220 protein-coding genes, 3 tRNA genes, 2 other RNA genes, 4 pseudogenes and 1 riboswitch (1 of these 230 only partly in view) are annotated in these 223,521 nt (G+C 68.8%); of the genes and pseudogenes, 137 read left to right on the top strand and 92 right to left on the bottom strand.

The features are described 5' to 3' along the window. On the top strand, positions 1-301 hold the 3' portion of the coding sequence (locus ACYVL2_RS01145) for an RCC1 domain-containing protein (protein WP_460539308.1). The gene continues 533 nt to the left of window position 1, outside the view; only the last 301 of its 834 coding nucleotides appear in the window; its start codon lies beyond the left edge, outside the window; it ends in the stop codon at positions 299-301. A 40-nt stretch (positions 302-341) separates the two neighbouring features. Here the strand turns inward: ACYVL2_RS01145 and ychF are convergent, their stop codons facing one another. Both ychF and ACYVL2_RS01135 read right to left on the bottom strand, forming a co-directional pair. Next, on the bottom strand, positions 342-1,415 hold the full coding sequence (gene ychF / locus ACYVL2_RS01140) for a redox-regulated ATPase YchF (protein ID WP_460539305.1): 1,074 nt from the start codon (positions 1,413-1,415) through the stop codon (positions 342-344). Positions 1,416-1,462: 47 nt separating this feature from the next. Further along, a complete protein-coding gene (locus ACYVL2_RS01135) occupies positions 1,463-1,873 on the bottom strand; it encodes a hypothetical protein (protein WP_460539303.1) in 411 nt (136 codons plus the stop codon). 86 nt (positions 1,874-1,959) lie between these two features. Here ACYVL2_RS01135 and ACYVL2_RS01130 point away from each other — a divergent pair, with 86 nt between their 5' ends. From ACYVL2_RS01130 to ACYVL2_RS01120, 3 genes are all read left to right on the top strand, one after another. Continuing rightward, positions 1,960-2,523, top strand: coding sequence for a TetR/AcrR family transcriptional regulator (locus ACYVL2_RS01130; RefSeq protein ID WP_460539301.1), 564 nt, complete (start codon positions 1,960-1,962; stop codon positions 2,521-2,523). Between the two features lie 61 nt (positions 2,524-2,584). Further along, on the top strand, positions 2,585-2,854 hold the full coding sequence (locus tag ACYVL2_RS01125; RefSeq protein ID WP_460539299.1) for a type II toxin-antitoxin system Phd/YefM family antitoxin: 270 nt from the start codon (positions 2,585-2,587) through the stop codon (positions 2,852-2,854). After that, the gene (locus tag ACYVL2_RS01120; RefSeq protein WP_460539297.1) at positions 2,847-3,266 is read left to right on the top strand and encodes a type II toxin-antitoxin system VapC family toxin; all 420 of its coding nucleotides are present in this window, start codon (positions 2,847-2,849) and stop codon (positions 3,264-3,266) included. Before ACYVL2_RS01125 ends, ACYVL2_RS01120 begins: the two co-directional genes overlap by 8 nt. 33 nt (positions 3,267-3,299) lie before the next feature. Here ACYVL2_RS01120 and ACYVL2_RS01115 read toward each other — a convergent pair. The 3 genes and pseudogenes from ACYVL2_RS01115 to ACYVL2_RS01105 all read right to left on the bottom strand — a co-directional run. Continuing rightward, positions 3,300-4,043: pseudogene (locus tag ACYVL2_RS01115) on the bottom strand (succinate dehydrogenase/fumarate reductase iron-sulfur subunit); the annotation flags it as partial. Next, the gene (locus ACYVL2_RS01110; RefSeq protein ID WP_460539295.1) at positions 4,040-5,965 is read right to left on the bottom strand and encodes a succinate dehydrogenase flavoprotein subunit; all 1,926 of its coding nucleotides are present in this window, start codon (positions 5,963-5,965) and stop codon (positions 4,040-4,042) included. The pseudogene ACYVL2_RS01115 and the gene ACYVL2_RS01110, both read right to left, overlap by 4 nt. A 30-nt stretch (positions 5,966-5,995) precedes the next feature. Next, the gene (locus ACYVL2_RS01105; RefSeq protein WP_460539292.1) at positions 5,996-6,802 is read right to left on the bottom strand and encodes a hypothetical protein; all 807 of its coding nucleotides are present in this window, start codon (positions 6,800-6,802) and stop codon (positions 5,996-5,998) included. A gap of 277 nt (positions 6,803-7,079) precedes the next feature. Between ACYVL2_RS01105 and mshB the strand changes: the two genes are divergently transcribed. From mshB to ACYVL2_RS01090, 3 genes are all read left to right on the top strand, one after another. Beyond that, positions 7,080-7,973 (top strand): PIG-L family deacetylase, encoded by an 894-nt coding sequence (gene mshB / locus ACYVL2_RS01100; protein ID WP_460539289.1) that lies wholly within the window; start codon positions 7,080-7,082, stop codon positions 7,971-7,973. A gap of 66 nt (positions 7,974-8,039) precedes the next feature. After that, positions 8,040-9,824, top strand: coding sequence for a pyruvate oxidase (locus ACYVL2_RS01095; protein WP_460539287.1), 1,785 nt, complete (start codon positions 8,040-8,042; stop codon positions 9,822-9,824). A gap of 19 nt (positions 9,825-9,843) precedes the next feature. Next, positions 9,844-10,506: an MgtC/SapB family protein gene (locus tag ACYVL2_RS01090; RefSeq protein ID WP_460539285.1), complete on the top strand. Its 663-nt coding sequence runs from the start codon at positions 9,844-9,846 to the stop codon at positions 10,504-10,506. A gap of 30 nt (positions 10,507-10,536) precedes the next feature. Here ACYVL2_RS01090 and ACYVL2_RS01085 read toward each other — a convergent pair whose 3' ends face one another. Beyond that, positions 10,537-11,385 (bottom strand): alpha/beta fold hydrolase, encoded by an 849-nt coding sequence (locus ACYVL2_RS01085; RefSeq protein ID WP_460539282.1) that lies wholly within the window; start codon positions 11,383-11,385, stop codon positions 10,537-10,539. Positions 11,386-12,224: 839 nt separating this feature from the next. Between ACYVL2_RS01085 and ACYVL2_RS01080 the strand changes: the two genes are divergently transcribed. Further along, entirely contained in the window at positions 12,225-12,710 is a 486-nt protein-coding gene (locus ACYVL2_RS01080) for an SHOCT domain-containing protein (protein ID WP_460539280.1), read from the top strand. A 334-nt stretch (positions 12,711-13,044) separates the two neighbouring features. Here ACYVL2_RS01080 and ACYVL2_RS01075 read toward each other — a convergent pair whose 3' ends face one another. Both ACYVL2_RS01075 and mobF read right to left on the bottom strand, forming a co-directional pair. Next, positions 13,045-14,733 carry an ATP-dependent DNA helicase gene (locus ACYVL2_RS01075; protein ID WP_460539593.1) on the bottom strand — a complete coding sequence of 563 codons (1,689 nt, stop codon included), beginning with the start codon at positions 14,731-14,733 and terminating at the stop codon, positions 13,045-13,047. 41 nt (positions 14,734-14,774) lie between these two features. Beyond that, positions 14,775-16,559, bottom strand: a pseudogene (mobF, locus tag ACYVL2_RS01070) (MobF family relaxase); the annotation flags it as partial. 532 nt (positions 16,560-17,091) lie between these two features. Here mobF and ACYVL2_RS01065 point away from each other — a divergent pair. Together ACYVL2_RS01065 and ACYVL2_RS01060 are read left to right on the top strand one after the other, a co-directional pair. After that, positions 17,092-18,528, top strand: coding sequence for a pentapeptide repeat-containing protein (locus ACYVL2_RS01065; RefSeq protein ID WP_460539277.1), 1,437 nt, complete (start codon positions 17,092-17,094; stop codon positions 18,526-18,528). A gap of 1,467 nt (positions 18,529-19,995) precedes the next feature. After that, on the top strand, positions 19,996-20,772 hold the full coding sequence (locus tag ACYVL2_RS01060; RefSeq protein ID WP_460539275.1) for a hypothetical protein: 777 nt from the start codon (positions 19,996-19,998) through the stop codon (positions 20,770-20,772). A gap of 13 nt (positions 20,773-20,785) precedes the next feature. Here the strand turns inward: ACYVL2_RS01060 and ACYVL2_RS01055 are convergent, their stop codons facing one another. From ACYVL2_RS01055 to ACYVL2_RS00925, 27 genes are all read right to left on the bottom strand, one after another. Then, complete coding sequence (locus tag ACYVL2_RS01055) at positions 20,786-21,247, bottom strand: DUF488 domain-containing protein (protein WP_460539273.1); 462 nt, start codon at positions 21,245-21,247, stop codon at positions 20,786-20,788. 487 nt (positions 21,248-21,734) lie between these two features. Then, the gene (locus ACYVL2_RS01050; protein ID WP_460539271.1) at positions 21,735-22,916 is read right to left on the bottom strand and encodes a helix-turn-helix domain-containing protein; all 1,182 of its coding nucleotides are present in this window, start codon (positions 22,914-22,916) and stop codon (positions 21,735-21,737) included. Positions 22,917-22,933: 17 nt separating this feature from the next. Then, positions 22,934-24,295, bottom strand: coding sequence for a replicative DNA helicase (dnaB, locus tag ACYVL2_RS01045; RefSeq protein WP_460539269.1), 1,362 nt, complete (start codon positions 24,293-24,295; stop codon positions 22,934-22,936). Positions 24,296-24,380: 85 nt separating this feature from the next. Beyond that, positions 24,381-26,525, bottom strand: a complete 2,145-nt coding sequence (locus tag ACYVL2_RS01040; RefSeq protein WP_460539267.1) for a hypothetical protein — start codon at positions 26,523-26,525, stop codon at positions 24,381-24,383. A gap of 105 nt (positions 26,526-26,630) precedes the next feature. Further along, entirely contained in the window at positions 26,631-27,974 is a 1,344-nt protein-coding gene (locus ACYVL2_RS01035; RefSeq protein WP_460539265.1) for a hypothetical protein, read from the bottom strand. Further along, the gene (locus tag ACYVL2_RS01030; protein ID WP_460539263.1) at positions 27,975-28,370 is read right to left on the bottom strand and encodes a hypothetical protein; all 396 of its coding nucleotides are present in this window, start codon (positions 28,368-28,370) and stop codon (positions 27,975-27,977) included. A 31-nt stretch (positions 28,371-28,401) separates the two neighbouring features. Continuing rightward, positions 28,402-28,905, bottom strand: coding sequence for a hypothetical protein (locus ACYVL2_RS01025; protein ID WP_460539262.1), 504 nt, complete (start codon positions 28,903-28,905; stop codon positions 28,402-28,404). 41 nt (positions 28,906-28,946) lie between these two features. Then, positions 28,947-29,207: a hypothetical protein gene (locus ACYVL2_RS01020; RefSeq protein ID WP_460539260.1), complete on the bottom strand. Its 261-nt coding sequence runs from the start codon at positions 29,205-29,207 to the stop codon at positions 28,947-28,949. Beyond that, complete coding sequence (locus ACYVL2_RS01015) at positions 29,207-30,484, bottom strand: DUF2637 domain-containing protein (protein ID WP_460539258.1); 1,278 nt, start codon at positions 30,482-30,484, stop codon at positions 29,207-29,209. The genes ACYVL2_RS01020 and ACYVL2_RS01015 overlap by 1 nt, the downstream gene beginning before the upstream one ends. Then, positions 30,481-31,290: a DUF6397 family protein gene (locus ACYVL2_RS01010; protein ID WP_460539256.1), complete on the bottom strand. Its 810-nt coding sequence runs from the start codon at positions 31,288-31,290 to the stop codon at positions 30,481-30,483. The genes ACYVL2_RS01015 and ACYVL2_RS01010 overlap by 4 nt, the downstream gene beginning before the upstream one ends. Further along, the gene (locus ACYVL2_RS01005) at positions 31,287-31,682 is read right to left on the bottom strand and encodes a hypothetical protein (RefSeq protein ID WP_460539254.1); all 396 of its coding nucleotides are present in this window, start codon (positions 31,680-31,682) and stop codon (positions 31,287-31,289) included. Before ACYVL2_RS01005 ends, ACYVL2_RS01010 begins: the two co-directional genes overlap by 4 nt. Further along, positions 31,679-32,080: a hypothetical protein gene (locus tag ACYVL2_RS01000; RefSeq protein ID WP_460539252.1), complete on the bottom strand. Its 402-nt coding sequence runs from the start codon at positions 32,078-32,080 to the stop codon at positions 31,679-31,681. The genes ACYVL2_RS01005 and ACYVL2_RS01000 overlap by 4 nt, the downstream gene beginning before the upstream one ends. Beyond that, on the bottom strand, positions 32,080-32,436 hold the full coding sequence (locus tag ACYVL2_RS00995) for a hypothetical protein (RefSeq protein WP_460539250.1): 357 nt from the start codon (positions 32,434-32,436) through the stop codon (positions 32,080-32,082). The genes ACYVL2_RS01000 and ACYVL2_RS00995 overlap by 1 nt, the downstream gene beginning before the upstream one ends. A 5-nt stretch (positions 32,437-32,441) precedes the next feature. After that, on the bottom strand, positions 32,442-32,864 hold the full coding sequence (locus tag ACYVL2_RS00990) for an ASCH domain-containing protein (protein ID WP_460539248.1): 423 nt from the start codon (positions 32,862-32,864) through the stop codon (positions 32,442-32,444). 15 nt (positions 32,865-32,879) lie between these two features. Continuing rightward, positions 32,880-33,035: a hypothetical protein gene (locus tag ACYVL2_RS00985; protein ID WP_460539246.1), complete on the bottom strand. Its 156-nt coding sequence runs from the start codon at positions 33,033-33,035 to the stop codon at positions 32,880-32,882. Positions 33,036-33,103: 68 nt separating this feature from the next. Then, positions 33,104-33,173, bottom strand: an RNA gene (locus tag ACYVL2_RS00980) — hammerhead ribozyme type II. Next, positions 33,172-33,360 (bottom strand): hypothetical protein, encoded by a 189-nt coding sequence (locus ACYVL2_RS00975; protein WP_460539244.1) that lies wholly within the window; start codon positions 33,358-33,360, stop codon positions 33,172-33,174. The genes ACYVL2_RS00980 and ACYVL2_RS00975 overlap by 2 nt, the downstream gene beginning before the upstream one ends. Positions 33,361-33,464: 104 nt before the next feature. Beyond that, positions 33,465-33,674, bottom strand: a complete 210-nt coding sequence (locus ACYVL2_RS00970; RefSeq protein ID WP_460539242.1) for a hypothetical protein — start codon at positions 33,672-33,674, stop codon at positions 33,465-33,467. Continuing rightward, entirely contained in the window at positions 33,675-34,376 is a 702-nt protein-coding gene (locus ACYVL2_RS00965) for a GGDEF domain-containing protein (protein WP_460539240.1), read from the bottom strand. It lies immediately after the preceding gene. Continuing rightward, positions 34,373-34,672, bottom strand: coding sequence for a hypothetical protein (locus tag ACYVL2_RS00960; RefSeq protein ID WP_460539238.1), 300 nt, complete (start codon positions 34,670-34,672; stop codon positions 34,373-34,375). The genes ACYVL2_RS00965 and ACYVL2_RS00960 overlap by 4 nt, the downstream gene beginning before the upstream one ends. A gap of 22 nt (positions 34,673-34,694) precedes the next feature. Continuing rightward, complete coding sequence (locus ACYVL2_RS00955) at positions 34,695-34,898, bottom strand: hypothetical protein (RefSeq protein ID WP_460539236.1); 204 nt, start codon at positions 34,896-34,898, stop codon at positions 34,695-34,697. Then, the gene (locus ACYVL2_RS00950; protein ID WP_460539235.1) at positions 34,891-35,256 is read right to left on the bottom strand and encodes a hypothetical protein; all 366 of its coding nucleotides are present in this window, start codon (positions 35,254-35,256) and stop codon (positions 34,891-34,893) included. Before ACYVL2_RS00950 ends, ACYVL2_RS00955 begins: the two co-directional genes overlap by 8 nt. Further along, the gene (locus ACYVL2_RS00945) at positions 35,253-35,540 is read right to left on the bottom strand and encodes a hypothetical protein (RefSeq protein WP_460539233.1); all 288 of its coding nucleotides are present in this window, start codon (positions 35,538-35,540) and stop codon (positions 35,253-35,255) included. Before ACYVL2_RS00945 ends, ACYVL2_RS00950 begins: the two co-directional genes overlap by 4 nt. After that, on the bottom strand, positions 35,540-35,848 hold the full coding sequence (locus ACYVL2_RS00940; protein WP_460539232.1) for a hypothetical protein: 309 nt from the start codon (positions 35,846-35,848) through the stop codon (positions 35,540-35,542). The genes ACYVL2_RS00945 and ACYVL2_RS00940 overlap by 1 nt, the downstream gene beginning before the upstream one ends. Before the next feature lie 179 nt (positions 35,849-36,027). Then, complete coding sequence (locus ACYVL2_RS00935) at positions 36,028-36,507, bottom strand: hypothetical protein (RefSeq protein ID WP_460539230.1); 480 nt, start codon at positions 36,505-36,507, stop codon at positions 36,028-36,030. Further along, a complete protein-coding gene (locus ACYVL2_RS00930) occupies positions 36,507-36,971 on the bottom strand; it encodes a helix-turn-helix domain-containing protein (RefSeq protein ID WP_460539228.1) in 465 nt (154 codons plus the stop codon). Before ACYVL2_RS00930 ends, ACYVL2_RS00935 begins: the two co-directional genes overlap by 1 nt. Positions 36,972-37,437: 466 nt before the next feature. Beyond that, positions 37,438-37,770, bottom strand: coding sequence for a WhiB family transcriptional regulator (locus tag ACYVL2_RS00925; RefSeq protein WP_460539226.1), 333 nt, complete (start codon positions 37,768-37,770; stop codon positions 37,438-37,440). Positions 37,771-37,911: 141 nt separating this feature from the next. Here ACYVL2_RS00925 and ACYVL2_RS00920 point away from each other — a divergent pair, with 141 nt between their 5' ends. Both ACYVL2_RS00920 and ACYVL2_RS00915 read left to right on the top strand, forming a co-directional pair. Then, entirely contained in the window at positions 37,912-38,433 is a 522-nt protein-coding gene (locus ACYVL2_RS00920; RefSeq protein ID WP_460539224.1) for a GntR family transcriptional regulator, read from the top strand. Continuing rightward, positions 38,430-39,140 (top strand): GntR family transcriptional regulator, encoded by a 711-nt coding sequence (locus ACYVL2_RS00915; RefSeq protein ID WP_460539591.1) that lies wholly within the window; start codon positions 38,430-38,432, stop codon positions 39,138-39,140. The genes ACYVL2_RS00920 and ACYVL2_RS00915 overlap by 4 nt, the downstream gene beginning before the upstream one ends. A 298-nt stretch (positions 39,141-39,438) precedes the next feature. Here the strand turns inward: ACYVL2_RS00915 and ACYVL2_RS00910 are convergent, their stop codons facing one another. Continuing rightward, positions 39,439-39,681 carry a WhiB family transcriptional regulator gene (locus tag ACYVL2_RS00910; protein ID WP_460539221.1) on the bottom strand — a complete coding sequence of 81 codons (243 nt, stop codon included), beginning with the start codon at positions 39,679-39,681 and terminating at the stop codon, positions 39,439-39,441. A 542-nt stretch (positions 39,682-40,223) separates the two neighbouring features. On the opposite strand from ACYVL2_RS00910, the gene ACYVL2_RS00905 reads away from it, so the two are divergent. After that, positions 40,224-41,165 carry a GntR family transcriptional regulator gene (locus ACYVL2_RS00905; protein WP_460539218.1) on the top strand — a complete coding sequence of 314 codons (942 nt, stop codon included), beginning with the start codon at positions 40,224-40,226 and terminating at the stop codon, positions 41,163-41,165. Between the two features lie 64 nt (positions 41,166-41,229). Here ACYVL2_RS00905 and ACYVL2_RS00900 read toward each other — a convergent pair whose 3' ends face one another. From ACYVL2_RS00900 to ACYVL2_RS00880, 5 genes are all read right to left on the bottom strand, one after another. Next, positions 41,230-41,427: a hypothetical protein gene (locus ACYVL2_RS00900; RefSeq protein WP_460539216.1), complete on the bottom strand. Its 198-nt coding sequence runs from the start codon at positions 41,425-41,427 to the stop codon at positions 41,230-41,232. 862 nt (positions 41,428-42,289) lie between these two features. After that, a complete protein-coding gene (locus ACYVL2_RS00895; RefSeq protein WP_460539214.1) occupies positions 42,290-42,685 on the bottom strand; it encodes a hypothetical protein in 396 nt (131 codons plus the stop codon). 171 nt (positions 42,686-42,856) lie between these two features. Continuing rightward, entirely contained in the window at positions 42,857-46,900 is a 4,044-nt protein-coding gene (locus ACYVL2_RS00890; protein ID WP_460539212.1) for an NACHT domain-containing protein, read from the bottom strand. A 507-nt stretch (positions 46,901-47,407) separates the two neighbouring features. After that, entirely contained in the window at positions 47,408-50,716 is a 3,309-nt protein-coding gene (locus ACYVL2_RS00885) for a DEAD/DEAH box helicase (RefSeq protein WP_460539210.1), read from the bottom strand. Next, on the bottom strand, positions 50,716-51,609 hold the full coding sequence (locus ACYVL2_RS00880; RefSeq protein WP_460539207.1) for a hypothetical protein: 894 nt from the start codon (positions 51,607-51,609) through the stop codon (positions 50,716-50,718). Before ACYVL2_RS00880 ends, ACYVL2_RS00885 begins: the two co-directional genes overlap by 1 nt. A gap of 13 nt (positions 51,610-51,622) precedes the next feature. On the opposite strand from ACYVL2_RS00880, the pseudogene ACYVL2_RS00875 reads away from it, so the two are divergent. Beyond that, positions 51,623-51,883, top strand: a pseudogene (locus ACYVL2_RS00875) (transposase); the annotation flags it as partial. Here ACYVL2_RS00875 and ACYVL2_RS00870 read toward each other — a convergent pair. Next, complete coding sequence (locus ACYVL2_RS00870) at positions 51,880-53,382, bottom strand: tyrosine-type recombinase/integrase (protein WP_460539205.1); 1,503 nt, start codon at positions 53,380-53,382, stop codon at positions 51,880-51,882. The pseudogene ACYVL2_RS00875 and the gene ACYVL2_RS00870 sit on opposite strands and share 4 nt — an antisense overlap. Before the next feature lie 95 nt (positions 53,383-53,477). Beyond that, positions 53,478-53,551, bottom strand: a tRNA-Arg gene (locus tag ACYVL2_RS00865). A 389-nt stretch (positions 53,552-53,940) separates the two neighbouring features. Between ACYVL2_RS00865 and ACYVL2_RS00860 the strand changes: the two genes are divergently transcribed. Further along, on the top strand, positions 53,941-54,936 hold the full coding sequence (locus tag ACYVL2_RS00860; RefSeq protein ID WP_460539203.1) for a M48 family metallopeptidase: 996 nt from the start codon (positions 53,941-53,943) through the stop codon (positions 54,934-54,936). A 7-nt stretch (positions 54,937-54,943) separates the two neighbouring features. Here the strand turns inward: ACYVL2_RS00860 and ACYVL2_RS00855 are convergent, their stop codons facing one another. Then, positions 54,944-56,284 carry a M20/M25/M40 family metallo-hydrolase gene (locus tag ACYVL2_RS00855; protein WP_460539201.1) on the bottom strand — a complete coding sequence of 447 codons (1,341 nt, stop codon included), beginning with the start codon at positions 56,282-56,284 and terminating at the stop codon, positions 54,944-54,946. 36 nt (positions 56,285-56,320) lie between these two features. Here ACYVL2_RS00855 and ACYVL2_RS00850 point away from each other — a divergent pair, with 36 nt between their 5' ends. Next, positions 56,321-57,091, top strand: a complete 771-nt coding sequence (locus tag ACYVL2_RS00850) for an SURF1 family protein (RefSeq protein ID WP_460539199.1) — start codon at positions 56,321-56,323, stop codon at positions 57,089-57,091. Here the strand turns inward: ACYVL2_RS00850 and ACYVL2_RS00845 are convergent. Continuing rightward, a complete protein-coding gene (locus tag ACYVL2_RS00845; RefSeq protein WP_460539197.1) occupies positions 57,051-59,228 on the bottom strand; it encodes a transglycosylase domain-containing protein in 2,178 nt (725 codons plus the stop codon). The two genes, ACYVL2_RS00850 and ACYVL2_RS00845, sit on opposite strands and share 41 nt — an antisense overlap. Positions 59,229-59,447: 219 nt before the next feature. On the opposite strand from ACYVL2_RS00845, the gene cobA reads away from it, so the two are divergent. From cobA to ACYVL2_RS00795, 10 genes are all read left to right on the top strand, one after another. Then, on the top strand, positions 59,448-60,686 hold the full coding sequence (gene cobA, locus ACYVL2_RS00840) for a siroheme synthase family protein (RefSeq protein ID WP_460539195.1): 1,239 nt from the start codon (positions 59,448-59,450) through the stop codon (positions 60,684-60,686). 190 nt (positions 60,687-60,876) lie between these two features. Continuing rightward, a complete protein-coding gene (locus tag ACYVL2_RS00835) occupies positions 60,877-61,965 on the top strand; it encodes a DUF1611 domain-containing protein (protein WP_460539193.1) in 1,089 nt (362 codons plus the stop codon). 227 nt (positions 61,966-62,192) lie between these two features. Further along, on the top strand, positions 62,193-64,835 hold the full coding sequence (locus tag ACYVL2_RS00830; protein ID WP_460539191.1) for a fibronectin type III domain-containing protein: 2,643 nt from the start codon (positions 62,193-62,195) through the stop codon (positions 64,833-64,835). A gap of 11 nt (positions 64,836-64,846) precedes the next feature. Next, positions 64,847-65,875: an AAA family ATPase gene (locus ACYVL2_RS00825; RefSeq protein ID WP_460539189.1), complete on the top strand. Its 1,029-nt coding sequence runs from the start codon at positions 64,847-64,849 to the stop codon at positions 65,873-65,875. Then, a complete protein-coding gene (locus ACYVL2_RS00820) occupies positions 65,872-67,047 on the top strand; it encodes a DUF58 domain-containing protein (protein WP_460539187.1) in 1,176 nt (391 codons plus the stop codon). The genes ACYVL2_RS00825 and ACYVL2_RS00820 overlap by 4 nt, the downstream gene beginning before the upstream one ends. After that, positions 67,044-69,170: a transglutaminase TgpA family protein gene (locus tag ACYVL2_RS00815; protein WP_460539185.1), complete on the top strand. Its 2,127-nt coding sequence runs from the start codon at positions 67,044-67,046 to the stop codon at positions 69,168-69,170. The genes ACYVL2_RS00820 and ACYVL2_RS00815 overlap by 4 nt, the downstream gene beginning before the upstream one ends. Before the next feature lie 93 nt (positions 69,171-69,263). Continuing rightward, a complete protein-coding gene (locus ACYVL2_RS00810) occupies positions 69,264-69,485 on the top strand; it encodes a DivIVA domain-containing protein (RefSeq protein WP_460539183.1) in 222 nt (73 codons plus the stop codon). A 9-nt stretch (positions 69,486-69,494) separates the two neighbouring features. Further along, positions 69,495-69,998 (top strand): DUF4190 domain-containing protein, encoded by a 504-nt coding sequence (locus tag ACYVL2_RS00805; RefSeq protein ID WP_460539181.1) that lies wholly within the window; start codon positions 69,495-69,497, stop codon positions 69,996-69,998. Positions 69,999-70,066: 68 nt separating this feature from the next. Next, positions 70,067-70,480: a hypothetical protein gene (locus ACYVL2_RS00800; protein WP_460539179.1), complete on the top strand. Its 414-nt coding sequence runs from the start codon at positions 70,067-70,069 to the stop codon at positions 70,478-70,480. Between the two features lie 328 nt (positions 70,481-70,808). Continuing rightward, positions 70,809-71,768, top strand: a complete 960-nt coding sequence (locus tag ACYVL2_RS00795) for an ATP-binding protein (protein WP_460539177.1) — start codon at positions 70,809-70,811, stop codon at positions 71,766-71,768. A 103-nt stretch (positions 71,769-71,871) separates the two neighbouring features. Here ACYVL2_RS00795 and ACYVL2_RS00790 read toward each other — a convergent pair. Continuing rightward, positions 71,872-71,944 (bottom strand) — tRNA-Glu (locus ACYVL2_RS00790). A 233-nt stretch (positions 71,945-72,177) separates the two neighbouring features. Continuing rightward, positions 72,178-72,810, bottom strand: coding sequence for a hypothetical protein (locus ACYVL2_RS00785; RefSeq protein WP_460539175.1), 633 nt, complete (start codon positions 72,808-72,810; stop codon positions 72,178-72,180). Positions 72,811-73,089: 279 nt separating this feature from the next. Between ACYVL2_RS00785 and eno the strand changes: the two genes are divergently transcribed. The 4 genes from eno to ACYVL2_RS00765 all read left to right on the top strand — a co-directional run bounded on the left by eno (position 73,090) and on the right by ACYVL2_RS00765 (position 76,441). Next, positions 73,090-74,373: a phosphopyruvate hydratase gene (gene eno, locus ACYVL2_RS00780; RefSeq protein ID WP_460539173.1), complete on the top strand. Its 1,284-nt coding sequence runs from the start codon at positions 73,090-73,092 to the stop codon at positions 74,371-74,373. A gap of 75 nt (positions 74,374-74,448) precedes the next feature. Further along, positions 74,449-74,976 carry an FtsB family cell division protein gene (locus ACYVL2_RS00775; protein WP_460539171.1) on the top strand — a complete coding sequence of 176 codons (528 nt, stop codon included), beginning with the start codon at positions 74,449-74,451 and terminating at the stop codon, positions 74,974-74,976. 32 nt (positions 74,977-75,008) lie between these two features. Next, positions 75,009-75,506 carry a DUF501 domain-containing protein gene (locus tag ACYVL2_RS00770; RefSeq protein WP_460539169.1) on the top strand — a complete coding sequence of 166 codons (498 nt, stop codon included), beginning with the start codon at positions 75,009-75,011 and terminating at the stop codon, positions 75,504-75,506. Continuing rightward, positions 75,503-76,441 (top strand): Ppx/GppA phosphatase family protein, encoded by a 939-nt coding sequence (locus tag ACYVL2_RS00765; RefSeq protein WP_460539168.1) that lies wholly within the window; start codon positions 75,503-75,505, stop codon positions 76,439-76,441. Before ACYVL2_RS00770 ends, ACYVL2_RS00765 begins: the two co-directional genes overlap by 4 nt. On the opposite strand, the gene ACYVL2_RS00760 is transcribed toward ACYVL2_RS00765, so the two are convergent. Continuing rightward, positions 76,438-77,097 (bottom strand): hypothetical protein, encoded by a 660-nt coding sequence (locus tag ACYVL2_RS00760; protein ID WP_460539167.1) that lies wholly within the window; start codon positions 77,095-77,097, stop codon positions 76,438-76,440. The two genes, ACYVL2_RS00765 and ACYVL2_RS00760, sit on opposite strands and share 4 nt — an antisense overlap. A gap of 122 nt (positions 77,098-77,219) precedes the next feature. Here ACYVL2_RS00760 and ACYVL2_RS00755 point away from each other — a divergent pair, with 122 nt between their 5' ends. After that, entirely contained in the window at positions 77,220-77,912 is a 693-nt protein-coding gene (locus ACYVL2_RS00755) for a TetR/AcrR family transcriptional regulator (protein ID WP_460539166.1), read from the top strand. 42 nt (positions 77,913-77,954) lie between these two features. On the opposite strand, the gene ACYVL2_RS00750 is transcribed toward ACYVL2_RS00755, so the two are convergent. Further along, complete coding sequence (locus ACYVL2_RS00750) at positions 77,955-78,764, bottom strand: PP2C family protein-serine/threonine phosphatase (RefSeq protein WP_460539165.1); 810 nt, start codon at positions 78,762-78,764, stop codon at positions 77,955-77,957. 350 nt (positions 78,765-79,114) lie between these two features. On the opposite strand from ACYVL2_RS00750, the gene ACYVL2_RS00745 reads away from it, so the two are divergent. From ACYVL2_RS00745 to ACYVL2_RS00705, 9 genes are all read left to right on the top strand, one after another. Next, positions 79,115-80,422, top strand: a complete 1,308-nt coding sequence (locus tag ACYVL2_RS00745) for a serine/threonine-protein kinase (protein ID WP_460539164.1) — start codon at positions 79,115-79,117, stop codon at positions 80,420-80,422. Positions 80,423-80,675: 253 nt separating this feature from the next. Then, a complete protein-coding gene (locus tag ACYVL2_RS00740) occupies positions 80,676-81,185 on the top strand; it encodes a PadR family transcriptional regulator (RefSeq protein ID WP_460539162.1) in 510 nt (169 codons plus the stop codon). A gap of 120 nt (positions 81,186-81,305) precedes the next feature. Further along, a complete protein-coding gene (gene prfB / locus ACYVL2_RS00735) occupies positions 81,306-82,421 on the top strand; it encodes a peptide chain release factor 2 (RefSeq protein ID WP_460539160.1) in 1,116 nt (371 codons plus the stop codon). A 185-nt stretch (positions 82,422-82,606) separates the two neighbouring features. Further along, a complete protein-coding gene (locus tag ACYVL2_RS00730) occupies positions 82,607-83,287 on the top strand; it encodes a cell division ATP-binding protein FtsE (RefSeq protein ID WP_460539157.1) in 681 nt (226 codons plus the stop codon). Positions 83,288-83,309: 22 nt separating this feature from the next. Continuing rightward, on the top strand, positions 83,310-84,185 hold the full coding sequence (gene ftsX, locus ACYVL2_RS00725; RefSeq protein ID WP_460539155.1) for a permease-like cell division protein FtsX: 876 nt from the start codon (positions 83,310-83,312) through the stop codon (positions 84,183-84,185). 72 nt (positions 84,186-84,257) lie between these two features. Beyond that, on the top strand, positions 84,258-85,511 hold the full coding sequence (locus ACYVL2_RS00720) for a M23 family metallopeptidase (protein WP_460539153.1): 1,254 nt from the start codon (positions 84,258-84,260) through the stop codon (positions 85,509-85,511). Between the two features lie 52 nt (positions 85,512-85,563). Then, positions 85,564-86,067 carry an SsrA-binding protein gene (smpB, locus tag ACYVL2_RS00715; RefSeq protein WP_460539151.1) on the top strand — a complete coding sequence of 168 codons (504 nt, stop codon included), beginning with the start codon at positions 85,564-85,566 and terminating at the stop codon, positions 86,065-86,067. A gap of 136 nt (positions 86,068-86,203) precedes the next feature. Further along, positions 86,204-86,575: a transfer-messenger RNA gene (gene ssrA / locus ACYVL2_RS00710) on the top strand. Positions 86,576-86,930: 355 nt separating this feature from the next. Next, positions 86,931-87,530: a DUF4291 domain-containing protein gene (locus ACYVL2_RS00705; RefSeq protein WP_460539149.1), complete on the top strand. Its 600-nt coding sequence runs from the start codon at positions 86,931-86,933 to the stop codon at positions 87,528-87,530. Positions 87,531-87,780: 250 nt separating this feature from the next. Here ACYVL2_RS00705 and ACYVL2_RS00700 read toward each other — a convergent pair whose 3' ends face one another. Then, entirely contained in the window at positions 87,781-88,233 is a 453-nt protein-coding gene (locus ACYVL2_RS00700) for a MarR family winged helix-turn-helix transcriptional regulator (protein ID WP_460539147.1), read from the bottom strand. On the opposite strand from ACYVL2_RS00700, the gene ACYVL2_RS00695 reads away from it, so the two are divergent. Then, a complete protein-coding gene (locus tag ACYVL2_RS00695; protein WP_460539145.1) occupies positions 88,232-88,522 on the top strand; it encodes an aromatic-ring hydroxylase C-terminal domain-containing protein in 291 nt (96 codons plus the stop codon). The two genes, ACYVL2_RS00700 and ACYVL2_RS00695, sit on opposite strands and share 2 nt — an antisense overlap. A gap of 24 nt (positions 88,523-88,546) precedes the next feature. Here ACYVL2_RS00695 and ACYVL2_RS00690 read toward each other — a convergent pair whose 3' ends face one another. Then, entirely contained in the window at positions 88,547-89,080 is a 534-nt protein-coding gene (locus tag ACYVL2_RS00690) for a sigma-70 family RNA polymerase sigma factor (protein WP_460539143.1), read from the bottom strand. A gap of 64 nt (positions 89,081-89,144) precedes the next feature. Between ACYVL2_RS00690 and ACYVL2_RS00685 the strand changes: the two genes are divergently transcribed. Both ACYVL2_RS00685 and ACYVL2_RS00680 read left to right on the top strand, forming a co-directional pair. Then, entirely contained in the window at positions 89,145-89,306 is a 162-nt protein-coding gene (locus tag ACYVL2_RS00685; protein ID WP_460539141.1) for a hypothetical protein, read from the top strand. Between the two features lie 52 nt (positions 89,307-89,358). After that, positions 89,359-90,435, top strand: a pseudogene (locus ACYVL2_RS00680) (MFS transporter); the annotation flags it as partial. A 157-nt stretch (positions 90,436-90,592) separates the two neighbouring features. Here the strand turns inward: ACYVL2_RS00680 and ACYVL2_RS00675 are convergent. Further along, on the bottom strand, positions 90,593-91,678 hold the full coding sequence (locus ACYVL2_RS00675) for an NADH:flavin oxidoreductase/NADH oxidase (RefSeq protein ID WP_460539139.1): 1,086 nt from the start codon (positions 91,676-91,678) through the stop codon (positions 90,593-90,595). 111 nt (positions 91,679-91,789) lie between these two features. On the opposite strand from ACYVL2_RS00675, the gene ACYVL2_RS00670 reads away from it, so the two are divergent. Further along, complete coding sequence (locus ACYVL2_RS00670; protein WP_460539137.1) at positions 91,790-92,227, top strand: MarR family winged helix-turn-helix transcriptional regulator; 438 nt, start codon at positions 91,790-91,792, stop codon at positions 92,225-92,227. A gap of 59 nt (positions 92,228-92,286) precedes the next feature. Here ACYVL2_RS00670 and ACYVL2_RS00665 read toward each other — a convergent pair whose 3' ends face one another. The 5 genes from ACYVL2_RS00665 to ACYVL2_RS00645 form a co-directional block, all read right to left on the bottom strand. Next, positions 92,287-93,765: a family 43 glycosylhydrolase gene (locus ACYVL2_RS00665; RefSeq protein ID WP_460539135.1), complete on the bottom strand. Its 1,479-nt coding sequence runs from the start codon at positions 93,763-93,765 to the stop codon at positions 92,287-92,289. Positions 93,766-93,842: 77 nt separating this feature from the next. Further along, the gene (locus ACYVL2_RS00660; RefSeq protein ID WP_460539132.1) at positions 93,843-95,339 is read right to left on the bottom strand and encodes an RICIN domain-containing protein; all 1,497 of its coding nucleotides are present in this window, start codon (positions 95,337-95,339) and stop codon (positions 93,843-93,845) included. Positions 95,340-95,451: 112 nt separating this feature from the next. Further along, a complete protein-coding gene (locus tag ACYVL2_RS00655) occupies positions 95,452-95,898 on the bottom strand; it encodes a phosphatase domain-containing protein (RefSeq protein WP_460539130.1) in 447 nt (148 codons plus the stop codon). Further along, entirely contained in the window at positions 95,898-97,112 is a 1,215-nt protein-coding gene (locus tag ACYVL2_RS00650; RefSeq protein WP_460539128.1) for a magnesium and cobalt transport protein CorA, read from the bottom strand. Before ACYVL2_RS00650 ends, ACYVL2_RS00655 begins: the two co-directional genes overlap by 1 nt. A 113-nt stretch (positions 97,113-97,225) precedes the next feature. Then, the gene (locus tag ACYVL2_RS00645; protein WP_460539589.1) at positions 97,226-98,269 is read right to left on the bottom strand and encodes an NAD(P)-dependent alcohol dehydrogenase; all 1,044 of its coding nucleotides are present in this window, start codon (positions 98,267-98,269) and stop codon (positions 97,226-97,228) included. Positions 98,270-98,486: 217 nt separating this feature from the next. Here ACYVL2_RS00645 and ACYVL2_RS00640 point away from each other — a divergent pair, with 217 nt between their 5' ends. Beyond that, entirely contained in the window at positions 98,487-98,930 is a 444-nt protein-coding gene (locus ACYVL2_RS00640; RefSeq protein WP_460539125.1) for a DUF2269 family protein, read from the top strand. Positions 98,931-98,933: 3 nt separating this feature from the next. Here the strand turns inward: ACYVL2_RS00640 and ACYVL2_RS00635 are convergent, their stop codons facing one another. Continuing rightward, positions 98,934-99,518, bottom strand: a complete 585-nt coding sequence (locus tag ACYVL2_RS00635) for a YqgE/AlgH family protein (RefSeq protein ID WP_460539123.1) — start codon at positions 99,516-99,518, stop codon at positions 98,934-98,936. Between the two features lie 181 nt (positions 99,519-99,699). Further along, the gene (gene mca / locus ACYVL2_RS00630) at positions 99,700-100,551 is read right to left on the bottom strand and encodes a PIG-L family deacetylase (protein WP_460539121.1); all 852 of its coding nucleotides are present in this window, start codon (positions 100,549-100,551) and stop codon (positions 99,700-99,702) included. Positions 100,552-100,624: 73 nt separating this feature from the next. Between mca and ACYVL2_RS00625 the strand changes: the two genes are divergently transcribed. Both ACYVL2_RS00625 and greA read left to right on the top strand, forming a co-directional pair. Continuing rightward, positions 100,625-101,191 (top strand): DUF4307 domain-containing protein, encoded by a 567-nt coding sequence (locus tag ACYVL2_RS00625; protein WP_460539119.1) that lies wholly within the window; start codon positions 100,625-100,627, stop codon positions 101,189-101,191. Between the two features lie 120 nt (positions 101,192-101,311). Then, the gene (gene greA, locus ACYVL2_RS00620) at positions 101,312-101,806 is read left to right on the top strand and encodes a transcription elongation factor GreA (RefSeq protein WP_460539116.1); all 495 of its coding nucleotides are present in this window, start codon (positions 101,312-101,314) and stop codon (positions 101,804-101,806) included. Positions 101,807-101,904: 98 nt separating this feature from the next. On the opposite strand, the gene ACYVL2_RS00615 is transcribed toward greA, so the two are convergent. After that, the gene (locus tag ACYVL2_RS00615; RefSeq protein ID WP_460539114.1) at positions 101,905-103,179 is read right to left on the bottom strand and encodes an ABC transporter ATP-binding protein; all 1,275 of its coding nucleotides are present in this window, start codon (positions 103,177-103,179) and stop codon (positions 101,905-101,907) included. A gap of 458 nt (positions 103,180-103,637) precedes the next feature. Here ACYVL2_RS00615 and ilvA point away from each other — a divergent pair, with 458 nt between their 5' ends. From ilvA to ACYVL2_RS00590, 5 genes are all read left to right on the top strand, one after another. Next, positions 103,638-104,852 (top strand): threonine ammonia-lyase, encoded by a 1,215-nt coding sequence (gene ilvA, locus ACYVL2_RS00610; protein ID WP_460539112.1) that lies wholly within the window; start codon positions 103,638-103,640, stop codon positions 104,850-104,852. A 3-nt stretch (positions 104,853-104,855) separates the two neighbouring features. Then, complete coding sequence (locus ACYVL2_RS00605; RefSeq protein WP_460539109.1) at positions 104,856-105,545, top strand: uracil-DNA glycosylase; 690 nt, start codon at positions 104,856-104,858, stop codon at positions 105,543-105,545. Between the two features lie 23 nt (positions 105,546-105,568). Beyond that, complete coding sequence (locus tag ACYVL2_RS00600; RefSeq protein ID WP_460539107.1) at positions 105,569-105,799, top strand: hypothetical protein; 231 nt, start codon at positions 105,569-105,571, stop codon at positions 105,797-105,799. Positions 105,800-105,813: 14 nt separating this feature from the next. Further along, on the top strand, positions 105,814-106,095 hold the full coding sequence (locus ACYVL2_RS00595; RefSeq protein ID WP_460539105.1) for a hypothetical protein: 282 nt from the start codon (positions 105,814-105,816) through the stop codon (positions 106,093-106,095). 63 nt (positions 106,096-106,158) lie between these two features. Further along, the gene (locus tag ACYVL2_RS00590; RefSeq protein ID WP_460539103.1) at positions 106,159-106,959 is read left to right on the top strand and encodes an alpha/beta hydrolase; all 801 of its coding nucleotides are present in this window, start codon (positions 106,159-106,161) and stop codon (positions 106,957-106,959) included. 22 nt (positions 106,960-106,981) lie between these two features. Here ACYVL2_RS00590 and ACYVL2_RS00585 read toward each other — a convergent pair whose 3' ends face one another. Next, positions 106,982-108,286 (bottom strand): protein kinase family protein, encoded by a 1,305-nt coding sequence (locus ACYVL2_RS00585; RefSeq protein WP_460539101.1) that lies wholly within the window; start codon positions 108,284-108,286, stop codon positions 106,982-106,984. A gap of 334 nt (positions 108,287-108,620) precedes the next feature. On the opposite strand from ACYVL2_RS00585, the gene chvE reads away from it, so the two are divergent. From chvE to mmsB, 3 genes are all read left to right on the top strand, one after another. After that, the gene (gene chvE / locus ACYVL2_RS00580) at positions 108,621-109,718 is read left to right on the top strand and encodes a multiple monosaccharide ABC transporter substrate-binding protein (protein WP_460539099.1); all 1,098 of its coding nucleotides are present in this window, start codon (positions 108,621-108,623) and stop codon (positions 109,716-109,718) included. A gap of 106 nt (positions 109,719-109,824) precedes the next feature. After that, the gene (gene mmsA, locus ACYVL2_RS00575) at positions 109,825-111,372 is read left to right on the top strand and encodes a multiple monosaccharide ABC transporter ATP-binding protein (RefSeq protein ID WP_460539097.1); all 1,548 of its coding nucleotides are present in this window, start codon (positions 109,825-109,827) and stop codon (positions 111,370-111,372) included. Between the two features lie 2 nt (positions 111,373-111,374). Continuing rightward, positions 111,375-112,682, top strand: coding sequence for a multiple monosaccharide ABC transporter permease (gene mmsB, locus ACYVL2_RS00570; RefSeq protein ID WP_460539587.1), 1,308 nt, complete (start codon positions 111,375-111,377; stop codon positions 112,680-112,682). A 67-nt stretch (positions 112,683-112,749) separates the two neighbouring features. On the opposite strand, the gene ACYVL2_RS00565 is transcribed toward mmsB, so the two are convergent. The 3 genes from ACYVL2_RS00565 to mce form a co-directional block, all read right to left on the bottom strand. Then, positions 112,750-114,576 carry a hypothetical protein gene (locus ACYVL2_RS00565; protein ID WP_460539094.1) on the bottom strand — a complete coding sequence of 609 codons (1,827 nt, stop codon included), beginning with the start codon at positions 114,574-114,576 and terminating at the stop codon, positions 112,750-112,752. A gap of 147 nt (positions 114,577-114,723) precedes the next feature. After that, positions 114,724-115,935: a coiled-coil domain-containing protein gene (locus ACYVL2_RS00560; RefSeq protein WP_460539092.1), complete on the bottom strand. Its 1,212-nt coding sequence runs from the start codon at positions 115,933-115,935 to the stop codon at positions 114,724-114,726. A 178-nt stretch (positions 115,936-116,113) separates the two neighbouring features. Continuing rightward, positions 116,114-116,542 carry a VOC family protein gene (gene mce, locus ACYVL2_RS00555; protein ID WP_460539089.1) on the bottom strand — a complete coding sequence of 143 codons (429 nt, stop codon included), beginning with the start codon at positions 116,540-116,542 and terminating at the stop codon, positions 116,114-116,116. 32 nt (positions 116,543-116,574) lie between these two features. Here mce and ACYVL2_RS00550 point away from each other — a divergent pair, with 32 nt between their 5' ends. The 6 genes from ACYVL2_RS00550 (at position 116,575) to ACYVL2_RS00525 (ending at position 123,674) form a co-directional block, all read left to right on the top strand. Next, positions 116,575-117,735: an acetyl-CoA C-acetyltransferase gene (locus ACYVL2_RS00550; protein ID WP_460539087.1), complete on the top strand. Its 1,161-nt coding sequence runs from the start codon at positions 116,575-116,577 to the stop codon at positions 117,733-117,735. Continuing rightward, positions 117,735-118,664 carry an ArgK/MeaB family GTPase gene (meaB, locus tag ACYVL2_RS00545; protein ID WP_460539085.1) on the top strand — a complete coding sequence of 310 codons (930 nt, stop codon included), beginning with the start codon at positions 117,735-117,737 and terminating at the stop codon, positions 118,662-118,664. The genes ACYVL2_RS00550 and meaB overlap by 1 nt, the downstream gene beginning before the upstream one ends. Positions 118,665-118,720: 56 nt before the next feature. Next, entirely contained in the window at positions 118,721-121,396 is a 2,676-nt protein-coding gene (locus tag ACYVL2_RS00540; protein ID WP_460539082.1) for a valine--tRNA ligase, read from the top strand. 64 nt (positions 121,397-121,460) lie between these two features. Further along, positions 121,461-122,798, top strand: a complete 1,338-nt coding sequence (locus ACYVL2_RS00535) for a bifunctional folylpolyglutamate synthase/dihydrofolate synthase (protein WP_460539080.1) — start codon at positions 121,461-121,463, stop codon at positions 122,796-122,798. Beyond that, positions 122,791-123,156 (top strand): DUF4233 domain-containing protein, encoded by a 366-nt coding sequence (locus ACYVL2_RS00530; RefSeq protein ID WP_460539077.1) that lies wholly within the window; start codon positions 122,791-122,793, stop codon positions 123,154-123,156. Before ACYVL2_RS00535 ends, ACYVL2_RS00530 begins: the two co-directional genes overlap by 8 nt. Beyond that, positions 123,153-123,674, top strand: coding sequence for a GNAT family N-acetyltransferase (locus ACYVL2_RS00525; protein WP_460539075.1), 522 nt, complete (start codon positions 123,153-123,155; stop codon positions 123,672-123,674). Before ACYVL2_RS00530 ends, ACYVL2_RS00525 begins: the two co-directional genes overlap by 4 nt. A 6-nt stretch (positions 123,675-123,680) precedes the next feature. Here ACYVL2_RS00525 and ACYVL2_RS00520 read toward each other — a convergent pair whose 3' ends face one another. Then, positions 123,681-125,072: a VOC family protein gene (locus ACYVL2_RS00520; protein WP_460539073.1), complete on the bottom strand. Its 1,392-nt coding sequence runs from the start codon at positions 125,070-125,072 to the stop codon at positions 123,681-123,683. A 184-nt stretch (positions 125,073-125,256) separates the two neighbouring features. Between ACYVL2_RS00520 and ndk the strand changes: the two genes are divergently transcribed. From ndk to ACYVL2_RS00500, 4 genes are all read left to right on the top strand, one after another. Beyond that, positions 125,257-125,670, top strand: coding sequence for a nucleoside-diphosphate kinase (gene ndk, locus ACYVL2_RS00515; protein ID WP_460539070.1), 414 nt, complete (start codon positions 125,257-125,259; stop codon positions 125,668-125,670). A gap of 51 nt (positions 125,671-125,721) precedes the next feature. Continuing rightward, positions 125,722-126,087, top strand: a complete 366-nt coding sequence (locus ACYVL2_RS00510; protein WP_460539068.1) for a tRNA-binding protein — start codon at positions 125,722-125,724, stop codon at positions 126,085-126,087. A gap of 661 nt (positions 126,088-126,748) precedes the next feature. Further along, positions 126,749-127,129, top strand: a complete 381-nt coding sequence (locus ACYVL2_RS00505; RefSeq protein ID WP_460539066.1) for a hypothetical protein — start codon at positions 126,749-126,751, stop codon at positions 127,127-127,129. Continuing rightward, the gene (locus ACYVL2_RS00500) at positions 127,126-127,410 is read left to right on the top strand and encodes a hypothetical protein (protein WP_460539064.1); all 285 of its coding nucleotides are present in this window, start codon (positions 127,126-127,128) and stop codon (positions 127,408-127,410) included. Before ACYVL2_RS00505 ends, ACYVL2_RS00500 begins: the two co-directional genes overlap by 4 nt. Before the next feature lie 60 nt (positions 127,411-127,470). Here the strand turns inward: ACYVL2_RS00500 and ACYVL2_RS00495 are convergent, their stop codons facing one another. From ACYVL2_RS00495 to ACYVL2_RS00485, 3 genes are read right to left on the bottom strand one after another with little or no spacing between them, the layout of a single operon-like run. Next, positions 127,471-128,304, bottom strand: coding sequence for a hypothetical protein (locus ACYVL2_RS00495; protein WP_460539062.1), 834 nt, complete (start codon positions 128,302-128,304; stop codon positions 127,471-127,473). Between the two features lie 52 nt (positions 128,305-128,356). After that, positions 128,357-129,259, bottom strand: coding sequence for a 2-hydroxyacid dehydrogenase (locus ACYVL2_RS00490; protein ID WP_460539061.1), 903 nt, complete (start codon positions 129,257-129,259; stop codon positions 128,357-128,359). 24 nt (positions 129,260-129,283) lie between these two features. Then, entirely contained in the window at positions 129,284-129,862 is a 579-nt protein-coding gene (locus tag ACYVL2_RS00485) for a dihydrofolate reductase family protein (protein WP_460539059.1), read from the bottom strand. Between the two features lie 99 nt (positions 129,863-129,961). On the opposite strand from ACYVL2_RS00485, the gene ACYVL2_RS00480 reads away from it, so the two are divergent. Both ACYVL2_RS00480 and ACYVL2_RS00475 read left to right on the top strand, forming a co-directional pair. After that, entirely contained in the window at positions 129,962-130,189 is a 228-nt protein-coding gene (locus ACYVL2_RS00480) for a hypothetical protein (RefSeq protein WP_460539057.1), read from the top strand. After that, positions 130,186-130,626, top strand: coding sequence for a PIN domain-containing protein (locus ACYVL2_RS00475; protein WP_460539055.1), 441 nt, complete (start codon positions 130,186-130,188; stop codon positions 130,624-130,626). The genes ACYVL2_RS00480 and ACYVL2_RS00475 overlap by 4 nt, the downstream gene beginning before the upstream one ends. 46 nt (positions 130,627-130,672) lie before the next feature. Here ACYVL2_RS00475 and ACYVL2_RS00470 read toward each other — a convergent pair whose 3' ends face one another. After that, on the bottom strand, positions 130,673-132,802 hold the full coding sequence (locus tag ACYVL2_RS00470) for an anthranilate synthase (RefSeq protein ID WP_460539053.1): 2,130 nt from the start codon (positions 132,800-132,802) through the stop codon (positions 130,673-130,675). A 456-nt stretch (positions 132,803-133,258) separates the two neighbouring features. Here ACYVL2_RS00470 and ileS point away from each other — a divergent pair, with 456 nt between their 5' ends. Next, positions 133,259-136,405, top strand: a complete 3,147-nt coding sequence (gene ileS, locus ACYVL2_RS00465; RefSeq protein ID WP_460539051.1) for an isoleucine--tRNA ligase — start codon at positions 133,259-133,261, stop codon at positions 136,403-136,405. 72 nt (positions 136,406-136,477) lie between these two features. On the opposite strand, the gene ACYVL2_RS00460 is transcribed toward ileS, so the two are convergent. The 7 genes from ACYVL2_RS00460 to ACYVL2_RS00430 form a co-directional block, all read right to left on the bottom strand. Then, complete coding sequence (locus ACYVL2_RS00460; protein ID WP_460539049.1) at positions 136,478-136,864, bottom strand: type II toxin-antitoxin system death-on-curing family toxin; 387 nt, start codon at positions 136,862-136,864, stop codon at positions 136,478-136,480. Continuing rightward, on the bottom strand, positions 136,861-137,058 hold the full coding sequence (locus ACYVL2_RS00455; protein WP_460539047.1) for a ribbon-helix-helix protein, CopG family: 198 nt from the start codon (positions 137,056-137,058) through the stop codon (positions 136,861-136,863). The genes ACYVL2_RS00460 and ACYVL2_RS00455 overlap by 4 nt, the downstream gene beginning before the upstream one ends. A 134-nt stretch (positions 137,059-137,192) precedes the next feature. After that, the gene (locus tag ACYVL2_RS00450; RefSeq protein WP_460539045.1) at positions 137,193-137,669 is read right to left on the bottom strand and encodes a nuclear transport factor 2 family protein; all 477 of its coding nucleotides are present in this window, start codon (positions 137,667-137,669) and stop codon (positions 137,193-137,195) included. 144 nt (positions 137,670-137,813) lie between these two features. Next, positions 137,814-140,858 (bottom strand): UvrD-helicase domain-containing protein, encoded by a 3,045-nt coding sequence (locus ACYVL2_RS00445; protein WP_460539043.1) that lies wholly within the window; start codon positions 140,856-140,858, stop codon positions 137,814-137,816. After that, positions 140,851-143,922 (bottom strand): ATP-dependent helicase, encoded by a 3,072-nt coding sequence (locus ACYVL2_RS00440; RefSeq protein ID WP_460539041.1) that lies wholly within the window; start codon positions 143,920-143,922, stop codon positions 140,851-140,853. The genes ACYVL2_RS00445 and ACYVL2_RS00440 overlap by 8 nt, the downstream gene beginning before the upstream one ends. A 79-nt stretch (positions 143,923-144,001) precedes the next feature. Next, positions 144,002-145,651, bottom strand: a complete 1,650-nt coding sequence (locus ACYVL2_RS00435; RefSeq protein WP_460539039.1) for an ABC transporter permease — start codon at positions 145,649-145,651, stop codon at positions 144,002-144,004. A gap of 2 nt (positions 145,652-145,653) precedes the next feature. Beyond that, positions 145,654-146,574 carry an ABC transporter ATP-binding protein gene (locus tag ACYVL2_RS00430; RefSeq protein WP_460539037.1) on the bottom strand — a complete coding sequence of 307 codons (921 nt, stop codon included), beginning with the start codon at positions 146,572-146,574 and terminating at the stop codon, positions 145,654-145,656. Between the two features lie 84 nt (positions 146,575-146,658). Between ACYVL2_RS00430 and ACYVL2_RS00425 the strand changes: the two genes are divergently transcribed. Next, entirely contained in the window at positions 146,659-147,162 is a 504-nt protein-coding gene (locus ACYVL2_RS00425; RefSeq protein ID WP_460539035.1) for a GbsR/MarR family transcriptional regulator, read from the top strand. Positions 147,163-147,324: 162 nt separating this feature from the next. Here ACYVL2_RS00425 and ACYVL2_RS00420 read toward each other — a convergent pair whose 3' ends face one another. After that, on the bottom strand, positions 147,325-148,500 hold the full coding sequence (locus tag ACYVL2_RS00420; RefSeq protein ID WP_460539585.1) for an RNA-guided endonuclease InsQ/TnpB family protein: 1,176 nt from the start codon (positions 148,498-148,500) through the stop codon (positions 147,325-147,327). 229 nt (positions 148,501-148,729) lie between these two features. Here ACYVL2_RS00420 and secE point away from each other — a divergent pair, with 229 nt between their 5' ends. The 12 genes from secE (at position 148,730) to ACYVL2_RS00360 (ending at position 163,785) form a co-directional block, all read left to right on the top strand. Continuing rightward, the gene (gene secE / locus ACYVL2_RS00415) at positions 148,730-149,011 is read left to right on the top strand and encodes a preprotein translocase subunit SecE (protein WP_460539033.1); all 282 of its coding nucleotides are present in this window, start codon (positions 148,730-148,732) and stop codon (positions 149,009-149,011) included. 223 nt (positions 149,012-149,234) lie between these two features. Then, positions 149,235-149,972 (top strand): transcription termination/antitermination protein NusG, encoded by a 738-nt coding sequence (gene nusG / locus ACYVL2_RS00410; protein ID WP_460539031.1) that lies wholly within the window; start codon positions 149,235-149,237, stop codon positions 149,970-149,972. 197 nt (positions 149,973-150,169) lie between these two features. Then, complete coding sequence (gene rplK / locus ACYVL2_RS00405; RefSeq protein ID WP_460539029.1) at positions 150,170-150,598, top strand: 50S ribosomal protein L11; 429 nt, start codon at positions 150,170-150,172, stop codon at positions 150,596-150,598. Positions 150,599-150,655: 57 nt separating this feature from the next. Beyond that, entirely contained in the window at positions 150,656-151,354 is a 699-nt protein-coding gene (gene rplA / locus ACYVL2_RS00400; RefSeq protein ID WP_460539027.1) for a 50S ribosomal protein L1, read from the top strand. 278 nt (positions 151,355-151,632) lie between these two features. Beyond that, positions 151,633-152,172, top strand: a complete 540-nt coding sequence (gene rplJ, locus ACYVL2_RS00395) for a 50S ribosomal protein L10 (RefSeq protein WP_460539025.1) — start codon at positions 151,633-151,635, stop codon at positions 152,170-152,172. Between the two features lie 31 nt (positions 152,173-152,203). Further along, positions 152,204-152,593, top strand: coding sequence for a ribosomal protein bL12 (rplL, locus tag ACYVL2_RS00390; protein ID WP_460539023.1), 390 nt, complete (start codon positions 152,204-152,206; stop codon positions 152,591-152,593). Positions 152,594-152,799: 206 nt separating this feature from the next. Continuing rightward, on the top strand, positions 152,800-153,948 hold the full coding sequence (locus tag ACYVL2_RS00385; RefSeq protein ID WP_460539021.1) for a hypothetical protein: 1,149 nt from the start codon (positions 152,800-152,802) through the stop codon (positions 153,946-153,948). Positions 153,949-154,947: 999 nt separating this feature from the next. After that, complete coding sequence (gene rpoB / locus ACYVL2_RS00380) at positions 154,948-158,379, top strand: DNA-directed RNA polymerase subunit beta (RefSeq protein WP_460539019.1); 3,432 nt, start codon at positions 154,948-154,950, stop codon at positions 158,377-158,379. Between the two features lie 119 nt (positions 158,380-158,498). Next, positions 158,499-162,383: a DNA-directed RNA polymerase subunit beta' gene (locus ACYVL2_RS00375; protein WP_460539017.1), complete on the top strand. Its 3,885-nt coding sequence runs from the start codon at positions 158,499-158,501 to the stop codon at positions 162,381-162,383. Between the two features lie 242 nt (positions 162,384-162,625). Beyond that, positions 162,626-162,955 carry a hypothetical protein gene (locus ACYVL2_RS00370; RefSeq protein ID WP_460539015.1) on the top strand — a complete coding sequence of 110 codons (330 nt, stop codon included), beginning with the start codon at positions 162,626-162,628 and terminating at the stop codon, positions 162,953-162,955. A gap of 204 nt (positions 162,956-163,159) precedes the next feature. Beyond that, positions 163,160-163,492, top strand: coding sequence for an AbrB/MazE/SpoVT family DNA-binding domain-containing protein (locus ACYVL2_RS00365; RefSeq protein WP_460539013.1), 333 nt, complete (start codon positions 163,160-163,162; stop codon positions 163,490-163,492). Then, positions 163,489-163,785 (top strand): hypothetical protein, encoded by a 297-nt coding sequence (locus ACYVL2_RS00360; RefSeq protein ID WP_460539011.1) that lies wholly within the window; start codon positions 163,489-163,491, stop codon positions 163,783-163,785. The genes ACYVL2_RS00365 and ACYVL2_RS00360 overlap by 4 nt, the downstream gene beginning before the upstream one ends. A gap of 96 nt (positions 163,786-163,881) precedes the next feature. Here the strand turns inward: ACYVL2_RS00360 and ACYVL2_RS00355 are convergent, their stop codons facing one another. Further along, entirely contained in the window at positions 163,882-164,316 is a 435-nt protein-coding gene (locus tag ACYVL2_RS00355) for a type II toxin-antitoxin system VapC family toxin (protein ID WP_460539009.1), read from the bottom strand. A 405-nt stretch (positions 164,317-164,721) separates the two neighbouring features. Between ACYVL2_RS00355 and ACYVL2_RS00350 the strand changes: the two genes are divergently transcribed. From ACYVL2_RS00350 to ACYVL2_RS00215, 28 genes are all read left to right on the top strand, one after another. Continuing rightward, entirely contained in the window at positions 164,722-165,093 is a 372-nt protein-coding gene (locus tag ACYVL2_RS00350) for a hypothetical protein (RefSeq protein WP_460539007.1), read from the top strand. Positions 165,094-165,684: 591 nt separating this feature from the next. Next, entirely contained in the window at positions 165,685-166,056 is a 372-nt protein-coding gene (rpsL, locus tag ACYVL2_RS00345) for a 30S ribosomal protein S12 (RefSeq protein ID WP_460539005.1), read from the top strand. Between the two features lie 4 nt (positions 166,057-166,060). Further along, positions 166,061-166,531 (top strand): 30S ribosomal protein S7, encoded by a 471-nt coding sequence (rpsG, locus tag ACYVL2_RS00340; protein ID WP_460539003.1) that lies wholly within the window; start codon positions 166,061-166,063, stop codon positions 166,529-166,531. Between the two features lie 21 nt (positions 166,532-166,552). Further along, positions 166,553-168,658, top strand: coding sequence for an elongation factor G (fusA, locus tag ACYVL2_RS00335; RefSeq protein WP_460539001.1), 2,106 nt, complete (start codon positions 166,553-166,555; stop codon positions 168,656-168,658). Between the two features lie 120 nt (positions 168,659-168,778). Continuing rightward, on the top strand, positions 168,779-169,972 hold the full coding sequence (gene tuf, locus ACYVL2_RS00330; RefSeq protein WP_460538999.1) for an elongation factor Tu: 1,194 nt from the start codon (positions 168,779-168,781) through the stop codon (positions 169,970-169,972). Positions 169,973-170,328: 356 nt separating this feature from the next. Next, a complete protein-coding gene (gene rpsJ / locus ACYVL2_RS00325) occupies positions 170,329-170,637 on the top strand; it encodes a small ribosomal subunit protein uS10 (RefSeq protein ID WP_460538997.1) in 309 nt (102 codons plus the stop codon). Between the two features lie 8 nt (positions 170,638-170,645). Beyond that, the gene (rplC, locus tag ACYVL2_RS00320) at positions 170,646-171,299 is read left to right on the top strand and encodes a large ribosomal subunit protein uL3 (protein ID WP_460538996.1); all 654 of its coding nucleotides are present in this window, start codon (positions 170,646-170,648) and stop codon (positions 171,297-171,299) included. Further along, positions 171,296-171,946, top strand: a complete 651-nt coding sequence (gene rplD, locus ACYVL2_RS00315) for a 50S ribosomal protein L4 (RefSeq protein ID WP_460538995.1) — start codon at positions 171,296-171,298, stop codon at positions 171,944-171,946. The genes rplC and rplD overlap by 4 nt, the downstream gene beginning before the upstream one ends. Then, on the top strand, positions 171,943-172,257 hold the full coding sequence (gene rplW, locus ACYVL2_RS00310; protein WP_460538993.1) for an uL23 family ribosomal protein: 315 nt from the start codon (positions 171,943-171,945) through the stop codon (positions 172,255-172,257). The genes rplD and rplW overlap by 4 nt, the downstream gene beginning before the upstream one ends. Positions 172,258-172,274: 17 nt before the next feature. Continuing rightward, on the top strand, positions 172,275-173,117 hold the full coding sequence (gene rplB / locus ACYVL2_RS00305) for a large ribosomal subunit protein uL2 (RefSeq protein ID WP_460538991.1): 843 nt from the start codon (positions 172,275-172,277) through the stop codon (positions 173,115-173,117). Positions 173,118-173,120: 3 nt separating this feature from the next. Next, positions 173,121-173,402 carry a 30S ribosomal protein S19 gene (rpsS, locus tag ACYVL2_RS00300; RefSeq protein ID WP_026929000.1) on the top strand — a complete coding sequence of 94 codons (282 nt, stop codon included), beginning with the start codon at positions 173,121-173,123 and terminating at the stop codon, positions 173,400-173,402. 37 nt (positions 173,403-173,439) lie between these two features. Further along, positions 173,440-173,925 (top strand): large ribosomal subunit protein uL22, encoded by a 486-nt coding sequence (gene rplV / locus ACYVL2_RS00295; protein WP_460538989.1) that lies wholly within the window; start codon positions 173,440-173,442, stop codon positions 173,923-173,925. Then, positions 173,925-174,761 (top strand): small ribosomal subunit protein uS3, encoded by an 837-nt coding sequence (gene rpsC / locus ACYVL2_RS00290; protein ID WP_460538986.1) that lies wholly within the window; start codon positions 173,925-173,927, stop codon positions 174,759-174,761. The genes rplV and rpsC overlap by 1 nt, the downstream gene beginning before the upstream one ends. 5 nt (positions 174,762-174,766) lie before the next feature. Beyond that, positions 174,767-175,195: a large ribosomal subunit protein uL16 gene (gene rplP, locus ACYVL2_RS00285; RefSeq protein WP_460538984.1), complete on the top strand. Its 429-nt coding sequence runs from the start codon at positions 174,767-174,769 to the stop codon at positions 175,193-175,195. Next, the gene (rpmC, locus tag ACYVL2_RS00280) at positions 175,195-175,428 is read left to right on the top strand and encodes a large ribosomal subunit protein uL29 (RefSeq protein WP_460538982.1); all 234 of its coding nucleotides are present in this window, start codon (positions 175,195-175,197) and stop codon (positions 175,426-175,428) included. Before rplP ends, rpmC begins: the two co-directional genes overlap by 1 nt. Next, positions 175,425-175,694, top strand: coding sequence for a small ribosomal subunit protein uS17 (gene rpsQ / locus ACYVL2_RS00275; protein ID WP_460538980.1), 270 nt, complete (start codon positions 175,425-175,427; stop codon positions 175,692-175,694). Before rpmC ends, rpsQ begins: the two co-directional genes overlap by 4 nt. Before the next feature lie 12 nt (positions 175,695-175,706). Then, positions 175,707-176,072: a 50S ribosomal protein L14 gene (gene rplN / locus ACYVL2_RS00270; RefSeq protein ID WP_026929006.1), complete on the top strand. Its 366-nt coding sequence runs from the start codon at positions 175,707-175,709 to the stop codon at positions 176,070-176,072. 3 nt (positions 176,073-176,075) lie between these two features. Continuing rightward, positions 176,076-176,390, top strand: a complete 315-nt coding sequence (gene rplX, locus ACYVL2_RS00265; protein ID WP_460538978.1) for a 50S ribosomal protein L24 — start codon at positions 176,076-176,078, stop codon at positions 176,388-176,390. Next, positions 176,390-176,959 carry a large ribosomal subunit protein uL5 gene (gene rplE, locus ACYVL2_RS00260; protein WP_460538977.1) on the top strand — a complete coding sequence of 190 codons (570 nt, stop codon included), beginning with the start codon at positions 176,390-176,392 and terminating at the stop codon, positions 176,957-176,959. The genes rplX and rplE overlap by 1 nt, the downstream gene beginning before the upstream one ends. Beyond that, a complete protein-coding gene (locus tag ACYVL2_RS00255) occupies positions 176,959-177,144 on the top strand; it encodes a 30S ribosomal protein S14 (RefSeq protein ID WP_460538975.1) in 186 nt (61 codons plus the stop codon). Before rplE ends, ACYVL2_RS00255 begins: the two co-directional genes overlap by 1 nt. Positions 177,145-177,217: 73 nt before the next feature. Beyond that, entirely contained in the window at positions 177,218-177,625 is a 408-nt protein-coding gene (gene rpsH / locus ACYVL2_RS00250; RefSeq protein ID WP_460538973.1) for a 30S ribosomal protein S8, read from the top strand. 18 nt (positions 177,626-177,643) lie between these two features. Next, positions 177,644-178,183: a 50S ribosomal protein L6 gene (gene rplF / locus ACYVL2_RS00245; protein ID WP_460538970.1), complete on the top strand. Its 540-nt coding sequence runs from the start codon at positions 177,644-177,646 to the stop codon at positions 178,181-178,183. After that, positions 178,183-178,578, top strand: coding sequence for a 50S ribosomal protein L18 (gene rplR, locus ACYVL2_RS00240; RefSeq protein ID WP_460538968.1), 396 nt, complete (start codon positions 178,183-178,185; stop codon positions 178,576-178,578). Before rplF ends, rplR begins: the two co-directional genes overlap by 1 nt. Positions 178,579-178,729: 151 nt before the next feature. Beyond that, positions 178,730-178,978, top strand: a complete 249-nt coding sequence (locus ACYVL2_RS00235) for an AbrB/MazE/SpoVT family DNA-binding domain-containing protein (protein WP_460538966.1) — start codon at positions 178,730-178,732, stop codon at positions 178,976-178,978. After that, the gene (locus tag ACYVL2_RS00230; RefSeq protein ID WP_460538964.1) at positions 178,971-179,387 is read left to right on the top strand and encodes a type II toxin-antitoxin system VapC family toxin; all 417 of its coding nucleotides are present in this window, start codon (positions 178,971-178,973) and stop codon (positions 179,385-179,387) included. The genes ACYVL2_RS00235 and ACYVL2_RS00230 overlap by 8 nt, the downstream gene beginning before the upstream one ends. Before the next feature lie 138 nt (positions 179,388-179,525). Then, positions 179,526-181,334, top strand: coding sequence for a glycoside hydrolase family 3 protein (locus ACYVL2_RS00225; RefSeq protein ID WP_460538962.1), 1,809 nt, complete (start codon positions 179,526-179,528; stop codon positions 181,332-181,334). A gap of 159 nt (positions 181,335-181,493) precedes the next feature. Continuing rightward, positions 181,494-182,273 (top strand): lysozyme, encoded by a 780-nt coding sequence (locus ACYVL2_RS00220; protein WP_460538959.1) that lies wholly within the window; start codon positions 181,494-181,496, stop codon positions 182,271-182,273. Between the two features lie 58 nt (positions 182,274-182,331). Next, entirely contained in the window at positions 182,332-183,006 is a 675-nt protein-coding gene (locus tag ACYVL2_RS00215; protein ID WP_460538958.1) for a peptidoglycan recognition protein family protein, read from the top strand. 3 nt (positions 183,007-183,009) lie between these two features. Here the strand turns inward: ACYVL2_RS00215 and ACYVL2_RS00210 are convergent, their stop codons facing one another. After that, positions 183,010-183,897, bottom strand: a complete 888-nt coding sequence (locus ACYVL2_RS00210) for a MurR/RpiR family transcriptional regulator (RefSeq protein WP_460538956.1) — start codon at positions 183,895-183,897, stop codon at positions 183,010-183,012. Between the two features lie 89 nt (positions 183,898-183,986). On the opposite strand from ACYVL2_RS00210, the gene murQ reads away from it, so the two are divergent. After that, positions 183,987-184,940: an N-acetylmuramic acid 6-phosphate etherase gene (murQ, locus tag ACYVL2_RS00205; protein WP_460538954.1), complete on the top strand. Its 954-nt coding sequence runs from the start codon at positions 183,987-183,989 to the stop codon at positions 184,938-184,940. A gap of 17 nt (positions 184,941-184,957) precedes the next feature. Here the strand turns inward: murQ and ACYVL2_RS00200 are convergent, their stop codons facing one another. Both ACYVL2_RS00200 and ACYVL2_RS00195 read right to left on the bottom strand, forming a co-directional pair. After that, a complete protein-coding gene (locus ACYVL2_RS00200; RefSeq protein WP_460538952.1) occupies positions 184,958-185,671 on the bottom strand; it encodes a hypothetical protein in 714 nt (237 codons plus the stop codon). Between the two features lie 225 nt (positions 185,672-185,896). Continuing rightward, positions 185,897-186,856 (bottom strand): N-acetylglucosamine kinase, encoded by a 960-nt coding sequence (locus ACYVL2_RS00195; RefSeq protein WP_460538950.1) that lies wholly within the window; start codon positions 186,854-186,856, stop codon positions 185,897-185,899. A 134-nt stretch (positions 186,857-186,990) separates the two neighbouring features. On the opposite strand from ACYVL2_RS00195, the gene ACYVL2_RS00190 reads away from it, so the two are divergent. From ACYVL2_RS00190 to ACYVL2_RS00125, 14 genes are all read left to right on the top strand, one after another. Continuing rightward, positions 186,991-187,929, top strand: a complete 939-nt coding sequence (locus tag ACYVL2_RS00190; RefSeq protein ID WP_460538948.1) for a MurR/RpiR family transcriptional regulator — start codon at positions 186,991-186,993, stop codon at positions 187,927-187,929. 17 nt (positions 187,930-187,946) lie between these two features. Next, positions 187,947-189,347, top strand: coding sequence for a substrate-binding domain-containing protein (gene ngcE / locus ACYVL2_RS00185; RefSeq protein WP_460538946.1), 1,401 nt, complete (start codon positions 187,947-187,949; stop codon positions 189,345-189,347). Between the two features lie 30 nt (positions 189,348-189,377). Beyond that, positions 189,378-190,301, top strand: coding sequence for a carbohydrate ABC transporter permease (locus ACYVL2_RS00180; protein ID WP_460538944.1), 924 nt, complete (start codon positions 189,378-189,380; stop codon positions 190,299-190,301). An 11-nt stretch (positions 190,302-190,312) separates the two neighbouring features. After that, positions 190,313-191,209, top strand: a complete 897-nt coding sequence (locus tag ACYVL2_RS00175) for a carbohydrate ABC transporter permease (protein ID WP_460538942.1) — start codon at positions 190,313-190,315, stop codon at positions 191,207-191,209. An 18-nt stretch (positions 191,210-191,227) separates the two neighbouring features. Continuing rightward, a complete protein-coding gene (locus ACYVL2_RS00170; RefSeq protein WP_460538940.1) occupies positions 191,228-192,142 on the top strand; it encodes a hypothetical protein in 915 nt (304 codons plus the stop codon). A gap of 178 nt (positions 192,143-192,320) precedes the next feature. After that, entirely contained in the window at positions 192,321-192,950 is a 630-nt protein-coding gene (rpsE, locus tag ACYVL2_RS00165; protein ID WP_460538938.1) for a 30S ribosomal protein S5, read from the top strand. Positions 192,951-192,965: 15 nt separating this feature from the next. Continuing rightward, positions 192,966-193,148, top strand: coding sequence for an uL30 family ribosomal protein (gene rpmD, locus ACYVL2_RS00160; protein ID WP_460538936.1), 183 nt, complete (start codon positions 192,966-192,968; stop codon positions 193,146-193,148). A gap of 2 nt (positions 193,149-193,150) precedes the next feature. Continuing rightward, on the top strand, positions 193,151-193,624 hold the full coding sequence (gene rplO, locus ACYVL2_RS00155; RefSeq protein ID WP_460538934.1) for a large ribosomal subunit protein uL15: 474 nt from the start codon (positions 193,151-193,153) through the stop codon (positions 193,622-193,624). Between the two features lie 294 nt (positions 193,625-193,918). Further along, complete coding sequence (gene secY, locus ACYVL2_RS00150; RefSeq protein WP_460538932.1) at positions 193,919-195,256, top strand: preprotein translocase subunit SecY; 1,338 nt, start codon at positions 193,919-193,921, stop codon at positions 195,254-195,256. 35 nt (positions 195,257-195,291) lie between these two features. After that, positions 195,292-195,930 (top strand): nucleoside monophosphate kinase, encoded by a 639-nt coding sequence (locus ACYVL2_RS00145; protein WP_460538930.1) that lies wholly within the window; start codon positions 195,292-195,294, stop codon positions 195,928-195,930. Between the two features lie 6 nt (positions 195,931-195,936). Next, positions 195,937-196,776 carry a type I methionyl aminopeptidase gene (gene map, locus ACYVL2_RS00140; protein WP_460538928.1) on the top strand — a complete coding sequence of 280 codons (840 nt, stop codon included), beginning with the start codon at positions 195,937-195,939 and terminating at the stop codon, positions 196,774-196,776. 23 nt (positions 196,777-196,799) lie between these two features. After that, the gene (locus tag ACYVL2_RS00135; protein ID WP_460538926.1) at positions 196,800-197,261 is read left to right on the top strand and encodes a DUF1707 SHOCT-like domain-containing protein; all 462 of its coding nucleotides are present in this window, start codon (positions 196,800-196,802) and stop codon (positions 197,259-197,261) included. A 50-nt stretch (positions 197,262-197,311) separates the two neighbouring features. Next, positions 197,312-197,782 (top strand): DUF1707 SHOCT-like domain-containing protein, encoded by a 471-nt coding sequence (locus ACYVL2_RS00130; RefSeq protein ID WP_460538924.1) that lies wholly within the window; start codon positions 197,312-197,314, stop codon positions 197,780-197,782. A gap of 34 nt (positions 197,783-197,816) precedes the next feature. Continuing rightward, positions 197,817-198,296, top strand: a complete 480-nt coding sequence (locus tag ACYVL2_RS00125) for a DUF1707 SHOCT-like domain-containing protein (RefSeq protein WP_460538922.1) — start codon at positions 197,817-197,819, stop codon at positions 198,294-198,296. 319 nt (positions 198,297-198,615) lie between these two features. Here ACYVL2_RS00125 and ACYVL2_RS00120 read toward each other — a convergent pair. Both ACYVL2_RS00120 and orn read right to left on the bottom strand, forming a co-directional pair. Then, positions 198,616-198,691, bottom strand: a tRNA-His gene (locus ACYVL2_RS00120). 78 nt (positions 198,692-198,769) lie between these two features. Next, positions 198,770-199,384, bottom strand: coding sequence for an oligoribonuclease (gene orn / locus ACYVL2_RS00115; protein WP_460538920.1), 615 nt, complete (start codon positions 199,382-199,384; stop codon positions 198,770-198,772). A gap of 599 nt (positions 199,385-199,983) precedes the next feature. Between orn and ACYVL2_RS00110 the strand changes: the two genes are divergently transcribed. Next, positions 199,984-200,940, top strand: a complete 957-nt coding sequence (locus ACYVL2_RS00110) for a sigma-70 family RNA polymerase sigma factor (protein ID WP_460538918.1) — start codon at positions 199,984-199,986, stop codon at positions 200,938-200,940. Positions 200,941-201,046: 106 nt separating this feature from the next. Here the strand turns inward: ACYVL2_RS00110 and ACYVL2_RS00105 are convergent, their stop codons facing one another. From ACYVL2_RS00105 to ACYVL2_RS00095, 3 genes are all read right to left on the bottom strand, one after another. Next, positions 201,047-201,955: a C40 family peptidase gene (locus ACYVL2_RS00105; RefSeq protein WP_460538916.1), complete on the bottom strand. Its 909-nt coding sequence runs from the start codon at positions 201,953-201,955 to the stop codon at positions 201,047-201,049. A gap of 100 nt (positions 201,956-202,055) precedes the next feature. Beyond that, positions 202,056-202,192, bottom strand: a riboswitch (cyclic di-AMP (ydaO/yuaA leader). A 269-nt stretch (positions 202,193-202,461) separates the two neighbouring features. Continuing rightward, on the bottom strand, positions 202,462-203,271 hold the full coding sequence (locus ACYVL2_RS00100) for a spermidine synthase (protein ID WP_460538914.1): 810 nt from the start codon (positions 203,269-203,271) through the stop codon (positions 202,462-202,464). 70 nt (positions 203,272-203,341) lie between these two features. Then, positions 203,342-204,004 (bottom strand): MerR family transcriptional regulator, encoded by a 663-nt coding sequence (locus ACYVL2_RS00095; RefSeq protein ID WP_460538912.1) that lies wholly within the window; start codon positions 204,002-204,004, stop codon positions 203,342-203,344. A 47-nt stretch (positions 204,005-204,051) separates the two neighbouring features. Here ACYVL2_RS00095 and ACYVL2_RS00090 point away from each other — a divergent pair, with 47 nt between their 5' ends. After that, the gene (locus ACYVL2_RS00090) at positions 204,052-205,590 is read left to right on the top strand and encodes a heparinase II/III family protein (protein WP_460538910.1); all 1,539 of its coding nucleotides are present in this window, start codon (positions 204,052-204,054) and stop codon (positions 205,588-205,590) included. Here the strand turns inward: ACYVL2_RS00090 and ACYVL2_RS00085 are convergent. Next, positions 205,537-207,246 (bottom strand): SulP family inorganic anion transporter, encoded by a 1,710-nt coding sequence (locus ACYVL2_RS00085; protein WP_460538908.1) that lies wholly within the window; start codon positions 207,244-207,246, stop codon positions 205,537-205,539. The two genes, ACYVL2_RS00090 and ACYVL2_RS00085, sit on opposite strands and share 54 nt — an antisense overlap. A 130-nt stretch (positions 207,247-207,376) precedes the next feature. On the opposite strand from ACYVL2_RS00085, the gene ACYVL2_RS00080 reads away from it, so the two are divergent. Continuing rightward, on the top strand, positions 207,377-207,796 hold the full coding sequence (locus tag ACYVL2_RS00080; protein WP_460538906.1) for a hypothetical protein: 420 nt from the start codon (positions 207,377-207,379) through the stop codon (positions 207,794-207,796). Beyond that, on the top strand, positions 207,793-208,299 hold the full coding sequence (locus ACYVL2_RS00075) for a hypothetical protein (RefSeq protein WP_460538904.1): 507 nt from the start codon (positions 207,793-207,795) through the stop codon (positions 208,297-208,299). The genes ACYVL2_RS00080 and ACYVL2_RS00075 overlap by 4 nt, the downstream gene beginning before the upstream one ends. On the opposite strand, the gene ACYVL2_RS00070 is transcribed toward ACYVL2_RS00075, so the two are convergent. Then, entirely contained in the window at positions 208,296-209,222 is a 927-nt protein-coding gene (locus ACYVL2_RS00070; RefSeq protein ID WP_460538902.1) for a GNAT family N-acetyltransferase, read from the bottom strand. The genes ACYVL2_RS00075 and ACYVL2_RS00070 overlap by 4 nt on opposite strands. Before the next feature lie 97 nt (positions 209,223-209,319). Here ACYVL2_RS00070 and fdxA point away from each other — a divergent pair, with 97 nt between their 5' ends. Next, on the top strand, positions 209,320-209,640 hold the full coding sequence (fdxA, locus tag ACYVL2_RS00065) for a 4Fe-4S dicluster domain-containing protein (protein ID WP_460538900.1): 321 nt from the start codon (positions 209,320-209,322) through the stop codon (positions 209,638-209,640). Between the two features lie 3 nt (positions 209,641-209,643). After that, positions 209,644-210,792 (top strand): succinyldiaminopimelate transaminase, encoded by a 1,149-nt coding sequence (gene dapC / locus ACYVL2_RS00060; protein ID WP_460538898.1) that lies wholly within the window; start codon positions 209,644-209,646, stop codon positions 210,790-210,792. 85 nt (positions 210,793-210,877) lie between these two features. Here the strand turns inward: dapC and ACYVL2_RS00055 are convergent, their stop codons facing one another. After that, the gene (locus ACYVL2_RS00055; protein ID WP_460538896.1) at positions 210,878-211,360 is read right to left on the bottom strand and encodes a hypothetical protein; all 483 of its coding nucleotides are present in this window, start codon (positions 211,358-211,360) and stop codon (positions 210,878-210,880) included. A 243-nt stretch (positions 211,361-211,603) separates the two neighbouring features. Here ACYVL2_RS00055 and ACYVL2_RS00050 point away from each other — a divergent pair, with 243 nt between their 5' ends. Beyond that, a complete protein-coding gene (locus tag ACYVL2_RS00050; protein WP_460538894.1) occupies positions 211,604-214,603 on the top strand; it encodes an ATP-binding protein in 3,000 nt (999 codons plus the stop codon). A gap of 58 nt (positions 214,604-214,661) precedes the next feature. On the opposite strand, the gene ACYVL2_RS00045 is transcribed toward ACYVL2_RS00050, so the two are convergent. The 3 genes from ACYVL2_RS00045 to ACYVL2_RS00035 form a co-directional block, all read right to left on the bottom strand. Further along, complete coding sequence (locus ACYVL2_RS00045) at positions 214,662-215,519, bottom strand: ABC transporter permease (protein WP_460538892.1); 858 nt, start codon at positions 215,517-215,519, stop codon at positions 214,662-214,664. Positions 215,520-215,553: 34 nt separating this feature from the next. Then, on the bottom strand, positions 215,554-216,513 hold the full coding sequence (locus tag ACYVL2_RS00040) for a DrrA family ABC transporter ATP-binding protein (RefSeq protein ID WP_460538890.1): 960 nt from the start codon (positions 216,511-216,513) through the stop codon (positions 215,554-215,556). Between the two features lie 123 nt (positions 216,514-216,636). Beyond that, positions 216,637-219,003, bottom strand: a complete 2,367-nt coding sequence (locus ACYVL2_RS00035; RefSeq protein WP_460538888.1) for an HAD family hydrolase — start codon at positions 219,001-219,003, stop codon at positions 216,637-216,639. A gap of 186 nt (positions 219,004-219,189) precedes the next feature. On the opposite strand from ACYVL2_RS00035, the gene proS reads away from it, so the two are divergent. The 6 genes from proS to rplS all read left to right on the top strand — a co-directional run bounded on the left by proS (position 219,190) and on the right by rplS (position 223,273). Then, positions 219,190-220,596 (top strand): proline--tRNA ligase, encoded by a 1,407-nt coding sequence (gene proS / locus ACYVL2_RS00030; RefSeq protein WP_460538886.1) that lies wholly within the window; start codon positions 219,190-219,192, stop codon positions 220,594-220,596. 162 nt (positions 220,597-220,758) lie between these two features. Next, positions 220,759-221,265, top strand: a complete 507-nt coding sequence (gene rpsP / locus ACYVL2_RS00025) for a 30S ribosomal protein S16 (protein WP_460538884.1) — start codon at positions 220,759-220,761, stop codon at positions 221,263-221,265. Positions 221,266-221,267: 2 nt separating this feature from the next. Then, complete coding sequence (locus ACYVL2_RS00020) at positions 221,268-221,498, top strand: RNA-binding protein (RefSeq protein ID WP_460538882.1); 231 nt, start codon at positions 221,268-221,270, stop codon at positions 221,496-221,498. A gap of 62 nt (positions 221,499-221,560) precedes the next feature. Then, positions 221,561-222,064: a ribosome maturation factor RimM gene (rimM, locus tag ACYVL2_RS00015; protein ID WP_460538880.1), complete on the top strand. Its 504-nt coding sequence runs from the start codon at positions 221,561-221,563 to the stop codon at positions 222,062-222,064. Next, positions 222,064-222,834, top strand: a complete 771-nt coding sequence (gene trmD, locus ACYVL2_RS00010) for a tRNA (guanine(37)-N(1))-methyltransferase (protein ID WP_460538878.1) — start codon at positions 222,064-222,066, stop codon at positions 222,832-222,834. The genes rimM and trmD overlap by 1 nt, the downstream gene beginning before the upstream one ends. Positions 222,835-222,922: 88 nt before the next feature. Further along, positions 222,923-223,273 carry a 50S ribosomal protein L19 gene (gene rplS / locus ACYVL2_RS00005; protein WP_460538876.1) on the top strand — a complete coding sequence of 117 codons (351 nt, stop codon included), beginning with the start codon at positions 222,923-222,925 and terminating at the stop codon, positions 223,271-223,273. Positions 223,274-223,521 lie beyond the last annotated feature (248 nt).

Below are 223,521 nucleotides of genomic sequence, written 5' to 3'. Positions count from 1 at the left end.
CGGCACGGCCGTCGCCACCGGCGAGAGCGGATCGGGGCAGTGCGACGTCGCTCAGTGGAGAGGCACGGCGGCAGTGGCGGCAGGCAGCTATCACACGGTTGCGCTGAGCGCCGACGGGACGGTGCGGGCCGTCGGCGACAATCGCTTCGGCCAATGCGATGTGGAAGGCTGGAGCGACGTCACGGCGATCGCGGCCGGGTCAACGCATACGCTCGGGCTCCTCGTCGACGGAACCGTTGTCGCGACGGGGGACAACACCAATGAGCAGTGCGACGTGAGTACATGGCAGCTGCGTCGGTGACGGGCTGATCGCGCGATCCAGGCGTTGCATCGGAACGCGACTACACGTTGAAGCGGAACTCGACCACGTCGCCGTCGGCCATGACGTAGTCCTTGCCCTCCATGCGGACCTTCCCGGCGGCCTTGGCCGCCTGCATGTTCCCGGCCTCCACGAGGTCGTCGAAGGAGACGATCTCCGCCTTGATGAAACCGCGCTGGAAGTCGGTGTGGATCTCACCGGCGGCCTCGGGGGCCGTGGCGCCCTTGGGGATCGTCCAGGCGCGGGCCTCCTTCGGCCCGGCCGTCAGGTAGGTCTGCAGGCCCAGAGTCGAGAAGCCCACGCTCGCCAGGCGGTCCAGGCCCGGCTCGGTCTGGCCGGTGGACTCCAGCAGCTCGCGGGCCTCGTCGGCGTCGAGGTCGATCAGCTCGGACTCGAACTTGGCGTCGAGGATGACCGCCTCGGCCGGGGCCACCAGTTCGCGCAGCTTCGCGGCCAGCTCCTCGTCGCCGACCTGGTCCTCATCGACGTTGAACACGTAGATGAACGGCTTGGCGGTCAGCAGGTGCAGGTCGTAGAGCAGCTCGGTGTCGAGTCCGGCGGCGAACACCGTCCTGCCCGAGTCGAGCACCTCCCGGGCCTCCTGTACGGCCTTGACCTTGGCCTGCTTCGACTTGTCCATGCGCGCCTCCTTCTCCAGGCGCGGCAGGGCGTTGTCGATCGTCTGGAGGTCGGCGAGGATGAGCTCGGTGTTGATCGTCTCGATGTCGTCCAGCGGGGAGATCCTGCCGTCGACATGGGTGACGTTGCCGTCCTCGAAGACGCGCACCACCTGTGCGATCGCCGAGCACTCCCGGATGTTCGACAGGAACTGGTTGCCCTTGCCCGCGCCCTCGGAGGCGCCCTTGACCAGGCCGGCGATGTCGACGAAGGTCACCGTCGCCGGGATGATCTTCTCGGAGTCGTGGATCTCGGCCAGCTTCGGCAGCCGGTCGTCGGGGACGGCGACGACGCCGACGTTGGGTTCGATGGTGGCGAACGGATAGTTCGCGGCCAGGATGTCCGCACGGGTCAGCGCGTTGAAGAGCGTGCTCTTGCCGACGTTGGGCAGACCGACGATACCGATGCTGAGTTTCACGGTGAACAAGCCTAGCTGGGCGTTCACCGCGCCGCTCAGCGGCGGCGTCAGGCGGCCAACAAGCCCACTCCGAGCGTCAGCGTGCCGGCCGCCAAGGAGGCGGCGCCGAGCCACAGCAGGACGATGAGGCCGTTCGGCTTCTCGACGCCTCTGCCGGCCGAGGACAGGAAGAATCCGGCCGACATGAAGATCGCCGCCAGCGGCACGCCGGCGCGGGCGACCCAACCGGCGAAGCCGGTCAGGTCGGTGGCGTCGGCCAGGATGAGGCACACCAGTCCCAGCGTCACCAGCACTCCGGCGTGGGCGTGCCCGGCCCGCGCGAAGCTCTTCTGGAAGTCGGTCATCGGCACGCTGCCGCGGACGATCCTGAGCAGGAAGGCGCCGCCGAACTCGATGGTGACGACGGTGAGGAGCACGATCGCGGCGATGGACTGGGAGGACTCGCTGAGTTCAAGCATGGGTCGGGACCTTTCCAACGGAAGTTGACACTGTCAAGATATGTCGTCATCTTGACGATGTCAAGATTTGCGATAGAGTGCTACCGATGACCAGCACCTACCACCACGGCGACCTCCGCCGCGCCCTCGTCGACGCCGCGGTCGAGGCGATCGCCGAGTCCGGGCCGAGCGCGCTCAGCCTGCGCGCGGTCGCCAAGCGCGCCGGGGTGTCCCACGCCGCCCCGGCGCACCACTTCGGCGACAAGGCCGGACTGCTGACCGCCGTCGCCGTCCAGGGCTACGAGCGGTTCGCCCAAACCCTCGAGCGGGCCTGGGAGCGGACCGGGGACTTCATCGAGGTCGGCGTGGCCTACCTGCGCTTCGCGATCGAACACCGGGCCCACTTCGAGACGATGTTCCGGCCCGAACTGCTCCACGAGGACGACCCCGACCTGGAGCGGGCGCGCGAGCGGGCCCGGCACACGCTCTACTTCGGAACGGCCCCGGCCGAGAACGGGGTGCTCTACGACCGCCGGGCGCTGGCGGCCTGGTCACTGGTCCACGGAGCGGCCGGCCTGCTGGTCTCCGGCAACTTCCCGCCCGAGCTCGCCGCCGACCCCGAGGCGGCCTTCAGATCCATCGTCAGCGGCCTCGGCGACCTCGGCCGCTAGACCCGCAATACGACTGTAGCGTTATGTAGCACGCCTGCGAATCCAGTGATACGATCGTCTTATGGACCGAACCATTACCCAGCGCGAGCTGCGGAATGAAAGCGGCAAGTTCCTGCGGGCGGCCGAACAGGGCGAGGAATTCATTGTCACGCGGAACGGCACTCCCGTGGCACGCTTGACTCCGATCGCCGACGAATCCCCGTTCGTCGCAGCCGAGGTCATGCGGAACAGCGCACCGGCTCTGCCTGAAATCGACTTCACGCGGCTGCGCCGCGACTTGGAGGAGGCCGTCGAAGGCGATTTCCGCGATCCTTACGAGCGTCATGCCTGAGTCGGAATCTCAGCGGGAATTCGGTCTGCTCGACACCTCGGTCGTCATTGACTACCCCCGCCTTGATGACGCGATGCTCCCCGAATTCCGGGCGATCAGCACGGTGACACTTGCGGAACTGTATGCCGGCCCCAATGCCGCCCGGCACGATCCGCACGAGCAGGCCAGGCGGCAACAGGTGCTCAACTGGACCCAGCGGATCTTCCGGAATCCCCTTCCGTTCGACGAGATCTCCGCGCAGACCTTCGGTTCGGTTCATCTCCTGGTGCACGAGTCCGGCCGGAAACCTCGCAAATACGTGGCGGACATGATGATCGCTTCGATCGCAATCCGTCATCGGCTGCCGTTGTACACCCGCAACCCTCGTGACTTCGAACCGCTCGAATCGATGCTTGAGGTCCGCGGGGTCTGAAGACTAGGCCTGCTCGCTCTCCCGGTTCTTGTCCTTGCGGAAGATCTTGCGGCCCAGCCACACCAGCGGGTCGTAGCGGTCGCCGGCCACCCGTTCCTTCATCGGGATGATCCCGTTGTCGGTGATGTGGATGTTCTCGGGGCAGACCTCCGTGCAGCACTTGGTGATGTTGCAGTAGCCCAGACCCTGCTCATCTTGGGCCAGGTCCCGCCGGTCGTCGCGGTCGTCGAGCGGGTGCATGTCGAGCTCGGCGGCCCGAATGAACAGCCGCGGACCCGAGAACGGCGGCTTGTTCTCCTCGTGGTCGCGCACCACGTGGCAGGTGTTCTGGCACAAGAAGCACTCGATGCACTTGCGGAACTCCTGCCCGCGCTCGACGTCGACCTGCCGCATCCGGTACTCGCCGGGCGCCAGGTCGGCCGGCGGGGCGAACGCCGGCATCTCGCGGGCCTTCTCGTAGTTGAACGAGACGTCCGTGACCAGGTCGCGCACCACCGGGAAGGTCCGCAGCGGCGTGATCGTCACCGTCTCGCCCTCCTCGAACAGGTTCATCCGCGTCATGCACATCAGCCGCGGCATCCCGTTCACCTCGGCCGAGCACGAGCCGCACTTGCCGGCCTTGCAGTTCCAGCGCACCGCCAGGTCCGGGGCCTGCTCCGCCTGGAGGCGGTGGACGACGTCCAGGATCACCTCGCCCTCGTTGACCTCGACGTCGTACTCCGCGAGCTCGCCGCCGTCGGCGTCGCCGCGCCACACTCGGAAGGTCCTCGTGCTCATTCGGCCTCCTCCTGTCCTTCCTCGCCAGGCCCGGTCCCGCTGGAGGGCTGGTATTCCTCGGGGGTCATGTACTTGCCCAGTTCTCCGGTCTCGAACAGCGACAGCAGCTCGGCCGGCATCGCCGGCACCGGCTGGCGACGCAGCCGCACCTCGCCGTCCTCGAGGGTCGAGACCAGGTTCGTCTTGCGCCACTGCGGGTCCATGCCCGGAGCGTCCTCACGCGTGTGGCCACCGCGCGACTCGTCGCGCTCGAGCGCGGCCTTCGCGGTCGCCACCGAGCACAGCAGCATGTTCTCCAGGTCCAGCGCCAGGTGCCAGCCCGGGTTGTAGGCCAGTCCGCCGGTCGCCGCGACGTTCTCGATCCGCGGCCGCATGGCCTCCAGCTCGGTCAGCGCCTCCTCCAGCTCGCCGGCGCGGCGGATGATGCCGACCAGGCGGCCGTTGACCGCCTGGAGCGCCGCCTGCAGCTCATAGGGGTTCTCACCGTCGTTGTCGAACGGGCGCAGCGCGTTCGCCCTCGCCGCCTCGATCTCGCCGTCGGTCACCTTCGGCGCGGCCACCCGCGCGGCCCGCTCGGCGGCGAACTGGCCGGCCCGCTTGCCGAAGACCAGCAGGTCCGACAGCGAGTTGCCGCCCAGGCGGTTCGAGCCGTGCATGCCGCCGGAGACCTCGCCGGCGGCGAAGAGTCCCTCCACCTTGGAGGCGGCGGTGTCGGCGTCGACCTCGACCCCGCCCATGATGTAGTGGCAGGTCGGTCCCACCTCCATCGGCTCGGCGGTGATGTCGACGTCGGCCAGCTCCTTGAACTGGTGGTACATCGACGGCAGCTGCTTCATGATGTAGTCGGCGCCGCGCCGGGAGGCGATGTCGAGGTAGACCCCGCCGTGCTCGCTGCCGCGGCCGGCCTTGACCTCCGAGTTGATCGCCCGCGCCACCTCGTCGCGCGGCAGCAGCTCGGGCGGCCGGCGGTTGTGGTCGGGGTCGTCGTACCAGCGGTCGGCCTCGTCGGGGTTGTCGGCGTACTGGGCCTTGAACACCTCGGGGATGTAGTCGAACATGAACCGCTTGCCTTCGGCGTTCTTCAGCACCCCGCCGTCGCCGCGGACCGACTCGGTGACCAGGATGCCGCGCACCGACGGCGGCCAGACCATCCCGGTGGGGTGGAACTGGATGAACTCCATGTTGATCAGGCTCGCCCCGGCCTTGAGCGCCAGCGCGTGGCCGTCGCCGGTGTACTCCCAGGAGTTCGAGGTGACCTTGAACGAGCGCCCGATCCCGCCGGTGGCCAGCACGATCGCGGGCGACTCGATGGCCAGGAAGCGCCCGGTGTCGCGCCGGTAGCCGAAGGCGCCCTTGACCGCGTTCCCCTCGACGATGAGCTCGGTGACGGTGGTCTCGTCGATGACCCGGAGCATCGATTCGTACTCGCCGGTGGCGGCCTTGTCCTCCTGCTGCAGGGAGACGAGCTTCTGCTGGAGCGTGCGGATGAGCTCGAGGCCGGTCCGGTCGCCGACGTGGGCCAGGCGCGGGTACTCGTGCCCGCCGAAGTTGCGCTGGCTGATCTTGCCGTCGGCGGTCCGGTCGAACAGGGCCCCGTAGGTCTCGAGTTCCCAGATCCGCTCGGGAGCTTCCTTGGCGTGCAGCTCGGCCATCCGGTAGTTGTTGAGGAACTTGCCCCCGCGCATGGTGTCGCGGAAGTGGACCTTCCAGCTGTCGCGCGAGTTGACGTTGCCCATCGCCGCGGCCGCGCCGCCTTCGGCCATGACGGTGTGCGCCTTGCCGAACAGGGACTTGGAGAGGACGATGACGGACTTGCCGGCCAGGCGGGCCTCGACGGCGGCGCGGAGGCCGGCGCCGCCGGCGCCGATGATGAGGACGTCGCAGGCCAGCCGCTCGACGTCAGCCGATGTGGAATCGCTCATGTGATGTATGCCCTCTTATTCGATGCTCTGTTAGTTCACGAACCGGAGGTCGCTGATCCAGCCGGCCGCGACGGCCATGACGTAGAGGTCGGTCAGCGCCAGGGAGGCGAGCGTGATCCAGGCCCACATCATGTGGCGGGCGTTGAGGACGCTGGTCATGGTCCACATGCGGTAGCGGACCGGGTGCTTGGAGAAGTGGCGCAGGCGTCCGCCCATGACGTGGCGGCACGAGTGGCATCCGAGCGTGTAGCACCACAGCAGGACCACGTTGGCCAGCAGCACCAGGTTGCCCAGGCCGAAGCCGAAGCCCTGCGGTGAGTGGAACGCCAGGATCGCGTCGTAGGTGTTGATGGCCGAGATCAGGAACGCCGCGTAGAAGAAGTAGCGGTGGAGGTTCTGCCCGACGAGCGGGAAGCGGGTCTCGCCGGTGTAGCGGGCGTGGCCGTCGGGCACGGCGCAGGCCGGCGGCGAGAGCCAGAACGCCCGGTAGTAGGCCTTGCGGTAGTAGTAGCAGGTGAGTCGGAAGGCCAGCAGGAACGGCAGGCTCAGGGCCGCGTAGGGGATGAGCGGGTGGTCCGGCAGGACCCGTCCGAAGTGGGCCGAGTCGGGGATGCAGCCCTCGGAGACGCACGGCGAGTAGAACGGCGTCAGGTAGTGGTAGTCGGCGACCCAGTAGTCGCCTTGGTAGAAGACGCGGAAGGTCGCGTACGCGACCCAGACGGTGAGTCCGATGACGGTGAGGATCGGACCGCGCATCCAGTTGTCGGTCCGGAGGTTGCGCGCGCTGATCGCCGCGCGCGGCGGAGAGGTGACGTCGGTGTCGTCGGTGGTGGTCATCAGCGCCCCTTCGCTGGGTCGATGCGCGGCCCGTGCGCCCGTTCGGCGAGTCCTGCGAGCCATGGGTCGGTCGCGCCGAGTAGAGAATCCGGACAAGGCGGGCCATCGAGTGCTCGCTCAGCGCAGGATAACGTCATCGCCTGCGCCTCAGGACATGGGGTTCATCACAATATCGAGCAAAATTCATGATGTTTCTGTAGCGTTCAGTGTTTACCCGAGATGCGAGTGTGGCCTGTGTCTCCTCTTGGGAAGTTCGGCGCGCGGTTACCCTAGTCGGATGACCGAACGCGGCATCCTGTTCGTCCACGCCCACCCCGACGACGAGACCATCGGCACCGGCGCCACGATCGCCCACTACGCCGCCAGGGCCGACGCACGCGTCACGGTCGTCACCTGCACCCTCGGCGAAGAGGGCGAAGTGCGGGTGCCGGAGCTCTCGATGCTCGCCGCCGCCGAGGCCGACCAGCTCGGCGGCTTCCGCTACTGGGAGTACCGGCACGCCACCGCCGAGCTCGGCGTCGACGACTGCCAGTTCCTCGGCGGGCCCGGCCGCTGGCGCGACTCCGGGATGATGGGCGAGCCCTCCAACGACCATCCCCGCGCCTTCTGGAACGCCGACGTCGACGAGGCCGCCGCCCTCTTGGTCGCGATCATCCGCGACCGCCGGCCCGAAGTACTGGTCACCTACGACCCCAACGGTTTCTACGGACACCCCGACCACATCCAGGCCCACCGCGCGGCCATGCGGGCCGCCGAACTGGCCGCCGCGGACTTCCGACCCGAGCTCGGACCCGCCCACGAGGTGCGCAAGATCTACTGGACCACCACCCCCAGAAGCGCCCTCGAAGCGCACTTCGAGCTGTTCAAGAGCGCCAGCGACAACCCGTTCGCGGACATCGACTCGGTCGACGAGCTGCCGTTCGGCGCCCCCGACGAGGAGGTCGACGCCTGCGTCCGCGGCGACCGCGAAGCGGCCGAACGGAAGCTGGCCGCCATGCGCGCCTACCCGACCCAGGTCGCGGCAGGCGACTGGCTCACCGTCCTCGGCGAGCGGCTCGGAGCCGAGGCCGCCGGCGCCGAGTATTACCGGCTCGTCAAAGGCGACCGCGGTCCGGGCGAGGGCCCCGACGGCTGGGAGACCGACCTGCTGGCCGGACCCGCCGAGGATTGACCTCGCCCTCCGCCGGGTATCCGGGGCCATCATCGCGTCCGGACGGCGAACACAGGGGGGCCAACTATGGCGACAGTGGGGGATTACGTACTCGAGCGCCTGCGGGAGTGGGGCGTCGAACAGGTCTTCGGCTATCCGGGCGACGGCATCAACGGCATCATCTCCGCCTTCGGCGAAGCCGACGACCAGCCCCGGTTCGTGCAGTCCCGGCACGAGGAGATGTCCGCCTTCCAAGCCGTCGGATACGCCAAGTTCAGCTGCAAGCCCGGCGTCTGCCTGGCCACCTCCGGCCCCGGCGCCATCCACCTCCTCAACGGCCTCTACGACGCCAAGCTCGACCACGTCCCCCTGGTCGCCATCGTCGGACAGGTCGCCCGCACCAGCATGGGCGGCAGTTCCCAGCAGGAGGTCGACCTCCACGCCCTGTTCAAGGACGTCGCCTCCGACTACCTCGCAGAAGTCGAGGTCTCCGAGCAGCTTCCGATCGCGATCGACCGCGCCTTCCGCACCGCCGAGGCCCATCGGGCGCCGACGGCGGTCATCATCCACGCCGACCTCCAAGAGGAGGACTACGAGCCGCCGCAGCACGAGTTCAAGCACGTGCCCTCCAGCGAGCCGGGGCCCGTCCACGCCTCCGTGCTGCCGCCGGCCGACGACCTCGACCGCGCCGCCGAGATCCTCAACGCCGGAGAGCGGGTCGCCATCCTGGTCGGCCAGGGCGCGCGCGGGGCGGCCGAAGAGGTCCAGAACGTCGCCGACGCCACCGGCGCCGGCGTGGCCAAAGCGCTCCTCGGCAAGGACGTGCTGCCCGACGACCTGCCGTTCGTCACCGGCGCGATCGGGCTGCTGGGCACCAGGCCGAGCTACGAGATGATGCGCGACTGCGACACGCTGCTCATCGTCGGCTCGAACATGCCGTACACCCAGTTCCTGCCCGACTTCGGCCAGGCCAAGGCCGTCCAGATCGACCTGGACGGCGCGATGGTGGGACTGCGGTACCCGACCGAGCTCAACCTCATCGGCGACGCCAAGGCCACGCTCGGCGCGCTGGTGCCGAAGCTCGACCGGCGCCCCCGCGACCGCTGGCGCCAGACGATCGAGAGCAACGTCGCCTCCTGGTGGGAGACGCTCGAACAGCAGGCCATGATCGAGGCCCACCCGGTCAACCCGATGCGGGTCGTCCAGGAACTCTCCGAGCGCATCCCCGACAACGCGATCGTCACCGCCGACTCCGGTTCGTCGACCAACTGGTACGCCCGCAACCTCAAGATGCGCGGCGGCATGCGCGGATCCCTGTCGGGCACGCTCGCGACCATGGGCCCGGCGGTGCCGTACGCGATCGGCGCGAAGTTCGCCCACCCCGAGCGGCCCGCCGTCGCCCTGGTGGGCGACGGCGCGATGCAGATGAACGGCATGGCCGAGCTCATCACCGCCTCGCGCTACCGGGACCGGTGGGAGGACCCGCGGCTGATCGTGTGCGTGTTCAACAACGCCGACCTCGACCAGGTCACCTGGGAGCTGCGGTCGATGGTCGGGTCGCCGAAGTTCGAGGAGTCGCAGGGCGTGCCGCGGATCTCCTACGCCGACTTCGCCCGCTCGGTCGACCTCGAGGGCATCACCGTCGAAGACTCGGAGGCCCTCGGCGCCGCCTGGGACCGGGCCTTCGCGGCCGACCGGCCGGTCGTCATGGACGTCCACTGCGACCCCAATGTGCCGCCGATTCCGCCCCATGCCACCCTCGACCAGGTCAAATCGACCACCCAGGCCCTGCTGAAGGGCGACCCGGACGCCTGGCGGGTGTTCGTAGAGGGCGCCAAGGTCAAGGCACGGGAGATGATGCCGGGCCGCTAGGCCGCTGGAAGGACCGCCGATGGAGTTCTGGAGCCAGCTCGGCCTCCTCGCACTGGCGCTCGGACTGGGAATCCTGGTCGGAGCCGAACGCGAATATCAGGGCAAGGCCGCGGGGATGCGCACCCACGCGCTCATCGCCGTGGGCGCCGCGCTGTTCGTCGCCGCGGGCCGCTGGGGGTTCGACACCGTCCCCGGCACCCCCGGCGTCGACCCGGCCCGCGTCGCCGCGCAGGTCGTGGCCGGCATCGGCTTCTTGGGCGCCGGCGTGATCTTCATCCACCGGAACCTCGTGTTCGGCATGACCACGGCCGCCTCGATCTGGGTCACCACCGCCATCGCCATGTCCAGCGCCGCCGGGCTGCCGCTGCTGGCCATCAGCGTCACCGCGCTCCACCTGCTCGTGGTGGCCGGCCTGAACCCGATCGAGCGGATGATCGCCCGCCACGCCAGGCACGCCGGCAAGCTTCATCTGACCTACCGCTCGACCTCCGCGCTCACCGAAGCGCTCTCGACGTGCACCGCCGCGGGGTTCACCGTCACCGAGATCAGTCCGGAGAAAGGCATGGAAGACCACGAGCGGACCACCACGCTCACGCTCCACGGGCGCGGATCGGTCGCCGACCTGACCTCGCACCTGGCCGGCAAGGACGGCATCGTGGGCGTCACCTTCGAAGACCTCTGACACACCAGCCGGAGAAGTCACACCGAGGCCCTACCAGCGGGAAGGCGGACGCCGCAGGGGCGCCCTCTCATGGGGAGGTCGGCGGGAGGTGCGGTCGAGGAACGGCAACGCGATGGCGGCGAGTTCTGCGGCGGCGGTGTACGGCACACCGTGGGGGCTGTTCGGGACGACGGCGAGTTCGCCTCGCGACAGAAGCCCGACCGCCTGTTCGGCCCAGCGTTGGGAGGCGACCGCTTCATGCTCGCCGCGGGCGACGAGGGTGGGCGCCTGGACGTGGGGCAACTTCTCTTCAATGGGATCGCGCAGCGCTCGGCGGAAGGTCCGCACGACCCGGAACGGTCCTGCGTCGAGGAGGTCGCGGACGAGGATCGGCAGTTGGCACGGGTCTTCGCGGGGGAGGCCGGCCAGCCAGCGCAGCACCTGCCGCGGCATGGTGCGCGCGTGCGGATCCATGGTGGGTCCGACGATGACCAGACTTCGGACGAGTCGCGGGTATCGGACGGCGAGGTCGACGGTGACCTGGGTGCCGAAGGAGTTGCCGAGGAAGACGGCCGGGGCGTCGCCGGTAGCGGTCAGCCAGTCTGCGAGCCAGTCGGCGAAATCGGGCACGCGCGGCACCGTGCCGGTCTTGCCGCTGAGCCCGAAACCGGGCAGATCGATCGCGCGAACGGCGTATCGAGGCGTCAAGTGAGCGGCGAGCGGCATGAGGTACCGGTGCGATAGCGCCATACCGTGCACCAGAACGACCGGCGTAGCGCCCGGCGCGGCGCTCCGGGACGATCGGTAATGCAGCCGGATCCCCCGAATGCGTGCCCAGCGGCTCTCGAAGAGGTGGTCGGCCTTCGGCGCGCGGGTCGCGAGCCGGTACTTCTGGCGCATGATGTGCGGTTTCCATGTGCCCGGCAATGTAGCACCTCGTCCGGGATCGACAGGGCCGGTTCAAGGCTGCGATCGGCGGTTCGAGCATACCCGAGCGGCCACGCCGCGGTGCACCTTTCACGCGCGAGCGGCAGCGCGTCGCGCGACCGCGAGGTTCGGTTCATCGCAGTGACCACGAGGCATGTCGCCGTCTCGGGAGCCGCGACGCGAGCCGATGGTCGAATTCTGGTGGTTAAGGCTCTGACCTGGGCGGACGTTGCGCGCCAGGCAGGATTCGAACCTGCGACCGTCGGATTAGAAGTTCAATTCGAAGCGTCTGACCTGGTAATTCGATTACACGTACGAGAGTTTGAACTATGGCGTGGCCAGGGTCGATGTCAACGTGGCCAAACCAGTTCATGGACGATGCCATGGCCAGTCTGTCCACAATCCCATTTGTCAGAAGTGCTTGCGGGCCCTCTCGGGCGGCCCCGCTCGAGTGTCGCCCGTCCGGCCATGACGGCCGGCTGACGTCGTGGACAGCGATTTTGGCAGGCGCATCGGCTCTCTCGAGCACCGCCTCCAACGCGCCGACGGTGGGTGGAAGGATGCAGCGAAACTGGCCTGAACGTGTTTCCGGTACAACACCTGTGAAAACGAGCGGAGTCCAGGAGCGATCGACCATGGCGTCCTCCAGCGCTGAAGGGATCGCCGCGGCGGAGCTCGCCGAGCGGGCCGGGATCGCCACCGAAGTGGTCCTCAATCCGGAGACTGGCCAATCCCTTCAGTTCCGATGCTCCCGAGCCTTGTTGATCGGCCATTCAGCGACACGGTCGGGTTGACGCTCGGATACTGAAAGCATGGCACTGTTCACCGAGATGTGGGTCGCCGAAGCCAAGAAGTACCTCGCTCACGGCGAGCGAGTCGATGACGTGGTTTCAGGCCGAATCATGTCGACGGGAGTACTGGCACATCCTGCAGCGGTTCTCATCGCCACTGACTGGCGCCTGGTTCTGTTCGAACTGCGAGTCAGCCAACGACATCGATTCGAAAGCTTCCCATATGAGAGTATTTCGAGTTTTCAGTCAGAAAAGCTACTATTCGGGTATACTTACCGTTTCTTTTCATCGGGCAACGCAGTGGAAGTCGCGCGGATACGCGACGACCCTCTTCAGGCATTCGCCAACCTCGTGCAGGGTCGCATTCGCGCCGGTGCGCCCCGAGTGCCGCCTAGCGGCTCGGCAGCTACCGAGCTAGCGAAGTTCGGAGAGCTGCTCAGCAAAGGTTTGATCACGCAGGAGGAGTTCAATCAGCAGAAGCGACGCATTCTCGGCTCCTCTGACTGAATGCATTGGCAATTGCCGGGCCCGAGAGGCGTGTCCACGCCTTGACGGATGGCGTGGCAAGCCCTCGTGTCGTGGTCCGGACTTCGTCACGGTGGTTCGGCAACCTGTCTCGCGGTCGGGCAATCCGACATCACATCAGCCCTTCTGGTGCCACATACGTATCAAAAACGAGTCGATGTTCGAAGAATCGTTCTCAGCTGGCCGTAGAAGCTCGCACCCCCCGTTTGTGCGTCTGGCTAAGGCCATGCGGCTGTTGGGGCTTCAGGGCCGGCCTCAGCGGGTCATCGCAAGAGCGGACTCTGCTGTCTCCCGGTGTCGGGCCGCTCTGGCGGAGTTAGCGGCTGAAGCCGTGGCTGCGATGGTATGTCGGCGGCTCGGGAGTTGCCGGCCGGGCCCAGTCGTGGCTCGGTGGAGCGGCCTCAGCTCCGGTCGGGAAGGCCAGGGCCACGACATGACCGGGACGGTTCGCTGCTTGAGCGACGTCGTTGTGTCCTCGGGATTCATTCGCTGCGATGCGTCTGGCCCCCTTAGCTGCGGTGTGGGCTGCCTGGTATCCGGCGTACTCGGGTTCATGGCGCGGCACCCATGGCCCGCACGGTTCATCGCCGGTGACGGTGGCCGCGTCGCGCCAGGCGGCGATGATGCTGATGAGCCCGCGCCAGACTTCTTGCCCGCGGGGCGATGAGGGCACGGGGCCGAGAGATCGGACCCACTGGGGTTGATCGGCGAGCGCGGTGGCCGTGAGTGCTTCGACGCGGGAGTCGACGGCTTCGAGGAGTTCATCGAGGTGCTCGCCGAGCAGTGAGTCAGCCGCAGCCGGTTCGGCGGGGGCGAGCCGTTTCCACGGGATGGCGGCGTGGAGTGGGACTGGTTCGGCGCCTTCGTCGTGCGGTAGCTGGGCGGCGGTGTACGTGATGCGGGGCAGGAGCTCGGCGAGGCTGTCGGCGCGGTCGAAGGCGCTCCGGATGGTCTCGGTTGCGGATTGGTCGGCGCTGTCGTGCTCGAGGGCGTTCGCCAGGGTGGCGCGTGCGGCGTCGACAGGGTCGGTCGTGTCGGCTCCGGGCGCGATCACGGTGTAGAGGTCGGTGCGGTGCGCGGCGCGGGTCTCCATGGAGTAGAGCGCGCCGCGGTCGAAGGTACCGTCGGCCAGGACGTGGGCGGTGTCGACCGACGCGCCCTGGGCGCGGTGCGCGGTGGTGGCGTACGCGGGTTCGACGTGGGCGTTGACGTAGTCGGCGGGGAGGGTGAGTCGGTCGCCGCCTCGCTCGCGGCGGACCTCGAGCGCCCCGTCGGGCCGGTGCGCGGTGACGGGCCAGGTCTCGCCGTTGCGGACGAAGTCGCCGGTGGTCGAAGTCAGGCGCCGTTCGGGTCTGCGGGTGACGATGCGGTCGCCTCTCCCGGCCAGGTTGCCATCGCGCAGGCGAACGCCCGCTGGGTCGACGGTGCCTTCGGCGACGAGGTCGGTTCGGGCACGGGCGTTGAGGTCGGCGACGTCGCGGTTGGTTACGGCGATCATCAGCGTTCGAGATCCGCGGTCGCGGTCGGACTTCCAGGCGGTGTAGACCGCGTCGATCATCGCCTCGCGGTCGCTGGCGTGCAGGCGGCCGGATCGGGCGTAGAAGTCGAGCGCGGTGGCGTCGCCGTTGCGCACCTGGAGGGTGGCGGCGGCTTCGGTCGGGTCGGTGAAGCGGTGCAGAGCTCCGAGTTCGAAGTGCTCGGTCTCGGAGGCGAGCAGGCGCAGCATGCCGCCGGCTTCGACGGCGGCGAGTTGAGCGTGATCGCCCAGGAGCCGCACGGCCGCTCCCTGGCGGGCGGCGATCTGTGCCAATGCATCGAGTCGCGCGGTGCCGGCCATGCCCGCTTCGTCGACCACGATGACGTCACCGGGTCCGATCCGCCAGGGCTCGACATCGGGCGGCACTGGTGCGCCGGAGGCGAGTGCGGTGGCCGAAGGGCTGGTGGTGTGCTCGGCGAGGAACTTGTGGAGGTTCTCGGCGGGCCTGTCGAGGTCGGCCGCGAGGATCTTCGCCGCGGCCCCTGACGTGGCCAGGGAATCAGGCGCCGACCGGTGGCGTCGAGGGCAGCGGCGAGGGCCTTCATGGCGGTCGTCTTGCCGGTTCCGGCCGGTCCGATACCGATCGCGAGCATACGGGTATCGAGGGCGAATGAGCGCGCGAGCGCACGTTGTCCAGGGTCGAGTGCGCGGCGGCGATTCTCGAAGGCGCGCAACGCCGCATCGATCTGCTGGGCATCGGGGGCGGCGAAGCGATCGGCGGTGGTGGCGAGGTCGAGCAGGCGCTGCTCGGCATCGAGCACGGCCCTGGTGGTGTAGCGCGTCGCGCCGTGTGGGACGAACACGGAGGTGCCGTCGGAGCGGCGCAAGGTAGGCGGGGTCTTGGCGGGTTCGGGGGCGTTAAGCGCGACCGCGTCGCCAAGGATCATGTCGGTGACCCGGGCCAGGACGCGCTCGCGTTCGTCATGTGTCAGGTGCCCGACGTGGGCGAGAGCGCGCAGGGCGGCCGCTTCGATGTTCGCGCGGGTCCATGTCGACCGGTGCTCGCCGACCTGGTCGATTGTGGCGGCGGCGATGCGGTCAAGGTCGATGGCACCGCTTCGTTGGGGCGAGCGGCGGTGGCCGAGCCGGCCCAGGGCCGCGAGTGCGGCCGGGCCGAAGGTGTGGGCGAAGTCGGCACGCCAAGCGGCGCGGAGCTCGGTGAGCGGGCGGGCTTCACCTTTGCCTTTGCGAGTGGCGAGATTCGCTTCTCGGGCCAGGGCACGGTAGGCGCCAGCGGCCGGTCGGCGTCCGTGCGCGGCAGCGTATTCGGCCAGGCGCGAGGCGAGGCTGGCCGTGATCTGCCTTCGGCGGCTGGAGGCGTGGGAGATCCAAGCCGGATCGATACCGGCGATCTCCCACACCGGTGCGGTGTGCTCGGCGGTGTCGGGCCGGATGGCCCAGGCCAGGCCGAGCCGCTCGGTCAGCTCGGTGCGCAGCGCGGCGTCATACACCTCCGAGGCGGTCACTGCGTGCTGGTGCAGGGCGCGGGCATCCAGCGACCGCCAGCGGCCGTCGACGCCGAGGACCTTGTTGGCGACGACCAGATGGGTGTGGAGGTTCGGCTCGCCCTCCCGGTTGTCGAAGTGGTCGAAGGCCGCAGCGATGAGCCCGGTCGTCTCGATCTGGGCGACACCGCCGGCGCCAGTGCGGGTGAAGGCGACGTTGGCTTCCAGATAGGCCAGCATCCGCGCGACGGCGGCATGGTGGGCGGCAACGACTTCCCTGGCGACGGCCGCTTCGGCGAGACCGAACAGGAGCGAGACCGACTTCGGCGGCGTCGCGGTCAGATCGAATCCGGCCACGGGTGCGCGCTGCTGCCGCGCGGCCCACCGCCGAGCCGCTCGCTCCTCGACCGGAGTGGGCTCGCGGCCGGTCTCGGCCCGCAACTGGCCGAGCCGATCGGCCACGAGCTGCTCGAAGGGCTTGTTGGTGAACACCGGATAACGCCGCCCCAGCCGGGCTACCTTCGCGGCCTCACTGGTGAGCCGGTCGTACTCGTCGTTACCGGTGTCCGGGCGGACGCGAGCGGCGAGGTAGGCGGCGATGATGTCCTTGGCGTTGGGGTGGCACCCTTGGCCGTAGAGCGCGCGCATCTGCGCCTCGGAGACGATGTCCCCAGCGGCGAGACCGAGATCGCCCAGCCCCGCACCCATCCAGCTTCCGGGCGGGTTACCGCGCGCCGTGTAGTAGCCAGTCTCCACGCCGTTTTCCGGCGAAGCTGCGCCGGGCACGTCGCCGGAGGCCACGGACTTGGTCAGGTACTTCCAGGCGTTGCCGGCGGCCAGCTTGCGCATGGTCATCATCGCGATCACCTCCTATCAGGACGGGGGCCAGGATGCTTCGGCGGCGTTGGCGTCAGCGTTGCCGCCAACACGCGGTAACAGGGTTCAACGGGGCGGTAACACCGTTGTGCTGCAGGTCTGAGGGACTGGTCCGGAGCCAACTCGGCTTTGGCACCCTTGCTGTCGGACGGGGCTCCGCTCGCGGAGTGCAAACAGTGTCATTGGTTTTGATACATACGTTCGATCACAGAGTGTAGCTGATTAAATCATGTCTGTGGGGGTTCATTGGTAGAGGATCTAGATTGAGTTGGTGGGCACGAAAAAAGCCCGGAAGCATCGCTTCCGGGCTTGGTGGTGCGAGTCGTGCTGGCACTGGCAGTTCGGGGACCCTGGTCGGCGGCGGGATCTCCTCAGGTATCAAGAGCGGGCCTGACTGGGACGAAGTCTCGAGTGCCCAGCGGTCTCGGGAGCCCTCATGATGGTTCTTCCATCCGTTGAGAACACCGACCGTCCTCCCGATGCTGGTGCACGGCAGAATGTGGACATGACTGACCGACGCAAAGATCGCCGATCGTACTGGTGGATAGCGGCGATCGTTGCGGTCGCCGTCGCCATAGCCTCTGGGGCCGCCGCTGTGTGGACCCTGATCGATCCACTGGCGACCAGTGACTCTGGTGACCGTGCCGCCGCGGTCCAAGCGACGTTCACTGTCGCCTTCGGCATCGGCGGGCTAGCCACACTCGCGTTGTTCACTCGACGGCAATGGCTGCAAGAGCGCGTGCATGAGCACACCCAGTACGACGCCGAGCAGCGTCGGATCACCGAGCAGTACATGCAAGCGGTCGAGCAGCTTGGGCACGACAAGGCACCAGTTCGTTTGGGAGGCCTGTATGCGCTGGAACGGCTCGGCCTCGAACACCCCGAGCAGCGACAGGTCGTCGCAGAAGTCTGGTGCGCCTACCTGCGGCGCCAATACACGCCGCCAGTCCGCATTCTCAATTCGACCAACGAGGTCGACCTGGATGGTCAGGTCGCCGAGGAACCGGACGAGTCAGCTGGCGAGCGCGCAGCCGAAGCTTCCGAGGAATACGAGGTGCGCATGACCGCGCAGCGGCTCCTGGCTGAGCACCTGCGGGACCCACGTCCGGATGAAGAGCGCAACGGTACCCGTCCAGTCGAGTCGCGCCAGTTCTGGCACCTGGATCAACTCAACCTCGCCGGAGCGGTTCTCATCTCCGCTGACTTCACGGACTGCAGTCTCCCTGAACTCAAAGCTGAGGGGGCCCACTTTCACGGCCGAACTTCGTTTGTCCGGGCGCACTTCGAGGGCTACACCGCATTTTTCAAGGCGCACTTCGAGCGCGACGCCGAGTTCGTTGGGGCGCACTTCGAGGGCTACACCGGGTTCGGCAAGGCGCACTTCGAGCGCCGCGCCTGGTTCGCCTATGCGCACTTCGAGGGCTACGCCGAGTTCGTCGGGGCGCACTTCGAGAGCGACGCCGCGTTCGGCAACGCGCACTTCGAGCGCGACGCCTGGTTCGTCGGGGCGCACTTCGAGAGCGACGCCGCGTTCGGCAACGCGCACTTCGAAGGCGACACCACGTTCGGCAACGCGCACTTCGAGCGCGACGCCTGGTTCGTCGGGGCGCACTTCGAGAGCGACGCCGCGTTCGGCAACGCGCACTTCGAGGGCCCCGCCTGGTTCGGCAAGGCGCACTCCGGAGGCAGTACGGGCTTCTCCCAAACGGAGACGGGGAATGCCGAAGTGGCCACCATTCCCGCCGAACCGGAGTTCGATTTTTCGGAAGTGGTCGTGTACCAGGTCGAGTTCGATCTCGAAATTCATCCAATAGGTCACCACCGGTGGCCGCTTGGGTGGGCTGAGAAGCCTGATGGCGACCGATGGACACTGGTCCGGGTCGAACGCGACGACTCCTCAAGGCATGAGGAGGGCGCCGGGGACGGATCGAGAAGTGCGTAATCCGGCGTTCGGGCCGTGGTAGAACACGACATCGTTGACCAGGAGGCGGGCACCAGCAGGCCAGGTCGCGGCTGACAAGTTCGGTCCGGACAATGTCGGGTGTGATGGGGGGATTCCCGTCGGTCTGATGCGCGCATCATGGCCGTCACGGAGGAGTTCGGTGTCGCCGGTGGGGACTTCGCGGGAGAGCCGGACGGCTTTGGTCGGGATGAGGTCGCGGATGGTACAGGCGGTAACGTTCCCGTCTGGGCGGTAATAAGTCGTGACGCACGCCTGCAGCGGAGATGCGGTCTTCGTATTCCCAGGGCCGTCGGTTATGGGTCTTCTGTGGGACATGCCGTCGCTGAGCCTGGGTTACGCGGAGCAGGATGAGGGAATGAGCCAGTTTATATCGGGCCTGATCGTCGCAGCCATATTCGACCACCAGGCATGGATCATAGGAGCGCAGATTGGAAGCGCTCTCGGGGCGATGGGAGGCGCGGTCATCGCGCTTGTGATCGCCCGCGAGGGTTGGAAGAAGCAAGAGGATGCTCGGAGGGAGCATGCTGCTGCTGAAGAGCGCGCATGGCGCCGGCAGCAGGAGGCTGAGGACGCTCGTGCGCAGGCACAGGCCAGGCTAGTGCTCGTGAATCATATGGGAATGCCAGAGCCCAAAGCATCTTCTGGCGGCGTAAGGCGGGTTCATCGGTTGCGCATCATCAATCACAGTGAGCATCCGATCCTCGAAATCCTTGCCCAAGTCTGGGCTCCTCCGGATGACCTTGAAGGGCGCCATTCGGGAGCCTGTACGTTGGCGGTCATTCTCCCTGGCGAAGAGAAGACTCTCACGTGTGTGGTCCCGCGTGACTCAACATCGCTCAGAGCATGGCAAGTGCGCTGGACTGATCACCATGGTCGACAGTGGCGTTGCGATAGCAATAAGGAATCGGCGCGTTCATACGACGGGAGCCCGCCACGCGAGTGACCAGCGCCATGCCGCAGGCATCCTGTGAATCCTTCAATGATTCAGCAGTGACCTCGCCCAGTCGAGCACTGGTGTCCCCGACCCGGCTGAGCCCAAAATCCAGACCTGTGACGGTAGGGAGGTCCGAACCAGGAGTAAACTCTGTTACCCACGCGTCCCTGGCGAGTGTTAGTCACACAGGCAGAATCGTTAGATCGCCAATGGCGGAAGTCGGCGTTGTTGCATGGGAACTGCCCTCCCACGGCTGCCTCGGCGCTGAATGGGTCGGAAGGCAGCTCGCGCCCTTCCTGGCACAAGCCGGGATAGCAGGGCTGTGTCTCATGGTGAAGATCCCCGATTGAGTTGATCTTGTTCCGCCGCTAACCTGTTGGTAGTGAGATTCTTACCTAACGTGCCCGAACTTGGATTCGGTTAGGCGGTGACCCCCTTTGACACAGCCATCCTTGTTCTCCAGCCCTGACGGTCAACCTCCTCCCAAACCCGACGGTGACGCATGGGAGGAAATGCTGGTCTTGATCACGGTCAAGGCGGCCCCGAACCCCTCGGAGAAGTATGGCGAGACAGTCTGCGTCGCAGGGCTCCGCATCAACCCTGAACGGCAGGGCTGGGTTCGACTCTATCCGTTGAACTTCCGCGAACTTGAACGCGACTCGCGGTTCAAGAAATACAGCGTTCTCCGACTCAAGGCCCAACCCGCCCGTAGTGACGGTCGGCGCGAGAGCTGGCGGCCGGATTGGGAGTCGGTCCACACGCACCAGACAGTACTCGCTGCCTGGAATCCACGGCGTCGCTGGATTGATGAGCATCGCGAGGGGTCGATGTGCCGCCTCAACGCTGATGCTCGGGTCGATCGCCAGGCGAAGTCGCTGGCTTTGATCGTCCCGGCCAAGATCGATGATTTCGAGATTGAAGAACATCCGGGCTGGACAGCCGAGCAGCAACGAAAACTCGACAAGTACCTTCAGCAGGATGAGCTCCCGATACCAGGAACGGTACGACGCCCCCCGGAGTTGCAGGCACCCAAGTTCAAAGGCTTCTATCGCTACACCTGCCATGAGCGCGGCTGCAACGGGCACCGGCAACAGATTCTTGACTGGGAATTCGTTGCTCTTCAGCGGCACTTGGCCCAGCACCGGGACGATTCGGCGAAGGAACAGTTGCGGGCAAAATTCCTCGATGAAATGTGTGCGCCGGACCGGGATACGGCCTTCTATGTAGGCAACATGGCCGCTCGCCCTCGGGTCTTCTCGGCGCTCGGCGTCTACTGGCCGCGCCGGTGACCTCGACTCAGATTTATTGTCCTCCGGCCAGTGCCTCCAAGATCACGTGGCGGTGGCAGCGGGCCTCTTCGGCTTCGAAGCACAGCAGTGCCACCCGTCGATCCGAGGCGAGTCGGCGGATCTCATCGAGTGCCTCGGCTGCGGCTGGCTCGGCCAGTAGCATCCGGAAGGTCGAGACTGCAGTGTCACGTTCGCTGCTTTCAGAGGCAAAGCCGGCCCGGTTGTCCTTGGGATTCCCGAGTGCACGAAGGTGGATGTAGTCGATGCCGACCTCAGCCAGCGCTTGTCGAAGAGCCTTCTTGGAGAGCCCTCGTTTGCGGGAAATCGGGGTCAATCGGACGTCAACTACGATCTCCACGCCAGCGGCGTAGAGACGTGCGATCAGGTCCTCAGCTTCGTGGCCTTCGTAGCCGAAACCGATCGCTCCCGGCGGTGCGGCAACAGGCAGTGCCGGATTCAGTGTGATGGGGCTCATGTGAGTGCTCCTCATGGTGGGTCCCTTCAAGCTATGGAGCATCGTGCCGGGATGTCAAGTTTCCGTTGACATGTTCTTGTTCGCATAACGAATCAAGTCAGGAACTGGAGCGGCCCGGAAGCATACTTCTGGGGGCGCTGACGAATCCTCACGGGTAAATCAGTGAGTTGCCGTCGAGTTCCCAAGGTTGGGCAGGTCGTCTCGGTGGCAGCACGTGATCGACCGGACGAAGGCGTTTCTCTGGACCGTCGCGGCCCACGGTGGTGTTTGGGTCCATGCGGCTGGCCACAACAGCTCTAGGCAGCCTCACGGTAGGTGAGAGATACCCCGAAGCTCGGTTGCCAACACTGTTGCCCAGGAGGCGTTAAACCGAGAGCGATCAGTACAGCTCGACGTAGTGAGACGCGGCGGGAACAGCTCCACGATCCGCTGCGCAAGCGACTGCTTGCCGCCGAAGTAGGGCACCGGCGGGCGGGCCCGGTGGGCGTTAGGCGACATGGCCGCTCGCCTCCGCTCCGGATAGGACCGTCCCGACCATCTCGCCGGCGGTCAGGGGCCGGGCACTGCCGCGGCGGCCTGAGCGGACCTGTGCGGGCCTGGAGCTGGCCGACCCTGACCCTGGTGCGGGTTCGGGGTTGTTCGTACGTCTGTGCGCTTCTGGGGCGGTCTGGCGGGTGTGTACGCGGTTGCGGCGGGGCCGGGGGCAGTGGCGGCAGGTTTCCGGGTCGGCCGGGTCGGCCTCGAACGGGTGTGCCGGGCCGCCGAGCGCGGGCCCCTCGTCCCGCTCGCCGGCCCGGGGAGTCGGCGGGGCGTCGGGCAGGTCGTCGAGTCGGTGGCGGTAGACCGCGTGGAAGTGCCGGACGCCGTCGAGGTCGACTGTCAGCTCGGTTTTGAGCGCTTCGACCGACCAGCCGGCGGCGAGACGGGCGGCGATGGGCTCGACGAGCCGGTGGCGCTGCCCGGCGGTCAACCGGCCGGGCAGGGCGGCGGCGAGATCAGCGGCGGCCGAGACGTCTTCCGAGGTTCCGGTCGTCTCCGCCTCCGCCTCCTCCGGCCGGGCCCCGACGGCGCCGACGGTCTCGCGAGAGCCGTTGGAGGGGGTAGGGGGAGGAGGGATAGGTCTATAAGAGGAAAGGGAACCCGGTTTGTCACCCCGTGGCGAACGGGGTGTCAGTTTGTCACCCCGTTTGACCTGCGGTTCACGGGGTGTCAGTTTGTCACCCCGTGCCCGACGACCTGACACAACTGTGTCACCTCGTGACGGGTCGACGGTCGCTTCGGTGGCCTTGTCGGCGGGTGCGGAGGCGCGCCGCCGGGCGCCGGCCGCGGCGGCTTGTGAGCGGCGCGGCGCGGCGGTTCCGGCCTCCGCCCATGCGGTGCGGGTGGCCGGGTCGAGTGCGACGTCGTAGACGACCGGGCGGCGGTCGGCGCGGAGGTGGTCGACGAAGTGCTGGTCGCCCTCGCGGATGAGGCCGTGCTCGAGCAGGTATTCGAGCTTGCGGACTACGGTGCGTTCGGAGCACTCGGCGCGTTCGGCGAGGTAGGCGATTGAGGGCCAGGCGTTGCGGCCATCGGGATCGGCCCGGTTGCACAGGGCCTGGTAGACGAGTTTGGCGCGGGGGTCGCCGACTTTCATCGACAGTGCGGCGGCCCAGATTTCCAGTGCCATGGGGATCCTCCTTCGTGTCAGGCCAGGGAGACGATGCGGGCTTTGTGGAGTTGGGCGGCGGCGGTGACGGTGTCGCACCGGCCGGCGCGGTTCTTGGCCACGATCAGGTCGATCTCGCCGGCGCGGGCCGACTCGTTGTCGTAGTAGTCCTCGCGGTGCAGCAGGATCGCCACGTCGGCGTCGTTCTCTATCGCGCCGGACTCGCGCAAGTCGCTGAGCATCGGGCGCTTGTCGTGGCGGCCTTCGGGGTTGCGGTTGAGCTGGGACAGCGCCACCACGGGGCAGGCGAGGTCCTTGGCCAGGAGTTTGAGGCCGCGGCTGATCTCGGCGATTTCACGCTCGCGCGATTCGGACCTGCCGGCGGCGGGCATGAGCTGGAGGTAGTCGACGACGATCAGGCCCAGACCGCCCCGGTCGCGGTGTTTGGCGGCCAGGCGTCGGGCGCGGGCGCCGAGGCGGGTGATGGTGGTGTCGGTGGCGTCGTCGATCCACAGGGGCGCGTCGTCGAGCTTGGCGGCGGCGGCGACGGTGCGCGCTATCTGGTCGTCGGGGATCTTGGCCGCGCCGGTGAACCAGGCGAGGTTGGCTCCGGCTTCGGCGCACACGAGTCGGGCGGTCTGCTCGGTGCCGCTCATCTCCAGCGATACCAGGAGCGTCGGCACGTTCTCTTTGAGTGCGGCGTGGCGGGCGAGGTCGGCGCCGAGGATGCTCTTTCCCATGCCGGGGCGGGCGGCGACGATGATCAGTTGTCCGGGGCGCAGGCCGCCGAGGATGTCGTCCAGGTCGGCCAGTCCGGTCGGCAGGCCGCGCTCGACTTCGTCGTTCTCGAGCCCGTCGAGGACGCCGGTCAGGTAGTCGGCGATCGGGACCGCTTCGCCGGTCGAGCCGGCGTCGACCGCGTCGTGGACGGTCTTTTCGGCCATGGCGCATAGCTCGTCGACGCCGCGTGTCTGGCTGGTGCCGTAGCCGAGTTGGACGACGCGGGAGCCGGCTTCGATCAGGCGCCGTTGGATCGCTTTGCCGCGGACGATGTTCGCGTAGTAGCGGGCGTTGGCCGCGGTGGGTACCGATTCGAGGAGGTCGTGGAGGTAGGGGCCGCCGCCGATGGTCGCCAGTTGTCCGGCGTCGGCCAGGGCGGCGGCGATGGTGACCGCGTCGGCCGGTTCGCCGGCGGCGAACTTCGCGGCGATGGTCTCGAAGATCAGGCCGTGGACGGGTTTGTAGAAGTCGCCGGGGCCGAGCACGTCGAGCACGTCGGCGATGGCGTCTTTGCTCATGAGCATGCCGCCCAGGACCGACTGCTCGGCGGTGAGGTCGGCCGGCGGGGTGCGTTCGAAGACGCGCTGGGATCGGTCGCGGACGGCGGTATCGGCTGTCATACTGAGGTCGCCTTTCTGGTGGTGTATGTGCTGGAGGGCGGGCCCGGCGCGGAGCTTGCAGGCAGAGCGCCGGGCCCAATTTCGATCAAGCCGCTTGGCGGCTGTGGCCGCTGTTGACAGCGGCGTACCGGCCGTAGGTGGGTCGGTGGATCATTCCGGCTTCGAGCAGTTCGCCGAGCAGCTCGTTGATGCGGGCGCGGCTGAGCTCGAGGGCGTCGACGAGTTCTTTGGGCCGCTTGGGGCCCGACTGGAGCTCGTCAAGGAGTCGCTGCGCTGACGATGAGACCGTCGCGGGACTTGTCGCGCTGACAGCGGCCGTCCGGGCGCCGCCCAAGACGATCAGCTCCGGCACGACCAGCGCCTCGGGCAGCCGAGGCCCCACGGCAGGAGCCGGCGTGGCCGCTTTCGCTCCGGGTCGTCGCGAGGGCATCTTCGTGCCGATCAGGTCGGCGCCGGGCATGAACGCGGACGGGTCCAGGCCCCGCTCGAGCGCGTCGAGCATTTCGTCGTAGCGGCCCATGTCCTCGCCGATGGCGTCGCGTCGGCGCGAGTAGGCCCCGTCGGTGTAGAAGTCGGCGGTATTGGCCGCGATGTCGTCCAGTCGCACGTCCGGGCAGAGGTCGAGCCACCAGTCCTGGCTGTATTCGGCGCCGTTGTCGATGCCGGGCAGGAAGTCGGCGGTGCAGAAGTTCCTGAACGGGGCGGTCTTGCCTCTGCCGGTGACGTCGATGGCGTAGCCGGTGCCGGGCATGCCGGCCGGGATCTTCGACGGGTCGCCGTGGAATCCCGAGGGGAAGAAGCCCTTCTCGCCCTTGTTGGTGGTCCGCAGGGTGGCGGCGTTGCCTTCCATCACGGAGGAGCGGAACGGCTTTGAACCGCCGAAGGTCCGGATCGCCGCGTACTGGGAGGCGGTGAGGATCTGGACGCCGGTCTTGCGGCCTCGCCTGGAGATGTCCTCGCCGTAGCCGCGGTTGGCCCGGTTGTGGTCGCCTTCGAAGATCATGTGGGACTCGTCGACGACGATCAGCAGCCCCGGGCGGCCCTGGACGGACGGCTCGAAGCCTTTCCATTTCCGGGCGGTGTTCTGGCGGGAGCGGATCTCGACGATCCAGTAGGCGGCTTTGAGCATCGTCTCGGCGCGGTCCTTGCCTCCGGCCCAGTCGACGCGGTCCCATACGTCCATCAGCGAGGCGCCGTCCTGGCCGTCCAGGGCCCACACGACGGTGTCGCCGCGCATCATGACCGAGATGATCATCGCCGACAGCATCGCGGACTTGCCCGAGCCGGGGCCGCCGGTGACCAGTCCGCCCCACATGGAGTTCGCGGTGTACAACCGCCACGGCGCGAGGCCGTCGCCGTCGCCCCACGGGCCGAGCCGTATGGTCCCGTCCTGGCGCTTCTCGACCGTCTCCAACACGCTGGGTCCGTTGATCGGCGAATGGGTCAACACCGAGAGCGTCACTTGGGAGGCGTCACCGCGGACGGGGTCGACGAACACTTCGGAGACGTCGCAGCGAAGACCCGAGGCGATGCGCGGCAAGCATGCGAGGACCGAGTCGATCGTCTGCCGGCCCGGCACGAGCTGGACCGAGTACCGCAGTCCGGCGCGGATGACTTCGCGGCCGATCAGCCGTGCGTCGGCCAGCGGACCGCCCTTGCATGCGACCGAGGCGTTCCAGCGCGTGCGGACCTCGTCGATCGACTCGAGCCCGGTATCGGTCGCGGGCGGCTGCACGGCGTTCGCGCTTGTCGGGTTGGGGATGCGGACGGTTCGCCACCAGCGTCCGGCCATGCCGTAGGCCAGTGCCAGGAGCGCGGCGACGGTGTCGACCGAGACGCCGACGATGCCGGTGACCGCCACCCAGCCGGCCGCGCCGAGAGCGATGGCCGCCAGCCAGGCTCGGCCGCATTCTGCGGCGACCGCGCTGATGCGCAGCCGGACGCTCTTCTTGCAGGCGAACAGGACCGCGATGGTGAACAAGACGCCCACGGTCACGGCGGCGGCGGTGGCCGCCTCGCCGGAGAACTCGCCGGCGGCGTTGGCGACCGCGGCGGCGGCGATGAGGCAGCCGGTCGCATAGTGCGGGGCGGCTTGGCGGGCGAGCAGTCGGCCCATGCCCGGAGCCGGTGGCACCGGCGGTGCGGGCGCGGCTCGCCGAGTCGTGGCGGTCGCCTCGTCGGCGCCGCTGGAGGGGGTCGTGTTCGGGATGGTCGTGGTGGTCGGCTCCATGCTGGCCTCCCTTCGTGGACGGTGAGCGGCTTGGCATCGTCAGTGCATCGGGAGCCACCCGGATGCAGACCAGACCCACCCCGCGGGGAGCGGGCCTGGTTTCGCCTAGCTGGTGACGAACTGCTTGTTACCGGCGTCGGGAGCCTCGTCGTAGGCTTCGCTGACGCTGTCCATGCGGCTGAGCAGGTCCTGCAGCTCGCCGGCGAGGGCGGCCAGCTGCTCGTAGGCCTCGCCGATCTCGGGAACCTTCGCGAGGCTCTCGCCGGTGATCTCCCACGCGGCGAACTGGGATTCGACATCGTCGATGCCGTCGGTCATCGCCTCGGCGTTCTGCTTGATCTTCATCGCCCAGGCCTTGGCGCTCTCCAGGCCGTCGATCTCGTTGTCGGTCTCGCTCAAGGGAGCGACTCCTTTCGGTTCGGGAAGTGTCGATTGGCGGATCGGGATGACGTTGTCGGTGTAGTCGGACTCGGTTGCGTCGGTGGGGTTTTCGTGCTCCTTTCGTCGACCGGTCGCGCCGGGCGACCGGTTGGCGTCGGGAGAGTCGGTCTCGCCTGACGCGTAGGGGCTCCACGGCTGATCGGTGGTCTGGTGCTCGGCTTGGAATCGGCGCAGGATCTCCTCGTCCTGGCGCTTGACCGCCTCGTCCCATTGCCGGTCGAGCTCGGGATTGGGGACGCGCAAGGTGTCGGCCATCGACCGGTCGGCCTCGTTGCCTCTACTGAGGACTCGGATGTCTTCATCGTTGGGCTTGCGATCGAAAGGGCCCTCGCCGTAGAGGTAGGCCCGGGCTCGCTCGCGCGCATACTCGAGCCGAAGCCGCCGCTCCTCGTTGGCGAGCTCCTGGATCCGGGCCATGGTCGGATCGATCGATTCGGTGTACGTCTTTGCCGCCGCCGGACTCTGGTCGACCGGCGCGGTGACCGATTCGTGTTCCACGGCCTCCGCCGACGTGTCGCGCGGGACGCTGTCGAAGGTGTCGTCGACGCCGTCGGGGCCCGGCTCGGCACTGGTGGGAGTGAGGTCGGCGTCGGTCGGCGCGGACACCGATTCGGGTTCGGGGTCCTCGTCGGGAGCTTCGCCGCGTCGGCGGCGCCGCTCGGCGACGCGCTTGTCGTGCCTGAGCTCCTGGGTCTTCCAGGCGTCAGCCCAGCAGCGGCCCAGGTAGTCGCGGAAGGGCCGGGGCCCGCGCGGTTCGCGCGCGGGCCCAGCGGCCTTCCTGGCTGCGGCGTCGGCGTGCTTGTCGAACGCCTTGCGCCAGGACCGAGCGGCCAGCAGCGCCCAGTACCCGGTCGGCTCGCCGCGCCGGGCCGCCTCGAGCTTGGCCTGCTTGTAGGCCCAGCGGGGGTGCTCCTTGCCCTTGGCGGCGTACTTCAGGTCGGAGACGATCAGGCCGGCACCGCGGCCGATCACGGCGGTGACGATCGCGACGGTGATGAGCATTTCCATCTAGGCCACCCCACTGAGGACGGTCTCGATGTTCGACCACACCGACGGCAGCATGCCGATGCTCAGCGGCACCAGCAGCGAGGCGATCAGCACCAGCCAAGTGATCTGCCCGGTGCGGATCTTCTCGTCCTTCCAAATGAAGATGGTGAAGATCGTCAGGCTCGCCACGGCGACAGCGGCCGGGAACCCGACGCCGAGCAGGGTCGCTCCCCATTTGCTGGTCAAGTTCGAAGTGACCTCGACCAGCCGGTTGAGCCAGTCGCCGAGCAGGCCGCCGATGCCCCAGCCGATGAGGACCATCAGCACCATCTGGACTTTGGGCCACAGCTGCTGCCAGCGGATGATGGCGAACACGATCAGCGCGGCTGCCGACAGCGTTCCGATTGCGGGATCCATGAAGGTTCTCCTTTCCAGGTGTTGGTTCGGCTCACCACAGCCACGGCAGCCAGGAGGCGTACGAGGTGGAAGCGAGCAAGGCGTAGACGGTGACGAAGACCAGTGCGCGAGAGGGCCGCTCGAGCAGCCAGGTGGCATAGAATGCGGCCGCGCGCACCGGGAAGGTCGCCACCTGCCAGGCCAGCGCCGCGGCACGGACCGGCGAATCAGGACGACACCATTCACCGTCCTTGGCGTAGGCCCACGACTCGCCGGCGGCGGGCAGGCCCTCGGTCCAGAACAGCGGCGGGCGCAGCAGCCTGGCCCAGCGGCGGGCGGCTGGCTCCATCGCTCGGAGCGAGGCGCCGACGGCGTCCTTGAACGTCGCCGGCACCTCGTCCCCGGCCTCGCCGGAGGCGGCAGCGCCGCTCGCCTCCGGCCGATCGGCCGCCTCGGCGGCCGGGACGGACTGTCTGGTGTCCGGTTGCGGTATCCTCGCGCGCGCGCCCGCCTTGACCCCCTCGGCGGAGGCATCGGCGGACTGTCTGCCAGACACCAGACAGTTACCTGCTGTATTTGATTCGATTCGTTCAGTGGTCACTTGGTGCCTCCGTTCCGGGGCTGTGTCTCAAGGAATTCGGCGAGTCTTCGAAGGGCCGCGCACGCGTCGGCGGCGACGGAGGCCGCTAGAGCCGGATCGGCGCGCTTGAGCGCCGAGCGCAGGTGATCGGCGCAGACGGCTACTCGGTCGGAAGGAGTTTCGGCGGCGGCGAGCTTGGCCTCGAGGGCCGCTCGCCGCCGCTGGACGCGGGCCACCGACTGGCGGGGCCTACCGGTACCGCGTCGGTGACCGGCCATCAGGCCGCACCGGGGTGTTCGAGCTTGTTCATGAACGCGTGGGCCGTCGACGGGCTGCAACCGGCGCGTTCGGCGAGCGCGCGAACAGACGGGTTGGCGACGCCTTCGCTGCGCAGTTCGGCGAGCGCGGACGAGAGCCGATCACTGGCCGCCGTTCGGCTGGCGGACGCCCGCGCACCGGTCTTGGCCGAACGCGACCGAACGGGCGTGGCGCGTTCGGTCTTGTCGGCCGCCCCTCGCGCCGGGCGCGTCGAGCGCTGTTCGACCGGAGCGGCCGAACGCCTGCCGGACGTGTGCTTGCGAACGGTCGGCTCGCTCGCCGCCGGAACGGTCGTCCTGCTGTCGTGCGCGGTTTGGTAGACCTCCTTGACGGTGATCTTGCGCTGCCGGTAGCGAACCCTGAGCGTCCGCGGCGCGGCGCGCACCGATCCGAAGCAGTCGCGCATGACCGCTTTGGACAACTGGCGCTCCTCTTCCAGTCGCAGCGCCTCGTCGTAGGTGGGGATCTTCCACAGCTTCATCGCCCGCCACAAGATCAGCGTCGCGATCGGCGCGCAGACCCAGCGGATGATGGGCACCTTCTTGGTCGTCGGTGTCTCGTCCTCGGCCTTCTCACGCATGATGCGGGCGATGGCCTCGGAGAACACCACCCACAGGCTCGGCAGGACCGCATGCGCCACCTGCGCTTCGAACGCGGTGTAGGAGGTGACGTTGAGGTAGATCGTCGCGGCGGTCAAGGCCCACGGGATGTGCCGCATCCAGGGGATGCGCTGGTTTCGCCGAGCCAGGAAGATGTCGAGCAGGGTGAAGACGATGATGCCCAGGTCAGTGGCGGTCGGCACCAGCCAGGCGAGCTCACCGAAGTAGGGCCCCATCTTGGCTTCGACGGTGACGAAAGAAGAGGCGAACCCGGCGGCGCCGAGACCGGCGGCCAGGAGCCAGATCGGAAGGAGCGGGCCCCATTCGACCACCCACTGCCACTTGGCCGCCCAGAATCCCGGGGACTTTCCGGGGTCCGAGTCGGGGTGTTCGGCGATCGCCATTCGAGCCGTGTTCGCCTCGTTGGAGTTGCGCAGTCCGGGCGGCGTTCGGTGTTCAGTCCCGTTGCCGTTCGGTGCCTCGTCGGTGTTCGGAACCGGCCCCGTTCGCTGCGGCGCGGCGCTTGTGGCGGGGATGCTGTTCGGTGTCCGGTCGCATTCGCACAGCGGTGCGGGGCGGTCGCAGGCGGGGCACCATTCGAGTGCGGGTTCGGAGTTGTCGATGTCGGTGGTGGTCATGTTCGGTCGCCTCCTTTCTGAGGCGGTTGGTCGGTGGTGGTCGGGAGTGCGGCCAGGGGGGAGGGCCGCCCTTTGGGTGTGGCGCGGACGGCGGCCCAGTCGATGTCGGGCCGGTCGTGCTCGAGGTCGGTCAGGTCGCCGGCGCGGTAGAGCGCGACGGTGTTGCCGAACCGGGTCCGGTAGGTCCGCATCGGTGTTAGGAGCCCGGCGCGGGTGAGGTGGTCGAAGTCGGCCCGGCGCACGCACAGCAGGGCGGCGGCGTCGTCGGCGTTCAGCTCGCGGCCGGTCTCGGTCGCTCGGGTCGCGGCGGCGGTGTCGTCGAAGGACTCGAGGGCGCGGCCGTCGTAGAGGGTGTGGCCCTTGTAGGCCCCGGCGGTGGCCAGGCGGCCCTGGCGGGCCAGCTCGACGACGCCGGCGGCGGTCATGGGGCGGTCGAGCTTGCCGGTGAGGTACTCGGCGGCTCGGAAGGCGCCCAGGTCGGGCACCGTCCCGGCGTAGGCGAGGACTCGGCCGATCTGTTCGGCGATCTGGCGGGCCGCTTCGCGGGTCCACCGGCCTTGAGTGTCGGGTGGTGGGAAGCCGGGCATGGTGCGGGCGCGGTCGAGTTGGAACTGCGCCAGGGCCAGGTAGCGGGCGGTCTGGACCGGCCCGAGCCGGGCCGGGTTCCGTTCGGCGACCGCGACCGCCGCTGCGGCTTCGTGCTCGGTCAGGTCGCGGCCGGGCATCCACGGCACCCGCCAGCGGCCGTCCCCGGCCCGCCGGGCCGCTATCGCACTGCCTGAACTGGTGTTGGTGTGGTCGGTCATCGGGCCGGCTCCAGTCGCAGGCTCACCCAGTGGGTGTGGAGCCGGTAGAGCCGGTCGGGGTCGAACCGGACCCCGGTCAAGGCGACCGTGACCCGTCCGTCGACGCGCTCTTCGGGAAGGCCTGCGATGCGAACCTGGCCGGTGCCGAGCACGTGGTCGCTGCCGGGCCGGGGCGCCCCAGTGGTGGGCCGGTGGGTGAGGTGTTCGACGCGGGCGATCAGGCGGCCGTAGCGGCCCTCGGCCGCCTGGTTGAGCCTGACGTACGGGTCGTCGAGCACGCCGGCGGCCATGGCCGGGTCGGTCAGGATCAGGCGCGCCCAGGTGTCGGTCTGCCGCTCAGGTTTCGGCCAGCCGAAGTGCCCGGCGCCCAGGACGATGGTGCGTTTGTTCACTGGTGCTGCTCCAAGTCTTCGCGGGTGGCGGCGATGGCTTCGTTCACGAGCGTCTCGGCGCTGGTGCCGTGGTAGTCGGCGAAGTCGGTGGTGAGCCGGACGGTGAGTTCGCCGAGCCGGATCGTGGCTTCGAACTCGCCGAAGTAGCGGGTGCGGTAGGTGCCGTCGCCGTACTTCGCGGTCAGGTGCCCGAAGGTGCGCAGGCCCTTCGCGGTGCCGGCGTAGACCGTGGCGCCCAGGTCGGCCTCGTCGTCGAAGCCGGTGACATGCCACTCCAGGTCGGCCAGGCCGTCGCGGCGAAGGCCGGAGAAGTCGCGGGCCAGCTCGCGTTTGATCGCCGCCGAGCCGGCGTCGAAGGCGACGCCCCTGAGGTACTGGGCGGGGTTGCTGCGCTCCATCACCGGCTCCCGTTCCCGCCGGCGAGGGCGATGGCGGCCTGCAAGTGCTCCAGCTGCGTGTGGTCGAGGGTGATCGCGATCGATCCGAGGTCGGCGTCCAGGTGCCCGGCCAGGGACAGGGCGGCTTCGGCGATGGCTTGTTCGCCGGTCGACAGCGGGGAGCGGCGCAGCTTGCGGCGCATGGTCTCGAAGTCGATGTGGAGCCAGGGGTCGGTGTTGATGAACTGGTCGACCCAGGTGTGGGCGATCAGGTCCGAGTCGTCCAGGAGCCGGACGGCGGCCATCATGCGCAGGTCACCTCGTGCCCAGGCGTGGAGGTCGTCGACGTGGATCTTGTTCTTGCTGGTGGTGGGCATGGTGGTCAGTTCCTTTCTGCCGCGTCGATGGCGGCGGCCAGGTCTCGGTCAGGGGTCCACAGGCCCAGGCGGCCCTGGGCGCTGATCGGCGATGCCAGTGGCTGCGTGTCGGTCAGGACCCAGTGGTGCAGGCGCGGGGCGGTCTCGCCCCAGGGCGCGCAGGCGTCGGCGGTGCAGTCCTCGGCGGTGTGGCAGTCGCTCAAGTGAGCGAGGGCGATGACGGCGCCGAAGGCCAGCCGTTCGCGGTCGGGTACGAGGCCCGGGCCCCAGCGGTGGCGGGCCCATTCGTAGTCGGCGACGGCGAAGGTGCGTCCGGCGTGGACGGCGACCGGGCCGCGGTAGTCGGTGGGCCGGTTGCGGTTCGCGGTGGTGTTGCCGCCGTGGGCGATCAGGTGCGCCCACGGCTGGCGGACGGAGAAAGCGCGCATCAAGGCCCTCCGCGGCTAGGCCACGCCGGCCGTGGCGGCTCGACGGTCCTGGTCGCAGGTCGAGGCGTAGTGCTTGCGGCCGCAGTTGGGGCAGGACACCTCGCTCGCACCGCCTGATCGGATAGCCGGTGTCGCGCCCGGTGCGGTGGCGGTGGCGTGGGTGTGGATCATTGAGGATGCCTTTCTCTTATGAAGGCGCCCGGTTCCGGTCGAGTTGGCGCGAGAGCGGAACCGGGCTTCGTCGGCTTGGCTCGTCAGCAGGGAGGTAGCCGTCCTCCCTGGACCCGGCCGGTCGGCCGGGTTTCGCCTAGCGCTCGGTCTCGTAGTCGTCTTTCAGGCGGGCCATCTGGCCGACGCCCTTGGCGGCTGGGTACTTCTTTTTGAACTCCCGCTTGGTGATGCCGCCGAGCGCCGCGGTGGAGCGGGGCAGGTTCTGGCGCACCTTCGCCTGGTTCCGCTTGGCCTCGGCCCGGTCGTGCTTGTTCGTGTTCGCCATGTCGGCCCTTCTGCGCTGCTTGCGGCTTGGCTCCTCAGCCGGGAGGTAGCCGTCCTCCCTGGACCCGGCCCGACGGCCGGGTTTCGCCTGTCGGCGCGAGTAGTTCACTGCGGGTGTGGCCCGGTGGTGTGGTGGTGCAGGGCTTGGTGGAGCTGGTCGAGGTCGGCTTGGTCGAGTTCGAGGAGGACTTCGACCAGGCGGGCCCCGGACCGGCCGGCCAGGGCCGGGAGGCGCTCGTGGGCGGGCCCGAGGGTGCCGGTCGGGTAACCGGCCTCCTCGAGCCCGCGCAGTACCCGCTGGACAGCGGTGACCACCTAGGCCACCCCCACGGCCGCGCCGGTTCCGGTGTTCGCTTCGGTGGCCGGGGTGGTGTCGAGGTCGCGGGTGCGGACCGCCGGCCGCTGTGCGGGGTGGTGGGTGGTGTCGTCGTCCAGGCGCGGGTCGTACCAGCACCAGATCCCGCCGGAGCGCTTGTTGCGGTACATGGCCGCATCGGCCCGCCGGATTGCGGTGGCGAGGTCGCCGTCGAGTGCGGCGACGCCGACGGCGAGGTGGGAGTCGACGGTGGGGCCGACCGGGCCGGTGCCGGCTGGGGCGGTGGCGAAGAAGCCCGCCATGTCCGCCTCGAGCCGCAGACCGGGGGCGAGGGCGGCGAACTCGTCGCCGCCGAGCCGGGCGATCACCGCGTCGTCGCCGAGTCCTTGGCGCAGGCGCTGGGCGGCGTCGGCGATGATCGCGTCGCCGGTCTCGTGTCCATAGGTGTCGTTGATCGCTTTGAGGCCGTTACAATCGGCCAGGACCACATAGAGGTCTTGGGGGCCGCCGGTCTTGTTGGCGCAGGAAGCGGCGGCCTTTTCCCATCCCTTCCGGTTCAACAGCCCGGTCAGGGCATCGGTGCAGGCGCTGGTCTCGGCCCGGCGCAGCAGCCGCCTGGCGGTCGCCCAGGCGGTCAGGCCGACCGCGATTCCGGAGGCGGTCACGCCGGCGGTGAAGCCGGTCAGCAGGTCGAGGTTCACCAGGTCTCACCTCCGGTGAAGTCGGCGAGGTCGCGAGCGAGCGCGAGGTCGGCGAGCATCGTCCCGTAGGTCGCGTGTCGGGCCAAGAGCAGCGGGTTGCGCATCCGGCGGCGCAGCTTGGTCTCGACCACCTCCTGGTCGGGGTAGGAGTGGAGGTCGTCGATGCCCTGGCTGTAGGCGCGGTAGGCGGCGCGGGCCGCGGCCCGGACCGGTGTCGGCTGGTCGCTCTCGACCACCCGGGCCCGCTCCATGGCCTTGGCGGTCCAGGAGTTGAGCAGATCGGTTTTGACGGTCACGGTTGCAGGTCCTCTCGTTCGGTCATTCGCTGCGGGTCGGGTCTAGGGGGTTGGCGGCGGCGAGGTCGGCGCCGTCGAATTCGAGGTAGACGCGGACGCGTTTGTCGTCGCCGCGGTTGGGGTAGGGCGGGGAGGCGGACAGGAACGCCGGGTCCTCGCGCAGCAGCGCGACGACGGCGGCGACTTCCTGCTCCAGGCCGGTCAGGCGCATCTTCAGGTCAGCCACGAACAGCCACCGCCCTGGTGGCTTGGTCGACCAGGCCGATCGCTTCGGCCAGGGGCAGGCCCATGACCGGCACCCACACCCGCACCGGCGTCCCGGCAAGGACCAGGCGGGTCTCGAGTTCGGCTAGGGCGCGGCGGTCGCGGGCCGGGGCCACCTCGAACCGTCCGGCTACCTGGGCCCAGGCGGCGAACGCGGCTACGGCCTTGGCGCCGGGCGGGTAGCGCATCGGCGTCGGCGTGGCGGTGAGGCCGTGGCCGCTGGTGTGGTCGAAGACCAGCCGCGGCAGGGCCGCCAGGCGGCCGTGCAGGGCCGACCCTGGCGAGCCAGGAACGGCGTTGAAACGCTCGAGCAGTCTCACGCGAACACTCCCGCCGCCAGCGATCGGACCTGGTCGGAGGTCAGCCGGAGCGCGTCGTCGACGCGGCCCGGGGTCGCATCGCTGGTCTGCTTGAGCGCTTTGGCCGCGTCGTGGTGGGCGGCGATCCACAGTTCGGTGCCGATCGCGGCGGTGTCCATGCGCCAGTACACCTGGAGCGCGGTCGCCGGGTCTCCGCTGGCGTGGACCCAGCGGAAGTTGGCGAACACCAGGAAGTGGGTGTCGTCGTCGACCACGGCCTCTCGGCCGTTGGGGTAGGTGGGCATCAGGCGACACCTCGCCGCTGCTGGAGGACGGCGCGGATCTCGCGCCAGGGGAGGGTGCGGTAGGCGCGCGGTCCGCCGAGCCGGATGGCGTCGCGCAGCCAGCGCCAGCCTTCGTCGCGCATGGCCAGGACTCGGATCGTGCTGTTGTCGTGGACCTCGGTGTAGCGGCAAAGGGTCAGGGACTCTTCGGCCGGTGTGAGCGGGCGTCGGCCGATGTCGCGGCCGAAGTTGCCCTTGCTCTGGAACAGGGCGATGTCGATCAGCTCCGCCACCTCGTCGGGGGAGAGCTCGCCGAACCGGTACTCCATCAGCACTCACCGCCGTCGCCGAAGACCAGCCCGGCCTCGGAGTGGCAGGCCGGCGTCGTCTCCGGCCAGTTGGTGTGCGGTTGGGACATAGAGGATTCCTCTCGTGATGGTGTGGAAGGGATCGGGCCTGGTCGCCGGAGTGCGATCTCGCGGCGAGCGCGGGAAGAGTAGAGGGGCTGTCAGGCGGTGAGGCCGGCCAGTTGCCAGGCGTCGGTGTCGCGGCCGGGCATGCCCAGGCCGAAGGCCGGGTGCCAGAACGACTGGTCGGTTGCGGTCTGCTCGGCCGCGCCCAGGGCGTCTCGGGCGATCGCGCAGGCGTGGAGGTCCATCGCCCGCAGGGTCTCGTCGAGGTCGATGGCGACCCCGGCGGCCAGGTGCGCGGCCATCAGCCAGGCCGCGGCGATCTCGGCCGATGGTTCGACCAGGCCCGAGTCGATCGCCTCGGCCGCCGCTTCCCACTCGACCCACGCGGTCAGCTCCGCGCCGGCGTGTTCGACGGTGATGAACTCGAGCATCGGCCCGGTCAAGAACTCCTCACCCGAGACCAGCAGCTCGACCGCGTCGCACAGACCGGCAGCGGTACCGGCCTCAAACCGCAGCGCCCAACCCAGCTCCTGCGGATCAAGATCACGGGCACGAATCGTCGTGGTGGTCTGCATTAGGCCGCCACCTCAAGGTTTCGAGCGAGGGAGGTGACCTTGCCGGCGTTGACGTGGTGCGCTGTGGGATCGCCCAGCAGCGCGGCCTTGTCGCGGGCGTCGATGAGCTCGGCGGCGACCAGGTCGTCAAGGACCTCGTGCCAGTTCTCGACTGAGACCATGCCGCCGGTGATCATGGCCAGGTCGATGATGAGGTTGATCGCCCGCATTGGGATGCCGACCCTCGATCCCTTGCCGCCGAACTGGACGGCGGGGAGCTTGCCGGCGTCGATCATGTTGTTGACCGTGGCGTTGGAGACGCCGAGGACTTCGGCGGTTTCCTTGACTGAGAGGAACTTCGGAAGCGTCTCGAGTCGGGACGGTGTCCGTTTCCGGACGCCGGCGGCTTCGAGTCGGGCCTTCAGCTCGGCGACGGTCGCCGATCCGGCCTCGCTCTCGACGGGGTATTCGATGTTGGTGTTCAAGTACTCCTCCTTTGGGTACGGGCTGCGGTGGGGCAGCCGGACGGATAGGCGGCTAATTGCCGCCAGAGCAGGGGAAATGAAGTCTTTGAGGCGCGGCGGAACGATGTCGTCGCCGCGAGAGGGGCTGGAGTTCGATGCGTGTGGTGCGGGGCAGCTCATGGGCCACCCCGCACCGCCCAGAGAGCGGCCAGTCCAATCAGACGGCCAGCGTCCCTGTTGAGAATCGCTCCGTTCCGCACGCAGCGGTTCGGATGGCGCTGTTTCCCTGCGCCGTGGGCGTCCGGTCTCGAGGAAGCCTGGTGCTCCCAACACTCTCTGGGGGCGGTCGACCTTGCTTGCCGGACGGTTCCGGCCCTGGCGCGGTGTGCCGAGGGCGGGAACGAGGTTCAATCACACTGTTGAGTTCTGTAACAACGTGCGTGTCCTCTGGCCGCGATTGGCTTTGGGGCACAACGACTTCGGGCCGCTAAGCGGCTGTGGCGAGTGGGAGAGCCTGACCGGCGGCCGTGTCGGCGGGGTGTTCGGGGGCGGCGGTGAGGTCCCGCCGTTCGGCGGCGGTCAGGCCGCCCCAGATGCCGTAGTCCTCGCCGTAGGTCAAGGCGACGTCCAGGCAGTCGTCCTTAACCGGACACAAAGCGCAGACGCGCTTCGCGGCCACGCCGAGGTCATCGAGGCCCGACAGCGGGAACCAGGGGTCGAACCCGGTGGTGCCGTCGGCGCCGACTGAGACGCATGACCCGTACCGAGCCAAACGAACACGAGCGACCAGCTCGGTGCGATCCGCGAAAGTCGTGCGCATCCTGGACCTCATAGATCATCGGTTGAACCTTACTGCGTTACGAATATAGCAGTATAGATTGAATGGCGCAAGCACAGGTGAATCCGCAGGTAGACACTGCTACGTTTCGGGTAAGGTAGGAAAGGTGAAAGGAGGGCAGCCATGCCAGGAGATTCCCGGTCGTACCTCGCGGCTTCCGAGAACGGAGGCATGAACGCCTGGTCGAGCGAGGCGGCTAGCGAAGGCCGCCGAGGAACCCAGCGGTTGCTGGAAGTTGCGAAGGTCCGTGCCCCTGACGAGATCGCCAAGATGTTGGATCTGGCCTTCGGGAATCACGTGGTCCTGCGTAAGCGTCTGATCTTGCTAGACGACGCACCGGTGGAGATAGCAACCTCGTACTACCCGGCGTCGATCGCAGGCGACACCGCGTTGGCCCTGGAGAAGAAGGTGAAGGGCGGAGCGCCCGCGGTACTGGCGGAGCTAGGATTCGCGCCGGCGACGGCGGCCGAGGTTGTACAGACCCGTCGCCCGACCTGGGACGAGGCGAAGCAATTGAGGCTTCATAACGAGTGGGTATTGGTGTTGGAACGAACGGTGTATTCCAAAGACGAGACGCCGGTCGAGGCGGCCATCAATGTCATGGCCCCGTCCCGGAGTGTTGGATACACGGTGGGCGTTAGCTGATGGCGCACGTCGACACGCGACCCGATCACCAGAAGGTAGCCGCTGATATCCGAGCTCAGATCGCTTCCGGGGAGCTTCCCGCTGGGTGCCAGTTGCCATCCACCAGCCAGTTGATCGAACAGTTCGGAGTGGCGAACGCGACCGTGCAGAAGGCGCTGACGCTACTTAAGGATGAGGGCTACCTCTCCAGTCGTAGAGGTAAAGGGGTCTACGTCCGGGACCGCGAGGTCCATGTCGTGGGTGCCAAGTCCTACATCACCCCGGACGGTTCCTACACCTATGAGCTCCTTTGCGTCAAGGAGGTAGTGCCCCCACGGCCCGTAGGTGCCCTTCTGCGACTTGGCGAAGGGGAGCAAGCCTTCGAGCGCAAACGGCTCATGCTGTACAACGACGAGCCCGTAGAGCTGGCGACTTCGTACTACCCCAGCAAGATCGCTTCCGGGACGCCGCTTGCGCGCAAGGCGAGGATCAAGGGAGGCGCTCCGAAGGTCTTGGCAGACTTGGGCTACGCCCAGAAGCACATGATCGACACGACTGCAGCGCGGCACCCGACCACTGAAGAAGTCGAACTCCTGCGCCTCCCGCAGGGCGTGCCGATACTTCGCCAACTGCGATTGATCACTGCCACTAGGGACATCCCTGTGGAGGCGTCGGTGCTGATTAAGCCGTCCCATCTCTATGAGGTCAGGTTCGAGGCAGACCTGTAGGCGCTCCAGGATTAGGTCTTCCTGCCGCGCCAGACTCAGCGCGGCAGGAAGCAATCGTGATTGTCGCCGCAGTCAGTGCGGCGGTGGCGCTGTTTCCCTGCGCCGTGGGCGTCCGGTCTCGAGGAAGCCCGGCACTCCCAACACTCTCTGGGGGCGGTCAACCTTGCTTGCCGGACGGTTCCGGCCCTGGCGCGGAGCGCGTCGGGCGGGAACGAAGTTCAATCACACTGTTGAGTTCTGTAACAACGTGCGTGTCCTCTGGCCGCGATTGGCGTTCGGGCACAACGACTTCAGGGCGCTAAGTGGCCGTGGGGAACTTGTGGAGTCGACCGTCGTCGGCCGGCTCGGCGGGACGTGGGATTCGGGCCTTGAGGCCGCGGCGTTCGACAGCGGTGAGACCGCCCCAGATGCCGTAGTCCTCGCCGTACTTCAGGGCGACGTCGAGGCAGTCGTCCTTGACCTCGCAGGCGGCACAGATGCGTTTTGCGGCGGCGCCGAGGTCGTCAGGGCCCGACAGCGGGAACCAGGGGTCGAATCCCACGGTCGCGTCTGGGCCGACGGAGGTGCACGAACCGAGCCGCACAAGCCGGATCCGAGCGACAAGCTCGACGTCATCTACCGAGTAACCGCGCATCTTGTGCGTGACGGAGGCGAGCGGTGAGGCGTCGCGTTTCCCTAGCGGGAGACGCGCCCGGAGCGGCGCCGCTCATGCCGGACTCGGCGGCGACACTTCCCGCACAGCCGGCGTGAGGCCGTCTGTATCCAGCCGCCGCAGCGCACGCAGTGGGCGTTGACTCGGGTATCGAGCGAGATAGAATGCACAATGCCTCCAAGTGAGGTCGGTGCCGCGCCCGCACAGAGCTCCAACTCTGGACGCGGCAGTCGTAGCTAGGTAGATCCCGTCAGGTCCGGTGCTCCAACACCGGAAACACCTGGCGGGATTTTTCGTGTCTACGAGTCAATCACAACTCTTCTGAAGAGTCAACTACACATCGGTAGTTTCTTTGGGTGATTGATATCTATTAGAATCCTGGAAGAGTCCTGTATTCTGGGGCCGCCGACACGAAGGGAGCGGAGGACGTCATGGCAGGGAATCCAGCCGACGCTGAGCGGATCCTGCGCAAGCGCATCCTCGACGGCAGCTACGCCCCAGGGGAGAAGATCCCGAGCGTTGCCCAGATCGCCGAGGAGTTCGACCTCACTCCCAGCACTGCGAACACTGTCGTCGGCCGCCTGCGTGCCGACGGCCTCATCGTGACCAAGCACGGATCGGGGAGCTACGTCCGCGCCCCGGAGACGCTCCGCCACGAGTTCCCGGGCGCCTTCGGCGGTCAGTTCGACATGGTCGAGCCCTCCGATAACGACGTCACCGATCTGCGCACCGACCGTTCGGCGGCCACCATCAATCAGGTTCCGGCACCAGCCACTGTTGCGGCAGCGCTCGGCCTCAACGAGGGCGACCCGGTGATCCAGCGGTATTTCGGGGAGACTCTCAAGGGCCGATTCGTCATGATCGCGGCGGCTTACTATGATCCCAAACTGGTCATGTCGACCTCGATCATGTTCGCCAACACCGATCCGTTCCAGGTCCACGCCGTGCTCGGGGACATCGGCCGGCGGCCCGTCGGCGTCACCGAGACCTTCAACGCGCGCATGCCATTCCCTCAGGAAACCGCGGTACTGGAACTCGCTCCGGGAACACCGGTCCTCGATGTCGTACGTGAAGCCTTCGATGAACAGCATGAATGCGTCGAGGTCGTTCGGATGATCCTTGACGGCTCGGCTTACGTCATCGACGCTCACAGCCCCGGAATCGATCCGTCGATGTCTGCGATCCGGGCTCGCGCGCGAGTCCTCAGTCGTGGCACCTTTGTCGAGCCGCTGCCCGAATCCGACGTGGCGAACTTGTCGGTGGTCCAGATCGCCTTTCCCCATGGCGTCCACGGCAACTACAACCAGGACTGGACCGACCACGAGCCCGGTGCCTCTCGGTCGGAACCGAAGCGGCGAGGACCGTCCCGCTGATATCTATCGAAGACGAAGGAGGGCCCGTCCGAATGGACGGGCCCTCCTTCAAGCAGGGGTACGGCTACTGCCTCTTGATGAACTTGTTGTAGTCGAGCTTGTGGATCTCTACGAGAATCTCGGAGTGGCGGTGGATCTCCTCGGCGATGGCCAAGAGGGCGTTCGCTTGCGCTGCCGCAAAGCACTCTTCGGGCTTCTTCGCTGCCCGCATGCCCTGCTGAATGTCGTTGCGTGCGATCTTCGCCGAGTCGTGTCGTTCCATGATGATCCGATCTAGTCGGGGGGATGTCCGCCCTCAAGTGTCCGACCAATATGAAACTCAGTCAATAGCGACGCGCCGGGCATGAGGAGACGCCACGCAGAATTTCCGTCGAGTCGCCGCATCTCGTCCCGCATCTCGTTGATGCAAGCCCTTCGAGATGCTGGGGTAGCAGCATGCCACTGGAACGCGGTGAGCAGCATCGCACATGGCCCTATTCGAATATTCGGTTGAGTTCGTCGCGAATCTCCTCGCGGCGCTGCTCGAATTCGGGACGTGTGAGTTGTTCATCCGTAAGCGGGTCCAGTCGGTCCGTGTCAGAGTTGCATATTAGTATGGCTTCTGCGCGCGCTTCATTTTCGGAGTCAACGTACTCCGAGACCCATTCTTCGCAGGTCTTGGTTTCTTCTCCTCCCTCCCCCTCGCATGACCCTGCTCCAGTAAACACAATCAGTACGCACATGCCAGCAATCAAGATCCGCGAGTATGGCACTGGTCCTCCTAGTTCCCTGGGCTGCGGCTGCACCAGCTGTTTTGTGGTGCAGGTTCGGAGTGTGTAGGCGACCCAGGAGGAGAATTGATCACGGATGCCTATGTCTCAGCCTTGCGTGTGAGCTCGAACTGTCCGCATATTTGAATTCTAGCTCCGAACTCTTTACGAGCGTCGAGTTGTTAAGGGAATCGGCGGACTCTGGTTTAGCTTTTGATGTCGATTGAACCCGGTTGGTCGAAGTCGACCGGTTCGCCCATGTCTGAGAGCCGTCATAGTATTCGGTGGACGGCTGGATGCCCTGCTTCAGGTCTCCGGTGGGTGCGTACTCGCCCAACGCTCTTGATTCAGGCTGATGTGCAGGTGCAGAAGGGTCTAAAATAATGCTGCTGCGGTAGCACCGATGTTGGGGTACCGCTGCGCTACGCGTTCGCAGTCCTCACGGCGAAGCCTCCATTTCGCGATTTCGGTCTTCGCGATCGCGCCGTCAGGCCGCTGAATGCACAGGCAGTGCTTGGCGATCACGAACCGTTCGCCTTGCTTCAGCCGCTTGATCTCGTGGAAGTTCCCATTGCTCTGGCAACGCGCCAAACCGCGGGAGTCGAAGCGGGTGACCGAGTGCGCCACGCCGAAAGCGCCTATGGTGGCTCCGGCGCCGAACGAGACCACGGTCAAGCCGAGCATCCAGAAGTTGACCAGGCTCTCCTGGCCGATGCGGATCGCCGAGATCGCGAGGACGGCTCCGAAGAGCGATCCAACGATGAAGATCATTCGTTTGGAGTATTTGACGATGAGCAACTGGGAACCTTTCACTTACGGGTTCTCATCTTGCCGCAACCCTTGGCCCAGTGGAAGTCAGGTAGCTGTCCGAGCGCTTGAAGCAGACCTTGGTGGCGGCCACCGTCTCTGATCATGTGTGCTCGTAGGTCGCAGAGGTTACGCTCAAGTCGCGGGCATGCTGATATCCAATATGTACGGAATGATCTCCGATCCTGTGATCCGTTCGGCTTGCACCTGGAGCTGCTGCAGCAGGGCGTCGGGGTCGGGGTGCGCAGCCCTGCTCCACTCGTTGGGACGCTGGTCGGGTCGTACCCAGAACACGAGGTATAGGCCGTGGCTGAGTTGGAGCGGGTCGAGGTACTTCTCGTAGAGCTGCTCCTGCATCGCGGAGTTCACTTCGTTGTTGTTGACGAGTTTCGCTTCGGCGATGACGCGTATTGCCTCGCGGTGGCGGGTGTAGCTCGTGGTGCTGGCGGTGAGGTCGATGCGGGTCCCGATTCCGTGCTCTGACGGACGTCTTACCTGGACCTCGCGGTCGATGAAGATTGGGCGCTTGAATCGCAAGCGCAACTGTCGCTGCAGCCAGTCGCTGATGCTGTCCTCGTTCTTCGGGGTCGCATAGTTCTTGAACTGGTTCCAGATGTCACGGTAGAGGCCGGTAGTTCGCAGTTCGTGTTGGATCGTGTCGAGCTGGTGGAGCAGCGCGGACTGGAGGTCTTCGGCACTGCGCATGATTCGCGCGTCGGCCTGGTCGAGCAACTGAAGGAGATCCGAGGGCTTCAGTGGTTTGACAGCGAGGTCCGCGTTGCTGACGCGTGCCCGTCGGACCAGCAGTTTGAGGTAGTTGGCTTCGACTGGGTTGCGATCGTGGTTGAGGTGCAGGAGTATTTCGATCAGGCCGAGGTTAGCGAGCTGCTCGAGACATCGGGCACGGGCGCGAAGGGTGTCATGGGCGTTCGCTTCGCCTACCCACCCGCCTTCCCAGGGCGGGTCGTTGGCGATCGGAAACCGGTCCAGGAGGAATCGGGAAAGCAGTGCGAGCTCGTCGGGTTCGAGTGCACGGGGATCGATATATGGGATGAATGCATAGAGCTCCTGGTTGGCCCATACGCCAGTCGCCAGGTGGACCAGCATGTCGATGGGTGCAAGGGAAGCCAGATTTCGAGCTGCCCTCAGCCGAAGATGTGAGTCAGGTTCGTCCAGCAGACGCCAGCAGGTATCGATCGCTTGGGTTGGGTTCTGCTTGGAGAGGAGGTCGAGGAGGTCGAGTCCGAGCTGATTGGAGTACGCGCCGGCGACGAGGCGACTGCCGAGTTCGTTGGCAGCCAGCGTTGTGGCCCACTCAAGTGACACGTTTTTGGCCAGAGGGCGTTCAGCGGCTTCGAATGCCGCCAGATGGGCCCAGAGCGCCTCGGTGAACGCGCCATGCGCGCAGTCGGGGACTCGGTTCATCAGATCGCGACGGATGGGGTTCTGTTCTGCTGGATCTGGGTCCCAGGACCCGATGATCGCCGGTGCCCACCGGGCCCAAGCGGTTGGATCGAGCCGGGCGAGCCGATCGGGCCAGTGGCATGCCAAGGTCGCCAACAAGAACACCCCGGACCAGTCGGGTAGGACCAGGTTGGGACTGATCGAGGCGGCACCCTGCCAGGCTGCTGGGTTGAGGTCGTGAGTCTCCAGATAATTGCATCCGATTTCGAGGATCTGCTCTTGGGCGGCAGTGTCGAGATCCGCCCATCCCTCATGCTCAGTGATGTCAAAGCGGAGCCAGTCGCTGTCTTGAGACGTACCGAGGAGTCGGAATGGTATCTGCCACCACCGGTCCGGATCCCGCGTGGCGGTGGCGACGGCGTCGAGCACGGACGTCTTGCGCTGAGCGAGGTATTCGGCCTTGCGGGCGGCGGCCTCGGCGTCCCGAGCCAGTCGTTTCTGGTGTGCCTGGGCGATGTGGCAGTCGATAGGGACGTCATCGCGCCAGAATGCGGTCGGGGCGTGGGCCGGGTGGTCGTCGGGAAGCGACAGCACGGCTTCGATGAGCGCCAATGGTGGGTCCTGGTCGCTGTGTGCGACCCATCTCGCAAGGCGGCTGCGGACCGGCTCCTCGAGATCGGGAAGGATTGCGACCGCCCAGAGCGGGTCGTCAGCGGTGAACAGTCCGAGCTGGTCCAGTCGGTAAGAATCGTCGTCGTCGATGACTTCGAGCGCGGTCAGGAGTAGCTCCCGACGACACTGCGGGTCAGAGTCTTTGACCCAAGGCGGTTCAGCGCCAAGCGGCCTTCCACCCCAGTGTTGGCGGTCTGCACCGGCCGCGACGACCTTAGCGATTTCGGGGATGAGGTCGCTTCGCTGCGGTGAGGACCAGGCGATGGCCACCAGCTTCGGCACGAGCTGGCCGAAACCCCACTCATCACCGGCGGCGTGGATGCTCACCCAATTGAGTGTCTTCCCCAGGTCTGCAGGCGGGATTCGCTGCGGCAGCGAACCGAGCAAGACCTGGTAGGGACCGAGATAGTTGCGGTTGCGACGTGGCCGCAATACAGCGAGCAAGTCCTCGGTGGACAACAGCTCAGGGTAGAGGGCGTCGATCGCCATAGCGAGAAGGTCGTCATTTGGATCTTCAGCTTCGGGGAGACGAAGCAGTTCGGCCAGCGCCATACGCTGTTCCGGGGTGCCAATGGCGCCGATAGTGCGGGCGCAGGCCCTGCGCGCCAAGACAGAGCACGCGCTGGAGTACACGTGGGGTTCGAGCTTCGCGCAGGCTCCGCTCGCGGCGCCGTTTTCGGCGAGGTTTGCAATCCACCACAGCTGCATCGCCGTTATAGATTTATCGTCAAGGTAGCGCAGGAGCTGGGGTTCCAAGGCCGAGTGGGCCAGGTTAGCGAACGATTCTCCGTAGAGGACGTCGATGTCGTCGTTCCCGGCGGCGGTGAGGATGCGGTCTACGATGTCGCGGCGCAGCTCATCGGAAGGCAGATCGACTTGGCTCTCCAAAAATGCGGTGGCGTTGTCGACGATGATCGAGTGGGTGAGATCCGGTTGGAGCGCGGCGATCCAGGCCGCCGTCGCGGTCATCGCTCTCGGCAAAGTGCCGTCGCGCTGGACGCCGAGCAGCATCCTGATCTTCGCTGACGGCGTGCGGCGTTCGACGAGGTAACGGGCGGCGAGAAACTCGGCGTACTGTTGGTGGGCAAACCCGATGGCGCCGTCGCGGTCACGGTCGAACAGCGCCGAACCGAGCACGACTCGATAGTGGTCCGGCGGATACTCAATTCCGGGCTCGGCAGGCTCTGCCGCGAACGGAAGCGTGCTGATAGTAGCGACGTTCGAGTCAGCGAAGTCGTCGGAGCTGTAGCGGTCGGCGCTGCAGAACATTGTGAACGCGCCGAGCCGCGCGGCGATAACCGCCTTGCGTTCTTCGTTCAATGCTTTTGACTGCAGTTCCGTATTAGCATCGAACAGCAGGTGCTCGACCTCGAATTTAAGCGCCTCCGCGTGGGTCGCTGGCAGCGATTGCTCTACCCGCCAGCGAGTCGCGACCGCTGTCAGCCGGCCTGGATGCCCTGCCAGCCGCCCGAGGCGTGCCGTGACCAGAGCCTCAATGAAGCGCTCTGGCTCTTCGGTGACCGACGCTGCGAGTCCCTGTGCGGCGTCGCGTGTGAGCGGGAGCAGGACGAACGCAGGACACGGGTCTTGTCTTCCGTTGCCGTTAGCCGCCGAGGCGAGGTGGGCGTCGAGGGCAAGTTCGAGCTGGCTACTCCAGGAAGCAGGTCGGCAACCGAACCGCCAGCGGACGTCGCTCAGACCCGGATCTTGCAACCGGTCCGCCAGTAGTGCCGCGAGCCGCGGCTCGTAGAACAGGCCGATGTCCACGCCGTCGACGTAGAGCGTTGCCCCAGGCGTGACGAACTGGTCAAGTTCGGTGCGCAATCCGCCGAGGTCGAAGCGGTTCAAGTCGATCCAGCGCGAACCGGGCTCGTCCTCTTGAAGGTGATGCAGAGCAGTCGACTTTCCAGAGCCGTCAGGGGAGAGCAGTACGAAGCTGTCCGGCCTCTCTGCCAGTGCATCGAGTTCCATCGGCGTTGGGGCCGTTTTGGTGTACCAGGGCCGCTGCCGGTTCGGATGCAGGAAGCCGTGATCGTCCAGCGGCGGCGTCACATTCGCCGGCAGGACATGACGTTGAACGAATCTGCGCGGGGAGGCAGTCATTCCATGGTCCTCTCATGCACATCGTTGTGCCCCACTCGGCCAGATGGTGCGATTCGATCATGCCAGGTCTCGCCTCGCTCCGGTGCCGGAACCACAGTCGGTATGCGATCCCAGGCCCGGAGCGGAGCTCGGGCGGCAGGTGCTTCTAGCTCGTCCGGGGATCGCACAAACGAGACGCCCTACAGGCGCTCCTGGCCATCGAGCGCCGCTGCCCGCGCCGGCCCGGCCACCGCTCAGACAGTGGCACCGAGACCCAGGACCACCAGCACTCATCAGTCAGGCGAGGCTTTACCGTGTCCATTCACCGCGCGAACTCGGAGCCCGTCCACCGGACTAAGAGCACATCCGGAATGGGGTTGTTGGGCTGCTTGGCGAGTGTCTTGTAGCAGGTCATGGCAGCAGATCCGGGCAGTAGGACTCAACCGCATCGGTCATGCCAGACAGCATCAGACAGGACGAGCGTCGTGAAAATCCTCAATCCTGCAACAACCCCATTCCGGATGTGCCCTAAAGCACCTGCCGCAGTGCGGCAATAATTTCCTGCTCAGCTTCGGTCCTGCACTGCACCGCGTGCCCGTCTCGCAGTGCCCGCAGTTCCCGCCATGCCCATTGCTGCAAGCCTTCGTCATCGAGATCCTCCGGAGCGGGGATGAGGTCGTTAAGGAGGTGCGCGACCACTCGCGGTCGGGCGCCTGCACGCATCCACGCAACGGTTGACGGGGTGGCGGCGCCGTATCGAACAGCCAGGGGCAAGAGCGAGAGCAATCGCTCGCTTACCGCGCCCAACTGCCATGGCCCATCAGGGTCGGCGGCCTTTCCCTCGGTGACGATCGCCCCGATGCCGCCAGCGGCCATCGCAATCCAGTGTTTGAATCCAGTGTCGACCAATTTCCAGGTTTTCGGGAGCGGGGACTGCGACGTTCGCTTCAGGTTTCCTCGCGGGTCTTTGTGTTCAGTGTGTTCGGCGATGGCGAGCAGTGGTGCTCCGGCAAGCCACGTTCGCAGCCCTGCATGCAGGGCCTGCCATGCGGCCGCCCGGGTCTTGTCGGATTCGGCGTGCACGCCTGCGAGGAGAGTCGATTTCAGTGGGTCTGGGGGCAGTGCAAGGTGCAGGCTGTGGCGGTCGATGCGGCTGAGCACTTGGATCATGAGGTCGCTCCAGTCTAGAAGCGATTGCGGGGCAGGGCGTTCGCGCAGTTCATGGTCGAGTGCGGCGTGGACTGCGGTCGCCGTGGGGAGGCTCATGCCTGACCGGTGTGCTGCCGCGGCCACCCATGCGGGACTGCCACGTTCGACCAGATAGGCGGTGCCCGCCGCATCGAGGGATTGGGCGGCACGGACCAGATACGGGCCCAGCGCCGGTTGCGCGGCTGCCCAGGTCCGGTGCAGCACGGCGCCTTGCGGTTCGCCTTGGGGCTGGTGGGACAGGATCGTGAGGGCGGTCTGTTCGTCCGCGGGCAGCGTCTGTACGTTCAGGGTCCCGTCGAGCGCCTTCGCGATCAGGCCGCCGAGGTGGCTTTCGACGATCAACGAGGCCTCCTCGTCGTCGAAGATCGGAGGTCGCGTCCCGGCAACCGCGCCGGCGTGCAGGTGGGAAGGGATCTGGAGCAGATGGTCGGGGACGAGGATGGCCATCGATCGGGCGGCGACGCTGGCTCTGCCGGTGCGTCCGATCGCATTGAGAAGTTCGCCCCTGCGTCGAACTTGGCCTGATGGATCGCCGTCGTCTTGGCCGCTGCCGACGGTGGTGCCGCCCAGTACGACGGCTGTCGCGGGGAGGTTGAGGCCTTGCGCCATGGTGCCTGTCGCGAACATGATGCTGGCACTGCCGTGCTCGAACGCGATTTCGCTGGCCCGTCGTTCCTCGGGCAGCATCGCGCTGGTGTGGACGCCCACGCCGCGCTCCAGCAGGATCTGGAGCGCTGAGGGGCCGCCGAGTTCGGCCGCGGCCAGCGTCAGCAGCGCTTGAATGTCAGGGCGGAGCTCGCTGGCGGTGTGGCGCCGCTGCGCGACCTTGGTTCCGACAGCGAACGGGTAGTGCTTGCTGCGGGGCAGGAAGGCCAGGACCCGGTGGTCGTTCTCGGCGAGGCTGTGCGCGATGTCGCCGACAGTCTGATTGACGTAGCCCTTGATGACGAGCTGGTTTTCCCGGTGGTAGGTCAGGGTGGTGGTCATGTGGGTCTTGATGCGCGCGAAGTCGTCCCGGCCGCGGCCCTTCCAAGTGCCTTGAAGTCCTCCGAGCAACGTCAATGTCAGCTGGACGGTGGTGTTCACACGATCGGGGCCGAGTTCTTGAAGGTTCTCTTTGCCCTCCGTGCGGGCCTGGTCCATGGCGGTGGTTTCGATTCCTGCGAGGGTTCGGAGGGTCCGGGTAGGCCGCCAGGGGTCGTTGACGACGATCGCGTCGATTCCAGTGGTACTTGAGAACCACCGTGCAAGGTCGTCGGGATTCGCGATCAGCGCCGACAGCAGCAGCATCCGCACCTGCGGTGCCCGATGCAAGATCTCGGCGATGACGAGTTCGGCAACGAGGGCCCGCGAGTCTCGCTGGCCGAGAAGGTGTGCTTCGTCGGCCACGCACAATTGCAGGTGCGCGAACGCATTCGGGTTCTGGCGCAGCAGAAGCGTGCATTTCTCGGGTGTCATGACTAGGATCTGGCGGTCCTCGATGGTCTCGAGCGCACCGGCTTCCAGAGGGCTGTACTCCATGCCGCCGGCGAACTCCCGCACCTTCGTGCTCGGCTGGTGGCCGAACGCCTCGGTCAATTGGCGCCGGATCTGCCCGGTGAGGGCGTTGGTCGGGGCCAAATAGAGCGCCCATCCGCGATGCAGCGCCTGGGCGATCGCCAAGTCCGCGACCGCGGATTTGCCGGCGCCGGTCGGCACCGTAACCACGGCGTGCGCGCGTGGCCCCGGGAGGCATCGCTGGGCGTACTCGGCGGCGGCCGGCCACAGCAGCGGGCGAGTCCGCGCCCGGTCCCGCTGGTAGTCCTGGAAGCGGCCGCCGTCGCCCGCGGGCGGGGGCACCGTACGCAAGGCCCGGTCGGTGGTCCCGCCGATCGCGGCCAGCAGCAGCACGGCCAGATGATGAAGGTCGGCGTGCGGCACTGCAGCGGCGCCGAAGGCGGCGTCCGACCGTTCGAGTAGCTCCACAATAGATTCGATGGCGTCCCGAGGACGGTCGCGGTCGGTGCCTTGGAATGCGAGCCATCGCAGATGCTCGGCTACGGCGTCACCGAGTTGGCGCATGAGTGCGCCCCGGGCACGTTCGCGGAGCGCCTGTGTGCGGTCGACCGGCGCCGGGGCGGCGGCAACGGGCAGCGCCCCGAGGGTCAAGTAGGAACGGACGACCTCGAGCAGCCATGCCTCGGATGTCGGCGGCGGCTCCGTGCCAGGCTGGGGCTCCCAGGTCGTCTGCTGTGCTGTCAATGCGGCGTTCGCGTCATACCCGGCGATGAGGTACAGCACCGCCGTCTCGATGCGCTCGTATCGCGCGCCGTCGCCGAACAGTCCCGGCAAGGCGGCGGGTGGCTCGAGCTCGGTGGCGATGTCGAGCGCTTCGGCAGCGACGAACGCGGACGCGCGAACGGTCACAGAGTCGAGGCCGGGCACGAGGATGAGGTGTGCTTCCAGGGCCGTGGCGAGGCGGCGCAGCTCCTCAACGGCGGGAGCATGGTCACGTAGCTCGCTGCCCAGCCGCCGTCGGCCTTCGGCCTCGAACCAGGCCCGGCTGAGCATACGGCGGACCTGGTCGTTGTCGAGTCCGTCCAGTTGCGGCAGCGCCCGCAGGAGCGCCGTGATGCCCTCGTTGAACATTAGAGGGTCACCTCGGTCACTGCAGTGCGCATCGCGTCGGCGACGGCGTCGAAGAACCCGTGGAAGTCGCTCAGCTCGACCGCGACCAGGCGGCGACGATCAGGTGGCGGCACGAGGGCCGCCAGGTGTGCGCGCTCGCAGTGGGGGTCGAAGTCCTCCGCGTAGGCGATCGCCGGCACGTAGCATCGGCTTCTTCGCCAGAGTGCGTTGGTCACCTGCGGCTTGATCGGCTCGGGCAGTACCGGCCGCAGTGCTGCGATCTCCTCGCGCAGTATGTATCCGTAGTCGCCGGCGTCGACTTCCTTGAAGAACTTGGCGGCGCTGGCCAAGTTGTTGGTGGCGTGTTTGCTGGAGGCCTTGCATTCGCCGATCGTCACAGCGATGTCGTCGCCGTCGTCGTAGATGGCCAGTAGGTCGATGCCGGGGATGTTCGGTCTGGGGTGGAGTTTCTTCACTGCGTGGACCGCTCCTGGCAGGAGGTTGGTGGATGCTCGGGCGCGGATGACCAGGAGTGCGTGACCGATGCCCTCAGCGATCCAGGGATCGCGCGCGGTGGTCTTGAACTTCTGCTGCTTCTCGGTGTCGAAGACGTTGTCGGCGCCGAGAAGGGCTTGGAGGTCGGCGGCGAGCTCGGCCGGTCCGTCAGTCCAGTCCTGGAGGAGTTCGTCGGTGATTCGTGCGTCGAGTCCGACGATGCCGGCGACGACACCGGTCAAGTATCTGCCCAGCGCCCGCACGGCGGCGGGTTTCTCGATGCCGTCGGCGATCAGGACGGTGTGGCTGGCAGGACCGGGAGCGGCCGTGAGGACGATGACGCGCTCCAGGTCGGTCAGAGCTTCGTCGATCAGCGCGGCCGGAGAGCGCGTTGGCTCTGCGTGAGCGTGATTCACCACTGTGTCACAGTACCGGAGCTGCCGCGCCGCCCTGAGAGCCCGCGGCATCATCCCCCGAATCGCGAGGAAAGGCATCGAATCCTCCCAGCGGCTCGGCCGTCACCGTTGGAAGGTCGAGCGCACGATCGCCTGGCTCGATGGCTTCCGCCCCTTGACCGTCCGCTACGAGCGCAAAGCTGCGCACTTCCTCGCCTTCGTCACTCTCGGAGCCGCCATGACCTGCTACAAGACACTCGCCAAGCAGCCCAACAACCCCATTCCGGATGTGCTCTAAAGTTCCAGGTCCTGATCGAAATGGAAGCCATTTCTATGTCGGTTTCGGGTGAGAACCTTCCAGATCGTTGATTCGGCGATGGAGATCTCTTCGACGGCGAGGTGCTCGCGGATGCGTTTGGGCCCCCAACCTGTGCGGCGTCGAAGGTCGCAGATCCTCGCCTCCAGGGCCGGGTCAGTGCGGTTCGGCTGCTCGGCCGAGTAGTCGCGTTCAACGCGGGCCCGGCCGAGCTGCGAGGGCAGAACCACGTTGCTGGTTAGGATCGCGGCCGCACGGTGGTCGATCTCGGGACGCCAGGCGGCATAGAAGTCGGTGGTCGTCGACGGCTTGGTGTGGCCGAGGCGGCGGGCAACAGCGACGACGTCCACGCCGCCGGCGACCAGCTCGGTCGCGGCGTAGTGGCGCAGCGCATGCGGGTGCGTCTTGATGCCGATCGCGGCGCCCATCTTCGCGAAGCGGTGACTGAAGTAGCTCTTCGATCCCGGCTGGGAGTGGTCGGGGGAGTAGGAGTGCAGATACTCTTCGCCGGTGACGGCAGCGCCTGCCGCCGCCAGGCGGGTCTCTATGCGAGCCCGTAGCGCCTCGAGGAGGCCCATCGTGGCGTGGTCGAGCGCGACCCAGCGGCTGGTGCCGTCGGTCTTGGTGGAGTCGACGAAGATCATGGAGCGGTTGAAGTCGACGTCCTGTAGCTGCCAGCGCAGGAGCTCGGAGCGTCGGACGCCCGTAACCAGCAGTAGCCAGACCATGGTGCCCCAGTCGGCGTCCATGTCGAAGGCCGCGGCGACGAGGCGGCCGACTTCTTCGGTGCTCGGCGCCTTCGGCCTGGGTTTGGAGGCCTTCGGCGCCTTGATGCGCTCGGCAGGGTTCTCCTGGATCCAGCGCCAGCGGTGTGCGGTGGCGCAGGTGCCGGTGATGATGCTGTGGATGGTCCGGAGCCTGCTCGCGGACATCCGCACGCACGTGTGCGGTTTGCAGCGCCTTCCGCAGGTGTGCCGGTCGAGTTCGGGGCCGCGCAGGATTCTGCTGTTGGCTCGGCCGCTCGGGTAGTGCTCGGTGGTCATCTTCTTGCCGCAGCGGATCTTGCACCTCAGCAGCGCCGCGTAGAGCCCTTCGGCGGTGGGGACGAGTTGCCGGTCGAGCTCTCCCATGGTGATGGCGCCGAGCACGGGGATGACGTGGTCTCGGGCGAGCTGCCGGTAGTCCTCGAGCGTGGTGGGGCTCAGTTCGCCGGCGTCGACCTCCGCTTGCCGCGAATCGAGCCACTTCCGCACGGCGACGGCGAACGTGTTGTTCGACAGCGGGGCCTTCCGAGCGTCGGCGAGAGCGACGAGCCGAGTGCGGGCCTTCTCGGCCTCTTTGGGGTCGGTGTGCGTCTCGGTCAGATAGTGTGGTTTGCCGGTTTCCGGATCGGTCCCGGCGTAGACGCGGACTTGGAGCGAGCCGCCCCGCCGGCGGATGCTGCCGCGGACGGGGGCCTTCTGTGAGCGTTGTTCGGCCATGCCTGTGAGCATCCTCATGGACAGGGGCATGGACAAGAGCTTGGAGAGCGACGGCGTGTCGGTGGAAAATTGGCCGTCTACCTGGGCGAACGTTGCGCGCCAGGCAGGATTCGAACCTGCGACCGTCGGATTAGAAGTCCGGTGCTCTATCCAGCTGAGCTACTGGCGCCCGGCGGGCTCGCTTGGCGGACGCCGCGCCAGCGCAAGAATACCCGGCGGTAGAGCGCGAACGAGTACGGGGCGTCGGAAGAACACCCCAAAAATGATTCTTCGCGACGCCCCGGAATTGCTGACCCAAGTCAATGAGTAGTCGGCGCAGGCTGGAGTGTCAAGCCGAGCGCGCCGTGTTGTCGCCAAGTTGTTACCAAGGCCTAAGTGGCAAGTCGTCGCCGTACGGTGCGAGATCGCTTGCGGTTCTTACCATTTCGACGCGGCCTCGGCGCGAAGTGCCGGCCGAGACGACGCCGTGTCGGTGCGGCGGGGGCGATTCACACTGCGTGACCTCGGCAATGGGAATGCTGTGTCACACTGGCCTCAGACGAACTGTGAGGAGCGGGCATGTCCGACCAGCAGCCACCCCGGAACGAGGCCGCCGATGCGAGCCGTGCACCGGTCGTCCTGAGAGGCATATCGACACGGGCCTGGGAGCATCCCGCCGACCGGGGAGCGCTGGTGGCCCTGCGCGAGCTGCGCGGCTTCGACGTCATCATGCGCCGGCTCTCGAGCATGGTGACCGAGCGCTCGCTCCGGCTCAGCTACCTCGGGTCGGCCATCCGGGTCGACCGGCACCAGTACGCCCGCGTCCACGAGGCCTACCTCGGGGTCGCCTCCGTCCTCGACGTCCAAGGGGAACTGCCCGAGCTCTACATCACCCGCAACCCCGACCTCGGCGGGATGTGCATCGGCATCGACCGGCCGCTCATCGTCGTCAACTCCGGCTCGCTCGAACTGCTCGACGACGCCGAACTGCGGTTCCTGCTCGCCCACGAGCTGGGCCACGCCCTGTCCGGGCACGGCCTGTACCGGACCCTGCTGATGGTGTTGCTGCGCCTGACCACCTCCGTCGCCTGGATCCCGGTCGGCGTGGTCGGGCTCCGGGTCATCACCGCCGCGCTCTCGGAGTGGAGCCGCAAGGCCGAGCTGTCGGCCGACCGGGCCGGCGCGCTGGCGGTCCAGGACCCGGCCGTCGCCGTGCGGTTCATGGCCAAGATGGCCGGCGGCGGCGACCTGACCGACGTGGACACCGCGGCGTTCCTGGAGCAGGCGGGCGAGTTCGAGTCCGGAGGCGACCTGCGCGAGAGCTTCCTCAAACTCATGCTGCTCGAGCAGCGCAGCCACGACTTCGCCGTCGCCCGCGCCGCCTCGATCAAGCGGTGGGTCGACGAAGGCGAGTACCGCGACTTCCTGGCCGGCGGCTACCCCAAGCGCGAGGAGGACGCGGACGCGTCGATCTCCGAGGAGGCCCGCGCCGCCGCGAAGTCCTACAAGGACGTCTTCGAGACCTCCGGCGACCCGCTGGCCAAGCTGCTGCGCAAACTCCGCGACAGCTTCTGAGCGGCCGTCAGCTCGCGAGCTTCTCCAACAGCAGCGCCTCGGCCACGCACACCCGCTCGAACATGCCGATATCGAGCGACTCGTTCGGGCCGTGCGGATTCGACAGCTGATCCTCCACACCGGTCACCAGGATGTCGGCGCCCGGGAACAGCTCCTGGAACGTCGCGATCATCGGAATCGAACCGCCGATGCCGATGTGGACCGGAGCGGTCCCGCCCCACGCCTCGGTGAAGGCCTCCTCGACGGCCTCGAAAGCCGGGCCGGTCGGATCGATCACGCACGGATCGCCCACTCCGGCTTCGGGAACGACACTGACCTCGGCGCCCCACGGGGCCCTGGCCGCGAAGTGCTCGGTCACCGCCTTCACCGCCGCCGCACCGCTGTCACCGGGGGCGAGCCGGAACGACACCTTCGCGCGGGCCTTCGGCTGCAACGCGTTCGCCGCCTCGGCGGCACCCGGAGCGTCGATGCCCAGCACCGTCGCCGTCGGCTTCGTCCACAGGCGATTCGTCAGCCGCCCGGTCCCGATGAACTCCGCACCGGGCAGCATGCCGACCTCCTCGCGCAGACTCGCCTCGTCGTAGTCCAGGTCGCTCGCCTCGGCCGACACCAGCCCTTCGACGGCCACATCGCCGTGCTCGTCGTGCATGGTCGCCAGCAGCCGGCACAGCGCCGTCAGCGCGTCCGGCACCGGGCCCCCGTAGACGCCGGAGTGGACCGCGCCCTTGAGCAGCGCGACCTCCACGTAGACGTTGATCACCCCGCGCAGCGAGGTCGTCAGCGCCGGGACGTCGGTGCGCCAGTTCGTCGAGTCGGCGATGACCACCACGTCGGCGGCCAGCCGGTCGCGGTGCTCCCGCAGCAGTCCCTCCAACGTCGGCGAACCGAACTCCTCCTCGCCTTCGATGAGGAGCTTCACACCGACCGGCGGTGCACCGCCGAAGGCCCGGAGCGCCGCGATGTGCGCCATCACCCCGGCCTTGTCGTCGGCCACGCCGCGCGCGTAGATCCGCCCGCCGCGCTCGACCGGCTCGAACGGGTCCTCCTGCTCCCACAGCGACAGGTCGCCGACCGGCTGCACGTCCTGATGGGCGTACAGCAGCACCGTCGGCCGCCCGTCCGGGGCCGGGAAGTGCGCGAACACGCTCGGTTGCCCGGGGCCGTGCCGGAGCTGCTCGACCTCGGCGGCCCCGGCCTCGGTCAGCAGCCGCGCCACCTCGTCGGCGCCGCGACGGACCGGCTCGTGGTCGAACCCGTCGAAGGCCACACCGGGAATGCGGACCAGTCGTTCCAGGTCGGCGCGCACTCCCGGCATCGCGGCGCGCACCGCATTCACTACATCGCTCATGGGCGGCAATGATAGGCCGCGACTAGACTCGGCCGCGTGCTAGAGCGTTTCAGGTTCGTCGTCTCGCCGCGCTGGCTGGGACTGACCGCCGCCGCCGTCGTCGTGGTGGCGGTCTGCGGGCTGCTGTCCCAGTGGCAGTGGGGCCGCGCCGAGCAGCGCGCCGAGGCCAATGACCGGATCGAGGCCGCCGGCGAGCCGGTCGACCTCGACGAGGTCGTCCCGGCCGGCGGCGCGCTCGCCGATGAGGACCGGTGGACGCTCGTCGAGGCCACCGGCACATTCGACGCCGACGGCGAGATCGTGCTGCGGGCCCAGACCAACAACAGCGTTAACGGATTCGAGGTCGTCACCCCGCTGGTGCTGGCGGACGGCACGGCGCTGCTGGTCGACCGCGGTTTCGTCGCCGGCGAGGGCTCCGGCGCCGTCCCCGACTACCCGGCCCCTCCCGCCGGCGCGGTCACCGTGGTCGGGCGGGTCTACGAGAGCGAGCCGTCCGGCGGCGCGGTCACCGTCGTCGACGACCGGTTGCAGGCGCGCCGGCTCAACCTCGACCGGCTCGGCGAGCACCTCGACTACGAGCTGCGCGGCGCCTGGATCGGCCAGACCGCACCGGCCGACGGCTTCACGGCTCTGGAAGAGCCGTCGTTCCGGTCCTGGCAGAACTACTCCTACGCCGTCCAGTGGGCCCTGTTCGCGGCCCTCGTCCCGATCGGCTGGGTCGTCCTGCTCCGCCGGGAACTGCGCGGCACGCCGGAGGACGAGGCCGTCAGATCCCCTCGGTCTGGATCTTCTTCGACGGCGGCTTGAAGTCCTCGACCGGTTCGCCCTCCAGGCCCTCCTTCAGGATCCGCCCGACCGTCTCCTTCGAGACCGACGAGTTCCCCCGGCCCACCGGGTTGAAGATGTAGTCGGGGTCGGCCATGAACGCCCCGACCGTCAGCTGCGGCGTGTACCCGAGGAACCACGAGGTCCGGTCGTTGTCGGTGGTACCGGACTTACCGGCGACCGGACGCCCCACGATGTCGCCGACGACCCGCGAGGTGCCCCACGGACCGCAGCCGGCGCCCTTGCGCTGCGTCTCGGTCACGCACCGGCCCGCGTCGGTGGCCGCCCGAGCGACGTCCTTGTCCAGCTCCTGATGGCAGCGCGGCTGGGCGACGTCCACCTCCTGGCCGTTCGGGTCGATCACCCGCAGCGTGGGCATCGGCTCGCAGTACTGCCCCTCGGCGGCCAGGGTGTTGAACACGTTGGTCATCTCGATCGGCTGCACGTCGGAGACGCCGAGCGTGAACGGCCCCCAGCCGCTGCGCCGCTCCTCCGAGGCGTAGTACGCGTCACCCTCGCTGCGCCATTGCAGGCCCATCCGCTCGGCCATCTCCACGGTCTTGTCGGCCCCGACCCGGTCGATCAGCTGCGCGAAGTAGGTGTTGACCGACATCCCGAATCCAGACCACATGTTCCGGTCCCCGGCCATCGACTCCGAGCCGTTCTTCGGGCACCACCGGCCGCCGCACGCCGTGGTCGCCGAGACGAAGCTCGTGGCCACCCGGTGCGGGGAGTGGATCGAGTAGTCGAGCGGATAGCCCTCGTCGAGGGCCGCGAGCATCGTGAACACCTTGAAGGTCGACCCGGCCTGGTAACCGCCGGTGTCGCCGCCGCCGAGCACCGGGTTGACGGTGTTGGGGTAGTTCCCCTTGCGGTTGTCGAAGCTCGGATTCGAGTGGGGCCCGTTGTCGGACTGGTCGTAGGAGTAGGTCCGGTTGAGCCCGAGGGCCTTGATCCGGCCGGTGCCCGGCTCCATCACCACCGCGCCGTGCGCGAGCGGGTTGTTCTTGCTCTTGGCGTCGTTGACGGTGTCGTTGGCCAGCTCCTGCAGGTCTGGGTCGAGCGTGGTGATGATCGTGTAGCCGCCGTGGCGCAGCTCCCGCTCCCGGTCGGCCGGCGTCTCGCCGAACGCGTCCTGGTCGCGCCACCACCGGCGGAAGAAGTCGCAGAAGAACCCGTAGTCGGTCGAGGTGCCGTCGATGCCGATGCACGAGTTCGGCGGGTTGTAGACGTCGAGCTCGATCGGCGCCCCCCGGACTTCGGAGGCGTCGCCGCGCGAGAGGTAACCCACCTCGACCATCCGCTCGAAGACCCAGTTGCGGCGCTCCATCGCCGAGCTCTGGTCGGAGGTGACCGGGTCGTACGCCGAGGGCGCCTGCACCAGCCCGGCCAGCAGCGCGGCCTCCTGCAACTCGAGCTCCGAGGGGTGCTTGGAGAAGTACACCTGCGAGGCGGCGAAGATGCCGTAGGCGTTGTGCCCGAAGTAGGCCTGGTTGAGGTACCGCTCGAGGATCTCGTCCTTGGTCAGCTGCTCCTCGACGGCCATCGCCAGCCGAGCCTCGCGCAGCTTCCTGGTGGAGGTCTGCTCGGTCGCCTCGATGACCTCGTCGATGGAGTCGGCGTTCAGCTTGAGCGCGCCGCGCACGTACTGCATCGTGATCGTCGAGGCGCCCTGCTCGACCGAGCCGGAGGTCTGGTTCGCGACCGCCGCGCGCATGATGCCGCGGTAGTCGACGCCGTTGTGGGTGTAGAAGCGCGCGTCCTCGGCCGCCACGATCGCCTGCTGCATCACCGGCGCGACCTCGTCGAGCGTGACGTGGCGGCGGAACTCGTCGTAGAACAGGCTCACCAGGGTCTCGCCGTCGGCGGCGTACACGTAGGACGTCAGCGGCGGATCGGTCTCGGCGACCTCCTCGGAGAGCACGTCGATCGCGTCGTAACCCGCCTTGGCGCTCAACCCCGCCATCGCCACCAAGGGGAACAGCAGCGCCGCTATCGCCAGACCGCACAACAGGCTGGTCCGGAGCAGGGCGTAAGCCCCGTCGGCGTGACGGTTCGGGCTTCCCGCCGCGGGGGAGCCGACGCCGGACATCTTTGGCTGGCGGGGTCGATTGCTCATATATACAGCCTAGGTCACACGGGCGACGGCGAGGAAGGAAACGCAGCTCGTTCTTTTAACGATTGTCTAAGCGTCCCATCAGGAGCCGGACGGCCGGGCTTCCGGCGGGTACCCCTGGATGACGATACGTAACAGGCTCGCAATGCGCCGGTTAGATGCGCGCGACGAAATCCGCATACGATTGTCCCCGGAATCGAGGCAGCGCCAGAGGGAGGCGACGTGACCGTCTACGAGGTCGGACTGCGACTGCGCGGCAAGACCGTGCTCGTCGTCGGCGGCGGCACCATCGCCGCCAGGCGCGTCCCGCGACTGCTCGAGGCCGGCGCGCGGATCACGCTCGTCGCCCCAGAGGCGACCACCACGCTCGGCGACTACGCCGCCTCCGGCGACCTGCGCTGGGAGCGGCGCCCGTGGCGCGAGGGCGACACCGCCGGCGCCTGGTTCGTGCTGGCCGCCACCGACGACCCCGAGGTCAACGCCGCCGTCGCCGCCGAGGCCGAGCGCGACCGCATCTGGTGCGTCCGCGCCGACGACGCCACCGGAACCGACGCGGTGACCCTCGCCCGCACCTCCTTCGACGACGTCGCCGTCGGCGTCTCCGCCTCGGGAGACCCGCGCCGCGCCGCCGGGATCCGCGACGCGATCGGCTCGATGCTGCGCAGCGGCGAGCTCGACGCTCCTCGCGGACGCGAGGCCGACCGCCCCGCCGGCGTCGCCCTCATCGGCGCCGGCCCCGGCGATGCCGACCTCATCACCCTGCGCGGCCTGGAGCTGCTCCGCAGGGCCGAGGTGGTCGTCTCCGACCGGCTCGCGCCCCAGGCGCTCCTCGACCTGCTGGCCGACGACGTCGAGATCGTCGACGCCGCCAAACTCCCGTACGGGCGACACACCACGCAGGAGCAGATCAACGCCGTCATGGTCGAACGGGCGCTGGCCGGGAAGTTCGTCGTCCGCCTCAAGGGCGGCGACGGCTTCGTCTTCGGGCGCGGCGCCGAAGAGCTCGACGCCTGCCTGGAGGCCGGCGTGCCGGTCCAAGTCGTGCCGGGCGTGTCCTCTTCGATCGCCGGACCGGCGGCCGCCGGGATCAGCGTGACCGAACGCGGCGTGGTCCACGACTTCACCGTCGTCACCGGCCACGTGCCGCCCTCGGACCCCAAGAGCCGGGTCAACTGGACCGCCCTCGGGCAGTCGAACGGCACGCTGGTGCTCCTGATGGCCGTCAAGAACCGCGCGGCGATCGCCGAGGCGCTCATCGAGCACGGCCGCGACTCTGCCAGCCCCGTGCGGATCGTCGAGAACGCGACCACGAAGAACCAGACGGTGCGCGACTGCACCCTCGGCGAGCTCGGCGCGGCCGAGGCCAACCACCCGGCCGTGATCGTGGTCGGCGAGGTCGCCGGACGCCGCCGCGACCTGCGGTCCCCGCGGTCCGGCGGCGGTCATCGGGAATCGGCCTGACGGCGGTCTGGACGCCTTCGCGAATTCACCGAATCCGCCCTTTACAAAGCGAAACGCAGACCGTAATATTCGCTCATCAACAGCGCTGCGCTCGCAGCGTCTGCCGCCGCGGTCTCGAATCTGACCGCTTGTGTTCTCTGTGATCGTGGGGTACTTTCGTCGACCCCCGTTTGTCCTAATAGGAGTGTACGTGCGTATTCGTGAATTCCCCGGCGATCTGGCGTCCCGTCTCAAGATCGCCTATACCGTCCGCAACGTCGACCCGTTCGCGCCCGGACTCACCATGGTCGACGGATGCGCGCCCCGCCCGGGCAACATCCTCGCCGCCCGGGTCGCATGGCTCGGCCATCACGACTGGCTCGAACTCGGATCAGGACGCAAGTCGGTGATCTACCCCGGAGACGAACTGCTGCTGGCCTTCGGCGAGCGCTACGCGCCCGACCAGTACGAGGCCGCCGTCCCGGCCGACATGACCGCGGTGGACCTCGTCGCCGCCGGCGGCGTGGCAGGGGTGGTGACCGGCCGCCACAGCGACATGGCCCCGCCCACCCGCCTCGAAGCGATCGGGCTCCTCGCCGACCGCGAAGGCGTCCCGCTGGACCTGCGCCGATACTCGGTGCTCAACCCGTTCGGACTCGGCGACCACCCGCCGGTCATCACCGTCGTCGGCACCTCCATGAACGCCGGGAAGTCCACCACCGCGGCCTCGGTCATCCGCGGCCTGACCCGCTCGGGCCGCCGCGTGGCCGGCATCAAGGTCACCGGCACCGGCGCCGGCGGCGACCCGTGGATGTTCCGCGACTCGGGCGCGGCGATCGCGGCCGACTTCACCGACGGCGGCTACCCGACCACCGCCGGCGTCCCCGTCCCCGAACTGGCCGAGCTCGCGCAGACGCTCTACCACCACGTCGCCGGCTACGACGTCGACGCGGTGGTCATGGAGATCGCCGACGGCATCCTCCAGACCGAGACGTCGGCGCTGCTGGAGTACCCGGTCATGCGAGAGCTCATCGACGGCGTCGTCCTGGCGGCCGCCGACGCCGCCGGAGCGCGCTACGGCACCGGCCATCTGCGCGGACTCGGCCTGCCGGTCCTCGCCGCCAGCGGCAGGCTCACCCAGTCCGCGCTCGCGATGCGCGAGGCCGTCGCGGGCATGGACGTCCCCGTCCACACCCCCGGGGAGCTGGCCCAGGCCGAGACCGCCCTGCCGCTGTTCCACCTCGCCGCCGCCCGGCGCAACCACCGCGCCGGCGTGCTCGAAGTAGGCGAAGCCGCTTAGCGACAGAAGAGGAACCGGGCGGCGCGCAGGCGCGCCGCCCGTGAACGGCGCATCGCACATCGGACCACCCGAGTCCGATACCTTCTTGTGACATTGCGATCCTGGTACCGGTTGCACGGGCCAATTAGTCTCAGACCCGTGTCACCCTCCGGAGCACCCCAGAACGCCTCCGGTGCAACCCCGGCGCCGATGCGCCCGACCACCTCATAAGAAGGAACTCCTTCGACATGACCACTCTCAACTCTGACGCCCGGCGTCTCAACGTCAAGGGCCTGCTGATCGCCGTCGGCCTGCCGGTGGTGCTCGTCGGCGCGCTGGTGGCCACACTGTTGGGCACGGGTGCGTTCAGCCGGGACCAGCAGGGCGAGGACGCGTCGATGTGGCTGTGGACCACGCCGGCCGGCGAGATCGCCCGAGTCAACGGGTTGACCGCGGCCACCGACGCCCGGTTCGAGGTCACCGACGCGGCCGGCAATCCGGTGCAGATCGAGCAGACCGACACCCATCTCCTGTTGCGCAACATCGCGACCGGGGACGTGTCGGCGGTCGACCTGTCGACGCTGTCGCTGACCGGGGAGGCCGAGACCGCGCCGGGCGAGGGCGTCCGGGTGGCGCTGCATGAGGACGGGGCGTTCATCGTCGACCAGGTGCAGGGACTGATCTCCCAAGTGGACCCGGAGACGCTCGCGCCGGTCGGAGAGGCGTTGTCGTTTCCCGCCGGCCTGACCGGCGGGGCATTCGACCGCGACGGGTCCCTGTGGGTCGGCGTGCCCGGTGAGGGCACGGTGGTGGAGATCCGACCGCAGAGCGTGGGGGCGAAGACGGTGGCCACCACGCAGGTGGCCGAGCCGCGGCAGGACCTGGCGCTGACCGTGCTCGGCGACGGCGTCGCGGTCTTGAACGCCACGGTGCAGACGATGACGACCCTGCGCGCCGACGGACGCGTCCACGAGGCCGAGATCGAACTGCTCGGGCCCGCCGAGACGGCCGAGACCAGTCCCGGCCACATCGCGGCGGTCACGGTGACCGATCCGCCGAGCGTGGTGACAGTGGACGACGACAAGGCGCGGCGCTTCGACATCGGCGCGGGATCGTCGCAGCTGCTCGGCGCGGCGATGGAATTCCACCAGCGGGTGTACGTGCCCGACGGTGCGGCGGGGATCGTGTGGGTCTACGACCTCGACGGCAACGAGCTCGACAAGATCGAGATCGACTCCGGCGGCGGACCGGTCGAGCTCTACCACTCCGGCGACACGCTGTTCGCGAACGCGGTGAACACCAACCACGCGGTGGTGGTGTCCTCCGACGGCAACGCGCGTCTGGCCGAGAAGGACCGCGACGACATCCTCGGCGGCAACGCGCCGCCCGAGAACGACGACGAGTCCGGCGGCGACGAGGAAGGCGAAGGCGACGGCGGCAGCGGCGAAGAGGTCGGCCCGCCCGGAGCGGTCACCAACCTCGCCGGCACCGTCGGCGACGGCCTGATCAACCTCTCGTGGGACGCCGCGCCGAACAACGGCTCGGCACTGACCAAGTACGTCATCGAAGGCGCGGGAAACACCTGGGAGATCGCCCCGACCCAGCGGGTCCTCGAAATCGACGGGCTCGCCAACGGCGAGGCGTACACCTTCACCGTGACCGCCCACAACGCCATCGGCGCCGGCGACACGGCCACCTCACCGTCCATCGTGCCCTCGGCCGAGGTTCCCGATCCTCCGAGCGGGGTCGAGGCCGTCGCCGAACCCGACGGCACCGTCGAGGTCACCTGGGACGAGGCCGACGGCCAGGGCAACGAGATCACCGGCTACCAGGTCGAGTCCATCAACGGCGACGGCGAACGGACGGTCGTCGGCCAGGCCGACGGCACCACGTTCGTGGTCCCCGTCGACACGCTGACCTACGACATGACCCAGTACGCGTTCTCGGTCACGACCCTGTCGGGATCGGCCGCCTCCGAACCGTCGGAGCAGTCGGACTCGGTGGTGCCGTTCAAGACTCCCGAACCGCCCACGAACCTCCTGGCCGAGACCGCCACCGACGCGGCCGGATCGATCGACGTCACCTGGAACCAGCCGAAGAACAACGGGCGGCCGATCGACAAGTACATCGTCCGGGCCGGGAACCAGACCAAGGAGGTCTCCGGCCAGACCCACGCCCGCGTGGACGGCTTCGCCGACGGTCAGCAGGTGAACGTGACGGTCACCGCGGTCAACGAGGCGGGCGAATCCGAACCTGCCGAGACGACCTCGAACACCATGAAGAAGCCGACGGTCCAGATCTCCTCGACCTCGTCCACGCCCACCTCGGTGACGATCAAGACCGCCTTCGACGACGGCGGCGGCAAAGCCACCTGCAAGCTCTACCGAGGCAAGGGCGTCGTCGACAGCGGCGCCTGCGGCACCCTCGTCGATTCCGACCGGTACGCCTCCACCGAAGGCACCTACCAGGTCGAGATCTCCAACGCCGCCGGAACCTCGACATCGGCGAACCAGACCGTCTCGACCACCGTCATCAAGGGCAAAGTGCACTGGGACTGCCCCAAGGACCTCGTCTACTGCAATAGCGGCGACGGCTCCAACGGCATCGGCATCCACGGCAACACCCAACAGAATGACCTGCAGGGGCGCACCGACAGCGGCGACGTGTACCAGGCGCTGTGCTGGACGACCGGCGACAAGATCACGCCTCGCGGCGACGACCAGCAGGAGGTCGGAGGTGGCAGCCGCTACCACGACTACCACCCGGGCAAGGACGCCACCGACAAGTGGATCAGGATCGAATACCAGAAAGTCAGCTACATACCGTTCGCCTGGTTCGACGTCAACGGTGTAGGGAAGAACTCGACCGGAGACCTCCCGCGGTGTAACTAGGAGCCACGAGAATGCAGGACACCGAGCAGACCCACCCGCTGCACGTGCCCCGGCCGGTGCAGCAGCAACAGGTCACGCTGGGCGCCGGGCAGGCCGAAGCGTTCGCCGCCACGTTCGAGCGCCTCGCCGCCGCGGTGGACACCGTCGTGCTCGGCAAACCGGAAGTGGTGCGCCTGGCGCTGACGGCCATGTTCGCCGAAGGCCACATCCTCTTGGAGGACGTGCCCGGCACCGGGAAGACGACGCTGGCCCGCGCCATCGCCTCGGCGGTCTCGGGCCAGTGGCGGCGCATCCAGTTCACCCCGGACCTGCTGCCCTCGGACGTCTCCGGCGTCACCATCTTCAACCAGGGATCGGGCGCGTTCGAGTTCCACCCCGGCCCGGTCTTCGCCAACATCGTCATCGCCGACGAGATCAACCGCGCCAGCCCGAAGACCCAGTCGGCACTGCTCGAAGTGATGGAGGAGGGCCGCGTGACCGTCGACGGACGGCCGCACTCGGTGCCCTCCCCGTTCGTGGTCGTGGCGACCCAAAACCCCGTCGAGATGGACGGGACCTACCGGCTGCCCGAAGCGCAACTCGACCGGTTCCTGGTCAAACTCTCGGTCGGCTACCCGGTCGAGGCCGCCGAGATCGAGGTCCTGCGCGGCACGCACCAGCGCTCGCCGGACAACATTCCGGCCGTCGTCGACACCGACACGGTCTCGCAGATGGCCGAGATCGCCAAGCACGTCTACATCGCCGAGCCGCTCTACGCCTACCTGGTCCAGCTCGCGAACGCCACCCGGCAGCACCCGCAGGTCGCGGTCGGCGTCAGCCCGCGCGGACTCATCGCGCTCACGCGGGCGGCATCGGTGTTCGCACTCTCCCAAGGCCGGACCTACATCATCCCCGAGGACGTCAAGGCCCTCGCCGAACCGGTGTTCGCGCACCGCATCCAGCTGGCCCCGGACGCCTCCATGCGCGGGGCCACCGGCGCGGGCGTCGTGGCCGAAGTGTTCGACCAGGTCTCGGTCCCGCTGCCCGCTTCGGCGGCATGAGAGCACTGCGGGACCTCCGCGCGATCCCGGTGACCGCGCGGGGCCTCGGCCTGGCGATCGGCGCCGCGGTCCTCGCGTTCACCGGCTGGCGCTGGGGCTACCCGGAGCTGGTGGCCATCGGCGCCGCCGCCGGACTGGCGTGCGTCGCGGCCGTCTCGGTCATCGCCGCCAAGCCCCGGCTCGAGGTCGACCGCAGCCTCAGCCCCGACCGCGTCTCGGTCGGCGACAGCGCGGCGGTCGAACTCGAGGTCCGCAACACCGGCCGGTGGCGCAGCGTCAACGCCCGCGCCGTCGACTCCTACGGCGGCTCCTCGCACCCCTCCCGGCGAGTGTCGGTACCGCTGGCGCGGCTTCGCCCCGGCAAGTCGGCCAGCGCCGTCTACTCGATCACCACCGAGCGCCGCGGCGTGGTCGACGCCGGTCCGCTCGGCATCGGCAAGCGCGACCTCCTCGGCCTGGCGGCCACCGCGGGATCCTTCGGGCCCGTCTCCCGCCTCTGGGTCCACCCGCGACTGTGGAACCTCGGCCGCACCCCCGACGGCCTCGCCCGCTCCCTCGAAGGCACAGCGGACAAGGTCGAGCAGGGCTCGCTGACCTTCCATTCTCTGCGCGAGTACGTGATCGGCGACGAACTGCGCCACGTCCACTGGCGCACCTCCGCTCGCATCGGACAGCTCATGGTCAAAGAGCACGTCGACACGTCGCTGCCCACAGTCGCCGTGGCGCTCGACGACCGCTCGGAGGCCTGGACCGGCCCCGACGCCTTCGAAGCCGGATGCGAGGCCGCCTACTCGGTGCTCACCGCGTGCTTCCGCGCCGAATACCACGCCGCGCTCGTCACCGCTTCGGGCAGCGCCGTCACAGGCGCCGGCCGCGACGCCTACGGCGACCTGCTCGCCGAGCTCACATGCGACGCGACCGAATCGCTCGACGTCTACATCTCCCGGCTCCAAGGCGGCCGGTACGGCGACACGCTCGTGTGGATCACCGGCGTCGACCCGCCCACGCCACGACTGGCCGCGCTCAAGCGCGCCTACCCGGTCGTCATCGCCGTGCAGCTCGCGCCGGGCCTGCCGACCTCTGCGGCCCTCCAAGGAGGACTGCCCTTCCTGAAGGCCGCCGACGGCGAGCAGTTCGCCGCGGCCTGGGACGGCGGGGGCGCGCCGCTATGAGAGTGCACCGCCACCGGCTGCGCGTCGGCGCCGTAGCCGTCTGCCTCACCGTCATGTGCGCCCTGGCCGGCGCCGTGGCCGCCCGCGTGTACCACGGTCCGCTCCTCACCGGACTCGTCGCCGGCGCGGCACTGGCGGCGTTCGCGATCGGGTTCCTGCTGCGCAACCGGGCGTCTTGGCTCTCGGCGACCGTGTCCACGTGGGGGCTGGCCGCCTACCTCCTCGGTGCCTTCCTCCTCACCGACGACGGCGCCGAGCCCCTGCCGCAGATGCTCACCGACGCGATCGTCAACGCCGTGCCGCGCACCCTCACCGCGCTCATCCCGGTAGAAGCCGCCCCCGACACCGTCGGGGTCCCGGTCTTCCTCACCTGGATCGCCGCCGGGGTCGGCTGCGAGTTCGCGATCCGATACGGCCGCACGCTCCTGGGGTGCCTGCTGCCGACACTCCTGTACGCCGCCGGGCTCTATCTGGTCGGACCCAACGCCGGCGCGGACGTGCCGGTCACGGTCGCCTACTGCCTGGCCGCGGGGACGGCGCTGGCGGTGACCGCGGCTCCGCCCGGCAGACGCCCCGACCGTGACGCCGAGGTGGACGGCGGCGTCCCGAAGCGGAACGCGACCGTTCTCGGCTCGATGGTCGGAGCGGCGGTCCTGCTCGTGGCCGTCGCGGCGATCGCGCCGCTCGCCTCCGGGCTGGTCACCTCCCGGCCGGGAGACCCGCGCGAACTGGTCGAGCCGCCGCAGCTGACCGACATCGACCTCAACCCGCTGGTGCGCATCGCCGAGTGGACCAAGTACCCCGAGACCGAGCTGTTCCGCGCGAACCTCGACGGGGACGCCGCGATGCGCCTGGCCGTCCTCACCGAGTACGACGGCGTCACCTGGCAGGCCGGAGGCGACTTCCGCACCGCCGGTTCGGTCCTGCCCGGCTCGGGCGGCGGCGACTTCCACGCCGAGGTAGAGATCATCGAACTGGGCGGCAAACTCGTCCCGGCCGTGCCCGAGCCGGCCACCGTCACCGACCTGCCGATCGCGGTGAACCTGCACACTCGCGGGCTGCTGACGCCCGACGGATTGGCGACCGGCGACCGCTACAGTGTCGGCTCGGATCCGCTGGACATGGACCCCGAGGCCGCCGTCGACGCCCGCGCCGACCTCTCCGACCCCGCGGGCGTCGCCATTCCGCCGGGCACGCCGGAGATCATGCAGACGATCGCCGAGTACATCACCGCCACCTACGACACGCCGCACCAGCGCGCTCAGGGCCTGGCCGACTTCCTGTCGCAGCACTACGCCTTCGACCCGCAGGCGCCCTCAGGTCACGACTACCCGAGCCTCGAGTTCTTCCTCGAAATGAGCCCCGAAGCCGGCGGTCAGCGCGGCACGAGCGAGCATTTCGCCGCCTCTTACGCGATGATCGCGCGACTGGTGGGACTGCCCACGCGGGTCGTGGTCGGCTTCGAGGTGCCCGGCGGCGAGTCGACCGTCACCGCCGCCCAGGGCCTGGCCTGGCCGGAGGTCGACTTCGACGGCGTCGGCTGGGTCCGCTTCGACCCCATGCCGGCCGAGGGGACCGAGCCGATACCTCCGCAGGACACCTTGGAGCAGATGGAGGAGGAAGAGCAGGAGACCGAGGAGCCGTCCGGCGACGAGGGCGCCGAGGACTACAACGACCCGTCGCTCGAGGAGCAGGACGGCGACTTCGACGCCGAGGAGGCGGCCGAAGAGGACCGCATCCCGCAGTGGGTGTGGTGGGCGGCCGCCGCGCTGGCGCTGGCTTCGGTGCCGCTGGTGCTCAAGGCCCGCAGGCGGTTGCGGCAGCGCAGGCGCCTGCGCAGGGGCGGCCCGGCCGAGCGGGTGGCCGGGGCCTGGGCCGAGGTGCTCGCCGCAGCGGCCAGGGCCGGAGTCAAGGTCGGCCCCCATGCCAACGCCGAGGAGGCGGCCGTGCAGGTCTCGGCGCTGGATGCCGATATCGACGGTCTGCCCCGGTTGGTGAACCAGGCGGCGTTCGCGCCCGATTCGGTCGCCGAGCCGGACGCCGAGGCGGCGGCGCGGATCGCGGTGGCGTTCTGCAAGCGGACGCGGCCCCGGGTCAGCCGGTGGAGACGAGTCTTCACTTGACTTGTGTCCGTTAGTGGTCGGTATGCGAACACATGGTTACATAGAGGGTGGGCCATGTCGTGTGCGTGGTGAAGACCTGGCACACTGTGATCTATGGAGAACCCCTTCTTCTCTGTCCGATTCCGCGGATACGACCGAGCCCAAGTCGACCGCGCCGTGTCGCGCATTCGCAAGGCCATGGAGGTCGGCGCGCCACCGCACCCCGATTCCCTCAGCAACCTCGGTTTCCAGATGACGATGCGCGGCTACGACACCGGTGAGGTGGACGAATATTTCACGGAAGTGGCGCGTTCACTGCGCAGTGGGAATGGATAGTCTGGGGGAGTGACCGCTCAGGACCCGTACCGGCCCCAGATGCAGCCTCCGCCGCAAGGCTGGCAGCAGCAGCCTTACGGCGCTCAGGCGCCCCATGCCCAGTGGCCGGCGCACCCGGCGCCGGGCTACCAGCCGCATTCGGTGCAGTGGCCGCCGATGGCGGTCCCGGCCCCTGCCATGGTCGACGGGTTCATGCTGGTGCAGCCCAGGCTCAAGCCGATCCCTTCGGGCCCGGCGATCGGGTCGCTGGTGGCCGGGATCGGCGGTATCGTCGCGGCCTTCCCGGGGCTGATCTCGGCGGCGTTCAGTCCGTGGGCGGGCCTGACGTTCTTCATGCTCGCGGGGCTGCTCGGGGTCGGGTCGATCGTCCTGGGCGCCCATGCTCGGCGCCAGATCAAGACGTCGGGCGGCGGCGTCTCGGGGCGCGGGCTGGCGCTGTCGGGCCTGATCCTCGGCATCATCGCCTCCTCCCTGGCCGGGTTGACGGGGCTGATCAGCCTGTTCGCCATCTGACCGACGCGAAGGCCGCGTATCGCCCACCGGGGGACATATCCACCGTGGAGCGGCCGTATGATGTCGGCATGAACTCCAGCGGCGAGCACGTGATCATCGACGGCCTGGCCGTCACCCGCCTGCCTTCGGGGCTCGGCCGGGCCTCGGACTTCGAGTACGAGTGGGGCGGCGTCGACTTCCTGCAGCGGGTCTGGGAGTCCGAGGTCGAAGCGGGCGTGTGGCGGGTGGACCTTCAGATCCACGCGATGCGCGCTGAGCACCTGACCGATCCCCAAGCGATGCGCGAATTCCTCATCGAGTACCACGAGAAGGACCCTTCATGGGCGACCGAGCAGTTCGGCGACGACGGCTTCGCCGCCGAGCGGGCGGTGATGCGGTTCATCGAGTCCGGTCTGGCCGCCGAGGTGCGCGATCCGTTCGGACGGCAGGGCCCCGACGAGGTCAAGGCCATCGCGGCGGGTCTGCGCCTCATCGAGCTTTGAGCACCGCGCCCGAAGAGACGAACATCTCACCTCCGCCATCGGCAGGTTCTACGTACCATCTAAGCGAACCTTCTCCGCGAGAGTCGCGGCGGCGCTCCCCGGCATCCGACGCGACCTGCGTGGCGCGAACCCCTACCGGGACTGGGATGAGGCTCTCGATCATCTGGCGGAGCAGGCCGCCGGCACTCCCACTCTGCTGGCACTCGACGAGTTCCCCGAGCTGCTGAAGTCCGAGCCCGCTCTGCCCGGCATCCTGCGCGCCTTCTGGGACCGATGGGAGGGGCGCACCGCGCTCAAAGTGTTGCTGTGCGGATCGGCGGTGCGGACGATGTTCGGTCTGCAGGAGTCGCGCGAACCCCTCTACGGCCGCTTCGACCTGGCATTGCAGCTGCACCCGTTCGCTCCCACCGAAGCCGCGCAGATGCTGCCCGACCTGGGACCGGTCGACCGCGCACGCGTCTGGGCCGTCTGCGGCGGTATGCCGCTGCACTTGTCCATGTGGGACCAGGATCGACCCTTCGACGACAATCTCCTCGAACTGGTCTGCCGCCCCGGTGTCCCGCTGCGCCTGGAAGCGTCGTTCGTCCTCAAGACCGAAGCGGGAGAAGGCGGACTCGCCGAAGCGGTCCTGCACGCGGTGGCACGAGGAGGCACCAAGTTCTCCGAAATCCAGACGGCTGTGGGCACCAACCCGACACGGACTCTCGAACGACTGGAGGAACTGCGCCTGATCCGTACCGTCATACCGGTGACCGAGGGAGCGCGGACCCGGCGGAAGCACTATGCGATCGCAGACAGCCTGCTCGCCTTCCACCTCGGACCTCTCTCGGCCTACGCCGAGGAGATCGAGCTCGGCGCCGGAGAGCGCATCGTCGCCGCTCTCCTCGATGCGACATCCGAGCACTTCGGATCGGCATTCGAGGAGGCCTTCCGGGCACATCTACGGCGGCTGGCCGTGGAGGGGCTGCTCGGGGACCGAGTCGTGAAAGTCGGTCCATGGTGGCGCGGTGGAGGGCGGGACGGGATCGATGCGGTCGTGCTCGCCCAGCCTGAGCGGACGAGGGTGCCGGTGCTCATCGGTGAGGCGAAGTGGGACCGGACCGTGAACGCCGATCGGATCAAGTCGGCGCTGACCGCGAATGCCGGCGCACTCGGCGGCGGTGACGATCTGCGATACGCGGTGGCGGCACGAGAGGAGGTCAAGTACGGCGACGACGAGACCTTCGGGTTCACGGCGGCGGACATCTTCACCGCCGAACTCGTCCCGCCGCGCCGGTGCACCGAGTGACACGGTCGGCCTGCCATCGAGAAGTCGCCGTACCACTCGAGCGGCAGACCGGAAGCGGCCCGGACAGCAGAAAAGCCAGGTCGATGACCTGGCTTCTCGAACGTACTCCCGAGCGGATTCGAACCGCCGTTTCCGCCTTGAGAGGGCGGCGTCCTAGGCCCCTAGACGACGGGAGCTTGGCCCTGTCTCCGTGCGCTGCGGCGCGGCGACGACGACAAGACTACCCGACCGTTTCGCGGTCGCTCCACTGGGATCCCGCTTGTGACGCGGCATACGCCGGGCGGCGGTTCGGACCGGTGGAGCAGGGCGGGCCGGGCCGGCGATGCCGCCCTCGCGGGACGGACCCCCGTATGCCGGGCCCGGCCCGCCGGGAGACTCTAACCCGTGCCCGCGGCGGGGGAGGCCCGAACTACCCGTTCGTGTGCCGCCCGTTGCTCATCAGGTCCCGCATCCAGGCCGCGTCGACGCCGTCGTGGTAGTTGACGAGCTTGGCCGTATAGGAGAGCTCGCCGACCTCGGCGGTCACGCTGGCGATCACGCCGACGGTCGTCACGCACACCTTGTAGGCGCCGACCCTCGAGCTCGACGCCCCGCTCACGTTCACGCAGTCGGCCAGCTCCCCGGCCAATGTTGTGTCGGAGAACTCCGTCGCGGCCGAGGGGTCCTCCGAGGCCGCCGTCAGCCACGACGACACCTCCCCGCTCGACGGCAGCACGCCGACGAGCTCGACGCTCAACCACGTCCTCAGCTCGGCGGGATCGCCGTCACCGGCCCAGAACTCGGTCTGGCCGCCGACGACGACCACGGCGTCCCCGGCCTCGGGGTCGACCGCCACCGTCACCGACTCGCCGGTGCCCTCCACCAGATATTCGGCGGTGTAGGCGTGCTCCTCGGCCTTCGTCAGCCGTTCGCTCAACTCGACCAGGGCCGCGTGGTCCTCCGCGACCGTCTCCCCGCCTTCGCCGGCGTCGTCGGCACACCCGGTGAGGGCGATCACCGCGGCCGCGCCGAGGGCAGCGCAGCGCTGGACAGGGTTCTGCATGGGCATGGGGCTCCAATTCCCGAAGTGCCAGGCAAGGCCCAGGTTCTCGAGCCTCGCCGCGACACGCTTTCGGAGACGCCGAAGCCGCTTCGACGCCCCCGGAACGTGCCTAGCACAGGTGTCTCATCTGAGGTAGGCCTCCACCTTATAGCGCGCCGTCGAACCCGCGGGGCGTACGCTATGGAGCTGTGGCCGGCGCAGTGTCGGGTCGGTCGAAATCATCGAGACACAGCCCTGTAATCGGGCTGCCAGTCAGATTCGGCTATTTCAGGAGTGACAGTGGCTGCAATTGAAGACATCCGGGCGCGGGAGATTCTCGACTCCCGAGGCAACCCCACGGTCGAGGTGGAGATCCTGCTCGACGACGACACGCTCCAGCGGGCCGCGGTCCCCTCAGGTGCTTCGACCGGTGCCTTCGAGGCGCTCGAACTGCGCGACAAAGACGGCGGCCGCTACCTCGGCAAGGGCGTCGAGAAGGCCGTCGACAACGTCAACGGCCCCGCCCGCGAGGCCCTGATCGGGCTCGAGGCCTCCGAACAGCGCCTGGTCGACCAGGCCCTGCTCGACGTCGACGGCACCCCGGACAAGTCCAGCCTCGGCGCCAACGCCGTCCTCGGCATCTCCCTCGCGGTCGCCAAGGCCGCCGCCGACTCCTCCGAGCTGCCCCTCTACCGCTACGTCGGCGGCCCGAACGCGCACCTGCTGCCGGTGCCGTGCCTGAACATCCTCAACGGCGGCTCCCACGCGGACTCCAACGTGGACATCCAGGAGTTCATGATCGCCCCCATCGGCGCCCCCACCTTCAAGGAAGCGCTGCGCTGGGGCGCCGAGACCTACCACGCCCTCAAAGCCGTCCTCAAGGAGAAGGGCCTCAACACCGGCCTCGGCGACGAGGGCGGCTTCGCCCCCGACCTCGGCTCCAACCGTGAAGCCCTCGACCTCATCAGCACCGCCATCGACAAGGCCGGCTACAAGCTCGGCACCGACATCGCCTTCGCGATCGACGCGGCCGCCACCGAGTTCTACAGCGACGGCGCCTACGTCTTCGAAGGCGAGAAGCGCACCGCCGAGCAGATGAGCTCCTACTACGAAGAGCTCCTCGGCGCCTACCCCATCGTCTCCATGGAAGACCCGCTCGCCGAAGAGGACTGGTCCGGCTGGGCCACGCTCACCGCCGCCGTCGGCGACAAGGTCCAGATCGTCGGCGACGACCTCTTCGTCACCAACCCCGAGCGCCTGCGCCGCGGCATCGAGGAGCGCGCCGCCAACGGCCTCCTGGTCAAGGTCAACCAGATCGGCTCGCTCACCGAGACCACCGACGCGGTCGAGATGGCCCACCGCGCCGGCTTCGGCTGCATGATGAGCCACCGCTCCGGCGAGACCGAGGACACCACCATCGCCGACCTCGCCGTCGCCATGGGCACCGGCCAGATCAAGACCGGCGCCCCGGCCCGCAGCGAGCGCGTCGCCAAGTACAACCAGCTCCTGCGCATCGAAGAGAGCCTCGAGGACGCCGCCCGCTACGCCGGCGCCTCGGCGTTCCCCAAGTACCGCGCCGCATAATCACCCGGTCGCGACGGGCCCCCGCGCACTCGGCGCGGGGGCCCGACCGCGCCCAGGATCGACTACGCTGACCCCGTGAGCGCCAGCCGACGACCCAGCCACCCCGGAGGACGATCGACCGGGCCCGGCCGCACCCGCGCCGCCCGCAGACGCGCCGCGAGAACGACCGTCCGGCCCCAGATCAAACGGGTCCGCGTCCGCGCGCCGCGCAAGATCTCGCGCCGTGCCGCCGTGCTCGCCCTCGTGCTCTCGGCGCTCGCCCTCGCCTACGCCTACCCCCTGCGGACCTACGTCGAGCAGCGCATCGAGATCAACCGGCTCGAAGCCGAGCAGAGCGAGCAGCGCGAACGCATCGAAACGCTCGAGGCCGAACGCCTCAAGTGGGACGACCCCGAATACGTCAAATCCCAGATCCGCTCCAGCCTGCTCCTGGTCGAGCCCGGCGAGGACCTGGTCATCGTCGTCGAAGAGGAAGATCCCCAACGCGCCGACGGCGGCGACGAGACCGGCGGCGAGGGCTCGACCTGGTACGACGAGCTCACGGCTACCTTTGAAGACGCCGACCAGCTCGAACCCGAGGAAACAGAGGGAACAGAGGATTGAAGCCCGATTCGTGGCCCCAAGAACCCGAACCGGTGACCGAGGCAGACGCGGCCGCCGTCTCCGCCCAGCTCGGACGCCCGATCCGCGGAGCCCGATCAGTGGCCTGGCGCTGCCCGTGCGGCAGCCCCGCCGTCATCGAGACCGAGCCGAGGCTCCCCGACGGCACCCCCTTCCCCACCACCTATTACCTGACCTGCCCGCGCGCCTGCTCGGCGATCGGGCGGCTCGAAGGCGGCGGTGAGATGAAGGAGATGAACGAGCGCCTCGCCGAAGACGAGGAGCTGGCCACCGACTACCGGCTCGCCCACCAGGACTACCTGGGCAGGCGCGCGCGCATCGGCCAGGTGCCCGAGATCGACGGCATCTCCGCCGGCGGGATGCCCGAACGCGTCAAATGCCTGCACGCGCTGACCGGCCACGCGCTGGCCGCCGGCCCCGGCGTCAACCCCTTCGGCGACGAGACCATCGAGCGGCTCCCCGAGTGGTGGAAGCACGGCAGTTGCGCGACCGACCGAGAGGCGGACGAATGAGCGCTCCGCGCGAAACTCGCCGCAGAGTCGCCGGCATCGACTGCGGCACGAACTCGATCCGCCTGCTCATCGCCGACGTCGACGAGAGCGGTCGGCTCCACGACGTGGTGCGGTGCATGGAGGTCGTGCGGCTCGGCGAAGGCGTCGACGACACCGGGCGACTCTCGGCCGCGGCGCTGGAGCGCACCCGAGGGGCCCTGGCCGACTACACCGCCCAGATCCGCGAGCACGGAGCCGAGGCGGTGCGCATGGTCGCGACCTCGGCCAGCCGCGACGCCGCGAACGCCGACGAGTTCACCGCCATGGTCGAGTCGGTGCTCGGCGCCGAGCCCGAGGTCATATCCGGCGACGAAGAGGCCCGGCTGTCGTTCACCGGCGCGGTCGCGACCCTGCCGGAACTGGACGGCCAGCGGCTGCTGGTCGACATCGGCGGCGGCTCCACCGAGTTCGTGCGAGGCCGGGGCGGCGAGGTCCTGGCGGCGATCTCGACCGATGTCGGCTGCGTGCGGATGACCGAGCGGCACCTGCGCTCCGACCCGCCGCGGACCGAGGAGATCGAAGCGGCCGCATCCGACATCCGGGCCGTCGTCGACCGCGGACTGGCCGTCGCCGACCCCGAGCGGGCGGCGACCGAGCTGGTGGCCGTCGCCGGCACGGCGACCACGATCGCCGGCATCGCCCTCGGCCTGCCCGCCTACGACGCCGACCGCATCGACGGCACCAGGCTCGACTACGAGCAGGTCGCGAAGGTCACCGGCGACCTCGCCGAGGCCGACCACGCCGAGCGCCTGGCCATCCCGGTGATGCACCCCGGGAGGGCCGACGTGATCGTCGGCGGGGCCTTGGTGCTGCGGACCATCATGGAGCGCAGCGGGATCGGGGCCGTGCTCATCAGCGAGCACGACATCCTCGACGGCATCGCCCTGTCGGCCTAAGCCCGCGACGCTTCGCGCCGGGGCGCCGCGCGCCACAGCTCCCAGGCGATCCAGAGCGCGCTCGCGGTCACCGCGGCGCCCCAGGCGATGCGGCCGGCGTGCGGCAGGAAGAACTGCGGCACGTAAAGGACCATCACGGCCGCCATCGGAACGGCGCTCCACCGGTTCATGGTGCCCGAACGCCACACCGCGACGGCCGCGAGGACCGCGGCGAGGGCGATGAGGCCCAGGCCGATGAGGAAGACGGTCAGCGCCGTCGGATCCCGGCGGAAGGCCTCGGCGACCTCGGTCAGGCCGGTGTCGCCCTCGGCCACGGCCCGTTCGCCGATCGCCTTGAGCCCATAGGTTTCGGCGCCGTAGTACGAGATGGCCAGGCCGGATCCGATGTAGCCGGTGAGCGAGGCGAGGAACGCCGGCCGTTCCGCGGCGGTGCCGTCGAGGTGCCCGCGAAGTGCGGCCCACGTCAAGGGAATGAGGATGAGTCCGACGATGGCGGCGAGGTGCGCGAGGGCCCATTCGGTCGAGGCCCACGAGGAGGCGCCCTCCAGTGAGGTCTGGTCGGCGCGCGGGGCGACGGCTTCGTAGAGCACGAAGAGGACTCCGGCGGCGGCCATGCCGACGGCGCCGGCGCGGGTGCGGGAGGACCGGGTGTTCATGACGGCTCCTTCGACGGGGCGAGCGGCCCACATGCGTGAGCGGCGATCTGTTTCAAGAACGATGCTCTCATGTACGTCGCGAGATTGCAAGAGCACTGCTCTCTTCTATGTACACTGATTTCATGAACGCACCGAGAACCGCCCGAGAACGCGCCCGAGCCGAGCTGACACAGGAGATCCTGGCCGCGGCGAAGCGGCAGCTCGGCGAAGTCGGCCCCACAGCGCTGTCGCTGCGGGCCGTCGCCCGTGAACTCGAGATGGCCTCCTCGGCGATCTACCGCTACTTCAAGAGCCGCGACGAACTCCTCACCGCGCTGATCCTCGACGGCTACGACGACATGGGCCGTGCCGCCGAGCGGGCCGACGACCCGGCGGCCGCGCCGGGGGAGCGGTGGACGGCGATCTGGCGGGCGGTGCGCGGATGGGCCCTCGAACACCGCCACGAGTTCGCCCTGCTCTTCGGCACCCCGGTGCCCGGATACGCGGCTCCACAGGAGACCGCGGTGGCGGCCTCCCGGACGCCGTTGGCGCTGGCACGGGTCACCGCCGACGCGAAGGCCGCCGGGGCCCTGGAACCGCCTCCGGCGCCGGCCTGCGACCCCGCGCTCATCGACCCCGGCGTCGCCGAGCTGCTGCCGGGCACCTCCTACAGCGCCGACGAGATCGCGCGCGTGATCCTGGCCTGGAACCGGCTGGTCGGCATCATCTCGTTCGAGCTGCACGGCCACCTGCACAAGGTGACCGCCGACGACGAGGCGTTCTTCGACTACACCGCCCGCACGGCGGGGGCCTTCGTGGGGCTGTCCGTCGCCTGATTCGCCGGGCGGGTGGCGGGGATCAGCCTCCGGCGGCCCTGCTCAACCCCGCAGCGCCAGGCCGAGGGCGATCGCGGCGACCACGAGCACGACCGCGATCGCCGCGGCGATCCACGGCCAGCGCCGGGCCCTCTGGTGCTCGGAGACGTCGCCGACGACGACCGTCACATTGTCCGGTCCGCCGTTCTCCAGCGCCAGCCGGACGAGCTCGTCGGCGGCGGCCTGCGGGTCGGTGAAGCTCCGCAGTGTCTCCTCGATCGCGGCGTCGTCGACCACGTCGCTGAGCCCGTCCGAGCAGAGCATGTACCGGTCGCCGAGCGCCGCCGGGCGCGTCTCGAAGTGCGCCGGAGCCGGGTTGGCCTGCAGGACCCGGGTCACCACCGACTTGTACGGGTGGTCATGGGCCTCGTCGGGGGAGATCGCTCCCTCGTCGACCAGGTGCTGGACGTAGGAGTCGTCGACGGTCACCTGCACGAAGTCCTCGCCGCGCAGCTGGTACGCCCTCGAATCGCCGATATGGACGATGTCGACCGAGTCGTCGCCGAGCCACAGGCCGGTCAGCGTGGTCGCCATGCCCTCGGATTCGGGGTTCTCGGCCACCGCCGCCCGGATCCGGTCCCGGGCCGACTCGACGACCTCGCCCAGTTCGGCCTCGGCCTCCACCGGGGGCCGGCGCGCCAGTCGCGTCACCTCGGCGATGGTCACGCCGCTGGCGACCTCACCGGCCGCCGCTCCACCGACTCCGTCGGCGACCGCCAGCAGGCGCCGCGACGCGAGGTGCGAGTCCTCGTTGAGGTCGCGCACCTTGCCCACGTCCGTGGCGGCGCCATAGCGCCAACGTAGTTCGGTCACAAGCGATCACCACTGAAGTAGCACCGGGTTCCGGCTGTCTGATAGAAGCATGGCCGTTCGAGGGACATGGGCGCAAGTGTAGTGGTTGGCCAATCACGAGAGGCGACCGTCGATTTCAGGTGCCCGCGATGCGGTGCTCCGGTTCGGCGCCCTATGCGCCCTTTGGGATCGGCGCCTCGCTCCGGGCCGAACCGCCGTCGCGCCGCAGAGCTCGGCCGCTCGGGGGCGTCAGGCTTGCGGCATGCCTGTATCCCGGGATCGTGCCAGCCTGAGGAAACCGTCCTGACCTGGACCGATGTCGGTTTTACAGTGGAACGGCACAGGTTCGGAGCCATCCCTGAGGAGCCGCCGTGAGTACCATACTGGCCGACCGGTACGTCCTGGAGACCGAGATCGCCCGAGGCGCGGTGGGCGTGGTCTGGCGCGGGCTCGACCGGATCGCCGGGGAGCCGGTGGCGGTCAAGGTCCTCCGCGAGGAGATGCGGAGCCGACCGGAGATCGTCGAGAGCTTCTTCGCGGAGGCCGAGATCCTCAACGCCATCGACCACCCCGGCGTGGTCGGCGTCCAGGACTTCGTCGTCACCGACGCGGTCCTGGCCGTCGTCATCGACCTGATCGACGGCATCGATCTGCGCGAGCACCTGCGCCGCCACGGTCCGCTGGCGCCGGCCGAGGCCGCGCGCCGCTGCGCCTCGGCCGCCGAGACCCTCGCCGCCGTCCACCGCACCGGGTACCTCCACGGCGACGTCAAACCCGGCAACCTCATGCTCACCGGCGCCGGGGTCACCTTCGTCGACTTCGGGATCGCACGCGCGGCCGGGAACGACGCCAAGCCCTCGCACGGCACCCCCGAGTACGCGGCTCCCGAGGTCGCCGCCGGGGAGTCGGCCTGCCCCGGCAGCGACGGCTACGCGCTCGGCCTGGTCCTGTACGAGGCGCTCACCGGGCACAGCGCCTACCGCGGCGGTTCGGTCGCCGACGTGCTCGACCGTCAGCTGACCAAGGTCCCCGTCAGGCCCGCCGCGGTCGACTCCCGGCTGTGGGCGGTCGTCGAGTCGCTGCTGGAGCTCGACCCGGGCCGGCGCGCCGGACTGGAGCAGGTGGCCGCCGGGCTGCGGGCTCTGGCGCCGGACCTGTCGGAGCATCCCACGGCGCCCATCGAGCCCGAGCTGCGCGACCGGGACGTCACCTCGGCGATCGACCACTCGCCGGTCACGCCGCCCGCTCCACGGCCGGGCGCCCGGGACGTGGCCGTCGAGGCGCCGCGGCGCCGCGGCCTGCTGCTGGCGGGCGCCGGCGCGCTCGGGACGGCGGCGATCGCCGCTTTCGTCCTTTTTGTCATGCCCGATGCGGGGCCGAGCGGGCCGGCCGACGCCGTGGAGCCCTCGGGCGCCGTCGAGACCACCGCTCCGTCAGAGCCGAGCGACGAGCCGTCCGAGGCTCCGACCGAAGCGGACGACACCGGGTCGGGGGGCTCGGCCTCGCCGAGCCCCGGTGCGAACGGGACGGAGACGGATAGTGCCGCTGACGGTAGTGAAACGGACGGTTTGTCCGGTTCAGACGATGGTGGGAGCGCGCCTGCGGAATCCAATGAGGGCACTCCAGTCGAGCTGATTCCCGGATCGGATGTCATTGGATCACGATTGCCAGGCAACTGAATGCGATGGCGACAGTCGATAATGCTCCGTAACTAGCGCGCGACACTCGGTTTGACGAATCAATCGACGCGATGGGGATCACACCCTTGGAATTCTCCAAACACCAGTTCCCGTCGCCTGCGGACTCGCGCCCCGTTCGCAAGTCTTGCAACGAATCCGGTTGTCGCCCTTTAACTACGTATAGGAAGCGGTCAATCGACACATTGGATCAGTCCACTTGTCAGAACAGGCTCCACATGGCATCCTGTCGGGCATGGCAGGAAAAGAACTCAACGCAACCTCGGCAGCATTGCTGGGTTTGCTTCACGAAGGTCCAATGACCGGCGGGCAACTCATGGCCGAGGCGACCCGTCGCCTGGGTCCGTACTGGACCATGACTCGCTCCCAGGTCTACCGCGAACTCCCGGCGCTGGCCGAGGCGGGCCTGGTCCGCGTCGGCAAGCCCGGGCCGCGCGCTTCGGTGCCCTATACGATCAGTGCCAACGGCAAGCGCGCCTTCACTCGCTGGCTCAACGAACCGGCCCGCATCGGGCAGCTGCGCGACCCGGTCGCGCTGCGCACCGCGTTCACCGACTACATGTCGGCCGACACCGTCGCCGACATGTTCGCCGACGCCACCGAGCAGCACCAGGAGGCCTTGTCCGAGGCGCGCGCCGCGGCCAAGGACTACTCGAGCGAGGACCCGGGGGCCGCCGCCGCGATGGAATTCGCGATCGGCTACCACCGGGCCGCGCTCAACTGGCTCAAGAAGCGCGCCTCCTAGCTTCAAGCACTAGGGGGCGCTCAACCGTCGTTCGCATCGAGCGCGAAACGGGACGCGGACCGCACACGGTCCCGCGTCCCGTTTCGTATGAGCGCGAATACAGGCGTACCCTCATCTGTTGTGACCAGTGTCGATGTATCCGCCGATCTCCGTGAATTGAAGGCGACGCTCGCGAGCGTCGAGGCCGTCCTGGACCTGCCGGCGCTCCGCCGCGAGAAGGACGAGCTCGAGGCCGCCGCCGCCGACCCCGGCCTGTGGGATGACGCCGAGCACGCTCAGACGATCACCTCCCGCCTCTCGTACGTGCAGGCCGAGCTCAACAAGCTCGCCGGTCTCCACGAGCGCCTGGACGACGTCGAAGTCATGTTCGAGCTCGCCGCCTCCGAGGGCGACGCCGGCGCGCGGGCCGAGGCCGTCAGCGAGCTCGAGTCGATCCGCAAGAGCGTCGACGAGCTAGAGGTCCGGACCCTGCTCTCCGGGGAGTACGACGAGCGCAACGCCGTCGTCTCGATCCGGTCAGGCGCCGGCGGCGCCGACGCCTGCGACTTCGCCGAGCAGCTCATGCGCATGTACCTCCGCTGGGCCGAGGCCCACGACTTCGGCACCGAGGTGTACGACATCTCATACGCCGAGGAGGCGGGCATCCGCTCGGCCACCTTCGCCGTGAACGGCCCCTACGCCTACGGCACCCTCTCAGTGGAGCAGGGCACCCACCGCGTCGTCCGCATCAGCAAATACGACAACCAGGGCCGCCGCCAGACCGGCTTCGCCGCCGTCGAGGTCGTGCCGGCCCTGGAGAAGACCGACCAGATCGACGTGCCCGACGAGGAGATCCGCGTCGACGTCTACCGCTCCTCGGGGCCCGGCGGGCAGTCGGTCAACACCACCGACTCGGCGGTGCGGATCACCCACCTGCCCACCGGCGTCGTGGTCACCTGCCAGAACGAGAAGAGCCAGCTCCAGAACAAGGCCACGGCCATGAGCCTGCTCAAGGCCAAGCTCCTCCAGCTCAAGCGCGAGGAGGAGAACGCCAAGCTCGACGAGCTGCGCGGTTCGGCGACCGCCTCCTGGGGCGACCAGATGCGCTCCTACGTGCAGCACCCGTACCAGATGGTCAAGGACCTGCGGACCGGTTTCGAGACCGGCGACGTCCAGGCGGTCTACGACGGCGCCATCGACGGGTTCCTCGAGGCGGGCATCCGGTGGCGCAGGAGCGGCGAGAAGCCCGAGCAGTGAGGCCGCCGGGGGCGACCCGGCGGAATGGCATGGGCCGCGTGACCACCTTCGCTTCGTCCGTTCGGCTGAAATCGCGCCGTCACCCGAACGCGGAGGGGACATATGCGCCGTAAGTGCCACGGTATGCCACGCATGTACTGGAGCCGCCCGAGCGCGGCGGGGCCTCGAGGGCTAGACTCCGGCTCGTGATTCAGCTCGAGGGCGTAACCAAGCACTACCCCCGGTCGAACCGCCCGTCGGTCGAAGACGTGAACGTCTTCATCGACAAGGGAGAGTTCGTCTTCTTCATCGGCCCGACCGGCGCGGGGAAGTCCACGATCATCAAGCTCCTGCTGCGCGAAGAGGTCCCCGACAAGGGCAAGCTCAAGGTCGGCGACATCGACGTCACCAAGCTGCGACGATGGAAGGTGCCGGCCTACCGGCGCAGCATCGGCTGCGTCTTCCAGGACTTCCGGCTGCTGCCCAACCGCACCGCGGCCGAGAACGTCGCCTTCGCGCTCGAGGTCATCGGCAAGCCCAGGTCGGTCGCCCGCCGCGTGGTGCCCGAGGTCCTGGAACTGGTCGGACTCGGCGGCAAGGAGCACCGCTACCCGCACGAGCTCTCCGGCGGCGAGCAGCAGCGCGTCGCGGTGGCCCGCGCCTTCGTCAACCGGCCGCTGCTGCTGCTGGCCGACGAGCCCACCGGTAACCTCGACCCCGACACCTCGATCGAGATCATGCGGCTCCTCGACCGCATCAGCCGGACCGGAACCACCATCGTGATGGTCACTCACGACTCCAACATCGTGAACCAGATGCGCCGTCGCGTCATCGAGATCGAGAACGGCCAGATCGTCCGCGACCAGGCTCGCGGCGTCTACGGCTAAGCGGAAGGCAGAGAACTAGCACATGCGCGCGAAGTACGTGATGTCCGAGGTCTTCCTCGGACTGTGGCGCAACATCTCCATGACCGTCGCCATGATCATCACCATGGCGGTGTCGCTGACGATGCTGGGCGCCGGCCTGCTGCTGTACAACCAGGTCGACGTCATCGAGGAGTACTACCAGACCAACCTCGAAGTGGTCATCTACCTCGAGCGGGACGTCACCGAAGAGCTGACCGCCCAGATCGAGTCCGACCTGTTGTCGAACGAGCTGGTCGCGAAGGTCGACTACGAGTCCAACGACGAAGCCTGGAAACGATTCCAGGAGACCTTCGAGGAGTCCCCGGACCTGGTCAACTCCGTCGACCCCGAAGTCCTGCCGGCCGCGTTCCGCATCAAGATGAAGGACATCGACCAGGCCGAGACCCTGATCGCCGAATACGCCGAACGCGAAGGGGTCTACCAGGCCACCAACCAGAAGGAGATCCTCCAGCAGGTCTTCGACATCCTCGGCGGAGCCCAGAAGCTGACCTTGATCATCGCCCTGGTGCAGGGCGTCGCCGCGCTCATGCTGGTCGCCAACACCATCCAGGTCGCCGCCTACTCGCGGCGCCGGGAAGTGGCGATCATGAAACTGGTCGGCGCGCCGAACTGGTTCGTCCAGGCCCCGTTCGTCATGGAGGCGGTCTTCGCCGGCATCATCGGCGCCCTCTTCGCCTTCGGCACCCTGATCGCGGCCAAGATCTTCGTGATCGACGGGCAGTTCTCGAACCTGTTCAGCCTGATGCCGCCGATCGAATGGAACTCGGTGCTGCTCCTGCTGCCGATCCTGGCGGCCATTTCCGCGGTCATCAGCGCGGTCACCGCCTGGATCACGCTCCGATTCAACATCAAGGTCTGAGACTTCACCCGAAAGACGTAGCAGACCCGAAATACCCGAATCTCTGTCGTTCATGGACTAGGTTCGGATTCCATGAACCGGATTGGCGCGCTGCTCGCGACCCTGCTGCTCGCAGTGGTCGCGAGCGGCCCCGCCCTCGGGGCTCCGACCCAGGCCGAGCTCGACCGCGTCGAGCGCGAGAAGGAGCGCATGGCCTCCCTCCTGGAGGGAGCGTCCGAAGAGGTCCGCCAGGCCGGCGCGGTGCTCGCCGAGACCCAGGCGCTCCTGCCGGGCGCCGAAGAGGCCGTCGACGAGGCCGAGGGCCGCGTCGCGGCGGCCGAGGCCGTCGCCGCCCAGGCCGAACGCGAAGCAGAAGCGGCTCGCGAGGCCCTCGAAGCCGCCGAGGCCGAGTACGAGGCCGCAGCCGAAGCCGTCGAGGCGGCCCGCGAGGCCCGCGCCTCGATGTTCACCGCCACCTACCGCGGCGCCGAGCTGCTCACCGTCGACGCCATCCTCGCCTCCGAGGACACCTCCCAGGCCCTCGACCGGCTCACCTACCTCGAATTCATGATGGAGGGCAAGAACGACGCGGTCGAGGAGGTCACTCTCAAACGGCGCGACGCGGCCAACGCCGAGAACAGCGCTTCGGAGGCCGAAGCGGCGGCCGCCGAGGCCGAGGCCGCCGCCGAAGCGGCCCTCGCCGAGGCCGAGGCGCGATTCGCCGAGGCCGAGACCCTCCGCGACGAGGTCGCGCAGCTGGTCGCCGAGCGCGAGGAGGCGCTGGCCGTCGCCGAGGACGCCGAGGCCGAGGCTCAGGCCGACTACGAGGAACTCGAGGCCGAGTCCGAGCGGCTCGCCGAGGAACTGCGCCGGTCTCAGGACGACTCGGGCGGATCGAACGGCGGATCCTCGAATGGCGGATCCTCCGGCGGCGGCTCGAGCTCCGGTTCGGGGTTCGTCACACCCGTCAGCGGCTGGAAGTCCTCGGACTTCGGCTGGAGGCGCCACCCGATCTACGGCACCGACCGCTTCCACGGGGGCACCGACTTCGCCGCCGGGCACGGGGCGACGATCTACGCCGCCGACTCCGGGACGGTCGTCTACGCCGGCTGGAACGGCGGCTACGGAATGCTCACCTGCATCGACCACGGCGGGGGCCTGACCAGCTGCTACGCCCACCAGTCGAGCATCTACGTCGACAACGGCGAGCGCGTGGAGCGCAACGAGCGGATCGGAGCGGTCGGCACCACCGGGACCTCGACGGGGGCCCACCTGCACTTCGAGGTCCGCGTGGGCGGCGAACGGGTGAACCCGCTCGGATACCTGCCGTCCTGTTTGTGCCGCTGAGGCGCCGCTTATTCGCGTCGACATACATTTGTTCGATCGTTAAGCTTGGGCGGTGTCCAAGAAGAAGCAGCCGAAGGTCAAGCACTCCGGCCCCGATCGCACCGTCGTGACCACGAACCGGAAGGCCAGGCACGACTACGACATCCTGGACACCTATGAGGCCGGCCTCGTCCTCTCGGGGACCGAGGTCAAGGCCCTACGCCAGGGCAGGGGCAACATCGTCGACGCCTACGCCGAGATCCACGACGGCGAGGCGCGGGTGCACAACTTCCACATCCCCGAGTACGACTACGGGACGTGGACCAACCACCCGCCGCGCCGCATCCGCAAGCTCCTGCTGCACCGCGGCGAGATCGCCAAGCTCCGTCCGAAGCTCGACGAGGCGGGCCTGACGCTGGTGCCGCTGTCGGTGTACTTCCAGAACGGCTGGGCGAAGATGGAGCTGGGGCTGGCCAGGGGCCGCAAGTCCTACGACAAGCGCCAGGCCATCGCCAAGCGCGAGGCCGACCGCGAGATCGAGCGGGCCGTCGGCCGCGCCGCCAAACGCGGCGGCTAGCCGGGAATATCCGGCCGCGTCCGCCCGTTGGACACGGTGGCGGGGATTGGACCCGCCGATATCCGGTGGCTCCGGCTCGGGGAACTGAGCTAGAATCGCTGAGCACAACTGAACAGGGGTATCTCACCTCAATCCCGGGGCTGATCGGTTTCGACTCCGTGTGTTGATGTGAGGGAAGCGGGTCGAGGAAGCCAACGCTGTCTCGTAAACCAACGTTGGAAACCAACAAGTGCCAACGCAAAACGCACTGACTTCGCTCTCGCTGCTTAAGCGACGGTGAAGTTGCCGCACCGGAGGCGCGTCCGCTCCGGATCAGCGGCATCATTGAGGACGCTAGGTCGACGACTTGGTCGCTGGGTCGTCGCACGACACTTTCGGCGACTGGAGCCCGTCTCACCGACTCGTCCGCGTGATCGGTGGGGCTCGAGAAAAGGCACAGCGGACTGCACCCGGAGAAGCCTCACAAAGGCAGCGGAGGACCAGGGTTCGATTCCCTGCAGCTCCACGACACCGGCCCCTCGCGGGGGCGATGCGACCGTTTGTGATCGCCTGTGACCGGCTTGCCGGTCACAGGCGATCGTGTCTCTGGGCTCTCATTTCCTGTCCACAGATCTGAGCAGGCCGGGTCGGGCTGAACGCGGCGCATCATCAAGGTCGCCTTACGGTGGGGAAGGACTCGTATCGCCTGCCTGCCGAGCCTCAATCTCGCCACGGCGCCTCGCATTCCTGCCCGCACCGGCGCCTCCGCACCCGCGGCGCCGATGCATTGAATCTGCCCGGGTTCGCGGCAGGCGCATGCTTCGAAGCGAACGAGGAAGAATATTGAGTTGGCCAGTGAGCGACGGTTTGGCAGGATGAACCGCATGTCCATCCCTTCTCGACAGATCCGTGCGCGGTTCGACGCGGAGACGATCACCGTCTATCAGGCCTACGTCCCTGCTGTCGCCGAGCCGGCCCTGGCTGCGCAGACGTTCGTCCAGCCGTTCAAGCGCGAACGCATGACCTGGATCAAGCCCTCGTTCCTGTGGATGATGTACCGCTGCGGCTGGGCGACGAAGCCCGGCCAGACCCGCGTGCTCGCCATCGACCTCACCCGCTCAGGGTTCGAATGGGCTCTGACGCACTCGTGTCCGAGCCACCCGGCCGACGGCGAGGAACACGAGGCATGGCGCGCTCGGCTCGCAGCCGCACCAGTGCGGATCCAGTGGGACCCCGAGCGCAGCCTCCGGCTGGCACGTATGGAGCATCGTTCGATCCAGATCGGCCTGTCCGGCGCGGCGGTCGACCGGTATGTCGATGAATGGATCACCGCGATCACCGACGTTACCGACCTGGTGCGCCGGATCGCGATCGACGTCGAGGCGGGCCGCATCGAGGACGCCGAACGGCGACTGCCGACCGAACGCCCCTACCCGCTGTCCGCCGACCTCACCGAAGCCGTTCGAGCATCAGCGCCGTCGTAGCGCAGCGGCTCGACGATCGGGCTTGGCCGCTCCGACAAGTGAGTACGGCAAGCCGGTTCGCGCGGGCCGGAACTAGGCCCCCTATGTCGCCTCCCGTCGCTCCTGCCTGCGGTAATGGTTCGGGTGCGCGCGTGGAACCTCACAACATCTGTTCTCCTCGAACCCTGGGCCCCTCAAAGGGGCTCGGGGTCTTTCCGTGTCCGGTCGCGGCGGAGGGTCGACTCCCGAACGGCGGGCGGTTCGCCGCGGATCACGATCCTGGGGTCGCGTGGGCGTTGATCCGTTCCATGACGCGTTCGAGGACGTCGGGTTCGATCAGGTCGAAGAAGTGGCGCCGGACCGCGGCGACGTGGTTCGGGGCCGCGTCGGTCATCGTCTCGGCGCCGAGTGCGGTCAGCGCCACGATCTGACCGCGGGCGTCGTCGGCCGCTTCGCGCCGTTCGATGAGCCCGCGCCCGGCCATGCGGGCCACATGCTTGGACAGCCGGGCTTTGTCCCAGCCGATCGCCGCGGCCAGGTCGCGGGCGCGCATCTCTCCGTCGGGGTCCTGGTCGAGGCGGGCCAGCACCTCGAAGTCGCTGACCGAGAGCCCGTCTTGGGCGAGGCCGCGCGCGAGCACGGCCTCCAAGTCGCGCCGCATGGTGACAAAGGCCGACCAGACGCGCCGCTCGCGTTCGGCCGCCGTCACCAAGAAGGCGACCATGCAGATATCCGGGCTCGGCATCGCCTACGGCCGCCGTCCCGGCGACGACCGGATCGTCGGCACCCGCGTCCGCGACCGGCGTTTCGATGACGGGACGCGGCTGTTCGAGCACCTGCGCGGCTTCGCGCTGATCGGCGCCCCCGCGATCGAGTGTGGCGACCAGGTTGCCTTGCTTCCCGGACCAGCCGAGCGGGCCGTGCTCGTCCGTCCCGACGGCCACGCCGCCTGGGCCGGGGCACCGGAGCGAGCCGAGCGGGCGTTGCGGTCCTGGTGCGGGTCCGCGTCATAGCGTCCTGGACGGCCGAACCCTCGGTCAGCAGTCGCAGACGCGCTCGCACGGCTGCATGGAGAGGACGCCGCCGCGCGCATCGGTCCGGGTCGGGCAGCATGCCTGGAGCAGCCGCCGCAAGGCGGCGCGGCCGCGCTGGACGCGGGACTTCATGCCCGACACCGAGATGCCCAGGTCCTGGGCGGCCAGGCGCTGCGTGCTCGCGCCCATGTCGACGCGCCGCAGCGCTTCGGCCTGGTCGCCGGGGAGGCTCTCGAGCAGACCCGCCGCGCAGCGCGCGGCTCGGGCGGTTACGGGATTGCGACGCTCCGGGCCTTCGGCGGGCGTCTCGGGGATCTCGGCACTCGGGCTTTCGCGGCGCGGCCTGCGGTAGTGATCGGTGAGGACGTTCCGGGCGACGGCGAACAGCCATGCCCGGCCGTCACCGGCGGGAGGCTTGCGGACCGCGCGCAGGAACACCTCCTGGAGGAGGTCGTCGGCGTCGCGCGGGTCGTTGAGCCGCCTGGACAGGAAGCGGTGCAGGTCCGCGGCGTTGTCCTCGAAGAGCTGTGTGTGCATGGTGCGTCCTTTTCGCGAGTCCCTCGTCTTCAAAGGTGCCACATCAACGAACAAGGAGGCACCAATGTCTACCACGTCGACCGAGAACCCCGCCACCGAAGCGTGCTGCTCGACCGAGGAGCTGAGCACCTGCTGCGCTCCCGAGGACAAGGGCTCATGCTGCGGAACGGCCGCCGAGGCGACGGCCGAACCCGTTGCGGCGCCGTCTTCCTGCGGCTGCAAGTGACGGCGGCGGGTGCGGGCGCATCGCCCGCACCCGCCCCGAGCGGGGGAGACCTATGAACGGCGTGTTCTACGGTTGGAGACTCGTCGCCGCGTTCGCGGTGACCCAGACGGTCGGCTACGGCGCGCTGTTCTACGCCTTCGCCGTCATCCTCACCCCGATGCGCGCCGAGCTCGGACTGTCCGTCGCCGCGGCGTCCGGAGCCATGACCGTCGCGCTGCTCGTCTGCGGTGCGGCCTCGGTCCCGGTCGGTCGCCTGCTGGACCGGTACGGCGGCAGAGCGCTCATGACCGGCGGCTCCATCGCCGGAACCGTCCTCTTGGCCGCCTGGTCCCGGGTCGACGGCGCTCTCGGGCTCTACCTGGTGTTCGCCGGGATGGGCCTGGTCTTCGCGGTGGTGCTCTACGAGCCAGCCTTCGCCGTCCTGGTCCACTGGTTCCGCTGGCACCGCTCGACCGCCATCCTGTCGGTAACGATCGCCGCCGGGTTCGCCTCGACCGTCTTCGTGCCGCTGACCGCCCATCTCACCGACCTCCACGGCTGGCGCGGTGCGGTGCTGGCGCTCGCCGTCGTCCACGGCCTGGCGATCCCGCTCCACCTCATGATCCGCAGGCCCGCCGACCTCGGGCTCCATCCCGACGGGGGCCCCGCGACGACCGGGACTGATGTCAGGCCGACCGATCGGGCCGCCGTCCGCCACCGGACGCTCCGCGACGCCTTCTACTGGCTCCTCGTCCTCGCCATGAGCGCCCATGCCCTCGCCTCGACCGTCCTCGGCGTGCACCTGGTCGCCTATCTCATCGACCTCGGCCATCCGGCGGGCTTCGCCGCCGCCGTCACCGGCCTGATCGGCGTCCTGTCGGTGAGCGGCAGACTGGCCGCCGCCGCGATCGCGCGCCGCGTCTCCCTCACGACCGTCTCGGCCGTGGTCTTCGCACTGCAGGCGACGGCCGCGTTCGCCCTGCCCGCCACGGGAAGGGCGGAGGCCGGCGCGATCGCCTGCGTCGTCGGCATAGGACTCGGATTCGGCATCGCGAGCCTCGCCAAACCCGAACTGCTGGCCGCCCGGTACGGCGCCGACGCGTTCGGCGCCGTGTCCGGTCTGATGACGCTCCCCGCCAATCTCGCCAAGGCCCTCGGCCCCTTCGCCGCGGCCGCGATCATCACCGCCACCGGCTCGTACACCTCCGTCGCCGGGCTCGTCGGCGCCGCTTCGCTGTTCGCCGCCGCCATGGTCTACGCCGCCGGACGGGTGACGGCCGCGCCGGTCGAGCGCCGGCGCGGCCCGCTCAGCGGTCGGCCCGGTGGTACTGGCGCGGAAGCGGATGATCGGCGCCGAGCTCCCGGGCGGCCTGGCGCGGCCAGTGCGGATTGCGCAGCAGCTCCCGACCGAGCGCGACCGCGTCGGCCTCGCCGCCCGCGAGGATCTTCTCGGCCTGACCCGGATCGGTGATCATCCCGACCGCGGCCGTCCTCAGGCCGGTCTCGCGGCGCACTCGCGCGGCGAACGGGACCTGGTATCCCGGGCCCGTGGGAATCTTCGCCCCGGCGAGGTTGCCGCCGCTCGAGACGTGCAGCAGGTCGACACCACGGCCGGCCAGCGCCGATGCCAGGCGCACCGTGTCGTCGCCCGTCCAGCCCTCCGGCTCGATCCAGTCGGTGGCCGAGACGCGCACGAACAATGGCCGGTCGGGGCCGATGACCTCGCGGACGGCGTCGACCACTTCGCCGACCAGTCGCGTGCGCCCCTCGAACGTGCCGCCGTAGGCGTCCTCGCGCCGGTTGGAGACGGGGGAGAGGAACTCGTGCAGCAGGTAGCCGTGGGCCGAGTGGATCTCGACCACGTCGTATCCGGCCGTGACGGCGCGGCGCGCGGCCGCGGCGAAGGCGTCGACCGTGCCGCGGATCTCCTCGACGCTCAGCTCGTGCGGAGTGCGGTGGTGTTCGTCGAACGCGATGGCGCTGGGGCCCAACGGCTGCCAACCGCCTTCGTCGTTGGCAAGCGGCCTGCCGCCGTGGAACTCGACGTCGGTGGCGGCCTTGCGCCCGGCGTGGGCGAGTTGGATGCCCGGGACCACGTCCTGGGAGCGCATGAAGTCGGTCAGGCGCCGGTGTCCGGCGACCTGCTCGTCGTTCCAGATGCCGAGGTCGGCCGGGCTGATGCGTCCTTCGGGAACGATCCCGGTGGCCTCCACCAGGATCAGTCCGGGCCCGCCGACGGCGCGGCCGCCGTAGTGCTGGACGTGCCAGTCGTTCGGCACTCCGGTCAGCGGTCCTTCGGTGGCGGCGCTGTACTGGCACATCGGCGCCATCCAGGCCCGGTTGGGGATGACGGTGCCGCGCAGTGCGAGCGGTGTGAAGAGGTTGCTGCTCATGATGGCGACAATACTTGCAGACGCCGATTAATGCAAACGACGGTTATTGATGTATGGCGTATATCGCCGTGCGGTAGGGTTGATCATGAGAGCACCCGACGGAGGAGCACCGTGACCGAGACCTTGCCGACCGCGCTGGCGCAGCGGTGGTGCGCCCTTTCGGTCCTGCACGAGCGCATCGCCGGCCGCATCGACCGCCGCCTCCAGGACGAGCACGGACTGAGCGTCCGCGAATTCTCCCTGCTCACCGTCCTGAGCCGCCAGAACGACGGCCGCCACCTTCAGATGCGGCAGGTCGCCGAAGCCGTGGTGCTGAGCCAGAGCGCCACCACCCGCCTCGTGACGCGCCTCGAAGACCGCGGCCTGCTGCGGCGCACGATCTGCGCGTCCGACCGGCGCGGCATCTACACCGACGTCACCGACGAGGGCGCGGCACTGCTCGAAGCCGCGCGCACCACTCACGACCGCGCCCTCCACGAAGCGCTCGAGGAGGCCGAGGGCGACAGCGAGTTCGCCGCGCTGGCCGCCGCGCTCCGAAGCATCGTCTGAAGAAAGGCGCCGGCCCCGCGGGAGACTCCCCGCGGGGCCGGCGCCGTCTCAGGGGCCGATCACTCGCCCGAAGGCGTCGGCAGCGCGGTGCCGGGCGGCACCGGCGTACCGAAGTTCGGAGTCCCGTCGGCGTTGAACGTGAACGGCTGGACCCGCGTCGACCGGCTCGAGCCGCAGCCTTGACTGGACGAGTCGTTGCCGTGGTAGACCAGCCAGTGCTCGGTGCCGTCCGGGGAGGTGAAGAACCCGTTGTGGGCCGCACCGTAGACCCCGTTGCCCTGCTGGAACACCGGCGTGGGCGTCTTGGTCCACGACGAGGCCGACAGCGGGTTCGACCCGGTCAGTTCGAGCAGTCCGAGCTTGTAGTCGGGGGTGTCGCACGAGGAGGCCGAGTAGGTCACGAACGTGCGCCCGTCGTACTGCAGCACGGCCGGGGCCTCGTTGACTCGGGCGCCCACGGTCTCCCAGCTGTGGGTGGGGCGCGCGATGGTGACGTGCGATCCGGTCACGGTCCACGGGTTCGACATGGCGGCGATGCGGACGGTCTGGTCCGAGCCGATCCATTCGCTCCACAGCAGGTACAGCTGTCCGCCGACCTCGAGGTACGAGCCGTCGATGTTCCACTGGTTCGGCAGCGGCGTGCCCATGAACTCGTACGGTCCCATCGGGGTGTCACCGGTCGAGCGCAGGACCCGGAGTTTCTGGCCGTCGAAGTTGGTCTGGGAGTTGCCGGAGGTGTACATCAGGTACCAGGTGCCGCCGATGCGGTGGAACTCCGGCGCCCAGTGGCTGCAGCAGCGGTCGGCGACGCCGGCGTCGTCCCACACGACGACGTCGCTCGCGGTCTTGAGCCCGGCCAGGGTGGTGGCCCGGCGCATGACCACCGTGGACTCCCAAGTGGTGGTGGACAGGTAGTAGTAGCCGTCCCAGTACTCGATCCACGGGTCGGCGCCGTTGGGCTTGATGGGGTTGGTGAGGCTCTCCCCGCCGCCGTTGTCGTCGACCGGGTCGAGGAACCACTTCTGCACGGCGGCGCCGGTGTAGGTGTACTGCGAGATGCGGTCGCCGGGGGTGGTGGACCAGTCCCACAGGTCGAGGGCCTTGTCGGAGAAGCGGTTGACGAAGCTGTGGCTGCCGTCCGAGTGCTCGGTGACCGACCACTGCTGGTTGGTGCCGCCCAGATCGGTCCACTGCACGATGTCGGCGCCGTCGTCGGCGTTCCAGTCGTAGACGTCGAGGACGTGTCCGGAGTGTCGGGCCTGGATGCGGTAGTAGCCGTCCCCGGAGTCGAGGAAGCGGAACTGCTGGTTGGCGGCTCCGGTGGCGTTGTACTGGACGAGCCCGGCGCCGGGCTCGGTGGACTGGTCGAGGATGTCGAGCGCGAGACCGGAGTGGGCGCTGGTGATGACGTACCACTGGCCGGGGTCGACGGCGGCCTGCGCGGGACTGGTGGCGGTCGCGGTGAGCCCGAGGGCCGCCACGACGGCCGCCAGGAACCCGGCGATGAGGCCGCGGCGCCTTGTCGGTGTGCGGAACATGGAGTTCTCCTACTGGATCGTTTCAATATCGGGCAGGAGCGCCCCGAACAGGGGCGCTCCTGGAAAGGGGTCGGGGTTCAGGAGCCGTTCAGCTCCGGCCAGCCCGAGGCGCTCCACTCGATCCGTTCGATGCCGAGGGAGAATCCGCCGTTCGAACCGTAGGAGTGGTAGGCCATGAGCCCGCGGTGGATGTCCTGGCCGCCGGTGGCCACGAAGCGGCCGTGGCCGCCGAGGACGACCGTGCCGCCGCCGTTGCGCATGTCGACGCCGCCTGCGTCCACGAACGGGCCGGTCGGTGAGGTCGAGCGGCCCACGGCGATCTGGTAGGTCGAGTTCGCACCGTCGCAGCATTTGCCGATGGAGACGAACAGGTAGTAGTAGTCGCCGTGCTTGGTCATCGAGGCGCCTTCGATGCCGCCGTCCTTGGTGGCCAGGCGGATCGGCTGGGCTCCGGAGGCGGGTTTGCCCGAGGGCCAGTCGAGTTCGACGACGTGGATGCCCTGCCACCAGGACCCGAAGACCATCCAGCGCTTGCCGCCGTCGTCGACGACGATCTCGGGGTCGATGGCGTTGTAGGGGTCGCCCTCATAGGACTGGAACACGATGCCCTCGTCGACCCATCCGGTCGCGCCGAGCGTGGTGTTGGTGGCCAGGCCGATGAGCGAGCGCTGGGAGCCGAAGGTGGAGGCCGAGTAGTACAGGTAGTACTTGCCCTGTCCGGCGTCGTAGTGGATCTCGGGGGCCCACAGGTTGTCGACGCCGGGGATCTGCTGGGAGATCCAGGCGGGCTTGGTGTTCCAGACGGTGCCGATGCTCTGCCACGACTGGCCGCCGTTGGTGGAGCGTCGGACCGGGATGTTGCCGTCGCCGAAGCGGCCGTCGCCGGTGGCGAAGAGGTACCACGGCTCGCCGGCGCATCCGGCCCACAGGGACGGGTCGTGTGCGCCGAGGTCGCCGCTGAGGTTCCCCGGCTGGCTCGGGGGACTGTCGCAGTCGGTCGGCTCGGGCTCCGGCTCGGGTCCGGGGTCCGGGTCGGGACCGCCGCTTCCCAGTTCGATCAGCTCCCACTGCTGGTTGGTCCCGCCGGTCGGGTCGTACTGCGAGATGCGTCCGCCCGGTTCGGTGGACCACTCCCACACGTCGAGCGCTTTGCCGGAGTGGCGGTTGACGAAGGAGGCGTAGGCGCCGTTCTCCTGGACCGTCCACTGCTGGTCTGCGGCGCCGGTGTCGGTCTCCTGCACCACGTCGGCGCCGTCGGCGGTGCTCTGGTCCCTCAGGCCGAGCACTTTCCCGCTGTGCCGGGCTTGTATGCGGTAGTACCCGTTGCCGGAGTCGAGGAAGCGGAACTGCTGGTTCTCGCCGTCGAGGCGGTTCCATTGGATGAGTCCCGCGCCGTCGGCGCTCGAGATGCCGTCGATGTCGAGCACCAGGCCCGAGTGTCTGCTGGGCAGGACGTACCAGGCGTCCGTGTCGACCGCCGCGTGTGACGAGGCCGGATTGAGGAACGCCAGTCCCGCGGCGGCGACCACCGCGGCCGCGAGCCCGGAGAGCAGCGCCGTTCGTCGTCGTCTCATGTTGATCATCACCTAGCTCAGTTGGTTTGAGGGATCGAGATGTCTCGATGTTAACGCAAACATGTCCGAATGGGCAACAGCACCCCGAAACCAACGCGTCCCGGCAGGGCCCCTAAAAGTCCCCGGGCGCCACCTGAAGGCACGTCAAGCCCAGTTCGCGCCAGCGCAGCACGGTCCTGTCGCGGTCGTCGAGCACCCACCTGACGTCGTAATGCGGCGCGATCCGCTCCCGGTACAGGTCCTCCTTGACGTCGGCGTCCGAGCGCCGGTCGCCCGCCGCCCGCATGTGGAGCCCCTCGATCCCGACCCGAACGTGGAGCCCCAGCCACCGCCGCGTGTCGAAGCGGGCCCCGGTGGTCCTGCCGGAGACGAACACGATCCGGTATCCGGCTCGGTAGAGCACGCGCACCAGCTCGATCACCGGCTCGTTCGGCGCGTCCCAGCCGACCAGCGACTCGTCGTAGGGGCCGCGCTGGTCGTGCACGGCGACGGTGCCGTCGACGTCGACCACCACCGCCGCCGGTCGCGCGACCGATCGGCCCGTATGGAGCGTCCCCATCAGAGCCAGCGCCGCCACTTCATGACCAGGTAGAGGGACACCGAGACCGAGGCCATCAGCGCCAGCGAGAACGGGTAGCCCCAGGCCCAGTGCAGTTCGGGCATGTCGTCGAAGTTCATGCCGTAGACGGTGCCGACGAGGGTGGGGGCGAACAGGATCGCCGCCCACGCCGAGATCTTCTTGACCTCTTCGTTCTGAGCGAGGCTGGCCTCGGACAGCCGGCGCATCTCCTCGTTCTGCCGCTGGGCCACCACCCCGGCGTTCACCGTCAGCATGTTGCCGAGCAGCTCGCGGAACGCCTCGAGCCGCTCGGCGACGCGCACCGTGTGGTCCTCCACGTCGCGCAGCAGCCGTTGGAGTTCGAGGTCGACCTGGTACTTCTCGAAGCCCGAGCGCAGCGAGCCGAACATGTCCAGCAGCGGCTCGACGGCGCGGTGGAACTCGATGACCTCCCGGCCGAGCTGGTAGATCCGCCGCGAAACCTCCACGTCGCCTTCGAAGACCTGGATCTCGATCTCGTCGATGTCGTTGGCGACGCCGCGCAGGACCGGCACGTAGTCGTCGACGATCCGGTCCAGGATCGCGTACAGCACCGCCTCGGGGCCGAGCCGCAGCAGTTCGGGCGTCGATTCGAGCCGGCGGCGCACGGCCCGCAGGTCGGGAGTCTCGGAGTGGCGGATGGTGACCACGAACTCGGGGCCGACGAACACGTGCAGCTCGCCGATCTCGACCACTTCACTCGGGTCGACGTAGCGGGCCGGGCGCAGGACCACGAACAGGGTCTCCCCGTAGCGTTCGAGCTTCGGGCGCTGGTGGGCCTCCAAGGCGTCCTCGACGGCCAGCTCGTGGAAGCCGAACTCGGCGGCGATCGACCCCACCACCGCCCGGTCGGGCCGGTAGAGCCCGATCCAGCTCATGCCGCGGCCTTCGCGCACGAGCTCGTAGGTCCGCTCCAGCGAATCGGTCTCGACGCGCAGGCCGTCGGCGTAGACGGCGTTGTCGACCACCGGCCCGCCCTCTGGCGCCTCGCCGATCGCCCCCGGCGGCGAGTCGGGGTCCGGGCCGGCCACGGGGCGGCGGGGCGTGCGCGGCCGGAGCGACCCGAACGAGTCCTTGACGGTCTTGGCGATCGGCCGGGCCGGCGACCGGCGTTCCGGACGGTCGTCGCCGCGAGCGGCCCGACGGCGACGCCACAGGGAGGAGTACCAACCCATGTCAGTCGATCCCCCTTCCCTCAGATCGCCGGCCGCTCCGGGCCTCCAGGATCGTGACTCGGCCCCATGCTACGCGGGCCGCCGGCGCGCGGTCCGTGCTTCGCCCGCGCCGTTCAGCGCAGCGTCTCGACGTCGATGACGAAGCGGTAGCGCACATCCGAGGCCAGGACGCGCTCGTACGCCTCGTTGACGCGGTCGGCCGAAATGACCTCGACCTCCGAGCCGATGCCGCGCTCGCCGCAGAGGTCGAGCATCTCCTGGGTCTCGCGGATGCCGCCGATCGTCGAGCCGGCGAAGGAGCGCCGCTTCATCAGCAGGCTGAACGCGGCCACCGGCATCGGCGCGACCGGAGCGCCCACATTGACCATGGTCCCGTCGACCGCGAGCAGACCGAGGTAGGCGTTGACGTCGATGTCGGCGCTCACGGTGTTGACGACGAGGTCGAAGGAGTCCCGGAGCGTCGCGAAGGTGCGCGGGTCGGAGGTGGCGAAGTAGTGGTCGGCGCCGAGCCGGAGCGCGTCCTCCTGCTTCTTCAGCGACTGCGACAGGACCGTGACCTCGGCGCCGAGCTCGTGCGCGAGCTTGACGCCCATGTGGCCCAGGCCGCCCATGCCGACGATGGCGACCTTGGCGCCGGGACCGGCGTTCCAGTGGCGCAGCGGCGAGTAGAGGGTGATCCCGGCGCACAGCAGGGGAGCGGCGGCCTCGTACGGGATGCTCTCGGGCACCTTCAGCACGAAGTGCTCGTCGACGACGATGTGGGTGGAGTAACCGCCCTGCGTGATCGTGCCGTCGGCGTCGATGCCGGCGTAGGTCGGGGTGTTGCCCTCCTTGCAGTACTGCTCCTCGCCGCGGCGGCACCGGTCGCATTCGCCGCAGGACCCGACCATGCAGCCGACCCCGACGCGGTCGCCGACCGCGTGCCGGGTGACCTCGCCGCCGACCTCGGCGACCACGCCCACGATCTCGTGGCCCGGCACCAGCGGGTACCGCTGCTTCGCCCACTCGTCGCGGACGGTGTGGATGTCGGAGTGGCAGATGCCGGCGTACCGGATCTCGATGAGGACGTCGCGCGGACCGACGTCGCGGCGCTCGATCGTGGTGGCGACGAGCGGCTCGGCGGCGGCGGGGGCGGCGTAGGCGTTGACGGTCAGCACGGTGCTCCAATGCGGGTAGGTCGGTCGCGTCCGGGCGAACGCGTGGAAGGTGCCGCCTTCGATCCTGACGGTCCTGTCGCCGATTGCCAATGGCCGGGCTCACTTCTCTTGGCCGGCGCGGCCGGATCGGACCCGTTCGGTCGCCCCGGAGCCGCCGAGTGAGAGCGTCTTGCGCGTTTTGGCCTGGTGACGCCTCGACCGTTCTTAAGATCACCTTATGTATACATTGCTGCTAGTGCTGCATGTGCTCGTCGTCGTCCTCGTGGTGGGCCCGGCGATGCTGTCGCCGTGGCTCGGCGAGCGGGCGCTGCGCCGCCGCGACGGCGAGGGCGTCCACGCGGCCGGCCGCCGCACCATGGCGTTCAACGCGCTCACGCTGCTGGCGGCCGTGTTCGGCGTCCTGGTGGCCGCCTCCAGCGACGAGCACTCCTTCACCGACCCGTGGCTCATCATCGCCGCGACGCTGTACGTGATCGCCGTCGTCAACGGCACGGCGGTGATCCCGGGCGTGATGGCGCGCATCGGCAAAGACCTGCTCGACGCCGAGGGGATGATCGACGGCGAAGCGCTCGAGCAGCACCGCGGACGGCTGCTGGCGCTGGCGGGACTGAACCTGGTCTTCTACTCCGCGGTGGTGGTCCTGATGGTCTGGAATCCCTGACGGTCAATTCAGCGCGGGGTCGGACGGGTAGTGCGCCACCGCCGAGAGCAGGCCGCCCTGGCGTTTCCACACCATGGACCAGAGCTCCTCGGGGTTGGTCGAGAAGGGATCGGTGGGGAGGGCGTCGAAGACCATCCAGGCCCCGGCGTCGATTTCGGACTCCAGTTGCCCCGGGACCCAGCCGGCGTAGCCGGCGAACACCCGCATCCCCTCGAGCAGCCCGCCGACCTCGCCGGGATCGCGCGACAGGTCCAGGGTGCCGAGGCGCCCGAGCACCGGACGGAACGCGTCCGAGTCGGGGGCGTCGGCCTTGCGCCATCCGAGCGCGATGGCGGCCTCGGGTTGCACGGGGCCGCCTTCGAAGAGCACGGCGGGGTCGCCCGCGAGACCGCCCCAGTCGCCGAGCACCTCGGCGACCGGCATCTCGGTGGCGCGGTTGAGCACCACCCCGAGGACGCCGTCGGATTCGTGTCCGACGCCGATCACGACGGTCCGGTCGAAATTGGGGTCTTGCAGCGTTGGCGTGGCGACGAGGAGACTTCCGACGAACGACTGCGTTCGCGCCGGTGAAGTTTCGCGACTGACCATGGCTCCACCTCCGTTCTGCAGCCGCCGCCGTTTCCCGCGCGTCTCCCAAGCTTTCTTGGCACGGTATCTCGCGGCAGCATGCTTGCAACAACGTTCCCGCACTTTCTGCGGAAATACACCGTGGTGTCAGGAGCCCGACAGTTTATTCCTAACGGAGCGTGGGGGAGTGGAGTACCGAAAGTCAGCGTATCCCCGTGAACAGGTCGTCCTCGGGCAGCCTGGAGGACACGTGCGACTCGACCAGTTCGAAGTCCTCGGTCGGCCACGCCTTCTGCTGGACCTCCCGCGGCACGGCGAACCAGAAGCCGTCGGGGTCGACCTGGGTGGCGTGCGCCTTGAGCGCCTCGTCGCGCAGGTGGAAGTAGTCGGCGCAGTCGACGCGGGTGGTCACGCGCTCGCTCTTGTCGCGCGCCCAGTCGCGGCCGGTGAGCCATTCGCCGTACGGCGACTCGAGCCCGGCGTCGAGCATGCCGTGGTGCAGCGCTTCGATCCGCGCCTTGCCGAAGGCGTGGTTGTAGTAGAGCTTCAGCGGCTGCCACGGCTCGCCGCGGTCGGGGTACCGCTCGGGGTCGCCGGCGGCGCTGAAGGCCGCGACGGAGACTTCGTGGGTCTTGACGTGGTCGGGGTGGGGGTAGCCGCCCTCCTCGTCGTAGGTGGTGACCACGTGGGGCCTGAAGGAGCGGATGATCTCGACCAGCGGCGCGGCGGCCTCGTCGGTGGGCACGAGGTAGAAGGCGTCCTCGGGCAGGGGGATGTCGGAGCCGGGGAGCCACCCGTCGGGCAGGCCGGAGTCGACGAAGCCGAGCCAGTGCTGCTCGACGCCGAGGATCTCGCGGGCCCGCGCCATCTCCTCGGAGCGGATCCGCGGCAGGTCCGCCTGGATTTCGGGGCGGTCCATCTTGGGGTTGAGCACGTCGCCGCGCTCGCCTCCGGTGCAGGTGACCACGAGGACTTCGACGCCTTCGCGAACGTAGCGCGCCATCATCGCGGCGCCCTTGCTCGATTCGTCGTCGGGATGCGCGTGCACGCACATGAGACGTAGGCTGCTGGACGGGTTGGACACGGCGTTCGACCTCACTGGTGGGTGCCTAAGGTGAAAGACTGCAGTGGCCCGGGAGCCGACGCGCGCCGAATGCAGGTTGTCGGCTCTGGCATTCTGTGCAACGATACTCGATAATCGATTCTTCCCCGACCGACCGACCGACGAGTCACTGCTGGAGAGCGGCCCGATGAATGAGACCTTGACCACGGGTGGTCCTGCGCCTGCTTCAGGCGACGTGGCCTTCCCGCCCGGTCGCTACGGTCGCCGCCGCCAGCCGCGCAAGCGCCGTCCGGCGGTGACCGCGGCGCTCACCCTGGCGGTGGTCGCCGGCGGGGTCGCCGCGTCGCTCCAGCTCGCCGACCAGTACGGCCATGGGGAATATTCCTCGAACCTGCTCGGTTATGACACTTCGGTGCCGGGGCAGGTGTCGATCACCTTCGAGGTCTTCAAACCCGCCGGGGAAGGCGCGATCTGCCGCGTCAGATCCCGCGACATGAGCGGCGCCGAGATCGGGTTCGCCGAAGTGCGGATCCCATCGGACGATTCCACCCGCGTCGAGACCACGTATGCACTGGCCGTGACGGGGGATCCCAATACCGGCGAAGTCCAGCGGTGCTGGACGGCGGACTGACCACTTAGCTTCGGCCCGCCGCACCGGACTTCGGTCGGCGGGCATTTTTGCTACTCCCACGGCGCCACGCAGCCGACCGCACACAGCACGGATCGCAATATTTTGGAGGATTTGGAACATATGGCTACCGACAGCACCCAGGGCACTTGGCTGACCCAGGAGGCGTACGACCGCCTGAAGGCGGAGCTGGACGAGCTCATCGCGAACCGGCCGATCATGGCCGCGGAGATCAACGCCCGTCGCGAGGAGGGCGACCTCCGCGAGAACGGCGGCTACCACGCCGCCAAGGAGGAGCAGGGCAAGCAGGAGGGCCGCATCCGCCAGCTCGAGGACCTGCTGCGCCACGCGAAGGTGGGCGAGCCCAAGGCCAGCGACGAGATCCAGATCGGCACGGTGGTCACGATCGCCTTCGACGGCGACCCGGACGACACCGAGCGGTTCCTCCTCGGCTCCCGCGAGATCGCCGCGACTACGGACCTCACCGTCTACAGCGCCGACTCGGCGCTCGGCGCGGCCATCTTGGGTCACAAGGAGGGCGACACCGTCTCCTACAAGGCCCCGAACGGCATGGAGCTGTCGGTGAAGATCATCGGCACCGAGCCCTTCGAAGGCTAGCGTCCGAGCGGCGCTCCAACTCCGCGACCGGCGTCGGCGGCCGGCAGATCCTCAGGCGATTGAGGGGCCCAGGGCCCCTCAATCGCCTTTTTCGGGTCTTACGCGCGCTGGGTCCAGCCGACGTCGATGCGTTTGCCGAACTTGTCGAAGTAGTGCAGCGCGTCCATGTGCACCGCGACGTTGATGGGCTGCCCGGCGGAGATGGGGATGTGCGGCGGCAGGCGGAAGACCAGGTCGGCGGGTTTGCGGATGGGGCCGGTGTCCTCTTCGCGGGGCTCGCTGGTGGGCGCGCCGAACCCGGAGAACAGGCCGGTGAGGCGCCGGCGCGGCTTGGAGCCGTTCTTGGCCAGGTCGGGCTTGTCGCCGATGCCGTCGGGCACGATCGCGGTGGCGCCGATGTCGAGGAAGACCAGGGTCTCGTGGCCGTGGTGCTCGTAGAACCGCACGCGGCCCTGGAGTGACTGGCCCGGCTGGCCCTCGGCGACCGGCGCCAGGGCCTCGGCGCGGGCGCCGACGACGATATTTTCCCCGTGGTAGCGGGCCACGGCCCTGCCGCGCAGGTCGTGCCAGGGCAGGCGCAGCTCCTGGTCGCCGAACTCGAGGGCGACGTAGCGGTCGAGGTAGACGTTGACGCGCGCTTCGAGGAGGTTCATGCGGGGAGTGCCGAGGAAGGCGGCGACGTACATGGTCGCCGGACGCTCGTAGATCTCGTCGGGGGTCCCGACGTCCTGGAGGACGCCCTTGCGCAGGACCGCGACGCGGTCGGCCATCGTCAGCGCCTCGGTCTGGTCGTGGGTCACGTACAGGGTCGTGGCGTCGTGTCGCCTGACGAGCGAGGAGATCTCGGTGCGCAGCTCGGCCCTGAGTCCGATGTCGAGGTTCGACAGCGGTTCGTCCATGAGGAACAGTTTGGGCCTGCGGACCAATGCGCGTCCCATTGCGACGCGCTGCTGCTGCCCGCCGGAGAGTTGTCCGGGTTTGCGGTCGAGCAGTTCACTGATCCCCAATGCGCCCGCCATATCCCCGACCGCCTCGGCGGCGTTGTCCGCACCGTTCTTCTTGCCGAGTTTCAGGGGGAATCCAATATTGTCGCCCACCGACATATGCGGATAAAGCGCAAAAGTCTGAAAAATCATCGCGGCATTGCGCTCGCGAGGGGGCAGATCATTGGCGTACGCGCCGTCGAGCAGTATCTCGCCTTCGGTGGGCGCCTCCAGCCCCGCGACCATGCGGAGGACGGTGGATTTGCCGCAGCCCGAGGGGCCCAGTAGCACCAAGAACTCCCCGTGGTTGACTTCCATGTTCAAAGAGTCCACGGCCAGGGTTTCGCCGGGGAACACCTTCGAGACGTTCTTCAGCGTGACAGCAGTCACCGTTTCTCCAGGGGTTCAAAAGGGGACCGGTAAGTTCATGTTCGTCAAGTGAGACGGTTTCTTCGACGAGGTTGACTAGGCGTAGCTTAAGCCTTGCGGCGGCTTCAAGTGTCGGGGGCCACCCTTATCGCTCCGGGTGAACCGGAGGTTACGGAAGGTGTCGCCCTCCGTGCGAATCAGTCGGGCCGCCGATTGGCGCTCAAGGGTTGGCGAGCGGTGGTTCGCAACAGTGTAACCGGTTTCACGCCGTTGTGCACGCCCTATGGACCGACCGAATGCGATTTCCGCCCGCAATTGCGGCGCACCCATTCGCGAATGCGCCGCCACCACTCGCCGACCATATGAACTCGACGCAATGCGGCTGCCGCGCAGCCGATGCCAATGGGCCCGCGCACTCGACCGCCGACTCGACGGCCCGCCCGGGGCGCGGTGGGACGAATGGGAACTACGATCACCCTGTGACCGAGCTCGTAACACTCGACGACATCCGCGCGGCGTCCGCGGCCCTCCGAGACGTCGTGCGACGCACGCCCCTGGAACCCTCCCGAGAGCCCGCGCTCCTGGGCGTCCACCTCAAGTGCGAGAACCTCCAGCGAGCCGGTTCGTTCAAGATCCGCGGCGCCTACATGCGCGTCTCGGGCCTCACCGACGAGCAGCGCGCCCGCGGCGTCGTCGCCGCCTCGGCCGGCAACCACGCCCAAGGCGTCGCCCTGGCCGCCGCCACCCTCGGCGCCCACGCCACCGTCTTCATGCCCGAGGCCGCGCCGCTCCCCAAAGTCGCCGCCACCAAGGGCTACGGCGCCGAAGTCGTCCTCGGCGGCGCCACCGTCGACCACGCGCTCGAGGCCGCCCACCGCTACGCCGAGAACACCGGCGCGACCCTCATCCACCCCTTCGACCACCGCGACATCGTCGCCGGCCAGGGCACCATCGCCCTCGAGCTGCTCGAGCAGCTCCCCGAGGCGACCACCATCGTCACCTCCGTCGGCGGCGGCGGCCTCATCGCCGGCATCGCCGCCGCGGCCAAGCAGTTGCGCCCCGGCATCCGCGTCATCGGCGTCCAGGCCGACGGCGCCGCCGCCTACCCCGACTCCCTCGCCGCGGGCAAGCCCGTGCGCCTGGAGAAGATGCACACCATCGCCGACGGCATCGCCGTCGGCAAACCCGGTGTAGTCCCCTTCGCCCACATCGAGGGCCTGGTCGACGAGATCGTCACCGTCACCGAGGAGGACATCAGCCGCGCCCTGCTGTCGCTGCTGGAGCGCAACAAACTCGTCGTCGAGCCCGCCGGCGCCACCGCCTACGCCGCCCTGCTCAGCCGCGCGGTCTCCTACGACGGCCCGACCGTCGCGGTGCTCTCGGGAGGCAACATCGACCCGCTGCTGCTCATGCGCCTCATCGAACACGGACTCGCCGCCTCCGGACGGTTCCTGCGCTGCAACCTCCGCTGCCCCGACCGGCCCGGAGCCCTGGCCGCCATCCTCGAACTGGTCGGCGCCTTCGGCGGCAACATCGTCGACGTCTACCACCAGCGGTCCGACCCCCGACTGAGCGTCGGCGAGGTCTCAGTGGACCTCTCGATCGAGACCCGAGGTTCCGAACACGCGACCGAAATCGTTGCGGCACTGCGCGACGCGGACTATTTCTTGACGGTCGCGGGTTCTAGCATCTGAGCCATGCAGAAAAGTCTCGAAGATCTCGTAGAAGCCGGCTGGGCCAAGGCCCTCGCCCCCGTGGCCGACGACGTCGCCAAGATGGGCGAGTTCCTTCGCCGCGAAGTCGCCGACGGCCGCCGCTACCTGCCCGCCGCCGAACACATCCTGCGCGCCTTCCAGCATCCGTTCGACGACGTCAAGGTCATCATCGTCGGCCAGGACCCCTACCCCACCCCCGGGCACGCCATCGGCCTGTCCTTCGCCGTCGCCCCCGACGTGCGCCCCCTGCCCCGCAGCCTCGTCAACATCTTCAACGAGTACCGCGACGACCTCGGTCTCCCGCTCCCGGCCAACGGCGACCTCACTCCCTGGGCCGACCAAGGCGTACTGCTGCTCAACCGCTCCCTGAGCGTCCGCCCCGGCGAACCGGCCTCGCACCGCGGCAAAGGCTGGGAGACCGTCACCGAGCAGGCCATCAAGGCGCTCGCCGAGCGCGGAGGCCCGGCCGTGGCGATCCTCTGGGGCGCCGACGCCCGCAAACTCCGGCCGCTCCTCGGCGCCATCCCCTGCATCGAGTCCGCCCACCCCTCCCCCCTCAGCGCCCGGCGCGGCTTCTTCGGCTCCAAGCCGTTCAGCCGCGCCAACCAGCTCCTGGTCGAACAGGGCGGTGAGCCCGTCGACTGGCGCCTCCCGGCGCTGCAGGAGGCGTGAAGGCTCCGGCTACCGTGGTAGACGTGGAGTTCCTGGCACAAGAATTCGGGCCCGACCGCGACCAAGCGCTCGCCGGTCCGCTCGGACTGTTCATCACCGTCCTGCTCGTCGTCGTGACGGTCATGCTCATCCGCGGGATGAACAAGCACGTACGACGGCTCAACCAGCGACTCGACCGCGAAGCCGCCCTCCAGGCGAACGCCGACGCCGCCGAGACCCCGAGCGAGGGCGGCGCCGGCACCGACCGCGCCTAGAGCGGACCGGACCGATGCCCCGCAGGAACCGCCGCCTCCGCGAACCGGACCGGCGGCGCTCCACCGCCATGGACTCGACCACCGTCGAAGGCCCCGACGGCCGCTTCCAAGTCCGCCGCATCACCGGCTCTGGAGCCGAGAAGCCCTACCGCTGCCCAGGCTGCGACCACATGATCCGCCCCGGAACCCCGCACGTCGTGGCCTGGGCCGACGGCAGCGACGGCGACGACCGCCGCCACTGGCACGCCGGATGCTGGAACGCCCGCGACCGCCGCCGCCCGGGCCACTTCGGTTAGACGCCGAAGCGGACTGCAAGCTGAGGCACAGTCGCTGGAAATCCGAGCGCGCCCCGGGCGATAATGCGTCCCGTGACCCTCATCAGATCAGCGAGCATGCTTCCCGCACGACGGGAGCCGATCACCCTGGAGACCGCCGACGGGCTGAACCTCGTCGGCGAGATCGCCCTGCCCCAGGACGCCGAACCGCAGGCGACCGTCATCTGCGTCCACCCGCTGCCGACCCACGGCGGCATGATGGACTCCCACGTCTTCCGCAAGGCCGCCTGGCGCCTGCCCGCGCTGGCCGACATGGCGGTGCTGCGCTTCAACACCCGCGGCACCGAGTCGCAGCAGGGCAAGAGCGAAGGGGCCTTCGACGGCGGCGTGGGCGAACGCTACGACGTCGCCGCCGCGGTCGAGTACGCCGAGTTCTCCGAGCTGCCGCGCCCGTGGCTCGTCGGCTGGTCCTTCGGCACCGACCTGACCGTCAAGTACGGCCTGGAGCCCGGCGTCGAAGGGGCGATCCTCATGTCCCCGCCGCTGCGCTACTCGACCGACGAGGACCTCTCGCGCTGGGCCGACGACGGCCGGCCTCTGGTGGCCCTCATCCCCGAGAACGACGACTACCTGCAGTACCCGGAGGCCGCGCAGCGCTTCGCGGCCGTCCCGCAGGCCGAGGTCGTCGAGATCGAAGGCGGCGGTCACCTGTGGGTCGGCAAGGCCGAAGAGGCGCTCGACCGGATCGTCGGCCGCATCCTTCCCGACCGGGCCCCGCTGCCGCGCGAATGGGACGGTCCCATGGAGCGCGGCGACACCTCGGCCTACGCCGACAAGACCGTCGCGGCGTTCGGAGGGTTCTTGCCGAAGCCGGGCGAAGAGTAAGCGGCCCTCCCGGTTCGGGGGCTCAATCGCAGCTGAGGAACTCGGCGATGCGGTCGGGCATCATCGGGTCGGAGCAGTCGGTCACCCGCACGAGCTCGCCGCCCTCGACGCGCCACGCCAGGCGCTGCCTCTCGACGAGTCCGTCGCCGCCCGTGCCGCCTCGCCGCTCGACGGTCGCCGCCACGAAATCGTCGCCGGCGCACCAGCTGTCGACCACGGTGCTCTCGCCGATCTGCTCGCTGATCCTTCCGCCGAGCGTGGCCGGGTCGGAGCACACCGACGCCTGCGCCGGGTTCGTCGCCGCGTACGTCGCCAGCGCCGCACCGCCGAGCAGCGCTCCGGTCAGCGCGACGCCCGCCGAAGCGGTCGCGATCTTCCGCAGGCGCGGCCGGATCCCCCCGCGGGCGGCCGGCTGCGGCCGGTACGGGGCCAGCTCGGTCGACATCGACACGGTGACCGGGCGCAGCCGCCGGCGCGGCAAAAGGCCCGCCGAGACTTCGGCGGGCTTGTAGCCGGGCGCGCGTGGGCCGGTCAGGTCGAGGCGAGTGAGCCGCTCCCGCAGGGCCTCGGAGGTCGGCCGCCGTCTCGGGTCGGGATGGAGCGCGGCGCCGATGAAGTCGGTGAGTTCGGTGGGGACGCCGGGGATGTGCGGCACCGGTGCGGCGCGGACGAGCGGGTCGGCCACGTCCTCGCGGCCCGAGCGGACCCACGGCAGGCGCCCGCCGAGCGCGGCGTAAAGGACTGTGGCGAGCGCGTACACGTCGCCGGCGGGGCTGGCGGCGACTTCGCCGGCCACCGCGGCGTCCAGGTGCTCGGGCGCGGTGTACGGGCTAGGCGGCAGCGGTGCGGCGAGCACGGGCGCGGACATGTCGTAGGCGGTCAGCTGCAGCAGCCGGCCGGGCCCGACCAGGATGTGGCCGGGCTGGATGGCGCCGTGGATGAGTCCGGCGCGGTGGTAGACGGCCACGGCGTCGCTCAGCGCCACGCCGAGCGCCCGCACCTGTCCGGCGGGCATGGGGCCCTGCTCGGCCAGCAGGTCGGCCAGGGTGCGCCTGGTGGCGCCGACGGCCAGGTAGGGGCGGCCGTTCTCGGTCAGGCCGGCCGCGCTGCACCGGGAGAGGTGCGGGTGCGCCGCCAGGCCGGTGAGTTTGGAGGCCCACTCGAGGAAGACTTCGCGGCGGGAGCCGTCGACGCGCTCATGGGCGACGGTCACGCACAGGAGGTTGGTGGGGTCGGAGGCGACGATGCCGCTGAAGACGCTGCATACCGGATCGCGATGCAGTAAACGGTCGACGGTGGCGGCGCCGACGGTCGTCGTGCTCGACATGTTCACCTCCTTGGCGAGGCCGTGCGAACGGGCGGCGTGATTTGCCACCAAATGTGAGGCTATCCCATCCGAACGGTCGAGTGGTAGTCGCCCGTGGGGATGTGGCACGAACGGGTGGCGTGCCGGCGACGCATGGTCAGGGGTACTGCTCCCATGTTGCCTGATGTACCCAGTGCGGCTCAAGTGTCTGGTTGGGAGTGCAACGATTCGGACACGAGAACCCTCCGGTGTTGACGCTTGTGGAAAAACGTTGAAGCATCGATGAGGTCTTGACCCCAGGGTGGTGCGGTTGGATACCGATCACATCGCCCGGTACGAAGGAGTACGACTACACATGAACGTCAATCGACGGCGTCTCTTCGCCGGCCTCGCCGGCACCGCGGCGCTCTCCCTCACGATGACCGCCTGCGCGTCCGGAGACGAGGGCTCCGACGGCGACGGCGACGGTGGCGGCGGCCGAGTCGGGATCGCCATGCCCACCCAGACCTCTGAACGCTGGATCGACGACGGCAACAACCTGGTCTCCGAATTCGAGGCCGCCGGTTTCGAGACGGACCTCCAGTTCGCCGGTGACGACGTCGGCAAGCAGGTCGACCAGATCGAGAACATGATCACGCAGGGTGCCGACGTACTGGTCATCGCGGCGATCGACAACCAGTCGCTCAACGGCGTGCTGGCCCAGGCCAAGGACGAGGACGTCACCGTCATCGCCTACGACCGCCTGATCCGCGAGACCGAGGACGTCGACTACTACGCGACCTTCGACAACTTCCAGGTCGGCGTGCTCCAGGCCCAGTCGATCCTCGACGGCCTGGACGTCGAGAACCAGGAGGGCCCGTTCAACATCGAGCTGTTCGCCGGCTCGCTGGACGACAACAACGCCTTCTTCTTCTTCGACGGCGCCATGTCGGTCCTCCAGCCCTTGATCGACGACGGCACTCTCGTGGTCAAGTCCGGTGAGACCGACATCAACACCGTGGCCACCGAGCGCTGGGACGGCGAGCTCGCGCAGAGCCGCATGGACAACCTGCTGAGCACCCACTACTCGGATGACCAGGTCGACGCCGTACTGTCGCCGTACGACGGCATCAGCCGCGGCATCATCGCCTCGCTGGAGAGCAACGGCTACGCCTCCGACGAGCTGCCGGTCATCTCCGGCCAGGACGCCGAGGTCGCCTCGGTCCAGATGATCATCGAGGGCCGCCAGACCGCCACGATCTTCAAGGACACCCGCGAGCTGGCCAGTGTCACCGTGGAGATGGTCGTCGACATCCTCAACGGCGAGGAGCCCGAGGTCACCGACACCGAGACGTACGACAACGGCGTCAAGGTGGTCCCGTCCAACCTGCTGACTCCGCACATCGTGACCGTTGAGAACTACGAGGAGCTTCTGGTCGACTCCGGCTACATCGACGCCGCCGAGCTCGAGTAGTCGCCGCCGCGCCCGACGCGTGCCCCTCGACGGGGCGCCCCGCGAGAGCGGGGCGCCCCCCGAACCTCTCTCTCCAGAGCAGCCTCATTCCAAATAGGACCAAGTCATGTCTGAAGCCATCCTCCGGATGCGGGGGATCACCAAGCGATTCCCGGGCGTACTCGCGCTCGACGACGTCGACATGCGGGTCGAGCGGGCCACCATCCACGCTCTCGTGGGCGAGAACGGAGCCGGCAAGTCGACGCTGATGAAGATCCTCTCCGGGGTCTACCCCCACGGGGAGTTCGAAGGCGTCATCGAGCTCGAAGGCCGCCCCGCCCGATTCCGCGGCATCCGCGACTCCGAGAACGCCGGCGTCGCGATCATCCACCAAGAGCTCGCCCTCGTGCCCGAACTGTCCATCGCCGAGAACATCTTCCTCGGCAACGAACAGGCCCGACGCGGCGTCATCTCCTGGAACCGCACCAACGCCGTCGCCGCCGACCTCATGGCCAAGGTCGGCCTCTCCGACAGCCCGCGGACCCTGGTCGAGAACATCGGCGTCGGCAAGCAGCAGCTGGTCGAGATCGCCAAGGCCCTCTCCAAGCAGGTCAAACTGCTGATCCTCGACGAACCCACCGCCGCCCTCAACGACTCCGACTCCCAGAACCTGCTGAACCTGCTCCGAGCGCTGCGCGACGAGGGCGTCACCTGCATCCTCATCTCGCACAAGCTCGGCGAAGTCCTCTCGGTCGCCGACGCGATCACCGTCCTGCGCGACGGCAAGACCATCGAGACGCTCGACACCGCCACCGACGACGTCGACGAGGACCGCCTCATCAAGTCCATGGTCGGCCGGGACCTCGAGCACCTCTTCCCGCCGCACACGCCCGACATCGGAGAGACCTTCTTCGAAGTCAAGGACTGGACCGTCCACCACCCGGAGCACCGCGACCGCGTCGTCGTGCACGGCGCCGAGCTGTCGGTCGCCCGCGGCGAGGTCGTCGGCCTCGCCGGACTCATGGGCGCCGGACGCACCGAATTCGCCATGAGCCTGTTCGGCCGCTCCTGGGGCAGCCACATCCACGGCGAGATCCACCTCGACGGCAAGCGGCTGCGAATCCACAGCGTCGCCGACGCCATCGACGCGGGCATCGCCTACGCCACCGAGGACCGCAAGCAGTACGGCCTGCACCTCGACTACGACCTGCGGCAGAACTTCACCCTCGCCGGCATCCGCAAGGTCTCCAGAGGCGGCGTGATCGACCAGCACCGGGTCACCTCCGTCGCCGAGGAACTCCGGTCCAACTTCGGCGTCAAGACCCCGTCGGTGTTCCAGATCGCCGGCAACCTCTCCGGCGGCAACCAGCAGAAGGTCGTGCTCGGGAAGTGGGTCTTCACCGAGCCCGAGCTCCTGATCCTCGACGAGCCGACCCGAGGCATCGACGTCGGCGCGAAATACGAGATCTACGAGCTGATCCACGAACTGGTCGACCAGGGCAAGGGGGTCCTCATGATCTCCTCCGAGCTGCCCGAACTGCTCGGCATGTGCGACCGGATCTACGCCATGAGCGCCGGACACATCACCGGCCAGGTCGACCGCGAAAACGCCACCCAGGAGGAACTGATGCGCTTGATGACACTCGAGACCGCCAAGGGAGGAGTGGAACTGTGAGCATGCTCAGAAGCGCCTTCGACGCCGTGCGCGGGGCGAACCTGCGCCAGTACGGCATGGTCATCGCCCTGGTGTTCATCATGCTGCTCTTCCAGGTCTTGGAGGTCATGAAGCTCGACCAGAACTTCCTGACCCCCCGCAACATCACCAACGCGATCGTCCAGAACTCCTTCATCCTCATCCTCGCGATCGGGATGATGATGGTCATCGTCAACGGCCACATCGACCTGTCGGTCGGGTCGGTCCTGGCCTTCACCGGCGCCGTATCGGCCATCGCGCTCTCCAACTGGGGCATGCCGTGGTACCTGGCGGTGCTCGCGGCCGTCGTCACCGGCGCCCTCATCGGCGTGTGGCAGGGATTCTGGATCGCCTACGTGCGAATACCGGCGTTCATCGTGACCCTCGCGGGCATGCTGCTGTTCCGCGGCCTGACGCTGTGGGTCCTGGAGGCCAAGACCATCTCCATCCGCTCCGAGGAGTTCCGGATGCTCGGCTCGGGCTACTGGTTCCAGGACTCCCAGATCGCCGGCTACCACCTGCCGACCCTCCTGATCGGCGTCATCGGGGCCGCGCTCATCGTCTGGACGCAGTCCGCCGGCCGCCGCAACGCCATCCGCAACCGCATCGAGACCGGCTCCGCGGTCACCTGGGCGATCAAGACCGTCCTGCTGGCCGCGGCCGCCCTCGGCGGCGCCCTGGTCCTGGCCGCCTACCGGGGCCTGCCGGTCATCGGCATCATCCTGGTGGTGCTGGTCCTGATCTACACCTTCGTCGCCAACCGGACCGTGTTCGGCCGCCACATCTACGCGGGCGGCGGCAACGAGAAGGCCGCGGCGCTCTCGGGCGTGAAGACCAAGCAGACGAGCTTCTGGGTCTTCGTGAACATGGGCGCGCTGGCCGGCCTGGCCGGCGTGGTCTTCACCGCCCGCCTCCAGTCGGCCACGCCGGACGCCGGCGAGATGTTCGAGCTGCACGCCATCGCCTCGTCGTTCATCGGCGGCGCGTCCATGAGCGGCGGCGTCGGCACCATCATCGGCGCGGTCATCGGCGGCCTGGTCATGGGCGTCATGAACCAGGGCATGTCGATCCTGTCGGTCGGCCAGGACCTCCAGAGCGTCATCCTCGGCCTGGTCGTGCTCGCCGCGGTGTTCTTCGACGTGTGGAACAAGAAGCGCGCCTCCGGGCCGATCGTGGGCACCACCCCGGGCGGCTCCGGCGAGGCCAAGCGCCGCGGCAAGGGGCCCGACGACTCGGACCCGACCGGCGGCAAGCCCAAGGACAAGGAACCCGAACCGGCCGGCGTGAAGTAAGCGCCGCCCGGCAGTCACGAAGCAGGGCCCGTACCGCTCGCGGTACGGGCCCTGCTCTCGCATGTGCTCACGATTTGCTCGAGGACGGCACCTTCGCGGACTCCGATTCGTTCTCGTCGTCGGCCTGCGGCCCGGAGCGCTTCTTGCCGGTGGCGCCCGCGGACTTCGAGTTGCCCGTGCCGCCCGCGGGCTTCGAGCCGTCCGAGGAGGGCTTGTCGCCGCCTGACCGGGCCTGCTCGCGCAGTTTCTGCGCCTGGGCGTGCGCGGTCTGAAGGATGCCCTCGGCGTCCCGGCGGGCGCGCTCCTTGGCCTCCTTGGTCAGCTCCTCGGCGCGGCGCTTGGCCGTCGCGACGCGCTTCTCGGCCTCGGCGACGTACTCGTCGCGCTCGGTCCGGACCTGCTCGGCGTCCTGTTCGGCCTCCCGCAGCAGCCGCTCGGCCTCGGCTTTGGCCTCGGCCAGGAGGCGCTCCTTCTCGCTCTCGATCTGCTCGAGCTCGGTCCGGGCCTTCTGGGTCGCCTGCTGCGCCCGCTCGCGGTCGGCCTCGGCCTCGGCGCGCAGCCGCTCGGCCTCGGTTTCGGCCTCGGCCGTCACCTGCTCGGCCCGCCGGGCCGCTTCCGCGGTGATCCGCTCGGCCTCGCCGGCGGCCTCCTCGCGCATCTTCGCGATCGCGGCCTCGGTCTCCTCGGAGAGCCTGCGCGCGGCCTCGGCGGCCTTCTCGCGTTCGGCGCGGCCGGATTCGGCCGCCTCCTCGCGGAGCCGCAGCGCCTTGGCCTCGGACTCCTCGGTGACCTTCCGGGCCCGCTCGTCGGCCTCGGCGGTGAGCTTCTCGGCGCGTTCGGCGGCCTCCTCGGCGAGCGCCTCAGCTTCGGCGGCCGCCTCTTCGACGCGCCGCTGCGCCTCCTGACGCACCCGCTTGGCCTCGTCGGCGGCCTCCGTGCGCGTCAGCGTCGCCTGGTCGGCCGCCTCCGCCCGCACGCGGGTGGCCTCGTTCTCGGCCTCGGTGCGCACCGTCTGCGCGAACGTCTCGGTCTCCTGCTTGAAGCGCTCGAGGTTCTCGACCGTCTCGGTGCGGAGCCGCTCCATTTCGGCCTCGGCTTCGGCCCGCTTGCGCTCGGCTTCGGCCTCGGCCTCGGCGATGATGCGGTCGGCCTTCTCGCGGGCGTCGGCGACGGTCTGCTCGGCCTCCAGCGCCGCGTCGTCCTTGAGCTGCTGGGCCTCTGTGCGCAGGCGCTCCACGTGCGCGACCAGCTGCCGGGTCTGCTCGTCGGCGGCGGCACGCTTGTTCTCGGCGTCCTGCTCGGCCTCGGCCACGAGGGCCGCGGCCCGCTCCTTGGCCTGGTCCACCAGGGCCTGGGCCTCGCGGGCCCGCTTGTTCATCTCGGCGTCGAGGATCGCCCGCCGGTCGGCCTCGGCCTTCTCGGCGGCGGCGCGGCGCGCCTTCAACGTGGTCTCGAAGTCCTTGCGGGCCGCCTCGATCTGCGCCTCGGCCTGATGCAGCTTCTGCGCGGCGTGGCGGTGCAGCTCCTCGGTCTCGGCCCGGGCGTTCGCCTTGATGTCGGCGGCCTGCTCCTCGGCGAGGGTGAGCATGTGCTCGATCTTCACACCCAAGTGCCGGTAGGAGGCCTTGTCTCCGGCCGCCGAGCGGCGGCGCATCTCCTGTATCTGCGCCTGCAGCTGCTGCACCTGCAGCGCGAGCCGCTCGATCTGGGCCTCCGCCTTGGCTCTCTCGGCGACGGCCGTGTCGCGTTCGAACTCCAGCCGATCGATCGCGCTGTCGACCTGCTTCTTGTCGTAACCGCGAAGCGCGGTCTCGAAGCCGCTGTCCATCTGCTGGGCGTCGGTGAAACCCCTCAGCAGATCACTGTCGTCGCCCAGTCTCTTGTCGCGCGCCATACCCTCATCCTCACATAAGCCGCGTCCCGCGGCCCCGGATCGGATTCCGGGGCGGCGGGACGCGGCCGAAGCCGTGGTTCCTCCACCGTCGACCTGAGCCGACGCCAATGCGCCGCTATTACGACGGTAACGCGGATTCGCCAGCTTTTACTCCTTGTCGCCCTTATCTCCGAGGTCCGCTCCCGGGAAATTGCCCATCATGCCCGACAGGGTCTGGGTCATGTTGCGCAGCGTCGCCTGGACCTCGTCGCGCTTGGCGGTGAGCTCGGCGACCTTGTCCTCGGCCTCCTTGGTGACGCGCTCGGCGTCGGACTTGGCGTCCGAGAGCAGCCGCTCGGCCTCGGCCTTCGCGTCGGACACGAGCTTCGAGGCGTCCTTCTTGGCCTTCGAAGTGGTCTCCTCGGCGTAGGTGTCGGCCTCGTTGCGCTTCTCTTCGCCGCGCGTCTCGGCGGACTTGGCGCGCTCCTCGGCGTCGCGGGCGCGGTTCTCGGCGTCGGAGACCAGCTTCTGGGTCTCGGCGACGGCGCGGGCGTGGCGCTCGGACTCCTCGCGCTCGGCCTTCTCCTTGCGCTCGGCCAGTTCGAGGTCGAGAGCCTGGAGGTCCTTGTCGCGCTTCTCCTTCGCTTCGGCGAAGAGCTTCGCGGCCTCGGCGCGCTTCTCCTCGGCCTCGCGGGCGGCCTTGGCGCGCAGTTGGGTGATCTCCCGGTCGGCGGTGGCGCGCATGGTGGCGACCTCGCGCTCGACCGAGGCCTTCAGCTCGGCGACCTCGTGGCCGGTGGCCGTCCGCAGCTGCTTGGTCTCGCGCTCGGCGTCGGCGCGCAGGGTCTCGCATTCGCGGCGGGCGTTGGTCCGCAGTTCGGCGACCTCGCGCTCGACCTGAGTGCGCAGCGTGGTCGCCTCGCGCTCGGCGTTCTGCTTGAGGTTCTGGGCTTCGGCGCGGGCGGCGTCGGTGATCTCGCGCGACTCGAGGCGGGCTGCCGACAGGATGCCCTCGGTCTCTCGCTTGGCCTCGGCGCGGTGCTCGTTGGCCTGCTCCTCGGCGAGACGGAGGATCTGCTCGACGCGGGTTCCGAGCCCCGACAGGGTGGGTTTGGAGTTCTCCTCGAGCTGCTTGGACTGCTCGTTCAAGCGCTGCTCGAGGCCCTGGATGCGCTGCTCGGCCTGGCGGAGGCGACGCTGGGCGTCGGTCATCCGCTGCTCGGCCTCGGTGCGCTGCTGCTCGGTCTGCGTCAGCTTCGCCAGGTGCTTCTGGATGTAGTCATCCACCTGGTGCCTGTCGTAACCCCGCAACTGCACGGGGAATTCCGGCACCGATTGGTCGTTGTCGAAAAAGGTACTGTTGGAGGGCTGCTGCGACATGGCCTAATAGTTGCAGATGCACCGGGCCCTGTCGACAGCAAGGTCAGGGGTTTCGGGAGCCATGCTCACCTGCCACTCCGGTCGCAAAAGCGGCGAAGTCCCTGAACTGACACAGAAGTTCGCCCGAGTCACCGGCGCCGCGCCTCCGGGCCGCGGTCGGGGACCCGACACCGCGCCGTCAGGCCGGCTCGACGAGCTCCACCAGCACGCCGCCGGCGTCCTTCGGATGCACGAAGTTGATCCGACTCCCGGCCGTGCCGGCCCGAGGCGAGTCGTACAGCAGCCGCGCCCCCCGGCCCCGCAGCGCCTCGGACGCGGCCTCCACGTCCTCGACGGTGAACGCCAGCTGCTGGAGCCCGGGCCCCTGCCTGTCGAGGAACTTCGCGATCGGCGAGTCGTCGCCCAGCGGCGCCAGCAGCTGCACCTGCGCGCCGCCCTCGGGCCAGGCCACCATCACCTCGACCACGCCCTGGGCCTCGTTGACCTCGCGGTGGACCGCCTCGCCGCCGAGCGTGCCGACGTACAAGTCGAGTGCTCTGTCGAGGTCCGGCACCGCCACGCCCACGTGGTCGATGCGCCGAATTCCGATCCCATCCGAAAGCGTCATACCATCGAGCTTATCGACCAACGGAGGTCCACATGAACGACAGCATCGTCATCCTCGCCGCCGCCCGCACACCCATCGGGCGGCTGGGAGGCGCCCTGGCCGACGTGCCCGCCACCGATCTGGCGGGCACCGCGATCAGAGCCGCACTCGAACGGGCCGGCGTCGCACCCGACCGGGTCGACCAGGTCATCCTCGGCCAAGTCCTGTCCGCCGGATGCGGACAGAACCCCGCCCGACAGGCCGCCGTGGCCGCCGGGCTGCCGATGCGGGTGCCCTCGATGTCGGTCAACAAGGTCTGCCTCTCGGGCATGACCGCGATCGGCCTGGCCGACCAGCTGCTGCGCGGCGGCGCCGCCGACGTCATCGTCGCCGGGGGCATGGAATCGATGAGCCGCGCGCCCCACCTGCTGCCCGGGTCGCGGCGCGGCTTCAAGTACGGCGACGCCGTGCTCATCGACCACCTGGCCCACGACGGCCTCACCGACGCCTACGACGGCATCTCCATGGGGGAGTCCACCGAACGCCACCTGGGCTCGAAGGACTTCATCACGCGTGCCGCCCAGGACGAGTACGCCGCCGGCAGCCACCAGCGCGCGGCCAAGGCCGCCGAACGCCTCGCCGAGGAGATCACGCCGGTCGAGACCCGGCGCGGCCTGGTCGACGCCGACGAAGGCATCCGGCCCGAGTCCACTCCCGAGACGCTCGGTCGGCTGCGCCCGGCCTTCACCGAGAACGGCACCATCACCGCCGGGACCGCCTCCCAGATCTCCGACGGCGCTTCGGCGCTGGTCCTGACCCGCAAGTCCGTGGCCGAGGCGGCCGGCTGGCCGTACGAGGCGGAGATCCTGGCCTGGGGGACCGTGGCGGGCCCGGACAACTCCCTGCTCGACCAGCCGGCCGGTGCCATCGGCCAGGCGCTCGAGAAGGCCGGAGCGTCCGTCGACGACCTGGACGTGGTGGAGATCAACGAGGCGTTCGCCGCCGTGGTCCTGTCCTCGGCGAGAACCCTGGGCCTCGACCTGGAGCGGGTCAACCCCGACGGCGGCGCGATCGCGCTCGGCCACCCGATCGGCGCTTCGGGCGCCCGCATGGTCCTGTCGCTCTCCCGCCAGCTCGGCTCCGGCCGGATCGGCGCGGCGGGCCTGTGCGGCGGCGGAGGCCAGGGCGACGCGATCATCCTCAGAGGAGCCTGATGCGCGTCGGCGACATGGTGGCCGCGGCCCGCACCGGCAACCGGCGGGCCGTGGCCCGGCTCTTGACCGCCGTGGAGAACCAGGCTGCCGAGACCGTCGAGATCGCCGCCGCCACCAAAGGCGGCGACGCGACGATCGTCGGCGTGACCGGCTCGCCCGGCGTCGGCAAGTCGACGCTCGTGTCCGCGCTCATCGGCGCCTGGCGCGCCTCGGGCCTGCGCGTGGCCGTGCTGGCGGTGGACCCCTCCAGCCCCTTCAGCGGCGGCGCGATCCTCGGCGACCGCGTCCGCATGGCCGACCACGCTCTCGACGACGGCGTCTACATCCGCTCGGTGGCCACCCGCGGCCACCTCGGCGGCCTCGCGGCCACCACCGGCGCGGGCGTGCGGCTGCTCGAAGGCCTCGGCTTCGACGTGGTCGTCGTCGAGACCGTCGGCGTCGGCCAGGCCGAAGTCGAGATCGCCAGCCTCGCCGACACGACGCTGCTGCTGCTGGCTCCCGGCATGGGCGACGCGATCCAGGCCGTCAAGGCCGGCGTGGTCGAGATCGCCGACGTCTACGTCGTCAACAAGGCCGACCGTCCAGGAGCCGACGCCGCCGTGCGCGACATGCGCGCCATGATGTCGCTGGTCAAACGCGAGCCCGGCGAGTGGCGGCAGCCGATCGTCAAGACCGTCGCCCAAGACGGCGGCGGCATCGACGAGCTGGTGGCCGCCATCGCCAAGCACCGCGACTGGCTCTCGGGGGCCGACCGGCTCTCGGTCCGGCGCCGCGAGCGCGCCGCCGCCGAGATCCGGGCCGTGGTCGACGCCGAACTGCGACGCCGCTACCGGGTCACCGACGCGCTCGCCGCGGGCGTCGCCGACGGGGACATCGACGTCGCCGAGGCCTCCAGAAGGGTCCTCAGCGGCGAATTCCGGGAGCCGTGAGCTGCACCGCCCAAACCGCTTCGACACGGTCGCGGCGGTCTCCTTACACTGGGCATGTGACAGACGCAGCGAAGCAGACGCCGACCCGGACCACCCACCTGCCGAAGACCTACGCGCCCGCGGACGTAGAGGCGCGGCGCTACGCAGGCTGGGTATCCGACGGTCGCTTCAAGGCTGCCGACGACTCCGATCGCGACCCCTACTGCATCGTGATCCCGCCGCCGAACGTGACCGGCCAGCTCCACTTGGGGCACGCCCTGAACCACACGCTCATCGACGCCGTGGTGCGCCGCGAGCGCATGCGCGGCAAGGAGGCCCTGTTCCTGCCCGGCACCGACCACGCCGGCATCTCCACGCAGAACGTCGTCGAGCGCAAGATCGCCGACGAGGAGGGCCTGTCCCGTCACGACCTGGGCCGCGAGGCCTTCGTCGAGCGCGTGTGGCAGTGGAAGGAGGTCTACCACGACCGGATCTCCTCCCAGATGAAGAAGATCGGCGACGGCGTCGACTGGGACCGCGAGCGGTTCACCCTCGACGAGGGCCTGTCGAAGGCGGTCCAGACGATCTTCAAGCGCCTCTACGACGACAACATGATCTACCGCGCCGAGCGCATCATCAACTGGTGCCCCAGGTGCATGACCGCCCTGTCGGACATCGAAGTGGAGCACTCCGACGACGCCGGCGAGCTGGTCAGCATGCGCTACGGCGACGGCGACGACGCCATCGTGGTGGCCACCACGCGCCTGGAGACGATGCTCGGCGACACCGCCGTGGCCGTCCACCCCGACGACGAGCGCTACTCGCACCTGCTCGGCAAGACCGTCGAGGTGCCGTTCACCGGCCGCCGCATCCCGATCGTCGCCGACTCCCACGTCGATCCCGAGTTCGGGACCGGCGCGGTCAAGGTGACCCCCGCCCACGACCCGAACGACTTCGCGATCGGGCAGCGCCACGACCTCGACGCACCGCTGATCATGGACGAGCGCGGCGTGATCACCGCGCACGGCCCGTTCGAGGGCCTCGACCGCTTCGAGGCCCGAGGCGCGATCGCCGCGGCGCTGCGCGCCGAAGGCCGCGTCGTCTCCGAGAAGCGGCCCTACGTGCACGCGGTCGGCCACTGCCAGCGCTGCGACACCGCCGTGGAGCCGCGCTTGTCGAAGCAGTGGTTCGTGAAGGTCGAGCGCCTCGGCAAGGGCGCCGGCGACGCGGTGCGCTCCGGGGAGACCAAGATCTACCCGCCGGAGATGGAGAAGCGCTACTTCTCGTGGGTCGACAACCTGCTCGACTGGTGCATCTCCCGCCAGCTGTGGTGGGGCCACCGGATCCCGATCTGGTACGGGCCCGACGGCGAAGAGGTCTGCGTCGGCCCCGGCGAGGAGGCCCCCGAAGGCTACGTCCAGGACCCGGACGTGCTCGACACGTGGTTCTCCTCGGCGCTGTGGCCGTTCTCGACGCTCGGCTGGCCCGAGCAGACGCCCGCGCTGGAGAAGTTCTATCCGACCGCGTCGCTGATCACCGCGCAGGACATCATCTTCTTCTGGGTCGCCAGGATGATGATGTTCGGGACCTACGCCATGGGCCGGGCCCCGTTCGGCGAGGTGTTCTTCCACGGCCTCATCCGCGACAAGCACGGCAAGAAGATGTCGAAGTCCTCGGGCAACGGCATCGACCCGCTCGAGGTGGTCGACACCTACGGGGCCGACGCGCTGCGGTTCATGCTGACCCGCGACGCCCAGCCCGGCGCCGACAACATCGCCTCGATCGAGCTGGCCGAGATCAGCCGGAACTTCTGCAACAAGCTGTGGAACGGCACCCGGTTCGCGCTCATGAGCGGCGCCACCGTCGAAGGCGACCTGCCGACCGGGCTCTCGCTGATCGACCGGTGGATCCTCTCCCGCCTCTCGCGCACGATCACCGCCGTCGACGAGTACTTCGAGCAGTACGAGTTCGCCAAGGCGATGGACGCGCTCTACCACTTCGCGTGGGACGACGTCTTCGACTGGTACCTCGAGCTGACCAAGCCGGTCCTCGCCGAAGGCGGGCAGGCCGCCGAAGACACGCGCCGCGTCCTGGGCCACGTGTTCGACCGGCTGCTGCGGCTGCTGCACCCGGTGATCCCGTTCGTCACCGAGGAGCTCTGGCTCGAGCTCACCGGCGGCGAAGCCCGCGGCGAATCGCCCACCCGTCGCCCCACCCACAGCCCCAAACCGGAGGGGCATAGCCCCGCCCCATCCCTCACCGTCGCCGCCTGGCCGGCGGCCGATGAGCCCGACGCCGACGCCGAGCGGCTCGTGTCGGCCCTGCAGCACCTCGTGGTCGAGGTGCGGCGCTTCCGCTCCGACCAGGGCGTCAAACCCAGCCAGTCGGTGGCCGCGCGCCTGACCGGTCTCGAAGCGGCCGGCCTGGCCGACCAGGAGGGCCTCGTCCGCGCCTTCGCGAAGCTCGACGAGCCCGCCGGCGACTTCTCGCCCACCGCCGAACTCGCCGTCTCCGACCAGATCTCGGTCGCGCTCGACACCTCCGGCACGATCGACGTCGCCGCCGAGCGCGCCCGCCTCGAGAAGGCCCTCAAAGCCGCGCAGAAGGAGCTCGACGGCACGACCAAGAAGCTCGGCAACGAGGCGTTCCTCGCCAAGGCGCCCGATGCCGTGGTCGAGAAGATCCGCACCCGCAAGGCCACCGCCGAGGCCGACATCGCGCGGGTCACCGCGCAGCTGGAACGCCTGCGCTAGACGAAGCCGGCCAGGGCGGCCGCCCGCAGTGGACGGCCGCCCTTCGTTAAAGGGGGACAACACGGTGAACGCCGAACTGGCGCAGGTCGAGGCCGCGCTCGAAGCCCGCGGGTTCTCCCGCTGGGACTTCACGCTCGACCGGATCAAAGCGCTGCTGGACATGATGGGCGACCCGCAGCGGGCCTTCAGGTCCGTCCACATCACCGGCACCAACGGCAAGACCTCGACCACCCGCATGATCGAGCGGCTCGTGCGCGGGCACGAACTGCGCACCGGCATGTTCACCTCGCCGCACCTGGACAACGTGACCGAGCGGATCTGCATCGACGGCCGACCGATCGCCGCCGACCGGCTCGCCGCGACCTACTACGAGATCGCGCCGCTGGCCGACCTCGTCGACGCCCAGTTCGAGGAGTCGCTCACCTACTTCGAGATGACCGTCGCCCTCGCCATGAGCGCCTTCGCCGACACCCCGATCGACGTCGGCGTCGTCGAAGTCGGACTGGGAGGCGAGACCGACTCGACGAACATTCTGGGCGCCGAAGTCGCGGTCATCAGCCCGATCGCGATCGACCACACCAAGTGGCTCGGCAACACCATCGAAGAGATCGCCACCATGAAGGCCGGCATCGTCCACGAAGGCGCCACCCTCGTCACCTCCGCGCAGGACCGCAACGCGATGGGCCCGCTGCTGCGCCGCGCCAAAGCCGTCGGCGCCAGGCTCGTCGCCGAAGGCCGCGGCTTCGAGGTCACCGCCCGCGAAGTCGCCGTCGGCGGACAGCAGATCACCGTCGAGACCAAAGCCGCCCGCTACGAGGACCTCTTCCTGCCGCTCCACGGCGAATACCAGGCCCACAACGCCGCGCTCGCCCTGGCCGCCGTCGAAGTCCTCCTCGGCGCCGGCGAACCGAAGGCCCTCGACGCGCAGATCGTCGGCGAGGCCTTCGCCGACTTCGACTCCCCGGGCCGCCTCGAAGTCGTCCGCACCGCCCCGACCGTCATCCTCGACGCCGCCCACAACCCGGCCGGCATGGAGGCCATGACCCGGGCCGTCGACGAGGAGTTCAACTTCCGCAAACTCGTGGCCGTCGTCGGCATGCTCGCCGACAAGGAGACCGACCACATGCTCGAACTGCTCGACCCGATCGTCGACGAAGTCGTGGTCACCAGGTCCTCCTCCGACCGCTCGCTGCCGGCCGCGACCCTCGGCAAGACCGCCCGCGAGATCCTCGGCGAAGAACGGGTCACGGTCCTGCCGCACCTGTCGGACGCGATCGCCCGCGCGATCGAACTGGCCGAAGAGGCCGACGACGTCTACGAATCGGGAGGCGGCGTGCTCATCACCGGCTCGGTGTTCACCGTCGCCGACGCCCGGAAACTGCTGGTGAAGCGCCGTGGCTGAACCCGGACCCGCCCCGTCGGGCCTGCGCGACCCCGAGCGCGCCGCCCGCGGCCTGGCCGCGCTCGCGCTCGCCTTCGAGGCGCTGGCACTGCTGCTCGCGATCGTCCCGATGAACATCCTGCTCGACGACGCCACCGTCGCGATCACCGCCGTCCTCGTCCTGGCCGCCGCCTGCGTCGTCCTGGCGGGCATGGCCAAGCGCCCGTGGGTCTGGCCGGCCGGAGCGGTCGTCCAGGTCGGACTCATAGCCTGCTGGTTCCTCCACTGGTCGCTCGGCGCCGCGGGCGTCGTCTTCGGCCTGGTGTGGCTCTACTGCTGGCACGTCGCCCGGCAGCTGCGGAAGCCGCCGCAGCGATGACCGTGCGACTGAAGACCGAACGGCTGCTGCTGCGGCCCTTCACCGAAGCCGACCTCGAGCCGTTCGCCGAGATCAACGCCGACCCCGAGGTCATGCGGTTCATCGGCGACGGGCGGCTGCGGACGCTCGAACAGACCCGGACCGGCCTCGAGAAGACGATCAAGCACTGGGACGAGACCGGCTGGGGCACCTTCGCGGTGTGCCTGGCCGACACCGGCGAGCTGATCGGCTTCGCCGCGCTGGCCGTGCCCGAGTTCCTGCCCGAGATCCTCCCGGCGGTCGAGGTCGGCTGGCGCCTCAAGCGGAGCCGCTGGGGAGCCGGATACGCCCCCGAGGCCGCCCGTGAGGCGATCCGCTTCGCATTCGAGGAGATGGGCCTGGACCGCCTCGTCTCATGCATTCACAGCGACAACGCCGCTTCGGTCCGCGTGGCCGAGAAACTCGGCATGACCCTGGAACGCGAGACGACCGTGCCGGGACTCGAGGTGCCCTGCAAGGTCTACGAGATCCGCCGCTGAGCGCCCTCAGCGCTCGCGGTGCTCGGTGATGGCCAGGCCGTGGCCGTCGGGGTCGCGGAAGGCCGCGGCCCGCAGCTCGTAGTGCTGGCCGAGCAGCGCGGTGCGCGGCAGGTGCAGGAACTCCACGCCCGCCGCGTTCAGCTCGGCGAACGCGGCGTCGATGTCGCCGACCTCGAACGTCAGGTGCATGACGCCGGTCTCGCCGGGCGGGGCGTCGGGCCGCTCCCACAGGAGGATCTTCCCGAACCCGGCCTCGAGGACGGCGGCTTCGTCGGTCCGGTCGGTGATGGCCAGTCCCAGTGCGTCGGTGTAGAACTCGACCGACCGCTGTAGGTCGGCGACGATGAGCGTCGCGGCCACCTCGGTGACGTCGGTGTTCTTGAACCGCTGCTCCGACAACAGCAGTTCCGACAGGTCGTCGGGGACGGGTCCGCCCTCCGGCGAGGAGCGCTGCCGGGGCGGCGCGGGGACCCGGCCCTCGGGGAGCGGCCGGCTCTCCGGCGGTTCGGGCTCGGCCCGCGGTGGCGGCTCGACCGGGGCCACGATGGTCCGCGGTGCCGACGACTCGGCCGCCGCGGTCGCCGACCCGGTGCTCTCGTGCGCCGGCGGTTCTGGAGGCGGGCTCGGTGCGGCCTCCGGCTCGCGCGGTGCAGGCGGTTCAGGTGCCGCCTCCGGTTCGCGTTGCTCAGGCGCGGCCTTGGGAGGCTCGGCGGGCGGCGCCTCCCGTTCAGGCGGCTCGAAGAGGTCCTCCAGTGTGTCCAGCGACGGCTCGCCTTCCGGTGCGGCCCTGGGATGCGGAGGGTCGTCCTCCACGATCAGGTCCTCCAGCCGGTGCTCGCCGATCACCGGCGGCGCGGGCACCGGCTGCGGGAACCGCCGCGCCGAATGCTCGATGGTCACGAACGTGATGACCCCGGCCAGGCACAGGAACGCCAGGACGCCGACACCGATGCTCTGGGCGCCGAGCGCCATCGCGCCGAAGAAGGCGGTGAGAATCAGTAAAGTGATCGCGCCGACGGCATGCGAGGTGCGCCAGCGCAGCCGCCGGTCGCCGTTGAGGACCGTCCCGATCGCCTCGCCTCCGGCGGCGTGGTGCTGCGTCGAATGCAACTGGTGGAGTGCCGCTTGATTGGCCGCCCACCACCGGGCCTCGCGCTGCCGGCGCTGCTGGTCCAGCAGCAGGCGCTGCTGCCGCAGCTGCTCGGCGGTCATGCCCTTGCCGGACGCGGCCTTGCCTTTGGCGGCCTTCTGCGGCGGCGCGGCCTTCCGGGCGCCTCCCTTGGCTTTGGAGCCGCCCTTGACACCGCCCTTTGCGCCGCCTCGCGCCGCGCCCTTGCCGCCGCCCTTGGGGGCCTTGGAGGGTTTGGGAGCCGGACGGGGTGGTTGTCTCGGGGGCATCTGGGACACCTCATCCACAACTGGGGAAACCGGGTTTCTACGAGAATGCTACGTGGCCGCGGCAATCGGCACAACATCGCTTAGGATGGCACCCACGCGCGGCCGGGCCACGGCTCGCAGGTTCCTCCCAGCGTGCCCGCGCAGCCGCAGACCGGCGCACCGAATCCGACAGTGACCCTTAGGAGTGACCGTGACCGAGCAGCGCACGCTCGTGCTGATCAAACCCGACGCCGTCGAGCGCGGACTCATCGGAGAGGTCCTCTCCCGGCTTGAGCGGAAGGGACTGCGCATCGAGCGGATGGAGTTGCGCACCATGGACTCCGAGCTCGCCGACGCCCACTACGACGAGCACGTCGGCAAGCCGTTCTACCCGGGTCTGAAGGAGTTCATGACCTCCGCGCCGCTGGTGGCCCTCATCGCCGCAGGCGACGAGGCGATCCCGGCGGTCCGGGCGCTCGCAGGCGCGACCGACGGCCGCAAGGCCGAGGCCGGAACGATCCGAGGGGACCTGTCGCTGTCGAACCAGCGGAACCTGGTCCACGCCTCGGACTCCGAGGAGTCGGCCAAGCGCGAGATCGACCTGTGGTTCGGCGCTTAGACACCGGTTAACGGCTGGCGGCGGCGGGGCCGCCGTCGGTATCTTGTGGCGATGGCATCGACCCATGAACGAGCGGCCGTCGAGCAGATCGGCGTCGACGACTTCTTCCGCGTCGACATCCGCGCCGGACGCATCACCCGCGCCGAGGTCAACGCGAAGGCCCGCAAACCGTCCTACAAGCTCTGGATCGACTTCGGCGAACTGGGGGAGCGCAAGTCCAGCGCCCAGATCACCGCGCGGTACACCGCCGAGGAACTGGTGGGGCGCACGGTGGTCGCGGTGACGAACTTCCCGCCCAGGCAGATCGCCGACTTCATGTCGGAGGTGCTGGTGCTCGGCGTCCCCGTGCCGGGCACCGACGAAGTCGTGCTCCTGTCCCCGGACGCGGAGGTCCCGCCGGGGGCACGGGTCTCCTGAGAGACCGATCGATCTCGATGGGAAGCCCGATCGGCCGTCCGGCAAGCTGAGCGGCGGAGCCGCTCTCTTTGCAGCCTTGACTCCTCGAGCTCGAAGTAGGAGAGCGGCATGCGCTCGGTGGTCGGGTGCGAGACATCACTGTCCACTTCGACTTCGGCTCCGTCTAGTGCCGAAGCTTGGCCGGGAGCTCTGCGAACACGTCGCGGGGCCGGGAGAGCGACTCTCCCGGCCCCGCGTTGCGTCTAGTCGACTTTCGCACGTCTGGGCGTGTCGGCCTTGACTCGGATCTGACGCCGATGCCAAAGTTTCGACACGCGCTCTGCGCGACAACTGAATAGGAAGCGGCGGCCCGCCCTTCAATCGCCAAACTGTCCGGCGGGCCGCCTCCCTACCATCGGAAGGAAAACCTCCCTTGGTCTCTGTCAGCCTACGCCAAAACCCGGTGCCCGCAACAGAGCGAAACACCGCCCCGATCAGGTGGACCGCCGTCCGGCCCACCTCCGCCACCCCGGCCTGGGCGCTCCCCGCCGAGCCCGGTTCGCCCGAGTCCGAGCGTCCCCGCGAGCCGGGGGCGCCCTGGACTCTGCCGCCCCGCCGCCCGTCACCGATATCGGCAGGTCGCCGTCCCGAGCCCCGGCCGCGCCCGTCCTATGCCTGGCGCGTGTCCTTCGAAGAGCCCGAACCGGCCGCCGAAGCCGAGACGGCGCCGCTGCCGGCGGTCGCGGACGAAACCGAGCACCACACTGCGAAGCGCCTGATGCTGCTGCTCGGGTTCGCCTACCTCATGCTCGCCGCGCTCGCCTCCGGTCTGGGCTGGACCGCCTACTTCGCCGACCACGACGGCCGCGACCGCGAGCCCCAACCGCAGGGCGTCACCCCGCCGAGCGTCCCATCGGCACCGGCCCGGACTCCCGAGCGCGATCCGAACGCGCCCGGCCTGCACACCCGCCCGGACGGGTCCCGCTACCTGGTCGTCCCCATCCCGCCGCCATGGCACGGCCCGGTGCCGACCGCCGCGCTCGCCCCGGGCGGTGCCGCATGAGCCTTCACAACGTCATCGACGCCGCCGGGCTGCCGGTGCTCGGCACCGAGACCGTCGACGGCCGACTGATCCAGTACTCCTGGCCGATCGGGCAGGACCGGCTCCGGCTGCTGCTGTGCGGCCGGGCGCCCTCCGGCGTCGGCTTCGGGTTGTGCGGCGGCGAGCCGCGCCTGGTGCTGTCCGAACCGGCCAACGCCGACTGGGCCGGGGCCCACGCCGGTCCCATCATCGCCGCCGCCGTCCGGATTTGGCACCGCACGTTCCGCGACTGCGAAGGATGAACCGGGCCATGGCCGGCCGTCTCGGCTCCGGCTCTCGCCGCGAGCCGTCCCGAGCGGCTGCTAAGGCAAGTACTTGTTGTGCTGGAACGTCGTGGCCAGGAGCGCTTCTACGGCCGGTTCGAAGCGGTGCGAACCCGATTCGGGCACGGCCGCCACGCCGAGGAAGATCCCGTCGTCCCCGGGATCGACCAGCAGCAGCGCCACGTCCTCATAAGTGTCGGGCGAGTTCTCGAGCGAGTCCCAGGTCACGCGAGTCTCGAGGAGCACCGCCGGGTGCGAGTCGACGACGGTGTCGGTCAGGACCGGCTCCGACCTGGCCACATTGGTCGCGCTGCTGTACGGGTAGTCGAACACCCACGTGTCGATGATCTCGGTCGCGGTGCCGTGCAGGTCCTCGGGGTCGGCGTTGAGCCCGAACTCGCCGAGCCGTCCGACCATCATGTACGAGATCCACGTGTCGGTGTGCGAGACGCTGACCGCGTGCGCGTCCTCGGCGAGCAGCTCGTCCGCGCCCGGGCCGCGATAATCGAACCAGCCGTCGTCGGGGATCGGCGTGAGCGCCCCGAGCGAGCGGACGCCCAGATGGCCGTCCGGGATCTCCATCGCCTCCGGTTCGAGGCTCGGCTCGTGCGCTCCGCAGGCCTCCCCGGCTTCGCATTCGGGCCCGGTCGGGCCGCCCGGGGTCTCGCCGTCGTCGCCGAGCAGCGCCACCAGGCCCGCGACGACCAGGACCATCACCGCCACGACCGCGAGGAACACCAGTCCGGCGCGCGCCTTCGGTCCTGGCCCGGCCGGTTCCCGCCTCGGCTCCGGCGGGCCGGGATCGGTGGCCGGCCACGACCACTGGTACGGGTCGGCGGCCCGTCCACCGCCTGGGCGCGAGGGCGAGGTCATGCCCCGATCGTATCCGCGCCGGTCCAACGCCGGGGCCGCGCCGAAGGTCCCGTCAATATCCGTCGGAGACCACGTTGACCAGCTGCTCACCGGCGGCGAAGCGCCGAATCTGGTCGCCGATCGGCGGGTACATCCGGCCCAGGGCGCCTTTGACCGCGCCGCCCACGTGCGGGGTGATGATCGCGCCCTCCAGGCCCCACAGTTCGTGGTCGGCCGGAAGCGGCTCCGGCTCGGTGACGTCCAAGGCACAGCGCAGACGCCCGGAGGCGACCTCGGCGGTCAGCGCCTCCGTGTCGACCACCCGGCCGCGCGCGGCGTTGACCAGCAGCGCGCCGTCCTTCATGCGGGCGAGGAACGCCGCGTCGACCAGACCGGCGGTCGCTTCGGTGAGCGGCACGATGACCACGACCACGTCGGCCTCCGGCAGCAGCTGCGGCAGTTCGTCGACGGTGCGCACGCCAGGACGCGGAGTGCGCGCGACCTTGGTGACGTTCACCGCCGAGGCCTCGAACCTCCGGGCCACCGCCTCGCCGATGGCGCCCGCGCCGATGATGAGCGCCGACCGCCCGACCAGGCCCGGCGACGACTTCGGCGCCCAGTCGTGCTCGGCCTGAAGACGCGCGTACCGGTCGAGGTCGCGCGTCGAGGCCAGGGCGGCGGCCATGACCCATTCGGCGGTCGACTCGGTGTGCGGGCCGCGGTTGTTGCACAGGACGACGCCTTCGGGGACGACCGGCGCCCACGTCTCGGCGCCGGCGCTGAGCAGCTGCACGACCTTGAGGCTCGGGAAGTCCTTGAGGACCTCGGCAGGCTCGACCGAGCCGGGAGGCACCCAGAACTCGACGTCGGTGGGGTCGGAAGGATAGGAGCCGCCGTCGAACACCTCGACCTCGACACCGGTGGGCATCGGGCCGAGACGTTCGCGTCCCGCTTCGTGAGCGATCCAGATTTTCATGCCGTCATCGTACGAGCCCGCCGGTCACACCGGCCTCACGCGGTACTTCAGGCACGCGAACTGCCCGACGGCCTTGGCTTCGGCCAGTTCGAGCCGGTCGGACAGGATCCGCCTCGGCAGCAGCGGCGCGCCGCCGCCGAGGAACACCGGCGCGGCCGAGACGATGATCTCGTCGAGCAGCCCGGCGTCGAAGAACTGGCCGACCAGGTCGCCGCCGCCGACGATCCACCGGTCCTTCTCGCCGGCGGCCTCGGCCATCTCGGCGTGGACGCCCGCGACGTCGCCTGAGGCGAAGCGGAGATCGGCGCCCGGCACGGCCGGCAGGTCGCGGTGGGTGAGCACCCACGACGGCTGCTCGTACGGCCACCGATCGGGATGGTCCATGAGCTTCTCGTGGGCGAGGATCCACTCGTAGGTCGAGGCGCCCATGCACACGGCCCCGACCCCGGCCATGAACCGGTCGAACTCCCCGAGGGGTCCCTCCTCGGCGTCGGCGTCGTCCGGGTGGCCGCCCTCGACCGAGAACAGCCACTCCAGCGAATGATCGGGATCGGCGATGTACCCGTCGATGCTCGTTGCGGTGTTGTAGACAGTTTTGGCCATCCGACCACCCAACCACGGACGACCGACATCGCGGAAGCGAAGTCGGCGGACTTCGTGTCGTTCCGGCCCTGCACCGTCCTATACGTGTACAATACGTGTATGCGTCAGACAGCGGTTTACCTGCGGAAAGATCAGCGCGAGGGCCTCAAGCGGATGGCGGCACGGCTCGGACGCAGCGAAGCCGAGCTGCTGCGCGAAGGCGTGGACCTGGTCCTCGCTCAGCACGGCGAACCGCTCGGCTCCTGCGAGATGCCGACAGCGAGTGCCGGAAGGCGGCTCGCGGACCGGACCGATGAACTCCTGGACGGCTTCGGAACCGACCGTTGATCCTCATCGCGGACACCTCGGGCCTGCTGGCCACCATCAATACCGACGAGGCGGAGCACGAGGCGTGCAGGAAGGCCATCGCCCTGTCCAGCCATCTCGTCCTCTCGCCGCTCGTCCTCGCCGAACTGGACTACCTTGTTGCCCGCCACCTCGGCGAAGACACGGCAATGGCGATCACCGACCACATCGCGGCGAAGGTGAACGAAGGCGCGTACACGGTGCCGACGGTCGACCCGGACCTCCTCGCGGCGACACGGCCTGTGCGCGCCCAATACCGAGCGCTTCAGATCGGCTTGACCGATGCCGTCAATGTAGTGCTGGCGTCCCGCTTCTCCACGGCGGCGATCCTCACACTCGACCGGCGACACTTCAGAAAGATCGTTCCGATCTCCGGGCTCGAACAGGCATTCCAGCTGCTCCCCGACGACCTCGAGTAGCTTGCGGCCGGTGGCGCCGCGGCGCCACCGGCCTCGGACATGCGGCCTACTTCGCAGTCAGGCGCAGGACATTGCCGATGATCCGGTGGCCGTGCGCTCCGGCGGCGGTCAGGATCGACTCGGGGTGGAACTGGACGGCGAACCAGCGCCGCTTCGGCGCCTCGATCGCCATCACCACGTCGTCGATTGCGGCCGTCGGCGCGAAACCGCCCTTGACCTGGTCCGGAGTGGCGTACAGCGAGTGGTAGCGCGCGGCGGTGACCTCATCTGGCAGGCCCTCGAACAGCCCGCCGCCGAGGACCTTCACACTGCCGGGCTTGCCGTGGCTCGGCTCGGGCAGCAGCGACAACTCGCCGCCGGCGTGCTCTACCATCGCCTGCAGGCCCAGACACACGCCGAACGCCGGCAGGTCGCGCCGCGCGATCTCGTCCAGCAGCGCGGCGGTCCCGAAGTCCTCGGGCCGGCCCGGCCCCGGGGAGAGCACCACCAGATCCGGGTCGGTCTCCTCGAGCACCTCGGCGGCGTCGAAACCGAACCGCAGCGTCGTCACCGCGCAGCCGTGCTGCCGGAAATAGTCGCCGAGCGTGTTCACGAACGAGTCCTCGTGGTCGACCAGCAGCACCTTGCGGCCCTCGCCCGCCCGGCCCCCGGCGACCTCGATCGGCGTCGGCGCCGCCGCGGCCGCCCCGATCCCGCCCGCGGCCGTCTCCAGCAGCGCACGGGCCTTCAAATGCGTCTCGGCCTCCTCGGCCTCAGGCTCCGAGTCGTACAGCAGCGTCGCCCCGGCCCGGACACAAGCGACCCCGCCCCGGATCTGCGCGGTGCGCAGCGTCAAGCCCGTGTTCATCGACCCGTCGAAGCCGATGAAGCCGACCGCGCCGCCGTACCAGCGCCGCGGCGTCGTCTCCTGCTCCTCGATGAACCGCATCGCCCACGTCTTCGGCGCGCCGGTCACCGTCACCGCCCACATGTGCGTCAAGAACGCGTCCATGGCGTCCATGTCGTCCCGCAGCCGCCCCTCGATGTGGTCGACGGTGTGGATCAGCCGCGAGTACATCTCGATCTGGCGGCGCCCCAGCACCTTCACCGACCCCGGCACGCACACGCGGGCCTTGTCGTTGCGGTCCACGTCGGTGCACATCGTCAGCTCCGACTCCTCCTTCGGCGAGCCGATCAGCTCGGCGATCTGGGAGGCGTCGTGCATCGCGTCGTCGCCGCGCGCGATCGTGCCCGAGATCGGACACGTCTCCACGCGGCGGCCCTGCACCCGCACGAACATCTCCGGCGACGCCCCCACCAGGTACTCGCCCTCGCCGAGGTTGAAGATGAACTCGTACGGCGCCGGGTTGGCCTCGCGCAGCCGCTCATAGAACGCCGTCGGCGAATCGCACGCGGCGTACATCTCATGCCCCGGCACGACCTCGAACAGGTTCCCGGCCTTGAACTCGCGCTTGGCGCGCCGCACCGTGTCGGCGTACACCCCCGGCACCGGCCCGTCCGGCACCTCGGAGGCCGGCTCGTACTCCAGGACCTCGGTCGCTCGGGCCAGCCCCGCCGTCGAGCGCCCGCCCAGCGAGAACTCGTAGCGGCGCACCTCGGCGGTCTCGCGCTTGCGGTCGACGACGTACACCTCGTCGGCCAGGTGCAGCACCAGGTCCCGCTGGTCGGGAGCGCGGTCCTTCGCGAGCGCGATCGGCTCGAACTGGTAGGCCAGGTCGTACCCGAACGCGCCCCAGAAGCCCAGGTAGGGGTCGTCGCAGGCGAGCGCGTCGCGCATGACCCGCAGCGCCGAGAACGCCGTCGGGAGCTTCGACCGCTCCTCCTCGGGCACGCGACCGGTCGGCGCGGGCACCTCCACTCGGACCTCGTGGTCATCGCGGGTCACCTCGCCGATCCCGGACTCGGCCAGCGCGTCGGCCAAGACGTCGACGAGCAGGTAGCCGCGGGCGTTCAGGGTCCGAACCTTCACTGAGCGGCCCCTGGCGACGACCTCGAGGGCCGGGTCGACATAGGCCAGGTGGTAGCGCGAATACCGCCCCGGGTACTCCATGCCGGAGGACAGCACGCCGCCGCGGCGGGCCTCCACCTGGGCGACGATCGAGGTCAGATCGTGGTCGGGAAGATCGGCGACGGTGCGGTCGACCGTCACGCCTGAGGGTGTCTGGAACGTGGTCATCGGGCCTCGGTTTCTGCTGGGATTCCGGTCCCGCGTCGAGGCGGCCGACCCCGGATACGACGAAGCGACCACCATCGAGGCGGTCGCCGCCTAACTGCACGCAGAAGCAGGAGCGCCGCCTAAGCGACGCCACCACCAGGTGCGTGCGGGAGTTCTCACGACACCGATGCTACCTGTCCGAAGCGTGGGAACAAATCCGGTAGGAGGCGCGCCGGGGCGGGCGCTAGACTTGGACGCAAGAGCGCAGACCCGGCCATCACCGGCGAGCTTCCGGAAGAACGGGCCCCGCATTCGCGCGGGCCTCAGTAGAACCGGACGGGAGCGGCCCGTCACCGCCGCCGAATCGAGCGGGCGCGCCTGCGGCGCGCCAAGCGAGGTGGTACCGCGGGCCCGAAGGCTCGTCCTCGCACACCAGATGTCCGCAAGGTGTGATGAGGAGACGGAGACACCGCGCCAATGGCCTATCCACTCGACGACCCCGCCCGGGGCGTTCCGGCGAGCCCGAACCTGCCCGAGGTCGAGCGCCGCGTGCTCGACTTCTGGGCCAAGGACGACACTTTCAACGCCTCCATCGAGGCCCGCGCGGCCGGCGAGAACGGCGCGAACGAGTTCGTCTTCTACGACGGACCGCCCTTCGCCAACGGCCTGCCCCACTACGGGCACCTCCTCACCGGCTACGTCAAGGACATCGTCCCCAGGTACCAGACCATGCGCGGTCGCCGCGTGGAGCGCCGCTTCGGCTGGGACACCCACGGCATGCCCGCCGAAGTCACCACCGAGCAGGAGCTCGGCCTGAAGTCGAAGGCCGACATCGAGGAGTACGGCGTCGACCGCTTCAACGCCGCCGCCAAGGCCTCGGTCCTCCAGTTCACCGGCGAGTGGGAGGAGTACGTCACCCGCCAGGCCCGCTGGGTCGACTTCCACAACGACTACAAGACGCTCGACCTGGACTACATGGAGAGCGTCATGTGGGCCTTCAAGACCCTCTACGACAAGGGCCTGATCTACGAGGGCTACCGCGTCCTGTGGTACTGCTGGCGCTGCGAGACGCCGCTGGCCGCCACCGAGACCAAGATGGACGACACCTACCGGGACCGGCAGGACCCGGCCGTCACCGTCGGCCTCGACGTCGCCGGCGACGGCCCCCTGGCCGGCGCGAAGCTGCTGGTGTGGACCACCACGCCGTGGACGCTGCCGTCGAACCTCGCCGCCGCCGTCCACCCCGACGTGGACTACGCGGTCGTAGAGGCCGAAGGCTCCCGCTACCTGCTCGCCGAGGCCCGCGTCGCCGCCTACGCCCGCGAACTGGGCGAGGACCCGCGCGTGGTCTCGCGCCACAAAGGCGCCGAACTGGTCGGCCTCGAATACCGGCCGCCGTTCGACTTCTTCGCCGGCAGGACGAACGCGCACCGCGTCCTCGCGGCCGACTACGTCACCACCGACGACGGCACCGGCGTGGTCCACATCGCGCCGGCCTTCGGTGAAGAGGACAAGCTCGTCACCGACGCGGCCGGCATCGAACCGGTCGTGCCCGTCGACGACTCCGGCCGGTTCACCGAAGAAGTGCCGCCCTACGCCGGGATGCACGTGTTCGACGCGAACAAGGCGATCATCAAGGACCTCAAGGCCGCCGAGAGCCTGCTGCGCCACGACACCTACAACCACAACTACCCGCACTGCTGGCGCTGCGGCTCACCGCTGATCCAGCGGGCCCTGTCGGCCTGGTTCGTCGCGGTCACCCGGTTCCGCGACCGCATGGTCGAGCTCAACGACCAGATCGACTGGACCCCCTCCCACATCAGGGACGGCCAGTTCGGCAAGTGGCTCGCCGGCGCGCGCGACTGGAACATCAGCCGCAACCGCTTCTGGGGCGCCCCGATCCCGGTCTGGGTCTCGGACGACCCGAACCACCCGCGCGTCGACGTGTACGGCTCCCTGGCCGAGCTCGAACGCGACTTCGGCGTCAAGGTCACCGACCTGCACCGCCCCGGCATCGACGAGCTCACCCGCCCCAACCCGGACGACCCGACCGGCAAGTCCACCATGCGGCGCGTCCCCGAGGTCCTCGACTGCTGGTTCGAGTCGGGCTCGATGCCGTTCGCGCAGGTGCACTACCCGTTCGAGAACGCCGAATGGTTCGACCACCACTACCCGGGCGACTTCATCGTCGAGTACACCGCCCAGACCCGCGGCTGGTTCTACACGCTGCACGTCCTGGCCACGGCCCTGTTCGACCGGCCCGCGTTCCGCACCGCCCTGGTGCACGGGACGCTGCTGGGCGCCGACGGGCAGAAGATGTCGAAGTCGCTGAAGAACTACCCGGACGTGCGCACCTCCTTCGAGGAGTACGGCTCCGACGCGATGCGCTGGTCGCTGGTCGCCTCCCCGGTGCTGCGCGGCGGCGACATGCCCGTCACCGAGACCGGCTTCAGGGACGCGGTCCGCCAAGTGGTCCTGCCGCTGTGGAACGTGTGGTACTTCTACACGCTCTACGCCGGCGCCTCCGGATACGAGACCACCCCGGAACAGGCTCGAACGGCCGCACTGGCCAGCGAGCACCGGCTCGACCGGTACCTGCTGGCCAAGACCCGCGAACTGGTCGAGACCATGTCCGAGACCATGGACGACTACGACCTGGCCGGTGCCACCGCCGCGTTCCGCTCGTACCTGGAGAGCCTGACCAACTGGTACGTGCGCCGCTCGCGCGACCGGTTCTGGGAGGGCGACGGGCGCGGCTTCGCGACCCTCGCGACGGCGCTGAAGACGGCCTGCGAGGTGGCCGCGCCGCTGCTGCCGCTGGTCACCGAGGACATCTGGAAGGGCCTGACCGGCGGGCGGTCGGTCCACCTGGCCGAGTGGCCCGACGCCGAGGAGCTGCCCGCCGACCACGACCTGGTCGAGGCGATGGACACCGTCCGCGAAGTCGCGTCGGTGGGCCTGTTCATGCGCAAGGCCCGCAAGCTCCGGGTGCGCTTGCCGCTGGCCAAGCTGACCGTCGCCACCGGCCACGCCGAACGGCTCGCGCCGTTCGCCGACCTGCTGCGGGACGAGCTGAACGTCAAGGCCGTCGAGTTCGACTCGAACCTTGACGCCTACTGCAAATCGGACCTGAAGCTGGTGCCGCGAGTGCTGGGCCCCCGGCTCGGCAAGGACGTGCAGCGCGTCATCAAGGCCGTCAAGTCCGGCGACTGGACCGCCGAGGGCGGCACCGTGACCGCCGGAGGCGTCGAGCTCCAGGACGGCGAGTACGAGCTGACGCTCGTGCCGACCGAGGCCGACCGGACGCAGGCGCTGCCGAACGAGGCGGGCGTGCTCGTGCTCGACACCGAGGTGACCCCCGAGCTGGCCGCCGAAGGTGTCGCCCGCGACGTGGTCCGGGTGATCCAGCAGGCCCGCAAGGACGCCGATTTGCACGTGTCCGACCGGGTCGCGGTCACCGTCGACGGCGAAGCCGAGGTCCGCGACGCGGTGGAGGCCCACCGGGCCTTCGTCGAAGGCGAGACGCTCGCGAGAGAGTTGACGTTCGGCGACCTGCCCGAAGAGGCCACCTCCGGCGAAGCCGGAGAAGGCCGCACGGTCAGAGCCGCGGTCCGCAAACTCTAGAAGAGCAATCGGAACCGGCTGCCCCCGATCGAGGGCAGCCGGTTCCGTGCTCGGTCGGGGGTCAATCGCGGCCTAGCCGAGCGGCCGTGTCCAGGTGGCTAGGACCTTCGCGATCTCAGGAACCTCGTGGTCGCCTTGCGCGACCTCCCGGAAGAAGGCGTCGCCTTCTTCCGGGGTAGGCGGCTCGAGATCGTATCCGTTGAGCTCGTACATCGTGAAAGCAGCCATGAAGGCAAGTCGTTTATTGCCGTCGATCAGCGCGTGGTTCCGTCCCAGCGAGTGAACGAGAGCCGCTACTTTTTCGTGCAGGGACGGGTAGGCGTCCGCGCCGAAGATACTCGACTGCGGCCGAGCTTCCGCCGACTCGAGGAGCCCCCAGTCGCGTACAGGCGGCTCTGTACTGCCGGTCACACGGCAGGCGATCTTGATGAGCTGTTTGAGGTTGAGGTACTCGGTCACTTCGCGAGCCGCTCCAAGAGCTCCTGGTGGCGTTCCATGCCACGTTCGAGCGCTTGATTGAACCGCTGTTCTCTCTCAGTGAGATAACTGTGAATCGCCTCGACGGCAAGCTCGTGCTTGGAGCGGTGCTCCTTCTCGGCACGCTCAGTCAGCAACCGGTCGTCTTCTTCTGAAAGTCGCAAGGTCATGGCCATACGATAATGCTATCTCGTGGTAGCACGTAGTAGCAAGCTGTCTTGCCTGATTGTAGGCGTGTCGGATCCTTCAGTCGCAGTGAGGGCCCGGACGCCGCAGGCGTCCGGGCCCTCAATTGCGGCTCTCCGCGGCACTAGCCCATGAAGTCGCCGCAGATCTTCCACTCGTCGTCTTCTTTGACCAGGTCGAAGGTCTCGGAGCTGGTCTCGCCGTTCTCGGTCATCTCGACCTCGACGGTGGCGGTGTCGCCGTCCTCGGTGGTCTCGCCGAGCTCGTACGACCAGTCCTCGGGGATGAGCTCCTCGCCCATCATCTCCCGCATCTGGGCGCGCTCGTCATCGGTCATCGCGGCGATCTCCTCGGTCTGCGAGTTGATCTCGTCCGCGACGTCGCCGCACAGGTGCTTCTCACCGAGCTCGGCGGCGCGGTCGGTGTCGCCGTCGACCAGGGCGTTCACGAGGTCCTCGACGCCGTTGTCGAGGAAGTCCTCGACAGCGCCCTCAGGGCTGGCGCCGCCACCGCAGGCGGCCAGCGCCAGGGTCATGGCGAAAGCGCCGCCGGCGAGAGCGGTACCGCGGCGAGCGGCGGTGAGCTTGCTCTGAATGCTCATGGGTTCCAATCGATCAGGGATCCGGGTCGTGCCCGGGGTGTCGAAGCCCCGCCGAAGCGGCAGGGGCTTCCGGGGTCGACGCGACTTTAGCACCAGCGTGCAAACCCCTCGGGAAGTGCGATCGAATGATCGGCGTCGCGATCCCTACGAGAACTCCGGCCGCCAAGTGCGGTCCTCGGACACGTAGTAGAACGCCGTCCCGATCCGGTCCTCGTCGACGCCCTTGAGCTTCGCCCAGGCCTTCCGGTAGACCTCCAACTGCAACGCCGCGGCCTCGGCCGCCGCGCCCTCCGGCGGCCGCCCGGTCTTCCAGTCCACGACCTCGTAACCGCCGTCGTCGGTGGAGAACACCGCGTCGATCCGGCCGCGGACCACCACGCCCTCGTACTCGACCACGAACGGCACCTCCTGGGCCACCGCGCTCCGGCCCGCCCACTCCGAGGCCCGGAACCGCTCCTTCAACCGCGCCAACTCCTCGTCGCCCACCGCCTCATCGGCCGCTCCGGGCAGGTCGGCGGGATCGAACAGCGCCCCACCGCCGAAGAACTCCTCCACCCAGGCGTGGAACTCGGTGCCGCGGCGGGTGACCTGGCGCGGCGGCTGCGGCATCGGGCGGCGCCGCGAGGCCGCGAAAGCCTCCCGGTCGGCGCGAAGCGCCATCAGCTGCGAGGTCGACAGCCGCTCCGGGCGCGGGATCCGCACCACACCGGACTCCCGCTCCTCGCGCTCGGCCAGCAGCAGCTCGGCCTCCTCGGCCCACTCGCGGGCCGCCGGGGCGTCGCTCAGCTCGCCGTCGGAGGCCAATACCAGCTCGGCGGCGGCGGCGAACGCGTCCTGCCGCGAGCCCAACGGCGCCTCCCGCGGCCACTGCGCCGTCCTGCCCTGGTCCTCCAGTGGATTCGCATCGCCCGACTCGGCCCACGCCGCGATCACCGCGCCCGCCTCCCGGGCCTCCTCGAGGTACGGGGCCGGCGCGTGCGGCCTGCCGCTCTCGGCGTCCCACCAGTAACCACTGGCCAGCAGCCGGCGCTTGGCGCGGGTCAACGCGACGTACGCGAGCCGCCGCTCCTCGTCGAGCCTCGCCTCCTTGTCGGCGGCCTTGAACGCCCGCAACGCGTCCTTGACCTCCTTGGGGTCGCGCGTGTCCGCCAAGTGGAGCCACGGGAGGTTGTCGGCGTCGCCGCGCAGCGGATACGGCAGCCGCGACGGGTCGGTCACCCACGTCGAGCCCGGCCCACCCCCCGGCAGGATCCCCTCGCACAGCCCCGGCACCGCGACCACGTCCCACTCCAGGCCCTTCGCCGCGTGCACCGTCATCAGCTGCACCACGCCGCCGACCGTGCTCGCGCCCTCGACGACCAGGCCGCGCTCGCGTTCGGCCGCCGACTCCAGATACGACAGGAAACCCGGGATGCTCGCGCCGCTGGTGTCGTTCTCGTAGGCGGCGGCGATGTCGGTGAACTCGTCGAGGTTGGACAGATCGCCTTGGTGGAGCATCACCTCCACATCGAGACCGGTCTTGGAGACGACGTCGCCGACCACGTCCGGCAGGCTCTGCCCGAGCCTGCCGCGAATCCAGGACAGCTCCTCGTGGAGCTGGACGAAGCGCAGGTACCCCAGCGCCGAATAACGCTCCGGCTCGCCGGGATCGGCCAGCGCGTCCGCCAGCGACGCCTCGGTCTCCACGCCCGCGTCGGGCTCGAAACCGCGGACGTCCGGGGCCAGTTCGCGGGCCCGGTTCCACAGCGCTCCGATGTCGCGCGGGCCGATCCTCCAGCGGGTCCCGGTCAGCAGCCGCATCAGCGCCGGCCCGCTGGTCGGGTCGGCGGCGGCCCGCAGCATCGCCACCACCTCGGCGACCTCCGGATAGAACAGCAGCCCGAGCGAACCCACCACCTGGACCGGCAGTCCGGCCGCGGTCAGCGCCCGGTGCAGCGCCGGGATCTGCCGGCGCTTGCGCACCAGCACCGCCGCCGTCTCGCCCTTGTCCCGGCGCCAGTGCTCGACCAGGCGCGAGGCCACCCACGCGGCCTCCTCGTCTGCCGTCAGGTGCATCGCCGCGTCCACCGCGCCGGCGCCTTCGACGCCGGCGGTCAACGGCGGCACCGTCCCGGCCCGCAGCGGCGCCGAGACCGCGTTGGCGATGTCGAGAATGCGTTCGCGGTTGCGCCAGGACCTGGTCAAGTACACCGTCGACGCCGGTCCCCCGGCGGTGTCCGGGAAGTCGGTCGGGAAGCGCTGCAGCGTGCCGGCCGAGGCCCCGCGCCAGGAGTAGATCGACTGGTTCGGGTCGCCCACGGCCGTCACGGGGTGCCCCTGGCCGAACAGGTCCCGCAGCAGCGTCACCTGCGAATGCGACGTGTCCTGGTACTCGTCGAGCAGCACCACCCGCCACCGGTCCCGCTCGGTCGAGGCGATCTCCGGGGCCAGCGCCACCAGCTCGGCGGCCAGAGAGAGCTGATCGGCGAAGTCCATCACGCGGTGCTCGCGCTTGCGCCGCTCCCAAGCCTCCACCAGCGGCAGCAGCTGCTCGTGCTTGCGCAGCAGCGCCGCCAGCGCCCGGAACTCGGCGTTGTCGCGTCCGGCCTGCCGGTCCTCGAGGTCGGCGCCGAGCTGCCGCCCGAAGTGGCGCAGGTCCTCGCCGTCGCGCAGGTGCTCGGCCAGTTCCCCCGAGAGCCTGAGCACCAGCTCGGTGACCTTGTCGATGCCGACATCGAACTCGGTCATCTCGCCGTCCCAGGCGGTGACCAGGTCCCGCGCCAGCTGCCAGCGCCCCGTCTCGGTGACCACGCGGGTGCTCGGCTCGACGCCGACCCTGATGCCGTGCTCGGAGACCAGGCTCGCCGCGTACGCGTTGTAGGTCGACACGGTCGGCTCGCCGTGCAGTTCGGACAGTTCGGGGATGCCTTCGGCGAGTTTCCGCAGCTTCTCCCGCACCCGCGCCGACAGCTCGGCGGCGGCCTTGCGGGTGAAGGTCAGGCCGAGGATGTGCTCGGGCCGGGCCACCCGGTTGGCGATGAGCCACACCACCCGGTCGGCCATCGTGGTCGTCTTGCCCGAACCCGCGCCGGCGATCACCAGGAGCGGCGCGGGACCGGCCTCGATGACCGCCTGCTGCTCGGGGGTCGGGTTCGCCTCCCCGAGCCGGTTCGCGAGCCCCAGCGCGCTGTAGCGGGTGCGACTACTCATCGGTCACCTGCCGTCCCTCCTCGGCTATGGGGCAGCAGTTCTTCACCGAGCAGGTGGCGCACTTGGAGGAGTACCGCGCCTCGAAGACCGGACCGCTCATCTGGTGGGCGGTCTCGTCGACGACCTCGCGCGCCCAGTCGGGGTTCTCGGACTCGCTCAAGGGGCCCTGCCGCAGCGACTTGGTCTTGGTCTTGTTGTCCACGCTCGGGTAGACCAGCTCGGCGCCGCCGCTCTCGCCGCCCTCCTCGAAGGCGCCCTCCGACACGGCCAGCTGGTAGGCGCCGAGCTGCGGGTTGTCCTCGGCCTCCCGCTGAGTCGGGGTGTGCTTGCCGGTCTTGAGGTCGACGATGTAGACCCGCCCGCTCTCGTCGCGCTCGAGCCGGTCGACCTGGCCGGACATGACCACTTCGACGCCGGGCGGCCCGAGTTCGAGCTTGACCCGGAAGGACCGCTCGGCGCTGAGCAGTTCTCTTTTGTTGGCGCGCAGCCAGTTCGCGAACCGCTCGACGGCGCCGGAGACTCGTCGGCGCTCCTGGGCCGCCTGCCACGGGGCCTCGAACGGCAGCCGGTCGAAGTGCTCGGCGACGACGCGTTCCATCACCGCGCTCGGATCGGCGTCGGGCGTCTCGGCCACGGCCTCGGCGGCGGCGTGGAGGAGCGTCCCCATGTGCCGGGGGAGCAGGTCGCCGTCGTCGCCGCCGTGGGACTCGAGGACCCAGCGGAGCCCGCACTGGCGGGTCTTCTCCACTTGCGACGGCGAGATCTTGACCGTCTCGCCCGCCATGGCCAGGGCCCGCTCGTCGGACAGCTCGGCCAGCCCCCACCAGCTCGCCGGGTCCGCCCCGGGCACGGAGGCTTCGGCGAGCCGCTTGAGCTGCGCCGCTGCCGCCGCCCGCCCGGGGTGGGTCTCGTCGACGGCCGCCTCGCGCAGTCGCGCCACGAGCGCGGCCAGGCTCAGCGGCCGCACCCCGCGCGGCGGGACGGCCGGCTCCAGCCCGAGTTCGGTGCAGAACCGGCTGGGCTGCTGGTCGTCGGAGTCGACGGCGGTCACCATCAGGCGCCCGCGCGCCCTGGTGCAGGCCACATAGAACAGTCGCCGCTCCTCGTCGAGCAGTTGCGCCACGGCGTCGACGTCGGCGCGGCCGTCGAGGATGTCGACCAGGGCCTCGGCGCCCATCACCGAGCCGCGCGGCCGCAGGTTCGGCCACGAGCCCTCCTGGGCCCCGGCCACGACCACGAAGTCCCACTGCCGTCCGTGCGAGGCGTGGGCGGTGGTCAGCGTGACCGCGTCGCCGAGGTCGGCCCGGGCCGACAGTGAGTCGCCGGGCAGCTCCTGGTGCAGCACGTGCTCGCAGAACACGTCGACGCCCGCGCCGGGCTGCTTGTGCTCGTAGTCGGCGGCGAGGTCGAACAGCGCGATCACGGCGTCGAGCTCGGCGTCGGCCCGCTGCGCGCGCCGGTCGGACGACAGGGCCCGGCGGCGCAGCCGCTCGCCCATGCCGGAGGTCTCCCAGACCGTCCACAGGACCTCGGTGACCGAGCCGGGCGTGCGCGCGGCCGTGAACAGCGCCGAGAGCCTGCGCGCCGGCTCGGCCCACGGCTCCTCGGGCAGCGAGGCGATCTCGCCGGGGTCGCCGAGGGCCTCGACGAGGAGGTCGGAGGCGGGGGAGAAGTCGTCGGCGGCGACGGCCAGGCGCCGCAGCTCCTGGCGCAGGCGCCGTTCGGCGAACGGATCGGCGCCGCCGAACGCCGAGTGCAGCAGACCGGCGGCCGTCGCCTCGTCGAGCCGCTCGGGGTGCCGGCCGGTCAGGACGATGCGCAGCAGGTCCCGGACGGTCGGGTGGGCCGGCAGCGGGACGTCGTCGGCGGCCTGCCGCGTGGGCACCCCGGCGTGCTGCATGGCGCGCCGCAGATGCGGGATCGAGGAGGCCGACTTGACGACGACCGCCATGTCGCCGTAGGCCACGCCGTCGATCAGGTGGGCGCGGCGCACGGTGTCGGCGATGAACGTCGCCTCCCGCGTCGGCGACGGCAGGAACCTGACCGACGCCGAGCCCTCGGCTTCCGAGGCGGTGCCGCGCCGCCGGTCCCGGTCGGGTCCGCGCAGCCGCCGCGACAGCGCCACCGTGGCCGCCAGCGGCGCCGAGGCCACCGCGTGCGTGTCCGACAGCTGCACCGACGGGGCCTCTTCGCCGGTGAGCGTGGCGAACCGGTCGGGGAAGTGCCGGACGATCTCCGGGTCGCCGCCCTGGTAGCCGAACACGGCCTCGTCGGGGCAGGCGGCGGCGACCAGGTTCGCGCCGTCGCCGGCGAGCAGCTCGAGCAGCTCCACATGCGCCGGAGTGGCGTCCTGGAGGTCGTCGACGAAGACCCACGCCGGGCGCGGGTACAGCTCGGGCCGGCGTCGCAGCTCGGCGGCGGCGGCCCGCACGATCTCGGCCGAGTCGTAGAGCGCGCTGGAGACCGACTGCACCGCCAGCGTGGTGACGTAGCGGTCGTAGAAGCGCGCCGCGGCGATCCACTCCGGACGATCGTGTTCGCGTCCGAGCGCCGCCAGCGTCCGCTCGTCGACGCCGCGCTCCCCGCAGCGCAGCACCAGGTCCCGCAGCTGCTGGGTGAACGCGTAGGTGCGCAGCGCCTCCGAGAGCCCCTCGGGCCACCCGAAGTCCTCGGTCGCGAGCATCGAGCGGATGAGCGTGTCGGCCTCGGGCGCGGTCAGCAGGCGCGGCTCGCCGCGGCCGTCGGCGACCGCCGCCGCCCGCAGCACCGCGAAGGCGAATGCGGGGAAGGTGAACACGCCGACCTCGGCGGCGGAGAGCTTCGCGGTCATCGCGTTGATCCGGCCGCGCAGGTACGCGGTGTCCTGGCGGCGCAGACCGAAGACCAGGACCGAGTCGGGTTCGACCCCCGACTCCACTTTCGCGGCCGCGCCTCGGATCAGCGCCTCGGTCTTGCCGGTGCCCGGGCCGCCTCGCACGAGCAGCGGTCCCGAGGCGTGAGCGGCGACCGCCCGCTGCGCCGGATCGAGATCGAACTCGTACGGCGCGGCGGGCGGATCGGTCAACTCGTATGCAGGCCCGGCCGCTCCCCTCATGGGTACTAACCCAATCACAGGGCACCGACAGGCCGTCAGCCCGCCGCGACTAAGCGAACTGGAGGTCGCGGCGGCGCACCCCGGCGTATCCCGCGGCCGCGACCGCCGCGGCCAGCACGGTGAGCACCGCGAACGGAACCCAGTCCATGTCGTCGAGCGGATACTCGGCGAGGTGCTCGAAGGGCGAAAGCCGCTTCGCCCACTCGGGGAGGCCCTCGATGAGCGCGCCGAAGTAGCCGACGACGAACACGTAGAGCCACAGCAGCCACCGCAGCACGCCCGCTCGAGGCAGCCAGCCCAGCAGCGCGAAGCCCAGCGCGATCATGAGCCACACGGCCGGCAGGTAGTTCACCTGAGCCAGCAACAGCCTGCCGAAGGCGCCGGACTCGCCCAAAGAGCTCGCTCCGGCCGCCGCCAACGCCAGGCCGCCGACCAGGACGCCGACGGTGCCGTTGACCATCGCGGCCACGAAGTAGGAGCCGGGCCACGCGGACCGGGGGACGGGCGCGGCGACCAGCAGCTCCCCGCGCCCCCCGGTTTCCTCTTTGCGGGCGCGGCCGATGACCAGCAGCGCGAAGATCAAGGCGAAGAAGGCTTGGACCTGGGTGGCGGTCACCGCGAACGAGTCCGTGGGCTCCGCTTCGCTGCCGCGGGTCATCACCTCGCGCTGCGCTTCCGACAGGCTGTCGAGCAACTGGTCGGCACTGCCCGTGATCGATCCGTACATCAACCCCAGCACCAGCATGCTGAACACGGCGGTCACGAGCATGCCGCGCGTCAGGTGGAACGTCAGCGCCGTCGCCGAACGCAGTCCCCGCCTGGCGGTGGCCGGACCGGGACGGGCCGGCAGCATCCCGGCCCCGAAGTCGCGCCGCGCGACCAGGCCGAAGGCCAGCCACACCAGCGCCGCCGAGACCAGCACGGAGACGGCGAGCGGCCACCACCGCTGGTCGGGCGTGTAGACGTAGGTGAGCTCGGGCCAGCCGATCGGAGAGAGCCAGGCCACCCAGTTCTCCTGCGCGTAGCCCGCGCCGGCGGTCAGGAAGGCGAAGCCGAGCACGGCGAAGGCCAGTCCGTTGGTCGAGGAGCCGTACCCGGCCAGCTGCGCGCACACCGCCGTGATCGCGGCGAACGTGACGCCGGTGGCGGTGAAGGCCAAACCGTAGAGGACCGCATCGAGCGGATCGGTGTCCTCGAGCGGGAGCACCGACAGCGTGATGAGGGCGCCGAGCGCGACGGCGGCGATCAAGGACAGCAGCAGCGCCGCCGCCATGTCGGCGCGGCGGCCGACCGGCAGCGAGCGGACCACCTCCGAGCGCGAGGTCTCCTCGTCGGCGCGGGTGAGCCGCGTGATCAAGAGGATGAACATGACGCCGGTGACCGCCAGGGACCACATGAGCATCTGGTGGGCGAACATCGGCCCGACCGAGTCGGCGTAGGCGGCGATGTACTCCGTCGGCCCGCTCAGGAACCGCATCGCGGGCGAGTCGAGCAGCGTCGCGGCCTCGGCGCGGGCGGCCGCGTCGGGATACAGCTCCGGCAGTGAGACGGTCATCAGCGCGCTGAAGGCGAACATGCCTCCGAGCCAGGCGATGAGGTAGACACGGGTGCGGCGGGCGTGGAAGCGCAGCAGCTTGCCGGTGCCGGCGAGCGTGCCGAGGCTTCCCTCCCGCGGCTTCGCGGGTGCAGCGGTGGCCATGGCTATGCTCCGTTGCCGTTGTCGACGCCTTTGGAGGCCAGCTCGTCCCCGTAGTAGCGCAGGAACAGCTCCTCCAGCGACGGCGGCTCGCAGGTGAGGCTCGTGATCCCGGCGACGGCCAGTTGCGCCAGCACGTCGTCGAGGGCCGTGCCGTCGACTTGGAATCGCACGTCGAGCCCGTCGACCTCGAGATGGTGGACCCCGTCGTGGTCGTCGAGGCCGCGGACGGGCTGCTTCAGGGTCGCGTGGACCTGGGAGCGGGTGAAGTGTCGCATCTCCGCGAGCGTGCCGGTCTCGACGACCACGCCCTTGCGGATGATGCTGACCCGCTCGCACAGGGCCTCGACCTCGCTCATGACGTGGCTGGACAGCAGCACGGTCTTGCCTTCGGCGGCGACCTCGCGGACGACCTCGTTGAACACGGCGGCCATGAGGGGGTCGAGTCCTGAGGTGGGCTCGTCGAGCAGCAGCAGCGGCACGTCGGCGGCGAAGGCGGCCACGAGGGCGACCTTCTGCCGGTTGCCCTTGGAGTAGGACCGGCCCTTCTTGCGCGGGTCGAGGTCGAACCGCTCGAGCAGCTCGTCGCGTTTGCGCCGGTCGATGCCGCCGCGCAGGCGGCCGAGGACGTCGATCGTCTCCCCGCCGGTGAGGCCCGGCCAGAGCGCGACGTCGCCGGGGACGTAGGCGAGTTTCCGGTGGAGTTCGGCGGCGTCGTTCCAGGGGTCGGCGCCGAAGAGTCGGGCGGTGCCGCCGTCCGCTCTGAGCATCCCGAGGAGGATGCGGATGGTGGTGGACTTGCCGGCCCCGTTCGGGCCGAGGAATCCGTGGGTCTGGCCCTCGGACACTTTGAGGTCGAGCCCGTCGAGCGCGGTGACGTGACCGAAGCGCTTGACCAGGTTCTCGGTGTGGATGACAGCGGTCATCGCCACAGAGTATCACAACTTTCATAAATTTGTGAAATGTAAGATGATCGGCTATACCATGGAGGCGGCCGACGAGGGGGATCGATGACCGAACGCAGCGGTGACACGGGAAAACTGCTCGACTACGTGGAGCGTTTCGCCGACATCCTGACCGACAGCGGCATGCAGCGCATGTCCGCGCGCGTGTTCGCCTACGTCCTGGTCGACGATGCCGACACCTACACCGCCGCCGAGATCGCCGAAGGCATCGGGATCAGTCTCGCCGCCGTCTCCGGGGCCGTCCGGGACCTCACCACCGCGGGTCTGCTCCTCAAGGGCCGCCGCGCCTCCACCCGCGCCGACATCTACCGGCTCAACGACGAGGACATCTGGGGTTCGGTCATGCTCGACCGGGGCCCGATCCTCAACCGTTACCTTGAAGTCGCCCTCGAAGGCGTGCGGACCCTCCCCGAGGGCGCCGGACGCGACCGGATCCGGCAGACCGCCGACTTCATGGAGTTCGTCAAGGTCGAGATGGCCGCGATGCGCGAGCGCTGGACCGAGCACCGGGCGCGTCTGAGCGAGGCGAGAGGGCGCGGCGAAGCGTAGCCTCGCCCGAAGGGGTGGACATCGTCCGATCTACCATTTGACGTCCTCCCCGGCTTGAAGGCCGGGGATTCCTACCACCCGCAAGGTTGCGGGTCTCGGTGGGTTCCTGCTTCGGCCCGCTGTGCCTGGTTTCCCAGGTCTTACCGGCGGTCCACAGGCGTTTTACCTGTCCGCCCGCCCGGCGGCCAGGATATTCCTCGCGGCGTTGACGTCCCGGTCATGACACGTCCCGCACGCGGCGCAGGTCCATTCGCGGACGTTGAGCGGTTTGAGGCCGTCCCCCACACCGCAGGCTGAGCAGGTCTGGCTCGACGGGAGCCACCGGTCGACTTTCGCGAAGTCGCGTCCGTGGAGGGCGGCTTTGTATTCGAGCATGTGCACGAACGCCGACCATCCGGCATCGTGCACGCTCTTGGCCAGCCGGCCCCTAGCGAGACCGCACACCGCGAGGTCTTCGACGTACACCGCTTGGCTGTCGCGGATGATCTGCGTCGATACCTGGTGGTGCCAGTCGCGCCGGGCATCGGCGACCTTGGCGTGCTGCCGAGCGAGTTTCGCTCGGGCCTTGGCCCGGTTCTTGCTTCCTTTCTCCTTGCGCGCAAGCGCACGCTGGAGGCGTTTGAGTTTGCGTTCGGCTCCTCGCAGGAAGCGCGGGTTGTCGATCTTCTTACCGGAACTGGTGACCGCGAACGCGCTCAGCCCCAGGTCGATACCGGTCTCGATGCCGTTCTCAGGCAGCGGCTCGGGGGCGGTCTCGACGACGAACGACAAGAAGTACCGTCCGGCGGAATCCTTGACCACGGTCACGCTCGAGGGCGCGGCCGGAAGCTCACGCGACCAGGCCACCTTCACCTCGCCGATCTTCGCCAGGTACACCCGGCCGTTGCCGCGCAAGGCGAAGGCGTTGGTGTTCAGACGGATCGACTGCCGGGAGTCCTTGCGGGACCGGCACCGGGGCGAAGCGACCTTCGGCCCCTTCCGCCTACCGTTCACCGAGTCGAAGAACGCCTTATATGCGGCATCCAGGTCCCGCAAAGACTGCTGAAGGACTACGGCCGACACCTCGCTCAGCCAGGAGCGCTCCGGGGTGCGCTTGGCGGCGGTGATGTACCGCTTGGACAACACTGCCGAGGACACGTACGGCTCCCCGGCCGCGTGCGCTTCCTTCCGAGCGCGAAGGCAGTCGTTCCACACCACCCGAGCACACCCGAACGCACGAGCCAACGCCCGCCGCCGACCCCCATCCGGGAAGGCACGAAAGTTGTAACGCAACTGCACGAGCCATATTCTACGTTTTGCCCCATTGGAGCGGATCACAGGCCTCCGCGTAGCAGGCATGTGGTTTCGGCCATATTTGTACACTTGGCCTTCGTGACCAGGCGCCGGCGCGCCCCTGTCGAACATCTGCCAGTACATCGAACCGCAGCAACGCCCCGCATAGCGGTGGGGCGTTTCATCCCCGCCCAGAAGGACGGGCTTTTACGCCAGCGTCCGGTAAAGGTATGCTGCTGACTTGAGTGCCCTACGGATATGCTCACGTAGCTGACGAACCCTGGAGGAAGCCGACGTGGCCGACGACACCAGCCGCTCCGACACGACCGCCGGCAAAGGTCGTCCCACGCCCAAGCGCGGAGAGGGCCGGGCGGACCGCAACCCCTTCAAGAAGCTGGGCCGCTTCCTGCGCGAGGTCGTCGAGCAGCTCCGCAAGGTCGTCTATCCCACCAGGCGCCAGCTGATCGTCTACAGCATCGTGGTGCTCATCTTCGTCGGCATCATGATGGCCTACATCGGCGGCCTCGACCTGCTCTTCGGCGACCTGGTCCGCCGGGCCTTCGGCGCCGACGCCTGAACTTTCCCGACGTGACCTGCGCCTGTTCCGAGGTGCCCGGCTCCCGCTCGGCGGCACGGCGGTTACCCTAGGGGTATAAACACGCGCCGGTTCCGCCGGCGCGTGACTGTTAAGGAGCCACGGCGACGCCAGTGACGCCGTGAGTTCGCGGAAGTTCACCGCAGTCAAAGAAAGCAATGTGGTTCCCCGCGACCGCGGGGACGAGCCGGAATGAGAGCTAAGCGTGTCTGAGTTCGACGAAGCCTTGAAGATCGACGCCGAGGCGCAGGCTGCGGCGGCCAAGGACGCGAACGCCGCCGAGGAGGCCGCCCTCGAGGCCGAGGAAGCCGAGGCCGCCGACGCCGAGCCCGAGGTCGACCCGGCCGAGGCGCTGCGCGCGAAGCTGCGCTTCGCCCCCGGCGAGTGGTACGTGCTGCACTCCTACGCCGGCTTCGAGAACCGGGTGCGCTCGAACCTCGAGAACCGGATCCAGTCCTTCGACATGGAGGACTACATCTACCAGATCGAAGTCCCCACCCACACCGAAGTCGAGATCAAGAACGGCAAGCGGTCGAAGGTGGAGGCCAAGGTCTTCCCGAGCTACGTGCTCGTCCGCATGGAGATGACGCCCGAGTCCTACTCGGTCGTGCGCAACACCCCGGGCGTGACCGGATTCGTCGGCGTGGTCGACCGCACCGACCGGCCCAGCCCGCTCCCGCTCGACGAGGTCATCCAGTGGCTGCTGCCGCCGGAGCACAAGCCCGAGACCGAGGCGACCGCCGAAGAGTCCGCCGCCGAGCCCGAGATCAAGGTCGACTACGCCGAGGGCGAGTCGGTCACCGTCGTCGACGGCGCCTTCGCCTCGATGCCGGCCACGATCGCCGAGATCAACGCCGAGCAGCAGAAGCTCAAGGTGCTGGTCTCCATCTTCGGCCGCGAGACCCCGGTCGAGCTGAACTTCAACCAGGTCTCCAAACTCTGACGTCCGAGCCGCACGTCGGCTCGGTCATAGCTCACACACCTCGCCTGAGGTGTGCGCTTCTCCGACGAGTACCCTGGAGAGGCTGCGTGCCTGCATGCGGCAGGTGCGCCATGCACCCAGCGGGGCGATCCGCCCCGTGACAGCCAGTCGCAGCGAAGCTTGCGAGCTGCAGATCAGCCCAGGAAGAGAAGGACACGATGGCTCCCAACAAGAAGGCCGTTGTGACGTTCAAGCTGGAACTCGCGGGTGGCCAGGCCACTCCGGCTCCGCCGGTGGGTCCCGCCCTCGGCCAGCACGGCGTCAACATCATGGAGTTCTGCAAGGCCTACAACGCGGCCACGGAGAACCAGCGCGGCGAAATCGTCCCGGCCGAGATCACGGTCTACGAGGACCGCTCGTTCACGTTCGCCCTCAAGACCCCGCCGGCAGCGAAGCTGCTGCTCAAGGCCGCCGGTGTCAACAAGGGCTCGGGCGAGCCGCACCGCGACAAGGTCGGCAAGGTGACCCAGGACCAGGTCCGGGAGATCGCCGAGAAGAAGATGCCCGACCTGAACGCCAACGACCTCGACGCCGCCGCGAAGATCGTCGCCGGCACCGCCCGCTCCATGGGCATCACCGTCGAATAATCCGACCCTGTGGAAGGGCGAGCGCTCGTCCTCACCACGACATCCGAAGGATGGAACATGAAGCGCAGCAAGAAGTACAACGACCTCGCGATGAAGGTCGACCGCTCGCGGCTGTACGCGCCGCTTGAGGCCGTCGAACTCGCCAAGGAGACCTCGCCGACCAAGTTCGACGCCACCGTCGAGGTGGCGCTGCGGCTCGGTGTCGACCCGCGCCAGGCGGACCAGCTGGTCCGCGGCACCGTCTCCCTGCCGAACGGCACCGGCAAGACCGTCCGCGTCATCGCCTTCGCCGAGGGCGACAAGGCCGAGGCCGCGGTGGCCGCCGGCGCCGACGAGGTCGGCTCCGACGACCTCGTCAAGCGGATCTCCGACGGCTGGCTCGACTTCGACGCCGCCGTCGCCACGCCCGACCAGATGGCCAAGATCGGCCGGATCGCGCGGATCCTGGGCCCGCGCGGCCTGATGCCGAACCCGAAGACGGGCACGGTGACGCCGGACGTCGCCAAGGCGGTCACCGAGATCAAGGGCGGGAAGATCTCCTTCCGCGTCGACAAGCACGCCAACCTGCACCTCTTGATCGGCAAGACCAGCTTCTCGGCCGACCAGCTCGCGGAGAACTACGCGGCCGCGGTCGAGGAGATCCAGCGGCTCAAGCCCTCCAGCTCCAAGGGCCTCTACATCAAGAAGGTCACCCTGACCACCACCATGGGCCCGGGCATCCCGGTCGACCCGCAGGCGGTCAAGGCCGCCAAGTAGCGAACCGAGTGTGACCTGGCCCCGGCGCAGCCTCCTGCGCCGGGGCTTTCCCGTTCCCACTGCTAAGCTTGATTCGTTTTCCACAACCCGAAGACCGTCGGCCACCGCCTTGCGCGGTTGTAAACCACCCGGGGCCAACGCAGGGCGACTCGAAACGACCATGGTGTCGGCCAGCTTTCTTGGTTGACCTCCGGTCAAGTGCTGAGGCGTCCGCGAGGACGCCTTTTTTGTCGCCTCCGTGACGGTTGAGGATTGATCAGCCGAGAAAGGAGGGAAACATGGCTGAAAGGGAAGAATACCCGGCGGACAAGCAGGCCGCCATCGCCGAGCTGACCGACAGGTTCTCGAGCGCGTCGGCCGCCGTGCTCACCGAGTACCGCGGCCTCTCGGTCGACGAACTGGGGGAGCTCCGGCGTTCCCTCGGCGAGGGGGCGCGTTACCGCGTCGCCAAGAACACCCTCGCCAAGCGCGCCGCGAACCAGGCGGGCCTGACCGAGCTGGACGACCTGTTCACCGGTCCCACCGCGATCACCTTCATCGAAGGCGACCCGGTGGAAGCCGCCAAGGGACTGCGCAACTTCGCCAAGCAGCACGAAGCCCTGGTGATCAAGGGCGGCGTCATGGAGGGCAAGCCCCTCAGCGTCGAAGAGATCACCAAGCTCGCCGACCTCGAGTCGCGCGAAGTGCTCCTCGCGAAGCTGGCCGGCGCGCTCAAGGCCAATGCGCAGAAGACCGCAGCCGTCCTCAACGCGCCCGTCTCCAAGATGGCGCGACTGGCCGCGGCCCTGCAGGACAAGAAAGCGGCCGGTGGGGAATAGCCCCCGGTTCAAGACTTAGAAAGGAAACACCATGGCCAAGCTGTCCACTGAAGAGCTGCTCGACACCTTCAAGGAGATGACCCTCCTTGAGATCTCGGAGTTCGTGAAGGCGTTCGAGGAAGAGTTCGACGTCACCGCCGCCGCTCCCGTGGCCGTCGCCGCGGCCGGCGCCGCCGCCGGCGGCGCCGGTGAGGAAGCCGCCGCTGAGAAGGACACCTTCGATGTCGTTCTCGAGTCGGCCGGCGACTCCAAGATCAAGGTCATCAAGGAAGTCCGCGGCATCACCTCCCTGGGCCTCAAGGAGGCCAAGGAGCTCGTCGAGGGCGCCCCGAAGGCTGTTCTCGAAGGTGCCAACAAGGACGACGCCGAGAAGGCCAAGGAGGCCCTCGAGGGCGCCGGCGCCACCGTCTCCCTGAAGTAGGAGACGCACTCAGCGACATATCGACGGGGCCTCCCAGCCCTGTACGGCCGGGGCCGTGACACCGGAAGGTGTCGCGGCCCCGGTTTCGTCGTGCCCGCCCCGGCCGCGGTTCCGGGGCCGGAATCCGGTGAATCCCCGCCCGCATTGCAACGCGGGCGCACCTCACGGCGTCTTCACATCGGAAACCAGGGAACGAGAGGAGACCGATGCGCATGTGGAGGCGGCGTGCCGCGCTCGGCGCCGCCGTCGTCGCGATCGCGACCGGCGCCTGCGCCCCGACCGAAACCGCCGGCGAAGCATCCCCCGAAGTCGACCCCGCGGCCGCGGCCGAACTGGTCGGACTGGTCCGGGACACCAGGCTGCTGGAGCTCGAACTCGGCAACGCCGAGAACCGGATCGTCCGCACCTGCCTCGAAGCGCGAGGCTTCACGGTGCACGACGCCTGGGAGCTCGCGGACGTCGACGTCGACGCCGCCGCACGCTCCGAGCGCTACCCCTACGAGACGTGGCTGCCCGACGCCGGGACCGCCGCCGAGACGGGCTTCGGCCTCTGGGCCGGAGCGCCCGAGGCGGCAGGCTCCGCCGAGGCGGCCGCCCACCTCGAACGCGTCCCCGGGCGGACGGACACGGTCGACAACTCGGCCTTCGAAGGCCTTTCCGAACAGCGGCGACGCGACTGGTACTTCGCTTACGCGGGCGAGGACTGGGCACGGGCGCACTACGCCGCCGCCTACCTCACCGAAGGCGGCCTCGCCGAACTGCACCGGTCCGGCGGCGCGCCCGCCCCGGCCGACGCCGAACCCGGCGGATGCCTGAGGGAGATGATCGAGTCCCTGTACGGCGAGACGCGCCTCACCGAGGAGGCGGCCCTCGGCGGGGCGGACGATCCGTGGAACTGGCGGCCCTCGGCGCCGGTCGAGGAATACGACCTCGACCGCCAGTCCGTGCTCCAGTCCTGGGACGACCGGCTGGCCGGCCCGCAGGCGGCGATGCTCGACTGCCTGGACGGCCGCGGCCACGCCGACTGGCGGTTCGACCGCGAAGGCGGCCTGCCCGTGCGGCGCTACTGGCAGCGCCTCTACGGCGGAGGAGTGGCCGAAGGGGACGGCCGGGCCGCCGTGCCCGAGCCGCCGGACGACCTACCGGGCGACTTCGAAGGCCGGCGCGCCGCGGAGATCGACATGGCCGTCGACTTCGCCGCGTGCGCCGACGCCTCCGGTTACCGCGAAGCGGCCCGCGCCGCCTGGGACGTCCTCCTCTACGAGCACTACAGCTCCGTGGAGTCGCAGTTGCGCGACTGGCGGGAGGCGGTGATCGAGTCGCTCGACCGCGCCCGCGGCATCGTCGTCACTTAGGCCGCATCGGTGTCGAAAAAACTTCCGAGTCCGCGTCACCTTTCCGGCGCGGGCTCGTTGTATTCGGTGAGGCGGTCGGATCGCGCGCACAAGCTGACTCGGCGTCGCGAGCGACCGCCGCGGGCGCGATGCCGGGCGGACCTCGGTCCCGACCGGGAACCACGGAACCGTCCGGCGTGCGGCACTCGAGGCGCCGTAACCGAAATGGCGACGCAGCGGCGTCACGCGCCGCACGCCGGATTCCCGCCCGGCCGCACCTGGCGGACGAAGGCGGACCGAGCCGCGGAGGGGACGGCTCGGTCCGCTCGGCGCCCGCGACGTTTAGCGCCGCCGCCGACGGATACCCATGGCCCGACCCAGCGTGTGGGGCCCGGCCGTTTCGAGGGCGACGGCGAGCGGTTCCCCCGCCCGGAACCCCGGGCGGCTCGGGGCGGGGCGGCCCGCCGCATTCTCAGGCGCCGCCCGACCTCGACGGCGCTGGGGTCTACACGCCTCGCCTTGGGCGCGGCTGCGAAGGATCGCACCGCGACGCCGCAGACGCTCGACTTGACGAAGTGTGACTTGATCCTGCAAACTAGTGACTCAAGCGCCACAACGTGGCGCGGGCAACGTTCGCGTTCGAGGCGAACCAGCCCGCCCCCGGCGCTGGCAGGTCCGCGGCCCTCGAGGCCGGGAGGGATACGACCCTGAGTTGGGAGGGGCTTCGGCAGCCGGAGAGATCGTCGTCACCACTCACCCCGCTGACCCGGCGGGGAGTTGACAGTTGCTGAAGCCTACACTAAGCTATTAATTTGCGCTGCCTCCTTCACGCTCTTTTTTGACGCGGTGAGGGGCGTGGACGGTGGGGAATCCTGGCAAACGACTGAGCTGCACTCGTGCTCCGCACGGATCGTGCACCGGTCGAACGCCCGCCCCGGCCGTTCCCGTCCGACCCGCTTCAGTGTCGTGACTCTGGCATGCGCCGGCCGCAGCAAACTCAGGTCCTCGGAAGGACGAATCTTGGCAGCTTCCCGCACTGGCAAGACCAGCTCCAGCAAGAGCAAGCACGCACCCAGCCGTACTTCGTTCGGCAGGATCGAAGAAAAACTGGAAGTCCCGAACCTACTGGCGCTCCAGACGAACTCCTTCGACTGGCTTATCGGCAACGACGCTCACCGCGCCCGTGCCGGTGAGGACGCCAAGTGCGGTCTGGACGAGATCCTCGAAGAGATCAGCCCGATCGAAGACTTCTCGGGCACCATGAGCCTGTCCTTCTCCAACCCGCGATTCGACGAGGTCAAGGCCCCGATCGAGGAATGCCGCGAGAAGGACCTCACCTACTGCGCTCCGCTGTTCGTCACCGCGGAGTTCATCAACCACACCACCGGCGAGATCAAGAGCCAGACGGTGTTCATGGGCGACTTCCCGATGATGACGCCCAAAGGCACCTTCATCATCAACGGCACCGAGCGCGTCGTCGTCAGCCAGCTGGTCCGCTCGCCCGGCGTCTACTTCGACAAGCAGCCCGACAAGACCTCCGACCGCGACCTCACCAGCGCCAAGGTCATTCCCGGCCGCGGCGCCTGGCTCGAGTTCGACGTCGACAAGCGCGAGACCGTCGGCGTCCGCGTCGACCGCAAGCGCCGCCAGGCCGTCACCGTCCTGCTGAAGGCGATCGGCTGGGACGCCGACCGCATCCGCGAGCGCTTCGGCTGGTCCGAGCTCATGATGGCCACCCTGGAGAAGGACACCATCAACTCCCAGGACGAGGCGCTGCTCGACATCTACCGCAAGCTCCGTCCGGGCGAGCCGCCGACCAAGGACAACGCGCAGACCCTCCTGGAGAACCTGTTCTTCAACGAGAAGCGCTACGACCTGGCCAAGGTCGGCCGTTACAAGATCAACAAGAAGTTCGACCTGGACTTCCCGATCAGCACCGGGGTGCTCACCGAAGAGGACCTGGCCGCCACGATCGAGTACATGCTCAAGCTGCACTCGGCCGAGCCCGGCTTCCACGCCGACGACATCGACCACTTCGGCAACCGCCGCCTGCGCACGGTCGGCGAGCTGATCCAGAACCAGATCCGCGTGGGCCTGTCCCGCATGGAGCGGGTCGTCCGCGAGCGCATGACCACGCAGGACGTCGAGGCGATCACGCCGCAGACGCTGATCAACATCCGCCCCGTGGTGGCCGCGATCAAGGAGTTCTTCGGCACCTCGCAGCTGTCGCAGTTCATGGACCAGGTCAACCCGATCGCGGGTCTGACCCACCGCCGCCGCCTGTCGGCGCTGGGCCCGGGCGGACTGTCCCGCGACCGCGCCGCGATGGACGTCCGCGACGTCCACCCGTCGCACTACGGGCGCATGTGCCCGATCGAGACTCCTGAAGGTCCCAACATCGGCCTCATCGGCGCGATGTCGACCTTTGCGCGGGTCAACCCGTTCGGGTTCATCGAGACGCCCTACCGCAAGGTCGTCGACGGCAAGGTCACCGAGGAGATCGAGTACCTGACCGCCGACGAGGAGGACCGGTACAACATCGCCCAGGCCAACGCGCCGCTCAACGAGGACGCCACCTTCGCCGACGCGCAGGTGCTGGCCCGTGGTCGCGGCGGCGACGCCGAGTTGCTGGCCGGCAAAGAGATCGACTACATGGACGTCTCGCCGCGCCAGATGACCTCGGTCGCCACCGCGCTGGTGCCGTTCCTGGAGCACGACGACGCCAACCGCGCCCTGATGGGCGCGAACATGCAGCGCCAGGCCGTGCCGCTGATCAAGACCGACTCGCCGCTGGTGGGCACCGGCATGGAGTTCCGCGCCGCGGTCGACGCCGGCGACGTGGTCGTCGCCGAGGCCGACGGCCTGGTGGAGGACTCCAGCGCCGACTACATCACCATCGCGCAGGACGACGGCATGCGCCGCACCTACCTGCTGCACAAGTTCCGCCGCTCGAACGCGGGCTCGTGCATCAACCAGGTGCCGCTGGTCACCGAGGGGGAGCGGGTCGAGGCCGGTCAGCCGATCGCCGACGGTCCGTCCACCGACAAGGGCGAGATGGCCCTGGGCAAGAACCTGCTGGTGGCGTTCACCTCCTGGGAGGGCCAGAACTTCGAGGACGCGATCATCCTGTCGTCCCGCCTGGTCGAGGACGACGTGCTCACCTCGATCCACATCGACGAGCACGAGGTCGACGCGCGCGACACCAAGCTGGGGCCCGAGGAGATCACCCGGGACATTCCCAACGTCGGCGAGGAGATGCTCTCCGACCTCGACGACCGCGGCATCATCCGCATCGGCGCCGAGGTCGAGGACGGCGACATCCTGGTCGGCAAGGTCACGCCGAAGGGCGAGACCGAGCTGACCCCCGAGGAGCGCCTGCTGCGCGCCATCTTCGGCGAGAAGGCCCGCGAAGTCCGCGACACCTCGCTCAAGGTTCCGCACGGCGAGGCCGGCACCGTCATCGGCGTCCGGACCTTCTCCCGCGAGGACGGCGACGAGCTGAGCCCGGGCGTCAACGAGCTGGTCCGCGTCTACATCGCGCAGAAGCGCAAGATCGGTGTGGGCGACAAGCTCGCCGGCCGCCACGGCAACAAGGGCGTCATCTCGAAGGTCGTGCCGCAGGAGGACATGCCGTTCCTCCCGGACGGCACCCCGATCGACATCCTGCTCAACCCGATGGGCGTGCCGGGCCGAATGAACATCGGCCAGGTCCTCGAAGTCCACCTGGGCTGGGCGGCCAAGTCCGGCTGGCAGATCGAGGAGTTCAACGAGCAGTGGCAGAAGGCCCTGCGCGACATCGGCGCGCACGAGGCCCCTGCCGACTCGAAGGTCGGCACGCCGGTCTTCGACGGCGCCCACCCGGACGAGGTCCAGGGCGTGCTCGCGAACGCGCTGCCGAACCGGGACGGGGACCGCATGGTCGCCCCGACCGGCAAGGCGCGGCTGTTCGACGGACGCACCGGCGAGCCGTTCCCGGACCCGATCAGCGTCGGCTACATGTACATCCTGAAGCTGAACCACATGGTGGACGACAAGATCCACGCCCGCTCCACGGGGCCGTACTCCATGATCACCCAGCAGCCGCTGGGCGGTAAGGCCCAGTTCGGCGGCCAGCGCTTCGGCGAGATGGAGTGCTGGGCCATGCAGGCCTACGGCGCGGCCTACGCGCTGCAGGAGCTGCTGACGATCAAGTCCGACGACGTGGTCGGCCGAGTGAAGGTCTACGAGGCCGTCGTCAAGGGGGAGAACGTCCCAGAGCCGGGCATTCCGGAGTCGTTCAAGGTGCTGCTCAAGGAGCTTCAGTCGCTGTGCCTCAACGTGGAGGTCCTCTCCGCGGACGGGCAGGCCATTCAGATGACCGAGAGCGACGACGAGGTGTTCCGGGCGGCCGAGGAGCTGGGGATCGACCTGTCGCATGAGGAACCGTCCAGCGTCGATTTCGAAAGCGCCTGACGTCGAGTGAGGGCGGACGGCACGTCCGCCGTCCTCGCCCACGTCTCATCACCCACGGCGACGCATGCGGAGCCGTAAACGGCACATAGCCTTAAGAGAACATCAAGGGGAAGAGTTCAGTGCTCGACGTCAACTTCTTCGACAAGTTGAAGATCGGCCTCGCCACCGCCGAAGACATTCGGCAGTGGTCCCACGGCGAAGTGAAGAAGCCGGAGACCATCAACTACCGGACCCTCAAGCCCGAGAAGGACGGCCTCTTCTGCGAGAAGATCTTCGGCCCGACCCGGGACTGGGAGTGCTACTGCGGGAAGTACAAGCGCATCCGGTTCAAGGGCATCATCTGCGAACGCTGCGGTGTCGAGGTGACTCGCTCGAAGGTCCGCCGCGAGCGGATGGGCCACATCGAGCTCGCCGCTCCGGTCACCCACATCTGGTACTTCAAGGGCGTGCCCAGCCGTCTGGGCTACCTGCTGGATCTGGCGCCGAAGGACCTGGAGAAGGTCATCTACTTCGCCGCCTACGTGATCACCGCCGTCGACGATGAAGCGCGCCAGCGCGACATCCCGACGCTGGAGAACGAGATCGTGGCCGAGAAGCGCACGCTCGAGCAGCAGCGCGACGCCGCGATCGAGGAGCGCGCCTCGAAGCTCGAGGCCGACCTGGCCGAGCTGGAGGCCGAGGGCGCCCGCGCCGACGTCCGCCGCAAGGTCAAGGACGGCGGCGAGCGCGAGATGCGTCAGATCCGCGACAAGGCCCAGCGGGAGATCGACCGCCTCGACGAGGTCATGGACACCTTCCGCAAGCTCGAGGTCCGCCAGCTCATCGGCGACGAGATGCTCTACCGGGAGCTCCAGCAGCGCTTCGGCGAGTACTTCACCGGCGGCATGGGCGCCGAGGCGATCAAGAACCTGCTCGAGCACCTCGACCTCGACGCCGAGGCCGACTCGCTCCGCGAGGTCATCGCCACCGGCAAGGGCCAGAAGAAGCTGCGCGCGCTCAAGCGCCTGAAGGTCGTGGCCGCGTTCCAGTCCACCGGCAACTCGCCGATGGGCATGGTCCTCGACTGCGTCCCGGTGATCCCGCCGGAACTGCGCCCGATGGTGCAGCTCGACGGCGGCCGCTTCGCGACCAGCGACCTCAACGACCTGTACCGCCGCGTGATCAACCGCAACAACCGCCTCAAGCGGCTGATGGACCTCGGCGCGCCCGAGATCATCGTCGCGAACGAGAAGCGGATGCTGCAGGAGTCGGTGGACGCCCTGTTCGACAACGGCCGGCGCGGCCGCCCGGTCACCGGGCCGGGCAACCGCCCGCTCAAGTCGCTCTCCGACATGCTCAAGGGCAAGCAGGGCCGGTTCCGCCAGAACCTGCTGGGCAAGCGCGTCGACTACTCGGGCCGTTCGGTCATCGTGGTCGGCCCGCGCCTGAAGCTGCACCAGTGCGGCCTGCCCAAGCAGATGGCCCTGGAGCTGTTCAAGCCGTTCGTGATGAAGCGCCTGGTCGATTTGAACCACGCGCAGAACATCAAGTCGGCCAAGCGCATGGTCGAACGCGCCCGTCCGGTCGTGTGGGACGTGCTCGAAGAGGTCATCACCGAGCACCCGGTGCTGCTCAACCGCGCGCCGACGCTGCACCGACTCGGCATCCAGGCCTTCGAGCCGCAGCTGGTCGAGGGCAAGGCCATCCAGCTGCACCCGCTGGTCTGCACCGCCTTCAACGCCGACTTCGACGGCGACCAGATGGCCGTGCACGTGCCGCTGTCCGCCGAGGCCCAGGCCGAGGCGCGGATCCTGATGCTGGCGTCGAACAACATCCTCAAGCCCTCCGACGGCAAGCCGGTGGCCCTGCCCACGCAGGACCAGATCATCGGCCTGTACTACCTGACCCACCGCAAGGAGGGTCTGCCTGGCGAGGGCCGCGCGTTCGCGGACATCGGCGAGGCCATCATGGCCTACGACCGGCGCGAGCTGAACCTGCAGGCGCCGATCAAGATCCGTCTGGAGGACCTGCCGGGCGTCAACAACGGCCCCGGCGAGCCCTGGGAGGCCCCCGAAGACTGGGAGGCCGGGCAGAGCGCGATCATCGAGACGACGCTGGGTCGGGTGTTCTTCAACGAGTGCCTGCCGCCGGACTTCCCGTACGTCAACTACGAGGTCCGCAAGGGGCAGCTCTCGGACATCATCCACGACCTGTCGGAGCACTACTCGAAGGTGCAGCTGGGCGCGTGCCTGGACTCGCTGAAGTCGGCCGGTTTCAAGTGGGCCGGCTGGTCGGGTGTGACGATCGGCATCGAGGACGTCATCGAGCCGGCGCACAAGGCCGAGATCCTCGAGAAGTACGAGTCGGACTCCGCGAAGATCGACAAGCAGTACATGCGCGGCCTGATGACCGCCGAGGAGCGCCGCGGCGAGCTGACCGAGATCTGGACCAAGGCCACCGCCGAGGTCATGGAGGACCTGAACGACACCCTCCAGCCGGACAACCCGCTGTGGCAGATGATCAACTCCGGGGCGCGAGGCAACATGCTGCAGCTGCGGCAGATCGCCGGCATGCGCGGCCTGGTGGCGAACCCGAAGGGCGAGATCATCCCGCGTCCGATCAAGTCCTCGCTGCGCGAGGGCCTGACGGTGCTGGAGTACTTCATCTCCACGCACGGTTCGCGCAAGGGCCTGGCCGACACCGCGCTGCGGACCGCCGACTCGGGTTACCTGACCCGGCGTCTGGTGGACGTCTCGCAGGACGTCATCATCCGCGAGGAGGACTGCGGCACCGACCGGTACCTGGACTTCCCGATCGCCGTCGACATCGACGGGCGCCTGGTGGAGTCCGACATCGTCGAGACCGCGGTGGACGCCCGCACGCTGGCCGAGGACATCGAGGTCGACGGCGAGGTCGTCCTCGCACGCAACTCGCAGCTGAACTCGGACAACATCGCCGAGCTCATCGGCAGGGGCGTCACCGTCGTCAAGGTGCGCTCGGTGCTGACCTGCGAGTCGCGGCACGGGGTGTGCGCGGCCTGCTACGGCCGTTCGATGCCGACCGGTGAGCCGGTCGACCTCGGCGAGGCCGTGGGCATCATCGCCGCGCAGTCGATCGGTGAGCCCGGCACCCAGCTGACGATGCGGACCTTCCACACCGGCGGTGTGGCCGGCGAGGACATCACGCAGGGTCTGCCGCGTGTGCAGGAGGTCTTCGAGGCCCGCATCCCGAAGGGGAAGGCGCCGATCGCCGAGGCGAGCGGCACCGTGCGGATCGAGGACGCTGAGAAGAGCCGCAAGATCATCATCGCGCCCGACGACGGCTCCGAGGAGATCGTGGTCGACAAGGTTCCCCGCCGTCTGCGCCTGCGCGCGGTCGACGGTGAGCACGTCGAGGTCGGCGAGAAGCTGGTCGAGGGCACCATCGACCCGCACGAGCTGCTGCGCGTGCTGGGCCCGCGGAAGGTGCAGCGGCACCTGGTCGGCGAGGTCCAGGACGTCTACCGCTCGCAGGGCGTGATGATCCACGACAAGCACATCGAGATCATCGTGCGGCAGATGCTCAAGCGGATCACGATCATCGACTCGGGCACGGCGGAGTTCCTGCCCGGCTCGCTGGTCGACCGCCTCGAGTTCGAGGAAGTGAACCGCAAGATCATCGCCGACGGCGGCGAGCCGGCCTCCGGTCGTCCGCAGCTGATGGGCATCACCAAGGCCAGCCTGGCGACCGAGTCGTGGCTGTCGGCCGCCTCCTTCCAGGAGACGACCCGGGTGCTCACCGAGGCCGCGATCTCCGGCAAGTCCGACAGCCTGGTCGGTCTGAAGGAGAACGTGATCCTCGGCAAGCTGATTCCGGCCGGCACGGGCATCGCCAAGTACCGGAACGTCTCGGTCGAGCCGACCGAGGAGGCCAAGTCCGCGGTGTACAGCCTGGGAGGCTACGAGGACACCACCACGCCGACCTTCTCCTACGGGACGGGCCCGGCCGTGAGCCTCGAAGACTCCTACGACCTGGGCACCTACTAGAAGCTGAAATCCAAGCCGATTCCCGACGGCTGAGTGAAGAGGGGGCCGAGCGCGAAGCGCTCGGCCCCCTCTTCATGTCGTTGGCCGGCCGTAGGCGGAATCGGCGGCGACCCATCGGCCGGCCTCGGCCCCGGAGGGGCCAGCGGCGCCTGGCTCGGAGCCGGCGTGGCGAACACCGAGGAACCGGGCACCATCAACAGCATCATCAAACAGCTACCGTTCCTTGAGAAGGGATGGCTGCAATGACCCAGACCGTGAAGACCCGCCACTACGCCGTGACCGCGCGCCCGTCGTTCGGCATGTGGGAACTTGACGTGGCCGGTGTCGGCGTCACCCAGGCGGAGCACGTGGCCGATGCCGAGATGATGGTCCGCGACTATATCGACATCCTCACCGCGGATAACGGCGACGACGTCGAGGTCACCATCGAATGGCAGCTCGGCGACGGCATTGATGAAGCGATCGCCGACGCCGCCCGCGCCCAAGAAGAGGCCGCCGCGAAGGCCACCCGCAGCGCCGCCGCCCGAGCCGTGCTGCCAAACGAGCACGCCAGCGCCTCGCCAAGTAGCTGACCGATACGACGACGGCGGCCGCGGCCGCCGTCGTTCCGGGTACGCCCGAATGGGCGATTGCTTGGAGCTGTGAGTTCTCTGCGGGAATAGGCGATAGCTACCGGTAGATGAAGGCAACTTCGTCATCGTGGTGGAGGAGAGTCGGCAGCACTGGATGAGAGGGTGCTATAGTGGGAAAGTAAGAAATTCCTGGGGAGGGTCACGATGAAGAACCACGACGAGAAATCGGAGAACCCGGTGATCACCGAGACCCGAGTCAGGGTGCGGCAGAAGGGGCAGGTGACCCTGCCGCGAGAGGTGCGCGAACGGCTGCACATCGAAGAGGGCGACGAAATCAGCTTCGTCACCACTGAAGACGGAGTCGTCACGGTGCGCGGATACACGGCGATCCCCGCCGACCAGCGCTGGTTCTGGACGCCGGAATGGCAGGCCGGCGAGCGCGAGGCCGATGAGCAGATCGCGGCCGGTGGCGGCAGGGTGTACCACGACATCGACGAGATGCTCGACGACCTCGATCGCAGGTTCCCGCCCAAGTGACGCCGACGCACGAAGAGTTTCCACGATTCGAGAACGACTATTCCAAACTCACCGACGAGCAGCGCGCTCGCTATCGCAAAGCGGTTCGGCAGCTGGTGGAGGATATGAGAGAGGGGCGGCAGCCGCGCACCGGGCTGCGGGTCAAGCGAGTGCAAGGCTGCGAAGGCGTCTATGAGTTGAGCTGGGCGCCCGACGGCCGTGCGACTTGGCAGTACGGCAAGGAGCAGATCGAGGGGGAACCGCACGTCATCTGGCGGCGGGTCGGAACCCACGACATCTTCAAGAGCCCGTGACAGAGGAAGGCGGCGGCCCATCGGGTCGTCGCCCTTCCGGCTCAGACGCGATGCCGCCTCCGGCAAAGCGCCTGGCCCACCATCCTTTCCTTCAATTCAGTCGGTGAGCGGGTTGCGCGTCTTCAGAACTGGAAATCTGGAGAAGTCGCGGTCCTGAGTCCAGAGCTCATCGATGCCGTTCTCGACGCAGAGCGCGGCGATTCGCGCGTCATGGACTTTCGGACCGACGACTCTGCTCGATCGGAGCATCGGCCGCAGCCGCGACCAGTAGCCCGCGCTTTCACTGAGCAAGGCGGCTGAGGGCGAAGCGATCCAAGCATCGATCTGCTCAAGGGCGACCTCGTCCGGAGTGGGATCCCGGTGAATCGTCGGATGAGTCACGATGTTGTAGAACTCGTGGAGGCAGGGCCACGGGAGCGTCCAGAGGCGGTTTCCTTCCGCGAGTTCGCGGATGACATGGTCGGCCGCCTGGTGGAACGGGCTGTCGGAGCGATGGGTGTAGACCAGGATATTGGTGTCGACGGCGATCAAATTCCGTCCTCGTTCGCGAACGCCCGAATCGCTTCCCAGCTCGCACTCTCGAGGTGCGGCTGGAGTCCTCCGCTGCCGAAGCTCCGGTCCGGGAGGGTGTAACCGGACTTTCCCGCACCAGGCCGGGTCAGCACGGGTCCTTCTTCGATGAGCGCCCGGAGGGTGGTCCCCTCTGCTCGCGCACGCTCCCTGGCCTCTTCGAGCAGAGCGTCTGCGATCAGACCGTCGTCTTCATACTCCCAACCATATTCGAAGAGCCATACAGCCGTATATGGAATCGAAGCGCGTGCGGCGTCCACCAGGGCGCATCCGAGCTGCCAGAACCCATGTCCGATTCGTTGAGGAGCCGGTGGCTGAAAGGCCGGCACGGATCTGCCCGGCGCGCCGCAACACTAGGATGTACGAATGTTGTCGGTGCAGCAGAGCGGCGGGGTGCGGCATCCCGATGATCCGGAGCCGGTCGAGTCGACCAAGGTCGTGGCCGCGCAGGTCCTGGCGGTCCTGGCGGTCATGTTCTCGCCGTTCGTCGGCGGGGCGATCCCCGCGCTCATCGCCCTGATGCTCGCCCGTCAGGCCGAGAACGACATCCGCGAGTCCGAGGGCTTCCTGCTCGGGGCGAGCCGGCTGCCGCGCGTCCGCCGCCTCGCCTGGATCGCCGTCGGCGTCGCCGCCGCCGCGGTGGTCGCGATGCTGCTGGTCTGGGTCGTCGACATGGCCAGGTCGGTCGGGGAGCCGACCTATGGCGGCAATGTCGCGGCCCCGCCGCCCGGAACGTGAGGCGCGATACCCTCGCGACAGGGCGGCCCCCTCGTTCGAGCCGTGTTCCACGAGCTAAGATAGGCCACGGTGTGTCTACCGCACCGAGCGAACAGCGCCAGTGCCCATTCGTTCCGCGAAACCCGTGACCCTGAACACGGATCCTTTGCGGGCCGAAATCCGGTTCGACGACGTTCGTTAGGCTAGGTAGGCTTCTCCCTTGCGCCTGGACACCGCTTCGAGCGGCATGGTGGCCCTGTCTACTCCGGCAGCTCGGTCCCCGTGAGAGCCAGGCCAGGTTGCGTGCCTGCAAGGCGTCCGGGCCACCATTAGGTCCAGTCGTCGGGCGTCATCGGCACGCACACCCTCCAACTGGGGGCTTCGTGAATATTGACTCCGATAGTCAGTCTCGCCTGAGATCACGTCACGAACGCGTCTGAACCAGCCTGAGCGGCGAAGTGCGCTTTGCCAAAGGCTGTTCTGAGTCCGGAGAGACGTGACACGCCCGAACGCGGGGGACGGGACTCTGCCGTAGCAGGCAGGGCTTCAAGATGACGCCGACCAAGACAGGAATACGCAACCAGTCAACCGTGTTGAGAGGGGTCTGGCTCAGTGCCAACCATCCAGCAACTGGTCCGCAAAGGTCGCAAGACCAAGACCAGCAAGAACAAGACGCCCGCGCTGAAGGGCAGCCCGCAGGCCCGCGGCGTGTGCACCCGCGTGTACACCACCACGCCCAAGAAGCCGAACTCGGCCATGCGCAAGGTCGCCCGCGTCCGTCTCATGAACGGCACCGAGGTCACCGCGTACATCCCGGGAGTGGGCCACAACCTGCAGGAGCACTCCATCGTGCTCGTGCGCGGCGGTCGTGTCCGCGACCTGCCCGGTGTCCGCTACAAGATCATCCGCGGCGCGCTCGACACCCAGGGTGTCCGCGACCGCAAGCAGGCCCGCAGCCGCTACGGCGCGAAGAAGGAGAAGTAGACACATGCCACGTAAAGGCCCCGCGCCTCGTAGGCCGCTGACTGCTGACCCGGTCTACAACTCGGTCCTCGTCACCCAGCTGATCAACAAGGTCCTCAAGGACGGCAAGCGCCGCCTCGCCGAGCGCATCGTCTACGAAGCCCTGGAGACCTGCCGCACCAAGGCCGACCAGGACCCCGTGGTCGTGCTCAAGCGCGCTCTCGACAACGTCAAGCCGACTCTCGAGGTCCGCTCCCGCCGCGTCGGCGGCGCGACCTACCAGGTCCCGGTGGACGTGCGCCCGCAGCGGGCCACCACCCTGGGGCTGCGCTGGCTGGTCGGCTTCGCCCGTGACCGCCGCGAGAAGACCATGGTCGAGCGGCTCACCAACGAGATCCTCGACGCCTCCAACGGCCTCGGCGCCGCGGTGAAGAAGCGCGAGGACACTCACAAGATGGCCGATTCCAACAAGGCATTCGCCCACTACCGCTGGTAGTGACTCTCAGAGAAGGCAATCGTGGCTAACAAAGCAAACGCCGCCCTGGCCAAGCTCCGCAACATCGGCATCATGGCGCACATCGACGCCGGCAAGACCACCACCACCGAGCGCATCCTGTACTACACCGGTGTGTCGCACAAGATCGGTGAGGTCCACGACGGCGCCGCCACGATGGACTGGATGGAGCAGGAGCAGGAGCGGGGCATCACCATCACGTCCGCCGCCACCAAGTGCGAGTGGGACGGGCACATCATCCAGATCATCGACACGCCCGGACACGTCGACTTCACCGTCGAGGTGGAGCGGTCGCTGCGCGTGCTCGACTCGGCGATCGCCGTCTACGACGGTGTCGCGGGCGTCGAGCCGCAGACCGAGAACGTCTGGCGCCAGGCGAACAAGTACAGCGTTCCGCGCATGTGCTTCGTCAACAAGCTGGACCGGACCGGCGCGAACTTCTTCCGCTGCGTCGAGATGATGAAGGACCGCCTCAACTCCAACACCGCGGTGCTGCAGCTGCCGATCGGCAACGAGTCCGACTTCATCGGCGTCGTCGACCTGGTCGAGATGAACGCCAAGGTGTGGCGCGGTGAGACCGGTCTCGGCGAGGAGTACGAGACCGAGTCGATCCCCGCGGACCTGGCCGACCAGGCCGAGGAGTACCGCGAGCAGCTGCTCGAGACGCTCGCCGACTGCGATGACGACTTCGCCGAGAAGTTCCTCGAGGGCGAGGAGATCAGCGTCGAGGAGATCAAGGCGGCGATCCGCAAGGGCACCATCGCCAACCAGATCAACCCGGTGCTGTGCGGCACGGCCTTCAAGAACAAGGGCGTCCAGCCCCTGCTCGACGCCGTGGTCGACTACCTGCCGAGCCCGCTCGACATCCCGGCGATCCAGGGGACCCTCATCGACAATGAGACCCCCGCCGAGCGTCACGCGGACGTCGAGGAGCCCTTCAGCGCCCTGGCGTTCAAGATCCAGACCGACAAGCACCTCGGCCGCCTGACCTACGCCCGCATCTACTCGGGCACGGTCGCGACCGGCACTCAGGTCATGAACTCGACCAAGAGCCGCAAGGAGCGCATCGGCAAGATCTACCAGATGCACGCCAACAAGCGCGAGGAGCGCTCGGAGGCGCAGGCCGGCGACATCATCGCCATCCAGGGCCTGAAGCAGACCACCACCGGTGACACGCTCACCGACTCGGGCGATCAGGTGATCCTCGAGTCGATGATCTTCCCCGAGCCGGTCATCGACGTGGCCATCGAGCCGAAGTCGAAGGCCGACCAGGACAAGCTGGCCACCGCGATCCAGCGCCTCGCCGAAGAGGACCCGACCTTCCGGGTCCAGACCGACGAGGACTCGGGCCAGACGATCATCTCCGGCATGGGCGAGCTGCACCTCGACATCCTGGTCGACCGCATGAAGCGGGAGTTCAACGTCGAGGCCAACATCGGCAAGCCGCAGGTGGCCTACCGGGAGACCATCACCCAGCGGGTCGAGAAGATCGAGTACCTGCACAAGAAGCAGACCGGTGGTTCCGGTCAGTTCGCGCGGGTCATCGTCAACGTCGAGCCGCTCAAGATGGAGTCGAACGAGGACGCGACGTTCGAGTTCGACGACCAGATCACCGGTGGCCGCATCCCGCGCGAGTACATCCCGTCGGTCAAGGCCGGCGCGGAGGACGCGATGCCGGACGGTGTCCTGGCGGGCTACCCGCTGGTGGGCATCAAGCTGGAACTGACCGACGGTCAGTACCACGAGGTCGACTCCTCGGAGATGGCCTTCAAGATCGCAGGCCGAATGGTGCTGAAGGAGGCCGCTAAGCGGGCGAAGCCAGTACTGCTCGAGCCGATGATGGCCGTTGAAGTCATCTGCCCTGAAGAGAGTATGGGCGATGTCATCGGCGACATCAACTCGCGGCGCGGCTTGGTCCAGGAGATGGGCGAGCGGGGCAACGACCGCACGGTCAAGGCCCAGGTGCCGCTGTCGGAGATGTTCGGCTATGTCGGAGACCTCAGGTCGAAGACGGCCGGCCGCGCGAACTACTCAATGCAGTTCGACACCTACGCCGAAGTCCCGGCGAACGTCGCCAAGGAGATCATCGCCAAGGCGACAGGCGAGTAATCGGACCGGGAGGGCAAGCCTGCCCTCCCGCCCGTGAACCCACCTGTCGCAGGCGCATCGAGCGCGACGCGATGGGTCAGTTAAGTCAATCCAGATTTATTCAGTCCACAGGAGGACGAAGTGGCTAAGGAAAAGTTCGAGCGGACTAAGCCTCACGTCAACATCGGCACGCTCGGTCACGTCGACCACGGCAAGACCACGCTCACGGCCGCCATCACCAAGGTCCTGCACGAGAAGCACCCGGACCTCAACCCGTACACGCCGTTCGACGAGATCGACAACGCGCCCGAAGAGAAGCAGCGCGGTATCACCATCTCGATCTCCCACGTCGAGTACCAGACCGAGAGCCGGCACTACGCCCACGTCGACTGCCCGGGCCACGCCGACTACATCAAGAACATGATCACCGGCGCGGCCCAGATGGACGGCGCGATCCTGGTCGTGTCGGCCGCCGACGGCCCGATGCCGCAGACCCGCGAGCACGTGCTGCTGGCCCGCCAGGTCGGCGTGCCGTACATCGTGGTGGCCCTGAACAAGGCCGACATGGTCGACGACGAGGAGATCCTCGAGCTCGTCGAGATGGAGGTCCGCGAGCTGCTGTCCGACCAGAACTTCCCGGGCGACGACGCCCCGGTCGTGAAGGTCTCCGCCCTGGGCGCCCTCGAGGGCGAGCAGAAGTGGATGGACGCCGTGGCCGAGCTCATGCAGGCCGTCGACGACTCCATCCCGGAGCCGGAGCGCGACATCGACAAGCCGTTCCTGATGCCGGTCGAGGACGTCTTCACCATCACCGGCCGCGGCACCGTCGTGACCGGTCGTGTCGAGCGCGGCGTCCTGCTCCCGAACGAGGACGTCGAGATCGTCGGCATCAAGGAGACCTCGATCAACACCAAGGTCACCGCGATCGAGATGTTCCGCAAGACCCTGGACGACGCGCGCGCCGGTGAGAACGTCGGTCTGCTGCTCCGCGGCACCAAGCGCGAGGAGGTCGAGCGCGGCATGGTCGTCACCAAGCCGAACACGACCACCCCGCACACCGAGTTCGAGGGCGAGGTCTACATCCTCAGCAAGGACGAGGGTGGCCGCCACACGCCGTTCTTCAACAACTACCGTCCGCAGTTCTACTTCCGGACCACCGACGTGACCGGCGTGGTGACCCTCCCCGAGGGCACCGAGATGGTCATGCCCGGTGACAACACCTCGATGAAGGTCGAGCTCATCCAGCCGGTCGCGATGGACGAGGGTCTCCTCTTCGCGATCCGCGAGGGTGGCCGCACCGTCGGCTCCGGCCGAGTCACCAAGGTCATCAAGTAACACCGAGTACCGGGGCGACCCACTTCAGGGTCGCCCCGGTTCTCTCTTGAGCTCTGAACGCGTAACCTGCCCCACTGTCGTCCCGCCCCCGCTTGCTGGGTAAATGACGGGACCGGCATAATAGGGAGGTTGCGTTCGCATCAGTCGACCTTTCGAACGGTTTCGCTGATGCTCACGCCCGGCCCGCGGGCCCAAGTAGGCACTGACCAGCGCCGAGAGGGACCGTTCACGGCGGGCAGGCGGGCGAGCCAAGACATCGAGACACGGATCAGCTGTGTCCGGAATATGCCCGAGCTCGCGACACGCCCGACCGCGTGGAGCGGTCTGAACAGCCAATTTACGTAAGGTAAGGAACCATGGCGGGACAGAAGATCCGCATCAGGCTGAAAGCCTACGACCACGAGGTCGTGGACTCCTCGGCCCGCAAGATCGTGGAGACGGTCACCCGTACGGGGGCCGCCATCGCCGGACCGGTGCCGCTGCCGACCGAGATCAACCGCTTCTGCGTTATCCGGTCGCCGCACAAGTACAAGGACTCGCGCGAGCATTTCGAGATGCGAACCCACAAGCGTCTCATCGACATCCTCGACCCGACGCCGAAGACGGTCGACTCGCTGATGCGCCTGGACCTGCCGGCCGGCGTCGACATCGAGATCAAGCTGTAGGGGCACCAATGGACAGGCAGATCAAGGGAATCCTGGGCACCAAGCTCGGCATGACCCAGGTGTGGGACGAGAACGGTCGCGCCGTGCCCGTCACCGTGGTGCAGGCCGGCCCGAACGTCGTCACCCAGATTCGTAAACCGGACGTCGACGGATACTCGGCCGTGCAGCTGGGCTTCGGCGACGCCAAACTCAAGAACGTCACCAAGCCGCTCAAGGGCCACTTCGAGAAGGCCGGCGTCGCTCCGCGTCGCCACCTGGTCGAACTGCGCACCTCCGACGCCGCCGACTACGACCTCGGCCAGACCATCGACGCCACCGCCTTCGAGGCCGGCGAACTGGTCGACGTCACCGGCACCACCAAGGGCAAGGGCTTCGCCGGCGTCATGAAGCGCCACGGCTTCGGCGGCCTCGGCGCGAGCCACGGTACGCACAAGGTCCACCGCGCGCCCGGTTCCATCGGCGGTTGCGCCACGCCGGGCCGCGTCTTCAAGGGCATGCGCATGGCCGGTCGCATGGGCGGAACGCGTCACACGACGCAGAACCTGCGCATCCAGGCGGTCGACGCCGAGCGCGGGCTGCTGCTCATCGTCGGCGCCGTCCCCGGCCCGAAGAACGGCTTGGTGCTCGTCCGCAGCGCAGTGAAGCAGGTGGCTACCAAATGAGCCTTGAGATCAAAGTCAAAGACGCCTCCGGCAAGGAGACCGGGAAGACCGTCGAGCTCCCCGCGTCGCTCTTCGACGTCGAGCCGAACATCCCGCTGATGCACCAGGTCGTCACGGCCCAGCTCGCGGCGGCCCGCTCCGGATCGGCGAACACCAAGACGCGCGGCGAAGTGCGCGGCGGCGGCAAGAAGCCGTACCGCCAGAAGGGCACCGGTCGCGCCCGTCAGGGCTCGATCCGCGCTCCGCAGTTCGCCGGCGGCGGCGTCGTCCACGGCCCCAAGCCGCGGTCGTACGCCGAGCGCACCCCCAAGAAGATGAAGGCCGCGGCTCTCGCCGGCGCCCTCACCGACCGGGTGCGCTCGGAGCAGCTGCACGTCATCAGCACCTTCATCGACGGCGAGAAGCCGAAGACGAAGGCCGCCAAGTCCGCGCTGAACGCGCTCTGCGAGTCCGGCAAGGTCCTGGTGGTGCTCACCCGCGACGAGGAGACCGCTCGCCTGAGCCTGCGGAACCTCCCCGAGGTCCACCTCCTCGACTGGGGCCAGCTCAACACCTACGACGTGCTCAACAACGAGGACATCGTCTTCAGCGAGGCCGCCATCGAGGCGTTCATCGCTGACCGGACCAGGCAGGAGGTCGCGGCATGAGCGAAGTGACCGTCGCCGACCCGCGCGACATCATCATCAAGCCGGTCATCTCGGAGAAGACCTACACCCTCCTCGGCGAGGGCAAGTACACCTTCGAGGTCGACCCGCGCGCCAACAAGAGCCACATCAAGATCGCGATCAAGCAGATCTTCGGTGTGGACGTCAAGAGCGTCAACACCCTCAACCGCTCGGGCAAGCGCAAGCGCACCCGCGACGGCTGGGGCCAGCGCAAGAGCGTCAAGCACGCGATCGTCACCGTCGAGGGCGACCCCGGTCGTCTCGGTGAGATCTTCGGCGGACAGATCTCGTAGGGACGCAGGGAGTAGACATGGCTATTCGCAAGTACAAGCCGACGACGCCCGGTCGTCGCGGCTCCAGCGTCTCCGACTTCGCCGAGATCACCAGGGCGACGCCGGAGAAGTCGCTGGTGCGCCCGCTGACCAAGACCGGCGGCCGCAACAACTCGGGCAAGATCTCGACCCGCCACCGCGGCGGCGGCCACAAGCGCCGCTACCGGGTGATCGACTTCCGCCGCCACGACAAGGACGGCGTGCCGGCGAAGGTCGCGGAGATCGAGTACGACCCCAACCGCACCGCCAACATCGCGCTGCTGCACTACGCCGACGGCGAGAAGCGCTACATCCTGGCGCCCAAGGGCGTCAAGAAGGGCGACCGGATCGAGAACGGCCCCGAGGCCGACATCAAGCCGGGCAACTCGCTCGAGCTGCGCAACATCCCGGTCGGTACGACGGTGCACGCGGTGGAGCTCAAGCCCGGCGGCGGAGCGGCCCTCGGCCGCAGCGCCGGCGCCTCGATCCAGCTGCTCGCCCGTGAAGGCAAGTACGCGCACCTGCGCATGCCCTCCGGCGAGATCCGCCTGGTCCAGGTCACCTGCCGCGCCACGGTCGGCGAGGTCGGCAACGCCGAGCAGGCCAACATCAACTGGGGCAAGGCCGGCCGCATGCGGTGGAAGGGCTGGCGCCCGACCGTCCGCGGCGTGGTCATGAACCCGGTCGACCACCCGCACGGCGGTGGCGAGGGCCGGACCTCCGGTGGACGCCACCCGGTGAACCCGAAGGGCAAGCCCGAGGGTCGCACCCGGAAGAAGAACCACCCGAACGACCGGCTCATCGTCCGTCGTCGCCACGCCAACCGGAAGCGGGGGAAGTAAACCATGGGTCGCAGCCTCAAGAAGGGGCCCTTCGTCGACGACCACCTGCAGAAGAAGGTGGACGCGGCGATCGAGTCCAAGAGCAAGAACGTCATCAAGACCTGGTCGCGTCGCTCCACGATCACGCCCGACTTCATCGGGCTGACCTTCGGGGTCCACGACGGGCGGAAGCACGTTCCGGTGTACGTCACCGAGAACATGGTCGGGCACAAGCTCGGGGAGTTCGCTCCCACCCGCACCTTCCGCGGCCACGAGAAGGACGACCGCAAGAGCCGTCGCCGCTAGGCCACGGGCTTGAAGTAACGAACGAAGGACAAGAACGATGGCAACACTGGAGCAGGAGGCTCCGAAGGCGCGCGCGGTGGCGCGGTATGTCCGCGTCGCTCCGCGCAAGGCGCGCCGCGTCGTCGACCTCGTGCGTGGCCTGCCCGTGGACGAGGCTCTGACGACTCTCGAGTTCGCGCCCTACAGCGCGGCCGAGACGGTCTACAAGGTGATCGCGTCGGCTTCGGCCAACGCGGAGAACAACCTGGGCCTGGACCCCGAGTCGCTGCTGGTCTCGGAGATCTACGTCGACGAGGGCCCGACCATGCGTCGGTACCGCCCGCGGGCCCACGGCCGCGCCTACCGGATCAACAAGCGCACGAGCCACATCACGGTAGTGGTGGAGTCGGTGCAGGCCGCGCCGGCCGACACCGGCTCGATCCGCCGCCCGAAGGCCGCCGCCAAGACGGAGCCGAAGGCCGAGAAGCCGGCCGAGTCCAACGACGAGAACACCGAGTCAGCTGAGAAGGAGGAGACCGAGTAATGGGTCAGAAGGTTCACCCGCACGGGTACCGCCTCGGCATCAGCTCCGACTGGACGTCGCGTTGGTACGCCGACAAGGAATACGCCGACTACATCGGCGAGGACGTCAAGATCCGCAAGCTCATGACCGAAGGCCTTGAGCGCGCCGGGATCAGCAAGGTCGACATCGAGCGCACCCGCGAGCGGGTCCGCGTCGACATCCACACCGCCCGCCCGGGCATCGTCATCGGCCGCAAGGGCGCCGAGGCCGACCGCCTGCGCGGTCGCCTCGAGAAGCTCACCGGCAAGCAGGTGCAGCTGAACATCATCGAGGTCAAGAACCCCGACGTCGACGCTCAGCTGGTCGCCCAGGGCGTCGCCGAGCAGCTGGCCAGCCGTGTCAACTTCCGTCGCGCCATGCGCAAGGCCATTCAGTCGGCCATGCGCAACCCGACGGTCAAGGGCATCAAGGTCATGTGCTCCGGCCGCCTCGGCGGCGCGGAGATGAGCCGCTCGGAGCAGTACCGCGAGGGCCAGGTCCCGCTGCACACGCTGCGCGCGAACATCGACTACGGCCTGTTCGAGGCCCACACGACGTTCGGCCGCATCGGTGTGAAGGTGTGGATCTACAAGGGCGAGGCCACGCTCAAGGAGCAGGCCGAGCAGGTGCAGCGCCGTCGCGACAGCGGCGGAGAGCGCGGCGGACGCCCGGGCCGCGGCCGGGGCGGCCGCGGTGGTCGCGGACGCACCGCCGGCACGGGCACCTCCCAGGGCTCCGTGAACGAGGGCGCTTCGGCGGCTCCGGCCACCGAGGCCGGCCCCGCCGGGCCCGCCGAGACGAAGAAGCAGGAGGGCTAAGCGACATGCTCATGCCACGGAAACCGCCGCGCGGTTACCGCAAGCCCCACGCGCCCAAGCGCAAGGGCAAGGCCACCCGCGGCACCAGGGTGACGTTCGGCGAGTGGGGCATCCAGGCCCTTGAGCACGGCTACGTGACCAACCGCCAGATCGAGGCGGCCCGTATCGCGATGACCCGTCACATCAAGCGTGGCGGCAAGGTCTGGATCAACATCTTCCCGGACCGCGCCATCACCAAGAAGCCCGCCGAGACCCGCCAGGGTTCGGGCAAGGGCTCCCCGGAGTACTGGGTGGCGAACGTCAAGCCGGGCCGGGTGATGTTCGAGATCTCGTTCCCGAATCAGAACACCGCCCACGAGGCACTGCAGCGCGCCATCCACAAGCTGCCGATGAAGTGCCGCATCGTGACGCGTGAAGGTGCAGGTGAGTCGTAATGGCGACTGGTATCGACGCCGGTGAGCTCCGCGAGCTCAGCGACAAGGAGCTTCAGGCGAAACTCCTGGACAAAAAGGAAGAGCTGTTCAACATGCGGGTCCGGCACGCCACCGGCCAGCTGGAGAACAACCACATGCTCGGCCTGGTCCGCAAGGAGATCGCGCGGATCTACACCGTCATGAACGAGCGCCGGCTCGGCCTCAGTGCCACGCCGGAGGAGGTTGAAGAATGAGCGAGGAGCAGATCACTCGCGGCCGGCGCAAGGTGCTGGAAGGCCTGATCGTCGGCGACAAGATGGACAAGACCGCCGTCGTCGAGGTCGAGGACCGCAAGAAGCACCCGTTGTACGGCAAGGTCATCCGGACCACCAAGAAGTACAAGGCCCACGACGAGGACAACCAGTGCGGTGTCGGCGACCGCGTCTCCATCATGGAGACCCGGCCGCTGTCGAAGACCAAGCGCTGGAGGGTCGTCGAGATCCTTGAGAAGGCCAAGTAGGGAGATCGGGACGTGATTCAGCAAGAGTCGCGGCTGAAGGTCGCCGACAACACCGGTGCGCGGGAGATCCTGTGCATCCGGGTGCTGGGCGGCTCTGGCCGACGCTATGCCGGTATCGGCGACACGATCGTGGCCTCTGTCAAGGACGCCATCCCCGGAGCCGGGGTGAAGAAGGGCGACGTCGTGCAGGCCGTCATCGTGCGGACTGTCAAGGAGCGGCGCCGCCCGGACGGGTCGTACATCAAGTTCGACGAGAACGCCGCCGTTCTCGTCAAGGACGGCGAACCGCGCGGGACGCGCATCTTCGGCCCGGTAGCCCGGGAACTGCGCGACAAGCAGTACATGAAGATCATCTCGCTCGCGCCGGAGGTGTTGTAAGAGATGAAGGTGAAGAAGGGCGACCGTGTCCGCGTCATCGCGGGCAAGGACAAGGGCGCCGAGGGCCTGGTGCTGGAGGCGTACCCGCAGCGCGATCGCGTGCTGGTCGAGGGTGTCAACCGCATCACCAAGCACACCAAGGCCGGGCAGACGGCGCGCGGTTCGCGCACCGGCGGGATCGTGACCCAGGAGGCATCGATCCACGTGTCCAACGTGATGGTGCTCGACGCCGACAACCAGCCCACTCGCGTGGGCTACCGGACCGGCGACGACGGCCGCAAGGTCCGGGTCTCGAAGCGTACGGGTAAGGACCTGTGATGACTGACGTTGCAGAGAAGATCACGCCGCGCCTGAAGGAGACCTACCGGTCCGAGATCAGGCAGAAGCTGACCGAGCAGTTCGAGTACAAGAACCTCCACCAGATCCCCGGGGTCACCAAGATCGTGGTGAACATGGGCGTGGGCGAGGCCGCTCGCGACTCCAAGCTCATCAACGGGGCGCTGGAGGACCTGGCGACGATCACCGGGCAGAAGCCGATCGTCCGCCGCGCCAAGAAGTCGATCGCGCAGTTCAAGCTGCGCGAGGGCCAGGCGATCGGCGCGAAGGTCACGCTTCGCGGCGACCGCATGTGGGAGTTCCTCGACCGGCTGCTGTCGATCGCGCTGCCCCGCATCCGCGACTTCCGCGGCCTGTCGGACCAGCAGTTCGACGGCAACGGGAACTACACCTTCGGTCTGACCGAGCAGGCGGTGTTCCCCGAGATCGACCAGGACAAGATCGACCGGGTTCGCGGTATGGACATCACGCTGGTGACGACCGCGAAGACCGACGACGAAGGCCGGGCGCTTCTGCGGCACCTGGGCTTCCCGTTCAAGGAGAACGACTAATGGCGAAGAAAGCCCTCATCGCGAAGGCCAAGAGGAAGCCGAAGTTCGCCGTCCGCGCCTACTCCCGCTGCCAGAGGTGCGGCCGGCCCAAGGCCGTGTACCGCAAGTTCGGTCTGTGCCGCGTGTGCGTGCGCGAGATGGCCCACAAAGGGGAGCTCCCCGGCGTCCACAAGGCTTCCTGGTAGGCCACAACAGCGATCGCCACAGGCCCGGCCGCTCCGCGGCCGGGAACCGGGGTGAGAAAGGTAAAACACGAGCATGACAATGACCGACCCGATCGCAGACATGCTGACCCGTCTGCGCAACGCCAACCAGGCTTTCCACGAGTCCACGGTGATGCCGCACTCCAAGATGAAGGCCTCCATCGCGGAGGTCCTCAAGCGGGAGGGCTACATCGCCGACTGGCGCGTCGAGGAGCCCGAGGAAGGCAAAGTCGGCAAGACGCTGGTCGTCGACCTGAAGTTCGGCGAGCACCGCGAGCGGTCCCTGGCGGGGCTGCGCCGCGTGTCCAAGCCGGGCCTGCGGGTCTACGCCAAGTCCACTGAGCTGCCGCGGGTGCTCGGCGGCCTGGGTGTGGCCATCGTGTCCACCTCCCAGGGCCTGCTGACCGACCGCGAAGCCCGCAAGCGTGGCGTCGGCGGCGAAGTCGTCGCCTACATCTGGTAGTCAAGGAGGGTATGAAGCATGTCCCGAATTGGGATGAATCCGATTCCGGTGCCCTCCGGCGTCGAGGTCACGATCGACGGCGCGAAGGTCACCGTGAAGGGCCCCAAGGGCCAGCTCCAGCGTGAGCTGCCCGAGCCGATCGGCATCGAGAAGAACGAGGACGGTTCGCTGCGGATGACCCGTCCGGACGACGCTCGCAAGTCCCGGGCCCTCCACGGCCTGGCGCGCAGCCTCGTCAACAACATGGTCGTCGGTGTCTCCGACGGCTACCGCAAGTCCCTGGAGATCAACGGGACCGGCTACCGGGCGCAGGCCAAGGGCAACGGCGTGGAGATGAGCCTCGGCTTCTCCCACACCATCCAGGTCGACGCTCCGGAGGGCATCTCGTTCAAGGTCGAGAAGCCGACCCTGCTGCACATCGAAGGCATCGACAAGCAGCTGGTCGGGCAGGTCGCGTCGAACATCCGCCGACTGCGTCCGCCGGAACCCTACAAGGGCAAGGGCGTGAAGTACGTCGACGAGCGCATCCGCCGCAAGGCCGGGAAGGCAGGTAAGTAATGGCGAGCAAACTCGAGCGCCGCCGCCCGTCCGGGTCGGTCTCCCAGCAACGTCGGATCGCGAAGAACCGGCGCCACTTCCGTGGACGCAAGAAGATCACCGGCACGGCCGAGCGGCCGCGTCTGGCGGTGTTCCGCTCTTCGAAGCACATCGTCGCGCAGATCATCGACGACACGAAGGGCCACACCATCGCGGCCGCTTCGACCGTCGAGACCACGCTGCGGTCCGCGGACGGCACCAAGACCGACAAGGCCAAAGAGGTCGGCAAGCTGGTGGCCGAGCGCGCCAAGGACGCCGGCATCGAATCGGTCGTCTTCGACCGCGGTGGCCTGAAGTACCACGGCCGCGTCGCGGCCCTGGCCGACGCCGCCCGCGAGGTCGGCCTGAAGTTCTAAAGCGCTGAGTTCGAAGACTCAGGAAACGCCCGGCGAGGCCGGGGAGGAACGAAGCTCCTCCCCGGCCTCGCTGTTTCTCGAGCGGATGACACGACACGCCCGCGCGGCTACAATTCCGATACGAGATACGTCCGACACGTATCATGAGAAGGTGGAAACGATCGGAATGCTCATCAACAGCAAAGGCCAGGTCACCATCCCCGCCGACATCCGCGCTCAGCAGGGTCTGCGCCCGGGCGACGAGGTGGAAGTCTTCGTGGAAGACGGCCGTATCGTGGTTCGCCCAGTGACCGACTCCCGTCGGCGAGCTCAAAAGGTGGTGGAACGGATGTTGGGAGCGGGGACAGCGAATATGGACAAGACGACCGACGAGCTCATGGCCATGCTCCGCGATGACTGACACGGTGCAGACGCTCGTCGACTCCAATGTCCTTCTCGATCTCGCCGGTCAGGATTCGGAGTGGAGGGCATGGTCGCGGTCGGCTCTCACCCAGGCACTGATCGAAGGCATAGTGCTGCTCAATCCCCTGATCTATGCGGAGGTGTCGGTGCGGTTCGAATCGGTGGAGCGGCTCGACGCGTTCCTCCCCATAGAGACGTTCGAACGGGAAGCACTTCCGTATGAGGCCGCCTTCTTGGCGGGCAAAGCCTTCGGCGTGTATAGGAGGCGCGGCGGCACCAAACGTGCACCGCTCCCGGATTTCTACATCGGCGCCCACGCGGCAGTGCGCGGATATCGCCTTCTCACCCGCGAGACCGCGAGGTACCGGACTTATTTCCCGAAACTCGACGTTGTAGGTCCTGAGTGACGCACCTCGGGGAGGCGTCGGCTCCTCCCCGGCTTTTTCGTGTCCGGTGCGTGGCCGGTCGGTGGTCTTCCGGTGAAACATGCGGTGTCGGTCTCCCCGGTGTCGCTTGTGCGCGGATCGTACGGTAAGACTTGGCGGGTGCGTTCCCCGAAGCTGAGTCGCAAGACCTTTCTCGCCTCCGGCCTGGCCGGAATCACCGCCGCTGCGGCCGGGTGCTCCCGGTCCGACGACTCGGGCGAGACGGACGACGGACAGGAGAAGGCCATCGACGGGCGCGGCGCGTACATCGAAGAGCAGCTCGCCTCCATGTCGCTGGAGGACAAGGTCGGTCAGCTGTTCATGGTGTACGCCCACGGCGCGACCGCCGACACCGACGACCCCGACGAGGTGGCCGCCAACCAGGACCACCTCGGCGTCGACAACGCCGCGCAGCTCATCGAAACCTACCGACCCGGCGGCATCGTCTACTTCACCTGGGCCGGCAACGTGCAGGACCCCGAGCAGACCGCCGCGCTCTCCAGCGGCCTCCAGGAGGCCGCCACCGCCGACGGCGGCGTCCCGCTGCTCATCGCCGCCGACCAGGAGCACGGCGTCGTCAACCGGATCGGCGAGCCCGCCACGCAGTTCCCCGGCGCGATGCCGCTGGGCGCCGGCCGCGACACCGAGGCGGCGCGCCGTGCCGCCGAGATCGCCGGAGCGGAACTGCGCGCGATGGGCCTGAACCAGAACTTCGCTCCCGACGCCGACGTCAACGTCAACCCGGCCAATCCGGTCATCGGCGTCCGCTCGTTCTCGTCGGATCCGGGCCTGGCCGCGGAGATGACCTCCGCTCAGGTGTCCGGCTACCAGACCGGCGGCGTCGCCGCCTGCGCCAAGCACTTCCCGGGCCACGGCGACACCGACGTGGACAGCCACATCGGCCTGCCGGTCATCACCCACTCCGAACAGGAGTGGGCCGAGCTCGACGCGCCGCCGTTCGAGGCGGCGATCGCGGCCGGCGCCGACATGATCATGACCGCGCACCTGCAGTTCCCGGCCCTTGACGACTCGCTGCGGCCCGCGACGCTGTCCGAGCCGATCCTCACCGGGCTGCTGCGCGACCGGCTCGGCTTCGAGGGCGTGGTCGTGACCGACTCGCTCGAGATGGAGGGGGTCCGCACCGAGTTCGGCGACGAGCGAGTGCCGGTCCTGGCCCTCCAGGCCGGAGTCGACCTGCTGCTCATGCCGCCGGACTTCCGACTGGCTCGCGACGCAGTGCTGGCGGCGGTCACGGCTGGGGAGTTGACCGAGGAGCGCATCGACCGGTCGGTCGCGCGGCTGCTGGACCTGAAGTACCGGCGGGGCATCGTCGAGGACCCCGGCACCGACGTCGGCGCGGTGTTCGACGTGGTCGGCACCGACGAGCACCGCGAGGCCGCCGCCGGCGTGTCGGACCGGGCGATCACGCTGCTGCGCAACGACGGGGCCCTACCGCTCAGCGCCTCGGGCGCGCGAGTGCTCGTGACCGGCTGGGGCGAGAACACCACCGCGGTCCTGGCCGACGAGCTGGGCGCCTACGGGGCCGAAGTGTCCGTTCTGGTCACCGGCGAGGAACCCGACGGCGCCGCGGTCGCCGCGGCCACGGCCGAGGCCGACGGCAAGGACCTGGTGGTCGTGTCGACCTTCGGCGTCGGTTCCGGCTCGCCGCAGATCGACCTGGTCGAGTCCCTCCAGGCCACCGGTGTCCCGGTGGTCGCCGCGGCGGTCGGCACTCCCTACGACATCGCGCATGTCCCGAACGTCAACGCGTATCTGGCCAGCTACTCCTACACCGTCGGTTCACTCGCGTCACTGGCGAAGGCGATCGTCGGCGAGATCGAGCCGCAAGGGCGGCTCCCGGTCGACGTTCCCGCAGCTGAGGACCCGGATGCGGTGCTGTACGAGTTCGGCGACGGCGAGGGCTACTAGCCCCCGATGGCCCGGGTGGTCCAATTTTTACCGAGAAGTCTTAGAAAGTTTTTTTCAGACGCTTGACTTGCCATGAAGCTTTTCACCATACTGGGCTCGAGTGTGATACCACGCACTCTCCCCCAATAGGCAGATCTCCTGACAAGCAGGGAGTCTCGTGTGAAGAACTTCGCAAGCGACGAAACCACCCCAAGACGACGCGGACTGCGGGGCGCCATCGTCCTGTTCGCCTCGATCGTCCTCACCGCGGCCGCCGTGGCGGTCGCCAGCCCGGCCCAAGCCCAGACCCGAGTGCCAGGCATCGACGTCTCGCACTACCAGGGCTCGATCAACTGGAACTCGGTGCGCAGCTCCGGCATCCAGTGGGCCTACATCAAGGCCACCGAGGGCACCTCCTACAAGGACCCCCGGTTCAACGCCAACTACCCGAACGCCTACCACGCCGGCGTCATCCGCGGCGCCTACCACTTCGCCCGCCCGAACTACTCCAGCGGTTCGGCCCAGGCCAACTACTTCGCCTCCAACGGCGGAGCCTGGTCGGCGGACAACCGCACCCTGCCGGGCGTGCTCGACATCGAGCACAACCCGTCCGGCTCGTCCTGCTACGGACTCTCCACCACCCAGATGCGGAACTGGATCCTCAGTTTCTACAACACCTACAAGAGCCGCACGGGCCGCGACGTGGTCATCTACACCACGGCCTCGTGGTGGAACTCCTGCACCGGCAACTGGACCGGCATGCGGCTCCGCAGCCCGCTGTGGGTCGCCCACTGGGGCGTCTCGAGTCCGCGCCTGCCGGCCGGCTGGAGCTCCACGACGTGGACGTTCTGGCAGTACACCTCCACCGGGCGAGTCTCGGGGATCTCCGGCAACGTCGACCGGAACTACTTCAACGGTTCGCGCACGCGCCTGATCGCGCTGGCGAACAACACTCCGTAACCCCCTTGAGGAGGGCGGCCCCGATCGGGCCGCCCTCCCGCACATTCTGGAGGCAGGCATGGACATCCACCAGCACATCCGACGCAGACTGCTCTTCGGGGCCGGCGCGGCCGGACTCCTCGGCGTCACCGGCCTCGCCGGACTCGCCGCCCCCGCCGCCGCGCAGAGCTCCACGGCGGCCGTCGAACCCGACATCGACTCGACCGCCGAGTGGGGCGCCCGTCGGCCCCGCGGCAGCAACCCCGTGATCTGGGGCAGCCCCGACAAGCTCATCGTGCACCACACCGTCTCGGCGAACTCCAACGACTTCTCGCGATCCCGGGCACACGCCCACGCCCGCTGGGTCCAGGATCTGCACATGGACGACAACGGCTGGCGCGACTCGGGATACAACTTCATCGTCAGCCGCGGCGGCTGGATCACCGAGGGCTGCACCGGCAGCCTGAACGCGCTCGCGGCCGGGAACCGTTTCATCCAGGGCATCCACACCGCCGGCCAGAACACGCGGGCGATCGGCATCGCGAGCGAAGGCGCCTACCACGACGGCGCCGTCCCGACCGACGCGCAGTGGGAGGTCCTGGTGACCCTGTGCGCCTATGTCTGCGAGCAGTACGGGTTGCCCTCCCACCGGATCTACGGGCACAAGGACTTCGGGTCCACATTGTGCCCCGGCATCATCCACGACCGACTGCCGCGGCTGCGGCGGGAGGTCGAGGACGTGCGCGGCTGGTAAGCGTCAGGAAGCGGGCCGCAGGCGGCCCGAGACCGCGGCGGCGGTCGCGGCGAGGGCCTTGGTGGAGCGGCGGCGCAGCTTGGCGGCGACCCCGACGAACAGGCAGTCGACGACCATGAGCTGCGTGATGCGGCTGACCGTCGCCCCCGACCGGAACGTCGTCTCGCGCGCCGCCGTGGTGAGCACCAGGTCGGCCGTCTGCGCCAGCGGCGAGCGGGCGTGGTTGGTGATCGCCACGGTCGTCGCGCCGCGGTCGCGGGCGGCCTCCAGGAACTCGACCGTCTCGGTCGTCGCCCCCGAATGCGAGATGCCCACCGCCGCGTCCCGGTCCCCGGCCAGGGCCGTGGCCACCAGCGCGGCGTGCACGTCCGGCCAGCTGAAGGCCGTGCAGCCGATGCGGTGGAGCTTCTGTGCCAGGTCCGAGGCGACGATCCAGGAGGCGGCCACGCCGAAGACGTCGACGCGCCCGGCGCGCGCCAGGGCCGCGACGGCGGCCTCGCACGCCTCTACGTCGAGCGCGTCGGCGGTGTCGGTGATCGCGCCGACGTCGGCGTAGCTGACGGTCGCGATGATGCGCGACATGTCGGCGCCGGTCGGGATGTCGCCGCCGGCGATCTCCCGGTCCGGCCCCTCGCCGGAGCCGATGACGGCCTGGGCCGCGCGCATGCGCAGTTCGCGGTGCCCCGTCAGGCCCAGTGAGCGGCAGAACCGCACGACGGTGGCCTCGGAGGTGCCCGCGGCGCGGGCGAGCTCGGTGATGGTGCGCGTCGAGGCCGCCTCGGGCTCGCGGATGATCTCCTGGGCGACCTTCGTCTCGGCCTTCGAGAGCGAGGGGAGGAGTGATTTGATGAGCACCAGGAGGTTCGGCGTGTCGGTGCGGCTGGCAGACATGAGGTCACCGTACACCCGACGTATCGGTAGATTTCTTCAACCGATCAGAGGTTGATGAAATTTCTCTCCATTGCGCTAGGCTCGCTCGTGTGAGTGATGCGACCGACGACAACGACGCGAACGCCGTTCTGGCGGCGCTGCCGACCGAACAAGCCGATCCCCGTTACGCCGGGATCGACCACCTGCCGACCTTGGAGCTGGCCCGCACCATGAACGCGGCCGACGCTACCGTCCCGCAGGCGGTGGCGTCCATGCTCCCCGAGCTCGCCGAGGCCGTCGACGCCATCGTCGAACGGCTGGCCCGAGGCGGGCGGCTGCGCTACGTCGGCGCGGGAACGGCCGGTCGGGTCGCGGTCATGGACGCCGCCGAGTGCCCGCCCACGTTCTCGACCCCGCCGGATCTGGTCAAGGCCATTCTCGCCGGAGGCCGGGCCGCAGAGTCGGGCGCTCAGGAGGGCACCGAGGACGACACCGCCGCCGCCCTCGCCGCCATCGAAGCCGAGCGGATCGGACCCGACGACGCCGTGGTCGGCCTGACCGCCAGCGGCCGCACCCCGTTCGTGGTCGCCGCGATCCGCGCCGCTCGCGAACGCGGCGCGCTCACCGTCGGGCTGTCCTGCAACCGGGGCACGGTGCTCTCGGCCGCCGCCGAGCACGCCTTGGAGGTCCCGGTGGGACCTGAGGTCGTGGCCGGTTCGACCCGGCTGAAGTCGGGCACGGCCCAGAAGCTCGTGCTCAACATGATCTCGACGATCGCGATGGTCAAACTCGGCAAGGTGCACCGCAACTACATGGTGGACATGCGGGTGCTCAACTCGAAGCTGTCCGACCGGGCGGTGCGCATGATCTGCGAGATCACCGGCGCCGACCGCGGATCGGCCGAGCGGGCGCTGGAGGCGGCGGGCAACCGGATCAAGACCGCGGTGGTCATGATCGAACACGACGTGGACGCCCGCACCGCCGAATCGCGCCTCGACCACGCCGGAGGACGGCTCTCCGAGGCCCTCGCCGCCGGCGCTGATGGAGGCAAGCCTTCTTGGTGAGTGCAATGAGGCCGACGCTACTGCTTCAGCCATGAACCGCACCCGGAGGTTTCGAAGGCGGTATCGCTGCTGCGGATTTCGACGGTGACCTTGGCCGAACCGAAGTGGTTGTTGATGATGTCGAAGGTGTCCAGCGAGTCCAACCTCGCCCAATAACATGCAGAGCCTGAGCCCTGCGCCTTGTAGATTCCGGGTTCGATTTCTTCGCCGACCACCCATATGCCGTCCCCGTCGATGGTATTGGCCTCTACCTCGGCCTCAGTCTGCGTGACGGCCTCTTCGCGTTCTTCGAGATCGGATTCGAAGCCGTCGAGCTCGGCTTCGCGATCGTCGAGCGACGCCTCACGGTCATCGAGCTCGGCTTCACGGTCGTCGATCTCCTCGATGATCGCATCTCTCTCATCGATCTGGTCATGGAGCTCGGTGACCTCGGACTCAAGCTCGTCGATCTCTGCGCTGAGGTCCGAAACCGTTTCCGTTGCTGCGGCGTGCTCGGTCTCAAGGTGGTCGAGCTCAGCGCGGCGGGGTCCGGAGGCCGTGTGTCCGATCAACATGCCGACAAGCAATGCGGTGAGGCCGACAGTCGCCGCCAACCTGTACGGATGAGCCCGAAGTCGGCCTGGAAACTGATTGGCGCGGTCTTTCCAGCTCAGTCGGCGGGTGGAACGACCGTATTGAGCGAGTGGCTCGGAATCGCCTTGGGGTTCATCGGAATCAGGCTCGAAACTCATAGAGTGAGATTAGCATCACATTAGTTTCGAGCCGAGGGCGGCCTGGCTGTCTTTTGCGACCTAAAACCGCATTGACCAGCTGAAACGCAGCCTATAGCGGAGCTATCAAACAATTGGAATGGTCGACTCGAGCCCGACATAAACTACAATTCGTCCGGATTGAGTAAGCTCTTGGACGACGGCAGAGGATCAATTCGATGGAAGTGCGGACGGTTCAGACACATCTTATTCCTCGGTGAGCCGCCGGTGCAGGCGGCGGCGTTCGGCGGCGTCCGAGATGCGGGCGCGGGCGGCCAGCCATGCCGCGCCGCGCGCCGGTTCGGCCGCGGCCAGCAACGGCGCGTCCGGCAACCGTTCGGACAGCAGCGCCCGCAGTCCCCGCGCGACCGGAGTCTCGCGCGTCAACAGGCTCCCAGCCAGGACCACCGGCAGCCGCGCCTCCGCGACAGCCACGGCGGTGTCGGACAAATGCGCCACGGCGCGCTCGACGATGCCGGCGGCCACCGGGTCGCCGCCGTCGGCGGCCTCGCACACGATCGGCGCGAAGCGCGACAGCCGCACCGGCGAATCGGCCATGCACCTGCCGATGATCGCGGCCGAGGCGCGGCTGGGCGGGGCGATCTCGGCGATGACCGCCTCCGCCATCCAGCCGCCGGGTCCGTGCCCGTCCAGGTGCCGCAGGGTCGCGCTCACCGCTTCGCGCCCGATCCAGTACCCCGATCCGGCGTCGCCCAGCAGCCAGCCGTGGCCGTCGGCGCGCGCGACCGGCTCGGTGTGGCCCCGCACCGCCAGCGCGACCGCGCCGGTCCCGGCGATGACGACGGTGCCGTCGGGCTCGGCGGTGCCGGCCGCGAAGGCGGTCACGGTGTCGGAGACCATGTCCGGTCGCCTATCGACGCCGAGCACGCCTTGAAGCTGGTCGCCGAACCGCTCGCCGACCACTTCCGGAAGCGAGAGGACGCCCGCCGCCCCGGCGCAGACGGCCGCGATCGACTCCGGTCCTGTAGCGCCGCGCGCGGCCGCGGCGGCCTCGCCCATGCGCAGCAGCGCCCGCTCCTGCTCAGGTCCGACCACATTGGCCGGTCCGGCCTCGCCGGTGCCGATGATGTCGCCGTCCGCGTCGGCGAGCACCGCGCGGGTGCGGGTGCCGCCCGCGTCGATGCCGAGGAACAGGGGAGTACGCATGGGGGCTCATTCTCCTAGGCCGTCACGTTACCGGATCGCAACCCGCGTGACTGTAAAAATAATTCTTGGGATATTGACACGGAACCGCTTTGGATAATACTTTTTTCACAACCAGCAGGTGAGGGAGACCACAAATGGCCCGCAGCAGTGCCGACGCCCCCGACGACGCCGAACGCGCGGTGTCCGAAGCAGGGGTGATCGAACGCATCCGCCGCCAGGCGGGCGAGCTCTCCGAGGCCCTCTCCCGGGTCGCCGAACAAGTTCTGGCCGACCCCGAAGGGGCCGCCCGCGCCACCATCATGGACCTCGCCGAACTCTCGGGCACCTCCCCGGGCACCATCACCCGCTTCTGCCGCCACCTCGGCTACGACGGCTACGCCGCCCTGCGCGTCGCCATCGCCACCGAGACCGGCCGCGCCTCGGCCCGCTCCGAGACCGGCTGGGACGTCAACATCGGCCAGGAGATCGCCCCCGACGACTCCCTCGACCGCGTCCTCAAGCAGCTCATCACCGTCGACGCCGCCATGCTGCGCGACACCGTCGACACCCTCGACCTCGCAGCGGTCGAACAGGTCGCCGCAGCCGTCTCACAGGCCCGCCGCGTCGACGTCTACGGCGTCGGCACCAGCGCGATCGTCGCCCGCGAACTCCAGATGGGCTTCTACCGCACCGGCATCGCCGCCTGGGCCTGGACCGAGGTCCACGACGCGCTGGCCAGCGCCGCGCTGCTCGGCAAGGACGACGTCGCCATCGCCGCCTCCCATTCGGGGACCACCGCCGAGACCATCGAGATGCTCACCGAGGCCGGAAGCCGAGGAGCGCTCACCGTCGCGATCACCGCCTACCCGGACTCGCCGATCGCCGAGGTCGCCGACGTGGAACTGCTCTCGGCCACCCGGCAGACCGGTTTCCGCGCCGACGTGCTGGCCGCCCGGCACTCCCAGCTGCTCGTCGCCGACCTGGTCTACATCGCCGTGGCGCAGCGGCGGTTCCCCGAAACGATGGAAGCCCTCGAATCCCGAGCACGGGCCGTGGTGGGCCACCGTCCACTCAGACAGCGCAACGACCGATAACCCTTAGGAGCAAGCCCATGAGGAAGCCGATCTCAACCCCCAACTTCAGCCGTCGCAGGCTCCTGGGGACCACCGCGGCCGGAGTCGCCGCCACGTCCTTGGGCGCCTGCGCCACCAGAGGAAGCGACGCCGACACCGAAGACGTCAGCGTCGGCGACGACGCCGAGAACCCCTTCGGCGTCGACCCGGCCGCGCCGCTCGACGTCGTCATCTTCGACGGCGGCTTCGGCAACGAGTACGCCGTACAGCATCAGGAGATCTACAACCGGGCCTTCCCCGACGCCGAGATCAGCCACCTGGCCACCCAGGCGATCGCCGAGACCCAGCAGCCCCGGTTCGCCGAAGGCAAGCCGTGCGACGTGCTCGACAACTCCGGCGCCCAGCAGATCCCCATGGACGCGCTCGTCACCGACGGCGAGCTCGCCGAGCTCACCCCGCTGCTCGAAGCGCCGTCCTACGATGACCCGGAACTGACCGTCCGCGACACCCTCCGCGACGGCGTCCTGGACGCCGGCACCTTCAACGGCAAGGTCTACGCCCTCAACTACGTGTTCTCGGCGTGGACGATCTGGTACGACGCGGCCCTGTTCGCCGACAAGGGCTGGGAGCCGCCCCAGACCTGGGACCAGATGCTCGAGCTGTGCCCGGCCATCCAGGCCGAGGGGATCGCGCCGTGGACGTACGCCGGCCAGCACCCGGTCTACCTGTACGACATGTTCCTCATCCTGGCCGGCCGCCACGGCGGCGTCGACGTCCTCAAGGCCATCGACCACCTCGAGCCCGACGCCTGGCGCAACGACTCGGTCGTGGCCGCAGCCGAAGCCATGTACGGGCTCTGGGAGGCCGGCTACATCCTCGACGGCACCCCGGGCATCGACCACATCCAGTCGCAGACGGCGTTCAACAACCACGAGGCGGCGTTCATCCCCGTCGGCTCGTGGCTCCCCAACGAGCAGAAGGGCATCGCCCCAGAGGGCTTCGAATACGCCCCGATGGGCGTGCCCTACCTCGAAGGCAGCAAGCAGCCAGGGCTCATCAGCGCCGGCGGCGAGGAGCCGTTCGTCGTGCCCGAGAGGGCCGCCAACAAGCCCGGCGCCTACGAGTACCTGCGGATCATGCTCTCCAAGGAGGGCTCGCAGATCTTCGGCGACACCGTCTCGGCCGCCACCGTCGTCAAGGGCGTCGAACTCGACAACCTGGCCGCCCAGCTCACCGACGAGCTGGTGTCCAACCCCGACGACCTGTTCCAGCCGCGGTTCCGCTTCTGGTACACGAACATGAACGAAGAGGTCCGCGCCTCGCTCGGTTCGCTCATGGCAGGCGAATCCACACCGGACGAATTCATCGACCGGATGCAGACCGTCGCCGACGAGACGGCCGCCGACGACGGCATCGAGAAGTTCACCCACGACGCGTAACCGGAACGGCCTGAGCAGAGCGGACCGATCATGAGACACGGCAAGTACCCGTTCATCCTGAGCTTTCTGGCACTGCCGGTCGGGCTGTACGTCTGGCTGGTCATCCAGCCGTTCGCCGAGGCCTTCCGGATCTCCTTCACCGACTGGAGCGGATCGACCAACCAGTTTGACTACATCGGACTGGACAACTACATCAACCTGTTCCAGGACGAGCGCTTGGTCATGCCCGCGATCCGGCACACCGCGATCATCCTCGTGGTGCTCCCGGTCGTCACCATCGTCCTGGGGCTGTTCTTCGCCTTCATGCTCAACGTCGGCGGCCGATCCCGCCAGGGCCGCATCGAAGGCGTGCGCGGCGCGAAGTTCCACAAGGTCGTCTACTTCTTCCCGCAGGTCCTCTCGGTGGCCATCATCGGCATCCTCTGGAAGCAGGTGTACGCCCCCGGGAACTTCGGCGGCCTCATCACCGGCGGACTCCAGGCCGTCGGCCTCCCCGCCCCGGCCAACGGGTTCCTGGCCGACAAGCGCTTCGTGCTCTTGGCCGTCATCGCCGTCCTGGTCTGGAGCGCCGTGGGCTTCTATCTGGTGTTCTTCTCCTCGGCGATGGCCTCCATACCCAAGGACCTCTACGAGGCGGGGATCATCGACGGCGCCGGGCGCTTCCAGACCTTCTTCAAGATCACCCTGCCGCTGCTGTGGGACTCGGTGCAGACCGCCTGGATCTACCTGAGCATCATCGCCCTCGACGTGTTCGTCCTCATCTACATCATGACCCCCGAGCGCGGCGGGCCCGACGGAGCGAGCGAAGTGGTCGGCGGCGTCATCTGGAAGTACGCGTTCAACCACGCCGAACAGGCCTTCGCCTCCGCGCTCGGGGTGGTCCTGTTCTTCGCCGCGATGACGCTGGCGGTCGTGTCGCTGCGCTTCGGCCGGCGCGAGCGGATCGAATACTGAGGAGCGAACCCATGACCACCGAGGCCCCCGAGAAGACCGCCGCCGAACCCGCCGCCCCCAAGCGCCCCCGTCCGCCCGAGCACGAGGGCCGGATCATGAACGCCTTCTCCCACGGCTTCCTGTGGCTGTGGGCCCTGATGGTGGTCGTTCCGGTCCTGTGGATCGTCCTGACCTCGTTCAAGACCACCCGCGAGATCGCCGCCGACCCGCTGGGACTGCCCGCCGCGCCTCAGTGGGAGAACTACGTCAGCGCCTGGACCAACGGCAACATCGGCAAGTACTTCATCAACACCATCCAGATCATGGCGTTCTCGGTCACCGGCACCATGCTCCTGGGCGCCATGGCCGCCTACGTGATCGCCCGCTACGAGTTCCGCGGCAACCGGATCATCTACTTCGGCTTCGCCAGCGGCATGATGTTCCCGGTCTTCCTGGCCCTGTTCCCGCTGTTCAAGACCCTGCAGAACGCCGGGCTGCTGAACACCTACCCGGGCCTGATACTCGTCTACATCGCCTACTCGCTGCCGTTCACCGTCTTCTTCCTGACCGCGTTCTTCAAAACCCTCCCCACCGGGGTCGCCGAAGCGGCCCTCATCGACGGCGCCGGCCACTACCGGCTGTTCTTCCGCGTCATGCTCCCGATGGCCAAACCCGGACTGATCGCCATCACCATCTTCAACATCATCGGCCAGTGGAACCAGTTCCTGCTGCCGCTGGTCCTCCTTAGAGACCCCGAAGACGCCGTGATTTCGCAGGGCCTCGCTAACCTGGCCCTGCGGCAGGGATACGAGGGCGACCCCGGCGCCCTGTTCGCCGGAACCGTGATGGCGATGGTGCCGATCTTCATCGCCTACATCATCTTCCAGCGCCAGATCCAAGCCGGACTGACCGCCGGAGCGATCAAATGACAAGAGGAGGGCGATCCGATGACGAAAGCCGGAACGGCGCTGGCGGCCCTGCTGGCCGCCTCGGCCCTGACCGCGAGCTGCACCGACGAGGCCCCGCCGCCCGACGCGGCACTGGAGAGCGCGACCGACGACCGCATGTTCGGGCCGGCGCCCGACTTCGAGGCCCACACCGCGCAGCTCCTCACCGCGTCCTCGGATAAGGACATCGCGGCCCTCTGCGCCGACCTCGGCGGCGAGCTGGCCGCCGGCTTCGTGGTCCACGAGGACGCCACCGACCCGGCCTCCGACGCCTGGTGCGGCTTCGCGGTCGACGACATCGAGCCGACCGAGGCCCCCGAACGCTCCACCTCCGGCGAAGGGGCGGCCCTGCCCGTGCGGGTCCACGCCTGGAGCGACGCCGACGGGTCCCACGTGAGCTTCTTCGACCCCGTGCCGTTCCTCTCGGCGATCGACGGCGACGACCCGGCACTCGCCGAGCGGGGCGAGACCTTGCTCGCCGGCCTCACCGCGGCGGTGGCCGAGGCCACCGGCGGGACCGCCGAAGCCGGCGACCCCACCGACGTCACCTACACCGAGATCCCCTCCGAGATCCCCGCGCCGGAGCTCACCGAGGCCCTCGAACGCACCGCCGCCGAGGCCGGCCTGCGGCTGATCGACCGGATCGCCTACGAAGCGGCGGGCACCACCCTCGTCTTCGCCGTCGAAGGCGAGGACTCGGCCTACTACGCCGACCTCTACGAGGCCTCCCCTGCGATAGGCGTGGCCAACCCGGTGCAGTTCCACGTCTGGTCCGACGCCTCCGGCAACGGCGTCATCGGCTACTTCGACCCGATGCCGCTGTTCCGGGCCGTAGGCCCCGAATTCGAGGACGCCGGCATCGAACTGAGCACCCTCCTGTCCAACGCCGCCTGGGACGCCGCCGCACCGGTCTGAACGAACACTCGCTGTGTCGGCCGCCTCAACCCCACCCCGGTGGTAGGCGCGCCAGTGCTGAGCAGGCATAATCGAGGGGTTGCGCGTCAAGCGCACGTTCTGCCGGGCCTCCGGCCCGGGAAAGTGAAGCGAGTCAGCCCCAACAGGCTGGCGTTTAGCAGTGAAGGGAATCAGTCTCGTGGCTGATCAACAGCAACAAGGCGGCGGGGCCGGCGGCGAGCGCCGCGGCCGCGGCGGCCGTGGGGGCCGGGACGGCGGTCGCGGACGCGACCGCGCCGAGAAGTCCCCGCACATCGAGCGCGTCGTCACCATCAACCGCGTGGCCAAGGTCGTCAAGGGCGGCCGCCGCTTCGCGTTCACCGCGCTCGTCGTCGTCGGCGACGGCGAAGGCAAGGTCGGCGTCGGCTACGGCAAGGCCAAGGAAGTGCCCGCCGCGATCGCCAAGGGCGTCGAAGAGGCCAAGAAGGCATTCTTCGAGGTTCCGCGCATCGGCGGCACCATCCCGCACGAGGTCCTCGGTGAGGACGCCGCGGGCGTCGTGCTCCTCAAGCCCGCCTCCGCCGGTACCGGCGTGATCGCGGGCGGCCCGGTCCGCGCCGTCCTCGAGTGCGCCGGCGTCCACGACGTTCTGTCGAAGTCGCTCGGCTCCTCGAACGCGATCAACATCGTCCACGCGACGGTGCACGCGCTCAAGCAGCTCGAGAGCCCTGAGGCCGTCGCGGCCCGCCGTGGCATGCCGCTGGAGGACATCGCTCCCCACGGTCTGCTGCGCGCCCGCGCCGAGGCCGCTCAGGCCGCGCAGGCGTAAGGGGGGATCGAGTCGATGGCACGTTTGAAGATCACCCAGGTCCGCTCCACGATCGGCGCCAAGCCGAAGCACCGCGAGACCATGCGGACCCTCGGTCTGCGCAAGATCCGCCACACGGTCGTCAAAGACGACCGTCCGGAGTTCCGCGGCATGGTCAACAGTGTCCGGCACCTGGTCGAAGTCGAGGAGGTCGAGTAGTCATGGCGATCCGCATTCATGACCTGCAGCCGGCTCCCGGCTCCAAGAAGGCCAAGACCCGCGTCGGTCGCGGTGAGGGCTCGAAGGGCAAGACCGCCGGGCGCGGCACCAAGGGCACCAAGGCCCGCAAGAACGTCAAGGCCGGCTTCGAGGGCGGCCAGATGCCGCTCCAGATGCGGCTGCCGAAGCTCAAGGGCTTCAAGCCGTACAACAAGACCGTCTACCAGGTGGTGAACCTCGACCGACTCGTCGAGCTCTTCCCCGACGGCGGCGAGGTCGGACCGGAGCAGCTCATCGAGAAGGGCGTGCTCAACAAGAACGAGCTCATCAAGGTCCTCGGATCCGGTGAGGTCGAAGGCGTCAAGCTCGACCTGAAGGCCCACGCGTTCTCGGCTTCGGCCACCACGAAGGTCACCGCCGCCGGCGGCACGACCACCGTGGTCGACAAGAAGACCGGCGAGCCCTTGGGCGAGTAATCGCCGCCGAACCGCCCTTGGCCCCCAACGGAAGCCATGGTGGCCGGGATCATATCGAACACGTGATCCACGAATCGGGTCGGAGTGAACTCCGGCCCGATTCGTCATGCTAATGCCGAATACTCTGCGTCTGGAACCGCCTGCTAGGCTCCCGTAGCGGGGATCACCGTCTACCTCGGCGCGTGAGCCCCGCGCTTGGACCATAAAACACGCCCACTGGTAACCACGGCAGGAACCGTAGCCAGCGGCCCTGTCGGGAGGCCCCTCCATGGGGCTTGTTCAGGAGGAACTGCTTTGCTCTCCGCCTTCATAAGCGCGTTTCGGACCCCCGATCTGCGCAAGAAGATCCTGTTCACCTTGATGATCATCGCGCTGTATCGTCTTGGTGCGCAGATGCCGAGCCCCGGTATCGACTATGCCGCGGTGCAGAGCTGCCTGGATGCCGCCCCCGACGACGACACCGGCGTGTTCGGACTCCTGAACATGTTCACCGGTGGAGCGCTCCTACAGCTCTCGGTGTTCGCGCTCGGCGTGATGCCCTACATCACCGCCTCGATCATCATGCAGCTGTTGACGGTCGTGATCCCCCGACTGGAGCAGCTGCGCAAGGAAGGCCAGCCGGGCCAGGCCAAGATCACCCAGTACACCCGGTACCTCACCCTGGGCCTGGCGCTCCTCCAAGCCTCCGGCTACATCGCGCTGGCCCGCTCGGGCATCCTGTTCAACACCGAATGCCCCACCCCGATCCTCCCGGACCTCTCCGGCACCGAGGTCGGAGCGCCCTACTGGCTCTCCGTGGTCACCGTCGTCGCCGTCATGGTCGCCGGCACCGCCATCATCATGTGGTTCGGCGAGCAGATCACCGAGCGCGGCGTCGGCAACGGCATGAGCCTGATGATCTTCGCCTCGATCGCGGCGCAGATGCCCGGCCAGTTCTGGGGACTGCAGCAGTCCGAGGGCTGGTTCATGTTCTCCGCGATCCTCGCGGTCGGCATCGCCATCATGGTCGCCGTCGTCTTCATCGAGCAGTCCCAGCGGCGCATCCCCGTCCAGTACGCCAAGAAGATGGTCGGCCGGCGCATGTACGGCGGCACCTCGACCTACATCCCCCTCAAGGTCAACCAGGCCGGCATCATCCCGGTCATCTTCGGTTCGTCGCTGCTGTACATCCCGACGCTGTTCCTCCAGCTCAACCAGAACACCGATTCCTGGTGGGCGGGCTTCGTCGACCGCTACCTGATCAACCAGGGCTCGTGGGTCTACATCCTGACCTACACCGCGCTGATCATCTTCTTCACGTACTTCTACGTCTCGATCACCTTCAAGGTCGACGACGTCGCCGAGAACATGAAGAAGGCCGGCGGGTTCATCCCCGGCGTGCGGCCCGGCAAGCCCACCGCCACGTACCTGCAGCGAGTCCTGTCACGCCTGACCTTCCCCGGTTCGCTCTACCTGGCCACGATCGCTATTCTTCCCAACCTGGCCATCATCGCGTTCGGTAACCAGCAGCTGTTCGCTCAGTTCCCGTTCGGCGGTACTTCGGTCCTGATCATGGTCGGTGTCGGCCTGGAGTCGGTCAAGCAGATCGAGTCCCAGCTGATGCAGCGCCACTACGAGGGCTTCCTGCGGTAGCGGGCAGCGCCGTTGGAACACACGGAGGAGCACACTTGCGACTGGTATTGGTAGGCCCCCCGGGGGCCGGCAAGGGAACGCAGGCCGAGATCATCGCCGAGCGGCTCGGCGTCCCCAAGATCTCGACGGGCGACATCTTCCGGGCCAACGTGTCCGGAGGGACCGAGCTGGGCCTCGAAGCCAAGCGGTACATGGACGCCGGCGACCTCGTTCCCGACGAGGTCACCAACAAGATGGTCGCCGACCGGCTCTCCGACGAGGACGCCCAGGGCGGCTTCCTCCTGGACGGCTACCCCCGGAACACCGAGCAGGCCGAGGTCCTCGACCGCATGCTCGAAGGCCACGGACACCGGCTCGACCTGGCCCTGGAGCTGACCGTCGACGACGACGAGGTGGTGCGCCGCCTCTCGGGCCGCCGCGTCTCCAAATCCACCGGCAAGGTCTACCACCTCGAGTTCGACCCGCCGCCGGACCCGGACTCCGACGACCTGTACCAGCGCAGCGACGACCAGCCCGAGACGATCAAGAACCGCCTCAAGGTCTACGCCGAGCAGACCGCGCCGATCGTCGGCTACTACGAAGAGCGCGGCAAGCTCGTACGGATCGACGCCGTCGGCGAGGTCGAGCAGGTCACCGAGCGGGCGATGTCCGCGATCCGCTCGCACGCCCAGTAGGCCGCCGTGTTCCGCCGTCGCCGCCGGACCATCCAGTACAAGACCCCCGAGCAGATCCGCAGGATGCGGGCCGCGGGTCTCGTCGTCGCCGAGGTGCATCAGGCCATGCGCGACCACGCCAAGGCCGGGGTGTCGACGGCGGAACTCGACCGCATCGCCGAGGACGTCATCCGCTCGGCCGGCGCGGTGCCATCGTTCAAGGGCTATGACATCGGCTACGGGCCCTTTCCGGCCTCCATCTGCTCGTCGGTCAACGAGCAGGTCGTCCACGCCATCCCCTCCGAGGAGGCCGTCTTGGCCGACGGGGACCTGCTCTCGGTCGACGTCGGCGCGGTCCTCGACGGCTGGCACGGCGACGCGGCCATCACCATCGAAGTCGGCCGGGTCGCCCCCGAATTGACCGCGCTGCGCGAGGCCTGCGAGGCCGGCATGTGGGCCGGCATCCGGGCCGCCGCCACCGCCAAGCGCCTCGGCGGGATCTCGAACGCCGTCGAACGCGCCGTCGACGCCGCCGGCGACTACGGGATCGTGACCGGATTCGGCGGGCACGGCATCGGCACCGAGATGCACCAGGACCCGCACATCCTCAACTACGGCAATCCCGGCGAGGGCCCGAAGCTGCGGCCCGGCATGGCCCTGGCGATCGAGCCGATGATCACCCTCGGCTCGCCGGACACCGCCGAACTCGAGGACGGCTGGACCATCGTCACCGATGACGGCTCCATCGCCGCGCACACCGAGCACACGATCGCGATCTGCGACGACGGCGTGTGGGTCCTGACCGCCCCCGACGGCGGCGTCGCGATGCTGGGAGAGCTGGCGGCGAGCGCGGCCCAACGCCGATAACGTCATGATGTCATAATGGCGTCATGAATGACGACGCCGGAAGGGTCCGGATCTCGAACGCCGAACGCGAGCGCGCCATAGAGCAGCTGCGGGAGGCCCTCGAGGAAGGACGCATCGAGCTCAGTGAGTTCGACGAGCGTTCGAAGGCCACCTACGAGGCCAAGACCAATGCCGAGCTCGACCTGGTCTTCCAGGATCTGCCGGTGAGTCGGGCCCACGACAGCTCGGTGCACACCATCGATCTGACTCCCGAGGAGCGAGCCGAGCGCGAGGCGGCCGTGCGCGAACGCGTCGAAGGCGGCGGGAGTCGGCTGTCGGGGATGACCCAGGCCCTCATCTGGGTCTCCTGCACCACCCTCCCGATCTGGCTGTTCGTGCTCCTCATCACCGGCGAGACCCAGGGCTTCTGGCCGTTCTGGGCGATCATCAGCCTCGGTGCGATCACTTTGGCCCAGAAGTTGACGAGCAGAGGAGACGACGAATGAGCACGGGAGCGGGCCCGCCGAGAGCCGAAGACGAATGCCATACTGATCTTGTGAGCGAAGACCGAGGAAGGCTTCGCATCTCGAACGCCGATCGGGACGAAGCCGTTGCCCTCCTCAAACGAGCCCTCGACGAGGGGCGCCTCGAGCTGTCCGAGTTCGACGAGCGCACGCGGGCGGTGTACGGCGCGAAGACGAACGCCGAGCTCGACCTCGTCTTCGACGACCTGCCGTTCGGCCGGACCGACGACAGGTCGCCGAGCACCTTCGACGCGCCCGCCGATGATCGCGCCGAACGGGAGCAGGACGGCCACGGGCACGTCCACCACCGCCATGGCCATCGTGGCCTGCCTTCGTCGCTGCACGGCCTGGTCTGGGTCGCCGTACCGACGATCACGATCTGGCTGCTCTCCTCGATCGTCTCGGGAGAGGTCCAGTACTTCTGGCCCGCTTGGCCGGTCGGGATCATGGCCGCGATCTTCCTGGCCCAATGGCTCACCGGCGATCGCGACGACGGCTGCTGAAGCCCCTTTCTCGGCACACCCAGAAGGAGTCCCCATGTCCTCACTCGAGCGCTACCGTGACCGCGGCACGCGCATCGGCGACGCCGAACGCGGCGCCCTCGCCGAACTCTTGCGGTCCTCCGTCGACAAGGGATATCTGACGCTCGAGGAGTACGAGAAGCGCGTCGAGTCCGTCATGGAGGCGAAGACGCTCGGCGACGCCGAGGTGGTGCTCCTGGACCTTCCCGCGTACCAAGCGATCCTGGACGCCGGCGAGCCCGAGCGGAGCCCGACGCCGCAGTGGATCAAATGGCTCTGGTTCGGAGTGTCCATCCCGATCGGCATCAACTTGGGCGTGTGGCTCTTCGTGATGGCACTGACCGGAGGCAACACGCAGTACTTCTGGCCGATCTGGGTCGTGATGCCGCTCCTGGTCGTCGCCGGAGCCTTGACCGTGGCCGAGCGGAAGATCATTCGCCCGACCCTCGATGAGAAGCGCCGCAAGCAGCGCGAGCGCCGCAGGCCCCGCCTCTGAATGAAGACCGACGAGGCACCGGTCCCGCACCGGCGCCTCGCCGGCTCTCCGACGGACGACTGAAGGTCGGCCGAGGGTCATCGCCTCCGAACCTAACCTCCGGGTGCGACAGAACCGGCGCAGAGAAGAGCCCCGCGGTCGCCTGCGGGGCCGGTAGGCACGGAGAGGGCACCGCAGTTGCCCGCGAGGCCCTCGCAGAACATGGGGTGATCGACGGGGCTTGCTGGGCTGAGGGCGCTTCGCGCTGCGACCTCCTGGACCACCACCGAGCGCTGGAGGCACGGAAAAAGCCCCGCGGTTGCCCGCGAGGCTTTCTCAATGGGGTGATCGACGGGGCTTGAACCCGCGACCTCCTGGACCACAACCAAGCGCTCTACCAGCTGAGCTACGACCACCATGTATTCAGTTCACCAAGGGAACCCTGGTAACCGCCGACAATCATAGCCGCGGTCGGGGCGATTCCGTCAACCGGGTCAGGTGTTCGGCGTCTCAGCGTCCAGTTCGGCGACGGCCTGCTTCGCCTCGTCGGAGCTCGGGCCGGGGAGCTGCACGAACACCGTCTTGCGGTAGTACTCGAGTTCGCGGATGCTCTCCTTGATGTCGGCCAGCGCGCGGTGGGCCAGGCCCTTGGCCGGCTGGTTGTAGTAGACGCGGGGGTACCAGCGCCGTGCCAGCTCCTTGATCGAGGAGACGTCGATCATCCGGTAGTGGAGGTGGTCGTCGAGGCGGGGCATGTACTTGGCGATGAAGGTGCGGTCGGTGGCGATCGAGTTCCCGCACAGCGGCGCGGTGCGGGCCTCGGGCACGTGCTGCTTGACGTATTCGAGCACCTCGTCCTCGGCCTGGTCCAGCGAGACGTCGGCCGCGCGGACCTCGTCGGTCAGGCCGGACTTGGCGTGCATGTCGGTGACCACGGGGCCCATGTTGTCGAGCTTGGCGGGTTCGCATGCGATCACGAGGTCGATGCCGTCGTCGACCGGGGTGAGGTCGGGTTCGGTGACGAGCGCGGCGATCTCAATGAGGGCTTCGGTCTCGGGGTCGAGGCCGGTCATCTCGCAGTCGACCCACACTAGGCGTTCTTCAGACACTTGCATAACTCTACGCTGCAGCTGCGTTGAACGTGATCTTCGTCGGTCGCGATCAGCGAGTCGACCACTGTGCGCAATTGTTCGGGAACGCTGAGTGCCCGACATCCGACTCCGGTGCGCCAAGAAAGGTGTTGCTCGTCACCCTTACGTTCCGCTATGGTGCAGGCATCAGAGAGTCGTGGCCTTTGCGGTCGGCATCGCAGTGATAGGGGCCGCATTGAGATTATCTCTCAACTTTTTCAAGGTAGAGCGCGTGTACCCCTATAGATTGAAGGTTTGCGATGAAGCGGACCGGGCAATACCGTGACCGAGGCCGATGGGCGGCATGCTCCTCCTGAGGTAGCAGTGACACCCATCTCAACGGCATCATGATCGGTCCGAACCCCCGTCTAGGGAATAGGAACCGTGAACGAGGCCTTCCATTGAGGGCCGGGTTATCGGGTCGGTGCGGCGGCCCCGCCAGGGGCCACCGAACGGCATCGGTTCAGTAACCGTGGTGTATCGAACACCGGGGCACGGAATTCCACGCAACGAAGCGGTCGTTGTAACTAGTGCACCGTTCAGTCGGTGCCCGGGGGACGAGGAAGCTGGAGGAGACCTTGAGCGTGGAGACTACGACTACACCCACCCTCACCACCGAAGAGGTCGCTGAGGAGCGAGATCTGGTAGGTGTTTACCTGCACGAGATCTCCAAGACGCCGTTGCTGGACGCAGCCGCCGAGGTCGAACTGGCCAAGGCGGTCGAAGCCGGCCTGTTCGCCAAGCACCTGCTGGCCGAGGGGAAGACCTTCGCGGGTGCCGGCGAGAAGGAGCTGAAGCGCCTGGTGGAGGACGGGGCGCGCGCCAAGGAGCAGTTCATCAAAGCGAACCTGCGCCTGGTCGTGTCGATCGCCCGCCGCTACGTTCGCTCCGGTATGCCGATGCTGGACCTGATCCAGGAGGGCAACACCGGCCTGGTCCGCGCCGTTGAGAAATTCGACTACCAGCGCGGGTTCAAGTTCTCGACCTACGCCACGTGGTGGATCCGCCAGGCCATCAGCCGGGCGATCGCCCAGCAGGAGCGCACCGTGCGCCTGCCGGTGCACCTGGTCGAGGACGTCAACCGGATGCGCAACGTCACCCGCCAGCTCACCCGTGAGCTGGGCGGCGACCCCGAGCCCGACCAAGTCGCGAAGGCTCTGGGAGTCACCGTCGAGCGGGTCAACGAGCTCATCCGCTGGAGCCAGGACACGGTCTCCCTCGACACGCCGATCGGCGACGACGGCGATACCAACCTCGGCGACCTGGTCGCCGACTCCGACGAGCCGAGCCCTGAGGACGTCGTGCTCGCCGGAATGGAGCGGCAGCGCATCGAGATGATGCTCAACCACCTCGACGAGCGCTCCGCCGGAATCGTCAAGGCCCGCTACGGGCTCGAAGACGGGCGGGAGCACTCGCTGACCGAGGTCGCCCACCGGTTCCACCTGTCGCGCGAGCGCATCAGGCAACTGGAGATCCAGGCGCTGGCGCGCCTGAAGGAACTGGCGAACGACCAGGTCATGGCGGAGGCCGCTTGACTGCGTGAGCGATAAGACGTAAGAGGGCCGGGGCGTGAGCCCCGGCCCTTCGTCGTGCGCCGAGCGCCGACTATATTTCCTATAGGATATATGATATAGGGTTCGGTCAGACGCGGCGGTAGCCGTCGATGCCCATCATGTCGATCCCGGCGGTTTTCACCACATCGCCCGGCTTGGGCGCGTGGATGACCTCGCCGCCGCCGATGTAGATGGCCATGTGGCCGAGACCGGCGTAGAACACCAGGTCGCCGGGCCGCAGGTCGGAGCGGTCGATCGGCGTGGTCTCGTTCCAGATGGCGACGGTGTAGTGGGTCAGCGAGATGCCGGAGACCGCGTAGGCGCCCTGGACCAGTCCCGAGCAGTCCCACGAGTCCGGGCCGGCGGCGCCGTAGACGTAGGGCTCGCCCAGTTGCGCGCGGGCGAACTCGACCGCCGCGGTCGCGGCGTCGGAGCTGTACGAGGCGACCGTGTCCGAGCTCGAACCCGAATCGGAGTTCGAGGCCGGCTCGCTCGCCGCGGCCTCCGCCGCCGCTGCCTCGGCCGCCGCCTCCGCCTCGGCTTGCGCCTCTGCTTCGGCCGCCGCTTCGGCGGCCTGCTCGGCCTCGTCGATCTGCTCGTCGAGTTCGGCGATCGCCGCTTCGGCCTCGGCGATGTCGGCCCCGAACGCGATCGCGTCCTCGGTGGCCGCCTGGGCCTCCTCGAACCGGTCGGTCTGCTCCTTGGCGAAGCCGACCAGACTCGCCATCTTCGCGCCGAGGTCCTCCTCGGCGGAGTCGACGGCGACGGTGACCCGGTCGAGCCGGGCCTTGGGGCTGCCGTATTCGGCGCTGACCTCGTCGATGACCGCGCGGGCCTGGCTGAGCCGCTGCCGCAGGTCCGCGAGGCGGTCCTCGGTCTCGGCCCGTTCGGTCTCGAGTTCGGCGATATGGTCTTCGATTTCCGCCGAGGTCGCCTCGTCATAGTCGATGTCGACCGCTTCGGCGGGAGATGCCGCGAAGATGGTGGCCACACTCACGGCAATGGCGGTGACACCTGCGTAGAGGGCGGCTCGGCGGATGATGCCGTTCGCTCGCGAACGCTCTCGCGTTTCGGGGCAGGCTCGGTCCACAGGATGGCCTTTCTTCCTCGGCCGCCTACCGGGTTAGCTGTCGGGTTCGGGCTGGGAAGCGCGCCCTACCCGCCGAGATGGGGATCAACGGCGGGATTCACCCCTGCGAACGGGCGGCGCCACAGGCGCCGGCCTCACGAGTCTCCTCGTCGCGGTGGGTTCCCGGCCTGCGCTTCGACGAGGACGGGACCCGGAGGGATGGGGCCCGGCTCGCGTCGCGCAGTTCGGCGGTCCGGCGGGAGGGCCTCTGGGGGAGGTCCTGACGTCCCGACCGGAACAGGAGCTGACGCTAGTCGACGTGACCGGCGTCGCCAAGAAGGTTGTGAAATTATCCACAATCCGGTAACGGACAGTGAGGACAGGCAGGTAGAGAGGGTCACTATCCAGCGGCTTCACTCATCCGCCGGACTCGCCTAGAACGATCGGAGCGAGGCCGGAGGAGGTGGGCTCGGCATCGCCGCGGCATCGGTCGCCGGGACGGCGCCGCCGATGTACTCGGCGAGCTCACCGCCCTCCAGCACCCGGCACGGGAACGGCGCACCGGCGCAGCGGCGCCGCAGCTCCCGCACCGGCAGCTCGACGTCGGCCGCCGCGGCCACGACGTTCCCGAACCGCTTCCCACGAAGGACCGCCGGCTCGGCCATCACGGCCGAGCGGCCCCACACCTCGGCCATCGCCGCCAGCGCCGGCTTCAAGAACCGCATCCGGCCCCCGTCGCACAGATTCACCGCGTAATGCCCGCCGGGGCGCAGCACCCGCTTCGCCTCCCGCAAAAACTCCACAGTGGTCACATGCGCCGGCACTCGCGCCCGCTCGTACACGTCGGTGACGATGAGCTCATAGCTTCCGTCCGGCGCCGCCTCGAGCGCCTCGCGGGCATCGGCCCGGCGGATCTTCACCCGCACCCTGCGCGGCAGCGGCGCCTCCGCCCGCACCAGCGACACCAGTTCGGCGTTCGTCTCGACCGCCTGCTGGTACGACTCCGGCCTCGTCGCGGCCACATACCGCGCCATCGCCAACGCCCCCGCACCCAGATGCAGCACCCGCAGCGGCCGCCTCGGCTCGGCGACCGCGTCGACCAGGTACGAGATGCGCTGCATGTACTCGGCGTCGAGATAGGCCGGATCGTCGAGATCGATGCTCGACTGCACCACCTCGTCGGCGACCAGATGCAGCAGACTCGGACGGTCGGAGTCGACATCGAATCGGAGAGCGTTCAGCATGGGCACCGCGATTCCAGTCCAGGCCGAGGCGCCGCTTGCGACGCCGGCTTACGGGGCGACGGGCGAGGGATCACGGACCCATTGTGCCCGACGTACCCCCGCCCGACTGGATCCGAGCCGACGCCGCGATGTGCGCGATGCGCCGCAGCGCCGCGAACACCGTCTCGCCCAGCACCGTGCCCACCACCGCCTGCTCCACGTCCACACCCTCCGGGCGTGTCGCCTCCGCGATCGCCTCCATGTCCGCCGACGCCAGCTGCGCCGCCGCGTCGGCGTAGTGCGTCAGCACCTCCACCGGATCCGGATTGCCCAGTCGGTAGTAGGCGGCCAGAGCCGTCACGATCGCGTCCCGGTAGTTCGGCGGCGCGTACTCGAGCCACCCGTACTCGCTGAGCAGCCCGTCCACGGTCCGCTCGGCCGCCCGCAGCGCCCCCTCGCTGCCGAGCGAGAACCGCGGATTGCGGTGCGTGGCCGCCAGCGTGGCACCGAGCGCCCGGAACGCCGACTCCGGGTGCCGCGCCAACACCTTCAGCACCTCGCCGATCTGCGCCACCGACAGGCCCGCCGTCTCCGACAGGGCCCGGATGAGCAGCAGCCGGTGGACATGCTCACCCCCGTACTCCACCACGTTGCCCTCGAGATGCTCCCCGGGCGGCAGTAGCTGCTCGCGCAGGTAGTACTTGATCGTGGCGGCCGGGACGCCGGTCCGCTCCGACAGCTCGCCGATGCGCATAAGACGGAGTGTAGGCCCCAACGCGCGCGAGCGTTACGGTAAGCACTATGGCGGATCCCCGAACGACACTCCTCAGCGAACTGCGAGAGCTTGCGGCGCAACCGATACCCGGCTTCGATCCCGATCTCGCCGACGACTTCGCCGCAACCGGGCGCCGGTTGCCGTACGAGCACCAGTACTTCGCGCGGCGCCGCCACCTCGCCGCGCTGGCGATCGCGGGCGAGGCCGGGCCGCTCGACGAGCTGCTGGACGCCGTCTGCGACGAGCGCTCCTGGGCGCTGCCGGCCCACTGGGACACCGGCGACCCGCGCACCTGCGTCGACCTGTTCGCCTGCGAGACCGCCCACACCCTCGCCGAGATCCTCCGACTCCGCGAAGGGCTCCAATCGGCCGACCGCGTCAGAGCGGAGATCCGCTCGCGCGTCATCGACCCGCTGTTCGACGCCGAGGAACCGTACTGGTGGGAAGAGCGGATCACCAACTGGACGGCCGTCTGCGCCGGAGCCGCCGGCATGGCCGCGCTGGCCCTCGGCGTCGACACCGACGCGGTCCGGAGCCGGATCATCCCCGCCCTCCAGAGCTACCTGTTCTCCTTCGGACCCGACGGCGGCTGCGTCGAAGGCGTCGACTACTGGGTCTACGGCTTCGGATACTTCACCTACTTCGCCGAAGCCTGGCGCGAGGCCACCGGCGAAGACCTGCTCGCCGGATGCGAGGCCATCGCCTCCTTCCCGGCCGCCGCCCAACTCGCCACCGGCTCGTTCGCGACCTTCGGCGACGCCCGCTCCGCGGCCGTGCTCCCCACCGGCCTGCTGGCCCGCCTCGCCGACCGGCTCGGCGTCGACCTGCCCGCGGTCGACCACACGCCCGCGTTCGCCGAGGACTACTGCGCCCGCTGGGGGCACCTGACCAGGTCCCTGGAATGGGGCCGGGAACTGGCCGGCGAGGTCGCACCGGCCCGGACCCTGCTGCCCGACGTCGGCTGGTACGTCGAGCGGCGCCGCACGGGCGGGCGCATGTGGGCGCTGGCGGTCAAGGGCGGCTACAACGACGAGCCCCACAACCACCTCGACCTCGGCTCGTTCATCATCGCCGCCGACGGCGAGCAGCTGCTGTGCGACCCGGGCGCCGGGGAGTACACCGCCGCCTACTTCGGGCCCGAGCGGTACGAACAGACCCACCCCTCCTCGCAGTGGCACTCCGTGCCGACCGTCGAGAGCGCCTCACAGCAGCTCGGGGAGGACTCGCGCGCCGAGCTGGTCAAGACCGCCGAGGGCGTCGACGCCTACATCGACGCCTACGGCGACGGAGCGCTCCTGCGGAAGTTCACCTGGGACGAGAAGGGCATCGCCCTCTTCGACGCCGGGCCCGACCTGGTCGAGAGCCTCGTCAGCCGCATCCGGCCCGAACTGAGCGGCGAGACGGCCACCTGGACCGGCGAGCGCGGCACGCTGCGCCTGCGCGGCCTCGACGAGGCGACCGCGCGCATCGAGCACGTCGACACCACCGACCACGAAGGACGGCCCGAGCGGCTATGGGCGCTCCGCTTCGCCTTCGTCGACCGGCTCAGGTTCGAGCTGCTCTAGCACTCCGTCGGCCTTGAGCTCGCGCCGCGCGGCCGCGATCGCCTCGCTGGTGTGCTCGAACAGCCGCCCCTGCTGCCACAGCGGCTCCAGGACGCCCAGGGCCGCCAACGGCCGGGCGTGGACCGACCTCAGCCCCGAGAGGTACACGGCGATGCCCCGGTGCTCCAGCCGCTTGATCGCGTCGGCCAGCACCAGCGCGCCCGAAGCGTCGAGAGTGGATACACGGCTCATGCGGAGGACCACCACCCGCACGTCCGCGACCTCCAGCAGCTGCAGCAGGAACCGGTGGGCCGCCGCGAAGAACAGCGGACCCTCGAGGCGGTAGGCCACGATGTGCTCGTGCAGCAGCGCCGCCTCCTCGTCGTGGTGGTCGTGCTGCTCGATCGGCTCGAGCTCGATGCTCGTGGCCCGCGAGATGCGCCGCAGCGCCAGGAAGCCGGCCATCGCGATGCCGATCGCGACCGCCCACACCAGGTTGAACAGCACCGTCGCGGCCAACGTGAGGCCCATGACCGCCGCGTCGGCGCGGGTCGAGCGGGCCAGCGCCAGCATCGAGCTGACCTCGATCATGCGGATCGCGGTCGCCATCAGCACCCCGGCCAGCGCCGCGAGCGGCACGTGAGCGACCGCCGGGGCCAGGGCGAGCATCATCAGCGCCAGCATCGCCGCGTGCGAGAGCGCGGCCAGGCGGCTCGCGGCCCCGGCCCGCACGTTCACCGCCGTGCGCGCCAGCGCACCGGATGCCGGCATGCCGCCGAACATCGGAGTCACCAGGTTCGCGACACCCTGGCCGAGCAGTTCCCGGTCCGGATGGTGGCGCTGGTCGACGGTCATGTTGTCGGCCACGGTCGCCGACAGCAGGGACTCGAGCGAGCACAGCGCGCAGACGGCCACCGCGGCCGCCATCAGCCCCGGCACCTCGCCCGGGTCGAGGAATTCCAGACTCGGCGCCGGCAGGACCGACGGCAGTGCGCCGATCACCAGCACCTCGACGTGCAGGTACCAGGTGACGACGGTGGCGGCCACGATCGCGATCAGCGACGTCGGCACCACCGGCTTCAGCCTCGCCACGAGCAGGATCGCCGCCGCGACTCCGACCGACACCGAGGCGGCCACCCAGTTCGGCGCCGCGGCGAACGCCGCGGCCGCGTCCCAGGCCCCCACCAGCACTCGCGCGCCGGAGACCTCGAATCCGAGCGCCGGGGGCACCTGCTGCAGGAAGATCACGACGGCGACCCCGGCGCTGAAGCCCTCGACCACCGGCACCGGCACGTAGCGCACGTACCGCCCCGCTCCGGTCACCGCCAAGACCACCAGCCCGATCCCGGCGAGGAACCCGACCAGGAGGACCCCGGTCGGGCTGTGGGCCGCCACCAGGGGCACCAGCACCACCGCCATTGGTCCGGTCGGGCCGGTGACCTGGAGGTTCGAGCCGCCGAGCATCGCCGCCACCCCGCCGGCGACGATGGCCGAGATCAGTCCGGCGGTCGCGCCGAGCCCCGAGGCCATGCCGAATCCGAGCGCCAGCGGCAGGGCCACGATCGCGACCGTCGCCCCGGCGAGCAGGTCGGTGTGCCAGTGGCGGCGCATGGGGACGAAGTCCGAGCGGCCTGGAAGCAGCTGTCTCAAGCGTCCCGTTTCAAGCCTTGAAGTCATCCGCACCGCCGTCATGGGCGTATTGTCCCAAGTCGTACGGGCACGGCGGCGTTCTGCCGCGCCGAAGGCCGGTTTTCACCGGACCGTACGGAATTCCACGCCAATCGGACGCTGCCGTAGGATCGCACCCGTGCGTGACCGAGGAGCAGAAACGGCGATCCGCGTCGGCGGCGCGGTCGTCGTCGTGGCGGCGGCCCTGCTGGCCGCCGTCGTCGAGTCGTTCCTCGTGCCGTTCTACATCGGCGCCACCGCCGTCCCCCTGGCCGGAGCGCTCGCCTTCGCCGGCAACTGGGCGCTGGCGGCGCTCGCCGCGTGGTGGGTCGGCCGGCGCTGGGCCGTGCTGCTGACCGCGTTCGCCTGGTTCGCGGTGGTGATGACCGCCTCGATGCCCACCGACGGTGGGTCGCTGGTCATCACCGCGACCTTGAACGGCTATGCGCTGCTTCTTGCCGGGACCGCCGGCATCGCCGTATCGCTGTGGCAGTATTTTCGTCCGGTACGGGCGAAGGCACTCACCCCTGAACGAACACCGAAGGAGACCGGACCGTGAACCTCCTCAAGCGCTTCATCGCCGCCTTGGGCGCCTTCCTCAAGCCCCTGCTCATTTCGCACTGGCCCTCGATCTACGGCTTCGCCGTCGCCTTGGTCGCCGCGAACCTGGCCGGGCGGATCTTCTCGAAGTCCTTCGACGAGTCCACGGTCGTCGGCGACCTGATCGGCGTCTACACCTTCGGTGCGATGGCGGCCGTGGCGGTGGTCGCCGGGATCTGGTGGGGCGTGCGCCGCCGCAGGCAGGAGATCACGCCGGAGCTGCTGTCGATCTTCGTGGCCACGACCTTGTTCGCGGTCCTGGTGAACCCGTTCATCGCGCGTGTCGCGTTCCCGAGCGTCGACGGGATCTTCTCTCAGACGGTCATCTACTTCGCGCTGCTGTCGCTGTCGGCCTGGGTCGGCTACCTCATCGTGATGGCCCTCGGCGTCGACCACTACGGGCGCGAGCTCAAGGCCACCGAGCTCGCGTTCGAGAAGAAGGCCAACCCCGCCCGGGCTTAGTCGGGTCCCGGGCCGCGGTAGTGGTACCGGTAGCGCTCGCCGAAGCCCTGCCGGGCGTACATGGCCAGCGCGGCCTCGTTGTCGGTCTCCACTTGGAGCGCCACCCGCGTCGCCCCCTCGTCGGCGGCCCACGCCGTCAGCGATTCCATGACCCGGCCGCCGAGTCCTCGGCGGCGGTGCTCCGGGAGCGTGCCGATCCCCGAGATCACGGCCGTGTCGCCTTCGATCGCGGCCCGGCCGTGCGCGGCGAGCGTCCCGTCGCGGCGGATCTCGGCGAACGCCCGGCTCGGTCCCGAGCCGAGCACCGTCGCCGCCGCCTTCGGCTTCCCGCGCCCGAGTCGCTCCAGCAGGTCGTCGGACGGCTCGTGGACGATCGCGGCCTCGCCAGAGGAGCGAACCGGCTCGATCGGCTTGGTGAGGACCGCGGTCTCGCCTTCGGCGGTCCAGCCGCGCGAGGCCAGCTCGGCGTCGAGCCGCTTGCCGACCGGCTTCGCCACCGTGATGAGCGGCCGGGCGTCCCGCTCGGCGTACCAGCGTTCGACCCGTTCGATCGCCTCGTCGAGGTCCATGCCCGGTTCGGTCGGCGCGAGCACCGAGTTCGCCCGCCGGGTGAAGCCATCGGAGTACCGCAGCAGCCACGAGCCGAGCTCGGCGGTCTCGACCGCGGGCCAGCTCGCGGCCAGTCGCCGCTCGAGCTCGAGGATCTCGGAGTACGGCGTAGGCTTGGGTGGGATCGGGCGGGCGGCCACCACGTCGGCCGCTTCCACGGTGACCACCGTCCCCGAGGACGCCCTGACCCACAGACGGCCGGCCTCCGCCTCGATAAGCTCACCGACGACGTCGCGGAAGCGCCGACCGGGAGCGGGGTCCGCCAGACGCATACGGACGACGACCCGCCGGCCCACGTGATCAGGTCCCAGCATCTGGAGCACCCCTTACCTTCGGGTCTACTACAACGAATAGGCTTTAACCTCATCGCAGCGCAGTCCGCCCGATTGCGCGCCGTAGGAAGGACGACTCGTGACTTACATCATCGCTGAGCCGTGTGTGGATCTGCTCGACAAGGCCTGCATCGAGGAATGCCCGGTCGACTGCATCTACGAAGGCAACCGGATGCTCTACATCCACCCCGACGAATGCGTCGACTGCGGGGCGTGCGAGCCGGTCTGCCCGGTCGAGGCGATCTTCTACGAAGACGACGTGCCCGAGGAGTGGGACGGCTACACCAAGGCCAACTACGACTTCTTCGACGAGCTCGGCAGCCCCGGCGGCGCCTCCAAGGTCGGCAAGATCGACCGCGACGACCCGTTCGTGGCCGGGCAGCCGCCGCGGGGAGAGTAGCCGGTGGCCTACCGCCGTCTCCGCAGCGCCTCCCCGGCGCGGCGGCTGCCGCAGTTCCCGTGGGACCGCCTGGGCCCGTACAAGGACCGCGCGGCCGCCCATGCCGGGGGCCTGATCGATCTGTCGGTCGGCACCCCGGTCGACGAGGTGGCGCCGTCGATCCGGAGCGCGTTGTGCGAGGCGGCCGCTCGGCCGGGATATCCGACCGTGGCCGGCCCGCCGGAGCTGCGGGAGGCCATGCGGTCCTGGCTGCACCGGCACACCGGCGTCGGCGACGACGTGGCCGTCCTGCCGACCGTCGGCAGCAAGGAGCTGGTGGCGAACCTGCCGGCCCAGATCGGCGTCAGCGCCGGCGAGGCCGTGGCCTTCCCGGAAGTCGCCTACCCGACGTACGAGATCGGCGCCGTGCTCGCTGGGGCCGACCCGGTCCCGGTGGCCGATCCGCGCGACGCCGCCCGCCCGGCCGAGCTGGCCGGCGGGGGAGTGAGCACCGGGCGTCTGCGCCTGGCGTGGATCAATTACCCCGCCAATCCGACCGGGGCGGTGGCGACGGTCGAGTACCTGCGCGGGCTGGTCCGCTGGGCGCGCGAGAACGGGATCGTGCTCGTCAGCGACGAGTGCTATCTCACCCTCGGCTGGGACGCCGAGCGGCCTCCAGTGTCGGTCCTCGACCCGCGCGTCAACGACGGCGACCTCACCGGCCTGCTGGCCGCGCACTCGTTGTCGAAGCGGTCCAATCTGGCCGGCTACCGGTCGGCGTTCCTCGCCGGCGATCCGGCGATCGTCGCCGATCTGCTGGAGATCCGCCGGCACGCCGGTTTCATGGTGCCCTGGGCGGTCCAGCAGGCCACGATCGCGGCCCTCCAGGACGAGGAGCACGCCATCGAGCAGCGTCTGCGATATGAGTCCAGGCGGGAGATCCTGCGGCCCGCGCTCGAGGACGCCGGGTTCCGCATCGACGATTCGGTCGCGGGCCTGTACCTGTGGGCCACGCGGGGCGATGACTGCTGGACGACCGTGGAGTGGCTGGCCGAGCGGGGCATCGTCGCGGCTCCGGGGGAGTTCTACGGACCAGGGGGCGGCGAGCACGTGCGGGTGGCGCTGACCGCGACCGACCGGGCCGTCGCCGACGCCGCCGAGCGACTGCGCTGAAACGGACCGAGAGGGGCCCGCGGCCGCCGGCCGCGGGCCCCTCTCGGTCGGCAGCGGCTCGGGCACGGCCCGAGCCTTTCCCCCGCTAGGCCCCGGGATCCGCCGGCTCGACCGGTTCGACGGGTTCGACCGGCTCGATCGGCTCGATCGGCTCGACCGGCTCCGGAGGAACCTCACCGGACAGGGACAGGACTATCTCCAGCACGGTCTGGCAGGTCTCGGTCAGCGCCCCGACGTCGGGCACCTCCGGCGGCTCGACTCCCGGTAGCTCCGGGAGCTGCTCGGTCTCGCCCGGGAGGGCGCCCGGGTCGGGCGACGCCCCGACGAGGGCCTCGACCGCGACCTGGAGGTCTGCCAGGCACAGCTGGAGATCGACCAATGCTTCCAAGTCGATCTCGATCGGATCGGGCAGGCTCGGCACCTGCTCGGACTGCACCGGTTCGGCCTCGACCGGAGCGGCGACTCCGACCGCGGGCGTGGCGGCGAAGACCGCCAGTGGGACGGCGGCCGCTCCCGCCAGGACGCCCCGCCAGATCTTCCTTGCTTTGTTCGGTGTGGACTCTGCCATTCGGATTTCCCCCGTGTGTGCGATGTGGCTCGGCACCTCCGCGGCCGGGTGTGTGCAGCGCCCGAGAGACGCTCCGACTACGAAGAGTGACGAGACCCCTACACCGACAGGACTATATGCAGGGTTGCGGTGCCGTGTGGGACTTCGCCGAAAAACACTCGGGAAAGGACCGAGCGTTCCTATCGTTACGAGCGGTGCCGCAACTGACTGGCGTCTGTCAGAGGTTCGGGCCACACTGGTCGGGTGACAGACTCGCCGCTCATCGGCCGGGAGCACCCGGCCTCGCAACTGCGCGCCGCGGTGGAGCGGACCGCCGCCAGCCACGGCGGACTCGCCCTGGTCACCGGCGAAGCGGGCATCGGCAAGACCGCCCTGGTCACCGACATCGCCACTACCTGCCGCGGCGACCTCCGGGTCCTGTTCGCCACCTCCTGGGAATCCGAGGCCGTACCCGAGTACTGGCTGTGGACACAGGTCGTGCGCTCCCTGCGCGGCCAACTCGACGACGAGACCTGGGAGCGGCTCCCGGTCGACGCCCCCGCCGTCGGAGCGCTGCTCGGCCGGACCGAGACTTCCCTCCCCAGCGAATTCGAACTGTTCGACGCCGTCACGCAGCTGCTCATCGCCGCCTCGCACCGCAAGCCGCTCCTGGTCGTCCTCGACGACCTCCACTTCGCCGACTGCGGCAGCGTCGAACTGCTCAAATTCGTCTCCCAGCACACCTGGTTCGAGCGGATCATGTTCGTCGGCACCTACCGCGACACCGAGATCGACCCCGGCCACCGGCTGCGCGGCACCATGCTCCCGCTGGTCGCCAAAGCCCTCATGGTCACCCTCGACGGACTCGACGAGGCCGGCGTCGCCGAACTCGTCCGCGGCACCGTCGGCACCGCCCCCGAACCCGACGTCGTCTCGGAGATCACCCGACGCACCGGCGGCAACCCGTTCTTCGTCGAGCAGACCGCGCGGCTGTGGGCCGCGGGCCAACCGGTCGACTCCAGCACCGCCGGCATGCGCGACGCCCTCCAGCGGCGACTCGAGCAGCTCGACGAACGCCTCACGCGGATGCTCACCCTCGCCTCGGTCGGCGGCAGGGAATTCCACGCCGCGGTCATGGCCCAAGCCGCCGGCATGGACGTCCACGACATCGAGACCGCCCTCGACGTCGCCTGCCAGACCAAACTCGTCAGGCGCGAACACGACCGCTACGTCTTCGTCCACGACCTCGTCCGTGAGACCCTCTACCGCAGCATGAGCGACGACGAAGTCGCCGTCCACCACGGCTGCATCGTCCGCGCGCTGGCCGCCGACGAATCGCTCCAGAAACTCATGCACGCCCCCGAGATGGCCCACCACGCCTGGCTGGCGGGCGACACCCTCGACCCCGAGACCGCCGTCCACTTCCTCGCCCGCGCCGGAGCCGAGGCCAACAGCTGCGTCACCGGCGCCACCGCCGAAATCCACTTCCGCCGCGCCGTCGAACGCTGCACCCCCGAGATGGGCCGCCGCCGCACCCTCCTTCGCCTCGAACTCGCCGGCGTCCTCAAACACCTCCGCCGCGACCAGGAGGCCCGGACCGTCTACGACCGGGCACTGCTCGAAGCCTCCGACTCGGGCGATCCCCTCCTGCTCATCCGAGCGATCATGGCCTCCCCGCAGGACGAACGCATCGGCGACCTCGTGCGCATGAAGACCCGCGCGTTCGAATCGCTCGTCGGCCGGGCCCCCGAACCCGGACTCGGCCACTCGGAGCTGACCCGGCGACTGCTCACCGAATACATGACCGCCGCCCGCGAGCGCGGCACCGACGAGGACGTCGCCTTCGGCCTGTGGGCCACCCACTCGATCCTGTGGGGCCCGGGCACCGCCGCCCGTCGCCGCCGCCTGGTCGAAGAACTCGAACAGATCTCCCAGCGCACCGGCGACCTCGACTCGCGACTGTTCGCCGCCTCCCTGTGCTGGGTCGCGATGCTCGAACAAGGCGACCCCGCCTACCGCGGCCAGCTCGAGACCTTCTGCGCCCTCGCCTCGAGCACCGACGCCGAACGGTGGCAGCACGCCGTCCAAGTCGACCGGTCCATCATCGACCTGCTGCGGGGCCGCTTCGAGGACGCCGCCGCACGGATCGAGACCGCCGGCGCGTCGGCCGGCGACGATCCGATGTACAACGACCTCATACGACACCTGCGGTGGGAACTGCGGTACGCCCGCGGCGAAGCGCCCGATCCCATGCCCGAAGCATGGCGCTCCGTGTTCGGGAACTGGCCGACCGATCTCCTCACCGGACTGACCGCACTGCGGCGCGGCGACAACGCCGAAGCCCGCCGCGTACACGACCGCCTCGGAGCCGAAACCGACGACTTCAGCTCCTGGTCGTCACTGCGGCTCAGGTTCGAAGCCGAACTGGCCGCCGCCGAACGCGACGCCGAACTCGCCGCGCGCGTCCGCGAACAGCTCCGGCCCCACGAAGGCGAATGGCTCATCGCCATGTGGGGCTGCAGCGTCAACGGCCCCATCAGCTACTGGCTCGGCATCATGGACGCCGCGCTCGGCGAACGCGAACGCGCCGCCGAACACCTCGCCGCGGCCATCGAACAGTGCGAACGCCTCGACGCCCGGCTATGGGCGGAACTGGCCCGCAAGGCCACGGTCGACCTCGCCGCCAGCGTGGCCCCGCCCATCGGCGACGCCGACAGCGCCGTCTTCCACCGGGACGGCTCCACCTGGACCCTGCGCTACGACGGCCTGACCGTCCACCTGCCGCACACCAAAGGCCTGGCCGACCTGCGCCTCCTACTCGACCGGCCCGGAACCCACGTGCCCGCCGTCGAACTGCTCGACCCCGACGGCGGCGGCGCGATCGAGACCGACGCCCGGCTCGGCGGCGACGACGTCCTCGACGCCGAAGCACGCGCCCGCTACCGCGACCACCTCGAAACGCTCGACGAACAGATCGACACCGCGGCCGCGCTCGGCGACGACGACCGGGCCGCCGCGCTCGACGCCGAACGGCAGGCCCTCATCGACCAACTCAGGGCCGCCACCGGACTGGGCGGGCGCTCACGGCGCCTCGGCGACAACGCCGAACGCGCCCGCAAGAGCGTCACCAACCGAATCCGGAACACCCTCAAGAAGATCGAGGCGGCGCACCCGGCGCTGGCCGAGCACCTCCGCGAATCGGTCGCGACCGGATCGAGCTGCGTCTACCGGCCCGGCGCGCACACACCGCGCTGGCGGTTCTGAGGGGACGAAACCGGGCGGGCGGGCCCCGCCCGGTTCCACCGGGTGTTTTGAATCAGGTCTATCGGCGGTTGTAGGCCCGGACGGTCAGGAAGCCGAACACCGCGACGAATCCGGCCGACCAGATCAGCGTCGTGGCGACCGAACCGGTGTCGACATTGCCGTCGAACAGTCCGCGGACACCGTCCACGAGTTGGCTGATCGGCGTGTTCCTCACGACCGGCTGGAGCCATCCGGGCATGGTGGACGGATCGACCATCACATTGGACAGGAACGTCAGCGGGAACAGGATCGACATCGAGATCGACATGACCGTCTTCTCCGAGCGGGTGATCAGGCCCAGCCAGGTCCACAGCCACGAGAAGGAGAAGCAGAACACCAGCAGCAGCGCCACGCCCAGCAGCACGCCGTCGGCGCCGCCTTCGGGCCGGTAGCCCATGACCATGCCGGTGCCGAACATGATCGCCCCGGCCGCGGCGTAACGGAACACGTCCGCCAGCAGGTAGCCGACCATCGGCGCGGCCCGCCAGATCGGCAGCGTCCGGAAGCGGTCCGACACGCCCTTGTTGATGTCGATGTTGACGCTCATGCCGGTGTACATCGTCGTCATCACGATGCTCATCACCATGATGCCCGGCAATAGGAACTGCAGGTAGTCACCGGTGCCGCCGGCGATCGCGCCGCCGAACAGGTAGGTGAACATCAGGAGCATCATGATCGGAAACAGCACGATGTCGAACAACTGCTCCGGCACGTGCTTGATCTTGAGCATCGCCCGCCAGCCGAAGGCCCGGGCCGCCGCCCACGGGGCCGGCGCCGCCGGGCGTTCGCCGGTGGCGAGCAGATGGCGCAGGCGCTCCTTCTCTACCGGCGCCGGAACATCGGCGTCCGTTGTCGGCTTGGTCTCCGTGTAAGCCATGGTGGTTTCCTTTCCTTAAGTCTCGCGAGGATGCTCAGGCGTCGACGCGCTCGGTGAGGGCGAGGAAGACCTCGTCGAGGCTGGGCCGGCCCAGCGAGAAGTCGTCGACGAGGATGCCCGAGCGCGAGAGTTCGCCGAGGGCGTGGGAACCCTGGGCGGCGGTGTCCTCGCCGGGCTTGAGCAGGGCGGTGAGCGCCACCGGGTCGTCATCGAGCTCGACCTCGGCGCCGAGCGCGTCGGCCAGGATCTTCTGCGCGTGCTCGCGCTGGTCGGTGTGGTGCAGCCGCAGCTTGATCGACCCGGCCCCCACCGAGGACTTGAGTTCGGCCGGCGTGCCCTCGGCGATGACCTTGCCGGTGTCGATGACCGCGATGCGGCCGGCGAGCTGGTCGGCCTCCTCGAGGTACTGCGTGGTGAGCAGCACGGTGGTGCCCTCGCCGACGATGGTCCGGATGACGTCCCAGACCTGGTTGCGGCTGCGCGGATCGAGCCCTGTGGTCGGCTCGTCGAGGAAGAGCAGCTTCGGGGTGATGATGATCGAGGCGGCGATGTCGAGCCGCCGGCGCATGCCGCCGGAGAACGACTTGACCTGCTTGCCCGCGGCGAAGGTGAGACCGAAGGCGTCGAGCAGCTCCTCGGCCCGCGAGCGGGCGGCGGGCTTGGTGTAGCCGTAGAGGCGTGACAGCAGCACGAGGTTCTCGGCGCCGGTGAGGTCCTCGTCGAGCGAGGCGTACTGGCCGGTGAGGCTCACCTGGGTGCGCACGGTCGCCGGGTCCGCGGTGATGTCGTGGCCGAACACGGTCGCGGTGCCGGCGTCGGGCCGCAGCAGAGTGGCGAGCATCCGGACGGTGGTGGTCTTGCCGGCGCCGTTCGGCCCGAGGACGCCGTAGACGGTGCCCGCCGGCACCGCCAGATCGACGCCGTCGACCGCCTTGATCTCCTTGAAGTGCTTGACGAGCCCCTCGGCTCGGATCGCGATCTCGCGGTTCGCCATGATGGCCTCCTGGGTGCGTTTCTTGCTCTCACCCAGTAGGCGCTACACCCCCGACAAATCCCCGGGCTCACCCCGCTACATCGGATGTAGCAGTGTTCTACATCACGAGATCGGCTATACGGTTCAGGCGGTGCGGTGGTGCTTGGGGCGGATCACGAGCCAGAGGAACAGGGCCGCGATGCCCGAGCCGATCGCTATGGCCGCCGCGGTCGTGTTCCACACCCCCGGCAGGCGCAGCTCGTAGAAGTCGGCGAACGGCGGCACCGCCAACACCAGCGCGAACGCGCCGCCGCAGGCGGCCACCAGGCCGAACTTCCACCACGTGTAGGGCTTGGCCACGATCGCCAGCGCCGCCAGCGCGATCGAGAACAGCGTGATCCCCGCCGTGGTCTGCGCGTCGATGTGCGCGCCCCCGTGTCGCAGTGACATGAGGTAGACGATGAAGGTCGGCACCGCGCAGGCCAGGCCCGCGGGCACCGCGAACCGCAGCACCCTCGACACGAAGCCCGGTCTGGCGCGGTCGAACGTCGGCGCCAGAGCCAGGACGAACGCGGGCAGGCCGATGGTGAACACGTTGATCAGCGACTGGTGGATCGGCACGAACGGGTACGGCAGCTGCTCGCCGCCCTGCAGCGACGACACGACCGCGCCGATGCCGACCAGCAGCGCCAGGGTGATGGCGTAGACCGTCTTGGTCAAGAACAGGTTCGAGACCCGCTCGATGTTGCCCAGCACGCGGCGGCCCTCCGCCACGACGTGCGGGAGTGTCGCGAACTCGTCGTCGAGGAGCACGACCTGCGCGACCGAGCGGGCCGCGGGCGAGCCCGAGCCCATCGCGATGCCCAGGTCGGAGTCCTTGAGCGCGAGCACGTCGTTGACCCCGTCGCCGGTCATCGCCACGGTGTGTCCGCGCGCCTGAAGGGCTTTCACGAAGTCGCGTTTCTGGTGCGGCTGGACCCGCCCGAAGATCGTGTTGTTCTCGAGCGTCTCGGCCAGCTCCTCCGGTGTGTCGGGGAGCCTGCGGGCGTCGACGGCGTCGCCGGCGCTCTCGACGCCGAGGCGCGCGGCGACCGCCCCGACGGCGGCCGGCGAGTCGCCCGAGATGATCTTGATCGTCACGCCTTGGTCCCGGAAGTACTCCAGCGTCGCCCGCGCCGTCGGGCGCAGCCGCTGCCGCAGCACCACCAGCGCCTTCGCCTCGACGCCGACGGCGCCGCCGGCGGTGGTGGCGGACTGGGCGCGCGCCAGGACCAGCACCCGCAGGCCCTGGGCCGCGAGCATGTCGGCGTCGAGCGAGACGGGGTCGTCGCCGTCCATGAGGACGTCGGGCGCGCCGAGCAGCCAGGTGCCGTGGTCGGTGAACCGCACGCCGCTCCACTTGCGCGCCGAGGAGAACGGCATCGTCTCCATGACCCGCCACCCCGGGTCGCCGGTGCCCTCGCTCGCGATGTGCCGGGCGATCGCCTGCATGGTCGGGTTCGGGCTGTCGTCGGCGGCGACCAGCGCGGCGATCGCGATTCCGGCGTCGTCGCTGAGCGGGCGGATCTCCTCGACGTCCATGCCGCCTTCGGTGAGCGTGCCGGTCTTGTCGAGGCACAGCACGTCGACGCGCGCCAGTCCCTCGATCGCGGGCAGCTCCTGCACCAGGCACTGGCGGCGGCCCAGGCGGACGATGCCGACCGCGAAGGCGACCGAGGTGAGCAGGACCAGCCCCTCGGGGATCATCGGCACGATCCCGGCGACGGTGGAGACGATCGTCTCCCGCCAGTTCTCCTGGTCGGCGACCTGGCTGGCGATGAGCAGGATCGCGACCGGCACGATCAGCCACGAGATGAGCTTGATGAAGCGGTTGATCGCCGACTGGAGTTCGGAGTTGGTCCGTTTGAACCGGCTCGCCTCCTCGACGAGTCGGGCCGCGTAGGAGTCCGCGCCGATCCGCTCGGCGCGGAACACGCCGGTGCCGGCGACCGCGAACGAGCCGGACTGGACCAGCTCGCCGGGGGCCTTGGACACGGGGTCGGCCTCGCCGGTCAGCAGCGACTCGTCGATCTCGAGGTTGCGGGACTCGACCACCGGCCCGTCGACGACGATCCGGTCGCCCGGCTCGATCGCCACCAGGTCGTCGCGCACGATGTCGCCCGGGTCGATCTCGACGGCCGTCCCGTCGCGGATGACCTTCGCCTTCGCCTGGTTGACCAGTGAGAGCTTGTCGAGGGTTCGTTTGGCGCGCAGCTCCTGGATCGTGCCGATCGCGATGTTGGCGAGGATGACGCCGGCGAACAGGGCCTGCTTCCAGTCGCTGAAGGTCACCGCGATGACGGCGAGGATGCCGATGAGGGCGTTGATCGGGGTGAGGAAGTTCGCGCGCAGAATCGCCGAGAGGGGTCGGCTCGTATGCCGTTTGGTCTGGTTGACGGCCCCGGCGTCGATGCGCTCGGCCACTTCGGCGGCCGTCAGGCCGCGATCACCGGCGAGCATGGGAGTGGTCACGCCGTCAGCTTATGCGATCGCGACATCGCCTGAGTTCCTCCGTACTACCGGTTCTCACGTACTCGCGCTCCTTCCGCCGCAGGGCCGGGGGTCGGCCGGATTGCCGACGCGCGGCCCCGGCGACCCGGCCGCACCGGTCCGCTCCTGGCGACGCCCCGCCGGGTGCGACCCGTAGAATTCCTGAACATGGCCAAAGTACTCACACCGCAGAGCGAGGACTTCCCTCGCTGGTACCAGGACGTCGTCGCCAAGGCCCAGCTGGCCGAGAACGGCCCGGCGAAGGGCCAGCAGGTGATCCGACCGTCCGGGTACGCGCTGTGGGAGCGCATGGTCGAGGAGATGGACCAGCGCATCAAGGAGACCGGCACCGAGAACGCCTCGTTCCCGCTGCTCATCCCCGAGTCCTACTTTCGCAAGGAGGCCGACCACGTCGAGGGCTTCGCGCCCGAGCTGTGGATGGTCACCCACGGCGGCGGCAAGGAGCTCGAGGAGAAGCTCGCGGTCCGACCGACCTCCGAGACGGTCATCGGCGAGTACATGGCGAAGTGGGTCAAGTCGTACCGCGACCTGCCGCTGCTGCTGAACCAGTGGTGCAACGTCATGCGCTACGAGCTGCGCACGCGCCTGTTCCTGCGCTCCTCGGAGTTCCTGTGGCAGGAGGGCCACACGGCCCATGCCACCTACGAGGAGGCCCACGAGTTCACGCTGCGGATCCTCCACGACGTCTACGCGGACTTCATGGAGAACGTGCTGGCGCTGCCGGTGCTGCGCGGCATCAAGACCGAGGCCGAGCGCTTCGCCGGCGCGCTGAACACCTTCTGCGTCGAGGCGATCATGCGCGACGGCAAGGCCCTGCAGATGGGCACCTCCCACGAGCTGGGCCAGAAGTTCTCCAAGGCCTTCGACATGCAGTACCTGGGCGCCGACGGGCAGCAGCACCACGCCTGGACCACTTCGTGGGGCACTTCGACGCGGATGGTCGGGGGCCTCATCATGGGCCACGGCGACGACGCCGGGCTGCGCGTCCCGCCGCGCCTGGCGCCCGTCCAGGCCCACGTCATGGTCGTCAAGGACTCCGACGAGGTCGCGGCCGCCGCCAAGAAGGTCTACGACGAACTGCGCGGCGACGGCGTTCGAGTGAGACTCGACACGCGCGGCGACGTCGCCTTCGGGCGCCGCGCGGTCGACGCCGAGCTCAAGGGCTACCCGGTGCGCATCGAGATCGGCCCCCGTGACCTCAAGAACGGCGAGGCCACCCTGGTCAGCCGCATCGAGGGCACCAAGGAGACCATCCCGCTCGGGATGCTCGCCGAGGCCGTGGCGACCGCGCTCGACGCCGACCAGCAGACCCTCTACGACGAGGCCCTGGGCCGCCGCGAATCGCTGACCGCGGAGGTCTCCACGGTCGCCGAGGCCGTCGAGGCCGCGCAGACCGGCCTGGCCCGGATGCCGTGGGAGGCATGCGGGGTCGAGGGCGAGGCCGAGGCCGCGAAGTCCGGCGTGACGGTCCGCTGCCTGCAGCGCGCCGACGGCTCCGTCCCCGACACGTTGGATGAGGACGGTCTCATCGCCTACCTGTCGCGGTCGTACTAAAGGACCTGGTGCGCTACACTTCGTGGCTGTAATGAGCTTTGGGACGGGTGCCCTCTCAACAACCGTGACGCAAAGCCAGGTCCTAGCACCGCCGCGATCCAGCATCTCCACTCTGGGATGCGGTTGTGCTTACGTGATCCTTAAAACAGGAGTTACAGGAACGTGGCAGTAAAGATTCGCCTCACGCGGATGGGGAAGATTCGTACTCCCCAGTACCGCATCGTCGTGGCCGACTCGCGCGTCAAGCGCGACGGCAAGGTTATCGAGAATGTCGGGATCTACCACCCGAAGGAGAACCCGTCCCGGATCGAGGTCAAATCCGACCGGATCCAGCACTGGCTCTCAGTCGGCGCGCAGCCGTCCGAGCCGGTCAAGCAGCTGCTGTGCAAGACCGGCGACTGGCAGCGGTTCAAGGGCCTGCCCGAGCCGTCCCCGCTGAAGGTGGCCGAGGACAAGCCCGAGAAGGACTCGCTGTACCTCGCCGCGCTCAAGGAGTCCGGCGTCGACCCGAGCAAGGCCTACGTGCCGGAGGAGACTCCGGCCAAGAAGACCGCCTCCAAGTCCAAGAAGAGCGCCGAGAAGCCGGCCGAGTCGGCTAAGACGGAAGCGGACAAGACCGAAGAGGCCCCGGCCCAGCAGGCCGGGTCCGCTGAAGACAAAGGGGAGTAACCGTGTTGCGGCCAGCGCTTGAACACCTCGTCAAAGGCATCGTCGACAATCCCGACGATGTCCGGGTCCGTCTGGTCGACTCCCGTCGCGGCAAGCGACTCGAGGTCCGGGTCAATCCCGACGACCTCGGGACGGTCATCGGCCGGGGTGGCCGGACCGTCAACGCCCTGCGTCAGGTCATCGGCTCGGTCGGGGGCCGCGGCATCCGTGTCGAGGTCGTCGACTCCTACTGAGTCTCACCGCACGGCCCCGAGGTTCGCCTCGGGGCTGTTCTTTTTTGAATGAGGTTCCCGCTGTGACACAGGTCGTGGTCGGCCGCGTCGCCCGCCCCCACGGGGTCAAGGGCGAGGTCGTCGTCGAGCTCCGCACCGACGAGCCCGAGCGCCGCTTCCAGCCCGGCACCGAGTACGACACCGACTCCGGGCCGCTGCGCGCCGAGACGGTGCGCTGGCACCAGGGCCGCCCGATGCTCACCTTCGCCGGCGTGTCCGGCCGCGACGCCGCCGACGCGCTGCGCGGAGTGGAGTTGAAGGTCGAACTCGGCCCCGACGAGCTGCCGGAGGACTCCGACGAGTTCCACGACTCCGAGCTGGTCGGGCTGCGGGTCGTCACCGCCGAGGGCGAGGAGGTCGGCACGGTCGCCCGAGTCGACCACGGGCCCGCCTACGAGATCCTCGTCGTCAAGCGGCGCGGGCGCCACCCGGCGCTCGTCCCGTTCGTCGCCGAGATGATCGACGACATCGACCTGGGGGCCGAGACCGTCGTCATCGACCCGCCGCCGGGCCTGCTGGAGCTGTGATGCGCCTCGACATCGTCACCGTCTTCCCCGAATACTTCTCACCCCTGGATCTCTCGCTGATCGGCCGGGCCCGCGAGCGCGGCCTGATCGACCTGGGCGTCCACGACCTGCGCCGCTGGACGCACGACGTGCACCACTCGGTCGACGGTCCGCCCGCCGGCGGCGGCGCCGGGATGGTCATGAAGCCGCAGCCGTGGGGCGAGTGCCTCGACGAGCTCGTCCCCGGCGATGACCGGCCGCACCTGCTGGTCACCAGCCCGGCCGGGCGGCCGTTCACGCAGGCCATGGCCCGCGAGCTGGCCGCCGAGCCGTGGCTCATGTTCGCCTGCGGCCGCTACGAGGGCATCGACCAGCGCGTGGTCGACCACGCCTCCGACCGGATGAGGGTCACCGAGGTCTCGATCGGCGACTACGTGCTCTTCGGCGGCGAGGTCGCCGTCCTGGCGATCGTCGAGGCCGTCGCCCGCCTCCTGCCCGGCGTCCTCGGGAACGCCGCCTCGCTGGAGGACGAGTCGCACAACGACGGCCTGCTCGAATCGCCCGCCTACACCAGGCCCGCCTCCTGGCGCGGCCACGACGTCCCGCCGGTGCTGCTGTCGGGCGACCACGGGAAAGTGGAGCGCTGGCGGCGCGACCAGGCGCTCCTGCGCACCGCGAGGGTGCGGCCCGATTTGCTGGCCGGACCGGCCCGGAACAGCCTCGACGAACGTGACCGGCGCCTACTCGAAGGGGCCGGGTTCGCTCTGCCCTCCGAGGATGTGGCAGAGTAGTGAAGTTGCCGTGATGTGCCGTGCGTTCAAGCGGTACCTCTCCCGGTGAGGACCTTAAGCATCTTTTCTTCAACGAGGGTTGAGTTCAATGAACGTTCTGGATGAGCTGAACGCTGCTTCCATGAGGGCCGACGTGCCGGATTTCCGTCCCGGCGACACCGTCCGAGTGCACGTGCGGGTGCAGGAGGGTGCGAGGTCCCGTGTCCAGGTATTCCAGGGCGTCGTCATCCGCCGCCACGGCTCGGGCATCGGTGAGACCTTCACCGTCCGCAAGCTGAGCTTCGGCATCGGCGTCGAGCGCACCTTCCCGGTCCACGGCCCGATGGTCGACAAGATCGAGGTCGCCCAGCGAGGCAAGGTCCGTCGCGCGAAGCTCTACTACCTGCGCGACCGCAAGGGCAAGGCCGCCACCAAGATCAAGGAGCGGCGCGACTCGTAGGACTTCGAGTCCTCCGCCCCGGGCCCTGCGCGGTCCGGGGCTTCCGCATTTCCGCCGAATTCCGTTAGGCTCGACCGCATGAGTCCTGGTTCCCCCGATGACGGCGCCCCGCGGAAGCGAGTGCCCCGCCGCATCGACTGGGGCCGACTCCCCGGCCCGAGCGCCGGCAGCGGCGGCCCGCCGCCGCCCCCGCGACGCCCCGTCCGCCGCGGCGCCCCGCCTCCCGGCCGCATCCCCGCAGCGCCCCG

Source organism: Glycomyces halotolerans, from assembly GCF_054779575.1.
Note: the sequence above shows the minus strand (reverse complement) of the source record. Positions and strands in the feature narration are given on the sequence as shown.

Excerpts from the sequence above, each read along its gene's own strand:
- ACYVL2_RS01135 (WP_460539303.1), bottom strand. The coding sequence starts at position 1,873 with ATGCTTGAACTCAGCGAGTCCTCCCAGTCCATCGCCGCGATCGTGCTC.
- ACYVL2_RS01130 (WP_460539301.1), top strand. The coding sequence starts at position 1,960 with ATGACCAGCACCTACCACCACGGCGACCTCCGCCGCGCCCTCGTCGAC.
- ACYVL2_RS01125 (WP_460539299.1), top strand. The coding sequence starts at position 2,585 with ATGGACCGAACCATTACCCAGCGCGAGCTGCGGAATGAAAGCGGCAAG.
- ACYVL2_RS01120 (WP_460539297.1), top strand. The coding sequence starts at position 2,847 with ATGCCTGAGTCGGAATCTCAGCGGGAATTCGGTCTGCTCGACACCTCG.
- ACYVL2_RS01110 (WP_460539295.1), bottom strand. The coding sequence starts at position 5,965 with ATGAGCGATTCCACATCGGCTGACGTCGAGCGGCTGGCCTGCGACGTC.
- ACYVL2_RS01105 (WP_460539292.1), bottom strand. The coding sequence starts at position 6,802 with ATGACCACCACCGACGACACCGACGTCACCTCTCCGCCGCGCGCGGCG.
- mshB (WP_460539289.1), top strand. The coding sequence starts at position 7,080 with ATGACCGAACGCGGCATCCTGTTCGTCCACGCCCACCCCGACGACGAG.
- ACYVL2_RS01095 (WP_460539287.1), top strand. The coding sequence starts at position 8,040 with ATGGCGACAGTGGGGGATTACGTACTCGAGCGCCTGCGGGAGTGGGGC.
- ACYVL2_RS01090 (WP_460539285.1), top strand. The coding sequence starts at position 9,844 with ATGGAGTTCTGGAGCCAGCTCGGCCTCCTCGCACTGGCGCTCGGACTG.
- ACYVL2_RS01085 (WP_460539282.1), bottom strand. The coding sequence starts at position 11,385 with ATGCGCCAGAAGTACCGGCTCGCGACCCGCGCGCCGAAGGCCGACCAC.
- ACYVL2_RS01080 (WP_460539280.1), top strand. The coding sequence starts at position 12,225 with ATGGCACTGTTCACCGAGATGTGGGTCGCCGAAGCCAAGAAGTACCTC.
- ACYVL2_RS01065 (WP_460539277.1), top strand. The coding sequence starts at position 17,092 with ATGACTGACCGACGCAAAGATCGCCGATCGTACTGGTGGATAGCGGCG.
- ACYVL2_RS01060 (WP_460539275.1), top strand. The coding sequence starts at position 19,996 with ATGCTGGTCTTGATCACGGTCAAGGCGGCCCCGAACCCCTCGGAGAAG.
- ACYVL2_RS01055 (WP_460539273.1), bottom strand. The coding sequence starts at position 21,247 with ATGAGCCCCATCACACTGAATCCGGCACTGCCTGTTGCCGCACCGCCG.
- ACYVL2_RS01050 (WP_460539271.1), bottom strand. The coding sequence starts at position 22,916 with ATGGCACTGGAAATCTGGGCCGCCGCACTGTCGATGAAAGTCGGCGAC.
- dnaB (WP_460539269.1), bottom strand. The coding sequence starts at position 24,295 with ATGACAGCCGATACCGCCGTCCGCGACCGATCCCAGCGCGTCTTCGAA.
- ACYVL2_RS01040 (WP_460539267.1), bottom strand. The coding sequence starts at position 26,525 with ATGGAGCCGACCACCACGACCATCCCGAACACGACCCCCTCCAGCGGC.
- ACYVL2_RS01035 (WP_460539265.1), bottom strand. The coding sequence starts at position 27,974 with ATGGAAATGCTCATCACCGTCGCGATCGTCACCGCCGTGATCGGCCGC.
- ACYVL2_RS01030 (WP_460539263.1), bottom strand. The coding sequence starts at position 28,370 with ATGGATCCCGCAATCGGAACGCTGTCGGCAGCCGCGCTGATCGTGTTC.
- ACYVL2_RS01020 (WP_460539260.1), bottom strand. The coding sequence starts at position 29,207 with ATGGCCGGTCACCGACGCGGTACCGGTAGGCCCCGCCAGTCGGTGGCC.
- ACYVL2_RS01015 (WP_460539258.1), bottom strand. The coding sequence starts at position 30,484 with ATGACCACCACCGACATCGACAACTCCGAACCCGCACTCGAATGGTGC.
- ACYVL2_RS01010 (WP_460539256.1), bottom strand. The coding sequence starts at position 31,290 with ATGACCGACCACACCAACACCAGTTCAGGCAGTGCGATAGCGGCCCGG.
- ACYVL2_RS01000 (WP_460539252.1), bottom strand. The coding sequence starts at position 32,080 with ATGGAGCGCAGCAACCCCGCCCAGTACCTCAGGGGCGTCGCCTTCGAC.
- ACYVL2_RS00995 (WP_460539250.1), bottom strand. The coding sequence starts at position 32,436 with ATGCCCACCACCAGCAAGAACAAGATCCACGTCGACGACCTCCACGCC.
- ACYVL2_RS00990 (WP_460539248.1), bottom strand. The coding sequence starts at position 32,864 with ATGCGCGCTTTCTCCGTCCGCCAGCCGTGGGCGCACCTGATCGCCCAC.
- ACYVL2_RS00985 (WP_460539246.1), bottom strand. The coding sequence starts at position 33,035 with ATGATCCACACCCACGCCACCGCCACCGCACCGGGCGCGACACCGGCT.
- ACYVL2_RS00975 (WP_460539244.1), bottom strand. The coding sequence starts at position 33,360 with ATGGCGAACACGAACAAGCACGACCGGGCCGAGGCCAAGCGGAACCAG.
- ACYVL2_RS00945 (WP_460539233.1), bottom strand. The coding sequence starts at position 35,540 with ATGCCCACCTACCCCAACGGCCGAGAGGCCGTGGTCGACGACGACACC.
- ACYVL2_RS00940 (WP_460539232.1), bottom strand. The coding sequence starts at position 35,848 with ATGGAGTACCGGTTCGGCGAGCTCTCCCCCGACGAGGTGGCGGAGCTG.
- ACYVL2_RS00935 (WP_460539230.1), bottom strand. The coding sequence starts at position 36,507 with ATGCAGACCACCACGACGATTCGTGCCCGTGATCTTGATCCGCAGGAG.
- ACYVL2_RS00925 (WP_460539226.1), bottom strand. The coding sequence starts at position 37,770 with ATGCGCACGACTTTCGCGGATCGCACCGAGCTGGTCGCTCGTGTTCGT.
- ACYVL2_RS00920 (WP_460539224.1), top strand. The coding sequence starts at position 37,912 with ATGCCAGGAGATTCCCGGTCGTACCTCGCGGCTTCCGAGAACGGAGGC.
- ACYVL2_RS00905 (WP_460539218.1), top strand. The coding sequence starts at position 40,224 with ATGGCAGGGAATCCAGCCGACGCTGAGCGGATCCTGCGCAAGCGCATC.
- ACYVL2_RS00900 (WP_460539216.1), bottom strand. The coding sequence starts at position 41,427 with ATGGAACGACACGACTCGGCGAAGATCGCACGCAACGACATTCAGCAG.
- ACYVL2_RS00895 (WP_460539214.1), bottom strand. The coding sequence starts at position 42,685 with ATGATCTTCATCGTTGGATCGCTCTTCGGAGCCGTCCTCGCGATCTCG.
- ACYVL2_RS00890 (WP_460539212.1), bottom strand. The coding sequence starts at position 46,900 with ATGACTGCCTCCCCGCGCAGATTCGTTCAACGTCATGTCCTGCCGGCG.
- ACYVL2_RS00885 (WP_460539210.1), bottom strand. The coding sequence starts at position 50,716 with ATGTTCAACGAGGGCATCACGGCGCTCCTGCGGGCGCTGCCGCAACTG.
- ACYVL2_RS00870 (WP_460539205.1), bottom strand. The coding sequence starts at position 53,382 with ATGGCCGAACAACGCTCACAGAAGGCCCCCGTCCGCGGCAGCATCCGC.
- ACYVL2_RS00860 (WP_460539203.1), top strand. The coding sequence starts at position 53,941 with ATGTCCGACCAGCAGCCACCCCGGAACGAGGCCGCCGATGCGAGCCGT.
- ACYVL2_RS00855 (WP_460539201.1), bottom strand. The coding sequence starts at position 56,284 with ATGAGCGATGTAGTGAATGCGGTGCGCGCCGCGATGCCGGGAGTGCGC.
- ACYVL2_RS00845 (WP_460539197.1), bottom strand. The coding sequence starts at position 59,228 with ATGAGCAATCGACCCCGCCAGCCAAAGATGTCCGGCGTCGGCTCCCCC.
- ACYVL2_RS00830 (WP_460539191.1), top strand. The coding sequence starts at position 62,193 with ATGACCACTCTCAACTCTGACGCCCGGCGTCTCAACGTCAAGGGCCTG.
- ACYVL2_RS00825 (WP_460539189.1), top strand. The coding sequence starts at position 64,847 with ATGCAGGACACCGAGCAGACCCACCCGCTGCACGTGCCCCGGCCGGTG.
- ACYVL2_RS00820 (WP_460539187.1), top strand. The coding sequence starts at position 65,872 with ATGAGAGCACTGCGGGACCTCCGCGCGATCCCGGTGACCGCGCGGGGC.
- ACYVL2_RS00815 (WP_460539185.1), top strand. The coding sequence starts at position 67,044 with ATGAGAGTGCACCGCCACCGGCTGCGCGTCGGCGCCGTAGCCGTCTGC.
- ACYVL2_RS00810 (WP_460539183.1), top strand. The coding sequence starts at position 69,264 with ATGGAGAACCCCTTCTTCTCTGTCCGATTCCGCGGATACGACCGAGCC.
- ACYVL2_RS00800 (WP_460539179.1), top strand. The coding sequence starts at position 70,067 with ATGAACTCCAGCGGCGAGCACGTGATCATCGACGGCCTGGCCGTCACC.
- ACYVL2_RS00795 (WP_460539177.1), top strand. The coding sequence starts at position 70,809 with ATGTTCGGTCTGCAGGAGTCGCGCGAACCCCTCTACGGCCGCTTCGAC.
- ACYVL2_RS00785 (WP_460539175.1), bottom strand. The coding sequence starts at position 72,810 with ATGCAGAACCCTGTCCAGCGCTGCGCTGCCCTCGGCGCGGCCGCGGTG.
- ACYVL2_RS00765 (WP_460539168.1), top strand. The coding sequence starts at position 75,503 with ATGAGCGCTCCGCGCGAAACTCGCCGCAGAGTCGCCGGCATCGACTGC.
- ACYVL2_RS00760 (WP_460539167.1), bottom strand. The coding sequence starts at position 77,097 with ATGAACACCCGGTCCTCCCGCACCCGCGCCGGCGCCGTCGGCATGGCC.
- ACYVL2_RS00755 (WP_460539166.1), top strand. The coding sequence starts at position 77,220 with ATGAACGCACCGAGAACCGCCCGAGAACGCGCCCGAGCCGAGCTGACA.
- ACYVL2_RS00740 (WP_460539162.1), top strand. The coding sequence starts at position 80,676 with ATGGCAGGAAAAGAACTCAACGCAACCTCGGCAGCATTGCTGGGTTTG.
- ftsX (WP_460539155.1), top strand. The coding sequence starts at position 83,310 with ATGCGCGCGAAGTACGTGATGTCCGAGGTCTTCCTCGGACTGTGGCGC.
- ACYVL2_RS00720 (WP_460539153.1), top strand. The coding sequence starts at position 84,258 with ATGAACCGGATTGGCGCGCTGCTCGCGACCCTGCTGCTCGCAGTGGTC.
- ACYVL2_RS00705 (WP_460539149.1), top strand. The coding sequence starts at position 86,931 with ATGTCCATCCCTTCTCGACAGATCCGTGCGCGGTTCGACGCGGAGACG.
- ACYVL2_RS00695 (WP_460539145.1), top strand. The coding sequence starts at position 88,232 with ATGCAGATATCCGGGCTCGGCATCGCCTACGGCCGCCGTCCCGGCGAC.
- ACYVL2_RS00700 (WP_460539147.1), bottom strand. The coding sequence starts at position 88,233 with ATGGTCGCCTTCTTGGTGACGGCGGCCGAACGCGAGCGGCGCGTCTGG.
- ACYVL2_RS00690 (WP_460539143.1), bottom strand. The coding sequence starts at position 89,080 with ATGCACACACAGCTCTTCGAGGACAACGCCGCGGACCTGCACCGCTTC.
- ACYVL2_RS00685 (WP_460539141.1), top strand. The coding sequence starts at position 89,145 with ATGTCTACCACGTCGACCGAGAACCCCGCCACCGAAGCGTGCTGCTCG.
- ACYVL2_RS00675 (WP_460539139.1), bottom strand. The coding sequence starts at position 91,678 with ATGAGCAGCAACCTCTTCACACCGCTCGCACTGCGCGGCACCGTCATC.
- ACYVL2_RS00665 (WP_460539135.1), bottom strand. The coding sequence starts at position 93,765 with ATGTTCCGCACACCGACAAGGCGCCGCGGCCTCATCGCCGGGTTCCTG.
- ACYVL2_RS00660 (WP_460539132.1), bottom strand. The coding sequence starts at position 95,339 with ATGAGACGACGACGAACGGCGCTGCTCTCCGGGCTCGCGGCCGCGGTG.
- ACYVL2_RS00655 (WP_460539130.1), bottom strand. The coding sequence starts at position 95,898 with ATGGGGACGCTCCATACGGGCCGATCGGTCGCGCGACCGGCGGCGGTG.
- ACYVL2_RS00650 (WP_460539128.1), bottom strand. The coding sequence starts at position 97,112 with ATGGGTTGGTACTCCTCCCTGTGGCGTCGCCGTCGGGCCGCTCGCGGC.
- ACYVL2_RS00640 (WP_460539125.1), top strand. The coding sequence starts at position 98,487 with ATGTATACATTGCTGCTAGTGCTGCATGTGCTCGTCGTCGTCCTCGTG.
- ACYVL2_RS00635 (WP_460539123.1), bottom strand. The coding sequence starts at position 99,518 with ATGGTCAGTCGCGAAACTTCACCGGCGCGAACGCAGTCGTTCGTCGGA.
- mca (WP_460539121.1), bottom strand. The coding sequence starts at position 100,551 with ATGTGCGTGCACGCGCATCCCGACGACGAATCGAGCAAGGGCGCCGCG.
- greA (WP_460539116.1), top strand. The coding sequence starts at position 101,312 with ATGGCTACCGACAGCACCCAGGGCACTTGGCTGACCCAGGAGGCGTAC.
- ACYVL2_RS00605 (WP_460539109.1), top strand. The coding sequence starts at position 104,856 with ATGCAGAAAAGTCTCGAAGATCTCGTAGAAGCCGGCTGGGCCAAGGCC.
- ACYVL2_RS00595 (WP_460539105.1), top strand. The coding sequence starts at position 105,814 with ATGCCCCGCAGGAACCGCCGCCTCCGCGAACCGGACCGGCGGCGCTCC.
- ACYVL2_RS00590 (WP_460539103.1), top strand. The coding sequence starts at position 106,159 with ATGCGTCCCGTGACCCTCATCAGATCAGCGAGCATGCTTCCCGCACGA.
- ACYVL2_RS00585 (WP_460539101.1), bottom strand. The coding sequence starts at position 108,286 with ATGTCGAGCACGACGACCGTCGGCGCCGCCACCGTCGACCGTTTACTG.
- chvE (WP_460539099.1), top strand. The coding sequence starts at position 108,621 with ATGAACGTCAATCGACGGCGTCTCTTCGCCGGCCTCGCCGGCACCGCG.
- mmsA (WP_460539097.1), top strand. The coding sequence starts at position 109,825 with ATGTCTGAAGCCATCCTCCGGATGCGGGGGATCACCAAGCGATTCCCG.
- mmsB (WP_460539587.1), top strand. The coding sequence starts at position 111,375 with ATGCTCAGAAGCGCCTTCGACGCCGTGCGCGGGGCGAACCTGCGCCAG.
- ACYVL2_RS00565 (WP_460539094.1), bottom strand. The coding sequence starts at position 114,576 with ATGGCGCGCGACAAGAGACTGGGCGACGACAGTGATCTGCTGAGGGGT.
- ACYVL2_RS00560 (WP_460539092.1), bottom strand. The coding sequence starts at position 115,935 with ATGTCGCAGCAGCCCTCCAACAGTACCTTTTTCGACAACGACCAATCG.
- mce (WP_460539089.1), bottom strand. The coding sequence starts at position 116,542 with ATGACGCTTTCGGATGGGATCGGAATTCGGCGCATCGACCACGTGGGC.
- ACYVL2_RS00550 (WP_460539087.1), top strand. The coding sequence starts at position 116,575 with ATGAACGACAGCATCGTCATCCTCGCCGCCGCCCGCACACCCATCGGG.
- meaB (WP_460539085.1), top strand. The coding sequence starts at position 117,735 with ATGCGCGTCGGCGACATGGTGGCCGCGGCCCGCACCGGCAACCGGCGG.
- ACYVL2_RS00525 (WP_460539075.1), top strand. The coding sequence starts at position 123,153 with ATGACCGTGCGACTGAAGACCGAACGGCTGCTGCTGCGGCCCTTCACC.
- ACYVL2_RS00520 (WP_460539073.1), bottom strand. The coding sequence starts at position 125,072 with ATGCCCCCGAGACAACCACCCCGTCCGGCTCCCAAACCCTCCAAGGCC.
- ACYVL2_RS00510 (WP_460539068.1), top strand. The coding sequence starts at position 125,722 with ATGGCATCGACCCATGAACGAGCGGCCGTCGAGCAGATCGGCGTCGAC.
- ACYVL2_RS00500 (WP_460539064.1), top strand. The coding sequence starts at position 127,126 with ATGAGCCTTCACAACGTCATCGACGCCGCCGGGCTGCCGGTGCTCGGC.
- ACYVL2_RS00495 (WP_460539062.1), bottom strand. The coding sequence starts at position 128,304 with ATGACCTCGCCCTCGCGCCCAGGCGGTGGACGGGCCGCCGACCCGTAC.
- ACYVL2_RS00490 (WP_460539061.1), bottom strand. The coding sequence starts at position 129,259 with ATGAAAATCTGGATCGCTCACGAAGCGGGACGCGAACGTCTCGGCCCG.
- ACYVL2_RS00485 (WP_460539059.1), bottom strand. The coding sequence starts at position 129,862 with ATGGCCAAAACTGTCTACAACACCGCAACGAGCATCGACGGGTACATC.
- ACYVL2_RS00480 (WP_460539057.1), top strand. The coding sequence starts at position 129,962 with ATGCGTCAGACAGCGGTTTACCTGCGGAAAGATCAGCGCGAGGGCCTC.
- ACYVL2_RS00470 (WP_460539053.1), bottom strand. The coding sequence starts at position 132,802 with ATGACCACGTTCCAGACACCCTCAGGCGTGACGGTCGACCGCACCGTC.
- ileS (WP_460539051.1), top strand. The coding sequence starts at position 133,259 with ATGGCCTATCCACTCGACGACCCCGCCCGGGGCGTTCCGGCGAGCCCG.
- ACYVL2_RS00455 (WP_460539047.1), bottom strand. The coding sequence starts at position 137,058 with ATGGCCATGACCTTGCGACTTTCAGAAGAAGACGACCGGTTGCTGACT.
- ACYVL2_RS00450 (WP_460539045.1), bottom strand. The coding sequence starts at position 137,669 with ATGAGCATTCAGAGCAAGCTCACCGCCGCTCGCCGCGGTACCGCTCTC.
- ACYVL2_RS00445 (WP_460539043.1), bottom strand. The coding sequence starts at position 140,858 with ATGAGTAGTCGCACCCGCTACAGCGCGCTGGGGCTCGCGAACCGGCTC.
- ACYVL2_RS00435 (WP_460539039.1), bottom strand. The coding sequence starts at position 145,651 with ATGGCCACCGCTGCACCCGCGAAGCCGCGGGAGGGAAGCCTCGGCACG.
- ACYVL2_RS00430 (WP_460539037.1), bottom strand. The coding sequence starts at position 146,574 with ATGACCGCTGTCATCCACACCGAGAACCTGGTCAAGCGCTTCGGTCAC.
- ACYVL2_RS00425 (WP_460539035.1), top strand. The coding sequence starts at position 146,659 with ATGACCGAACGCAGCGGTGACACGGGAAAACTGCTCGACTACGTGGAG.
- ACYVL2_RS00420 (WP_460539585.1), bottom strand. The coding sequence starts at position 148,500 with ATGCCTGCTACGCGGAGGCCTGTGATCCGCTCCAATGGGGCAAAACGT.
- rplK (WP_460539029.1), top strand. The coding sequence starts at position 150,170 with ATGGCTCCCAACAAGAAGGCCGTTGTGACGTTCAAGCTGGAACTCGCG.
- rplA (WP_460539027.1), top strand. The coding sequence starts at position 150,656 with ATGAAGCGCAGCAAGAAGTACAACGACCTCGCGATGAAGGTCGACCGC.
- rplJ (WP_460539025.1), top strand. The coding sequence starts at position 151,633 with ATGGCTGAAAGGGAAGAATACCCGGCGGACAAGCAGGCCGCCATCGCC.
- rplL (WP_460539023.1), top strand. The coding sequence starts at position 152,204 with ATGGCCAAGCTGTCCACTGAAGAGCTGCTCGACACCTTCAAGGAGATG.
- ACYVL2_RS00385 (WP_460539021.1), top strand. The coding sequence starts at position 152,800 with ATGCGCATGTGGAGGCGGCGTGCCGCGCTCGGCGCCGCCGTCGTCGCG.
- ACYVL2_RS00370 (WP_460539015.1), top strand. The coding sequence starts at position 162,626 with ATGACCCAGACCGTGAAGACCCGCCACTACGCCGTGACCGCGCGCCCG.
- ACYVL2_RS00365 (WP_460539013.1), top strand. The coding sequence starts at position 163,160 with ATGAAGAACCACGACGAGAAATCGGAGAACCCGGTGATCACCGAGACC.
- ACYVL2_RS00350 (WP_460539007.1), top strand. The coding sequence starts at position 164,722 with ATGTTGTCGGTGCAGCAGAGCGGCGGGGTGCGGCATCCCGATGATCCG.
- rpsG (WP_460539003.1), top strand. The coding sequence starts at position 166,061 with ATGCCACGTAAAGGCCCCGCGCCTCGTAGGCCGCTGACTGCTGACCCG.
- rpsJ (WP_460538997.1), top strand. The coding sequence starts at position 170,329 with ATGGCGGGACAGAAGATCCGCATCAGGCTGAAAGCCTACGACCACGAG.
- rplC (WP_460538996.1), top strand. The coding sequence starts at position 170,646 with ATGGACAGGCAGATCAAGGGAATCCTGGGCACCAAGCTCGGCATGACC.
- rplD (WP_460538995.1), top strand. The coding sequence starts at position 171,296 with ATGAGCCTTGAGATCAAAGTCAAAGACGCCTCCGGCAAGGAGACCGGG.
- rplW (WP_460538993.1), top strand. The coding sequence starts at position 171,943 with ATGAGCGAAGTGACCGTCGCCGACCCGCGCGACATCATCATCAAGCCG.
- rplB (WP_460538991.1), top strand. The coding sequence starts at position 172,275 with ATGGCTATTCGCAAGTACAAGCCGACGACGCCCGGTCGTCGCGGCTCC.
- rpsS (WP_026929000.1), top strand. The coding sequence starts at position 173,121 with ATGGGTCGCAGCCTCAAGAAGGGGCCCTTCGTCGACGACCACCTGCAG.
- rplV (WP_460538989.1), top strand. The coding sequence starts at position 173,440 with ATGGCAACACTGGAGCAGGAGGCTCCGAAGGCGCGCGCGGTGGCGCGG.
- rpsC (WP_460538986.1), top strand. The coding sequence starts at position 173,925 with ATGGGTCAGAAGGTTCACCCGCACGGGTACCGCCTCGGCATCAGCTCC.
- rplP (WP_460538984.1), top strand. The coding sequence starts at position 174,767 with ATGCTCATGCCACGGAAACCGCCGCGCGGTTACCGCAAGCCCCACGCG.
- rpmC (WP_460538982.1), top strand. The coding sequence starts at position 175,195 with ATGGCGACTGGTATCGACGCCGGTGAGCTCCGCGAGCTCAGCGACAAG.
- rpsQ (WP_460538980.1), top strand. The coding sequence starts at position 175,425 with ATGAGCGAGGAGCAGATCACTCGCGGCCGGCGCAAGGTGCTGGAAGGC.
- rplX (WP_460538978.1), top strand. The coding sequence starts at position 176,076 with ATGAAGGTGAAGAAGGGCGACCGTGTCCGCGTCATCGCGGGCAAGGAC.
- rplE (WP_460538977.1), top strand. The coding sequence starts at position 176,390 with ATGACTGACGTTGCAGAGAAGATCACGCCGCGCCTGAAGGAGACCTAC.
- ACYVL2_RS00255 (WP_460538975.1), top strand. The coding sequence starts at position 176,959 with ATGGCGAAGAAAGCCCTCATCGCGAAGGCCAAGAGGAAGCCGAAGTTC.
- rpsH (WP_460538973.1), top strand. The coding sequence starts at position 177,218 with ATGACAATGACCGACCCGATCGCAGACATGCTGACCCGTCTGCGCAAC.
- rplF (WP_460538970.1), top strand. The coding sequence starts at position 177,644 with ATGTCCCGAATTGGGATGAATCCGATTCCGGTGCCCTCCGGCGTCGAG.
- rplR (WP_460538968.1), top strand. The coding sequence starts at position 178,183 with ATGGCGAGCAAACTCGAGCGCCGCCGCCCGTCCGGGTCGGTCTCCCAG.
- ACYVL2_RS00230 (WP_460538964.1), top strand. The coding sequence starts at position 178,971 with ATGACTGACACGGTGCAGACGCTCGTCGACTCCAATGTCCTTCTCGAT.
- ACYVL2_RS00215 (WP_460538958.1), top strand. The coding sequence starts at position 182,332 with ATGGACATCCACCAGCACATCCGACGCAGACTGCTCTTCGGGGCCGGC.
- ACYVL2_RS00210 (WP_460538956.1), bottom strand. The coding sequence starts at position 183,897 with ATGTCTGCCAGCCGCACCGACACGCCGAACCTCCTGGTGCTCATCAAA.
- ACYVL2_RS00200 (WP_460538952.1), bottom strand. The coding sequence starts at position 185,671 with ATGAGTTTCGAGCCTGATTCCGATGAACCCCAAGGCGATTCCGAGCCA.
- ACYVL2_RS00195 (WP_460538950.1), bottom strand. The coding sequence starts at position 186,856 with ATGCGTACTCCCCTGTTCCTCGGCATCGACGCGGGCGGCACCCGCACC.
- ACYVL2_RS00190 (WP_460538948.1), top strand. The coding sequence starts at position 186,991 with ATGGCCCGCAGCAGTGCCGACGCCCCCGACGACGCCGAACGCGCGGTG.
- ngcE (WP_460538946.1), top strand. The coding sequence starts at position 187,947 with ATGAGGAAGCCGATCTCAACCCCCAACTTCAGCCGTCGCAGGCTCCTG.
- ACYVL2_RS00180 (WP_460538944.1), top strand. The coding sequence starts at position 189,378 with ATGAGACACGGCAAGTACCCGTTCATCCTGAGCTTTCTGGCACTGCCG.
- ACYVL2_RS00175 (WP_460538942.1), top strand. The coding sequence starts at position 190,313 with ATGACCACCGAGGCCCCCGAGAAGACCGCCGCCGAACCCGCCGCCCCC.
- ACYVL2_RS00170 (WP_460538940.1), top strand. The coding sequence starts at position 191,228 with ATGACGAAAGCCGGAACGGCGCTGGCGGCCCTGCTGGCCGCCTCGGCC.
- rpmD (WP_460538936.1), top strand. The coding sequence starts at position 192,966 with ATGGCACGTTTGAAGATCACCCAGGTCCGCTCCACGATCGGCGCCAAG.
- rplO (WP_460538934.1), top strand. The coding sequence starts at position 193,151 with ATGGCGATCCGCATTCATGACCTGCAGCCGGCTCCCGGCTCCAAGAAG.
- ACYVL2_RS00135 (WP_460538926.1), top strand. The coding sequence starts at position 196,800 with ATGAATGACGACGCCGGAAGGGTCCGGATCTCGAACGCCGAACGCGAG.
- ACYVL2_RS00125 (WP_460538922.1), top strand. The coding sequence starts at position 197,817 with ATGTCCTCACTCGAGCGCTACCGTGACCGCGGCACGCGCATCGGCGAC.
- ACYVL2_RS00100 (WP_460538914.1), bottom strand. The coding sequence starts at position 203,271 with ATGCTGAACGCTCTCCGATTCGATGTCGACTCCGACCGTCCGAGTCTG.
- ACYVL2_RS00095 (WP_460538912.1), bottom strand. The coding sequence starts at position 204,004 with ATGCGCATCGGCGAGCTGTCGGAGCGGACCGGCGTCCCGGCCGCCACG.
- ACYVL2_RS00090 (WP_460538910.1), top strand. The coding sequence starts at position 204,052 with ATGGCGGATCCCCGAACGACACTCCTCAGCGAACTGCGAGAGCTTGCG.
- ACYVL2_RS00085 (WP_460538908.1), bottom strand. The coding sequence starts at position 207,246 with ATGACTTCAAGGCTTGAAACGGGACGCTTGAGACAGCTGCTTCCAGGC.
- ACYVL2_RS00070 (WP_460538902.1), bottom strand. The coding sequence starts at position 209,222 with ATGCTGGGACCTGATCACGTGGGCCGGCGGGTCGTCGTCCGTATGCGT.
- ACYVL2_RS00055 (WP_460538896.1), bottom strand. The coding sequence starts at position 211,360 with ATGGCAGAGTCCACACCGAACAAAGCAAGGAAGATCTGGCGGGGCGTC.
- ACYVL2_RS00045 (WP_460538892.1), bottom strand. The coding sequence starts at position 215,519 with ATGGCTTACACGGAGACCAAGCCGACAACGGACGCCGATGTTCCGGCG.
- ACYVL2_RS00040 (WP_460538890.1), bottom strand. The coding sequence starts at position 216,513 with ATGGCGAACCGCGAGATCGCGATCCGAGCCGAGGGGCTCGTCAAGCAC.
- proS (WP_460538886.1), top strand. The coding sequence starts at position 219,190 with ATGGCCAAAGTACTCACACCGCAGAGCGAGGACTTCCCTCGCTGGTAC.
- trmD (WP_460538878.1), top strand. The coding sequence starts at position 222,064 with ATGCGCCTCGACATCGTCACCGTCTTCCCCGAATACTTCTCACCCCTG.
- rplS (WP_460538876.1), top strand. The coding sequence starts at position 222,923 with ATGAACGTTCTGGATGAGCTGAACGCTGCTTCCATGAGGGCCGACGTG.